Consider the following 221,420-nt stretch of genomic DNA (forward strand, 5'->3'; position numbering starts at 1 on the left):
CAGCGGCTCGAAGACCGGCACGGCGGCGCGCACCGCGTCGGGGGCGCGGACCAGGGTCGCGTGGCCCCCCTGCGCCCGCACGGCGGCGCGGATCGCCTCCGCGCCGGCATCGCCCTCCGCCGGGGTGGAGAGCCAGACGAGGCCGCCGCCCCAATCGTAGAACCAGCGCGCCTCGCGCCGGGCCGCGACGGCGGCCGTGAGCGCCGGGCCCTTCGACGGCGCCGTCGAGATCCGCCACAGGGCGTCCCCGCGCGGCTCCGCGAGGGGGGCGGCGTCGCGTACCCCCCGCCAGAGGGCGGCGCTGGCCTCCCCGTCCAGGGTCTCTGGGGCGCCGAACCGCTTCAGCAGGCGGCGCAGCTCCCCGAGCCGGTAGGTGATGGACTCCGAGAAGCCCTCGATGCGGATGAGGGTGCGCGCCTCCCCCGCCCCGCGCCCGGCGGGGAGATGGGCCGCACCGGTCGGCTCGAAGGGCGAGCCCAGCGCCGCCGCCAGCAGTGCGATGGCCTTGGCGTCGTCGAGGCCGGAGTAGACCAGGGTCGAGACCCGCTCGTTGGCGGGCAGCACCTTGAACGTCACCTCGGTGAGGAAGCCCAGCGTCCCGTGGGCGCCGGCCATCAGCTTCACGAGGTCGAGGCCGGTGACGTTCTTCATCACCCGCCCGCCCGACTTGATCGCCTCGCCGCGCCCGTTGACGAAGCGCACGCCGATCAGGCTGTCGCGGGCGGCGCCGGCATTGATGCGCCGGGGGCCGGAATTGTTGATCGCCGCCACGGCGCCGATGGTCGGCTCGCCGTCCGTGCCGAACACGCCCCGGTAATCCACCGGCTCGAAGGGCAGCATCTGCCCCTTCGTGGCGAGCAGCGCCTCGACTTCCGCCAGCGGCGTGCCCGCGCGGGCGCCGATCACCATCTCGGCCGGTTCGTAGAGGGTGATGCCGGTCAGCCCCCGCGCCGAGAGGCTGGCCTCGTCCTGCGGCGGGCGGCCGAACCCCGCCTTGGTGCCGCCGCCGACGATCCGCAGTCGCTCCGACCGGGCGGACGCCGCGCGCACGCGCTCGCAGGCTTCCGCCTCGGTGCCGGGCTCAGTGCCGCCCATCGTCTCCCGCCCCGTCGCTTGTTTGGATCGTGTCCAGACACGGGTGTCGCCGGAACGGAGGGAGGTTTCAAGCCGGGCAACGGGCCGCGCCTGTCAGCCGGCGCATTTTCTCCCCTCGGCGGGGGCATTGTGTCGCGTCGGCGGCGTTTCAGCCGTTTCACCTCTGTTTCGGAGGATCGTCGGTGATGAAACGCCGGGGAATTGTTGTTATGGTTCGCCCCGATGGAGAAGATCGCAGCAAGTATCACGCAAATTGCAGCCGAAGCCCTGCTCAAGGTGGGCGGGAATGCGCGCGACCTCGGGGCAGACCTTCCCGAGCCCGTGGCGGCGGCGCTGAAGGCGTGGATCGCCGACCAGCCGGAGCCCCGCCCGTCCTGGCGCGAGGCGGTGGAACGCGGCCTGTCGGAATGGCTGGCTGCGAAGGGCTACCTTCCGGCCCCGCCCTGAGCGGGACCGCCGTAGCGGTCCAGGAACAGGGCGACCGCCTCATCGACCCGCCTGTCGATTTCGGCGGCCTCCATCGGGTGCTCGGGCGGGCGCAGCAGGTTGAGGAGCGAGGCATTGCCCAGCACCGCGCCGATGTAGAGCGAGGCCGCCAGCTCGGCATCTAATCCGTGGAAATCCCCGCGGCCTTTCGCCGCCTCGAGATAGGCCGTGAGCCGCCGGGTGGTCCGTTCCGGCCCCGCCGTGAACAGGGCCAAGCCCAGCGCCGGATTGCGCACCGTCTCCGTCACGACGATGCGCAGGAGGGGGATCACCTCGTCGTTTCCCATCGCTTCGAGGAGGTTGCGGCCGATCTCGCGCAGCACCGTCGCCAGGGGCGCGCCGCTCTCGAAATTCGCGTCCAGCGCCTGCCGCAGCGCCTGCGTGCGGGCGAGAACGACCTCGATCAGAAGGTCGTCCTTGCTGTTGAAATGGCGGTACAGGGTCTCCTTGGAGGCCCCGGCCTCCTCCGCGACGCGCTGCATCGTCGTCTCGGTGAAACCCTGGCGGAGCAGGGTCCGCTCGGCCACCGCGAGGATCTCGCTCCGGCGCTTCTGACCCCGGGGCACCGGCCCGTCGCGGCGTCTTGGGGGTGTATCGCCTCCAATTGACATCTTCTGCGCGACTCCCCTTAGTAAGCGTACTTAACGGTTCGCTTGTGCCGCGGCAATTGACGCCTGCCGGCCAGCGCCAGGATCGAGCAGCCTAGAATGCGTGACAGCGACGACGAGGCGTTCGGGCCGCGCCAGGGGCGTGGCCGGTCGGGCTCCCGGCGTCGGGATTATCTCGACGTGGGCGGCCGCCGGGATGACGACGACGCGGACGACACGGCCGAGGAGAACCAATCCTCGACCAACCGCCGTTCGGGCGGCGAGACGTCCAAGGACGACGAGTCCAAGGACGGCAAGCAGGCGTCCAAGGACAAGAAGGACGATGCGTCCGACGACAAGAAGGACGAGGAGGAGGGCGAGCAGCGCCGCAAGAGCCGGCGACCGCTGGTCATCGGCATCGCGGCGGTGGTGGTCCTGCTCCTGATCGGCGGCGGCGTTTATTACTGGCTCTCCACCCGTGGCAAGGCTTCCACCGACGACGCCTATACGGACGGCAACATCGTCACCATCGCGCCCCAGGTCTCGGGACAGGTCGTGAGCCTCGACATCACGGATAACCAATTCGTGCACAAGGGCGATCCATTGTTCCGTATCGATCCCCGACAATTCGTGTTCAGCCAAGAGCAGGCGCAGGGCCAGCTCGATACGACCAAGGCTCAGGCGGCCAGCCAGAAGCTCGGCGTCGAAATCGCCAAGAAGAACTTCCCGGCGGCCCTCGAACTGGCGAAGGCCAATCTCGACGCGGCCAAGGCGAACCTGCAACTGCAGCAAGCCAATTACGACCGGCAGAAGAGTTTGCCCAAGCTCGCCACGACCCAGCAGGAGGTCGACACCACGGCGGCGAACCTCGCCCAGGCCAAGGCGCAGGTGGAGCAGGCCCAGGCCCGCCTCATCCAGGCCGAGCCGGTGAAGCAGAACATCGGCCAGTCCGAGGAGCAGGTCAGCCAGATCGAGGGCCAGATCGAGCAGGCGCAGGGGCGCCTCGATCAGGCCAAGCTCAACGTGGAGTGGACGGTGGTGCGCGCGCCGCAGGACGGCTGGGTGACGCGCCGCAACGTCAACGCGGGCAATTACGTCTCCTCCGGCCAGCAGGTGATGTCGCTGGTGACGACCGAGGCCTGGGTGACGGCGAACTTCAAGGAGACCGAACTGGACGGGATGCGCCCCGGCCAGAAGGTGACGATCACCGTCGATGCCTATCCCGACCTCGACCTGCACGGGCACATCGACTCGATCCAGCGCGGTTCGGGCTCGAAGTTCTCCGCATTCCCGGCCGAGAACGCCACGGGCAACTTTATCAAGATCGTGCAGCGGGTGCCCGTGAAGATCCTGATCGATTCCGGGCTCAAGCCCGATGAGCCGCTGCCGCTCGGCATCAGCGTGGAGCCGACGGTGATGCTCAAGTGAGCGGCGCGTCGGACCAGGCCTGGAGGCCCCGCCACAACCCGTGGCTGATCGCCGTCGTCGTCACCATGGCGGCGTTCATGGAGATCCTCGACACCACCATCGTCAACGTGGCGCTGCCCTACATCGCCGGGTCGCTGGCCGCCTCGAACGACGAGGCGACCTACACGCTCACGGCCTACCTCGTGGCCAACGGCATCGTGCTCACCATCGCGGGGTGGCTGTCGGACACGATCGGGCGCAAGCGCTACTTCCTGATCTGCATCGCGATGTTCACGGTCTCGTCCCTGCTCTGCGGCCTCAGTCAGAGCCTCGGGCAGATCATCCTGTTCCGGCTGATGCAGGGCTTCTTCGGCGGCGGCCTCCAGCCGAGCCAGCAGGCGATCATCCTCGACACCTTCCCGCCGGCCAAGCGCGGGGCGGCCTTCGGCGTTACGGCGGTGGCGACCATCGTCGCGCCCGTCCTCGGGCCGACGCTCGGCGGCTACCTCGTCGAGCACCTCGACTGGCGCTGGATCTTCTTCGTGAACGTGCCGGTGGGCGTGCTGGCGGTGATCCTCAACGGCATCCTCGTGGAGGATCCGCCCCACGAGCAGGCCAAGAAGAATCGCAAGCGCGGGATCGACTATATCGGCCTGTCGCTCATCGTCATCGGCATCGGCTGCCTGCAGATCGTGTTCGACCGGGGCGAGGACGACGGCTGGCTCGGCTCGCCCTTCATCGTCACCATGTCGATCATCGGCGGCCTGGGGGTGTTCTTCGCCATCTGCTGGCTGCTGACGGCGAAGAAGCCGATCATCGACCTCGACGTGTTCCGCGACAAGAACTTCACCATCGGCTGCATCCTCATCGGCGCGATGGGCTTCGCCCTCTACGCCAGCGCCGTGATCATCCCGCAATTCGCGCAGAACGTGCTCGGCTACCCGGCCCTGCAATCGGGCCTGATCCTCTCGCCCGGCGGCATGGTGGTGATCGTCCTGATCCCCATCGTCGGGCAGCTGATGAAGGTCGTGCAGACCCGCTACATCGTGATGTTCGGCTTCTCGCTGATGGGCGTGGCGCTCATGTATTCGAGCAAGCTCGCCCCCGACATCGACTTCAAGACCTTGGTGATCATGCGGTCCATGCAGACCGCCGCGCTCGGGTTCCTGTTCGTGCCGATCTCGACCATCGCCTACCTGACCCTGCCGCAGAAGTACCGCAGCGACGGGGCGGCCCTGTTCTCGATGTTCCGCAACGTGTTCGGATCGCTGGGGATCTCGCTCTCGACCGCCGCCGTCACCGAGCGGCGGCAGGCGGATCAGGCGCACCTGTCGTCGTTCATGACGCCGCTCCGGCAGGGCTACAACACGCTGATCCAGGAGAGCGAGCACACGCTCCGCTCCCTCGGGCGCGCGGCCGATACGGTGCATCAGGAGGCGGTGGCCCACACCTACCAGATGTACATGAAGCAGGCCTCGATCCTCGCCTACGGCAACGTCTTCCAATACACGGCCATCATCGCCTTCCTCGTGGTGCCGTTCTGTTTCCTCATCTCGGCCAAGACCGCCTCGGGCGGCGGCGGCGGAGGGCACTGACATGGCGATCCGCCTCCTCGACCTGTTCCTCGCCGGCACGGCGGCGCTCGGCCTTTCGGACCTCCTCGGCGGCTGCGTCGTGGGGCCGGATTTCGTGCGCCCCGTCCCTACGGCCGCGGCCTCCGCGACCTATGTCGAGCCCGCGCCGGGGCGCCCGGTCCATACCTCGCTGCCGCTCCTGCGCGGCACGACCGACGCCCCGCCCGACGTCGAATGGTGGCGCGCCTTCCGCGATCCCGTCCTCGACGGGCTCGAAGCGCGCATCGCCGCCCAGAACCTCGACGTGCAGACGGCGACCGCCCGCCTGCTCCAGAGCCGGGCGCAACTCGGCACCAGCGCGGCGGCGGCCCTGCCGACGCTCTCAGGCACGGGCTCGGCCTACCGCCAACAGTACAGCAAGAACGGCACGATCGGCCTGCTCTCGAACTCCCTCGGCAGCCTGACCGGGGGCACCGACGCGACCGCGCCCCTCACCAACGGCTTCGAGAGCTACACCCTCGGCTTCGACGCCTCCTGGGAACTCGACCTGTGGGGCCGGGTCCGCCGCTCGGTGGAATCCGCCCAGGCCCAGGCCGAGGCGTCGGCGGAAGGGCGCCGGGGCACCCTGGTCTCGGCGCAGGGCGAACTCGCCCGCGATTATATCCAGCTGCGCGGCACGCAGGACCTCGTGCGGATCTACCAATCCTACGTGCGGGTGAATCAGCAGATCCTCGACGTCGTGCGCATCCGCCAGCAGAAGGGCCTCGTCACCGGGCTCGACGTGGCCAGCGCGGCCTCGCAGGTGGAGGCGATCCAGGCGCAGATCCCGCAATTGCAGCAGCAGGAAATCCAGCAGATCAACGCGATCTCGCTGCTGCTGGGCGAGCCGCCGCTGGCCCTCGCGCAGGACCTGACCGGCGGACGCGGCGTCCCGCCCGTGCCGCCGAAGGTGCCGGTGGGCATTCCCTCCGAGCTGATCCGCCGCCGGCCCGACATCCGCCAGGCCGAGGCGCAGCTTCATTCGGCCATCGCCGAGATCGGCGAGGCCGAGGCCGAGTTCTTCCCGCGCGTGACGCTCACCGCGAGCCCGACGGTCAACGCCGTCGACCCGGCCAAGATCTTCCGGGGCTCGTCGCTGCAATACATGAACATCGGCCCCTCCCTCTCGATCCCCCTGTTCGAGGGCGGGCGGCTGCGCTCGAACCTCGTCCTGCGACAGGCGCAGCAGCAGGAGGCGGCCATCGCCTACCAGAAGGCGGTGCTCCAGGGCTGGCACGAGGTCGTCAACGCGCTGGCGTCCCTCCAGGGCGATGCCGGGCGCCGGGCGCGGCTCGCCCGGCAGGTGGTGGATGCGCGCCGGGGCCTCGACCTCGCGCGGGTCCGCTACACGCAGGGCGTCGAGATCTTCACCACCGTACTGCAGAACGCGCAGGTGGTGCTGCAGGCCGAGACCAACCTGTCCCAGGCCAACGCCGCCGTCTCGACAGATTTCGTCGCGCTCTCGAAGGCGCTCGGCGGCGGCTGGGAGGGTGCCTTCCCGCCCCAGCCCGCGCCCCCCGGCCCGCCGGAGGGGGCACAGGTGCCTGTGGCCGAGATCGTCCCCCGGCCGGTGGTGCCGTAGCGCCCTCACCGGGGCGCGGTTATGGTGCCGCCCCAAGCGGCTTGTCCGCAGCAGGGGGGAGTGCCTTGGGGAGCGCCCAGCGCGACGGCGATTTGGTGCGGCTGATCGAGGCCGTCGCCGGGGGCGATCAGGCGGCCCTGCGCGCCCTTTATGATGCCACCGCCCCGAAACTTCTGGGGATCGTCCTCCGTATCCTTCGGGATCGGGGCGCGGCGGAAGACACGCTGCAGGAGGTGTTCGTGCGCATCTGGCAGCGGGCAGGCAGCTATGAGTCCCGAGCCGGCGCCCCGCTCGTCTGGCTGGTCGCCATCGCCCGGAACGGCGCCATCGACCGCCTGCGGCAGGAGAAGGCCGCGCGCCTGACGCAGGTGGAGGAGGGCTGGCTGGAACGCCTGCCCGATCTCGGCGACGGCGAGGGCGACCTCGCCCGTCGCGATGCCCTGGCCCATTGCCTCGGCACGGTGGAGGTGCCCCAGCGCGAATGCCTCGTCCTCGCCTATTGCGAGGGCTGGTCGCGGGAGGAACTGGCCGCGCGGTTCGGCTGCCCCGTCAACACGGTCAAGACGTGGCTGCGCCGGGGCCTCATCAGCCTGCGCGGCTGCCTGGAGGCGGCATGAGCGATCCGCATTCCTGGCCCGACGATCCGGACGGCACGGCCGGCGAATACGTGCTCGGCACCCTGCCGTCGGAGGAGCGCGCCGCCTTCGCCCGCGCCCTCGACGGGGACGCGGGCCTGCGCGCCCTCGTGGCCGGCTGGGAGGCGCGGCTTGCGCCGCTCGCCATGGCGACGCCGCCGGTGGCACCGAGCCCCGCCACCTGGGCGGGCATCGCGGCGCGGATCGGCGGGACGCAAGCCGCGGTCACGGGCGGGGCGCAGATCATCCGCCTGGAGCGGACGGCGCGGCGCTGGCGCGTGACGGCGATGGGGGCGGGGGCGCTCGCGGCGGGTCTCGCCCTGTGGATCGCCGCCGGGCCGCGCCCGGCCGGCGAGGGGGCCCAGTATCTCGCGGTGGTGGATCGGGGCGGCGCCCTTCCGGCGCTGATCGTGCGCGTCGATCTCGGCAGCGGCCTCGTGCAGGTCCGCAGCCTCGCGGCGGAAACGCCGCCGGATCGCAGCCTGGAACTCTGGTACGTGGGAGCCGGGGCGGCGCCGCGCTCGCTCGGCCTCGTCACCGACGCCTCGGCCCGTCTGCCCGTGCCGGCGGCCCTGCGCCAGGGCGCCGAGGGCGGGAGTCTCGCGGTGTCGGTGGAGCCGAAGGGCGGCTCGCCCACCGGTTCGCCCACAGGCCCGGTGATCTATTCGGGCAAGCTCGTGCGCGATGGATAAGGGGCGGACCCCGGCCAGGCCGGGGCCCGCAGGCCCGATCAGGGCATCATCACGCCGTTGATGACGTGGATCACGCCGTTCGACTGCATGACGTTCGGGATCGTGACCTTGGCCACGTTGCCCTTGGTGTCCGTGACCATCACGGCCTTGCCCTTGGTCGTCACGGTGAGGGGCTCGCCCTGCACGGTCTTCAGCTCGGCCTGGCCGCCGCCCTGGCGCACCGCCGCCATCAGCTCCTTGGCGGTGTAGACGCCCGGAACGACGTGGTAGGTCAGGATGCTGGTCAGCTGCGCCTTGTTCTGCGGCTGGACCAGGGTCTCGACGGTGCCCGGCGGCAGCTTGGCGAAGGCGGCGTTGGTCGGCGCGAAGACGGTGAACGGGCCGGGGCCGGACAGGGTGTCCACAAGGCCCGCCGCCTTCACGGCCGCGACCAGGGTGGTGTGGTCCTTCGAGTTCACCGCGTTCTCGACGATGGTCTTGCTCGCATACATCGGCGCGCCGCCGACCATCGGGTTCTTGGCGAGGGCCGGGCTCGCGGCGGCGGCGGCGAGGCCCAGCGCGAGGGCGAGGCGACGGATCGACTTGGACATGGTGGCTCCCTTGATCAGCGCCCATCGGGGCGTCGCTGGCCTCTACGGAAGCCGGGGGCCGGAAAGTTTCAGCGGCGGAACAGCAGGCGTAAAATAATTCACGCGGCGGTGGACGCCCTGGCCCGCTCCCTTGAGCCGCCGCACCGGAACGTCCTAAGAACACCGGCCGTCGCCCAGGACCCGGATGTCGCGTTTCCAGTTCGTCCACGCCGCCGACCTCCATCTCGGCAGCCCGCTCACCGGGCTCGCCGGGCGCGATGCCGACCTCGCCCGGCGCCTCGCGGCGGCGGGGCGGGGGGCGTTCGAGGATCTCGTCACCTCCGCCATCGAGCGGAAGGTGGCCTTCGTCGTGGTGGCCGGCGACATCTACGACGGCGATTGGGCGGATGCCTCGATCGGCCTGTTCTTCGCCCGGCAGGTCGGGCGCCTCGACCGGGCCGGCATCCCCGTCGTGATGGTGCGCGGCAACCACGATGCCGAGAGCGTCATCACCCGCTCGATCACCCTGCCGCAATCCGTCCACGTCTTCCCGTCCAACCGGGCGACGACGCACAAGCTCGAAGACTGGAAGGTCGCCCTGCACGGGCGCAGCTTCCCGAACCGGGCGGTGGAGGAGAACATCGCGCTCGGCTATCCGGCCGCCGTGCCGGGCTGGTTCAACCTCGGCGTGCTGCACACCTCCTGCGCGGGCTATGCCGAGCACGCCACCTACGCCCCCTGCTCGGTGCAGGATCTGGCGCTGCGCGGCTACGAATACTGGGCGCTCGGCCACATCCACGAATATCAGGAACTCTCCCGCAACCCGTGGATCGTCTTCCCCGGCAACCTGCAGGGCCGGAGCGTGCGCGAATGCGGCCCGCGCGGCGCCGTGCTCGTCACGGTGGAGGACGGGCGGGTGCGCGAGGTCGAGCGGCTGGTCTTCGACCGGGCGCGGTTCGAACGCCTCACCGTCGATCTCTCCGGCGTGTCCGAGCCCTCGGTGGCCCATGAGCGGGTCGAGGCGGCTTTGCGCCCGCTCGCCCCGGTCGCCGCCTCGCGCCTGATCCTCGTGCGCGTCCACCTGACCGGCGAGAGCGCCGCCCATGACCGGCTCTGCGCCGACCGGGACGACCTCGCCGCCGAGGTTCAGGCCGCCGCGCACCGGGTGCATGAGGAGATCTGGCTGGAACGGCTGAAGGTCGAGACGCGCCGGCCCCGCGCCGAGATCCCCGCCCTCGCGGCGGGCATCGACCCCAGCGCCCTGATGGCCGACATCGACCGCGATCCGGACTTCCGCGAGCGCGCCCAGGCGGCGCTGGCCGAGATCGTTCGCAAGATGCCCGCGGGCGTCGCGGACGAGGCCGCCATCGAGGCTGAGTTCGACGCCCTCTGCGCCGAGGCGCAGGCCCTGGTCCTCGGGCGCCTCTCCGGGCGGAGTTGCTGATGCGCCTCCTCAACCTCACCCTGGAGCGCTTCGGCGCCTTCACCGGCCGCACCCTGACCTTCCGGCCGGATGCCCGGCTGCACGTGGTGCTCGGCGCCAATGAGGCGGGCAAGAGCACCGCGCTCGCCGCCGTCACGGACCTGCTCTTCGGCTTCGGCAAGAGCACCGATTACGCCTTCCTGCACGATATGCCGTCGCTGCGCATCGGCGCCGAGATCGCATCGGCCGACGGGCGGCGCCTCGCCTTCCGCCGCCGCAAGGGCAATGCCCGCACCCTCGTCGATGGGGCGGATGCGGCCCTGCCCGACGACGCCCTGGCGCCGTTCCTCGGCGGGCTGTCGCGCCCGGTCTTCTGCCGCGCCTTCGGCCTCGATGCCGAGGCCCTGCGCAAGGGCGGCAAGGAGATGGTCGCCGTGGAGGGCGAGGTCGGCGCGAGCCTGTTCGCGGCGGGCTCCGGCCTGCGGGGGCTCACCGAGTTGCAGGCCCGGCTCGACGGCGAGGCCGAGGCGATCTTCACCCCGCGCAAGGCGGGCCACCGCACCTTCTACCAAGCCCTCGACCGATGGCAGGATTCGCGCAAGGCCGAGCGCGAGACCGGCCTCTCCCCCGCCGAGTGGCGCCAGCTCAACGATGCGATCGATGCGGCGGGCGCGGACCTCGACGCGCTCCGCACCGAACGCGGCCGCCTCGCCGCCGCGCGGGCGCGGCTGGAGCGGCTCAAGCGGGCGGGCCCGGTTCTGGCCGAGATCGACGCCCTGGAAGCGCGGCTGGCCGAAGACCCCCTCGCCGTCGAGGCGGACGGAGCCTGGATCGCGCGGCTCGGCGAGGCGCTGGCCGAATGCCGCGCCGCCGAGGTCGAGGCCGCCCGCGCCGCCGCCGCCCTCGCCAGGGCGCGCGCCGAGGTCGAGGCGCTGCCCCCGGCGGCGCCCCTCGCGATGCGGGCGGAGGAAATTCTTGAGGCGTTCCGGGGCATCGACCGCTTCGAGAAGGACGGGACCGACCTCACCCGCCTGCGCGGCGAGGCCGAGCGGGCCGAACAAGCCCTCGACCGGCTCTGCGCCCGGCTGGGCTTGCGCAGCCGCGAGGCCCTGGCCGACGCCCTCCCCACCGACGCCGCCCGCGCCGGGATCGAGCGCCTTTTGCGCGAGGGCCGGGCGCTCGATGCCGCCGAGGCCCAGGCGGTGCGGGAGGCCGAGACCGCGCGCGCCGAGCGCGACCGCCTGATCCGCGAGGGCGAGGCGGCCGGCTCCGTCCTCGATCCCGCCCCCTTGCGCGAGATGCTGCGCCCCTTCGTGCGCCTGCGCGAGACCATCGCCCGGCACCGGGAATTCGAGGACGGCATCCGCCGGGCGGCCGACTTCCTGCGCGACCGGGCGGGGCGCCTCTCCCCGTCCATCGCCGACCCCGCCGCCCTGGCGCGGACCCCGCTCCCCTCGGCGGAGGCCATCGGGCGGTTCCAGACCCTTCTGGACGAGGCGGCGCGGGAGCGCGGGCGGGTCGCCGACCGCCTCGCCGCCGCCCGCCGCCGGGTCGCGGATATCCGCGTGCGCCTGGACGAGCGCGAGGCCGCCGGGCCCGTGGCCACGCAGGAGCGCTTGGCCGCCCTGCGCGAGGCCCGCTCCGGCGCCTTCGCCCCCCTACGCGATGCCCTCATCGCCGGAACCGGCGCCGCCCCCGAAACCGTCGCCGCCTTCGAGCGGGCGGTGGAGGCCGCCGACCGTCTCGCCGACGCCCGCGCGGAGGATGCGGCGCGGGTCGCGGCCCACGCCGCCGACCAGCACCGCCTCGCGGCCTGCCTCGCCGAGGTCGCGGAGGAGGACGACGCGCTCACGGCCAGCGAGGCCGACGTCGCCGAGGGCGAGGCCGCGTGGCAGGACGCATGGCGGGAGGCCGGCATCCGCCCCGGTCCGCCCGTCGAGATGGCCCGCTGGCTCGCCGAGGCGCAGGCGGTGATCGGGGCCGAGCAGGACCTCGCCGACGAGCGCATCAGCCGGGACCGCTACGCCGCCGAGATTGCGGCGGCACGGGAGCCCCTGGCGGCCCTCTGCACCCGCGCCGGGATGGAGGTGCTGCCGGGGCTCGACCTCACCGCCCTGCTCGACGGGCTTGAAGGGCACCTGCGCGCCCTCGCCACGAAGTGGGAGGCCGGGCGGGAGGCGACCGGCCGGCTCGGCGCCGCCCGACAGGCGGCCGAGCGGCAGGAGGCGATCCTGGCCGAGACGGCCGCCCGCCGCGCCTTCTGGCGCGATGCCTGGGCGGGCGCGGTGACGGCCCTGGCGCTGCCCGCGAGCGCCGGCCTGGAGGAGGCCGAGGGCGCCCTCGGTGCGTGGCGCGACGTGCCCCAGGCCCTGGCGCAGCACGCGGACCTCGCCCGCCGGGTGAGGGGTTTGATCCGCGACCGGGACCTGTTCCAATCCGCCGCCGCGTCCCTGGTGGGCGACCTCGCGCCGGACCTCGCCGACATGTCGCCGGGCGCCGGCATCCGCACCCTTCACACCCGCCTCGAAGCGGCCCAGGCCGAGGCCGTCCGCCGGGCCGAGCTGACGCGGTTGCAGGACGCCGCCGGGCGCGCCGCCGCCGAGGCCGCGAGCGAAGGCGAGGTGGCGCGGGGCCGGCTCGTCGCCCTCGCCTCCGAGCGGCTTGCGGACGAGGGGGCGCCCTCCCTGGACGACCTCGCTTCCCTGCATGCCCGGCTCGACGCCCGCGAGCGTCTGCGGGGAGACCTCGCCCGGTTGCGCGGGCGCGACCTCGCCGCCGCCGGCGAGGGGCTGTCGGAGGCGGATCTGCGCGCCGGCCTCGCCGAGACCCCGCCCGAGGCGATCGAGGCCGGTCTGGCAGCGCTGGCCGCCGAGGCCGAGGCCGTCGAGGACCGTAGCCGGGTCGTCTATTCCGATCGCGAGCGCGAGCTTGCCCGCCGCGCCGAGCTCGAAGGCGGCACGGGCGCCGAACTGGCGCTCGCCGCGCGCAAGGGCGCCGAGGCGCAGATGCAGGATTCGGCGCGCTCCTGGGCGGTGCTGCGGCTGGCCGGGATGATGCTCGGCGCGGCCGTCGCCAAGCACCGCGCAGGACAACAGGATCCCATGATCACACGGGCCGGGATCCTGTTCCGGCGACTGACCGGCGGCGGCTTCGACGGCCTCGCCCAGAGCTACGACGAGGACGACACGCCCCGCCTCGTGGGGCGGCGTGCGTCGGGGGGCGAACTCGTCGGCATCGAGGCCATGAGCGAGGGCACCCGCGACCAGCTCTACCTCGCCCTGCGCCTCGCCCACCTCGAGGATTACGCCGGCCGGGCCGAGCCCGCGCCCTTCGTCGGCGATGATCTGTTCTCGACCTTCGACGATGCCCGCACCGGCCACGGGCTCGAAACCCTGGCCGAGATCGGCGGCACGGTGCAGCCGATCCTGTTCACCCACCACCGCCACGTCGCCGAGATCGCGACCGCGCGGCTCGGTTCCGCGGTGGACGTGCTGTCGCTCTAGCGCGCGGCGCGGCATCAGAGCGCGTTGTTTGCCGACTTACGTGCGTATCGTCCGCGTATTCAAGCGGTAAGCCGGCTAGTTAAAACTTGCAACGCGCGATCCAATAGTGCGTGCATCGTGCACGGTGTCACAGAAAATTCAAAAATCAACCATACATCTGCTGTCGGCTTCGCATCGAGGCGGGCGGGCTCGCTGCCTGACGCCACCGCCTGAGGGAAGGTTTCGACACTTGGCCATCGGATTGGACAGCCGGGATTCCTCCCGGCCGGGTGCGCTCGGCGCTGCCCTGAACCGTGACGGCGTTGCACGGGCCTACGGGCGCTGGGCGCCCGTCTATGATCTCGTCTTCGGGCCGGTCTTCGCCCGGGGCCGCAGCCTCGCCGCCAGCGCGGCGGAGCGCGTCGGCGGGCGGGTGCTCGAAGTGGGCGTCGGCACCGGCCTGTCGCTGCCGGCCTATGCCAAATCGCGGAGCGTCTTCGGCATCGATATCTCGGCGCCCATGCTGGAGAAGGCGGAGGCGCGGGTGAAGCGTCTCGGCCTGCGCAACGTCGAGCGCCTGGCGGTGATGGATGCCGAACGCCTCGAACTGCCCGACGAATCCTTCGACGTGGTGGTGGCGCAATACGTGGTGACGGCGGTGCCGAACCCCGAAGCCGCCCTCGATGAGTTCGCCCGCGTGCTCCGGCCCGGCGGCGAGATCGTCATCACCAGCCGCATCGGCGCCGAGCGCGGCCTGCGCAAGGCCATCGAGCACGCGCTCGCCCCCATCACCAGCCGTCTCGGCTGGCGCACGGAGTTTCCGTGGGCGCGCTACACGACCTGGGCCGCCGCCGCGCCCGGCATCGAGATCGTGGAGCGACGGGAATTGCCGCCGCTCGGCCACTTCTCCCTCATCCGCATGCGCAAGACGGCCTGACCGGCCGCTTCCTTCCCCGCAGAATTCACAGAACGGAGTGTCGAGGCATGGCCAGCTTCAGGGAAGCGCTGCGCATCCAGCGCTGGGACGACCACCGCTACTATCACCACAACCTCATCAACCAGAGCCTGCATGCGGTCAGCGCCGTCTGCTTCCTGGTGGCCTACGTGCTGGCGTTCAAGGATCCGGCCAAGGCCGCCCTTGTCGGCTGGCTGCTGGCGATGACGAGCCGTCAGGCGGGGCATCTGTTCTTCGAGCCGAAGGGCTACGATCACGTCAACCACGCGACCCACGAGCACAAGGAAGAGATCAAGGTCGGCTATAACCTGCAGCGCAAGATCGTGCTGCTGTCGATCTGGGTGCTGTCGCCCCTGCCGCTCTACTTCAGCCCGAGCTTCTTCGGCCTGCTCACCCCGGCGGCGGATTGGTCCGGCGTGGTTCACAATGTCGGCTGGGTCTGGCTGTGGCTGGCGCTCGGCGGCCTGCTCTTCCGCGTCGGCCAGCTCTGCATCCAGCAGAGCGTGCAGACCGGATTGGTCTGGGCGACCAAGATCCTCACCGACCCGTTCCACGACATCAAGCTCTACCACAAGGCGCCGCTGCGGCTGCTCCAGGGCGAGATGATCGATAAGGAAGAGCAGGCCGAACACCACGCCTGATCCGTCCCTCGCGGGACCGCGCCCCTTCCCCCTCGCGGGGGGAGGGGCTTTTCGTGTCAGGCCCTCGGCGCCAATCCGAACCGCACCCGCGCCGCCTCCTTCAGCACCGTGCGGCGGATCGCCTTGTCGGTGGTCTCCGGCCCGTCCCACCAGCGATCCGCCTTCATCGCCGCGCAGGCGGCGGTGAACCGCTCGGCCACGGTGGCGAATTCGGACTCGCCATAGGCGAGGCTGAAGATCAGCCGACCGGTGCCGACCCAGGATAGGTGCAGCCCCGCCGACCGCAGGTAGAATTGCAGCATCCAATTGTAGCGGGAGGGCCGGGTGTAGAGCACGGTCCAGACCGTCGAGAGGTTGGCGACCCGCACCGGCAGGTCCGCCTCCTCCAGCCGCCGGTTCAGCGCGGCGGCGCGGCCGTCCCAGGTGGCGTCGAGGCCGTCGTACAGCGCCGCGACCTCCGGCGTCTCCAGCCTGTCGAGGAAGGCGGCCATGGCGCCCATCACCTGCGGGTGAGCGTTGAAGGTGCCGCGCGCGAAGCAGATGTCGACCGGCCGGTCCTCCCGGTAGCGGCGCATCAGGTCGGCCCGGCCACAGAGCACACCCACCGGCAGCCCGCCGCCGAGGGTCTTGCCGTAGGTCACGAGGTCGGCGCGGACGTTGAAATAATCCTGCGCGCCGCCCTTCGCGAGGCGGAAGCCCAGGAAGACCTCATCGAGGATCAGCACGATGCCGCGCTTGGTGCAGACCTCGCGCAGCTTGGCGAGCCACTCCGTGTAGGCGGCGCGGTCGAAATGCGCTTTGCGGGCGCTGTCGATCAGGGCCGAATCGGACGGGGCGCCCGCGTTCGGGTGCATGGCCTGCAACGGGTTCACGAGGACGCAGGCCACGTCCTTGCGGGTGGCCAGCACATGCAGCGTCCGCTCGGACATCTCGGCCAGCGTCAGCGTGTCGTTGGCCGCGACGGGGTTGCCGATGCCTGGCTGCACGTCGCCCCACCAGCCGTGATAGGCGCCGCAGAAACGGACGATCCGCCGCTTCCCCGTGTGGTAGCGGGCGAGCCGCACCGCCTGCATCACCGCCTCGGTGCCGGACATGTGGAACGACACCTCGTCCAGCCCGGAGATCGCCTTCAGCCGGGCCACGTTGTGCGCCACTACCGGGTGGAGCGAGCCGAGCACCGGCCCCAGGGCCGCGACGCGGGCGGCCCCGTCCTCCAGGCAGGCCCGGTAGAAATCGACGCCGAACAGGTTCACGCCGTAGGAGCCGGCGAGGTCGTGGAACGCGTTGCCGTCGAGGTCGGTGATCGTCACGCCGTTTGAGGCCGCCATGAAGGCGCCCGCGCCGAGATTCGCGCGGACGGGCTCCGCGAACTGGAACGGCACCCGGTAGAGGCCGGTGAATTGCAGATCCGAGAGGCCGGAGCGGACGCGCTCGGTCTCGGCGCGGCTCCTGGCGAAGCGCGTGCGGAATTCGTCCGACAGGCGGGCGAAGGCGGCCTCGCGGGCGAGCGCCACCTCTTCGGCCGGATCGTCGGCGCGGAAGAACTGTCGCGAATCGTAGGCATAAGCTGGAATTGCCCGCGCGATCCGCCGGGCCATCCGGGCATGGCCGGTCAGCGACGGGTGTTTCGCCCGGGAGAGCTGAAGGCGCCGCACGGCGGGCGGCAGGGCGAGGGCGACCGCCGCGGCGGCCGACAGGGAAGTGAGAAGCGCGTCCATCACGGTCGCGGCTAACGGGAACGGTTCACGGGATGATGACGCTTCGCACCGCTTTGGGCCGGATCGGCGCGCAGGAAGACCTGAACTTCCTCCTCACCAACCGGCTGCCCCGGCGCCTCGCCACCCAGGCCATGGGCCGAATCAGCCGCATCGAGCAGCCGCTGGTGCGGGATGCCTCCCTCTTCCTCTGGCGGCTGTTCTGCGACGTCGACCTTTCCGACGCGAAAGAGACGCGCTTCAAGAGCCTGCACGACGCCTTCGTGCGTGAGTTGCGGCCCGGCGCGCGGATCGTGGACCCGGACCCCGCCGCACTGGTCAGCCCTTCCGACGCGATCCTCGGGGCGAACGGCACCGTTTCGGCCGGGCAGGTGCTGCAGGTGAAGGGCAGCGCCTATCGCCTCGCCGACCTTCTGCAGGACGAGGCCCTGGCCCGCGCCCACGAGGGCTGCACCTACGCGACGCTTCGCCTGACGGCGGGGATGTATCACCGCTTCCACGCCCCCGCTGCCCTGCGGGTCGATTCGGTGCGCCATCTTTGGGGCGACACGTGGAACGTAAACCCCATCGCCCTGAAGCGCGTCGAGGCCCTGTTCTGCCGCAACGAGCGGGCGGTGATTCGCGTGCGCCTGGACGACGGGGCGGCGATGACCCTCGTGCCGGTGGCGGCGATCCTCGTGGCCGGGCTGAAGCTCGGCTTCGTGGCCGAGGGACAAGACCTGCGGGCGACGGGCGGGCGCCTGCTCCCCTGTTCCGCGCACCTGACGAAGGGCGCGGAGATGGGCTGGTTCGAGCACGGCTCGACCATCGTGGTGCTGGCCCCGCCGGGCTACACCCTCGCGCCGGGCTTGCGCGACGGCGCGCGGCTGCGCATGGGCGAGAGGCTTCTTCTCAGCCCCGGAGCCTCTTGATGAGCGAACCCCGCTACGCGATCTACGCGCTGCCGGAGCCCGGCTCGGCGCTGGAGGTCTTCGGCCGGGCGGTGCTCGGCTACGACAACGTGTCGGGCGAGGCCGTGCCCCAGCCGCCCGGCCTCGCGGAGGTCACGGCGGGCGCGCGCGTCTACGGTTTCCACGGGACGCTGAAGGCGCCGATGCGCCTCGCCGCCGGGGTGGACGAGGCCGCCCTGCTGGCGCGGGCCGAACGGCTCGCGGCCGCGCATCCGCCGGTCGTGGTGGGGCCTCTGGCGGTGGCGGCGCTGGGCCGCTTCCTCGCCCTGGTGCCGGTGGCGCCGCCCCCCGCCCTCGGCCTGTTCGCGGCGGAATGCGTCGCCGCGTTCGAGCCGCTGCGCGCGCTCCTCACCGAGGCCGAGCGGGCCAAACGCCGGCCGGAGCGGCTGAGCCCCCGTTCCCGCGCGCTCCTCGACGCCTGGGGCTACCCCCATGTCTTCGAGGAATTCCGCTTCCACATGACCCTCACCGACGCCCTTCCGGAGGCGGCGCAGGCCGACTGGCACGCCCGCCTGAGCGAGGCGTTCCGGGACAGCGGCGCCGGGCCGCTCACGCTCCGCTCCCTCGGCATCCTGCGCCAGGACAGACAGGCGCCGTTCCGGCTGCTCAAGCGCATCCACTTCGAAGGCGGCTAACAAGGCCCCGGTAATACTTCGCCGGCAATCGTCATTTAAGTGTCGTGCAAGTTGTGTCTACGGAACCCATCCATTTCCGGGTTCCCGAATGCTCGTCATCGACAACCTGACGCGTCAATATGGTGATCGCCGTGCCCTGGATGGGGTGTCCCTGCGGATCGAGCCGGGCAGCTTCGTCGGGGTGATCGGCCGGTCGGGCGCGGGAAAGTCGACGCTGCTGCGCCTCGTCAACCGCCTCGCCGAGCCGAGTTCCGGCCGCATCCTGCACGGCAGCACGGACGTCACCGCCCTCAGCGGCCGGCGCCTGCGCGACTGGCGGGCGCGCTGCGCCATGATCTTCCAGCAATTCAACCTCGTCGGCCGGCTCGACGTGATGACCAACGTGCTGATGGGCCGGCTGAGCCATGTGCCGAGCCACCGCTCGCTCCTGCGGCTGTGGTCGGAGGCCGATCGGGCCATGGCGCTCGCCGCCCTCGACGGGTTCGACATGGGCCAGTTCGCCGCCGTGCGGGCGGACCAGCTCTCGGGCGGCCAGCAGCAGCGCGTCGCCATCGCCCGCGCCCTGGTGCAGGAGCCGGAGATCATCCTGGCGGACGAGCCCGTCGCCTCCCTCGATCCGCGCAACACGCGCCTCGTGATGGACGCCCTGGCGGAGGTGAACAAGCGCTACGGCATCACCGTGGTGTGCAACCTCCATTCGCTGGATCTCGCCCGCGCCTATTGCGACCGCCTCGTCGGGCTGGTGGCCGGGCGGGTGGTGTTCGACGGGCGCGGCTTCGACCTGACGGAGGACGTGGCGCGCCGCCTCTACGGCCTGGAGGCCGGCGAGGTACTGGACGACGACGCGGCGGGAAGCACCCCCTTCCCGCCCATGCCGATCCCGGCGGGCCCGATCCGCGAAGCCGCGCTCGGCGCCTGAGAACCGGACACGAGGAAACGCCCCGTGATGCGCCCGGCCTTCAGGCCGGGTGCCGACCTGCGAACGGAGATTCACGATGATCACGAGACGGTTTCTCACCGGCGCCGCCCTGGCGTTCGGGCTCCTCGGCGGTGCGGCCCAGGCGGCGGACGACTGGAAGGCGCAGGTGCCCGAGCTGACCCTCGCCGTGATCCCGGCCGAGAACGCCTCGGGCACGACCGACCGCTACGCGCCGCTCACCGAGTACCTGAGCAAGGAAATCGGCGTACCGGTGAAGCTGCGCGTCGCCAACGATTACGCGGCGGTGATCGAGGGCCAGCGCGCCGGCAACATTCAGATCGCCTTCTACGGCCCGGCCTCCTTCGCCCGCGCCGTGATGACCGGCGTGAAGATCGAGCCCATCGTGAACCAGATGCACGAGACCGGCGCCTCGGGCTATTACTCGGTCATCTACGTGAAGGCCGACAGTCCCTATAAGTCGATCGAGGATCTGAAGGGCAAGAACCTCGCCCTGGTCGATCCGAACTCCACATCCGGCAACCAGGCGCCGCGCTTCTTCCTGAAGAAGGCCGGGTACGAGGTGGACAAGTTCTTCGGCAAGACGGTCTTCGCCGGCAGCCACGAGAACGCCGTGCTCGCGCTCACCCAGGGCACCGCCGACGCGGCGGCCAATCTCTGGAACGCCGAGGATGACACCATGGTCACGCGCATGGTGGCCAAGGGCGTGCTCAAGAACGCCGACGGCAGCCCGATGAAGCAGTCGGATTTCCGCGTGGTGTTCAAGTCGGAGTTCCTGCCGGAAGGCCCCTTCGCGATGCTGGATTCCCTGCCGGCCGAGCTGAAGACGAAGCTCCGCACCGCCTTCGAGGCGCTGCCGACCAAGGACAAGGCCGCCTTCGACCGCCTGTCCGACGGCAAGGACAAGGGCCTCACCCCGGTGACGCTGAAGGATTACCAGCCGATCATCGACATGCTGAAATTCAACGACGAGCAGCGCCGGAAGTCGTGACAAACCCGTGCGCCGCCTGACCCCCCTTCCGCCCCAGCGGGCCGCCGACCTCGTCGGGCGCTACGCCGCCGAGCGGGCGGGGGCACGGCGGCGCTTCCTCATCGGACTCGCGGTGATGGCGGGGCTCGTCGTCCTCGCCGGTTACGCGGCCGAGGTGCGCCCCCTCGTGCTGGTCGCCAACATCGACAAGTTCACGGCCTATCTCGGCCAGATCCTGCCGGTGTTGCGGCCCGCCCATCTCGGGGAGGATGTCGCCGAATGGTATTGGGGCCTGCCGAAATGGCTGAAGCTCCTCGGCGAGACCCTGCTGATGGCCTATCTCGGCACCCTGCTCGGGGCGGTCGGCGGGTTCGTCCTGTGTTTCGTCGCGGCAGGCAACCTCGTGCGGAGCGCCGCCCTGCGCTTCGCCGCCAAGCGCTACCTCGAAATCTGCCGCACCGTGCCGGAGATCGTCTTCGCGCTGATCTTCGTCATCGCCTTCGGCCTCGGCCCGATGGTCGGGGTGCTGGCGCTGGCGATCCACACTACGGGGGCGCTGGGCAAGCTGTTCTCCGAGGTGGTCGAGAACATCGACATGAAGCCCGTCGAGGGGCTCACCGGCACGGGGGCGAACTGGGTCGAGACGGTGCGCTTCGCCGTGCTGCCGCAGGTCCTGTCGAACTTCGCCTCCTACGCGCTGCTGCGCTTCGAAATCAACGTGCGCGGCGCGGGCGTCATGGGCTTCGTCGGCGCGGGCGGGATCGGGCAGGAATTGCTGATCGCGATCCGCAACTTTTACTATTCTGATGTCAGCGCGATCCTCCTGCTGATCGTTCTCACCGTCTTCGCCATCGATCTCGGCACCGAGAAGCTGCGGCATCACCTGATCGGCGCGGAGGGCGGGCGATGACCGGGCGTACGTCGTCCTCCCTGCGCGCCACGGCGCTCGCCGAACGGGATGTGATCCGCGCCCGCCATCCGGAGCAGTTCCGCACGGACATCGCGGGCCGCCTGCGGCTGTTGGCGGTGCTCGGCGCCGTCCTCGGGCTCGCCGCCTACGGGATGTGGGCGCTCGAATTCTCGCTGGCGCGCATCCTCGGCGGCCTCGGGCGTCTCGGTGGTTTCGCATTGGAGATGCTGCCGCCGAGCGCGGGCGGGCGCTTCGGCGTGTTCCTCCACGCACTCGCGGAAACCCTCGGCATCGCCTTCCTCGGCACGCTCACGGCGGCGATCCTCGCCTTCCCCGTGGCCTTCCTGGCGGCGCGGAACGTGGTGCCGAACCCCTTCGCCCGCTTCGCCGTGCGACGGGGGCTCGACGTGATCCGCTCCGTCGATGTGCTGATCTGGGCGCTCATCTGGATCAACGTCGTCGGGCTCGGCCCCTTCGCCGGGGCGCTGGCCATCGCGTGCTCGGATGTCGGGGCCTTCGGCAAGCTGTTCTCGGAAGCCATCGAGACCTGCGACCGCAAACCCGCCGAGGGCGTCGTCGCCTCGGGTGGCTCGGCGCTCCACCGCATCCGCTTCGGCCTCATCCCCGGCGTGCTGCCGGTCCTGGCGAGCCAAGTGCTGTACTTCTTCGAATCGAACACCCGCTCCGCGACGATCATCGGCATCGTCGGGGCGGGCGGCATCGGCCAGTACCTCACGGAACTGATCCGCGTGCTGGAACTGCAGCAGGTCGCGTTTTTGGTGCTGATGATCCTCGTGACCGTCGCGGTGATCGATTGGGTTTCCGGGCGCCTGCGCCGGGCGATCATCGGCGGCGCGGCGCGGTGACGGGGGGGCTAGTGCATCGATCCAGACGAAGGCGTCAGCCGAGTCTGGGAAAAATTGATGCAAAAACAAGATGCTAGGGCAGAGGCGCATGAACGGAGTGAGTGCGTCACTGCCCTAGGTGCCCACCACCACTTCCACCCGGTCCGCCGCGAAGACCGCCCGATTGGCCTGCACCGGCACGCCCGCGCCGTCGATGTTCACGCTCGACACGACGATGACCACGCGCCCCGGCGTCAGGTCGAGCCGGGCGGCCTCGGCCTGGTCGGCGAGGCGGGCGCGGATGCGCGTCGAGAGGCGGGTGTAGTCGGGCACGCCGCAGGCCGCGAGCGCCCGCGTGATCGAGCCGGAGGTCGCATAGGCGTCCGCGAAGCCGGCGAAGCGCGGCAGGGGCAGCCATGTCCGCGCGGTGGAGAGCGGCACGCCGTCCGCCCTATGGACGGTGACGAGTTCGATCAGCGGGGCGCCCTCGCCGATGCCGAGCAACGCCGCGCCCTCGGCGTCGGCCTCGACCTCCACCTGGGCCACGAGATCGCCCCAGGGTTCCCGCCCGGCCCCGGTGACGATCTCGGAGAAGCGGGTGCGCCGGCCGATCGGGTAGGCGAGGGGCGGGGCTTCCACGAAGGTGCCGCGCCCCTGGCTCGCGCGGATCAGCCCGCGCTCGGCGAGCGTCCCCAGCGCCCGGCGGACGGTGTGCCGGTTCACGCCGAAGCGCGTGGCCAGCACCGCCTCGGTGGGAAGCTGCGTGCCCTGCGCCAGCTTGCCCGCCTCGATCTCCGATTCAAGGGCATCCGCGATCTGCCGCCATGCGGCGAGACCCGCCCCACGGCTCAGCGCTTCGACCGGTTCACTCACGCAGGCCCCGCCCTCTTGGAACAGCGGCGTCATACAAACTTCATTTGCGCTCCCGGCGCCAGTTGTCTAAACATATAGACAAGCACGGAGGTCGTCATGATTGTGGCTGATCGGGACGCGGGGACGGAGGCGCGCAGGGGCGTCATGGCCCTCTGCGCCGCCGCGAAGGCGGACGAACTCGCCCGCGCCCTTGTCGGGCTCGGCGCCCCGGAGGCCGAGGATCTGCGTGCGCCGGAAATCGGGCTCGTGATGGCCACGGGCCGCATCGGCGGCGACGGGCGGCCGTTCAACCTCGGGGAGGTCAGCGTCACCCGCGCCGCCGTGCGGCTGGCCGATGGGCGGACGGGCTTCGCCTACCATCTCGGCCGCGACCGCCGCCGGGCCCGGCAGGCCGCGATCCTCGACGCCCTCTGGCAGGGCGACCGCGCGGGGGTAGAGGCGGCGCTCGCCCCCGTCGCCCGGCGGCAGGCCGAGGAGCGGGCCGCCGAGGCGAGGCGTACCGCCGCGACGCGGGTCGATTTCCTGACGCTCGCCCGTGGGGAGGATTGAGATGCTGCGCGCCGGCTTCCGCGATCCCGTCCACGACGCGCAGGGCGTGTTCCGCGCCGTGCTCGACGCCCTGGCCCGGCCTGGGACGATCCACGCCGTCCCGGCGCATCTCGCCCCGCCGGAGCCCCTGACGTCCGAACTCGCCGCCATCGCACTCGCGCTGACGGACGGCGACACGCCGGTCTGGCTCGATCCCGTGCTGGCCGCAGCCCCCGAGGTCGCCGCGTATCTGCGCTTCCACACCGGGGCGCCGCTGACCGACGATCCGGCGCGGGCCGCCTTCGCCTTTGTGCGGGAGGCCGGGCGCTGCCCGCCGCTCGCCGCCTTCGCGCAAGGCTCGCCCGCCTATCCCGACGGCTCGACCACCCTGGTCCTCGCGCTGGATTCCCTCGACGCCGGGGCGGGCCTGCGCCTCACCGGGCCGGGCATCCGCGGCACGGCGGATCTGGCGCTGGCGCCGATGCCGCCGGGCTGGCCCGGCGCCCTGCGGGAGAACCATGCCGGCTTCCCCCTCGGGGTCGATTGCCTGCTCACCGCCCCCGGCCGCGTCGCCGGGTTGCCGCGCTCGACCGCCGTGGAGGGCTGAGCCGATGTATGTGGCCGTGAAGGGCGGCGAGGCCGCCATCGACAACGCCCACCGGCTCCTCGCGGAGGTGCGCCGGGGCGATCCGACGGTGCCGGAGCTGACCGTCGCGCAGATCCGCGAGCAGATGGCCCTGCTGGTGGACCGGGTGATGGCCGAAGGCTCGCTCAACGATCCCGACCTCGCGGCGCTGGCCCTGAAGCAGGCGCGGGGCGACGTGGTGGAGGCGGTGTTCCTCGTGCGCGCCTTCCGCACGACGCTGCCGCGCTTCGGCGCCTCGGTGCCCCTCGACACGGGGGCGATGGCCCTGCGGCGGCGGGTCTCCGCGACCTTCAAGGACCTGCCCGGCGGGCAGGTGCTGGGGCCGACCTTCGACTACACGCACCGCCTCGTGGATTTCGCCCTTGCCGAGGACGGCGCCCCCGAGACGGCGGCCGAGGCCGAGCCGCGCGAGGACGCCGCCGCGACGCCCCGCGTGACGGATCTCCTCGGCCGGGACGGGCTGATCGAGCCCTCGCCGCAGGACGACGGCACGCCGCTTCCCGACATCACCCGCGAGCCGGTCGATTACCCCTGCGACCGCGCGACGAGGCTGCAGGCCCTGGCGCGGGGGGACGAGGGTTTCATCCTGGCGCTCGGCTACTCGACCCAGCGCGGTTACGGGCGCACCCACCCCTTCGTGGGGGAAATCCGGGTCGGCACGGTCGAGGTCGAGTTCGTGCCGGAGGAACTGGGCTTCCCCGTGCCGCTCGGCACCGTGCAGGTCACGGAGTGCCAGATGGTCAACCAGTTCAAGGGCTCCCGCGCGGTGCCGCCGCAATTCACGCGGGGCTACGGGCTGGTCTTCGGCCAGAGCGAGCGCAAGGCCATGGCCATGGCGCTGGTGGACCGGGCGCTGCGGGCGGGCGAGTTGGGCGAGCCGCTGGCGAGCCCGGCGCAGGACCAGGAATTCGTTCTGGCCCATTGCGACAGCCTGCAGGCGACGGGCTTCGTGGAGCACCTGAAGCTGCCCCACTACGTCGATTTCCAGGCGGAACTCGAACTGGTGCGCCGCCTGCGCGCCGAGTTCGAGGCCGGGCGGGAGGCTGCGGAATGAGCGAGGCCTACAACTTCGCCTATCTCGACGAGGGCACCAAGAGGATGATCCGCCGGGCGCTCCTGAAGGCGGTGGCGGTGCCGGGCTATCAGGTGCCCTTCGCCTCCCGCGAGATGCCGATGCCCTATGGCTGGGGCACGGGCGGCGTGCAGGTGACGGCGGCGATCCTCGGCCGGTCGGACGTGCTCAAGGTCATCGACCAGGGAGCCGACGACACGACGAACGCCGTCTCGATCCGCCGCTTCTTCGCCAAGACGGCCGGCGTCTCCACCACCACCCGCACGACCGAGGCGAGTGTCATCCAGACCCGCCACCGCATCCCCGAGACGCCGCTGACCGAGGGCCAGACGCTGGTCTATCAGGTGCCGATCCCGGAGCCGCTGCGCTTCCTCGAACCGCGCGAGACCGAGACGCGCCAGATGCACGCTCTGGCCGAATACGGCCTGATGCATGTGAAGCTCTATGAGGACATCAGCCGCCACGGCCACATCGCGACGACCTACGCCTATCCGGTGGAGGTTGCCGGCCGCTACGTGATGGACCCGTCGCCGACGCCGAAATTCGACAACCCCAAGATGGACGGTTGCCCGGCGCTCCAACTCTTCGGCGCGGGGCGCGAGCGGCGGATCTACGCCGTGCCGCCCTACACGAAGGTCCGCAGCCTCGATTTCGAGGACCACCCGTTCCGGGTGCAGACCTTCACCGAGCCCTGCGCCCTGTGCGGCGCGCGCGGGCATTACCTCGATGAGGTCGTCACCGACGATGCGGGTGGGCGGATGTTCATCTGCTCCGACACCGATGCCTGCGAGACCCGCCGGGAGGACGCGCGATGACCCCGTTGCTCTCGGCCCATGGCCTCACCAAGACCTACGGCCCCCGCAAGGCCTGCGATGGCGTCGACATCGACGTCACCGAGGGGGAGGTGCTGGCGATCGTCGGGGAATCCGGCTCGGGCAAATCGACCCTGCTCTCGATGCTCGCGGGCGAATTGGCCCCCGATTCCGGCGAGGTGCGCTACCGCGACCGGGAGGGCCGGGTGCGCTCGCTCGGGGAGATCGGCCCGGCGGAACTGCGGGCGCTCGCCCGCACCGATTGGGGCTTCGTCCGGCAGGACGCGGCGCAGGGCCTGCGCATGGCGGTCTCGGCCGGCGGCAATGTCGGCGAGCGGCTGATGGGGCTCGGCCAGCGCCACTACGGCAACATCCGCGCCCAAGCGCTGGATTGGCTCGACCGCGTCGAGATCGCCGCCGACCGGATCGACGATCCGCCGACGCGCTTCTCCGGCGGCATGCGCCAGCGGTTGCAGATCGCCCGCAACCTCGTCACTGCGCCCCGCCTCGTACTGATGGACGAGCCGACTTCCGGCCTCGACGTCTCGGTGCAGGCCCGCCTCCTTGACCTGATCCGGCGGCTCTCGGGCGAACTCGGGCTCGCCGTCGTCATCGTCACCCACGACCTCGCCGTGGCGCGGCTCCTGTCCCACCGCATCGCCGTGATGCGCGCAGGAAAGGTGGTCGAGACCGGCCTCACCGATCAGGTGCTGGACGACCCGGCCGACGCCTACACGCAACTCCTCGTCTCCTCGGTGCTCGCCGCATGACCACCGCCCTCGACTTCCGCGACGTCGCCAAGAGCTTCACCCTCCACCTGCGCGGCGGCACCGTGCTGCCGGTGGTCTCGGGGGCGACCTTCTCCGTCGAGCCCGGCGAATGCGCCGTGCTGTGGGGCCCGTCCGGGGCGGGCAAGTCCTCGCTGCTGCGCATGGCCTACGGCAACTATCGCTGTGACTCCGGCGCGATCCTCGTCCGCGACGGCGAACGCGTGGTGGATGTGGCCCGTGCCGCCCCCCGCGACGTGCTGGCGCTCCGGGCGCGGACCATGTCCTACGTCTCGCAATTCCTGCGGGTGATCCCCCGCGTCTGCGCCCGCGACGTGGTCGAGGCGGCGGGCCGCGAGGGCGGGCTGTCCGAGGGCGAGGCCCGCGACCGGGCGGGCGACCTCCTCGCCCGGCTGAACCTGCCCGAGCGGCTGTGGGGCCTGCCGCCCGCGACCTTCTCCGGCGGCGAGCAGCAGCGGGTGAACATCGCCCGTGGGCTGATCGCGCCCCGGCCGATCCTCCTGCTGGACGAGCCGACCGCCTCCCTCGACGCGGAGAACCGCGCCGTGGTGGCGGAGCTCATCGCCGAGCGAAGGGCGGCGGGCGCGGCGATCCTCGGGATCGTCCACGACGCGGCCATGCGCGAGGCCATCGGCGGGCGGATCATCGACGTAACGGCGTTCGGCACGGCGCGGGCGGCATGACGGGCAAGGACGGGACTTCGATGAAGGATTTCGTGATCGAGAACGCCACCCTCGTGCTGCCCGACAGGGTGCAGCACGGCTGGCTCGCGGTGTCGGACGGGCGCATCGCCGAGATCGGCGAGGGGCGGGCGCCGGAGCGCGGCCTCGACCTCGGCGGCGACCACCTGATCCCCGGCCTGATCGAGCTGCACACCGACCATCTGGAGAGCCATTACGCCCCCCGGCCGAAGGTGCGCTGGCATCCCCTCGGCGCCGTCCTCGCCTACGATTCGCAGATCGCGGCGTCGGGCATCACCACCGTGTTCGATTCCCTGCGCGCGGGCAGCGACCCCGACGGCAGCGGGCTCGGCTCCGAACTCGACGCCCTCGCGGACGCCATCGACACGGCCCGCAAGGACGACCTGCTCCGGGCCGAGCACCGCACGCATCTGCGCTGCGAATTGCCATCGGACGACGTGATCGCCACCGTCGAATCCTTCGCCGCCCGCTACGCGATCGACCTGATCTCGCTGATGGACCACACGCCCGGCCAGCGGCAGTTCCGAGACATCGGCAAGTACGAGACCTATGCCGCGCGCGGCGGCCGCTCCCTCGACGAGATCCGCAAGGCGACCGCCTGGAAGATCGAGAAGGGCACGGCACTCAACGCCGTGAACCGCCCGGCCCTGGTGGCGCTCGCCCAGGCGAAGGGCATACCGCTCGCGAGCCATGACGACACCACCCTCGGCGATGTCGATCTCGCCTCAGGCGAGGGCGTGGCGCTCGCCGAATTCCCCACCACCCGCGAGGCGGCCGAGGCCGCCCACGGGCGCGGCATCACCGTGATGATGGGGGCGCCGAACCTCCTGCGCGGGGGCTCGCATTCCGGCAACGTCGCGGCGCAGGACCTCGCCGAGGCCGGCTTCCTCGACATCCTCTCCTCGGACTACGTGCCCGCGAGCCTCGCCATGGCCGCGTTCATGATCCCCGAGCGGGTGCCGGGCATCGGCCTGCCCGAGGCCATCGCCACGGTGACGGCCAACCCCGCCCGCGCCACGGGCCTCACGGACCGGGGCGCATTGCGGCCGGGCTTGCGCGCCGACCTCGCCCGCGTGCGCCTCGCCGCCGGCATCCCGGTGATGCGCGAGGTGTGGCGCGCCGGCCTCCGGGTGGTGTGATGGGCTTCATCCTCGTCGTCGGCCCGAGCGGAGCGGGCAAGGACACGCTGATCCGCATGGCGCGGGATGCGCTGGTCGCTGAGCCCGGCATCGTCTTCCCGCAGCGCCTCGTCACGCGTCCGCCCTCGGCCGACGAGGACAACGCGCCCATCGATGACGAGGCCTTCGCCCGCGCCGAGGCGGAGGGGCGCTTCGCCCTGTCCTGGCGGGCGCATGGCCTCGGCTATGCCCTGCCGGCCCGCTGCGGCCGGCTCGCCCGCAGCGGGCGCGTGGTGGTGAGCAACGTCTCCCGCCGGATCGTGGCGGAGGCCCGGTTCCGCTACCCCGGCACGCGGGTGGTGAAGATCACCGCCCCGCCGGAGGTGCTGGCCCAACGCCTCGCGGCGCGGGCGCGGGCGCAGGACGGCGACCTCGCCGCCCGCCTCGCCCGGCAGGCGAGAGTCGAGCCCGATCTCACCATCGACAATGCCGGCGCGCCGGAGGAGGGCGCCGGACTACTGATTCAATTCTTGCGTGATGTTCAGGCCGGCAAATAAGCGGAACCGTATTTGGGCGTTCACCGTTGCTGGGCACCTGTGATTGCAAGGAGCCCAGCATGCGTCTGTTCGTCCCCGCCGCCGCCCTTCTTCTCGCCGGCCTGACGCCGCACTTCGCCGCCGCTCAGACCACGGTCATCGAGCGCGATCGCCCCGACACCGTCGTGGTCGACCGCCCGTCCACCGAGCGCAAGACCGTCGAGACCCGCGAGAGCAGCGACGGCTGCTCCTCGAAGACCGTGACGAAGACCAACGAGCTGGGCGACCGCAAGACCGTCCACAAGGAGAGCTGCGACTGAGCCAATCTCCCTCGCACGAGGTTTATTTTCGTCCGTTCGATCCCATCCGCTCCCTCATCCTGAGGTGCCCGTGTCAGCGGGTCTCGAAGGGGCTCTCCAGAGGTCGCACGATACCTGGAGCCCTCCTTCGAGGCGGCTTTCGCCGCACCTCGGGATGAGGTGGGTCTGTATGGATGCTACTCTGCGTCTCCGAGGTAGCGCGCCTCCAGATGCGACCGGAACGCCGCCGTCCCGAGGGGTGAGCCGGTCGCGTCGCTCAGGAGAGCGTCGGTCGAAAGAAGGCTGCCGCGCTCGTGGATATGGGTCCGCAGCCACCCCCGCAGCGGGCCGAAATCGCCCTCCGCGAGGCAGCCCGGCAGGGCCGGCGCCGCGTCCTTGGCCGCGCGGAACAGCTGCGCCGCCGTCAGCGCCCCGAGGGTGTAGGTCGGGAAGTAGCCGAAGGCCCCGCTCGGCCAGTGGATGTCCTGAAGGCATCCGAGCCGGTCGTTCGGCACGGTCAGCCCCAGCAACTCGCGAATCCCGTCGTTGAAGGCGCCCGGCAGGTCGGCCACCGCGAGGTCGCCCGCGATCATCGCCGTCTCCAGCCGGTAGCGCAGCAGGATATGGGCCGGGTAGGTCGCCTCGTCGGCGTCCACGCGGATGAAGCCCGGCTCGACGCGGGTGTAGAGGCGGAACAGGTTCTCCGGCTCCCAGGCGGGGCCTGAGCGGCCGAACGCCTCGCGCAGCAGCGGGGCGAGGTAGGTCAGGAACTCGCGGCTGCGGCAGGCCTGCATCTCCACGATCAGAGATTGGCTCTCGTGCAGGCTCATGCCCCGCGCCGATCCCACGGGCTGGTGGCGCCACGCGGCTGGGCGGCCCTGCTCGTAGAGGGCGTGGCCGGTCTCGTGCAGCACGCCCAGCAGCGCGCGGGAGAAGTCGCCCTCGTCGTAGCGGGTGGTGATGCGCACGTCGTCCGTGGCACCGCCGCAGAACGGGTGGAGGCTGATGTCGAGCCGCCCGCGCCCCTCATCGAAGCCGAGCGCCCGCATCAGCGTCAGGCCGAGTTGCCGTTGGGTCTCGATGGGGAAGGGGCCGTCGAGGGGCAGGGGCGCGCCCGCCGCCGCCTGCCGCGCCCGCGCCTGCGCGATCAGGCCCGGCAGCCACGCGGTGAGGTCCGCGAAGAGCGGGTCGATCACCGCGCGGCGCATGCCGGGATCGTAGCCGTCGAGCAAGGCGTCGTAGGGGTCGAGCCCGAGCACGGCCCCCTTGGCCTGCCCGATCTCCCGCTCCAGCCGCAGCAACTCCGCGAGATAGGGGGCGAGGCGGGCGAAATCCGCGTCCCGGCGGGCCTCCCGCCAGACCATCTCCGAGCGGGACCGCGCCCGCGATTCCGCCTCCACGAGGTCGCGGGGCACCGCCGCCGCGTGGATATAGGCGCGGCGCATCTCGGTGAGGTTGGCGGCGGGCCAGCCGTCGAGCCCGCCCGCGCGCTCGGCCTCCGCCAGGGTGTCGGCGGTCTCGGGCGCCGTGAGGATCTCGTGGGCGAGGCCCCGCAGCGCCGCGAGCTGTTCGCCCCGCGTCTCGGCGGCACCCTCCGGCATCAGGGTCTGCGCGTCCCAGCCGAGGATGCCGGCGGCGCCCTCGACGGCCGAGAGCCGCGCGAACCGGGCTTCGAGGGAGGAATAGGCGTTCATCCGATATCCCGTGTCAGTAACCCAGCGCGCTGCCATCCTTGCGCGGATCGGAGCCGGCCGACAGCGTGCCGGCCTGCCGGTCGATCCAGATGATCTGCCCGCCGCCGAGCGGCAGCGGCGCCCGCAGCACCGGATGGCCGCGCTCGGAGAGCCCCGCCATCACCGCATCGGGGATGGCGTTCTCCAGTTCGAGGCCGCCGCCATAGGCGAAGCTTCGCGGGGCGTCGAGGGCTTCCTGCACGTCGAGCCCCCGGTCGAGGATGCCGCTCAGCAACTCGACATGGCCCATGGCCTGGTAATGCCCGCCCATCACGCCGAAGGGCGCGACGGCCCGGCCATCCTTCATCACCATGCCGGGGATGATCGTGTGCATCGGCCGCTTGCCGGGGCCGATGCTGTTCGGGTGGCCGGGATCGGTGCGGAACGACAGGCCGCGATTGTGCAGCAGCACGCCGCTCTCCGGCGCCAGGATGCCGGAGCCGAAGCCCTGGAAGATCGAGTTGATCAGCGAGAGCGCGTTGCCGTCGCGGTCGACCACGCAGAGATAGACCGTGTCCTTGTGGGCGACGGTCTCGGCGGCCTCCGGGTAGAGCGCGGGCTCGCGGGCACGGGCCATATCGATGTCGCCCCGCGCCGCCGCGTGCCACGCATCCGACAGGAGGTGCGAGATCGGCACCTTCGCGAGGTCGGAATCGCCGAACAACGCGTCGCGGTGGTGGTAGGCCTGCTTGCACGCCTCTGCGAAGAGGTGGGTCCGGTCGAGATCCGACAGGGCGCCGACATCGTAGGGCGCCAGCACGTTGAACATCATCAGCGCGGCGAGGCCCTGGCCGGCGGGCGGGCATTCGTAGACGTCGTAGCCGCGATAGCGGGTCGCGACGGGCGTCACCGTGTCGGCGCGGGCGCGGGCGAAATCCTCCAGCGTGTGCAGCCCGCCGAGACGGGTGAGCTTGGCCACCATGTCCTGCGCGACCGGGCCCTCATAGAAGCCCTTCGGCCCGTGTTCCGCGATCCGCCGGAGGGTGGCGGCAAGGCGCGGCAGGCGCACCACGCTGCCGATCAGGGGAGCCTGCCCCTCGCGAAGGTAGACGGTGGCGGCGTCGGCATCGCCGGCCACGCGGGGCACGCAGCGCGCCCAGTCCCAGCCGACGCGCGGCTGCACGACGAAGCCGTTCTCCGCGTAGCCGATGGCCGGCTGCAGCAACGCGCCGAGGGACTTGGTGCCGTGCTCGCGCACCATCGTGTCCCAGGCCGCGACGGCGCCGGGGATGGTGACGGCGTGGGGGGAATCCGGGGCGATGCCCGTCCTGTGCTCGGCGTACCAGTCCGGCGTCGCGGCGGCCGGGGCGCGGCCCGACCCGTCGATGGAGACCGGCACGGAGGCGCCCGCCGGGGCGTAGAGGGCGAAGCAATCGCCGCCGATGCCGGTCATCAGCGGATCGACCACGCATTGCACCGCCACCGCCGCGATGCCCGCATCGACGGCATTCCCGCCCGCGCGCAGCACCTCGATGGCCGCCAGCGTCGAGAGCGGATGGGACGTCGCCACGGCGGCGTTGGCCGCATGGACGGGAGAACGGCCGGGGCGGGAGAAGTCTCTCAACGTCGACACTCGTGCGAAGCGTGGTGGGAGGGGCCGAGACCCGTCGGCTGGCCCGACCGGGCTAGCCTGAGCCCGTGGGATGCCACATGCAAGCACGGGACATGCCGTTGCGCTTCGCTTCGCGCGCTCTGACAACAGGAAGGCGGGAGCCTGTCGCCCCCGCCCTCTGGATCCTCAGACGAAGTGCTGGCCGCCGTTGATGGTCAGCGTCGAGCCCGTGACGAAGCCCGCTTCGTCGCTGGCGAGGTATTCGACAGCATGGGCGATCTCGTCGGCCTCGCCGAGGCGTCCGGTCGGGATCGAGGAGATGATCTTGTTCCGGATGTCCTCCGGCACCGCCATCACCATCTCGGTGGCGATGTAGCCCGGCGCCACGACGTTCACCGTGATGCCCTTCGAGGCGCTTTCCTGCGCCAGCGCCTTGGCGAAGCCGACCACGCCCGCCTTGGCCGCCGAATAGTTGGTCTGCCCGGCCTGACCCTTCTGGCCGTTGATCGACGAGATGATGATGATGCGCCCGAAGCCCCGGCTGCGCATGCCGTCGATGAGCGGACGGGTGCAGGTGAACATCGAGTCGAGGTTGGTCCGGATGACCTGCTGCCACTTCTCGAAGGTCATCTTGTGGAAGGCGCCGTCGCGGGTGATGCCGGCGTTGTTGACCAGCACGTCGATCGGCCCGACCTCGGCCTCGATCGCCTTGATGCCGGCCTCGCAGTTCGCCATGTCGCCGACATCGAACTTGAACACCGGAATACCGGTCTCGTCCTTGAACTTCTGGGCAGCCTCGTCATTGCCGCCGTAATTGGCGGCGACCTTGTAGCCCTTGTCTTTCAGGCGCTTCGAAATCGCCGCGCCGATGCCGCGGGTGCCGCCAGTGACGAGGGCGACGCGTCCTTGAGCCATTGTGTTTCCTCCTAAAGCCGCACGATCTGTGCTGCGTACGGATGACGTCCGCACGTCATTTTTTTCGCACCGATCTTCAAGACAACTTTTGTAGCCCCCTCGAACGCTGTCGAGGGGGCTTCGTTACAAATCGATCAGGAGCGCTCGATGCACATCGCCACGCCCATGCCGCCGCCGATGCAGAGTGTCGCAAGGCCCTTCTTGGCGTCGCGGCGCTTCATCTCGTGGAGCAGGGTCACGAGGACGCGGGCGCCCGAGGCACCGATCGGGTGCCCGATGGCGATGGCGCCGCCATTCACGTTCACCTTCGCGTCGTCCCAGCCCATGTCCTTGTTCACGGCCAGCGCCTGGGCGGCGAAGGCCTCGTTCGCCTCGATCAGGTCGAGGTCGGAGGGCTTCCAGCCCGCCTTGTCGAGGGCCTTGCGCGAGGCCGGGATCGGCCCGGTGCCCATGATCTTCGGATCGACGCCCGCCGTCGCCCAGGACTTGATCTTGGCGAGCGGGGTGAGGCCGCGCCGCTGCGCCTCGGAGGCCGACATCAGCACGATGGCCGCCGCGCCGTCATTGAGGCCCGACGCGTTGGCGGCGGTGACGGTGCCGTCCTTCGAGAAGGCGGGCTTCAGCTTGGCCATGGTCTCGACGGTGGCGCCGTCGCGGATGTACTCGTCCGTGTCGACGATGGTGTCGCCCTTGCGGCCCGGCACGGTGACGGGGACGATCTCCTCCTTGAACCGGCCTTCCTTGCGGGCGGCCTCGGCCTTGTTCTGCGAACGGGTCGCGAACTCGTCCTGCTGCTCGCGGGTCAGCTGGAACGCCTGGGCGACGTTCTCGGCGGTGGTGCCCATGTGGTAGCCGTTGAAGGCGTCCCACAGGCCGTCCTTGATCATCGTGTCGATGAGCTTGATGTCGCCCATCTTCTGTCCGGCGCGCAGGTACTGGCAGTGGGGGGAGAGCGACATCGACTCCTGCCCGCCGGCCACGATCACCGAGGCGTCGCCGTTCTGGATCTGCTGCATGCCCACCGCGACGGTGCGCAGGCCCGAGCCGCAGACCTGATTGAGGCCCCAGGCGGTCGCCTTCTCGGGGATGCCGGCCTTGATCGCCGCCTGACGGGCCGGGTTCTGGCCGGCGCCCGCCGTGAGCACCTGGCCGAAGATCACCTCGTCCACGTCGTCGGGGGAAACCTGCGCCCGTTCCAGCGCGGCCTTGATCGCCGTCGCGCCGAGCTCGTGGGCCGGCACGGCGCCGAACGCGCCGCCGAACGAGCCGACTGGGGTGCGCGCCGCCCCGACGATGACGATCTCTTCGCTGCCTGCCATGACGTTCTCCTCTCGCGGCCGGCGCGTCGCGTTCATGGGCGCGCGCCTTTCCTGATGCCGTTCAAGCGATGAAGTGCGCGGGACCAGCGAAGTCAAGAAGCCTAACGGGGGGAGGGGGCCACGGCGTGGGATTGTTCACGCCCGTCCGGCGCCTCGCGGCGGCGCACCGGCCTCCGCGGCGCAATGCAAATGCAATATTCTGCACGGGACGGCGGCACTTTGCTGTTTTCTGCGCTCGTGGAAGGTCTTATGCTTGTGTGCGGGCGCGAGATCGCGACTGCGATGTGAACCGGCGGCCCATGCCGGTATGCCCAGGTTGTTCGAGTTCAGAAAGGCCGTTCTACGATGGCGGATACTGTGAAGACGCCTCAGACCGTCATCAAGAAATACGCCAACCGGCGGCTCTACCATACCGGCACGTCGACCTACGTGACGCTGGAGGACCTCGCGACGATGGTCCAGAACGGCGAGGATTTTGTGGTCTACGACGCCCGCACGGGCGACGACATCACCCGCTCGGTGCTCACGCAGATCATCTTCGAGCAAGAGAACAAGGCGGGCGCCGAGAACCTGCTGCCGGTGGCGTTCCTGCGCCAGCTGATCCGCTTCTACGGCGACAGCATGCGGTCCATGGTGCCGAGCTTCCTCGAATTCTCGATGGCGAACTTCGCCCGCGACCAGGACGGCCTGCGCGAGAAGTTCTCGCAGAGCTTCGGCCCCTCCGCCTTCCAGCATGCCATCGAGCAGCAGGTGCGGACCAACATGAACTTCCTCGGCGATGCCATGAAGATGTTCACGGGCTTCGCCCCTCCCGGCACCTCGGTTGCGCCGCCGGCCAACCCCCCGGCTCCGGCGCAGGGCAGCGATCTCGACGATCTCAAGCGCCAGATGCTGGAGATGCAGGCGCGCCTGGAGCAGATCGCCCGGAAATAGGGGGCGGGCGGCGTAAACCGAAAAGGTTGACGAAACGTTAGCGGCGGCCCCACGCTTGCTTCTGCAGCCATCAGGGCGGGCAGAGGTGCTGCGATGGAACGAATCGGGCCGGTCGGAAGTGCCAGAACGGGACGGATCGAAGCGATCCGTCCGGTCGCCGCCGTGGCCGAGGAGCAGGCTGCGCCCTCGCGGGCCCTGACGCTCATCGAGGGCGGGCGGTCGGGCGGCACGCGCTCCGCCGCCTCCCTGCGGGACGGGCGCTCGGAAGCCGGCTTCGTCGCGCAGCTTCTCGTCGGGGCGGACCCGACCCTTCAGCCCTCGCGCAGCGTGCGCACGCAGCACGCGGCGAATCGCTACGCCGAGATGGCCCGCCTCCTCGCCTGAGGCGAGCGGGCACGAAAAAGGGCGCTGGCCTTGGAGGCCGCGCCCATTCTTCCGGAATCACATCCGCCTTGAAGCGTCGAGACGCCGTCTCAGGCCTCGGCCGACTTCACCTTCAGCACCTGACGGCCGCGATACATGCCGGTCTTCAGGTCGATGTGGTGCGGACGGCGCAGCTCGCCGGAATCCTTGTCCTCGACATAGGTCGGCGCCTTCAGGGCGTCGGCCGAGCGGCGCATGCCGCGGCGGGAGGGGGAAGTCTTTCGCTTCGGAACGGCCATGGCAAGGATCCTTCGAATATGCCGGCGGACAATACGGTGCGCGGGCGAGTCCCGTCGGAGGGGAGTCGCCATGCACACCGCAGGATACGGATGAGGGGGCGCTTATAGCGACGACGCCCTGTTCTGGCTAGAGCGCTCCGCGCGCAAGACGCGTCAGTGAAACTCCGCCTGCCCGGAGGCGTCGTTGATGGTTTCCTCGGCCAGGTCCTCGCCCAGCCGGCGCAGGGCGATCTCGACCGCCTCCAGCGTCTCCAGCCGCCCCGCCCGCGCGATCAGGCTGTGGGCGGCGAGCAGGTAATCCGCCGCCCGTTCGAGGGGCGATCCGTCCTGCCAGGGCGGTTCGGGCGGCTTCAGGGTGCCGGCGGCCCTCACGATGTCGTCGGGGGGCTCGTCCAGGGGCATCAGCGAGCCGAGGAAGCCGAGGAAGGTCCGGCCGGGCGGCCCGAAGGACGGGACCGCGCCGGACACCATCCACACATATTCGCCCGTGCCCGCCCGCAGGCGGAAGCGCACGGTGAAGGCGCTCCGGGTGCGGATCGCGTCCAGCACGAGATCGCGGACGATGTCGCGGTCGTCCGGGTGGACGACCCGCGACCAGCCGAGGTTGCGCGCCTCGGCGAGGGTCTGGCCGGTGAGCTTGGTCCAATGGCGCCCGAGATGCGTGACGAGGCCCGCAGCATCGGTGACGAAAACCATCTCACGCTTCCCCGTTGCATGGAACGCCCGACCCGTGCGCTTGAAGAGTCCCGGAAACGGGGGCCGCCTCTTCAGGAACGGGAAGTATCCAACCCGGTCATTATTTCGTGTGCCAGGGTCATTTGACGATGGGCTGTGGACCGATTTCCGTTAAGCGCGGGTTCAAATCAGTTGGCCCAAAGCGTGGCTGCGGTGCCGCAGAGCGGGCCGTTACTGCCAGGAGAAACCCCATGGCTTCCTCCAAGACGTCGTCCGCCCTTCGCGCCCTCGCGGTGCTCGCGGCCCTGATGGCCGCGCCCGCCCTGGCTCAGGCCCCTTCGCCCGCCACGCCCACCGCCCCGACCAGGCCGATGGCGCCGAGCGCCCCCGTGGCCGGCGCCCCGAACGCCGCCAAGGCGCCCCTTCTCGACCTGAACAGCGCCAGCGCCGAGGAGCTCGACAAGCTACCGGGCATCGGCACCGCCCGTTCCGCCGCGATCATCAAGGGGCGGCCCTACAAGGGGAAGGACGAGCTGGTGCAGAAGAAGATCATCCCGCAGGGCGTCTATGACGGGATCAAGGACAAGGTCATCGCCAAGCAGAAGTGATCGGGCGCCTCCGCCCGCTCACTCCGCCACCGCGCCCTGGGGGATGCTGAACCCCTGGGGCGTCTTCGCGGGCTTGGCCGCCGCCTTCGTCCCGTCGGTCTTCGCCCCGCCCTCGGCCGCCTTCGCGCCGCCCTTGCGGGGCGCCCCCTTCTTCGCCTGCGGCGCCGCCTCGGGCGCGATGGCGGGCGGCGCCATGCAGAGCGTGAAGCTCAGTTCCGCCAGCGGCGTCCCCTCCTCGGAGACGATGTTCAGCGTGTCGGGCAGCACCGGCAGCTTCGGCTCCCAGGTGATCGGCGCGCCGAGCATCGCCTGCACCACGGACGGCGTGCCGCCCCGGCGCAGGCTGGTGAAGTCCGGCCCGTAGGCCGTGGCCCGCTTGGCGCCGATTACCCCTTCGAGCACCTGCGTCACCTCCGGCGTCAGCGGGCGCAGGGGGTTCACGACCCGCGCCTCGCCCGCGCGGATCACCACGAACGCGAAGCCCTTGCCGTTCTCGTAGCGCGCCGCCTGCGCGCCGCAGGCCTCCATGGCCCGCGCGGGGACGGCCGAGACCGCGAGGGCGAGGGCCAAGATCGGGGCCAAGGCCGGGGCCAGGACTGGGGCCAAGACCGGGGCCAAGGCAGCGAGGGTCCGGGGCATCACCGCTCGCCTCCGTGGGGGCGCGCGTCGGCGGGCTCGGCCTGCGGGCTGACATCGATGATTTCGGCGGAGCGGTCGATCGGACTCTCCCGGCGCCGGCCCACCGGGCCGATCAGCAGGTCCGTGTCGTCGTGGTGGAATTCACTGTCCATGTGCAGCGGCGGGCGGCGGCCCCGGGCCGCCAGGGCAGCCACGATCGCCCCCACCAGAATGAGAACCAGGACGGCGAGGAAGATCAGCAGTCGCTCCATGAGGGCGCCAGTGATAACGCCAAGCGCGCGGCGCGTCACCCGAAGACGCAGCCGGAACGCTCCTTGCGTCGCTCGCCCCGCGAGGACGGACGCCCAGCGAGGACACATCATGCAGCAGCAGATCGGCCGTGGTCCCGAGGAGCTGGAGGCGCATCTCCTCGGGCTCATCGACTCGGCGCGGGAGCAGGCGAGCGAGGATCCGTTCCGCAACCCCGTCCTGGCCGTGACGCTGGCGATCACCCGCTCCTTCGACCGGGGCGAGATCGCGGAGGGCGATCTCGACGGCCTGTTCGAGCGGCTGCGCGCCGAATCCCTGGAGGCGCGGGCGCAGCGCCTGCGCGACTATGTCGGGCTGAACGGCAAGGCGGACACCTCCGTGGCCTCGGCCCTGGTGGCGGCGGTCCCGGACAGGACCGGCGCCTTCGAGGATTTCGCCGCCCTCATCCACCGCACGGCCTTCGCGGTGGTGTTCACCGCGCACCCGACCTTCGGCATGCCCCGCGCCGTGGCCGAACTCCTCGCCCAGGCGGCGGGCCTGCGCGATGCCGCCGAGCGCGCCGCGCCCATCGGCAGGGCCGCCGCCCTGTCGACCCGGCCCGATTCGCCCGTCACCCTCGATCTCGAATTCGAGCAGGCCTGCGCCGCCGCCAACAACGCGCGCCTTGCGCTGGACGCCTTCAACGGCGCCCTGATCGACGCCGCCCGCGCCCGCTGGCCGGATCGCTGGGCCGAGCTCCGCCCGCGCCCCTTCGCCGTGGCGAGCTGGGTCGGCTGCGACACGGACGGGCGCACCGATATCGGCTGGTGGGACACGGTGCGCTACCGGCTGATCTCAAAGCGCATGCAGTTCGACCGGGTGATGCGGGAACTGCCCGACATCCCCGCCGCCCGCGAGGCGCGGGGCTTAGCGGAAGGGGCGCTGAGCGCCGTGAACCGGCAGCTTGCCGTCGCCCCGAGGCTCGGGGACAAGCCGTCGCTGGAAGCGGTGCACCGCTTCGCCCTGGCGCTCATCATCGAGCGCGAGCGGGCGCAGACCGATGCCGCGCCCCTCATCGCCGCTCTCGACGCGGCGCTGGCCGGGGCGGGCGAGGAGGCCGACCGCCGGACCATCGCCGTGCTGCGGGCGGGCGTCGAGACCCACGGCCTGTCGAACGCCCTGCCGCATTTCCGGCTGAACGCTTCGCAGATCCACAACGCCGTCCGCCGGGTGATCGAACTCGAAGGCGAGCCCACCGACGCCGCTCAGCGCCGCTCGCACCTCGCCACGATCCACACGCTCCTCAACGACGTGACGCCGGTCGCGGTGGATTTCGGGGCGCTCGCGGCCGAGCGCGCCTCGGCCGCGCGGCTGATGATGACGATCGCGCAGATCCTCAAGCACGTGGACGGCACCCACCCCGTCCGCTTCCTCATCGCCGAGACGGAGACCGGCTACACCCTGCTCGCCGCCCTGTGGCTCGCCCGGCATTACGGCATCGCCGACAAGCTCGAGATCACGCCGCTGTTCGAGACGGCGAGCGCGCTGGAGCAGGGTATCCGGGTGCTGGACGACGCCCTGCGCAACCCGCATTGGCGGGCCTACCTCAAGCGCATCGGCCGGCTCACCGTGCAGTTCGGCTATTCCGATTCCGGCCGCTATGTCGGGCAGCTGGCGGCGACCTTCTGGATCGAGCGCCTGCGCCTGCGCATCACCGAGATGCTGGTGCAGAACGGCCTCGCCGACGTCGAACTCGCGATCTTCGACACCCACGGCGAATCGATCGGCCGGGGCGCGCACCCGACCTCCCTGCGCGACCGCCTCGCCTACCTCGCCCCCGAGGATGCCCGCGACCGCGCCCGCAAGGCGGGGCTGAAGGTGCGCCTGGAATCGAGCTTCCAGGGCACGGACGGCTACCTGCTCTTCGGCACGAAGGACCTCGCCCAGGCGACCCTCGCCCGCATCGCCGAGCACGTCTACGCCCTCGACGTGGCGGAAGAGGACGCCTTCGCCGGCTACGCCCTCACGGAGGCCAAGGCGGGCGGCGCGCCGGCCGACGACCCGATCTATTCCGAGCCCGACTTCGCCCTGGAATTCTTCACCGTCGTCCGCCAGGACATGGAAGCGCTGGTGGACGAGCCGGGCTACGCGGCGCTGCTTGGCACCTTCGGCCCGAGCCTCCTCGACCGCACCGGTTCGCGCCCCGTGGCCCGCCAGACCGACGCGGGCGGCCCGGCGCGGATCACCCATCCTCGCCAGATGCGGGCGATCCCCAACAACGCAATCCTGCACCAGCTCGGCTTCCTGGCGAACTCCCTGCACGGGCTCGGCCGGGCCGCCGGGCGGGGGCCGGACCTGTTCCGGGAGATGCGGCGGGATTCGCTACGCTTCTCCCGCGCCTTCCGCCTCGTGCAGGTCGCGGCCTCGGTCGGCGACCTCGACGTGCTGCGGGCCTATATCGACACCCTCGATCCGGCCGTATGGCTGGAGCGCGCCCGGCGCACGCAGAAGGATTTCCGCCGGGACGAACTGGTGGTGATCGCGGGCGCGCTGGAACGGCTCGACCTCGCCCCCGACCTGCGCCGCCTGTTCGGTCGGCTCACCCGCGATTGGCTGGCCCTGCGCGCCGCCGCCCCCGACCTCAACGGCATGTCGGCGCGGCTGACGCTGCTCCACGCCCTGCGGCTCGCCCTGATCCACCGGATCTGGTTCCTGGCGGTGCACATCCCCGGCTTCCGGCCGCAGGCGGGCATCTCCCGCGAGCAGATGCTGGAGCGCTTCCTGCGCCTCGACATCGACGGGTGCCTGGCGATGCTCGACGGGATCTTCCCGAACGAGCCCGACCCGACGCTCGGCCTCAATTTCGGCGAGCCCGCGGGCCCGCGCGATACTGGTACTTACGAGGCGGAGCACGCCACGCTGTTCCAGCCGATCCGGCGGATGTTCGGACAAGTGCGGGAAATCTCGGGGATGATCCAGCACGAGGTCGGGGCCTTCGGCTGAGCGCACGCCCAGAACTGAACACCAGCTTTACCGGTATGATCATCCTCCGTTCAGAACGGAGCGGCTAGGACATTCCGGCATGCTTGCCGTGCGAAAGGGCCTTCGGGTCCCGGAACGCGGCAAGCGTGGCCATAAGAACATGTGCGTGATAACCGCCGAGCCCGCCTCAGGCCTACCCCTCGTCTCCAGCGACCGGCAGGTCCGTTCTCATCCGTCCACAACCGTATCGGTGCACGCGTGAAGATCGCTGTCCTTGCCCATCTCAAGTATCCGATCGGTCAGCCCCATGCCGGCGGATTGGAGATGCATACCCATCTCCTGACCGCCGCGCTGCGTCGACGGGGACATGAGGTCGTTCTCTTCGCCAGCAAGGGCTCCGATCCTGCGCTGGAACCGGTGATGCTGTGCGAGCCGACCGGCTGCGCCGTCGCCAACCCGGAGCGCGAGGAGGAGATCGACCGCGCCGAGGCCGAGGCCTACCGCCGGATGATGGACATGGTGGCGGCCGGCGGCTTCGATCTCGTGCACAACAACGCCCTGCACGCCCTGCCGCTGCAGGAGAGCGCCCGCCTCGCCCTGCCGTGGGTCACGGTGCTGCACACCCCGCCCTTCGAGAGCCTGACCCAGGGCGTCGTCGCGGCGGACCCGGACATGGCTTTCCTCGCCGTCTCGCCGTCCCTGGCACAGGAATGGTCGGAGATCGTTCCGCACGCGCAGGTGGTGGGCAACGGCGTCGACCTCTCGACCTTCGCCTACGGCGCCACGCCGGACGACCCGCCCTACGCCTTCTGGTCGGGCCGGATCGTGCCGGAAAAGGGCCTTCACCTCGCCATCGACGCCGCCCGCGCGGCCGGTCTGCCGCTGGTCTTCGCCGGGCCGAAGATGAACCCGATCTACTGGGATCAGGAGATCGCGCCGCGCCTCGGGCCGGACCTCACCCATCTCGGCCATCTCGCCCACCGGGACCTCGCCCGCCATCTCGGCCGGGCGCGGGTGGCGATCGTCTCGCCGCGCTGGGAGGAGCCGTTCGGCCTCGTCGTCGCCGAGGCGCTGGCCTGCGGCACGCCCGTCGCCGCCTTCCGCCGGGGCGCCCTGCCCGACATCCTGGACGAGACCTGCGGCCGCCTCGCCGAACCGGACGACGCGCTGAGCCTCGCCGAAGCGATCCGCGGGGCCGTGGGCCTCTCCCGTCGCGCCTGCCGCGACCGCGCCGAGGCGCTGTACGACGCCGAGGCCATGTTCGAGCGCTATTTCGAAATCTATGAGGACGTCATCGCCAACGCCTCGGAGCGGGCCCGGCCGAGCCTGCGCCGGGTGGCGGGCGGTCGCGGTTAAAAGGTATCCCAGAGGTCTTTCATGGTGCGTCCCTGCGTCGTCTGCGTCCCGGCCCGGAACGAGGCCGCGCGCTTGCCCCTCCTGCTCGACAGCCTCGTCGGCCAGGACGCCGGAGGCCCGATCCGGGTGGTGGTGCTGGCCAACAACTGCACTGACGGCATGGTGGAGGTGCTGCGCGAGGGCCAGGGGGCCGGGCGGTTCGAGGGGCTGGACCTGCGCATCGTCGAGGCCACCCTCGAAGGGGCGGACGCCCATGTCGGCACGGCACGGCGCATGGCGCTCGACGCCGGGGCGGACTGGCTCGCCGAACTCGGCGCGGAGGACGGAATCCTCCTGACCACGGACGCCGATGCGCGCCTTCCCGCGACCTGGGTCTCGGCCAACCTCCGCGCCCTGGAGAAGGCCGAGATCGTCGGCGGCCGCCTCGTGATCGACGGCGACGAGGACCTCGCGCCGGGCGTCACCGATCTCAACGCGCGGGTGGAGCGCTACTGGGCCGGCGTGCGCCGCCTTGAGGAATTGCTCGATCCGGCGCCGCACGATCCGGCCCCCCGCCATGGCGACCATACGGGTGCGAGCCTCGGCTTCCCGGTCTCGCTCTACCGCGCGGTGGGTGGCCTGCCGCCGCTGCCCTGCGGCGAGGACAACGCCCTCGTCGGCCTGATGCGCGACGGCGGCGCGAGGCTGCGCCATTGCCCCGAGGTCCACGTCCTCGTCTCGGCCCGCCGCGACGGGCGGGTCGCGGGGGGCATGGCCACGGAGATGGAGCGCCGGGCGCGGGCCGTCTCCGGGGAAGCCTATCTCCTTCCCGAGGCCGGCTTCTGGGAGCAGCTGGTGCTGCGCCGGGCCGCCCTGCGCCGCGCGTACGACCTGCCCGAGGAGGAGCGCGAGCCAGCCTGCGCCGCCCTCGGCCTCGGCTCGGGCGACCTCGCGGCGGTGCTCGCGACCGGTTGCCCCAACGCCATCGCCTTCGTGGAGCGCGCCGACCGTCTCATCGGGACGCGCTCGGCCCCGGCCCCCGTCTGCGACATCGACATCGCGCTGAAGGACCTCGCGGACATCGCCGCGCGGATCGAGCGGCGCGGCCGCGCCAGGAAGGCCGCGTGACCCGCGGCATCGGCTGGTACGTCCACCATCAGGGCGCGGGCCATCTGCAGCGCGCCCGTGCCGTCGCCACGTATCTGCAGCGGCCCTGCACGATCATCGGCACCCTGGCGGGGGCCGACACGACCGGCCTCGACGTGCTCGACCTCCCCGACGACCGCCCCCTCGGCGACGGCGCGGGCTTCGACGGCCAGGACGGCGAGGCCGAGCGGCCGGAGGCGTTCCACTACGCGCCCCTGCGCCATCCCGGACTGCGCGGCCGCATGGCCCGCATCGCCGCCTGGGTGGAGCGGACGGACCCGGCGTTGATCGTCGTGGACGTCTCGGTGGAGGTGGCCTTGTTCGCCCGCCTGCTCTCCGTGCCCACGGTGGTGGTGCGCCTCGCGGGCGAGCGCACCGACCGGCCCCATCGCGAGGCCTTCCGCAGCGCGAGCCGGGTGCTCGCCCCGTTCCCCGCCTCCCTCGAATCGCCGGGCACGCCGGATTGGGTCAGGGCGAAGACCTTCTACGCGGGCTTCCTCGGCGGCGCGCGGCCTGCGCTTGCCCGAGACGGGCAGGACGTCGTGGTGGTGTTCGGCAAGGGCGGGGAGGGCGGCGACTTCGGCGCCCTCGCGGCGGCGGCCCGCGCCGTGCCGGAGCGGACATGGCACGTCCTCGGCCCGGTATCGGGGCAGGGGGAGACGCCCGCGAACCTGCACCTGCACGGCTGGGTCGCCGATGTCGGGGCCTTCGTCGCGAAGGCGGCTGTTCTGGTCGGGGGAGGGGGCGACGGGCTCGTGGCCCTGGCCGCCGCCTATGGCAAGCGGTTCCTGTGCCTGCCGGAACCGCGCGCCTATGGCGAGCAGACGGAGAAGGCCGAGGCGTTGCACCGGCTCGGGGCCTCGCTGGTCCGGCCTGCGTGGCCGGCGGCCGAGGCGTGGCCCGGTCTGTTACGCGAGGCGCTGGCCCTCGATCCGGCGATCATCTCGGGCCTGTACGACCCCGAGGGGCTCACGCGCTGCGCCGCCTTCCTCGACGAATTGGCCGGGGAAGGCGGGTTGCGATAGTCTGGGGACTTACGAGATCAGGTCGAGCTTGTCGGCCTGCACGCCTTCGCTGCGGAGGGTATCGGGCAGGGCGGAATAATCGCGGTAGCCGGCTTCGCGCGCCATGGCGTCGAGGGCGGATTGCTCGTCCGGGGCCGAGCCCGTCCAGAGTACGGCGCCGTTGTTCTTCTGCCTGATCTGAAAGATGCTCATGGAACGGTCCCTTAAGTGGCCAGGCTCTCAGCGCGACAACGCGGTCTGTCAGCGCTGGTTGCAGCGTGGCCGTGATGATCGGGGCAAGACGACCCGCCATCAAAACGCCGGGTGCCCGGCGGATAACCTGCCATGTCTCCGTACCGGCGCCAGCGAGCTTTCCCTGTGACGATCCGTTCCGCGCACGCCGCGTCCGTCCTTGCCCTCGTGCTGCTGGCCTCGCCGGCCCGCGCCGTCGAGCCCGCCTCCGTGCCCGAGCCCGCCGCCATCGCCCCGGCCGTGACCGTGGTGCACGCCGAGCGGCGCGAGATCGTGGAGAACGCAGTCGTCACCGGCACGCTGGTCCCGCGCGACGAAATCCTCGTCGCCCCCGAGGTCGAGGGGCTGCGCATCACCGAATTGCTGGTCGAGGAAGGGGACCGGGTCGCGAAGGGGCAAGTCCTCGCCCGCCTGTCGAACGAGATGATCGCGACGCAGGAAGCCTCCAACGTGGCCTCCATCGCCCGCGCCGAGGCGGCCATCGTCCAGGCGCAGAGCCAGATCGTCCAGGCCGAGGCGGCCGAGACCGAGGCGCGGCTCTCCCTCGAACGCGCCCAGACCCTGAGCAAGACCGGCAACGCCACGGCGGCGGTGCTGGAACAGCGCGCCTCCGCCGCGCAGGGCGCCACCGGCCGGGTCGCCGCCGCGAAGGGCGGGCTCCAGGCGGCCCAGGCCGACCTCGCCACGGCGAAGGCGGCGGGCGCCGAGATCGCCCTGCGCCGGGCCCGCACCGATCTCCGCGCCCCCGAGGCCGGCATCGTCAACCGCCGCACCGCCCGCGTCGGCGCCACGGCGACGGCGGTGGGCGAGCCGCTGTTCCGCCTGATCGCCCGGGGTGAGATCGAATTGGAGGGCGAGGTGCCGGAGACCTGGCTCGCCCGGCTGAAGGTGGGCGATCCCGCCCGGCTCACCCTCGATCCGGGGCGCGCCGTCGCCGGCTCGGTGCGCCGGGTCTACCCGGAGGTGGACCGCATGACCCGCCTGGGCAAGGTGCGCATCCGCCTCGCCGACGACCCGGCCCTGCGCATCGGCGCCTTCGGCCGGGGCAGCATCGAGGTCGCCCGCCGCGAGGGCATCGCGGTGCCGGTGTCGAGCCTGATCTACGCCGCCGACGGGCGGGCGAGCCTGCTCGTCGTGAAGGACGGGCGTGTCGAGGCGCGCAAGGTCACGCCGGGCCTCTCGGCCCAGGGCTTCACCGAGATTCGCGACGGCGTGGCGGCGGGCGAGCGGGTCGTGGCCCGCGCCGGCAGCTTCCTGCGCGACGGCGACCGGGTGCGGGCGGTGGAAGCCGCCCCGCCCCCTTCCGTCGCCGAAGCGCGCTGAGGACGAGCGATGCGCCTCAACGTCTCCGCCTGGGCGATCCGCAAGCCGCTGCCCTCCATCGTGCTGTTCCTGGTGCTGATGGTGCTGGGGCTGGTGAGCTTCCGCTCGCTGCCGATCACCCGCTTCCCGAACATCGACATCCCGATCGTCTCGGTGACGATCACCCAGGCCGGCGCCGCGCCCTCCGAGTTGCAGACCCAGGTGACGAAGTGGGTCGAGGATTCGGTGGCCGGGGTGAAGGGCGTGAAGCACGTCCTCTCCACCATCACCGAGGGCATCTCCACCACGACCATCGAGTTCCGGCTGGAGATCAATCAGGACCGCGCGGTCAACGACGTGAAGGATGCGATCTCCAAGATCCGCATCAACCTGCCGCGCACCATCGATGAGCCGATCATCTCCCGCGTCGAGATCGCCGGCCTGCCGATCATGATCTACGGCGCCTCGGCGCCCGCCATGACGCCGGAGGACCTGTCGTGGTTCGTGGACGACGTCGTCGCCCGCGGGCTCCAGAGCGTGAAGGGCGTCGGCGGCGTGGAGCGCCTGGGCGGCGTCGCCCGCGAGATCCGCGTCACCCTGAAGCCCGACCGGCTGCTGTCGCTCGGCATCACCGCCGCCGACGTGAACCGGCAATTGCGCCTCACCTCCGCCGACATGGCCGGCGGCCGCGCCGAGGTCGGCGGGCAGGAACAGTCCATCCGCGCGTTGGCGGCCTCGGCCAGCCTCGACACCCTGGCGGCCACGTCCATCGTCGTGCCCGGCAACCGCAAGGTGCGCCTCGACGAGCTGGCGACCCTCTCCGACACGGCCGAGGAGCCGCGCACCTTCGCCCGGTTCAACGGCGAGCCGGTGGTGGCCTTCGCCATCTCCCGCGCCACGGGGGCGAGCGACGCCGATGTTTCCATGGGCGTCGCCAAGAAGATCGAGGCGCTGCACGAGGCCAACCCCGATGTGCGCTTCGACCTGATCGACACCAGCGTCACCAACACGATCGGCAATTATCACTCCGCGATGATGGGGCTGATCGAGGGCGCGGCGCTCGCCGTGATCGTCGTGCTCCTGTTCCTGCGCGATTGGCGGGCGACGGTGATCGCCGCCGTGGCGCTGCCGCTCTCGGTGATCCCGACCTTCTGGGTCATGAGCGCGATGGGCTTCTCCCTCAACGCGGTCAGCCTGCTCGCCATCACCCTCGTCACCGGCATCCTCGTGGACGATGCCATCGTGGAGATCGAGAACATCGTCCGGCACATGCGGATGGGGAAGTCGCCCTACCGCGCCTCGCTGGAAGCCGCCGACGAGATCGGCCTCGCGGTCATCGCCATCACGGCGACCATCATGGCGATCTTCGCCCCCGTCTCCTTCATGGGCGGCATCGCCGGGCAGTACTTCAAGCAGTTCGGCCTCACCATCGCGGCGGCGGTGTTCATGTCGCTGCTGGTGGCCCGCCTCATCACGCCGCTGCTCGCCGCCTACTTCCTGCGCGACCACGGGCCGGACCACAGCCACGAAGGTCCGGTGATGCGGGGCTATACCCGCCTCGTGCGCTGGTCCGTGCGCCACAAGTACATCACGCTGGTGCTGGGGCTCGCCTGCTTCGTCGCCTCCATCATGTCGACCGGCCTGCTGCCGGCGGGCTTCCTGCCGGCCGAGGATCAGGCGCGGACCCTGTTCGTGGTGGAATTGCCGCCGGGCGCCCGCCTGCCGGACACGGTCGCCATCAGCGACAGGCTGGTGGACCGGATCCGCACGCTGCCGGAGGTGAAGAGCGTCTTCGTGGATGGCGGCCGGCAATTGCCCGGCAAGAAGGAGGTGCGGCTCGCGAGCCTCACCATCAACCTTACCCCGAAGAACACCCGCCACCGCACGCAGAAGCAGGTGGATGCCGAGGTCGCCGCGATCCTGCGCGAGGAGCCGGACATCCGCTTCTGGGCCCTGCGCGAGGGCGGCCAGCGCGATCTCGCGCTGATCGTCGCCGGCCCGGACAAGGCGGTGGTGGCCGATGTCGCCGCCCGCCTGCAGCGCGAGGCGGCGCAGGTGCCCCACCTCGTCAACGTGATGTCGACGGCGCCGCTGGACCGCACCGAGATCCGCATCCGCCCGAAGCCGGCGGTGGCGGCCGATCTCGGCGTCTCCACCGACACCATCGCCGAGACGGTGCGGGTCGGGACCATCGGCGACATCGGGCTCAACCTCGCCAAGTTCAACGCCACCGACCGGCAGATCCCGATCCGGGTGCAACTCCCCGAGACCCTGCGCGGCCAGCTCTCCGAGATCGGCGCCATGAAGGTGCCGGTGAAGGGCGGGCAGGCCGTGCCGCTGGAGACGGTCGCCGACATCTCCCTCGGCCAGGGCCCCACCGCCATCGACCGCTACGACCGCGCCATCCGCGTCGCCATCGAGGGCGACATGCAGGGGTCGGACGCGCTCGGCGAACTGATCTCGCAGGTGCTGAAGCTGCCGGCGGCGAAGGACCTGCCGCCGGGCGTCACCATCAAGCAGACCGGCGACGCCGAGGTGATGGGCGAGGTGTTCGAAGGCTTCGCCCTGGCCATGGGCGCCGGGCTGATGATGGTCTTCGGCGTGCTGATCCTGCTGTTCGGCAACTTCCTTCAGCCGCTCACCATCCTGTTCTCGCTGCCGCTCTCCATCGGCGGCGCGATCCTGGCGCTGCTGATCGTGCAGAAGCCGATCTCCATGCCCGTGGTCATCGGCATCCTGATGCTGATGGGCGTGGTGACGAAGAACGCGATCATGCTCGTGGACTTCGCTGTGGAGCAGATCCGCGAGGGCGTCGACCGGACGACGGCTATCGTCGATGCCGGCCGCAAGCGCGCCCGTCCCATCGTGATGACCACCATCGCCATGGCCGCCGGCATGATTCCCTCCGCCATGGCGCTCGGCATCGGCGGCGAGTTCCGCTCGCCCATGGCCATCGCGGTGATCGGCGGGCTCATCGTCTCGACGGGCCTGTCGCTGGTCTTCGTGCCGGCGATCTTCGTGCTGATGGACGATCTCTCGCGGTTCATCGGCCGGCTGCTCGGCCGCTTCGTGGGCGAGCGCGACGATCCGCTCGACGCCCCCGCCTACGACCACCCCTCGGCCTCCAACGACGGGCACCGGCCGCCCCGCGTCGCGGCGGAGTAGCGCGAAGGCCCTTGCGCTTCGCGCCGCGATAAGGTGTCTCCCGCCCGGGACACGAACGGGGGAGTACGGGCATGTCGGGTGGTCACGGGTCGGGGGGAAGCTCGAACAAGCGCGTGGCGCTGCTGATCTCGGTGCTGGCCCTGTTCCTGGCCTTCAGCGAAACCCTCGGCAAGGCGTCGCAGACGGAGGCGCTGGGCTCCAACGTCGAGGCGTCGAATCTCTGGGCGTTCTTCCAGGCGCGGACGATCCGCATGACGGTGATCCGCACCGCCGACGAGGCGGTCGCCCTCCTGCCCCCCGGCACGAGCCAGGAGGCGATCCAGGCCAAGCGCGCCGAATGGGCGAAGACCCTCGCCCGCTACGATTCGGAGCCCGCCACCGGCGATGGCCGCAAGGAACTCACCGCCAGGGCCAAGCTCGCCGAGGAGCGCCGCGACCTCTCGCTGCTGCGCTACCACCATTACGAACTGGCCTCGGCCGCCTTCCAGATCGGCATCGTGCTCGCCTCCGCCGAGGTCATCACCGGCATCGCCGCCCTGGTCTTCGCGGGCGGGGCGCTCGGTATCGCGGGTGCGGCGCTGCTCGCCTTCGGCTACCTCGCGCCGCACAGCCTGCCGTTCCTGCACTGAGCCCGGTATTCCCTTCGAACGGCTGCGCTCTACACCCACTCAAGACGGGGGAATGTCATGCCCGAGCGGGACGAGAACCAGGATCAGGGCCGCCTGACGCGGGCCGCGAGCTTCATCTTCCTGCACACCGAGCACGCGATCTACGCGGCGCTCGGCCTGCTCTTGGCCCTTACAGCCCTGGCCGCGCTCACCGAGGCGGTGGTCCTGACCTGGGGCGCCCTGCGCTCGCTCGGCGGGGCGGACCAGATCCTCGAGGTGGTGGACCGGCTGCTGTTCCTGCTGATGATCATCGAGATCCTGCACACGGTGCGGGTCTCGATGCGGTCGGGCAAGCTCACCGTCGAGCCGTTCCTGATCGTCGGGCTGATCGCCTCGATCCGGCGGGTGCTGGTCATCACCCTGCAATCCTCCGAACTTACCCACGCGAAGGACATGACGCCGGAGAAGTATGCGCTGTTTCAGGCGGCGATGATCGAGCTCGGCGTGCTCGCCGGCCTGATCATCGTGATGGTCTTCGCGATCTTCCTGCTTCACCGCGCCCGCGACGACGGCAAGCCGGCGGGCGAGGAATCGCACGAGCAAGCCGGCGGGTGAAGCCGACGCCCCTCAATTGAGGCGCAGCACCGCCGCGTTCAGGATCGTCGCGAAGGCGACCCAGCAGGCATAGGGCACCAGGAGCCACGCCGCCGCCCGGTCGAACCGCCACGTCAGGCGGATCGTCCACAGCACCATTACGAGCAGCGCCGCGACGACGATCAGCCCGAGGCCGATGGCGTGGGCGCTGAAGAAGACTGGCGTCCAGGCCGCGTTCAGGGCCATCTGGACGAGGAAGGCGGCGAGCGCCAGCCGCCAGCCCTCGCGGCTCGGCCCGGTGAGCGGGCGCGCCCCGAGGAGCCTCCACAGCGACACGGCGATCATGGCGTAGAGCACGGTCCAGGCGACGGGGAACACCCAGTCGGGCGGGTTGAACCACGGCTTGTTGAGCCCGGCATACCAGCCGCCGATCTCGGCCTGGGTCGAGACCGAGCCGATGAACGCCGTCGCGGCGACCGGCACCACCGCGCAGGCGAGGCGCAGCCAGGGCCGCAGGGCGGGGCCTTCCGGGACATGGGTGGCGGCTGTCATGGCGGCTCGTCGGTTGGCATGGGTTGCGGCGGCCCCGCCATCGTGTCAGCGCGGGCGCGGATCGGGCAGGACAAATCGGATGTCAGGCACTAACGCATCAGAGGCGCCGGGTGGCATGCCGGACGACGCGCAAGCGGTGGATTTCTCGCGGCGGAGCCTCGCCGCGCAGGCGATGGGCCATGTCGACCCGACCACCCGCGCCGTGGTGATGCCGCTGCACGTGGCGACGACCTTCATCCGCGACCCGGACAACGGCTATTCCTCGGGCTTCTCCTATGCCCGGCCCGACAACGCCACCGTCCGCGAGGCGGAAGCGGTGCTCGCCATGCTGGAGGGCGCGCAGGCGGGGGCCATGCTGTTCGGCTCGGGCATGGCGGCGGCGACCGCCGTGTTCGGCGCCCTCGAGCCCGGCGACCACGTGGTCGCGAGCCACGTGATGTACTGGGCCCTGAAGCGCTGGCTGCGCGCCGAGATGCCCCGGCGCGGCATCACGGTGGATTTCGTCGGCACCGACGATCTCGATGGCCTGAAGGCCGCCATCCGCCCCGGCGCGACGAAGCTCGTCTGGATCGAGACGCCCGGCAACCCGCTCTGGACCGTCACCGACATCGCCGCCGCCGCGGCCCTCGCCCACGAAGCCGGCGCGCGGCTCGCGGTGGATTCCACCGCCGCCTCGCCGTTCCACACGCGCCCCCTCGACCTCGGCGCCGACATCGTGATGCATTCGGCCACCAAGATCCTGAACGGCCATTCCGACGTCGTGGCCGGCGCCCTCATGGGGGCGAAGGCGGATGCGTTCTGGGAGCGGATCGCCGGCATCCGCGCCGGCAGCGGCGGCATCCTCGGTCCGTTCGAGGCCTACCTGCTGATGCGCTCCCTGCGCACGTTCCACCTGCGGGCGGCGGCGCAATCGGCCGGCGCGGCGAACCTGGCCGCGCGGTTCCAGGGGCATCCCCATGTGACGCATGTCCTCTATCCCGGCCTGCCGGGCGATCCCGGCCATGCCGTGGCCGCCCGCCAGATGAACGACGGGTTCGGCTTCATGCTGTCGCTGCGGGTCGCGGGCGGCGAGGCGGCGGCCATCGCCACCGCCGCGCGGGTGCGGCTGTGGAAGCGGGCGACGTCGCTCGGCGGCGTCGAGAGCCTGATCGAGCACCGTGCCTCGGTGGAGGGGCCGGACAGCCCGTGCCCGCCGGACCTCCTGCGCCTCTCGACGGGGATCGAGGCCCCGGACGACCTCTACCGCGACCTCGACGCCGCCCTGGGGGCCGCGCACGCGGGGTGATGGATCGCCGCTGGTGCCGAAAGGCGGGCTGGCGCGTTGTCGCGCACATCCGCCACGGCGCCCGGCGCCCCTAGCCCGCGAGACACCCGATGAGACCGCTTCTCCCCGCCGCGTTCCTGCTCCTGGGCTTCGCCGCCCACGCCCAGGCCGACACGGTGCCCGACCTCGACGTGGAGAAGACCTGCCGGTCGTCCCAGGTCGCGGATCCCGGCGTCAACGACAAGGCGAGCTACGAGGGCTGCCTGCGCTCCGAGAAGGACGCCAAGAGCCAGGCCGAGAAGCATTGGAGCTCCTACGCGCCGGCCGCGAAGCGGCAATGCGAGGCGCAGTTCAAGGCCGGCGGCTACCCGTCCTATGTCGAGATGATCACCTGCCTCGAACTCGCGACGGGCGTGGTGCCCGGCCAGAATACCGGCGACACCGGCGTCGGCGGAAAGGGCACGGCCAAGTCGGCCGGCGTCGAGGGCCAGGACGGGCAGAACCTCACAAAGGAGCCGAGCCCCAGCCAGCGGACGGACCCGCTGAAGGTGCTCGAAAAGAAGTAAGGCCGGCGCAAACAACCGCCAAGAGTATTTCCATAATAACAACAAACGTAGAATTGAAAATACTCAAGAACTATACGCTCAAGGCCTCGATCCCTTGAGCGGATTACATTCATATGCAAAGCAATTAGCGTGATCGAGCGGAAACGCCAGGATGTCCAGATCCCGTGCCCGGTGAGCCGCCGGGTGCCTGCGGGCGACGGCATCGCTCGGTCATTCGGAGACGCCGAGATGTGGTTCCTGCCACGGATCAGCGTTCTTGTGGTGGTGAGACGAGTGCGGAGGACCAGCTGGCATCTGATCCTCCGCGTTAAGCTCGGGTAATCACCGACAAGAAGGTCCGGGGCGGTGAAAGCCGCCTCGGGCCGCTCCGAAAATATGGAGCCGGTGCCGAAGAGCGGTCAAGGGCCCCGTAGGTTGTACTGCGAAGTCTACCCTGCGTTCTTCGAGGGTCTGGCCGGCGCATCGCCGTGCTATGCGCCGGCAAAGCTCGCTGTCGAGCCCGCGCCAGATTGCCGGATCCGTGAACGCCCTCACCATCATTGCCCCGATCTTCGGGATCGTCCTGATCGGCTGGGGCGCCGCGCTGACGGGGCTGATCTCCGACAAGGTGAGCGACGGGCTCTCGGAATACGTCTTCGCGGTGGCGGTGCCCGCGCTGATCGTCGCGACGCTGACCCGGCCGGGGATGAGCGGCGAGATCGCGTGGTCGTACTGGGTGTCGTATTTCGGCGGCGCGGCCCTGTCGTGGCTCATCGGCACGCTCATCGCCAAGCGGCGGGCCGGGGTGGAGCGGCGGGGCGCGATCCTGCACGGCTTCGCGGCGAGCCAATCGAACACGGTGTTCGTCGGCGTGCCGATGATCCTGCAGGCCTATGGCGAGGAGGGGGCCTTTCCCCTGTTCATGCTGCTCGCCGTCCACCTGCCCCTAATGATGGGCAGCGCCACGTTCCTCATCGAATCGGATTCTGACAAGCCGATCCTCGCGCGCCTGCGGGGCCTCGTCCTGGTGCTGCTGAAGAACCCGATCTTCGTCGCCCTGATCGTCGGCATGGTGCTGAAGGCGACGGGCATCACCCCCTCGGGCATCCCGAAGGCGCTGATCGAGTCCTTCGCCGGCACGGCCTCCACCTGCGCCCTCGTCGCCCTTGGGGCGGGGCTGAAGCGGTACAAGGTACTGTTCGATCTGAAGGGCGCGGTGGTCATCGCGCTGCTCAAGAACATCCTGCATCCCCTCGCGGTCTGGCTGCTCGCCTTCCACGTCTTCTCCATGCCGCCCGCCTATGCGGGGGTGGCGACGCTGTTCGCCGCCATGCCGGTGGGCATCAACGCCTACCTGATGGCCGCGCGCTACAAGACCGAGATGGGCATGATCGCGGCCTCGGTGCTGGTCTCGACGCTGATGGCGCCGCTCTCGGCACTGTTCTGGCTCACCGTCCTCGGCAAGGCCTGACGGCAAGGCCTGACGGGAAGGGCGGCGCGTCACCCGTCGCGTTGGACGCCGGGCGGCAGGGGTTTAGGTTGGGCCCACGACAGCGGGCCACGAGACCCGCGCGACCCTGCGAGGAACCCATGAACGCCCCGATGCGCCCCCCGGGCAGCGCCTCCCCCTCCGCCCCGCCCTCCGCGCGCTTCGTCTGGGACGACCCGTTCCTGCTCGACGAGCAGCTGACCGAGGACGAGCGCGCCATCCGCGACGCCGCGCAGGATTTCGCCCGCGAGCGGCTGCTGCCCGGCATTGTCGAGGCCTACGCGAACGAGAAGACCGATCCCGGCCTGTTCCGCGAGATGGGCGAGCGCGGCCTCCTCGGCGTGACCCTGCCGGAGGAATACGGCTGCGCGGGCGCGAGCTACGTCGCCTACGGGCTGGTGGCGCGGGCGGTGGAATCGGTCGATTCCGGCTACCGCTCGATGATGAGCGTGCAATCCTCCCTCGTGATGTACCCGATCCATGCCTACGGCTCGGAGGAGCAGCGCCGGAAGTACCTGCCGAAGCTCGCCTCGGGCGAGTGGATCGGCTGCTTCGGCCTCACCGAGCCGGATGCGGGTTCGGACCCGGCGGGCATGACGACCAAGGCGGTGCGGACGGCGGACGGCTACCGCCTGTCGGGCGCCAAGATGTGGATTTCGAACGCGCCCTTCGCGGACGTGTTCGTCGTCTGGGCGAAGTCGGAGGCGCACGACGACGCCATCCGCGGCTTCATCCTCGAAAAGGGGATGAAGGGCCTCTCGGCGCCGACCATCAAGGGCAAGCTCTCATTGCGCGCCTCCACCACGGGCGAGATCGTCATGGAGGACGTCGAGGTCGGGGAGGACGCGCTGCTGCCGAACGTCTCCGGCCTGAAGGGTCCGTTCGGCTGCCTCAACCGGGCGCGCTACGGCATCTCCTGGGGCGTCATGGGCGCGGCGGAGGATTGCTGGCGCCGGGCGCGGGACTACACGCTGGAGCGCAAGCAGTTCGGTCGCCCCCTGGCGCAGACGCAGCTCGTCCAGAAGAAGCTCGCCGACATGCAGACCGAGATCACGCTGGGCCTCCAGGCCTCGCTGCGGGTCGGGCGCCTGATGGACGAGCACAAGATGGCGCCGGAGATGATCAGCCTGATCAAGCGCAACAATTGCGGCAAGGCGCTCGACATCGCCCGCGTCGCCCGTGACATGCACGGCGGCAACGGCATCATGGGCGAGTACCACGTGATGCGGCACGCCCAGAACCTCGAAACGGTGAACACCTACGAGGGCACCCACGACGTCCACGCCCTGATCCTCGGACGGGCGCAGACGGGATTGCAGGCGTTCTTCTGAGGTCGCATCGTCCCCTCTCGCCGTCGGCGGCGAGAGGGGAGGGGAAGCTCAGTACACCCCACCCGCCTGGGCGGCCGCGTCGGCGTTCGGCGCGGCGGCGGCGGGGGCGCTGCTGGCCGGGGCCACGTAGGCGTCCGGCGGGGCGGTGCCCGGCTTGAACGCTTCGAGGATCGTGCCGGCCCCTTCGCCCGAGCCGGCGCGGGTGCCGGAGGCGAGGTTGACGCGGATCAGCTTGATGCCCGGCGGCACGCGGAACGGCGTCGGCGGCTTGTCCTTCAGCGCCTGCTTCAGGAAGTCCAGGGCGATGGGGCCCGCGAGGCCGCCGCCGGTCGCCCGGTCGCCCAGCGAGCGCGGCTTGTCGTAGCCGATGTAGATGCCCACCGCGAGGTCGGGGGAGAAGCCCACGAACCACGCATCCTTCGCGTCGTTGGTGGTGCCGGTCTTGCCGGCCAGCGGCTTGCCGATCTGCTTCAGGATCGTGGCGGTGCCCCGCTGGACGACGCCCTCCATGATCGAGACCATCTGGTAGGCGGTGAGCGGATCGAGCACCTGCTCGGAATCGTCCACCAGTTTCGGCTCGTCCTGGCCCGACCACTTCTCCGCGTCGCAGCCGACGCATTTGCGGTTGTCGTGCCGGTAGATCGTCTCGCCGATCCGGTCCTGGATCCGGTCGATGAGCGTCGGGCGGATGCGGCGCCCGCCATTGGCGAGCATCGAATAGGCGGTGACCATGCGCATCACCGTCGTCTCGCCCGCGCCGAGCGACATCGGCAGCACCGGCAGCAGGTCGTCGTAGACGCCGAAGCGGCGGGCGTACTCCGCGATGAGCGGCATGCCGACATCCTTGGCGAGCCGCACCGTCATCAGGTTCTTCGAATGCTCGATGCCGTAGCGCAGGGTGTGCGGGCCGCCGGACTTGCCGTCGTAGTTCGAGGGCGTCCACGCCTCCTGGCCGGGGCCGGCCTCGATGGTGATCGGCGTGTCGAGCACGATGGAGGAGGGGGTGTAGCCGTTGTCCAAAGCCGCCGAATAGACGATCGGCTTGAACGACGAACCGGGCTGGCGCATCGCCTGGGTGGCGCGGTTGAACTCGGATTCGTCGTAGGAGAAGCCGCCGACCATCGCGTGCACGCGGCCGGTGTTCGGGTCCATGGCGACGATGCCGCCGGAGACCTCCGGCCGCTGGCGCAGGCGGTACTGGTTGCGCCCGCCATCCATGGCCTCGACATAGACCATGTCGCCCGGCCGCAGGTTCGGCCGCCCGGCCCAGCGCATCCCCTCGGGGGTGATCACGCCGGTCTCGCGATCCTTGGAGATCTGGCCGGAGGCCTCGCGGCGGGGCTGGAGCCCCACCTGGATGCCGCTCGCGCCGGAGCCCAGCACCACGGCGAGACGCCAGGGGGCGACGTCGCCCAGCGCCGGCACCTCGGAGGCGGCCTGCCCCCAATCGCGGCCGGTCAGATCGACATGGTTCGCCGGGCCGTGCCAGCCATGCGCCTGATCATAGCGCACGAGGCCGTCCACCAGCGCCTTGCGCGCCCAGGCCTGCATCTTCGGATCGAGGGTGGTGCGCACGGAGAGGCCGCCCTCGTAGAGCTTCTTCTCGCCGTAGCGCTCGGAGATCTCGCGGCGGACCTCCTCGGTGAAGTAGTTGGCGATGGAGCCGTTCGGGAAGGCCACGCGGGGGTTCACGCCGAGCGGCTGCTTCTTGGCGTTCTCCTCCTCCTCGCGGGTGATGTAGCCGTTCTCCCGCATCAGGCGGATGATCTCGTTGCGCCGGTCCAGCGCCGCCTGGGTCTTGCGGTAGGGGTGGTAGTTGTTCGGCCCCTTCGGCAGCGCGGCGAGATAGGCCGCCTCGTTGATCGTCAATTCGTGGACGGACTTGCCGAAATAATCGAGCGCGGCGGCGGCGACGCCGTGCAGGTTCCGGCCCGGCACGATGGTGCCGAGGAAGATCTCGTTCAGGTAGAGTTCGAGGATCTTGTCCTTCGAGTAGGCGGCCTCGATGCGCAGGGCGACGAGGGCCTCCTTGATCTTGCGGTCGTAGGTCTGCTCCGCCGAGAGCAGGAAGTTCTTGGCCACCTGCTGCGTGATGGTGGAGGCGCCCTGCTTCTTGCCGCTCTTGGCGTTGGTCAGGATCGCACGGACGATGCCCTCGGGGTCGATGCCGCCGTGCTTGTAGAAGTTCTTGTCCTCGGCCGAGAGGAAAGCCGCCACGACGATCTTCGGCATCGCCTGGATCGGCAGGTACAACCGGCGCTCGCGGGCATATTCGGCCAGCAGCGAGCCGTCCGCCGCGTGGACGCGGGTCATCACCGGGGGCTCGTAGTTGGCGAGCGCGGCGTGGTCGGGCAGGTCCTGGCTGTACTTCCAGTAGAAGTAGCCGGCCACCACGGCACCGACGCAGAACAGCACCGCGCCGGCACTGAACAGAATCCCGAAGAAACGAAGGATCAGACGCATCCGGTTTTCCGCTCGCCGCCAGCCCGGAGATGCACCGATTCTCGGCGCAATCGGCTCCCGGACGCTGCCCTCAGGAGCCCCGCGAGGAGCCGCTTTGCAACCTCGCGTGCCGGGGCATCCGAACGCCCCGTATCCACACCGTATCTATGGTGAAACTGGGGCGATGGCGGCCGACCGGCGCGTCCCGGTGCCCGGCTTACCGATACTCGTGCGGGTTGCAAAGAATTGATCGACGGCCTTCGCCATCGACCCCGTGACCCCGGCGCGCCATTCGGGGTCCTGCAGCTTCTCCAGATCGCGCTTGCTCGACAGGTAGCCGAGTTCCACCAGTACGCTCGGCACGTCGGGGGAGCGCAGCACCACGAAGCGGGCTTCGCGGTGGGGCTTGGTGCTCATCTCCATCACGGGGCCGAGCTGGCCCATGAGGTTGCGCGCGAAGCCCGACGAGAAGCCGCGCGTCTCGCGCAACGTCAGTTCCTGCAGGATGTCGGCGATGTCCGGCGCGGCCTCGGCGGCTTCCGCGCCGGCGGCGGCGTCGGCGCGGTTCTCGCGCTCGGCGAGCTTGGCCGATTCGGCGTCGGTCGCCTTCTCGGAGCCGGTGTAGATCGTCGCCCCGCGCACCTGCGGCGCCGACGAGATCGAATCCGCGTGGATCGAGATGAACAGGTCGGCCTTGGCCTCGCGGGCGATGCGCACGCGCTCGTTGAGGGGCACGAACACGTCGCGATCACGGGTCATCTGCACCCGGTAGCGGCCGGCGGCGTTCAGCTTGCCCGCGAGATCCTGCGCGAAGCCGAACACGATGTCCTTCTCGAACACGCCCGTCGTGGCGATGGCGCCGGGATCGGTGCCGCCATGCCCGGCATCGATGACGATGAGCGGGCGCGGGTCGGTGGTCGTCGCGGCCGCCGAGGGCGCCGGGGCGGGCCGGGGGTCGGCGGAGGCGGCGGCCTTGCGGAACGCGTCGCGATCCACCTTTTGCAGCGGGATCGTCATGAGAACCGCCCCGTCGCGGGGGCGGGTGACGGTGTCGATCCGGCCCACGGTGGCGGGGGCGGCGAGGTCGATGACGATGCGCGAGCGGCCCGGCGCGAACAGGCCATAGCGGAAGGATTGCACCACGCCATCGCGCCGACGGCCGGAATCCGAATCCAATTGGAAGTTGACCTCGGGCAGGTCGATCACCACGCGGTCGGGCCGCTCCATCACGAAGGCGCGGGCATCGACCGGCCGCGACAGGGTGAGGGTGAGCTTGCTCTGGTTGCCCTGGCTCGACAGGTCGGCGCCGATGGCGATGGCCGACCCACGCTCGCTGTCCTGAGCGCGCAGGGGCACGGCCAGGGCCAGGACGGCGGCCAGGCCGAGGAATGCGGAGCGGATCAAATGCGCGCGGCCAAGCATCGGACCATGTCGTTTCCCATGCGCCTCGATAGGCAATAGGAGCGCGATGGTTAACCGATGCTTTCCATCACAGGTTCGTTCCGGGCACCGTTGTTGCCCCGAAGCGACAGGGGAAGCGCACTCTAGGTTGAGGTGACTGTTTCTAGCTCGCGCAATGCGAGTGTCAGCGCGCGGCGAAGGACCGGCTCGCGGAGACCGTCAGCACGCCCCAGCAGGTCAGGGTCGAGTCGGCGGCGCGCTGGAACTCGCCGATCTGCAGGCGGACGACATCGGCCATGGAGCGGGCACCCGCCAGGGCGCGAAGATGGGCCGCGAAAGCCTCGCCCTCACCGATGACGTAGTTCATCACCGTGGTGCCGAAGGATTCCGCGTCGAGCAGGCGGGGCGAGGGCGCCGGGATCGCGGCGGCCGGCACGGCGGCGACTTCCTCAACCGGTGCGGGAAGAATGTCGGCGGGCGGTTCGAGCGGAGCCGGGGCGGGCGTCACGCCCTGTCTCCGGTATCGCGGTCGGCGCGGCTTGGACATCGCGGGAGATCCTCGGCGGCATCGCGCTCAGGAGGGCCGGGCGGCATCGGGCGCGCCCCCGGGCGGGGACGCGCCGTGTAAGCTCAGGCGATCAGCGCGCGGCGTTCTGGGCCAGCGAGCCGAACTCCTTCGCCTGCGACTGAAGCGTGGCGAACTGGCTGCGGACGAACTCGGACTGCAGCTCGAAGGCCTCGCGCATGTCGCGGGTGCGGACCAGCTTCTGAGCGTAGTCGAACGCGGCGTTCGCGTTGTTCTGGGCGTGGTCGAAACCCTTCGCGATGGCGGCGGTGAACGTCGACTGGAAGGTGTGACCGGCCGTCTGCATCTGCTCGCTGGCCTTGATGGCGTTGGCCATCATGGTGCCGACGGCGGTGCGGGCCTGATCCACGCTCTTCTCGGCGAAATCGCGCATCTCGTTCGGGATCTCGAGGTTCGGGGTCTGCATGGGGGTCTCCAGCCAGAATGACAGCGGGCGCGAACCCTCGGTTCGCCGTTGACGACATCGATTTATGTTGCGATGCAATAAAAGTCAATCGGGCTCATCGAAGAACCTATCCTGCCATTCGGCCCGATGTCGGGCCGGGGCAGGGCGGCAATAGGTTTCGGCCTATAGACCTCACCCCTCGCGGATCGCGCCCTGACTGAATCCACCGGCAGGAGCCGATGGGCCTATAGTCGCCCGAGGTGAAGCGAAACGCCGCGATTACACAGATTACTCGATGTGCCGCAAGCGTGACGGCTCATAAAGTCTGATGGCAGCGCTGCCAAAAGCTTTGTGATCCCCCCTGCAGCGCTGTTCGGTTTGTGCGACGCAACGCCGGCTTAGGCACGCGACCGCGCAACCGTCCTTGAGGAGGCGATCGCATGGAGGCTGGGGGGAGGGGGCCGGAAAAGTCGGCGCCGCTTTCGGAAACACCGGCGGCGCTTCGCGTTGGATGGGCACTCGCACCCGCCTGGGTGCATTTCCCACGCGAAGGAAACCGCGATGGCCGACGACAAGACAAAGCCCGATCAGGCCGGCTTCCAGCAGGACAGCGCCAAGCCGGGCGACAAGCAGAATCCGGAAAACAAGCAGGAGAAGTTGAACGAGCGTCTCGACGACGCCCTCGAAGAGACCTTCCCGTCGAGCGATCCGGTCTCCGTGAAGATCACGAAATAAAAAAAGACCGGGCGGCTTGGTGCCGCCCGGCCTTCGGACAAGCCTTTTACGCCGCGTCGAGCAGGCGGCGGGCGATGACCTGGGCCTGGATCTCGGCCGCGCCCTCGAAGATCGAGAGGATGCGGGCGTCGCAGAGGATGCGGCTCACCGGGTATTCCAGGGCGAAGCCGTTGCCGCCGTGGATCTGGAGGGCGTTGTCCGCCGCCGCCCAGGCGACGCGGGCGCCGAGGAGCTTGGCCATGCCGGCTTCGAGATCGCAGCGCCGCTCCTCATCCTTCCGCCGGGCGGAGAAGTAGGTGAGCTGCCGGGCGATGTTGATCTCGACCGCCATCATCGCGAGCTTGTCGGAGACGCGGGGGAAGTTCACCAGCGCCTTGCCGAACTGCACGCGCTCCTCGGCGTAGCGCAGGCCGACATCCAGCGCCGCCTGGGCGACGCCGATGGCGCGGGCGGCGGTCTGGATGCGGGCCGATTCGAAGGTCTGCATGAGCTGGGTGAAGCCCTTGCCCTCGACCTCCCCGAGCAGGTTCGCCGCCGGGACGGAGAAGTTCTCGAAGGCCAGCTCGTATTCCTTCATGCCCCGGTAGCCGAGCACCTCGATCTCGCCGCCGGACAGGCCCTCGACGGGGAAGGGATCCTCGTCGGTGCCGCGCGGCTTCTCGGCGATGAGGAGGGAGAGGCCCCTGTGGCCCTTCTCCTCCGGCTTCGTGCGCACCAGCACGGTCATGATGTCGGCGCGGACGGGGTGGGTGATCCAGGTCTTGTTGCCGGTGATCTTCCAGGTATCGCCCTCCTTCACCGCGCGGGTGCGCAGCGAGGCGAGGTCGGAGCCGGTGTTCGGCTCGGTGAAGACGGCGGTGGGCAGGATGTCGCCGCTGGCGATCTTGGGCAGGAAGCGATGCTTCTGCTCCTCGGTGCCGCCGCACAGGATCAGCTCGGCGGCGATCTCGGAGCGGGTGCCCAGCGAGCCGACGCCGATATAGGCGCGGGACAGTTCCTCCGAGACCACGCACATCGCGGCCTTCGGCATGCCCATGCCGCCGTATTCCTCGGGGATCGTCAGGCCGAACACGCCGAGTTCGGCCATCTTCTCGACCACCGACATCGGAATGTAGGCGTTCTGCAGGTGCCACTCGTGGGCGTGGTCGGCGACCTCGGCCTTGCCGAAGCGGCGCATCTCGGAGCGGATCGCCTCCATGTCCTCGTCGAGGCCCGAGACGCCCACCGTGGCGCTGCCGCTGCCGTCGCGCATCCGCAGGACGAGGGCGGCGCGGTTCTCGGCGGTGTTGCCCTCGGCGATCAGGCTCTCGACCGCCTCGGTGCGGAACTCCGCGACCTCCTTGGCCGACAGGCCGAGGGAGCTGACCGGGCGCACCATCTCGCCCTGGCTCATCGGGATGGCCGAGAACATCTGGTCGAGATACTCGCCCGCGCCGATGCGCACGAGCAGGTCCTCGGTCTCGCCGAACTGGCCGGATTCCGTCAGTCGCTCGGCGTAGTCGCCGAGTTCGCGCACGGCCTCGGCATAGGTCGCGAGCCACGCGAGGCCGTGGGCGGCGTGCTGCTGGGCTTCGAGCTTGGCGGTGTCGATCTTGCCGTCGGCGCCGATGACGCGGGCGCGGACACGACGGATGGCCTCGTCGCTGAGGCGCTTGGCGGCCTGGCCGGCGGCTTTCGTCACCGCGACGGTGTCGAAGGGCTCGGACTGGATGGCGGGGGAAGCGGACATGGCGTTCTCTCGCGTTTTGCGTCTGTTATGGCGACCCTTCTAAACGCTTCCGGGCCTACGCCGAAATAGATTCCATTGCCGGACGCTTGAACCAAAGTTCAAGACGGCTCAGCGCTTCACTTCGCAACGGGTCTTCACATACGCGCCGTCCTCGCCCTTGAAGCCCGAATTGGCGGCGAGGACCGGACCCTGGATCAGGCATTCCTGCAGGGTGTGCGCCGGGCCGGTGATGACGTCGAGGGCGGTGTCGCGCGAGCAATCCGGCCCCTGCACGGAGGCCGCGCAGATGAGCGCGACGACGATGATCTGGTTCATGGCGCATCCCCGAAGGCGCCGGACAGGCGCAAGCAGGGGAAAGCGGGAACCCCTCCGCCCCGTTCCGTGCCGTGCTGACGCAGTGCCCGCCTAGGCGGCATCCCTTGCGAGGCCGAGGAGATCCGCGCCCGACTCGATCTCGGCGGCCGAGGGCAGGCGCCCGAGCCCGAGAAGGTGCAGGAAGGCGGTGAAGGCGCCGTTCCGGCCGATGCTGCATGCCGCGGTGACGCTGTCTCCGGTCACGTAGTAGGCGATGAAATCGAGGGCGGCGGGGTCGCCCTGCAGGACGATCCGGTCGAAGTCCTTGGCATAGCCGCCGTAATCGAGCCGCTTGTCGCCCTGGTTGCTCCAGAAGAACGGCGTGCCCGCGAAGTCACCGCCCCGGCCGAGGATGGCGTGGGCCACATGCGTCCCGTGCTGCTGCGCGAGGCGCCAATGCTCGATCCGCGCGGTCTGCCCGCTCGCCTTCTCGGGAAAGGCGGCGATGTCGCCCGCGATCCAGACACCCTCCGCGACCTTCAAGTCGCCCCCGACGGTGAGGCCGCCGCTGTCGTCCGGCGCGATCCCGGCGATCAGGTCCGCTTCCGGCTTCGCGCCCGCGCCCACGAGGACGATGTCGGCCGGCAAGCGCCGTCCGTCCTCGGTCTCGACGGCCGCGACACGGCCGTTGCCGGCGATCCTGGCGACGGAGCCCTGCGAGAAGGTGACGCCGTTGCCGGCGTGATACTGCTTGAGCGCGGCGCCCACCGCCTCGCCGAAGCGCTTGGCGAAGGGCACCTCCTCGCGGGCCAGCACCGTCACGGCGAGGCCGCGCTTGGTGAGGAAGGCGGCGGCCTCCAGGCCGATGAAGCCGGCGCCCACCACCACGACGTTCTTGCCCTCGCCCGCCGCCTCGCTCACGCGGAGGGCGTCGTCGAGGCTGCGCAGGGTGAACACGCCGTCGAGGTCCTTGCCGGGGAAATCCGGCATTGCGGCCCGGCTGCCGGTGGCGATGAGGATCGCCTCGGCCTTCAGCGTCCGCCCATCCTTCAGCCGGACCTCGCGGGCGGCGGGATCGACCTCGGCGACATCCGCCGTCACGCGCTCGACCCGGTTGCCTTCCGCGAAATCGGGCTCGATCAGCACCTTCTCCGGCGGGGTGGGCTTGGCGAGGAACTGCTTCGACAGCTTGGTCCGGTCGTAGGGCGGATGCCCCTCGCGGCCGACCATGGTGATGCGCCCGTCATAGCCCTCGCGGCGCAGGGTCTTCACGCAGGCGACGGCGGCGGCGCCCGAACCGACGATGAGCACGTCCGCCACGGGGGCGCTGGCTTTCTTGGCCGGCGCGGGCTCCGGCGTGAGGGTCGCGACCGCCTCCGCGCCCTCGATGCGCACGGGATAGCGCGTCAGGGAATCGAGGGCCGGCGGCTCTTCGAGGCTTCCGTCCGCGAGGGCGAAGGCGGCCTTGTGCCAGGGGCAATAGAGGCGCCCGCCGCAGATCTCGCCCTTGGCGAGCGGCGCCCCGAGATGCGGGCACTTGGCCTGGAACGCCCGCACGCCGGAGGCGTCGCGCACGAACAGCACCTTGTCGTCCCCGGCCGCGCCTTCCTTCATGCCTCCCATCGGGATCGCGTCGAGGGCGAGGCGGATCTCGGTTCCGGGCATGGCGGCGTCACTCCTGGCGAGCGCCGTTGCGCCCGGCCGATCAAGTCGCGGAGCCCGATCCGGTTGCGCTCCGCGACGTCGCGCCTAGCCCCTGTTCGCCACGGCGACGCCCGCCGCCGCCACGGCCATGCCGGCGATCTGCACCAGCGTCAGGGTCTCGCCGAACAGCAGGTAGCCGAGCCCCGCCGAGACCGGCGGCACGAGGAAGAACAGCGCGGCGACGCCCGCCACCGCGCCCCGCCGGATGAGGAACAGGAACAGCAGCACCCCGGCGACGGAGTTCACGAGGATCGCCCAGCCGAGGCTGAACCAGAGGGGACCGACCGCATCGAACCTGGGTCCGCCGAAGGCCAGGGCCAGGGGCACGGCGCAGGCCGTCCCGCCGAGGAATTGCAGCACGGCGCTGGCGAGCAGGTCGCCGCCCCCGCCCGTGCGCTTCTGCCAGAGGGTGCCGAGCGTCAGGGCGACGACGCTGCCGAGCGACACGGCGAGCGCCCCGGGCGGGATTCCCGCTGCATCGGTGGCCCCGAGCTTCGGCACGAGCACCAGCGCCGCGCCGAGGAAGCCCACGGCGATGCCCGCCGCCCGGCGCCGGCTGACTTTTTCGCCGAGGAGCGGACCTGCCAGGGACGCCGTGAGGAGGGGCTGGAGGCTCCCGACCAGGGCGGCGATGCCGGCCGGCAGGCCATGGCTGATCGCGACGAAGGTGGCCGAGAGATAGACGCCCTGCATGAGGAAGCCGGCGACGAGGGGGCCGCGCCAGCCCTTCCAGCCCGCCGGGAACCGCGCCCCCAAAGCCAGGGCGATGAGGCCGAGGATGAGGGCCACGCTGCTGAAGCGCAGGGCGGTGAAGACCAGCGGGTCGGCATGGGGCACCGATCCGCGGGCGACGATGAAGCCCGTCGACCAGATCAGCACGAACAGGCCCGGCACCAGGGCGGACGCGACCGGCGAGGGGGTGGGAGGGCGCGACGGGCTCAACTTCGTTCAGGCTACGCGACGGACCCGCAAGGCCAAGCATGGCCGCGACGTTCCGGCAACCATCATTCGTCATCGTTGCGTTGCCGGAAGGCGTCACCCCGGCGCGAAAGGCCGCGGCTGCGGCGGGCGGCGTTGACGCGGGGCACCCGTCGCCGCCATCGACGGCGCGCGGACGTGGCGACGGAGCGGACCGGACTCTTGGACAGGCTTCGCAAAGGTCTCGGGCTGGCCGGCCTCGCCGCCCAGCGATTCGTCGCCCATGACGGCTGGGCCATCGCGAGCCATATCGCGCTCTCGATCCTGACCTCGCTGTTCCCGTTCCTGATCCTGCTCGCCGCCCTCGCCGGCCTGTTCGGCACCGCCTCCCTCGCGGACGAGGCCGGCACGCTGATCTTCGAGGCGTGGCCGCGCGAGATCGCCTCGCCCATCGTCGCCGAGGTCCACCGGGTGCTCACCACGCAGCGCGGCGGCGTGCTGACCCTCGGCGCCCTTTTCGCGCTCTACTTCTCCTCGTCGGGCGTCGAGAGCCTGCGGGTCGGGCTGAACCGCGCCTACGGCCTGCGCGAGAGCCGGCCGTGGTGGCTCACGCGCCTCGAATCCATCGGGTACGTGATCTGCGGCGCCTTCGCGATCCTGGCCTTCGCCCTCCTCGTGGTGCTCGGGCCGCTGATCTGGAGCCGGCTGATCCTCGTGGCGCCCGGGCTCGAACCCCTCGGGCTCACCGTCGCCATCGTGCGCATCGCCGTCACGGCGATGCTGCTGGCCTTCGTGCTGGTCATCGCCCACAAATTCGTCGCGGCGGGGCGGCGCTCCATCGTCTCGGTCCTGCCGGGGATCGCGGTGACGCTGCTCCTGTGGTTCCTCGCCGGCCTCGGCTTCGGCTTCTATCTGGAGCGGTTCTCCAACGCCTACGCCTCGACCTATGGCGGCCTCGCCACGGCGATGGTGTTCCTCGTCTTCCTCTACTGGCTCGCCGCGATGTTCCTGTTCGGCGGCGAGATCAACGGCACGGCCATCGCCGCCCGCCGCAGCCATCTCCAGGCGCGGATGCGCGCCCGGCAGGCGGCGGCCCTCGAAGCCCAGCGGCCGCCCGAGGACCGCGCCGCCCCGGTTTGACCGCACCGCCCCCGGCCGGCTAGCCCTTCCTCACGAGGACAACCGAGAGTTGATATGCGGGACGAAGCCAATGCCGGTCTCGACGGTCTCGTCGCGTCGCCGCTGTCGCGGCGGGGTTTCGTGATGACGGGCCTTATGAGCGGGTTGACCCTCGCGACGACGCGGGTCGAGGCGCAGGTGATCCACACCGATGCCGAGGGCATCGAGGCCGGCGAGGTCGCGATCCCGGCCGGCGACGGGCCGATGCCCGCCTACCGGGCGATGCCGAAGGGGGACGGGCCGTTCCCGGTGATCCTCGTGGTCGAGGAGATCTTCGGCGTCCACGATTACATCAAGGACATCTGCCGCCGCCTCGCCAAGGCGGGCTACTGCGCCGTGGCGCCGGAACTCTACGCCCGCCAGGGCGACCTCTCGAAGATGACCGACGCGAAGCAGATCATCGCCGAGGTGATCTCCAAGACGCCGGACGCGCAGTGGATCGGCGATCTCGACGCCACGGTGGCCTGGGCGACCTCCGCCGCCAAGGGCGACGGCCAGCGCCTCGGCGTGATGGGCTGGTGCCGGGGCGGCCGGGCGGTGTGGCTCTACGACGCGCACCGCACCGACCTGAAGGCGGCGGTCGCTTGGTACGGCCCGGTGGGCGGCGAGCGCACGTCGATCCAGCCGCGCACCGCCGGGGACGTGGCCGGGGAGATCCACGCACCCCTGCTGGCGCTCTATGGCGGGGCCGATACCGGCATCCCCGTCGCCTCCGTGGAGGCGGCGCGCGACGCGGCCAAGGCGGCCGGCAAGAGCGTGGAACTCGTCGTCTACCCGGACGCGCCCCACGGCTTCCACGCGGATTACCGGCCGAGCTACCGCAAGGAGGCCGCGGAGGATGGCTGGGCCCGCGCTCTGGCCTTCTTCAAGGCTCACGGTGTCTGACGAAGCGCAAGGGTAGACCGGCTTGAGCGGTTTTCCCCCGCTCAAGCCGGACGATCACTTCTGAATGGCCAAGTTGTTCCAACGTTCGACGGCGGCTGTGTTCGGAATGACACGGCCGTTTCCTGTCAACTGTGCGATGGAACGGGAAGGATCTGTGCCTGCGCGGGTCCGGCGGGGTGCGACGACACTTTGGTGATGAACCGATCGCCGCTTTCGCCGTTCAGACCTAGTGGATTAGCGGCTCGATGAGCGACGCGCGACTGCCTGGACGAAAGCCCGTCATCCTCGTCGTGGAGGACCAGCCCGACGAGCGCTTCCTTGCGGCCACTCTCCTGGAAGACACGGGCTTCACCGTGATCGAGGCCGAGACCGCCGAGCGGGCGCTGGCGATCCTCAACGATCGTGCCGAAGAGGTCAGCGTCGTCTTCTCCGACGTGCGCACCCCCGGCCCCATCGGCGGGTTCGAACTCGCCCGCATCATCGGCGTGACGTGGCCGAAGGTGCGCGTGCTCCTCACCTCCGGCGACGCGGGCGACCAGCCGAGCGACCTGCGCGTCTCCGCGACCTTCATTCCCAAGCCCTGGCGGGCCGAGGACATCTTGGCCTGGGTGCAGGAGGCGGCGGGCCAGCCCCCGTCCTCGGGCGGCCCGGGGATGATCGGCTCCGGCAAGGTGCAGCAGCAGGCGTAGCGGCGCGATCCGTTACGGCAAGGCTGAAACTTTCGCCCCGGTCCCGCGTTCGTGGCTCTCCGTCACCGCGTGCCGCCGTGCGCAGGCCACCTTAGTCAGATCGCAGACCATGAACGTCGTCGCCGAAAATCACGCCGATACGCTCGCTCGCCGGGGGGGACACTCCCGCGATGCGCTGGTCGCCGCCGTGATCGGCGAGCGCCTGCGCGAGACTTTCGAGCGGGAACGCAACGAGTTGCCCGAGGCGCTGGCCGCTCTCCTGCGATCCTTGGATAACACGCTCCGGGAACACGCCGCGATCACTTGACGAGATCGGGGCACGCTCCATCGCCAAAGACGGCGAATCTGTTATGGGGACAGCCACCGGTTCAAACCGGCCTGGAAATACCGTCTCCCGAGGCCGCCATGCATTTGAAAGCCCTTCGCGCAACGTTCGCCGCCGGCCTGTTCGCCGTGGCGAATGCTGCCCAGGCGGCGAGCCCTCCGGTCCAGCCGAATGACGGGCCGGGGAGCGTGGGCGACCGCAAGGTGAGCGTCGCCAAGCGGGCCCTCGGGCGGCCCAGCGCCCCGACCTTCGCCTTCTACGCCTCCAGCCCGGCGCCCGAAGCCGGCCGTCCGGTGGCGGTGTTCCTGCACGGCTGGGGCGCGGTGAACCCGCAGAGCTACGGCGCTTGGATCGACCATCTCACCCGCCAGGGCTGGCTGGTTCTGTTCCCGCGCTTCCAGGAGGTGAACCGTACCAAGCCCTCCGATGCCCCGGCCAATGCCGCGGCTTTGGTGAAGGCGGCCCTCGGTGAGGTCGCCGACGACAAGGAGGCCAAGCCCGACCTGTCGCGCGTGGCGATGATCGGGCATCTCGCGGGTGCACCGCTGGCCATGGACCTCGCCGCCGGCGCGGCGAAGGAGGGGCTTCCGGCCCCGAAGCTGATCTTCGCGGCGGTGCCCGGCGGCATCGCCAGCGGGCCGAAGTCGCGCGGCATCCCCCTGGAGGATCTGGAGCGGATCGCCCCCACCACACTGATCGTCACCATGGTGGGCGACAAGGATTCCCGTGCGGCCGAGGCGGCCTCCCGTCGCCTCCTGCGCGAGGCGAGCGCCGTGCCGGCCGAGCGCAAGCTGTTCGTGCGCGCCCTCTCGGACGATCACGGCTTCCCGGCCCTGACGGCGACCCTCGCCGCCCCGGCCGGTATCGACGCGGCCTACGATGCGGGGGCGATCAAGATGCCGCCGGAGCCGAAGGACGCGCCGAAGCCGCCGCCCTTCCGCTGGTCCGCCGAGATGGCGCTGACCGGCGAGCAGCAGACGCTGGTCTCGCAGATCAACCTCGCCCGCGCCGACGCCCTCGACTACCTCGGCTTCTGGAAGACCTTCGACCTCGCCGCCGCCGCCGCCTTCTCCGGCGGGGACGCGACGGCGCTCAAGGCCAACCCGCGTCTGGCCGACATGGAGCGGTGGAGCGACGGCTGGCCGGTGAAGCGCCTCTTCGTCGAAATCCCGAAGCACACCAAGCCTCCGGCGGTGGCGAACGGGGCGGATTCCGGGCGCCGTTGACGCACCCCTTCCCCTTGGCGCAGGCTTTGCTAAGCTTAGCCGGCATGGCGGTGTGAGCCGGCCATGCGGACCCGCTTCGAAGGGGACGCTCCATGCCGGAATTCGTCGCCACGCTGCTTGCCGCCGCCGCGTTCTGCGTCACGCTGCTACTGCTCAACGCCGTGACGCGCCTGCTGCTGCAGGCCCATCTCGGCCCCCCGGACTTCTCCGAGAACGGCTTCCTGCAATACGGCGGCGCCCTGGTCGCCGCCCGCGCGACCTACCGGCGGGCGCCGCAGCGCCGGCCGGTCTAGCGCAGGAAGTCGCCGAAGGCCCTCGGCCCGTTGCCGGTGGCGATCTGCGCCACCGCCTTCAGGCTGGCCGCGTCGATGACGCTGAGGCGGTTGTCGCCCCAATCGGCCACGTAGAGGCGGCCCGTCGCCGGGTCGGCGGCGATGCCCTCGGGGTGGTCGCCGACGTCGATCTCGGCGAGGGGCTTCAGCGTCGCGAGGTCGAAGGCCGTCACGCTGTCCGCGTATTGGTTGGTGACGAAGCCGCGCCCGTTCAGCAGCGCCACCACGTAGGGGCGCCGCCCCGTAGGCACGCGGCCGATTTCCTTGGCGGCCGCGACGTCGATCACCGACACGTCATCGCCCGTCACGTTCGCGGTGTAGGCGCGCCCGTTCTGCGCATCGAGGGTGATGCCGAACGGATGGTGGCCCACGGGGATCACGGCGATCTCCCGCCGCGCGCCCGCGTCCACCACCGAGACCGTGTCCGCCTCGCGGTTGGCGACGTAGATCCTGGCGCCGTCCGGGGCGACGGCGATGCCGGAGGGCGATTGCCCGACCGCGATCTCTCCGTCGGGCGCCAGCACGCCGTCCTTCTCGGTGAGGACGAAGATGCGGGCGCCGTACCAATCGGCCACGTAGACGTGCCCGCCGCGCGGGTCCGCCGCCACGCCGAGGGGGCCGCCGGGGAGCGGGATCTCGGTGAGCACGGTGCCCGCGTCGAGATCGAGCACGGCGAGGCCGTGACCCTCCGGCCGCGTGACGTAGGCCCGCTTCCGGTCCGGCGAGAGGGCGATGCCGGCCGGCGCGCCGTCGACGGCGATCCGGCGCAGCACCGTGTTCGAGGCCAGATCCACGACCTCCACCGCGTTGGCGAGCTGCACCGTCACGATGGCCTCCCGCGCCGGCCCGGCCTGGGCCGGCGCGAGGGTCAGGAGCAGTGCCGCGAGGCTGGCCCCGAGGCGGCTCAAGAGCCCTTCTCGACCTTGTTCTTCAGGTTCTGGAGGCTCGCCTTCACCCAGTTGCTGACGCCCTTCTCGGAGGCTTCATCGTTCAGGTCCGCCGGCGGATCGTTGTTCATGTAGCCACGGTAGAAGGCGGACTTCCATTCGACCTTCGACTTGGAATCGCCCGCCGGCTCGACGGTGATCGTGCCGGAATAATCGTTGGCCGGCAGGTCCTTCACATCGACCTTGTCGATGTAGAACATGAACAGCTTGTCGTCCGGCTTGTACTTGCCGCCGGTCTCGCCGATCGTGTTGCCGTTCTTGAGGGTGAGCGTGCGCTTGGACTTGCTCGGATCGTCGCCCTGGGTGTCGGTCTTGGTGACGTTCTCAAGCCAGTTCGCGTCCTTCCAGTCGCCGACGACCGCCCAGACCTTGTCGGCGGGGGCGTTGATCTCGATCGACTCGGACACCTTGCGCCGGGTCGGGCCGTGCGCCTGGGCCGTGAAGGCTACGAGGGCGGCGAGCGCCGCCGTCGCCAGGGTGATTTTCTTCATCGTTTTGCTCTCCTGCCGCCTTTAGCGGTCCTCCCGGCCGAGGATGCGGGCGTCGGGGCCGAGCGCCGCCGCCACCTTGTCCTCGATCCAACCCCAGGCCTCGCGCTCGCGCGGGCCCGCCGTCTTGGCGATGGCGATGGCGAGATAGGTCATCTCGCCGAGAATTTTAGCGGGCTCCAGCATGTGGAGCCGCGTCGAGAGCACGGCCGCCTCCAGCACGGCGGCCTGTGCCCGGTTGTAGCCGATGAAGGCCGCATGCGCCGCCCTGTGGCGGATGCGCCCCCGGTAGCGCGGGCGCTGCGCGTCCTCCTCCACCCCAACCACCTCGAACTCGGCATGGCCGAAACTGTCCGCCAGCCGCCGGCCGGGGATGGTCTCGCAGGGCTCGGTCGGCCAGTCCCGCCGGCCGGTGACGGCGCCCGCGATCACGCGGATGTCCCGGGGGCTCGACGCGGCGAAATACGGGCTCGCGTCGAGGTTCTCGATGGTCGGCGAGGGCCGGAACGGGGCGAGCACGTAGTCGTCGCCCTCCTGGATCAGCCCGAACGGCACGAGATGCAGCGCGCCCGCAGGCGAGACCGTGGTGACAATGGTCTCCAGGATCAGCGGCATCGGCTCATCCTTCGTCCGAGGGCACGAGGCGCCCGCAGACGATCTTTTCGCCCGCCGGACCCGTCTCCGGGGCGCGGACGTCGCGGGTGCCGGGGAACGGCGCGTCGGGGCCGGAATGCTTGGTGTGCCCGGCCTTCTTGAAGGCGGTGGTGTCCTCGCTCGGCCGGTCTGCGGAGGCGCCCCAGTCGAGGGGTTCGTCCTGCACGTAACGCTTGCCGAGCCGCCACGCCGTCTCGGCCTTGGCGAGTTCGCCGCCGAGGTAGAACGCGTGCGCCCCGTCGCTCTTCACGTCGAGATCCGGGAAGAAGGCCATCGCGTCGGTGCCGACCCTGTGGATGTCGCGGTTGTAGACGTGGATGCCGTCCTCGGCCACGGCGATCCTGTAGTTCGGGTCGCGGACCTCGGCGGCGGCGGCCGCGATCTCCTCGGGCGTTTGCACGAAGGGGCGCTTGTCGTGAAGTGCCAGAAGTTCCCGTCCGTAGCCCTTCGGCAGGGCGGCGTCGGCCTTGGCCGCGTACATCACCCGGCGGGCGGCGTCGTGCTCCTCCACCGTGCGGCGGGTGTGGTTCGAGACGTGGACGATCAGCACGTTGCCGATCGACAGTTCCGAACACATCCCCATCAGCAGGGCGGTGACGCCGAGGCTGTCCGCCTCGGTGAGTTCGGTGAGGTTGCCGGTGCCCATCATCATCTCGATGTCGGGCCAGCGGGCGCGGGTGTCGCGGTAGCGGGCGACCGAGTCGACCAGCCCGTGATGGATCGGCTCCAGGATCGCGTCGGCGATGAAGGGCTTGCCGGCCTTCAGCATCCGCTCGATCGCCCGGTCGAGGGAGGGCAGGTCCTCGGGTCGGGTCGGCACGAGGATCGGCACCGCGTCGGTCTCGAAGGCGAGGTCCAGCGTGTCCTCGTTGAGGCTGAGCAGATAGTCGGCCCCGGCCCTGGCCCCGCGCGAAAGCTCGTCGCGGGAGAAGGAATCGACGCTCACCTTAAGTCCGGCGCCCTTCAGGGCCTGTACCGAGGCTTCGAGATGCGGGAAGGGCGTATCCGGCAGGCCGCCGAGGTCGATCACGTCCGCGCCGCGCCGGGCGAGGTCAAGGCCCCGCGCCAGGATCTGCTCCGGCGACATCTTCGAGGCGTCCACGATCTCGGAGAAGATCCGCACGTCGTGCCGGGACAGGTCGAGGCTGCGGCCGGCGAGGCCGAGCCAAGCCGGCAGGTCCACGATCTCGTCCGGCCCCCGCTCGACGGGCAGGCCGAAATGCTCGGCCAGCGCGTCCGGGTTCGCCCGGCAGCGGCCGGGCAGGACGATGCGCGTCGCGCCGTCCGGGATCGCGACGCGGCGCTTGATGATCTCCTCGGTCATCAGCGCGGCGACCTTCACGCCGGCATCGGCGATGCTCCAGCGGATTCGCGCGGGCAGGCTCGCCGCGATCTTTTCGAGGCGCGGCCGGGCAAGCTTGCCGGTGACGAAGACGATGTGCTCGGACGCGCCCTGCGCGGGGTCGCTCATGCGGCCCTCCTGCCGGGGATCGGGACCGGGCCGCCCGGCCCGTCGATGACGATGGCCCCCCGGAAGCAACGCGCGAAGGCGGGGAAGGCGGCGTCCACCAGCCCGAGCCGCGACAGCATGTCGGCGTCGCAGCCCGCCGGGGCGTCGGCGGATTTGACGAGGGTGCAGGACGGCGCGCCGATCCGCGCGGCGAGCCACAGGGCGAGGCTGTCGGAGGTGACGTCCCAGGTCTCGGGGATGTCGGGATGGCCCGCGCGCAGGAGCGCCGGATCCCAGACGAGGGCGGTCCCGTCCCGCGCGTCGTCCCAGGGCGCGGTGTCGATCGCGAGGCGGGGTTCGATGGCGAGGAACCGCGCGGCGGTGCGGCCCATGGCGCCGAGCGCCCGGCGATGGGCCTCCGCGTCGGAGAAGCCCTCGCGGGCCTGAGCGGCGCGTACGGCATCGGCATCGGGGCCGCCGCCGGGCACGATCACGCAGCGCGGGCCTATGGCGAGGCCCGCCAGCACGGTGCGCAGGCGCGGCCCGTCCGCGAGAAGGCTTCCGCCGACCTTGACGACAGCCCTCACGCGGCGTCCTGCGCTTGCGGTTTCAACGCCCGCACGGCCTCCGCGACGCGCAGCGGGTCGATGCCGTTGGTGCGGTCGAAGCCCCGGCACAGGCCGCCCCGGAAGCCGAGGTAATCCGGCCCGGCGGCCGAGAGGGCGGGGATGTCGGCGATCCTGAGGGAGCCGGCGAGGCCGCAGAGCAGCGCGTTCGCGCGGCAGGCGGCGACGAACCCGGCCAGCTCCTCCGGCCCAAGGAGGTCCGGCAGGCGCACCCCTGCCTTGCCGGAGGTGTCGATCATCGCCCCGGCGAACCCGGCCCGCACCAGGGCCGGCACGCAATGGGCGCCCGGCTCGTCCTCGGCGAACAGCACCGCGATCACCCGCCCCGGCACCGAGCCGGCGATGCGGGCGAGGTGGCCGGCATCCTGCCAGCGGTCGCGCGGGATGCCGTGCTTCACCCACCGGGCGCCGCTGCGGGCCATGGCCGCGAGGCTCTCGGAGGAATCCGCGACCGCGCTCGTCTCGACGCCCTGCTGCGGCAGGCGCGCCATGATCTCGGCCACGATCTCCGGGGCTAGCGCGCCGAGCGCGCCCCGGTCCGGGTCCTTGGCATCGATCAGGTCGGCGCCCGCGAGCAGGGCGGCCTCGGCTTCGGCCGGGTCGCGCACGCTCACGAGGAGCCGGGGGAAGGAAACAGGTGTCACGATGGCGGGCTATCCGGGACAACGCCCCTGGGCTAGCCCAGAGTGCGCCCAAGGGGAACACGTTTCGCGCAAACTCCGGCTCACGGCTTAGTTCACGGCTTGGCGGGCAGCGGCTCGGCGAGCAGCCGGTTCTTCACCAGCCAGCGCATGCCATGCGCCCAGGTGTTGTCGTCGTCGGCGCGGATCGTCACCTGCCCGCCCCGGATGATCTTGCCCGTCGCGGCCTCGGCGATCGTCACGTTGAGGTTGAAGATCTGGTTGGCGCCGCGCTGGGCGTAGCCCGTCACCGTCAGGTCGGCGCCGAGGCCCTTGGCGATGTCGTCCGCGCAGCCGTTGCACTTGTAGAGCGGCCCCTTCTGATCGACCTCCTTGGCGGCGGGGGCGGTGTCCACCAGCTCCACGCCGGCCTGCGCCTTGAGGGCGTTGCGCAATTCGTCGGTGACGAGGGTGAGCTTCTTCGCATCCGCCGGGCGGAGGCGCGCGCCGTAGGAGGCGCCGGGGTCGTTCATCTCGATGGGGAAGACCGCCGCCTTCTCCGTGGCCGCGACGGCGGGGCCGGTCCCCGCCGCGAGAGCGGCGAGCAGAAAAGCGAGGGCCACGGGGCGAGTCGTCGAGCGCATCGGGCGTTTCCTCCGGTCGCCGGCCTTGCGGGGGCCGTGTCGTGCTGGGCCGTCAATTCGTTCGCTGGGACGTTTTGGCAATGGACGAACGGGCCTGCACGCCCCAACTCCCGCTGCCGTGAGGCGTTTTTCCGCGCGAACTTCCTGCGCGGACAGGTTGAGCGCCCCCCCGAGATGCTGATACAGGCCGCGTGCATGCAAGATCGTGCATCTTCTCCCGGTTCCCTGATGGCGCTCGCGGCGCTGTTGCTCGCCGGCCCGGCCCTGGCGCAGGAGCCGGCCGCCGTGCCGACGACCCCGTCCGCGCCCGCCACGCTCGAAACGCAGATCGGCCTGATCTACCGGCCGCAGGAGGCGCCCGCCTCCTACGATGCCGAGGCCGTTCCCGAGGACGAGGGCGTGGCCGGCGCTCGGATGGGCATCGCCGACGACAACACGACCGGCCGCTTCACCAAGCAGACCTTCAAGCTGGAGGAGCGGGCGCTCTCGGAGGCTTCGCCGGACCCGGTGGCGGCGGCCAAGGATCTGGTGGCCAAGGGCATTCACTACATCGTGCTCACTCTGCCGGCCGATCAGGTGCTGAAGGTCGCCGACGCGGTGAAGGGCACGGGGACGGTCGTGTTCAACGCGGGCGCCTCCGACGACCGCCTGCGCGGGGCGGATTGCCGGGCGAACGTGTTCCACATCGTGCCCTCGCGGGCGATGTTCACCGATGCCCTGGCGCAGTACCTGACGGTGATGCGCTGGCGGAAGGTGTTCCTGATCGTCGGCCCGACCGAGGCGGACAAGGGCTACGCGGACGCCATGCGCAACTCCGCGCGGAAGTTCGCCCTGAAGGTCACGGCCGACAAGCCCTGGACCTTCGGGCCGCTCGCCAAGGCGCGGGGCGACACGCCGACCCGCGCCGAGGCGATGGTGTTCACGAGGGGGCTCGACTACGACATGGCCGTGGTCGCCGACGAGGAGGGCGATTGGGGCGATTACGTCCCCTATCGCACGGTCGATCCGCGTCCCGTGGGCGGCACGCAGGGCCTCACCCCGACCACGTGGTCGCCGGTTCTGGAAACCTGGGGCGCCGCCCAGGCGCAGAACCGCTTCAAGCGGATGGCCGGGCGGCTGATGCGGCCCCTCGACTATCAAGCCTGGATGGCGGTGCGCACGGTGGGCGACGCGGTGACGGCCAAGAAGGCCAACGATCCGGCCACGATCACGCCGTTCCTGACGGATCCCGCCTTCGGCCTGCCGGCCTACAAGGGCGTGCAACTGAGTTTCCGCCCCTGGGACCACCAGATGCGGCAGCCGATCATCGTCGTGCAGCCGAAATCCATGGTCTCGGTGGCGCCGGAGCAGGGTTTCCTGCACCAGCGCACGCCGCTGGACACGCTGGGGATCGATCTGCCCGAGACGACCTGCAAGTTCTAGCGAGGCAAGTTCCCGTGAGGCATTTGCCTGCGTCGCCGTCCGGTCTCGCATCCGGCGGCGAGGGCACTACAATCCGGTTAGAGAAGCGCCCCGCGAGGGCGCCCAAGGGAGGAGAGCGGATGGGCCGCCAGCATTTGGCAGGATGGGGGAGCGTCGCCCTCGGGCTGTGGCTCGCGTCGAGCGTGCCGGCCTTCGCCTTCACCGCCTACGTCACCAACGAGAAGGGCAATTCGGTCAGCGTCATCGACGCGTCGACCATGGCGGTGACGGCGACGTGGAAGGTCGGCCGGCGCCCGCGCGGCGTCACCGTCTCGAAGGACGGCAAGGAACTCTTCGTCTGCGCCAGCGACGACGACCGCATCGACGTGCTCGACACGTCGAACGGCAAGGTCGTGCGCTCGCTCCGCTCCGGGCCCGACCCGGAACAGTTCATCCTCGATTCCTCGGGCAACCCGCTCTACGTCGCGAACGAGGACGACAGCCAAGTCACGATCATCGACATCGAGAAGAACAAGGTGCTCGCCGAGGTGCCGGTGGGCGTCGAGCCGGAGGGGATGGGCCTGTCGCCGGACGGGAAGATCCTCGTCAACACCTCCGAAACGACCAACATGGCCCACTTCATCGACACCAAGACCTTCCAGGTGATCGACAACGTGCTGGTCGACGCCCGGCCGCGCTTCGCGGAGTTCACGGCGGACGGCAAGTTCCTGTGGGTCTCGGCTGAGGTCGGCGGCACGGTGAGCGTCATCGACGTCGCCACCCGCCGGGTGGTGAAGAAGATCACCTTCAAGATCCCGAGCGTGAACGACGAGGCGATCCAGCCGGTCGGCATCCGCATCACCAAGGACGGCAGCAAGGCCTTCGTGGCGCTCGGCCCGGCCAACCGCGTCGCGGTGATCGATGCCAAGACCTACGACGTGCAGAAATACCTGCCGGTCGGCCAGCGCGTCTGGCAGCTCGCCTTCACCCCGGACCAGAAGCAGCTCTTCACGACCAACGGCACGTCGAACGACGTCTCGGTGATCGATGTCGAGGCGGAGAAGGTGGTGAAGAGCATCCCCGTCGGCCTGCTGCCGTGGGGCGTGGCGATCTCGCCGAACTGATTTCTTGGGACTTCACTCGCCTGCGATGGATGAGGTGCGGATGACGGGTTTGTTTCGTAAGGTGGCGCTTGCCGTCGCGGTCACGGCGAGTGTCGCGCCGGCCTCGGCCACCGACCTCACGCGCAAGCGCGAGAACCTGCCCGATCTCGTCCTCGGCAACGACCAGGGCAACGACTTCGTGGTCGAGAACAAGGACATCGAACTCGAATCCGGCAAGGCCTACCGCCTGCGGATCGTCGCCAAGGGCGGGCAGGAATATAAGTTCTACGCGCCGGAGTTCTTCCGCTACATCTGGCTCAACCAGATCGTCATCGAGCACAAGGAGATCCATGGCGGCGGCCCGCCCGATCACCTCGAATTCGATGAGCCCGGCGAGATCGCCATCGAGTTCGTCGCCATCAAGCCCGGCGCCTACAAGTGGGAGGCGCGGGGGCTCGAAGCGAAGGGCATGACCGGCACCCTGACGGTGAAGTGATGAGGGGACCGGCACTCGTCCTCCTGGCCTGCGGCCTCGCCTCGCCCGCCCTCGCGGCGGACGACGCCTCGTCCTGCGCGGAGGGGATCACGATGATCCGCGACGCTCTGGCGACCGATCCGCCCGAGGCCGCCCTGCCCAAGCTGAAGAAGGCGCTGCGCAACGCCGAGCGCGAGCAGCGCGAGGGCGAGTACGACGAATGCCTCGACGCCGTGGCGGATGCCCGCAAGGCGCTTGGCCGATGACGGGCGAGGCGCCCGCCCTGCTCGTTGCGAATGTCGGCCACCGCTTCGGCGCGCGCGCCGCGTTGGACGACGTGTCGATGAACGTCGAGCGCGGCCGTTTCACGGCCCTGCTCGGCCCCAACGGCGCGGGCAAGACCACGCTCTTCTCGGTGATCACGCGGCTCTACAACAACCAGAGCGGCCGGGTGGCGATCTTCGGCCACGGGCTCGACCGGGAGCCGTCGCGGGCCCTCGCCCGTCTCGGCGTGGTGTTCCAGGCCCGCACCCTCGATACCGACCTCACCGTGGAGCAGAACCTGCTCTACCATGCGAGCCTGCACGGCATCCCCCGCAAGGCGGGCAAGGCGCGGATCGGCGAATTGCTCGACCGGGTCGGCCTCGCCAACCGGCGCGGGGACAAGGTGCGCACCCTCTCCGGCGGCCAATCCCGGCGCATCGAGATCGCCCGGTCGCTCGTCCACCGGCCGGACCTGCTGCTCCTCGACGAGCCGACGGTCGGGCTCGACCTCGAATCGCGGGCGGACATCGTCGCCATCGTCCGGGCGCTGGTGCGCGAGGAGGGCCTGTCGGTCCTCTGGGCGACCCACATCTTCGAGGAGATCCGGCCCGAGGACGACGCCGTGGTGCTCCATCTCGGCCGGATCGTCGCCCGCGGCACGGCCGGCACCATCGCGCAGGGGACCGAGAGCCTGGAGGAAGCCTTCCGCCGGCTCGTGGCCGAGCGCGGGAAGCGGGCGGCGTGAAGATGGGAAGCCCATGACCTCGTCGCCTCGCGTCGTCGAACGCGACACCAAGACCCACGCCGCCCCCTCGCGCCAGCTCGGGCGGCTCGATGCGGTCGGCTACCTGATCTGCCTCGGCGGCATCGTCCGCCGGGAGTTGCTGCGCTTCTTCAACCAGAAGGAGCGGTTCTTCTCGGCGTTGGTGCGGCCCCTCGTCTGGCTGTTCATCTTCGCGGCGGGATTCCGCAACACGCTCGGCGTCTCCATCGAGCCGCCCTACCAGACCTACGTGCTCTACGAGGTCTACGTGGTGCCCGGCCTCGCCGTGATGATCCAGCTGTTCAACGGCATGCAATCCTCCCTCTCGATGGTCTACGACCGCGAGGTCGGGTCGATGAAGGTGCTGCTGACCTCGCCCTATCCGCGCTGGATGCTGCTGCTCGCCAAGCTGATCGCGGGCGTCTCGGTGTCGATCGTCCAGGCCTATGCCTTCCTCGCGGTGGCGTACTTCTGGGAAACCGACATCCCGACGCTCGGCTACCTGACGGCGCTGCCGGCCTTCCTCGCCTCCGGCCTGATGCTCGGCGCCATCGGCCTGTTCCTGTCCTCGCTGGTGCGGCAGCTGGAGAATTTCGCCAGCGTGATGAACTTCGTGATCTTCCCGATGTTCTTCGCCTCGTCGGCCCTCTACCCGCTCTGGCGGATCCGGGAATCGTCCGAGACCCTGTATTGGATCTGCGAGTTGAACCCGTTCACCCACGCCGTGCAGCTCGTGCGCTTCGCGCTGTACGAACAGCTCGAGCCCGTGTCCTGCGCCGTCGTCGTCGGGACCACGCTCGCCTTTTTCGCGATGGCCGTGATCGCCTACGATCCGGGCCGGGGCCTCATGGCCCGGCGCGGCGGACCGGCCGGAGAAGCCTCATGATCAGAACCACCGCTCTCGCCTTCCTGCTCTCGGTGACGGCCGGCGCCGCCCTCGCCCAACCGAAGGTCGATCCGGATTGGCCCTGCGTCCAGCGCAAGGTCGAGACCCTGAGCCCCGGCCAGTTCTGGACCGGCCCCGACATCGCCTCGGCCGGCGACTGGGGCAGCGACAACGATGCCGCCGTGCTGGCGCAGAAGATCGCCTCCCGCCGCACCGACCTGTCGCAGGTCGATCCGCTGCTCGACGCGTTCGCCGCCAAGTTCGGCTCCGACAAGGACGCCAAGGACAAGGCGCTGACCCGCGTCTATGCCGGCGCGTTCGAGGTGCTGAACGGCGAGCGCAACAAGATCATGAACGGCATCGCCCGGTACGCCCAGGGCCAGCGCCGCATGGCCGAGCGCATCCGCGACGAGGCCGACAAGGTCAGCCAGATCAAGGATGCCCCGAGCAAGGGCGACGAGACCGAATTGCCGAAGGACCAGACCGAACTCGAGACCAAGTTCGCCTGGGACCGCCGGATCTTCCAGGAGCGGAGCCAGTCCCTCACCTACGTGTGTGAGGTTCCGCAACTCCTCGAACAGCGACTCGGCGAACTCGGCAAGCGGATCCAGGAACGCCTCTGAGGCTTGCCGAATTGTCCCGGTTCAGCTTGCCATATTTCCCCTAAGTCGTTGTTTTTTCGCGCAAAAGATGTGGCGACACGGCCACGCCGGGGGTGAGAACGGAGCGTCCGGGGCGAAAGTCGTCGATAGCACCCCCGGCCGCGATTGCAGTTCATCGATCCCCCCGACATCACTGACGGAAGCCCGGGGGAAACGGGCGGCCGGTTTGGGTGTCGAGGGGTTTGGGAATGTCTTTGCGGGCGCTTAGGGGAGCCTTGACGGCGTCGGCGTCGGTCCTCGCGGGATCGATGGCGGTGAGCACGGCGCACGCGCAACAATCCGTCACCCTCGGCGAGATCAGTGTCGTGGCGACCTCGCCGGTCGGTTCGGGCGGCGGCAATTCCAGCGCCGTGCAGAACTACAATCGGGTGGCCCCGGTCGCGGCGCCCTTGGGCGGCGTGCCGTCGCCCCGCCTGCGCGGCAGCGAGCAGCCGCTCTACAAGATCCCGAGCACGGTCGAGACGGTGACGGCCCAGGACATCCGGGCCGACCTCGGCACCGACAACGTGGTCGCGACCCTGGCGCGGCGCACCCCCGGCCTGAACCTGTCCGATAGCCAGGGCAATTCGAACCGGCCGGACGTGACCTATCGCGGCTTCGTCGCCTCGCCGGTCCAGGGCGTGCCGCAGGGCCTGGCCGTCTACCAGAACGGCGTGCGCATCAACGAAGCCTTCGGCGACATCGTCAACTTCGACCTGATCCCCCCGCAGGCGATCCAGCGGATCGACGTCGTCACCGGCAACCCGGTCTTCGGCCTCAACGCGCTCGGCGGCGCGGTGAACATCCAGATGAAGAACGGCTTCACGTGGCAGGGCACCGAGATCAGCGCCTGGGGCGGCTCGGATGCGCGCACGGCCGGCTATCTCGAATACGGCAAGGTCTCCGGCCCGTGGAGCTTCTACTTCACCGGCGACGGGCTGAACGATCGCGGCTGGCGCTACGAGAGCCCGAGCACGATCGGCCGCCTGTACGGCGATCTCGGCTACCGCTCGCAGGATGCCGAGTTCCACCTGATCGGCCTCGCCGCGCGGAGCTTCTTCGGCGCCGCCGCCGCGACCCCGGTGGACTTCACCCGCAACGACCCGCGCGCGATCTTCACCTATCCGCAGACCACGACCACCGAGGTGGGCACGATCCAGCTCACCGGCCGCGTCGATCTTTCCCCGACCTGGGATCTGGCCGGCAACGCCTATTTCCGCCGCTTCCACCAGACCTACGTGGACGGCAACGACGGCAATTTCGAGCAGTGCAGCCGGCAGAGCAGCTTCCGAAGCTTCCTCTGCTTCGAGGATGACGGGTTCAGCCGCGCTCCGAACCAGACGCAGCTCGCCTTCCGCAACCAGTTCCTGATCCTCGGCCAGCAGAACCGGGCGGTCCCGTTCACGGCGAACGTGCCCTACGGCACCCTCGACGTCACGAACACCGAGGCCACCGGCTATGGCGGCTCGCTCCAGGCCTCCAACCGCGACCGGATCTTCGGCTTCGGCAACTCGTTCATCGTCGGCGGCAGCATCGACGCGGCGAACTACTCGTTCAAGTCGTCGAGCACGCTCGGCGTCATCAACCCGAACCTGTCGATCACCACCGATCCGAACAACCCGTATTACGGCAACATCCCCGGCCTCGGCACGCAGTTCATCCGCACCGCCGGGGCGCTCGGCATCGCGCCGAGCTCGGTCAACGGCTCGAACCTCTATCTCGGCCTCTACACCCAGGACACCCTGGACCTGACCGACCGCCTCTCGGTGACGGCCGGCGCCCGCCTGAACTTCGCGCGCATCCAGAGCGAGGATCTCACCGGGTTCTCGCCGGATGTCACGGGGACGCATTACTTCAACAAGATCAACCCGGTGGCGGGCCTGACCTACCGGTTCTTCGATGCGCTGAACCTCTACGGCAGCTACTCGGAATCGAACCGCGCCCCGACGCCGCTCGAACTCGCCTGCGCGAATCCCGACCGGCCGTGCCTGCTGCCGAACTCGCTGGTGGCCGATCCGCCGCTGAAGCAGGTGACGGGCAAGACCTACGAGGTCGGCTTCCGCGGCCAGCTGCCGAACACCTATGACGGCGGCATCATCACCTACAAGATCGGCGCCTTCCGCACCGACCTGTCGAACGACATCCTGTCGCTCGCCACCCCCGGCAACGCCGCCCGCGCCTACTTCGTGAACGTGCCCGCCACCCAGCGGCAGGGCATCGAGGTCGGGGCCGAGTACACGGCCGATTACCTGCGGGTCTACGCCAACTACGCCCTGATCGACGCGACCTTCCAGTTCAACGGCACCCTGTCCTCGCCGAACAACCCCCTCGCGGTGGACGGCGCGATCCAGGTGACGCGCGGCAACACCGTGCCGCTGGTGCCGAACCACCAGATCAAGGCCGGCTTCGACTATTACATCACGCCGGATTGGCAGGTCGGCCTCTACCTGCAGGCCTTCTCCTCGTCCTTCTACCGGGGCGACGAGTCGAACCTGAACCGCAAGCTGCCGCCCTACTACGTGCTGAACTTCCAGACGAAGTATCAGGTGACGAAGAACCTCGAGGTGTTCGGGCTCATCACGAACCTCACCAACAACCGCTACGCCACGTTCGGCACCTTCGCGGAGACGGGCCCGGTGACGGCCAGCCTCTCGATCAACAACCCGCGCACCACGACGCTGGCGCAGCCGCTCTCGATCTACGGCGGCTTCAAGTACGCCTTCGGGGCCGATCCGGTGCCGATGTCGCCGGAGCCGATCATCCGCAAGTACTGATCGCGCCACCCTGGGACAAAATGGGCCGTGCATCCCCGGATGCACGGCCCTTCGTCTTCGGCGCGGCGTCCTGTCTCAGGAACGGGTTGGTCCGTTCCGCGTCGCCATCCCGAAGGCGAGCCGGCAGATGTCCGCCGCGCCGCCACGGGAGATCGTTCATGAAGCTTCGCCTCGCTCTTGCCCTCGCCGCCGTCTCGGCCGCCACCGTGGGCCCGGCCCTGGCCACACCCTGCGCCGACGAGGTGAGCACGCTGGAGCGCCGCCTGAACAGCGCGGGCGCGGCGGAGGTGACGGGCACGACGCCGCCCGGCGGCACGACCTCGTCCAACAGCCCGAAGGCCCTCGATTCCGCGCCGAAGCTGACCCCCGGCGACAAGGATGTGAAGCCGACCGCCTCGGGCGTCGACGAGGCGAAGAAGCTCGTCGCCCAGGCCCGCGAGGAGGACAAGGCCGGCAAGGCGGAAGAGTGCCGCCAGACCATCATGAAGGCCAAGGAGAAGGCCGGCGCGCTGCCGTAGCGCGCCGACGGACGGGGTGTCGGGGCACGCGGCCCCGACCCCTCAGCTCCGGCCGAAATCCCGCCGATGTTCGCCGAGGATCCGGCGGATCGTGCCGGCCTCGGAGCGGTAGACCAGCGTCTCCGTCTGGATCCTGTCCTGGCGGAAGCGCACGCCCTTCAGAAGCGAACCGTCCGTGACGCCCGTCGCGGCCACGATGACGTCGCCGCCCGCGAGGTCGGTCAATTCGTATTTCCGGTTGGCGTCGCGGATGCCCATGTCCTGCGCCCGGCGGCGGCGCTCGGCGGTGTCGAGGATCAAGCGCCCCTGCATCTGCCCGCCCATGCAGCGCATGGCGGCGGCGGCGAGCACGCCCTCGGGGGCGGCGCCTGTGCCGAGATAGATGTCGACTCCCGTCTCCTCCGGGCTCGCCGTGAAGATGATGCCCGCGACGTCGCCGTCGGTGATCAGCCGCACCGAAGCGCCGGCCTCCCGCACCTCCGCGATCAGGCCGGCATGGCGCGGCCGGTCGAGGATCAGGGCGGTGATCTGGTCGGTGGGGCAGCCCTTGGCGCGGGCGAGCGCCCGGATGTTGTCCAAGGGGCTGGCGTCGAGGTCCACGATCCCGGCGGGGTAGCCGGGGCCGATGGCGATCTTCTGCATGTAGACGTCAGGTGCGGCCAGCAGCGAACCGCGCTCGGCCAGGGCCATGACGGCGATGGCGCCCGGCATGTCCTTCGCGCAGAGGGTGGTGCCTTCGAGGGGATCGACGGCGATGTCCACCTCCGGCCCCTCGCCGGAGCCGAGGCATTCGCCAATGAACAGCATCGGCGCCTCGTCGCGCTCGCCTTCGCCGATGACCACGGTGCCGCGGATCGGGAGCCCGGCGAGTTCGGCGCGCATCGCGTCCACGGCGGCCTGGTCGGCGGCCTTCTCGTCGCCCTTGCCGCGCAGGCGCGCGGCGGCCACGGCGGCGCGCTCCGTGACCCTCGCGAGTTCGAGCGCGAGGGTGCGCGGCACGGTCTGCGGACGCGGCGTTCCGGTCTCGGTCATCGTTTCCTGTCCCTTGCCGGGCCCGGTCTTGATGCCGGATCCCGGTCCCGATCATGGCGGGGCTGCGTGGACCGCGACCCAACCTCTATCAACGCCCCCGTCCCTGAATATTCGATGAGGGCGACGCAGCGGGTCTACTCGCGTTCGATGCGGATCAACTGCGGCGATTCCGCGAGCAACCCGTCTTGGGCGATGGCGTCCAAGGCTTCGCGGATCGCGCCCTCGGTGGCGGCGTAGGTGATCAGCACCAGCGGCACCGGGCGGCCGGAGCGGCCGTGCGGATCGCTGTCCGCCCCCTCGACGCGGCGCTGCAGGATGCTCTCCAAGGAGATCTCCCGCTGCGCCATGCGCTGGGCGACGCCCGCCGCGACGCCCGGCCGGTCATGGACCGTCAGGCGGATGTAATAGCCGCCCTCGTGCCGCTGCATCTCGGCGCGCGAGGGCGGGGCCATGCGCGCGGCGTCGATGCCGAAGGTCGGGCGCACGATGCGCCGGGCGACGTCGGCGATGTCGCCGAAGACGGCGGAGGCGGTGGCCTCGCCGCCCGCGCCGGGGCCGATCAGGGTCAGTTCGCCCACGGCGTCGGCGTCGATGGTCACGGCGTTGGTCACGCCCATCACCTGCGCGATGGCCGAGGATTTCGGCACCATGGTCGGGTGGACGCGCTGCTCGATCCCCGCCGGGGTCGCCTGGGCGACGCCGAGGAGCTTGATGCGGTAGCCGAGTTCGTCGGCCATGCGCAGGTCCAGGGGCTGCACCCGCGAGATGCCCTCCACCGAGACGCCGTCCGCATCGACCTGCGTGCCGAATGCGAGGCTCGTGAGGATCGCGAGCTTGTGCGCGGTGTCGAAGCCCTCGACGTCGAAGGTCGGGTCGGCCTCGGCGTAGCCCAGCGCCTGCGCGTCCTTCAGGCAGGCCTCGAAGGTCAGGCCCTCGCGCTCCATCCGGCTGAGGATGTAGTTGCAGGTGCCGTTGAGGATTCCGTAGACGCGCTCGACCTTGTTCCCCGCGAGCCCTTCCCGCAGCGCCTTGATCACCGGGATGCCGCCCGCGACCGCCGCCTCGTAGGTGAGCGCCACGCCGGCCTTCTCGGCGGCGGCGGCCAGCGCCGCGCCGTGCTTGGCCAGCAGCGCCTTGTTGGCGGTGACGACCGGCTTGCCGGCCTCCAGCGCCGCCTCGACGGTGGCCTTGGCCGCGCCCTCGGCGCCGCCCATCAATTCGACGACGCAATCCACGGACGCCGAGCGGGCGAGCGCCACCGGATCGTCGAACCACTCGACGCCCGCGAGGTCGATGCCGCGATCCCGCGAGCGGTCGCGGGCCGAGACGGCGGTGACGGTGACGTCGAGGCCGGAGGCGAGGAGCGCCTCCCGGCGGCGGCCGATCATGCGGACGAGGGCCGCGCCGACGGTGCCGAGACCGGCGACGCCGATGCGAAGAGACTGCGACATGGGACCTTCCGTGCCCGCGGGCGTCGGCTCCCGTGCCGCGCCTCCCGCGATGCGAGGGTCATCGCCCGCGGCGCGGAAATCTGCAAGCGTTCCCACGCATGGCGGAATCGGCTTGTCACCCGGGCGCGAAGGCCCGATGACGGGCCGCCTGCCGGATGAGGCCGATGCGTATCAGCACCTGGAACGTCAATTCGATCAAGCAGCGGCTGCCGCACCTGCTCGGCTTCCTCGATGAGGCGAAGCCCGATGTGGTGTGCCTGCAGGAGCTGAAATGCCAGGACGAGGCCTTCCCCCGCGCCGAGGTCGAGGCGGCGGGCTACGCCGTCGAGACCCTGGGGCAGAAGGCCTATAACGGCGTCGCCCTGCTGGTGCGGGCGCCGCTCGTGCTGTCCGAGATCCGCCGGGGCCTTCCCGGCGACGAGGAGGACGTGCAGGCCCGCTACATCGAGGCGCTGATCGGCGGCGAGGATCTGGCGCCGGTGCGGGTCGCCTCGATCTACCTGCCGAACGGCAACCCCGTCGACAGCCCGAAATACCCCTACAAGCTCGCCTTCCTCGAACGGCTGCGGCTCCATGCGAGGGCGCTGGCGGAGGCCGAGATCCCGGTGGTGCTGGCGGGCGATTACAACGTCATCCCCGAGCCGGAGGACGCGGCCGACCCGGAGGCGTGGCGCAGCGACGCCCTGTTCCTGCCCGCCTCCCGCGCGGCGTTCCGCGCCCTGCTCGCCGATGGCTACACCGACGCGATCCGCGCCTGCGACCCGCGCGACGGGCTCTACACGTTCTGGGATTACCAGGCCGGCTGCTGGCCCCGGAACCAGGGCATCCGCATCGACCATCTGCTGCTCTCGCCGCAGGCCGCCGACCGACTTATCTCCGCCTCGGTGCAGAAGCACCTGCGCGGCCTCGACAAGCCTTCGGACCACGTCCCCGTGACCGTCGAGCTGGACCGCACCTGACACAGCCAGAGGACACGATGATCGTCTACGGAACCAGCATCTCGCCCTACGTCCGGAAAGTCCTCGTCTCCCTCTACGAGAAGGGCGTGCCGTTCGAGCACAAGCCCGTCCCCTTCCACGCGAACGATCCGGGCTTCCAGGCGGCGAGCCCCACCGGCAAGATCCCCGCCCTGGACGATGACGGCTTCCTGCTCCCCGATTCGAGCGCGATCCTGCATTACATCGAGGCCAAGCACCCCGAGCCGGCGCTGATCCCCACCGAGGCGAAGGCCCTGGGCCGGGCCGTGTGGTTCGATAAGTACGGCGATACCGAACTCTTCCCCGTCCTCATCATCCCGTTCGTAGAGCGCTTCCTGAAGCCCCGGCTGATGAAGCAGGACTGCGACGAGGCGCGCGCGCAGAGCACCATCGACGAGAAGTTTCCGGCCCTCCTCGACTATCTGGAAAGCCAGATCGAGGGCGACTACCTCGTCGGCAACGCCTTCAGCATCGCCGACATCGCGGTGGCGACGAACTTCCACAACCTGCGGCTGGCGAATTTCGAGGTCGATGCCGGCCGCTGGCCGAAGCTCGCGGCCTACGTGACCCGCACCCTGGAGCGGCCGTCCTTCGTGAAGGCCATCGCGGCGGCGAAGAACTGACCGGCGTCAGTTCCGCCGCTTGATCGACCCGACGGTCTGGAGCTGGGTTTGCGCCTCGTTCCGGTCGTCGGGCGAGGCGGCGGCCCAGTTCTTGTCGTAGAGGGCGACGATCCAGTCGTCCTTACGGGACTGGACGCCGTCGCGGGCCAGCGAGAGCCAGACGAGGCCCTTCACCCGCTGCTGCGGCAGGCCGCCCGCGCCGTTCACCAGCATGTCGCCGAGCAGCGCCTGAGCCGGGGGGTGCCCCTTCTCGGCGGCGAGGTTGAACCACCGCGCCGCCTGCCGGGGATCGGCCTCGACGCCGTTGCCGTCGAGATAGAGCCGGGCGAGGTTGTACTGCGCGTTCGGGTCTCCGTAGTAGGAGGCCGCGTAGTTGAACATGTCGTAGGCGCGCTCGGGATTCGGGCGCACATAGGTGCCCTTGATCCCGTCGAGGAAATAGGAGCCCAGCGCCGTGAAGGCGCTGCCCGTCACCGCCGCGTTCTGCGAATCCCCGGCATCGTCGGTGCTGGCATCGGCGATGCGCGAGAAGAACTCGAACGCCTTCAGGTCGTCGTGGGGCACGCCGTCGCCCTCGGCGTACATCCGCCCGAGCTTCCACAGGGCGAGGGCATGACCCTGGCCGGCGGCGTATTCCAGGGCGCGGGCGGCGCCTTCCTTGTCGCCCGCATTGTATTCCCGCACGCCCGCCCGCAGGGCGTCCCGCGCGGAGCGGTAGCTCTTCTCCGCCGCGGCCGGCACGGGGGTGCGCACGAAGGCATCGAGCGCCCGCGCGGCGGGCGCCTGCATCAGCAGGGCGCCCGACACGGCCACGAGGAGAAGCGCGCGGAGCCGGCGCGGAGAGGTCCCTGCCGGCACGGGCCGGGCGAGGACCGTCCTAGACGTCAGCATAGCTCTCCGTCTCCTGCGCCCCACCCGGATGGGTGACGGCGCCGTACAGAGCGGAGCCGACTCCCTGCGCATACTTCCAGAGGTAGCCGGAGGTCGCCGCGTTGCCGCGCGGCGCCCACGCCTTGCGGCGCTCGGCCAGTTCCTCGTCGCTCAGCGCCACCGACAGCGTGCCTTCGATCGCGTTGAGGGTGATCATGTCGCCATCCTTGAGCAGGCCGATCGGCCCGCCGACCGCCGCCTCCGGCCCGACATGGCCGACGCAGAAGCCGCGCGTGGCGCCGGAGAACCGCCCGTCGGTGATGAGGGCGACCTTCGAGCCCATGCCCTGGCCGTAGAGGGCGGCCGTGGTGGAAAGCATCTCGCGCATGCCGGGGCCGCCGCGCGGACCCTCGTAGCGGATCACGAGCACGTCGCCTTCCTTGTAGGAGCGGGACTGCACGGCGGCGAAGCAGGCTTCCTCGCCGTCGAACACGCGCGCCGGGCCGGTGAAGACCTGCGCCTCCTGCGGCATGCCGGCGACCTTCACGATGGCACCCTCGGGGGCGAGGTTGCCCTTCAGGCCGACGACGCCGCCGGTCGGGGTGATCGGCTGGTTGGCCGGACGCACCACGTCCTGGTCGGGATTCCAGCCGACCTTCTCCAGGTTCTCGGCGATGGTCCGGCCGGTGACGGTCAGGCAGTCGCCGTGCAGGAAGCCGTGGTCGAGCAGGGTCTTCATCAGCAGCGGGATGCCGCCGACCTCGAACATGTCCTTCGCGACGTAGCGCCCGCCGGGCTTCAGGTCCGCGATGTAGGGCGTGCGCCGGAAGATCTCGGCGACGTCGAACAGGGTGAACTCGATGCCGCATTCATGGGCGATGGCCGGCAGGTGCAGCGCGGCGTTGGTCGAGCCGCCGGAGGCCGCCACGGTGGCGGCGGCGTTCTCCAGCGCCTTGCGGGTCACGATATCCCGGGGGCGGATCTGCTTGGCGAGCAGCTCCATCACCATCTCGCCGGCGGTGGCGCAGAACTTGTCGCGAATCTCGTAGGGCGCCGGGGCGCCGGCCGAGTAGGGCAGGGCGAGGCCGATCGCCTCGGAGACGGTGGCCATCGTGTTGGCGGTGAACTGCGCGCCGCAGGCGCCGGCCGAGGGGCAGGCGACCTGCTCCAGCTCGTCGAGGTCTTCGAGGCTCATGTCGCCGACGGCGACCTTGCCCACCGCCTCGAACAGGTCCTGCACGGTGACGGGCTTGCCCCGGAACGAGCCGGGCAGGATCGAGCCGCCATAGATGAAGATCGACGGCACGTTGAGGCGCACCATGGCCATCATCATGCCGGGCAGGGACTTGTCGCAGCCCGCCAGCCCGACGAGGGCGTCGTAGGCATGGCCGCGCATCGTCAGCTCGACGGAATCGGCGATGACCTCGCGCGACGGGAGCGAGGCGCGCATGCCGCCATGGCCCATGGCGATGCCGTCCGTGACGGTGATGGTGCAGAACTCGCGCGGGGTGCCGTGGGCGGCGGCGACGCCCTTCTTCACGGCCTGCGCCTGGCGCATCAACGAGATGTTGCAGGGCGCGGCCTCGTTCCAGCAGGAGGCGACGCCGACCAGCGGCTGGTGAATCTGCTCACGGGTCAGGCCCATGGCGTAGAGATACGAGCGGTGGGGCGCGCGATCCGGCCCCTCGGTCACATGACGGCTCGGAAGCTTCGACTTGTCGTTCAAACGCGCGTCCATGACCAACACCGCAGCTCTGCTTGCCCTTCCGGAGGGTGCGGCACGGCGCGGCTCATCGCGACTGCGATCAGCCGATACTTCGCCCGCTCTCTCCGGAGGCTGACTTTTGTACGTGGTAAATCTTTGGCAAGACTGCCGTTTACCGCGGGGACCGGAGTGGGCTGGGACTATGGCGGGATCGCGGCGCCGACGCGCAGGATCGGGGGCGGTACCGGGATGCTTTTGCGGTGTTGCGACCTCGCCACAGCCACGCTTCGGGCCGACGCTCCCCCCTGGATTGCTTCGCTCTGCTCGCGATGACGGAGGAGGGTGGGAAGCCTACGCCGCCCCGGCGTGCGGGGCGGGCACCTCGGTCGAGATGGCGTCGACGGTGCGGGGCATCGGGCTGCCCTGGCCGTCCGTGCGCTGGATGCGAATCTGCTGGTTCACCGGCTGCATGTTGCCGAAGGGCGTCGAGAAGGCGATCTCGGCCGCGTCCCGCCCGACGCCGATCCGCACGAGCCCGTCCGGGTCCGCCTGACGCGTGGCGTCGAACAGCCACCAGCGGCCGTCGAGATAGGCTTCGAACACCGCGTGGAAGTCGCTCGGCACGAGGCCGTGGGCGTAGCAGCTGACGAACCGGGCCGGGATGCCGAGCGCCCGGCAGAAGGCGGTGCCGAGATGGGCGAAGTCCCGGCAGACGCCCGCCCGCTTCAGCAGGCTCTCGTCGGCGGTGGTCTGCTCGTCGCTGGAACCGGGCTGGTAGGCGAGGTAATCGTGGATCCAGTTGCAGATCGCGTTCACCCGCTGGTGCCCCTGGGGCAGGGCGCCGAACTCGGCCTGGGCGAAGGGCGTCAGCCGGTCGGAGGAGACGAAGCGGCTCGGCAGCAGGTAGGGCAGGATGTCGATGGGCAGCTTGGCCACCGGCGTCTCGTTGATCGTCGCCGGATCGGCCCGGTGGACCGTGAGATCGACCTCCGCCTCGTATTCGAGGGCGAACGGCCCGGTCGGCACGTTCACGCCGAGATAGCGGTTCTGCGCGTCCGGGTGGATGTAGATCTCGCGCTTGAGGTCGGGCTTCAGCGTCAGCGTCTCTCGCAGGATCTCGACGCTGCGAAGCTTGGCGACCTCGAGGTTGAAGATGAACGTCGTGTCCGCGAGGATATTGTAAGACAGGCTGCAGCCCAGCGTGTAGCGCATCGGATGGTCTCTGGTGGTGTGGTCGTCCCACAGCGGCAAAGCGCGGCGGCTCGCCGCAGTTCCGCAGGAGGCTGCCCGAAATAGCGCCGCCCTCGCAAGGTTTTGCCTATCGCGGCGGCGCCCGTGCGTTTGCCGCCGCCGGCGGCCCCGCGCGGCGCCCTTCGTGCGGGCGAAGGCGGTGCCCAAGCTTGATTTCCCCGACCTCCCAGTCGATGGACTGTTTGGACTTCCTCCAATCGAGACATGCCCCATGGAAGAACTGCTCGCCCGCGTCTGCGCCCGCACCGGCCTCGATGCCGCGACGGCGCAGACCGCCATCGGCCACATCCTCGCCTTCCTCCAGAAGGAGGGGCCGCAGCCCCAGGTCGGGCAGCTCATGGCGGCCCTGCCGGGCTCCGAGGACCTGGTCGCGCAATCCGATGCGGGCGAGAGCAGCGGCGGCGGCGGCCTGATGGGCATGCTCGGCGGCATGCTCGGGGGTGGGGGCGTCATGGCCCTCGGCCAGAAGCTGATGGCGGCGGGCGTGCCCATGGGCCAGATGCAGCCCCTCGGTCAGGAGCTCTTCGCGGTCGGCCGTGAGAAGGCCGGCGAAGATGTCATGGGCCCGATCGTCGGTTCGATTCCCGGTTTGAATCAATTCGTCTGATCGCGAACACTGTCTTCGCGGCGCGCAATAGCCGTGCGCCGCGACACAGGTGCGATGTCGCACTGCGGGGCGGGACCGGCGGATCGATTATGAAAAAACCGTTCCGAAGCGAAAGCTTTGCGGAACGAGTTCACGCTATCCCCGTTGTTAGGGTGCGCGGCTGGGCTCGATGGTGAGAAGCCCGCCGCCACGTTCCCCGTAGGCCCGTCATGCCCGTCTTCGACGCCAAGAATCTGGACAGGGAGTTCGAGGGTCAGGCTCTTCTCGGAGCCATCCTTCACCCCACGCGCGGCGCCCGCACCCGGGCCCTTCGCCTCGGCCGTCGGCGCGCGGAGCGGAACTCGCTGATGGCGGACCCCTTCGCCATCGAGCCGCGCTTCCCGATGTCGGGCGACGACCTCACCCCCGTGACCGTCCCCCAATCGTAACGGCCGGTCTCACCATTCCTTGGGCGTCACGAAGCCCTGGCGGGTGACGACGACCCATTGCCGGCCCTGGCGCTCGATCGCCTCGACACGGCCCGCCCCCGGCAGCGTATCGCCGGGCATCACCTGAAACAGCCGCCGGCTGCGGTTCTCGATGATCGCGGCGCCATCGAACACGTCGCGCAGGGCGTATTGCTCCAGCACGGGCGGCTTGGCGGGCGCGGCGGCCTTCACCGGCTCCGGTTGTGGCTGCGCCTTCGCCTCGACAGGCTTCGCCTCGACTGGCTTCATCTCGCGCGGCTCCGCGAGGCTGCCGGTCTGCGTCGGCTCGGCCTTGGCCGCGACGGGGCGCGGGGTGAGGGCGGCGATCCGGGCCGCGTGCTCCTTCTCCGCCTGATCCAACTTCTCATTGAGACTCGCGAGCTTCGCCGTCAGGCTGCGGTCGAGCTGGGCGATCTTCTCGTTGAGGCTCCCGCCCTTGCCGGCGCTCTCCTTGCGGGCGCTCTCGGCAGCGCTGCGCAAGTCGCCGACATTCTGGTCGAGCTTGGCGAGCGTCGCGGCGAGCTTCGCGGTGTCGGTGCGGCCCGCATCGATGGCCGAGGCGAGGGAGGCGACCGCCGCCGTCGAGCCCTGATCGCGCGAGGCCGCACCGAAGCCGAGCATCGCGCCGAGCGCCAGGGCGCTGCCCGCCACCGCGACGAGGCGCGATTCGGCGCGCATCATCGTCTGGGCGAAGCGCCGGGGCGTGGCGAAGAACGGCGGCTTCTCGGTGATGATCTCGACCTTGAGGCCCTTCTTCGGGGCCTTTTCGACCACTTCAATCTTCGGCTTTTCGTCGGTCGATGCCGTCGGCTTGGATTCAGTCATCGTCCGTCCCTCCCGCTCGCAGCCCGTGCTGTAAGCAGTCGTTAAGGACGTTTCTTTACGAAATCCTTACCTCTGGGATCGGCGGCTCAGGCCGCCAAACCCCGCTTCTTAAGGAGCGGCGCGATGCTCGGCATCCGGCCGCGGAAGGCGGTGTAGGCCTCGCGCGGGTCGCGCAGGTTGCCCGCCCCGTAGACGTAGGTGCGCAGGCGCTTGGCCGTCTCGGGGTCGAAGATGTCGCCGGCCTCGCGGAAGGCGTCGAAGGCGTCCGCGTCCAGCACCTCGGACCAGAGATAGCTGTAATAGCCCGCCGCGTAGCTCTCGCCGCCGAAGATGTGCGCGAAGTGCGGCGAGCGGTGGCGCATCCCGATCTCGGCGGGGATCGCGATCCGGCGCAGGGCGTCCGCCTCGAAGGCCGGCACGTCGAGCCCCGCCTCGCCCTCGGCCGAGAGGTGCAGCGTCATGTCGACCAGCGCCGAGGCGGTGTATTCCACCGTGGCGAAGCCCTGGTTGAAGGCCCGCGCGGCGAGCAGCTTGCGCAGCAGGTCCTCCGGCATCGGCGCGCCGGTCTCGTGGTGGCGGGCATGGGCGCGCAGGATCTCCGGCTGTTCCAGCCAGTGCTCGTAGAGCTGCGAGGGCAGTTCCACGAAGTCGCCGGAGACGGAGGTGCCCGCCAGCAGCGGGTAGGTCACGTCCGAGAGCAGCCCGTGCAGCCCGTGGCCGAATTCGTGGAACAGGGTGCGGGCGTCGTCGAAGGAGAGCAGCGTCGGCTGGCCCTCCGGCGCCTTGGCGAAGTTCATCACGTTGACGATGATCGGCGTGACGATGCCGGTCAGCTTCTCCTGCGAGCGGAAGGCGCTCATCCAGGCGCCGGAGCGCTTCGAGGCGCGGGCGAAGTAATCGCCCAGGAACAGGCCGACCTCCCGGCCCTCCGCGTCGCCCACCCGCCAGACCCGGACATCCGGGTGATAGCGCGGCACATCGTGCAGTTCCTCGAAGGTCAGGCCGAACAGGCGCGTCGCCGTGTCGAAGGACGCTGCGATCATGCGGTCGAGCGTCAGGTAGGCCTTGATCTCCCCCTCATCGAGGTCGTGCTCGGCCCGGCGCAGCTTCTCGGCGTAGTGGCGCCAATCGTGCGCGCGGAGGGGGAAGTTGTGCCCCTCCTGCTGGACGATGGCCTGGAGCCGGTCCCGCTCCTCGATGGCGCGGGTGCGGGCGGGAGTCCACACGTCGCGCAGCAATTCCATCGCCGCGTCGGGGCTCGCCGCCATCGTGTCCGCGAGCTTGAAATGCGCGAAGCTCTCGTAGCCGAGCAGCCGCGCCCGCTCGGCGCGGAGCTTCACGATCTCGGCCATGAGGGCGCGGTTGTCGGTCGGCCCGCCGGATTCGCCCCGGTGGATCCAGGCCTCGTGGGCCTTCTCGCGCAGGTCGCGGCGGGTGGAGAAGACGAGGAACGGCTCGATCAGCGAGCGCGACAGAGTGATGACGTGGCCGTCGAGGCCCCGCTCCTCGGCGGCGCTGGCGGCGGCGGCGCGCAGGAAGGGCGGCAGGCCGGCGAGGTCGTCCTCCCCCGTCAGGGGCAGGGTGAAGCCGCTCTCGTCCGCCAGCAGGTTCTGGCTGAACTGCGTCGCGAGTTCGGACAGGCGCTCCGCGATGGCCGCCATCCGCTCCTTCGCCTCGGGGGCGAGTTCGGCGCCGGCCCGGCGGAAGCGGATGCGGTAGCGGTCCAGCACCCGGCGCTCCTCCGGCCCGAGGTTCTCCGCGTCCGCATCGACGGCCGAGATCCGCGCCCAGAGACGCGGGTTCAGGTAGATGGCGCTGCCGTGCCGGGAGAGCTTCGGCCCCACCTGCCGCTCGATGGCCTGGAGGTCCGGGTTCGTGTGGCTGCCGGTCAGGTTGTAGAAGACGCCCGCCACCCGATCGAGCGCCTGACCGGCCCGCTCCATCGCGGCGACGGTGTTGGCGAAGTGCGGCGGGGAGGGATCGTTCGCGATCGCGGCGATCTCCGCCTCGTGCGCGGCGAGGGCGGCTTCGAAGGCCGGCAGGTAATGCTCGGGCCGGATTTGCTCGAAGGGCGGCAACCCGTAGGGCGTGCCCCATTGCGCCGGCGCGAAGGGGTTGTCCTGCGGAAGGCTGTCGAGCCCGGCGGCGAGAGTGTCCGGCATTCGCATCCTCGGTTTCGGGCGCTGCGCCCGTCGCGCCTGTTCTGGGCCGATCCGTCGCCTGCGGCAACCGGGGCGAACGATCCGAACGGCGCCTCGGCCGTTATGGCTCGGGTGGAAAAGCGATCGAGGGGATATGGCCAGGCGTCTCACGACCACGATCGGCCTGTGCGCCGCGTTGCTCGCGGTCTCGGCCGCCACGGCGGCGCCGACCCCGCCCGAGCGCCCGGCCGAACTCACCCCGCCGCCGCCCCCTTCCACGCCCGTTCCCGATCCGGCGCCTGTCCCGCCGCCGCGTCCGCCGGAGCTGACGCCCCCGCCCCCCGCCGCCGCCCTGCCGGTTCCGCCCCCGGTGCCGCCGGAGCGGCCCGCCGACCTGTCCGGCGAGGCGGCGCTGGCCTTGAAGGTGGCGCCGCCGGACGATCAGGCCTGCCGGACCCGCCTCGCGCGCCTCGGCGCCCGGTTCGAGCCGCTTCCGGCCATCGCGGAGGGGCAATGCACGGCGCCGCTGCCCCTGAAGGTCACGGAACTCGCCGACGGCATCGCCCTGCGGCCCGCCGCGACGCTCACCTGCCGCTCGGCCGAAGGGCTGGCGCGCTGGGCGAGCGAGGTGCAGGTCGAGGCGCAGCGCGCCCTCGGCAAGCCGCTCGCCGCCCTCGACCTCGGCGGCACCTATGTGTGCCGGGGCCAGAACCACGACGTCGACGCCAAGCTCAGCGAGCACGCCTTCGCCGACGCCGTGGACGTGATGGGTTACGCCTTCACCGGGCGCGGGCCGCTGCTGGTGAAGGACACGCCCGGCGACGGCCCCGAGGCAACCTTCCTGAAGACGACGCGCACGAAGGCCTGCGCCTTCTTCCGCACGGTCCTCGGGCCGGGTTCGAACGCCGCCCACGCCAACCATCTCCATCTCGACGAGCGCGAGCGGAACGCCGGCCACCGCCTGTGCGAATAGATGCGACAGAGCGACCCGGAACGCTGCCACGCCTCCGACGCTTAGGGCGGTCGGAGCCGTTCGCTCCGGGAGCCCGACGACGATGATGCGACCGTGGCTGAGTGTGCCGGCCGTCCTGGCGATGCTGGCCCTGCCGACCCTCGCCACCGCGAAGGAGACGAAGGCCAAGGAGCCCGCCGCCCCGGCGCTGACGGAGGAGGCGGTGAACGCCGCGACCTTCAGCGAGGGCAAGACCGGCGACGACAAGACCGGCGAGGGCAAAACCGGCGAGGGCAAGTCCAGCGAGGGCAAGACCGGCGAAGGCAAGACCGGCGAGGACAAGACGAAGAAGGGCGAGCCCCCGGCACAGCCGATCACCGTGCGGGCGCAGGTGCTCCTCGACCGGGCGCGGTTCTCCCCGGGCGCCATCGACGGGCGCGAGGGCGACAATTACCACCGGGCGCTCGCGGCCTTCGCCGCCGCGCGGAAGCTCCCCACCTCCGATCATCTGACGAAAGAGGTATGGGAGGCCCTGCAATCGGGCGATTCCGCGCCGGCCCTCAAGACCTACACGATCACCAAGGAGGATGCGGACGGCCCCTACGAGCGCCGTATCCCGCCCAAGATGGAACAGCAGGCCGAACTCGACGCCCTCGGCTACACCAATGCCCGCGAGATGCTGGCCGAGCGGTTCCACATGAGCCGCGACCTCCTCGGCGCCCTCAACCCCGACAAGAAGTTCGACGAGGCGGGCACGACGATCCTGGTGGCCGGCGTCGAGCCGATGGGCCTCGACAAGCCGAAGGCCAAGGATCTGCCGCAGGATCCGAAGGTCGAGCGCATCAGCGTCGACAAGACGAACCGCGACGTGCGTGCTTTTGGCGCGGACGGCGCGCTGCTCGCCTATTACCCCGCCTCCATCGGCAGCAGCGAGAAGCCCGCGCCGAGCGGCGAGACTACGGTGAAGGGCGTCGCCTTCGATCCGGTCTACACCTACAACCCGAAATACGGGTTCAAGGGGGTGAAGACGAAGCAGAAATTCTCGATCCGCCCCGGCCCGAACAACCCGGTCGGCCTCGTCTGGATCGATCTCGCCATCCCGAGCTACGGTATTCACGGCACGCCCGAGCCCGAGCGCGTCAGCAAGACCGAGTCCCATGGCTGCATCCGGCTGACGAACTGGAGCGCCCGCGACCTCGCCAAGCACGTCGCCCGTGGGGCCAAGGTTGCTTTCACCGACGACTAGGCCAGAGTACGCCTGTACCGGTTGCTCGGTGGCCGGCGGCGCCGTCCGGGGCCCTCTCGACGGGGGCTCAGGTTGCATTCCGGCCGCATGTCATCGAGAATGTATCTGAGTTTAACATAGGGTTGGGCCGCAGGGGGCCGGCGTGGCGAGCTGTCGCTTGACACGCCAGCGGGAACGGGCGACCCACCGTTAAGGTCTCGCGATCCCCAATAGGCGGTTCGCGTACGAATAGACCGATGTTATCGCGCGGAAACGACCCCGTCGGGGGCAGCGAATGGAAGACGGCCCGGCGTGAGTGCTGACCTCAACGACGAACTGCTCAACGGTGTCCGCGTCCTCGTGGTCGAGGACGAAGCCGCTATCTCGATGCTGCTCGAGGACATGCTGCTCGACTTCGGCTGCACGGTCGTCGGACCTGCGGCGCGGCTGTCGACGGCCCTCGAAATGGCGGCGCGGGAAACGTTCGACGTCGCCATCCTCGACGTGAACGTGGCGGGCGAGCCGATCTATCCGGTGGCCGAGGCCATCGTGGCGCGGGACCGTCCGCTGGTCTTCTCGACCGGCTATGGCGGCGCTGGCATCCGCGAGCCCTTCCGCGACCGGCCCGTCGTGCAGAAGCCGTTCAGCCAGGCGGACCTGAAGCGCACCCTGATCGGGGCCATGCGCAAGGTCGAGGGCTGACGGGCCTCACAGCCCCTCGATGGTGAAGGCGGCCGGACAATGCTCCGGCCAGCCCCGCCCCCCGACGAAGACCGCATCGGCGCGCAGCGTCAGGCCCGCCGCGGACGGGTGCCGGGCCACCCAGGCCCGCACCGCCTTCGAGAAGCGCCGCCGCTTCACCGCGCCGATGGCCTCCCGCGCCGCGTCGATCCGCGCCCGCGCCTTCACCTCCACGAAGACCAGCGTGCCGCCCCTGCGGACGATCAGGTCGATCTCGCCCCCCGCCAGGGACACCCGGCGGGCGACCGGGACGTAGCCGCGCAGCATCAGCGCCAGCAGGGCGATCCATTCCGCCCGGTGCCCGAGCCGGTAGGCGGCCCGGCGTGCCTCGCTCCGGGCGGCCTGCATCAAGCCTCGCCCTCGCGGGCGATCGCCAAGGCGCGGGCATAGACCTGCCGGCGCGGCTGGCCGGTCTCGTCCGCCACGAGGCTCGCCGCGTCCTTGATCGAATGGCGGGCGAGGGCGGTGCGGATCGCCGCGTCGAGGGCGGCGTCGTCCTCGGGCCCGGCCGCCTGGGGCAGGGCCGGGCCGATCACCACGACGATCTCGCCCTTGGGCGGCGGCTCGGAGGCGAAGCGCTCGGCGAGGCTGCCGAGGCTGTCGCGGCGCACGGTCTCGTAGAGCTTCGTCAATTCGCGGGTGACGGCGGCGGCGCGGTCGGCGCCCAGGGTCGCGGCGGCGTCGGCCAGCATCTCGATCAGCCGGTGGGGGGATTCGAACAGGACCAGCGTGCCCGGCACCTGCGCCAGGGCTTCGAGCCGGTTGCGCCGGGCGCCGGCCTTCTGCGGCAGGAAGCCCTCGAAGAAGAAGCGGTCCGTCGGCAGGCCCGCCGCGACGAGGGCGGTCGTCACCGCCGAGGGGCCGGGCACGGGCACGATGCCGATGCCGGCCTCGATCGCCGCCTGGACGAGCTTGTAGCCGGGGTCCGACACGAGGGGCGTGCCCGCATCGGAGACGAGGGCCAGCGCCTCGCCGGCCTTGAGGCGGGCGACCATCCGCTCGCGCACCGCGTCGGTGGAGTGCTCGTGATAGGCCACCAGCGGCGTGGTGATGCCGTAATGGGCCAGGAGCGTCCGCGTCACGCGGGTGTCTTCGGCCAGCACCGCGTCGGCGGCGGCCAGCGTCGCCAGGGCGCGGATGGTGACGTCGCGCAGGTTGCCGATGGGTGTCGCGACGATGTGCAATCCGGGGGGGAGGGGCTCCGCCTCGCTCGCGAGGCCGAAGGCGGTGAAGGTGCTGCTGCGGGCGGAAGCCGGCCGCGCGGGATCGATTCGACGGTTCATCAATGGCGAGATTGCCACAGGCGGGCTCCCGCGTCGCCGCCGGGTAAGTGGAGAACGGGGGAAGAGGTGCAACCGGCATTTACAAGCCGGACAAGGACCGACAGGCTTCCCCCGGATTTCCTCTGAGGAGAACCTCCGATGGCGCAGGCACCGCGCTCGCGAGGTGTGGTCGTTCCGGCCGTGCTGATCTGCACCACGGCGCTGTCGGGCTGCGTCGGCACCGAGAGGGTGGCGCGCAAGCGTCCGCCGCCCGCACCCGTGGCCGAAGCCCCCCTGGAGCCGGCGGCGGGCCCCGCCCTCGCGGGCGAGCGCATCGGCAGCGGCAGCGTGAAGGTCGCCCTCGTGGTGCCCCTGACGGGGCAGGGGGCCGGCGTCGGCGCGGCCCTGCGCAACGCCGCCCAATTGGCCTACGACGAGGGCCAGCAGCCCGATCTCACCCTCCTCGTGGAGGATGACGGCGGCACGCCCGCCGGGGCGGCGAGCGCCACGGAGCGCAGCCTGAAGGCGGGGGCCGACCTCGTGCTCGGGCCGCTCTTCGCGGGCAACGTCCGCGCGGCCTCCGTGCCGGCGCGGGCGGCGGGCAAGCCGATGATCGCCTTCTCGACCGATGTCGGCGTCGCCTCGCGCGGCGTCTACCTGCTGAGCTTCCTGCCGCAGCCGGAAGTGTCGCGGATCGTGGAGGAGGAGGTCGCCTCGGGCCGCCGCTCCTTCGCGGCTTTGATCCCCGAGACCGCCTACGGCAACGCCGTCGAGGCCCAGTTCCGCGAGGCGGTGACGAACCGGGGGGCGCGGGTCGCGGCCATCGAGCGCTACCCGGCGGGGGCGCCGGGCGAGGCGGTGAAGCGGCTCTCCGGGGTGATCACCGGGCCGCGCGCCACCGCCGACGTCCTGTTCATCCCCGAGACCGCCGACGGGCTGCCCGCCGTCGCCGCCGCCCTCACGGGGGCCGGCTTCTCGCCCGCGAAGGTCAGGCCGGTCGGCACGGCCCCGTGGAACGAGCCCGCCCTGTTCGCCCTGCCGGCGCTGCAGGGCGGGCGCTTCGCCGCCCCCGACCGGGGCGGCTTCTCCGGCTTCAGCGCGCGGTACCAGGCGCGGTTCGGCGCGATCCCGCCCCGCGTCGCCTCGCTCGCCTACGATGCGGTGATGCTCTCCGCGACGCTGACCCGGCAATTCGGGACGCAGCGCTTCGCGGAGTTGACGCTGACCAGCGCCTCGGGCTTCGCCGGCCTCGACGGCACGTTCCGCTTCAGCCCCGAGGGCACCAGCGACCGGGCACTCGCCGTCTACGAGATCCGCGACAACGCGGTGAGCGTGGTGAGCCCGGCCCCGAGGGTTCTCGGCAAGCCGGGCTTGGCGGCTGCGGCGCCTCAGTAGGCGTTTTCGGTCTTCAGCAGGGCGAAGGGCGTGATCAGCAGGATCCGCAGGTCGAACAGCACCGACCAGTTCTCAATGTAGTACAGGTCGTGCTCGATGCGGCGCTGCAGCTTCTCGGGCGTGTCGGTGCCGCCGCGCCAGCCGTTGATCTGCGCCCAGCCGGTGATACCAGGCTTCACCCGGTGGCGGGCGAAGTAGCCGTCGACCACCTGCTCGAACAGGGTGTCGGCCTGCCGGGATTCGACGGCGTGCGGGCGCGGGCCGACCAGGGACAGGTCGCCCTTCAGCACGTTGAACAGCTGCGGCAGCTCGTCCATCGAGGTCTTGCGGATGAAGCGGCCGACCGGCGTGACCCGCGAGTCGTTCTTGGTGACGATCTTGCTCGCCGTCGGGTCGCATTGATCGACGTAGAGCGAGCGGAACTTGTAGATCTCGATCAGCTCGTTGTTGAAGCCGTGGCGCTTCTGCTTGAACAGGATCGGCCCGCGCGAGGTGAGCTTCACGGCGAGCGCCACGCCGAGCATCATCGGCGAGAGGGCGATGAGGGCGAGGAGGGCGACGCAGCGGTCGAAGGCAGCCTTCATCACCACGTCCCAATCGGCGATCGGCTTGTCGAACACGTCGAGCACCGGCACCGAGCCGAGATAGGAATAGCTCCGGGGCCGCAGGCGCAGCTTCGCCGCATGCGCCGAGAGGCGGATGTCGATGGGCAGCACCCACAGCTTGGCGAGCATCTGCAGGATGCGCCCCTCGGCGGTGATCGGGATCGTGAACACGATCAGGTCGAGGGGCTGGCGGCGGGCATAGGCGACGAGGTCGTCCACGTTGCCGAGCTTCGGCACGCCGGCCACCGTGTCCGTGGAGCGGTCGTCGTTGCGGTCATCGAACACGCCGACGATGCGGATGCCCGAATCCGGCTGGGCCGAGAGGGCGGAGATCAGCGTTTCGCCGGCCTCGCCGCCGCCGACGATGGCGGTGCGGCGGTCGAACCGCCCGGCGCGGGTATGCGCTTCCACGTAGCGCGACAGCACCAGCCGCCCGCCCAGCAGCAGGGTGAGGCCCCCGGCATAGTAGGTGGCGAGCCACAGCCGCGAGGTCTGGTCCGCCAACTTGGCGAAGACGAGGAACGCGGCGAGCACGAGGAAGGTCGTGGTCCAGGCGGCGACCATGCGGATCGCCATGCGCACGAAGCCGCGCATCGCCTGGAGCCGGTAGGCGCCCGCCGCCTGCGCGATGGCGACGGTCGCGGCGGGGACGAGGGCGATCGCGGCGGCATAGGTCGTCACCGAGGCGATGCGGCCGTGCAGCATCACCGCGTAGAGCAGGACGCCGAAGCCGAGGAGCGTGACGGCCTCCAGGATCCGCACCGTGCCGCACAGCACCAGGGGCGAGACCGCCTTCGGCCGTTCGACCCTCAGGGGCCTGTCCTGGGCCCCCACTCCGGTGCCGGCATTGGCCGATGCGGGGCCTGCCGCCTTCATGATGTCGCGGACGTCGAAAGCACTCATCGCGCCGTCTTCCAGCCTCGTTCACTGAGCGTGTCGCCCGAGGCTCGCACGGTTGTTTCACGGAATGCTTAAAGCCGAAGGTTGCATCCTCCGTCTTCGCTAGCGCGGGGCGCCTAGCCGAGGGTGGTGCCGTGCAGGCTCGACCAGATCGTGCCGTAGTGGCAGGCCGTGGCGATGAGGACGAACGCGTGCCAGATCGCGTTCTGGAAGGGCAGCGTCCGCCAGACGTGGAAGACCACGCCGATGGAGTAGAGCGCGCCGCCGATGGCGAGCAGCCAGAGGGCGGTGGGCTGCAGGGCGGCGATCACCGATTCATAGGCGAACAGCCCGCTCCATCCCAGGATCAGATAGAGGGCGATGGAGAGCCGGTCGAACCGGCCGGGCAGGAACAGCTTCACGGCGATGCCGATGAGCGCCACCACCCAGATCACTGCCAGCAGCCCGTAGGCGACGGGGCCCGAGCCGACCAGCGTGACGAGGGGCGTGTAGGTGCCCGCGATCATCAGGTAGATCAGGGCATGGTCCGCCCGGCGCAGCAGCCACTTCCGGGGGCCGACCGGGTAGAGGTTGTAGGTGGCCGAGACCCCGAGCATCAGCACCAGGGCGCAGGCATAGACGAAGAGGGCGGCTTGCGCCCCGAAGGCGAGGTGGGCGCTCAGGGCCGTGAGGATCAGCGTTCCCGCCCCCAGGACCCCGAGGGCGACCCCCAGGCCATGAACGATCCCATCGGCGAGGATCTCACGCGGGGTGTAATTCCACGTCAAAGTGACCGGACGACCGTCCTCTGCGAGAGACATCGCGGAGCCTCCTGCACAACACGCAGGAGCGTAATCCTGAAGTGATTACACTGTTCCATGCGAAGACTGCGCAATAAGGGACCAACCTGGGTTTATCGTGGATAAGCAGTGTTTTGTGCCCTGCGGTACGAATGTCGCAGGGCAAAAAGCTTACGCCCCACGGGCCGCGAGGCCGGGATAGGCGCGTTCCGCCGCCGGTTTCACGGCGGCGCCGGCCGTCACGCCCCGGCTGAGGCGGGCGTGGATCGTCGCGGCGGTGAGCACGAACATCGCCATCACCTGATGCGCCAGGGCCGCCCAGAGCGGGACCGCCAGCAGCAGGGTCGCGATGCCGAGCCCGGCCTGGCCGAGGACGAAGGCGGCGACGACGAGGGCCCGCCGGGCGACGGCCATGCCCCGCGCCGCGATCACCGCATCGGCCGCGTGCAGCAGGGCGACCGCCAGGAGCAGGTAGGCGACGAGGCGGTGGTCGAACTGCACGAGCATGTGGTTGTCGACGAAGTTCTCGATCCAGGGACGCACGGCGAACAGGTGGTCGGCGGAGGGAATCAGCACCCCGTCCATGTCCGGCCATGTGTTGTAGACGAGCCCGGCATGGGAGCCCGCGACGAGGCCGCCGAGGAAGATCTGCGCCAGGACGAGCGGCGGCAGGATCAGCGCGGTGGCGCGCAGGCGCGAGGGCGCCGGAGCCAGGGCGCCGGGCCGCTCCCCCGCCGCGAGCCAGACGAGGCCCGCGAGGATCAGGCTCGCGGTGGTGAGATGGAGGGCGAGCTTCAGCGGGGCGACGGCGGTCATGCCCGGCTGGAGGCCGGAGGCGACCATGATCCAGCCGATGGCGCCCTGCAGGCCGCCGAGCAGCCCGAGGGCCAGCAGCCCCCAGCCGAGGCGTCGGCGGATCAGGCCCTTCCACCAGAACACGAGGAGCGGCAGGAAGAAGACGAGGCCGAGCAGCCGCCCGAGCAGGCGGTGGCTCCATTCCCAGCCATAGAGCACCTTGAAGGCCGAGAGGCCCATGCCCTGGTTGAGGATGTTGTATTGCGGCGTGTCGCGGTACTTGGCGAACTCGGCAGCCCAATCGGCCTCCGACAGGGGCGGGATGACGCCCGTCACCGGCCGCCACTCGGTGATCGACAGGCCCGATCCGGTGAGCCGCGTCGCCCCGCCGACCGCGACCATGGCGATCACCAGGGCCGCCACCACCGCCAGCCACAGGCGCACGGCGGAGGATGCCCCGCCCGTCCCCCGTTCCGCTCTCGCGCCCATCCGGTCCTCCGCGCCATCGTTCCCGCCGGGGTTAAGGGATCGGCCGGGCGCGGGCAACGCGCGTGGCGCCGCATCGCCCCCGCGCGGCAACGCGCCGGTTGCCTCCGCTCCATCAGGAGGTTAGCCCCTGGCGCAGGTCGAGGAGGGGAGGGGGCGATGCCGCGACGCATCCGCGTGCTGGTCGGGACGGTGGGGATGCTCGCCTTCGTCTGCCTCTACGCGCCCATCGCCATGGCGCTCGCCGACAGCCGCATCGCCGAGACGCCGGCCCCGATCCAGGCCGTGCTCTACTCGATCCTCGGCATCGGCTGGATCCTGCCGCTGATGCCGCTCATCAAGTGGATGGAACGGCCCGATTAGCCTGTGCGGGGGCACACCGCCCCTCGTTTTTGCCGCACTCGCAGCCGAGACAGAGCTTGAGCGATTCGCACGTCGCGGTCGCGCGCTTGTCCCATGAGTCCCGGCTGCATGTCCCAAACGCGTCTCGTTGCGTCGATCCTGTGCCTCGTCCCGTTCGCAGCCCTGGCACAGGGGACGCCCCGGAGCATCGGCGAGTGCGAGCGCCTGAAGAACGATCTCGCCTACAACCAGTGCTTGGCGATGTTCGGCCCGGCGGCGAAGAACGTCGCGGCGGGCTACGCCTCGGTCGATGCCGCCGCCGCGCCCGCCCTGCCGGAGGCCACCCCCGCCGAGATGCAGCAGGAGGCCGATGCCGCCCCGCGCCGGGGCCGCCGCTATCGCCGCCACGGACGCCAGTACGCCATGTTCAGCACCGGCGAGTACCGCCGCCACCGCCGCCGCTGAGTGGCAACTAAGCGTTACCCAAACCGCGTGATTACATCCGCAGGTTGGTGCCTCCCGGCCCATTGGTAAACCCCCGCTTCAGGGGCTCCGCCTCAGATCGTCCGGCCTTGGTGGAGGAGACGATGGTGGCGATCGTACACCGGCAGAGCGAGCGGAGGGTCGGGGATGAGGCCGTCAGGTCCGCGCCGGGCGTCTTCCCCGTGCTGAGCGCCGAGATCCTGCCCGGGCTCGGCGCGGCCGAAGCCCTGTGGCGCGCCTTCGAGGCGGCGCCCGATTGCCTCGCCTCACCCTACCAGCGCTTCGCGTGGTCCTCGTCCTACCTCTCCGAGACCGGCGACATGGAGCATGCCCGCGTCGCGATCCTGCGCGATCAGGCCGGGCGGGTGCGGATGCTCATGCCCCTGGTCGTGCAGGTACGCCAGGGCCTGACCCTGGCCCGCTCCGTGGGCGACACCCACGCCAACTACCACCTGCCGCTCTTCACCCGCGACACCGCCGCCGTGCCGGCCGAAGAGGTCCGGGCCGCCCTCGTCGCGGCCGGGGCGCAGGCGGGGATCGACGCCTTCGCCTTCGCGCATCAGCCGCGCCTCTGGGAGGGCGCGCCGAACCCCCTCGCGCGGGGCGGCGAGCCGGAGGCCAGCGACGCCTACGGCCTCGTCCTCGGGCCGGACCCGGATTCCACGATCCGGCGCGTGTTCAGCGCCGACGCCCGCAAAAAGCTGCGCTCCAAGGAGAAGCGGCTGATCGAGGCGCTGGGCGAGATCGCGTATCACCGGGCGGCCGATGGCGGGGAGGCCCGCGCCATCCTCGCGGCCTTCTATCGCCAGAAGGCGGCGCGCCTCGCGGGGCTGGGCATCCTCGACCCCTACGCGCCGGAGGCGATCCGCCGCTTCCTCGAACGGGCCGCGTCCGGCGACGATCCGGCGATGGAGGTTCACGCCCTGCGCGTGGTCGGCACGGGTCGCATCCTGGCGGTGTTCGGCGGCGCGGTGAACGCTCCGCGCTACAGCGGGATGATGACCTCGTTCGACGCGGACCCGGAGGTGAGCCGGTTCAGTCCCGGCGACCTGCTGCTCCACCACCTCGTGGGCGAGCAGACCGCGCGGGGGCGCCTGAGCTTCGACCTCGGCGTCGGCGAGGCCCGCTACAAGGCGAGCATCTGCGACGAGACGATCGCGCTGGTGGAGACCGTGTGGCCGGTGAGCCTGCGGGGGCACGCCTACGCCCTCGTCCGCACGGCCCTGACGCGCGTGAAGCGGCGGGTGAAGGGCGATCCCCGCCTCTTCGCCGCCGCTTCGCGCGTCCGTTCGCTGCTTCGCCGGAGGGGCTGAGGCCCCTCACGCCGCCTTGAGGTGGAACTCGGGGTAGACGATGTCCTCGTGCTGCTCGGCCGGGGGCTCGGCGTTGGGCCGGTCCTGGGCGATCAGCACCTGTCCCGCGCCGGCCTCGAGGGCGGTGGCGTAGAGGTCGGCCAGGGTCTCGTCGGCCGGGTCGGCGTTCGAGGCGATCACCACGCTGTCGGCGAGCGTCGCCACGAGGCTCAGGAGCTCGGCGGCCTCCGGCTGCGGGCGCAGGCGGCAGATCACCCACTCGTAGGCCTCGGCCATGGCTTCCAGGGTGAAGGCCAGGGCGCCGGGCTCCTCGAACAGCAGCCCGGCCGGGGCGATGCCGGCGGCGACATGGTGCGCGCCGCCCGGCCCGTCCGCCTGGATCGCCTCCACGAAATCCGCATCGCCGCAGACCACGTCGGTGAAGCCCGCCTGCTCGGACGCGCCGTCCGGCCCGGCGAGGTCCACCACGAGGACGCTGCCGTCGCGGCCGAAGGCGGTCGCCAGGGCGCCCGTCAGGGCCGGCATGGCGGCCTGATCGGTCTCCATCAGCACGACCATCCGGCCCTCGGGGGCGTCGGCGATGACCGGACGCCGCGACAGGCGCTCGATGAGGGGCGTCAGGTCGAAGCCGTCCGCCGGGACCGCGACCGCGACCGGCGCCGCCACCGGGGTGGGTTCGGCCTCCATCACGGGCTCGACCTCGACCGTCTCGGCTTCGGCGACCGGCTCGGGCTGCGCTTCGGCCTCGGCGGCGACGGGCTCGGCCCAGTCTTTGGCCGGCATCGCCTCGGGGAACAGGAACGGGTTGGCGGCCACGGGGGTGACGGTCTCGGCCTCTTCCGGGCGAGTCTCGGGAAGCGCCACCGTGGCGGGCTTGCCGCGCAGGGTGCGGGCGAGGACGCCGCCGAGGCTGAGCAGCAGGGTGAGCAGGGTGACGAAGCCGACGATCGGCAGCTTCTGCGGGAAGGAGGGCACGGACGGCGCCACCGCCCGCGAGACGATGCGGGCCTCGGCCGGCGCGGCGCCTTCGGCCTCCCGGACGCGGCCGAGGGCGGTGTCGAGCTGTTCGCGCTGGATCTTCACCTCGCGTTCCAGGGCGCGAAGCTCGATGTCGCCGGCATTGCCCTTCACCATCGTGCTCTGCTGCCCGTCGACAGCGGCCTGAAGGCTGGTGACGCGGGCATCGGCGACCTTGGCGTCGTTTTCCAGGGTGCGCACGGTGCGCTCGGCGGCCGTCTTGATCTGCGCGTCGAGGTCTTCCAGCTGGGCCTTCAGTTCCTTGATGCGCGGATGCGCCGGCAGAAGCGTCCGCGATTCCAGGGCGAGTTGCGCCCGCACGGTGATCCGGGTCTCGATGGTGCGCCGGAGCATCTCGTTGTTGGCGACGTCGGTGATCTCGTAGGCGCGGCCGTCCTTCAGGAGGTCCTTGATGGCGGCGACGCGGCCGCCGATGTCGGCGCGCAGCACCCGGGCCTGGGCCAGCTGGCCCGACACCTCGGAGAGCTGCTGCGCCGAGAGGGGCAGCCCCGCTCGGTCGGCGTTGGCGATGAGCCCGTACTTGGCGCGGAAGGCTTCGGCCTTCGCCTCGGCCTCGGCGACCTTGCGGCGAAGGGCGGTGACGGTGCCGTTCAGCGCGGTGGAGGCGGAGCGGACGGTGTCGGCCCGGTCGTCCGTCAGCGAGGCGAGATAGAGCTGCGCGACCGTGTTCGCGGCCTCGGCGGCCAGCGCCGGGTCCTTCGCGTCGAACGCGACGGTGAGGGTGCGCGGCTTGCCGGCGGGGGAGACCGTCAGGTGGTCGAAATAGGCCTCGGTCACACGGTCCTCGGCGGGCCGGTCGAACGGGTTCGCCCCGATGCCGAGGAGCATCATCAGCTGCCGCACCGGGCCGATCTCGCTGGCCGTGGCGTCGAATTCGGGATTGCCCACGAGCTTCAGGCGCTTGATCGCCTCGCGGGCGATGTCGCGGGACGCCATCACCCGGTTCGCCGCCGCCTGCGCGTCGAGGACGGCGTTGGTCGCCGGTTCGCGGCTTTCGAGGACGAGCTGGGTCTCGGCGGTATAGCGGGGCGGGACGACGTTCACGGCCACGCCGGCGCCGAGGGCGGCCAAAGCGGTCGGCATGACAACCCAGGCGAGAGACTTGCGCAGGTTGTTCGGAGCCTGCGCGACGGTCACGCCGTCTTCACGCCGTGCCGCCCGGAATGCGGAGGCGGTTTTACGCATTCTGATCCGGGACATGGGCAGCTCTTTACGCAAAAGTGGTCCGGGCGGCCTTGAAGCCGCAACCCACATTTGAAAGCGTTAAGGTTGCCTGACCGTTAATCGCGTTGTGAATTCTGTCGAGACACGTTTTGATTGAGCTGGATAGGGTTCGTTAACCTTAACACCGTACCAGCGGTTGCATCGGCATTCACAACACGGCGATGGTGATGAACCGGCGCGCACTTGTCTTCGCACTCGGCACCAGCCTCGCGCTCGGGGGCTGCCTGCGTCCCGACTTTCGGACCAGCGAACTCGACGCCACCGGCACGGGCTCGATCAGCGCCCGCTATACCCTCGCGGCGGGGGACCGCCTGCGGGTGATCGTCTTCGGGCAGGACAACCTGTCGAACATTTACACCGTGGACGGCGCGGGCAAGATCGCGATGCCGCTGATCGGCGCCGTGCAGGTCGGCGGCCAGACCACGGGTCAGGCGGCGCGGGCCATCGAGGGCAAGCTGTCCTCGGGCTTCGTGCGCGAGCCGCACGTCACCGTCGAGATGGATGCCTACCGGCCGTTCTACATCCTCGGCGAGGTGACGACCTCGGGCCAGTACGCCTACGTCAACGGCATGACCGTCGAGACGGCGGTGGCCATCGCGGCGGGCTTCAACCCGCGTGCCGCCCGCGACTACGCGGTGCTCACCCGCACCACGCCGTCGGGCCTCGTCTCCGGCATCGTGCCGATGACCTACGCGGTGCGCCCCGGCGACACGATCGTCGTCAAGGAGCGCTTCTTCTGATCAGGGCGCCGTCCGCCAGGGGTTGATGACGCGCATCTCCTCCGAACGGGCGACCTGCGCCTTCACCTCGGCCTTGGCGGGGGTGGCCTTGCGCATCCGCGCGACCATCCGCCTCGCCTCGTCGGCGGGGAGGACCCCGGCCGGCTGGGTCATGGAGGCGAGGAGCTGGCGCGTCTTGCGATCGACCAGCGCCGACTGCTTCACCGGCTCGAAATCGCTCATCACGTGCTGACGGCCGGTGCGGCCGGAAAAGACCTGCGCGCCCGTCTTGAACACCACGATGTCGCCGGGCCGAAGGGTCTCGTCCTTCAGCAGGGCGGCGGCGGCGCCGTTGCTCATGTCCAGCGGCTTCTGGCGGTCGCTGACGTGGATCTTCACCGGCAGAGCGGCGTAGCGGGTCTTCAGCTTGTGCCGGCCGAAGCCGAGATGCCGCGACCGGGCCACCGGCTGCGCGCCAGGATACGGGGCGGCAGCTTGAGGCTCCGGCTGTGGCGCGGGCCGCGCGCCGAACAGCATTTCGAGGAAACCGCCCTCGGCGGCATGGACCGTCGCCACATGGGCGGTGGTGCATGTGATGATCGTCAATGCGGCGACGCACGCCGCCCTTGCAGTCCGAGATGGCATCCGCCCCGCTCCGGTTGCGCCGCTTCGCCGCTACAACCTAGGCGGGTATCGGGTGGTTCCGGCTCAGGCCGGGGCGACCTGCTCGCCCTCGCCGATGCAATCGAGGGCGCGCTCGACGGCCGAGACGGCGTCGAGGAGATGCTGCACCGTGCGCTCGACCTCGATGGGCGGGCGGCCGGTGGCGGAGGCGCGGGCGCTCACGTCCTCAAGCTGCTCCAGCAGGGTGAGGAGGTCTCCGGCGACGGCGACGACTTCGCAGCGGGCGAGTGTCGCGACGGCCGGACGCGGGCGGAAGGGCAGGACATTGCTCATCGCCAGCCCTTGTCGCCCAAAACCGGGCCTCTTCGCCAGGGGGGAGGCCCCCCCGTTCAACACATTGGCCCCCCGCGTAGGCCCGAAAGCGGTGGAGTGGTTTGTTTTCCGTGGCCGAAGAGCCTCGCAGATGGCGCAAACCGCTTCACCGAATGGGAAGAAGCCTTGACGCGGTGCGCCGGGGCCTGACCTTGCCGACCTGCGCCGGTTAAGGTCGGCCGCCATTTCCATCGAGGTCCGCGATGCGTCTTCTCCCCATCACCCTCGCCGCCGTCGCGGCCATGGGCCTCTGCGCCTGCTCCAGCACCGATGGCGGCCGCAGCAGCGGCCTCGCGGAGAGCTTCAGCCTCGACAATTACCGCGCCTCCGGCAACACGAACGGCACGCAGACCCGGCGCGACGTCAACCGCGCCTACACGCAGCCGACGCTGCCGACGATCGCCAACCGGGGGATGTAAGCCTCAGCGCTTGCCCACCGCATCGGCGAAGGCGGCGATGCGGTTGCGGGCGTAGACTGGAAGGCCGGCGCTGATCGAGGTGCCGGTGTTGAAGGTCGACTTGCCCATCAGCACCTGCGCCGGCAGCAGGTTCTTCAGCACCGGCACGCGGGCGTATTCGGCCTTGCGGTCGAGGACGTCGCCCTTGATCGCCAGGGCGACGTAGGCGGTGACGACGGTCTTCTGCGGATCGTTCGGCATGGGCTGGAACACCGCCAGGAACTTGCCGAAGCGCAGGATCTGGTTGACCCAGAAGATCGTCTGTTCGAGATCGCCCGCCGGCGGGCTCTCGACCTTGGTCAGCGCCGTGAGCGACACGGCCTGGGCCGGATCGCGCAGGCGCAGCTCGCTCTGGAACGAGACGAACTCGGCGATCTTCTTGGCCGAGCCCTCCTCGAGCTTGTTGGCGAGCCGCACGCCGAGGGGCAGCTTGCCTTCGAGGTCGTAGCGCGACTCGATGCAGGCGGAGGCGCCCTCGCACCACGGCTTGTCGGGCCGCTGCGCGAAGGCGGCGGCGGGGTCCTTGGTCGGCGTGACGTCGGCGGGGGCGATCACGCGGTGCTTGATCGCCGGGTCCATCGCCTGAACGAAGCCGAGGTTGGCCAGCGCCTTGAGGTCGATGCTCTCGGCCGGGCGCGCCACCACGAAGCGGCCCTCCGCGACATAGACCTTCAGGGTCTCGTGCCGGGGCTTGCTCACCCCGTTCAGCGTCACCGTGTAGTCGGGCTCCTTGTAGCCGGGATAGGGCGAGAGCGCCTGGGCCTCGGCGGGCCGCGCCTTCAGCCAGTCGAGATAGGGGATCAGCCCGCTCTCGGCCCCGCCGGCCTTGTCCTGATGGTCCGTGAACAGGATTTCGCCCGGCTTCAGCGACGCCGGATCGACCGCCACCACCGAAGGCACCTCGCGGATGCGGCCGGCGGAGGCCGGGGCGGGTGCGGTGTTGGCGGCGGGCGTCGTCTGCGCCAGCGCGGGCGGGCAGGCGGCCCCGAGGCTCAGGGCGAGGGCGAGGGCGGCAGGGTTCTGCGGGCGCGGCATGGTCATCTCGGACGGGGGATCGGGCGTCAGAAGCCGGGGTCGTCGCCGAACAGGTAGTCGGGATCGCGGCGCCGGGGGCGGCGAGGAGCGTCGTCGTCGCCGAAGGGGGAGCGGTTGGTCTGGCCGGGCCAGGGGCGGTACGGGTCCTCCGTGCCGCTGGTGCCGTAGGGGTTGCCGTAGGAGTCGGCGCCGGCCCGGCGGCTGCGCTGCTGCGCCGGCCGATCGCCGAAGGGGTCGAGGAGGTCGGGGCGGGAGCGCTCGCCGGTCATGTTGCCGAAGAGGTCGCCCGCCACGTCGGCCCCGTTTTCGGACCCGGCGAGGTCGCCGTCGTCGGAATCCGGCCGCATGGCGTAGATCGCCTCGCGGGGCAGGAGCTTGTAGCGGGTGTCGGCCACTTGGCCGCCGCCGCCCGTGCGGAAATGCTCGATGAAGCTGCCCGCGCCCGGCGTGCCGCTGCGCGGATCGATGGCGATGTCGGCGATGAGCGGCTGCGTCTCCGGGGAGGGGCCGCGCAGGGGCGTGCGCGGCACGCCGTTCGCCCAGGCCGCCTGGAAGATCGCCCCCGCGATCGGCACGGAGACATGCCCGCCGGTCTGGCCGCGCCCGAGGGTGCGGCGGGTGCCGTCCGCGTTGTCGTAGCCGACCCAGACCACGACGGTGATCTCGTTCGAGAAGCCCGCGAACCACGCGTCGTTCTCGTTCTCGGAGGTGCCGGTCTTGCCCGCGACGCTGTTCGAGATCTTGGCGAGGGCGGCGGCGGTGCCGTGCTGGGTCACGCCCTGGAGCATGGTCTTGAGCTGATAGAACGCCACCCGGTCGGCCGAGCCGATCCGCACCGGCTCGCGGTTCGGATGGGTGAAGACCGGCTTGCCGTCGCGCTCGACGGATTCGAGGGCGTAGGGCGTCGGCCGCATGCCCTCGTTGGCGACGGCGGCGTAGAAGCCGGCGAGGTCGAGCATTCGCACCGGCTGCGCGCCGAGCACGAACGGGTAATAGGGCTCGCACTCGGCGTAGATCTGCGCCTCGAGGGCGATGTCGCAGACGCGCTTGAGGCTGTCGGGTGCCTTCGGGGCGATGCCGCCCTGAAGCAGGCGGGCGGTGACGAGGTTCTTCGAGAATTCGAGGCCCCGCCGCAGGGTGGTCGGCCCGGCGCCGCCGCCCTCGTAGTTCTTCGGCGACCACGAATCGCCGACACCGCCGATGGGCGGGAGGGTCACGGCGCTGTCGAGCACCAGCGTGTTCGGTTGGAGCCCGGCATTGAGGGCGGCGAGATAGGTCAGCGGCTTCAGGGTCGAGCCCGGCTGGCGCACCGATTGGGTGACGCGGTTCAGCTGGCTCATCGGGTAGGAGAAGCCCCCCGCCATGGCGAGGATGCGGCCGGTCTTGTTCTCCAGCACCAGGGCCGCGCCCTGGACGGTCGGCTTCACGCGGATCTGCGCCCTAGGCGCCCCGCGCCCCTCCGTGAGCTTCACCCGCACCACGTCGTAGGGCTGAAGCTTGCCGCGCGCGATGCCGGGATCGAGGGCCGCTACACGCCCGTCCTCGAGCCCGACCTTCACCGCGCCCTTGCCGCCCTCGAGGATGATGGCGAGGGGCCAATGCACGTCGTAGAGCGAGGGCCGGGCGCTCTCCAGCGCCCGCTGCCAGGCCGGCTTGCCGGCGACGAGGGCCGGGGCGGCCTTGCCCTTGCGGGAAACTTTCGCCGGCTCAGGCTTCGGAAGCTCGGGCTTGGCACCCGTCACCGCCGGGGCAGCCTGGGACAAGGCTTCCGGCGCGGGGGCGGCGGATTCGATCCGGCGGACGCTGTCCGCGAGGTTGAGTTCCGGGCCGGTGAAGGTCTGGCGGCCGGTGGAGCGCTCGTAGGTCGCGAGCCCGTCCTGCAACGCGGTCTCGACCGCGCGTTGCAGCGGCGCGTTCACCGTCGCCTTCACGGTGAAGGAGGCGGAGGTCAGGCTGTCGAGCCCCGCGACCGTGCGGGCTTCGCGCGACAGGTAGTCCACGAGGTAGAAGCCGGAATCACGCCGGGTGATCTCCACGGGCTTCAGCCCGAGATCGGCGGCGTTGGCCTTGGCCAACTCCGCGTCGGTGATGACGTTCTCTTCCTTCAGCCGCGCGAGCACGTAGCCGCGGCGCTCTCGGGCGCGCTCGGGATACTTGTCGGGGCTGTAGAAGTTCGGGCCCTTCGGCATTCCAGCGAGAAGGGCGGCTTCCGGCAGGGTGAGGTCCGAGACCGGCTTCCCGAAATAACTCTGCGCCGCCATCTCGATGCCGTAGGCGCCCCGGCCGAGATAGATGCCGTTGAGGTAGAGGCCAAGGATCTGCGGCTTGGTGAGGAGCTTTTCCAGCCGCGCCGCCACGATCATCTCGCGGATCTTGCGCTCGTAGGTGACGTCGTCGCCGACCGAGAGGTTCTTCACCACCTGCTGCGTGATGGTGGAGCCGCCGGCCGGACGCCCCGGCGAGGCGAGGTTGGCGATGAAGGCGCGGATCACCCCGCGCTCGTCGATCCCGTGGTGGCTCTCGAAGCGCTTGTCCTCGGCGGCGATGAACGCCTTCTGCACCAGGGGCGGCACGGCGGTGATCGGCACGACGAGGCGCCGGGCGTTCGGCTCGAAGGTCTCGGCGAAGGGCTTACCGGAGGCGTCGAGGATGCGGCTCATTCCCGGCAGGGCCTTGTCCCGCAGGGTCTCGGCGGCCGGCAGGTCCTTGGTCGCGTTGTCGTAGAATTCGATGACGGCCTTGGCGTCGAACGGCGAGTTCGGCGGGTCCTCACCCTTGCAGAACTGTTTGTAGCTCGTATTCAGCTCGTTGAGATCGAGCCCGTGCAGGATCTTCGGCGCCGTGGGGCCGGCGACGCTGGTCGGGTCCTCCATCGCCGTGGAGATCAGGTCGTCGAGGTTGATATCCTCGATGTCGAAGGCCTTGCGCATGTGGGTGCAGCCGTCGCGCAGGATGCGCACCACCTCCGGCCCGTCCTTGGCCGGATCGAACTGCGTCCGCAGCGAATCCGGCCGGGTCGTCACCTGGCTCAGCGTCAGGGCGGTCGCGAACAGCTTGATGAGGATGATGTTCATACAGGCCGGGGCGGCGGGACGCGGGTCTCAGGGGACGTTGGGGAGTCCCGCCTGAACAGGGCGTGCACAACGCGGCTGTTTTATGATGCCGGCCTACGCGGTGGACCACGGGGGGACGGGCTTGTGGCCCTGCGCCGCCACGGCTAGTTTCCGCGCCCCGGACAGAAAAAAGGCCACCCCCGAAGGAGCGGCCCGAAGTCTAGGGAGGAAACGCCCAAGAAGGGCAACAGGACCGCGACGCCATCGCGTTCCTGCGATGCAACAAGTACGATGACGCGTTGCAGCAAGCAAGGCACGGGGCGTCGCGCCCGGCATGCGCCAAGCGCATAGCTCAGCGGTTTCAGGGCGTCGGTACGTCCTCAGTGAGACGGTCGACCGACAAAAGGTAATCCACCAGGGCGTCTCGGTCGGCGGCGGCGAAGCCCGCCTGCTCATCGACCCAGAAGGCGTGGCCCTTCCCCGTGACCCGCGCGGTGCGGGCCTTCTCCGAGGCGGCGTTCGCGGCCACGACCGCTTCGCGCAGCTGCCGGTCCACGAGGGCGCGCAGGCTGTTGGCCGGGTCGGCGGCGATGCCCTTGTCCAGGGTGCCCGGCACGCCGAAATCCTTTCCGGCATCGGGCCCGACGCTGACGCCGGAATCGTGCAGGTAGGGCGCCGTCCAGGCGAGGCCGACGAGGTTCGGCACCTTGTATCCGCCCTCCGTCCCGCCCTGGCCCCAGGCGAGCAGCACCTGCGACAGCCGGTCGGGCGCGATGGGGAGGGGTACGAGCGTCGGATTCGCCGGCAGCGGGAAGGGCGTGTCCGTGGCGAACATCGCGGGCGGCGAGAGCCGCGCCTCCATCTTGGCGCCCGCGCGGGCGCGGGTCGGCTCCGTGCCGATCTCGGCCTCCGGGATCACCCGGTGGTTCGTCAGCGCCGGGCCGGAATGGCAGGCGCCGCAGCCGGCCCGCTCGAACACCGCCCGGCCCTGGCGCGCCGTGGTCGCGTCCGCCTTGGCCTGCGGCGGGCGCAGCAGGTTCTGGAAGGCGGACATGGCGTTGTTGGCGTAGTTCGCCGGCTCTCCCGGCACCGAGGCGAACAGCCCGTTGTCGGTCATGTAGTTCGTGGCCGGATAGGTGGAGAGCACGGCGTAGCTGTTGAGGCCGGGGGAGGCCGGCGTCGGGTCGGCCTCGCGCAGCACCTCGGAGGGGCGGCGTTGACCGGCGGGGTCGTAGCGCAGCGGGCCCTTGGGGGCGCCGCGCAGGAGGATGCCGAGATAGGTTTCCGGGTCGAGCCCGAAGAGCCAGGGCGCGGCGGCGGCGAGTTGCGTCGTGTCGGAATTTGCCGCGTGGACGTTGTTGTTGAGCGAGGGCAGGCCGCCGAACGGCCCCAGCGTCTCGCGCCCGCTCCAGCTATAGGGCTCGCCATAGGCCGAGAAGCTCGACGGGATCGAGGTCGGGTTTGTCACCCGGTCGGCGGAGGAATCGAAGCTGCCCGGCGGCCAACTCGCCACCTGCACCTTGGTCGCCGCCTCGACGGCCTCCGCATCCGGCAGGGCCGACCCCTTGGCGTCCGCCTCCGGCACGCTCGCATGCATGAAGTAGGCGGACGAGTTCCTGGCCAGCGCCATCAGCAGGCCGGCATTGAGGTCGGTGTTGGGCGCGCCCTCCACCACCTTGCCGCTCGCCGGGTCCACCGCCGCGTGGCAGAGGGCGCAGGTGATCCCCATGCGCAGGTGGCCCCGGTCGTAGAAGCTCCTGATGCCGATGATGAAGGCGCCGCCCTTCGGCACGTCGAGGCCGGTCGGGACGCGCTCGCCCTTCCTGTAGGTCTTTTCGCCGATGGTGATGTCGTGGGCCAGCGGCACCTGGAGGTTCGTGGTGGCCCCGCCCTTCAGGGCGGCCACGGCGCGGACCACCTCGAAGGGGGTGATCGCCCCGTCGAGCATCCCCATCACGTCGGTGAGGAACACCTCGTTGCCGAAGGTCTCGCGGTAGAAGGCCTCGCGCCCCCGCGCGATCACCTTGTCGTCGATGGCGACCGCGCCGTTCTCCGGCGAGAGGATGCGCCGGCCTTCCTCCGTGCCGCGCAGCCTGTCGGCCTCGTCCCTGGCGATGCGCCGGCCCAGCACGTCGAAGGCGGTGGTGAGCGGCGAGCGGCCGGGATTGGCGAGGTCGGCGGCATCCGGCATCGGCGCGTAGCTGAACCGGCCGAGCCCGGCGGCGGCTCCGATCCCGACGACGAGGACGGCGCCGGTGAGAGCCAGAACGGTTCGTTTGCGGCCCACGTCTCGACCTCTTCCTGCAGGCTCGGGGAAACGAGCGCGTGCACAACCGCCGGAGCACGGGGAAGTTCGGCTGCGCCGGGTGCGGCCGGCTTTCCGGCGCGTTAGAAGGAGCCCTCCCACACGACGACGAACGAGCCGCCTCATGCCAGGAACGCCCCGCGCCGGGATCATCCCGGTCACGCCCTTTCAGCAGAACTGCACGCTGATCTGGGACGACGCCACCAAGGTCGGCGCCGTGGTGGACCCCGGCGGGGACCTCGACCGGATCCAGGCGGCCATCGCGGAGCAGGGGGTGAGCGTGGAGAAGATCCTCCTCACCCACGGCCATGTCGACCACGCCGCCGGTGCGGACGAACTCCGCGAGAGGCTCGGCGTGCCGATCGAGGGGCCGCACCTCGCCGACAAGTTCCTCCTCGAATCCCTGCCGGCGACGGCGGCCCAATACGGCCTCGACCCCGCCCGGCCGGTGACGCCCGACCGCTGGCTCGACCAGGGCGACACGGTGCAGGTCGGCGCGTTGACCTTCGACATCCTGCACTGCCCCGGCCATTCCCCCGGCAGCGTGGTGTTCGTGAGCCGCGACGCGCGCTTCGCCCTCGTCGGAGACGTGGTGTTCAAGGGCTCCATCGGCCGCACCGATTTGCCCGGCGGCAATCATGAGCAATTGATCCGCGCCATCAAGGAGAAGGTGCTGCCGCTCGGCGACGACATCGCCTTCATCCCCGGCCACGGTCCCACCGGCACGCTCGGCGAAGAGCGCGTCTCCAACCCCTTCCTGCAGGGCTGAACCCCATGGACAAGCGCCGCATCGGACGCTCCGACCTCACGGTCGCCCCCTTCTGCCTCGGCGGCAACGTCTTCGGCTGGACGGCGGACGAGGCCACCTCCTTCGCGATCCTCGACCGGTTCGTGGAGCAGGGCTTCGACTTCATCGACACGGCGGATGTCTATTCCCGCTGGGCGCCGGGCCATCGGGGCGGCGAGTCCGAGGCGGTGATCGGCCGCTGGCTCGCGGCCCGGCCGGCTGCGCGGGAGACGATCGTGCTCGCCACCAAGGTCGGCATGGACATGGGCGAGGCCGGCAAGGGCCTTTCCGCCGCCCATATCGAGCGGGCCTGCGAGGCGTCGCTCCGCCGGCTCCAGACCGACCGGATCGACCTCTACCAATCGCATCTCGACGATGCCGAGGTGCCGTTCGAGGAGACGCTGACCGCCTACGACAGGCTCGTCCGCGCCGGGAAGGTGCGGGCCATCGGCGCCTCGAACTACGAGGCCGGTCGCCTGTCGCAGGCGCTGGCGGTCTCGCGGGGCAAGGGCCTGCCCCGCTACGAGTGCCTGCAGCCGGAATACAGCCTCGCCGCCCGGGGCTACGAGGCGGAGCAGGAGCCCCTGTGCCGTGCGGAGGAGGTCGGCGTGATCGGCTACTTCTCTCTCGCGGCGGGCTTCCTCACCGGCAAGTACCGCGAGGCGGGATCGGCCACCGGCCGGGCGCGGGAGAACCGGGTCGCGCCCTATCTCAACCCGCGCGGCTTCGCCCTCCTTGATGAGCTCGACGCCGTCGCGCGCGACCACGACGCGAGCCCGGCCCAGGTGGCGCTCGCCTGGATCATCGCCCGGCCGGGCATCACCGCCCCCATCGCCAGCGCGACCTCCGTGGCGCAACTGGACGAGCTGCTGGGTGCCGCCCGGCTGGCCCTGTCACCCGAGGCCGTGGCCCGTCTCGACGCGGCGAGCGAGGGGGGAATCACCGACGCGGCGTAGGCGTCCACAGGCTGCCGAGAACGCGTGCATGGCCGGGTGATCCCCGGCCATAAGTGCGTGCATCGGCAGCACAAAACCCCTATATTGGGCGAACAGGAAGCATGAGCAGGCTGGCGCCTCCGCCGCGTACACGCACAGCGAGAGATGTCCGCCGCCTGCCCGAGGAAGTTCATGGCCGATACACCCGAGACCCAGCCTGCCGAGTACGGCGCTGAATCGATCCGTGTGCTCAAGGGGCTCGACGCCGTCCGCAAGCGCCCCGGAATGTACATCGGTGATACCGATGACGGTTCCGGCCTCCACCACATGGTCTACGAGGTGGTCGACAACGCCATCGACGAGGCGCTCGCCGGCCATGCCGACCTCGTCACCGTGACCCTGAACGCCGACGGCTCCGTCACCGTCACCGACAACGGGCGCGGCATTCCCGTCGATATCCACAAGGAAGAGGGCGTCTCGGCGGCCGAGGTCATCATGACCCAGCTGCACGCGGGCGGGAAGTTCGACCAGAACTCCTACAAGGTCTCGGGCGGCCTGCACGGCGTCGGCGTCTCGGTGGTGAACGCCCTCTCGCAGTGGCTGAAACTGCGGATCTGGCGGAACGACACCGAGCACGCGATGGAGTTCCGCCATGGCGATGCGGTGGCGCCGCTCAAGGTGGTCGGCCCCGGCGGCGGCCGGCGCGGCACGGAAGTGACCTTCCTGCCCTCCACCGGCACCTTCACGATGATCGAGTTCGACTATCCGACGCTGGAGAAGCGCCTGCGCGAGCTGGCCTTCCTCAATTCGGGCGTGCGCATCGTCCTGACCGATGCCCGCCACGCCGAGAAGAAGCGCGAGGAACTGTATTACGACGGCGGCATCGAAGCCTTCGTGCGCTACCTCGACCGCTCGAAGAAGCCGATCGACGGCATGACCAACCCGGTGGTCGTCCGCGCCGAGCGCGACGGCATCCGCGTGGAATGCGCCTTCTGGTGGAACGACTCGTTCAACGAGACGGTGCTGCCCTTCACGAACAACATCCCGCAGCGCGACGGCGGCACCCACATGGCGGGCTTCCGCGCCGCCCTGACCCGCCAGATCACCGGCTATGCCGACAGTTCCGGCGTCTCGAAGCGCGAGAAGGTGTCGCTGACCGGCGAGGATTGCCGCGAGGGGCTGACGGCGGTCATCTCGGTGCAGGTGCCCGACCCGAAATTCTCGTCACAGACCAAGGACAAGCTCGTCTCGTCCGAGGTGCGCCCCGCCGTCGAGAACGTGCTGAACGAGGGCCTTTCGACCTGGCTGGAGGAGAACCCGCAGCAGGCGCGGGTGGTGATGAGCAAGGTGGTGCTCGCGGCCTCCGCCCGCGAGGCGGCCCGCAAGGCCCGCGAGACCGTGACCCGCAAGGGCGCGCTCGACATCGCCTCGCTCCCCGGCAAGCTCGCCGACTGCCAGGAGCGCGATCCGTCCAAGTGCGAGATCCTGCTCGTCGAGGGCGACTCGGCCGGCGGATCGGCCAAGCAGGGGCGCGACCGCGCCTTCCAGGCCGTCCTTCCGCTGCGCGGCAAGATCCTCAACGTCGAGCGCGTCCGGGCCGACCGGATGCTGTCCTCGGCCGAGATCGGCACGCTCATCACGGCGCTGGGCGCCGGGATCGGCCGCTCCTCGACCGACCGCGAGGGCTTCAACCCGGACAAGCTCCGCTACCACCGCATCATCATCATGACCGATGCCGACGTGGACGGCTCGCACATCCGCACCCTGCTGCTCACGTTCTTCTTCCGGCAGATGCCGGAGCTGATCGACCGGGGGCATCTCTATATCGCGCAGCCGCCGCTCTATAAGGCCGAGCGCGGGCGCCGGGCGATCTACCTGAAGGACGAGCGGGCGCTCGAAGATTACCTGATCGAGCAGGGCGTCGAGGGGGCGATCCTGCGCCTCTCCACGGGGGCCGAGTTCACCGGCCCGCAATTGCGGGCGCTGGTCGATGAGGCGCGCGGCTTCCGCGGCGTCATCCAGGGGTTGCACACCCGCTACGACCGCTCGGTGGTGGAGCAGGCGGTTCTGGCCGGCGCCTTCGACCCCGAGATCGACAACCGCCCCGGTGAGGCGGAGGTGCTGGCGGACACGACCGCCAAGCGCCTCGACCTGATCGCCGACGAGATCGAGCGCGGCTGGGAGGGGGAGGCGGCCGAGGGCGGCTACCGCCTGACCCGGACGCTGCGCGGGGTGAAGCAGGTCGCCATGCTCGATGCCGGGCTCGTGACCTCGCAGGAGGCCCGCCGCCTCGCCGAGCGCGCCGACGCCTTCCGGGAGATCTACGGCGAGCCGGTGACGCTCATCCGCAAGACGGACGAGACGGTGCTCCACGGCCCGGTCGGCCTGTTCGAGGCGGTGATGGCCTTCGGCCGCAAGGGCCTGCAATTGCAGCGCTACAAGGGCCTCGGCGAGATGACCGCCCAGCAGCTCTGGGAAACGACGCTGGACCGCGACGTGCGCTCGCTGCTCCAAGTGAAGGTGAAGGACGCCACCGATGCCGGCGACCTGTTCGTGAAGCTGATGGGCGACGTGGTGGAGCCGCGCCGCGAGTTCATCCAGGAGAACGCGCTCAGCGTGGCGAATCTCGACGTGTGACGCCCACGCGGGCGGTGGCCCTCACTCCGCCGCCGCCCGCCGCTTTTCCTGCGCGCGGCCGAGCCACAGGCTGTTGAACAGCCACAGGATCGAGAGCGGCACGGCGACGCCGGAGATGCCGGCCGTGCCCAGGCCCAGGGCGCCGAGTCCCGTGAAGGACCACGCCCCCGCCTGATCCCCCAGGCGATAGACCACCGTGTCGATGAAGCTCTTCGCCTTGTAGCGGTCCTCGCGCGGCACCACCGTGAACAGCACTTCGCGGATCGGCCGGGCGATGGCGAAGTTGCCGGCCCGGCGCAGCACCTGGAACCCCACGATCACGCCGATGGTCGGCGCATAGACCAGCGCGGCGAAGCCGAAGACGCTGAACAGCGGCAGGATCGCCAGCGTCGCCGCGACCCCGAGCCGCCCGACGATCCGTCCGGTAAGGAACAGCTGCACGCCGAGGGTGAGCACGTTCACCGCGAGGTCGACGCTCGCGAAGAAGGCGGTCTGCGATTGCCGGTCGGGGAAGCTGCGCTTGGCGATGCCCGCCTGCTCGAAATAGAGGAAGGTCGAGGTGATCGAGAACAGCAGCAGGAACAGGGCGATGTTGAGGAGGTAGGGCGAGGCCAGGGTGCGGGTGATGCCGGACCAGACGCTGCCGCCGATGGCGGTGTCCCGCGTCGTCCCCTCGTTGCCGCCGCCCGGCACCTCGTGCAGCTGTTGCGCCAGCCGGGCGAGGCCGCGCATCGAGAACACCGCCGCCTCCAGCAGCACGACGGCGCAGAGCATCAGCCCCCAGGTCGGGACGTTCCTGGCGAGCCCCGCCGTCGTCGCCGAGCCGGCGATGGCGCCGAGCGTCGCCCCGGCCGCGATGAAGCCGAACAGGCGCCGTCCCTGCTCGTTGGTGAAGACATCGACGATGGTCGCCCAGAAGATCGACACCACGAACAGGTTGAAGATCGACAGCCAGATGAAGAACACCCGGCCGATCGCGACGTCCCAATCCGGCGGCGCGAGGTAGAGCGCGGCGGCGAAGCCGAGGATGTTCAGGGCGAAGAAGCGGTAGGTGAGCGGCACGAACCGCGCGCGGGGCAGGCGCTTCACCAGCCAGGCGAAGGGCAGGTTCAGCGCCAGCATGCCGACGAGGGTGGCGGTGAACAGCCAGGGCAGGTTCTCGATGCCCCCCGCCACGCCCATCTGGTCGCGGATCGGCCGCAGGACGTAATAGGCGGCGAGGATCGAGAAGATGTAGGCCCAGGACCACGCGAGCGCCGGCCCTTCCCCGGGCCGGATGTCGATGAGCCGTGCAAGGGGGCCGCGTTGGGGCGCGGCCGCCTGCCCATCGCTCACTTGGCGAGCCCGAGCTTCTCTTTCAGTTCCGGCGCGGTGACGTCGTGGCCGAAGCCGGGGGCGCCGATGGCGACCTTGTCGGCGTCCTTCAGGCCGCCGATCACCACCGGGTCGAACCCGGCGTCGCGGACCAGCCCCTCGGCCACCTTCAGGGCCTGCGGGTCGTCTCCGGCGATCGGGATCGCCATGCGGCCGCCTGCGCGGTCCTTGCCGCCGTTCGCGCCCTCCTTGGCGAAGATCTTGTAGTTCGCCGAACTGAAGGCCCGCACCAGCTTCGCGCCGGGGAAGTACTTCGCGGAGGTGATGCCGAGGCCGTCCTTCTGCACCTCGTCGTAGAGGGCGCCGTCCCGCTTCTGCGTGGCGTTGCCGGCATCGAGCACGACCTTGCCTTTCAGGAGCGGGCCGACCTCCTTCGAGAGTTCGGGATAGGCGTTGTAGGGCACGGCCAGGAACACCGCGTCGGCGAAGCGGATCGCCTCCTCCGGCGTGCCGGCCTTCGCCTTGGCGCCGAGTTCGTCCACGAGGGGCTTCAGCTTCTCGGGGTGGCGCGAGGCGAACATCACCTCGTGCCCGTCCTTCACCCACAGCCCGCCGATCGTGCCGCCGATGTTGCCGCCGCCGATCACGCCGATCTTGATCTTGCCGCCGGAGTCCTGCGCGAGCACAGGGCTCGCGGTGAGGGCGAGGGCGGCGCCGAGGGCGAGCGCCGCGCGGCGCGAGAGCATGTCAGAGCGCATCGATGAAGGCCTCCATCTGCTTGCGCTGTCCGGCATCGGGCAGCGGGTCGTGGGCGGCGCCGAGGTTGTCCTCGACGTAGGACGCCTTGGCCATTCCGGGGATCGGGCATGTCACCGCCCGGTGGCCGAGGACGTATTTCAGGAAGAATTGCGGCCAACTCCGGCAGCCGATCTCCTTCGCCACGGGCGGGAGGTCCTTGCCGCGCACCGCGTTGAACAGCCGGTCCCGCCCGAAGGGCACGTTGATCATCACCGCGATGCCCTTGTCGGCCGCGAGCGGCAGGATGCGCTCGGCGGCGGCGCGGTTGTCGATGGCGTAGTTCACCTGCACGAAGTCCAGCGGCTCGGCGCGCATGACCGGTTCGAGCCCGTCGAACTGGTTGTCCCGCCAGACGGTGACGCCGACGTAGCGGATCTTCTTCTCGCCCTTGAGGTCGCGCAGGACGGCGAGGTTGTCCTTCGTGTCGATGAGGTTGTGGACCGCCACCAGATCGAGGTGGTCCGTGCGCATGCGCTGGAGGGAGCGGGCGAACTCGGCCCGCGTCTCGTCGCGGCCCCTGGTGTCGACCTTGCTCGCGAGGAAGACCTTGGAGCGCAGGTCGCCCTCCGACAGGATCAGGCCGAGCACGTCCTCGGCGGTGCCGTAGCTCGGCGCCGTGTCGATCACCGTGCCGCCGAGCCGGACGAAGGTCTCGACCGCCTCGCGCAGGGGCTTCACCGGCTCCGGCGCCGGCTCGACTTCGTAGCGGCGCGACGTGCCGATGCCCATCGCCGGCAGCATCTCGCCGGAGGACGGGATCGGCCGGCGGATCACGCCGGGCTCCGCGGCGGCCTCGCGGAGCGCGACCGGCGCGAGGGCGGCGGCGCCGAGGAGGGTGCGGCGAGACATGGGCATCGGGCTCGTCCTTCTGGCGTGGGGGGCCGTGTCAGTCTTCCTCGGGCGGGTCCTCGAACTCGGCGCCCTCGGTGTCGGGGGCGATGCGGAACCGGTACTCGTCGATGGCGAGGAAGGCCCGGTGGGCGGCCTGGACGTCGATCCCGTCGCGGACCACGAGGGTCTGGAAGTCGATGAACAGGCGGGCGATGCGCCCCTCCTCGGTGAGGGTGGCCAGCGCCGACGAACTCGCCCCGGCCCGCATGGCGAAGCGCTTGGCGGCCTCCGCCTCCGCCAGCGGCAGCACGACCACCTGCCCGGCGGTCTCCGGCCGGAGGTCGGCCCAACGGGCCGGCGTCCAGGCGATAATGGCGTCGAGTTGCTTCATTGTGTCCCGATCCGTCTCCGCGATCGCCCGTCCCGCACGGGGTCAGATAGGGGAGGGCCGGGCCCAAGGCCATCACGTTGTCGCGGCGGCGCGGACGTGGTGTGTTGCGCGCAACGGGATGCACGAGGCTTCATGGACGCGAGGAACACGGTCGCCGACACGGCCGGGCGGCACGGGCGCGAGATCACGATGCGGGGCCTCGTCCTCGGCGCCGTGATCACCGTCGCCTTCATGGCGGCCAACGTCTACATGGGCCTGAAGACGGGCATGACGTTCTCGTCCTCGATCCCAGCGGCGCTGCTGTCGATGGGCGCCCTGCGGCTCGCGGGCGGCGGCATCCTCGAGAACAACATCGTGCAGACCCAGGCCTCGGCGGCCGGGACGTTGTGCAACGTCATCCTCGTCCTGCCCGGTCTCGTGCTGATCGGCTACTGGCAGGGGTTCCCGTTCTGGGAGACGAGCCTCGTCTGCCTCATCGGCGGCTGGCTCGGCGTCGCCTTCTCGATTCCCCTGCGGCGGGCGCTCGTCACCGGCAGCAAGCTGCCCTACCCGGAGGGCATCGCCGCCGCGGAGGTGCTCCGCGCCGGGCATACCGAGGAGGGGCGGGGCGGCCTCTCCACCCTGCTTGCCGCCGCCGCCGGGTCCGGCCTAGTCGCGTTCCTCACCAATGGGCTGCGGGTGCTGGCGGACGGCGTGCTCACGGCCTTTTCCCTCGGCGGCGCCGCGTTCAGCATCGGCAGCGGGTTCTCCCTCGCCCTGATCGGGGTCGGCTATCTCGTCGGCATCGGCGCCTGCCTTGCGCTGCTCACCGGCGTCGCCATCGCCTGGGGCCTCCTCGTGCCGCTCCTCACCGCCTTCGGGCCCGTCGCCGGGGTGAGCCCGGGGGAGGCGGCGCAGGCGGTCTGGTCGGGGCAGGTCCGGCTCGTCGGGGCGGGGATCATCGCGGTCGGCGGGTTCTGGACGGTCGCCGCCCTGGCGCGGCCGATCCTCGCGAGCATCGTCGCGGCGGCCGAAGCGGCCGGTCGCCCCGTCCGCGACCTGCCCCGGCAGGAGCGCGACCTGCCGATCCGCTGGGTGGGCCTCGGCACGCTGCTCCTCACCCTGCCGCTCGCGTGGCTGTTCATGGGGTTCAGCACGGCGGCCGGGCTGTCCGGCCCGGAGGCGGCGGGGGTGACGGCGGCCTGCGTGCTGTTCTGCCTCCTGTTCGGGGCCGCGATGGCGGCGGTGTGCGGCTACCTCGCCGGCTTGCTCGGCTCCTCGACCAGCCCGATCTCCGGCATCGGCATCCTCTCGGCGATGGTCGGGGCGCTGGCGGTGCCCCTCGTCGTCGGTGCCACCGCCTCGCCCGACATCCAGCGCTTCGCCATGGCGGCGGTGCTGCTCGCCGCCTCGGTGGTGGTGACAGCCTCCTCCATCGCCAACGACAATTTGCAGGACCTGAAGACCGGCCAGCTCGTGGACGCGACGCCCTGGCGCCAGCAGGCGGTGCTGCTGCTCGGGGTGGCGGTGGGCTCGGTGGTGATCGTGCCGCTGCTGTCGCTGCTCTACAACGCCTACGGCTTCGTCGGCGCGCTGCCCCGGCCGGGCATGGACCCGCGCGAGGCGCTGGCGGTGCCGCAGGCGGCCCTCGTCACGCAGATCACGCAGGGCATCGTCCATGCGACGCTGCCCTGGCCGATGCTGCTGCTCGGCGGCCTACTCGGCCTCGTGGCGGTGGGGCTGGAGGTGGTGCTGAAGCGGCGCGGCTTCAGCTTCCCGGCGCTGACGGTCGGGATCGGCATGTACCTGCCCCTGTCCGTAGAGATGACGATCGGCCTCGGCGGCATCCTCGGCTTCGCCTGCGAGCGGGTGCTGCGGCGGCGCGATCCCGGCGCGATCGAGCCATCCCGTCGCCGGGGCGTGCTGATCGCCTCGGGGCTTCTGGTCGGCGAGAGCTTCGTCGGCGTCGGCCTTGCAGCCATCGACGCCGCCACCGGGCGGACGGGCTCCCTGTCGCTGGCCGGATCCCTCGGCGGCGGCACGGTGCTGTGGCTCGGCCTCGCCACGTTCGGCCTCGGGCTCGGTGCCATCGCCGCCGCCCTGACGCGCCCGCGCAGGATTTGAACCGGAACCGCCACGCGCCCCGTTGACACCGAGCGCCGGCTCTTCCTATACCGCGCCGGTCGCACGCAGCCCCCACGGGGCGGCAGCGCATTGGGGCGGGGTAGCTCAGCTGGTTAGAGCAGAGGAATCATAATCCTTGTGTCGGGGGTTCAAATCCCTCCCTCGCTACCAATTCAGCAACCCCGCTAAGAACTTAGCGGGGTTTTTGTTTGCGCGCGCGGCAGGCCGGCGGCGGAAGGGTCACGCCCGCAGGGCCGGCTTCTCGGCGGTGATCGCGGCGGCGTCCGCCTCGCTCAGGGACGGGCGCACCACCGGCGGGTGCATGGGATCGTAGCCCTCGGGCATCGCGTCCCGCAGGGTGCGGGAGCGGGTCACGAGGAAGTCGATCAGGTGGTTGCGCAGGGCATAATAGCCGGGCGCGTGGTGCAAGTGCGTCCGGTCCCGGTCCTTCGGCAGCGGGTTCTCGACGATCTCGGCCACCTTCGCCTCGGGGCCGTTGGTCATCAGCACGATCCGGTCGGCGAGGTAGATCGCCTCGTCCACGTCGTGGGTGATCATGAACACCGTCTGCCCGGTCTCGACGCAGATCCGGCGCACCTCGTCCTGCAACGTGCCGCGGGTCAGCGCGTCGAGCGCCGAGAAGGGCTCGTCCATCAGCAGGATCTTGGGTTCGATGGAGAGGGCGCGGGCGATGCCGACCCGCTGCTTCATGCCCCCCGACAATTCGGAAGGCCGCTTGTGCTCCGAGCCCGCGAGGCCGACCGTGGCGATGGCCTTCCGGGCCCGCGCCTCGACCTCCGCCCGCTTCGCCTTCCGCCAGCGCGAGGAGACCGCGTAGGCCACGTTGCCGAGGACGCTGCGCCAGGGCAGCAGCGCATGGCCCTGGAAGATCACCGCCCGGTCGAGGCTCGTGCCCGCGATGGCCTGCCCGTCCACAATGACGACGCCCTCGCTCGGCGCTTCGAGCCCCGCGAGGATGTTCAGCACCGTGGTCTTGCCGCAGCCGGAATGGCCGATCATGCAGACGAATTCGCCCCGCCGCACCGGCAGCCACAGGTTCTCGAAGATCGTGGTCTGCTTGCCGCCGGGGGCCGGATAGCGCCGGGCGATCCCCTCGATGGAGATGAACTTGTCGGACGAGGTCGTCCGGCGGGTCTCGGCCACGGGGCGGGCCTGCCGCGCGAAGGGCAGAAGCGTGCTCATGCGGGCCTCATTCGGGGAAGGTGACGAGGGCTTGCGCGCGGGCCAGCAACTGGTCGAGCACCATGCCGACGAGGCCGATCACCAGGATCGACGTGATCACATTGGTGATCGACAGGTTGTTCCACTCGTTCCAGACGAAGTAGCCGATGCCGGTGCCGCCCACGAGCATCTCGGCGGCGACGATGACGAGCCACGCGATGCCGATGGAGATGCGCATCCCCGTCAGGATCGTCGGGGCCGCCGCCGGCAGGATCACCGTGAAGGCCCGGCGCACCGGCCCGACCTCCAGGGTGCGGGCGACGTTGAGCCATTCCTTGCGCGTGCTGGACACGCCGAACACCGTGTTGATCAGCATCGGCCACAGGGCGCAGATGAAGATCACGAAGATCGCCGAAAGGCTCGAATCCTTGATCGTGTAGAGGGCGAGCGGCATCCACGCCAAGGGCGAGACCGGCTTCATGATCTGGATGAACGGATCGAGCGCCCGGCTCATCAGGGGCGACATGCCGATGAGGAATCCCACCGGGATCGCCACCAGCACCGCCAAGCCATAGCCCAGGGCCACGCGGCCGATGGAATAGGCCAGCTGGATGCCGATGCCCTTGTCGTTCGGCCCCCGGTCGTAGAACGGATCCTTCAGGTGCTTCCAGATCGTCGCCCCGACATCGAGGGGGCCGGGCATGGCCGATTTGCCGGTCGTGGCGGTCTCGCCCATCAGGGCCGCGTATTCCGGGTCCATGGCTTCGGTCTTGCCGACGCCACTCACCGCGATCTGCCAGCCGAACAGGACGAGGGCGAGGAGGATCAGCGAGAGCGCCCCGGCCCTCAACGGTAGCGAGCGCTGCATGGCTCAGCTCGCACGCTTGATGGCGAAGGATTCGAGGTATTCCTTCGGCTTCGAGGGATCGAAGGTCTTGCCCATGACCACGAAGGTCTTGGTGGTCGCCTCCGGGGGCGTCATCCCGTCCTGGCGCATCAGCTTGGCCGCGTCGGTGGCGCGGTAGACTTGGCGAGCCACCGCCGCGTAATCGATATCGCCCTTGATCTGGCCCCAGCGCTTCATCTGCGTCAGCGTCCAGATGGCGAAGCTCTCGTAGGGGAAGGGATCGAAGGCGATCCGCTTCGGGTCCTTCTTCACGCTGCCGAGCCCGTCCGCGTAGGTGCCGGTGAGGACCTGCTCCACCACCGTCACCGGCTGGTTCAGGTAGTTGGCGGGGGCGATGGCGGCGGCGATCTCCTTCCGGTTCTCCGGCTTCGAGGCATAGGCGGTGGCCTGAAGGACGGCGCGCAGCAGCGCGGCCGTGGCGTTGGGCATCTCGCGGATCGTGTCCTGCGCCACCGAGAAGGAGCAGCAGGGATGCCCGTCCCAGATCTCCTTCGACAGGATATGGATGAAGCCCACGCCGTCGTAGACCGCCCGCTGGACCAAGTTGTCGGGGGCGAGGAACCCGTCGATGTTGTCCGCCCGCAGGTTGGCGACCATCTCCGGCGGGGGCACGAGGCGCAATTGCACATCGGTGTCGGGGTCGATCCCATGCTCGGCGAGGTAGTAGCGCAGCAGGTAATTGTGGTTCGAGTAATCGAACGGGATCGCGAGCTTGAAGCCCTTCCAGTTCTTCGGGTCGCGGTTGTCCTTGTGCTTGTTGGCGAGGCAGATTGCCTGCCCGTTGACGTTCTCGATGGCCGGGACCGCGAAGGGCACGGGGTTCGAGCCGAGGCCCAGGGTAAGGGCGAGCGGCATCGGCGCCAGCATGTGGGCGGCGTCGTATTCCTTGTTCAAGGTCTTGTCGCGCACCACCGCCCAGCCTGCGGTCTTCACCACATCGACGTTGAGCCCCTGCTTCTCGTAGAAGCCCATGGGCTTGGCCATGATGATCGGCGTCGCGCAGGTGATCGGGATGAAGCCGACCTTCAGGTCCGTCTTCTCCGGCTTGCCCGCCTCCGCGAAGGCCTCGGCGATGAAGCCCGTGGGCAGGAACTGGTTCACGGCCGCCGCCGCCGTCGCGAGGCCCACGCTGCGCAGGAAGGCGCGGCGTTCGGCGGCGTGCGGGAACAGCGCCCGCATCATCGTCGCCTCCACGGCCTGCGTGATGGCGGCATCGCCCGAGGGGAGCGCCGCCTCGTGGGCGGCCTGATCCGCATGGCCCCCGCAGGAGCAACCGCCCCGGAGGCGACGCGGGGTGCCGAAGGGCTTGTCGAACAGGGCCATCGCGATCTCCGGCGGGGTGGTCTCAGAAACTCACAGCAACACTTGCGCCAACAGCGGCGCTAGGCGGCCAGCCAGGCGACGACCTCGCCACCCTGGCGCTGCTCCATCGCGAGCCGGCGCTCGCTCTCCTCGGTGACGTGCCAGGGGGCGCCGCTCACGGGCACGCCATGAAGCTCGATCGGGGCCGAGCGGGTCTTCAGGCGGATGACGGGGGCGGCGTGGGCATAGCCGGGGCTCTCCCGGCCGAGGATCGCCCGCGCGATTACCTGGGCCTGCCGTGCCACCGGCTCGATGAAGCGGCAGGGGCTGCCGGCGATGCTGATGCAATCGCCGAGCGCGAAGATGTCGGGGGCGCTGGTGCGCAGGGTTGCCGGATCGACGGCGATGCCCTTGTCGAAGGCGAGCCCGGCCCCGCGCACGAGGCGGGAGGGCGTCGCGAGCCCGGTCGCGGCGATGACGGTCCCGGCGACGAGGCTCGTCCCATCGGCGAGGGCGAGGGCGATGTCGCCCTCCGGCCGGCGGGCGAGGCCGTTCACCAGGGTGCCACCCCGGAAGCGGACGCCGAGCCCGCCGAGCCCGGCGAGCAGACGGCGCGCGGCCTGTTCCGGCAGGAGTTCGGGCAGGGGCCGCGCCTCGGCCCCGATGAGCGTCACCCTGTGACCGGCCCGCGCCAGATCCTCGGCCAGCTCGCAGCCGACCAAGCCGGCGCCGATGATGGCGACGTTGCGGGGCCCCTGCGCCAGTTCGGCATGCAGGCCGGACCACGCGGCGAGGTCGTTCACCCGCCAGCACAGGGCGGGGTCGAGGCAGGCGGGCAGGGCGGGGCGGGCGCCATGGGCGAGGACGAGATGGGTGTAGGGCAGGGTGCCGCGCGTGGTGCGCAGGCTGTGCCGCTCCGGCGAGAGGCCGATGGCGAAGGTCTCGCTCATTAGCCGCGCCCCGAGGCGGGAAGCGGCTTCCGTACCCGTTTCCCGGCGCAGGTCGGAGGGCGAGAGGCCGCGCCCGAGGGCGATGGAGAGTTCCGGCTTGTGGTAGAGGTCGCCGCCGCAGGCGGTCACGAGGGTGATCGGGATCTCGGCGTCCTCGGCGCGGATCGCCTCGGCCGTGCTCCAGCCGGCGAGGCCGGCACCGACGATCACCACGCCCGGCCGCCGCTGCGGCGCGACCGCCACCGGCGGCGCCGCGACCGGGGTTCGCCGTCGGTAGGGCTCGAAATCCGCTTTGGTCACGCCGCAGATCGGGCAGGCCCAATCGTCGGGTATGTCGGCGAAGCGCGTGCCGGGGGGCAATCCGCCGTCCGGGTCGCCCTCGCCCTCGTCGTAGATCAGCCCGCAGGCCCGGCAGAGGAACTGTTTCCAGGGGCCGAGGCCGTCCGTGGGGTCGGGGGCGATCATGTCCGGCCTCCGGTGCCGGCCGGCAGGATGTCCCGCGAGAGCCGCGCCATCTCCCAGCGCAGATGCTTGATCGCCGGGGTGACGATGGCGACGAAATGCGCCTCGCGGATGCGCCGCTGGGGGGCGGCCGACATCAGGTAGCCCCGCGCCCCCTGGTGCAGCAGCGCCGATTGCGAGGCGCGCAGCGCCAGTTCGGCCACCTGCGCGCGGGCGTCGAGGACATCGATCAGGTAATCGGTCGCGCCCTGGAAGGGCGTCTCGGCGAGGCGCATCACGCGGGCGCGCAACTCGGCGAGTTCGGCGGCGATGGCGTCGGGCCGGTCGTGGAGGAACTGGTTGACGTGGCCGAGGGGCTCCTCGACCGCATGCATGGAATCGAGGCTGCCTTCGGTGACGCCGAGGCCCATGCCGCATTGGAGCAGGATGAAGGCCGCGCGAATCCGGCCGATGAAGGGCCGGGCCGGGTCGGCGATCAGGTCGTCCTGGCCGACGAAGTACTCGTCCAGGCGCAGGCCCCAGGTGCTGGTGCCCTCCATGCCGGAGAATTGCGGGCAGGGCCGCAACTCGGCGCGGTCGCAGGCCAGCAGGAACATGATCTCGTGGCTGATCGCCTCGCCCGCGCCGACCACGCCCGCGATGGCCCCGCAATACTGGCCCGGCCCGATATGGCTGACCCAGGGCAGCATGCCGCTCACCCGGTAGCCGCCGGGGACGCGGCGTGCGCGGAGCAGGATCGGCTCGATCCCGGCAAACGCCTTCATCGGATTGGACAGGGCGGTGCCGCCGAAGGTCCGGCCGGTGAGGTGATCGTCGAGCACGGCGCCGGTCAGGGCCGGGTTGCCCGATTGTTCGAGGTAGAGGCCGCAGACGTCGTGGCACCACATCAGGAAGCCGGTGGCACCGCAGGCGCGGCTCGCGGCCTGCATCGCGGCAAGCGAGAGCCCGAAGCGTCCCCCGTGCCGGTCGAGATGGACGCCGAGCGCCCCCGCCGCGCCGAGCTGGCCCATGATGTCGAGGGGGTAGTCGCCGTGGTCGATGCTCGTCGCCGCCGCGCTCAAGGGGCCCTCGGCGATGGCCGTCGTCCGGGCGACGACGGCCTCATCCGTCCAGTCGGGGCCGACTGCCGAAGCCGCCCCGAGGGGGGGCTCGACCAACCGAAGAGCGGGTGCGCTCGCCATCGTACCGTCTCCTCTGGAGGGGGAAGGAGGCGGGGCGCCGATGGCCCCGCCGCAGCGCTCAGCCGGCCAGGCCGATCGTGAACGGGATCGGGTTGCGCATGGAATTCGCCACCGGAGAGTAGGCGTTCGCATGGCGAACGATCTCGTCGAGTTCCTCGCGGGAGGCGTCGCCCTCGATGGTCACGGCGACGCGGATCTCTTGGAAGCCCATGTCCGCCGGGGCCTTCTCGGCGCCGCCGGCACCCCAGGCGGCCGGGTTGCCGATATCGCCTTCGAGACGCAGTTCGAGGCGCGAGAGGCGCACCTGCTTCCAGGTCGCGACGGCGGTGATGCCCACCGCGAGGCAGCCGCCCAGGGCCGAGAGCACGATCTCGCCGGGGGCCGGCGCGGTGTTCTCGCCGAACAGGTGAAGCGGCTCGTCCACCACGACGGGCTCGTGGTCGCCGACATAGCTCAAGGAGCGGTACTGGCCGTCGACGACGGTGTGCACCTTGTTGGTGCCGCGCGAACCCGGATTGTTGCGGCCCTTCTCCGCGAACTGCATCAGCCCGTCGCGGTTGATCGGGCGGAGATAGGCCGTGACGGTCTTGGGGGCGGCGCTGGTGCTCATGGCGAGGGATCCTCCTTGCGCGAGCCCTATCGGGCCCGGCTCGGCAGGGGTGTGGCAAGCCCGATGCCAACCCTCAAGGAGTGTCGAAAATTCTAAAAGATCGTTCTCCAGCAACGGCTTGCGTGGAGAAGGACGTTGCCGCGCCCAGGCCCGGCGGCGCCGATCGTCGACACTTTGTCGACATTGTCGGACTTTGTTCGATTCGCTCAGCAGGCCGCCTGGAGCTTGCGCCAGCGGTAGGAGAATTGGCGCTCGGTCAGGCCGAGTCGCTGGGCGGCGCGGGTCTTGTTGCCCCCGGCCTGGGAGAGGGCGATGCGCAATTGCTCGTGGTCGTGCGAGGTCGCGGGGAGGTAGGGGCGGATCAGTGCTCCCCGTTCGGGCGCCGGGCCCGGCAGCGGCCGCGACGGGGCAAAGCCCGCCATCCTGTCCCCTTCGAGCATGGGCCGCAGGTCGTCGGTGTCGAGGACGCCGTCCCCGGAGAGGAGGACCAGCCGCTCGATGAAGTTGGCCAGTTGCCGGATGTTGCCCGGCCAGGGCTGGCGGGCGAGGATGCCGAAGGCCGCCTGGGTGAGGTTCACGTTGCGCTGGTTGTCCTGGTTCGCCTTCGTGAGGAAGTGGAGGACGAGGTCGGGGATGTCGCTGCGCCGCTCGGCGAGCGGGGGCAGGGTGATCGGCACGACGTTGAGCCGGTAGAACAGGTCCTCCCGGAAGCGGCCATGGGCGACCTCGGCGGCGAGGTCGCGGTTCGTGGCGGCCACGAGACGCATGTCCACCCGGATCTCCCGCGTGCCGCCCAGGCGCACCACCGTGCCCTCCTGCAGGGTGCGCAGGAGCTTGGTCTGGAGGATTGCGGGCATCTCGCCGATCTCATCGAGGAAGATGGTGCCGCCGCTCGCCTGCTCGAACCAGCCGGCCCGCGCCTCCACCGCGCCCGTGAAGGCGCCCCGCTCGTGGCCGAACAATTCGGATTCGAACAGGCTGTCGGGGATGGCGGCGCAGTTCACCTTGATGAACGGCCGGTCCCGCCTCGGGCTCGCGAGGTGCAAGGCGCGGGCGAACAGCTCCTTGCCGCTGCCGGATTCGCCGAGCAGCAGCACGCTCGCCGTCGCGTTCGCCACCTTCTCCACCTGCCCGAGGGCCCGCAGCAGGGCGGGGGAGGTGCCGATGATGCCGTAGCGGGCGCGCTTGATGCGCAGTTCCCGCGCCAGCATGTCGTTGTGCTCCTCCAGCGCCCGCGTCTTCCGCTCCACCCGCTCGTTCAGGGTCAGCAACTGGCTGACCATGGTGGCGATGATCCGCAGGATCGTCAGGTCGTCGGAGAGCGCCCTCTCCCGGTGGCGGATGCGGTGGCAGGCGATGGCGCCGACGGTCCTGTGATCGACGCGGATCGGCAGCGCGAGGAACGAGACCGCGCCCCGCGGGAGCCGGGCGCGCTCGACCGCCCGGCCGAGGAAGACCGGGTCCTTGTCGATGTCCTGCACGATGATGAGATGGCCGTCCTTGATGACGCGGCCGGTAATGCCTTCGCCCGCCGCGTAGCGCCCCCGGGCGGCCTCCTCCCGCGTCAGGCCGTAGGAATAGGCGATGCGATAGCCATCCCCCTCCGGGTCCTTGAGGACGATCCGCCCCCGGTTGAGGCCGACGATCTCCGAGAGGAGATGCAGCATCTCGCGCGCGACCTGATCGAGGTGGATGCCCTTGCCGATCAGGTTCATCACCTCCTGCAGCAGGAACATCTCCTGGGTGCGCCAATGCGCGGAGGACGCACCCCTGACCCGTTCATCCATCCCGCGGCGCCCTTCGAGGTCTCTCAAGCGGCGGATGGTCTGCAAGCTTCGTGCAATCGCCCGCGCGGGGTCTCAGCCGCTGGCGGCCCTCCGGTTCACGACGCCGCGCAGGGCGCGGGCGACCTGCTGGGCGCTGTAGGGCTTGCGCACCAGCTCGAAGCCGTGGGCATCGTCCCGGGCCAGCGTGTCGCTGTAGCCGGTGGTGAGGATCACCGGCAGGTTCGGGTGCTCGGTGCGGAGCCGGCGGGCCAACGCGACACCGCCCATCCCCGGCATCACGACATCCGAGAAGACGGCATCGAACCGGAACGGCACCCGCTCCATCTCGGACAGCGCCGCCTCGGCATTGTGCGCCCAGACGGTCGAGTGGCCCAGATCCTCCAGAAGCTGCGTGCAGAACCGCCCGACATCGAGGTTGTCCTCCACCACCAGCACGCAGAGCGGGCGCCCGTCGGCTTGCCCGTCATCCGCGCCGGCATCGCTCTCCTTCGGGGGCGGCGGGGCATCGACCTGCGGCAGGTAGAGGGTGAAGGTCGCCCCCCGGCCGGGCTCGCTCACGACCTCCACGTCGCCGCCGGATTGCTTGGTGAAGCCGATCACCTGGGAAAGCCCGAGCCCGGTGCCCTTGCCGACATCCTTGGTGGTGAAGAACGGCTCGAAGATCCGCACCAGCAGATCCGGCGCGATGCCCGGCCCTTCGTCCGTCACCGAGATGGCGGCGAACGGCCCCGGCGCCCCTGCGTGTCCGCGAATGGACGGCAGCGCCGTCCCGCCGGTGAGCCGGAGGGTGAGCGTCCCTTCACCATCCATCGCGTCGCGGGCGTTCACCGCGAGGTTGACCAGGGCCGTCTCGAACTGGCTCGGGTCGGCCCGGACGTGGCAGGGCCCGTCTGGGACCTCGGTGACGATGCGGATGCGCGCGCCCGTCACGGCGTTCAGCATGTCGGCCACGCCGCCGAGGCGCTCTCCGACTTCCAGCACCTCGGGGGCGAGGGGCTGGCGGCGGGCGAAGGCGAGAAGCTGGCTCGTCAGGCGGGCCGCGCGGTCCACCGTGTCGGACACCGCTTCGAGGTAGCGGGTGCGCCGCTCCTCCGCGAGGTTCGGCCGGCGCAGGAACTCCACCGACGAGCGGATGATCGTGAGCAGGTTGTTGAAGTCGTGGGCCACGCCGCCGGTCAGCTGGCCCACCGCCTCCATCCGCTGGGCATGGCGCAACGCCTCCTCGGCGCGGGCCAATTGCTCCTCGCTGCGCAGGCGCTCGCTGACGTCCTGCGCGTATTGGAAGGCGCCGAGCGGCCGTCCCTGCGCATCCCGCAGGGTCGTGAACTTCAACTCGTAGCAGTGCCGCGTCCGGGCCGGATCGCCGAACTCCGCGACGATCGTGAACTCCTCGCCCGAGAGCGCCCGCGACCAGACGGCGTGCACGGCGTCCCGGTGTTCGGGATGATCCGCCAGGAGGTCGAGCAGGTTGTCGCCGGCCCTGGGGCGCACACCGTAGAGGGATTCGAACTCTCGGGCATAGGCGGCGTTCACGGCGAGGAAGCGGTAGCCGGAATCGAGGACGCCGACGAGGGCGTCGGTGGTCTCGAACACGTCCGCCCAGAGCTTGCGCTCGGACAGCGCCCCCGCGACCCGCCGCTCCAGCGTGGCGTTCATCTCGCGCAGGCCGTCCTCGGCGAGCTTGCGGTCGTGGATGTCCTCCACCACGCCGTACCAGCGGAGGATGGCGCCGTCGTCCCCGCGTCGCGGCTGGGCGCGGGCGCGCATCCAGCGGTACGTGCCGGTGCGCGCATCGCGGATGCGGTAATCGACATCGACCGGCTCGCCCGAGGCGAGGCATTGCGTGAACACGGTGACGGTCCAGGGGACGTCGTCCGGGTGCAGGGCCTTGATCCAGCCCGCGCCGTCCGGCTCGCCGGGGGCCTGCCCCGTCAGGTCGAGCCAGCGCTTCGAGTAGGAGGTGATGTTGCCTTGCGGATCGCAGGTCCAGGGCACCTGCGGGTTCAGTTCGACCGTATGGCGGAAATGGTCCTCGCTCTCCCGCAGGCGGGCTTCGCCGCGCACCCGCGCCGTCGTCTCGGCGGTGACGCAGAACAGGCCGTTCACCCCGCCTGACTCATCCAGCACGGGCGAGTAGGTGAAGGACCACCAGCCCTGTTCGGAGGCTCCGTCCCGCGACAGGTCGAGCATGACGTCCGTGAGGGTCTGGCTCTCGCCCGCGAGGGTCGCCGCCACGAGCGGTTCGATCTCGTCCCAGATGCTGGCCCAGACCTCGCGGAAGGGGCGCCCGAGGGCGTCGCTCAGGCGGTAGCCGAGCATCGGCCGGTAGGCGTCGTTGTAGAAGCACCGCAGGTCCGGTCCCCAGGCCAGGAACATCGCGGTGGGGCATGACAGCATCAGCGCGAGCGTGCTCCGCAGCGCCGGCGGCCATGCCTCCGGCGGGCCGAGCGGGGTCGCCGACCAGTCGTGGGCGCGGATCTCGGCGCCCGTCAAACCACCCGGGGGCAGGAACCGGAACGGGTCAGCCACGGGCGTCGCGACCCACCCGAGGGCCCCCCACCCAGGGGAACGTGTTGCCGTGCATACCTGTAATCATGCCTACCGCATCGATGCCGGCACGGGTTGGCCTTGGACGGCGCCCGACGCTCCCGCGTGATAGGCGCCTCGCAAAGCCAACCCAAGTTGAGGGTGAACCTCCCGGAACGCTCCTTGGTCCCGCACGACCTCAACTCCTGTCGCAGCGAAGGGCCGCGCCACGCCCGCCTGCATGACTTTTGGGCAGGCCTGCTCTGCAACGAACAGGCCCAGATTCACCTTCGTTAGCATCGGGGCGATGCGTTTCCTCGCCCGCCGCGTGTGCGGGATAACCGGAAGCGGTCCGTCCGGAGCCCTTGTCTTCGGACCGGTTGTGCGTAACGACGTCGCATCGCGAACGTCCCAGGCACTGCATGTCGATCGAGATCGAGCGGAAATTCCTCGCCAACCCGTCGGTGCTGGAGCACTGCCGGAACGGGGTCCGCATCGTCCAGGGCTACCTGCACACGGATGCCGAGAACACCCTTCGGGTGCGGCGGATGGGTGAGCGCTACTTCGTCGCCTGGAAGGGCAAGCGACAGGGCGCCGTCCGCGAGGAGATAGAGCGTGAGGTCGATGCCGACCTCGGCGCGGCGATGCTCCGCACGGTTTCGCCCCGGCTCAGGGTCGAGAAGGTCCGGCACCGAATCGAGCTCGGCCGCTTCACCTGGGAGGTGGACCTGTTCGCCGGAAGCCTCGCCGGCCTTATCCTGGCCGAGGTCGAATTGATCCGCGAGGACGATGACGTTCCGCTCCCGTCCTGGATCGGGCACGAAGTGACCACCGACGAGCGCTATCGCAATTCGCGGCTCGCGGCCGGGATGCGTCGGCCGCTGCTGATCGCCGCCTGAATCAGTCCTCCGCGCGCCAGAGCCAGAGCGCGGTAAGGACGAGCAGGATCGTCGCCAGCGCCCCCGTCCAGCTCAACGCATCCCACCCGGCGACGCGCCCGGGGCCGATGGCCCGCACCATGAGCGGGCCGGCGATCTGGCCGGCGGCGAAGGCGGCCGTCATCCGGGCGAGGAGCGGCGTCGGGTCGTCGGGCCGCGCGTCCCGGGCGAGTTGCAGTCCCGCCATGGTCGCCACCATGAACGTGCCGCCCACGAACACCGCCGAGGCGGCGATGGCGGGCAACGTCCGCACGACCAGGGGGAGGGCGGTGCCGAGCGCCATCACCGCCTGCGCCAGCGCCCAGATCCGTCGCCGCGAGCCCCGCGCGGCGAATCGGGCCACCGCCGCCACCGAGAGGGCGGCGGCGAGGCCGAAGAGCGGCCATGTCAGCCCGAACACCAGCGGGTCCGGCGCCAGGGCGCGGGCCATGGCCGGCAGGAACGTCGCGGGGACGATGTAGCCGAAGCCGAAGGTGCCGTAGCAGATCACGAGGGCCGTCTGCCCCCGCCCGCGCAGGGGGGCGACGGCCGCCGCCTCACGCTCCGCGACCTTCGCCGGCTGCGTACCCTGGCCGTGGGACAGGCCCTGGACCAGCAGGCCGCCGAGGGCGGCGATCACCCCAAGTTCGAGCCACAGCCTCTCCGCCGGCTGGACCCCGCCGAGCCATGTCAGCACGCCCGCGAAGGCGATGCCGAGGCCGACGCCGGTATAGATCCAGGCCCCCAGCGCGGCGGCTCCCCGCCGGGCCAGTTCCGCGAGGCACCAGCCGCTGGCGCAGATCAGGGCCCAGGCGCTGAACACCCCCGCCGCCGCCCGCAGCCCCGCGCCGAGGAAGCCGGGCGAGGCTGCCCCGACGGCGGCCATGGCGAGGGTCGTCACCGCGACGCCGAGCAGGCTGAGCAGCAGGCCCCGGCGGGGATTGCCGGAGAACCACGACGCCGTGAGTGCCCCGACGAAATAGCCGAGATAGTTCGCCGCCGCCCATTCCGCGCCGGAGGCGACATCGAGCGTTCCATCCCGGACCATGAGCGGCATGAGCGGGGTGAAGGCGAATCGCCCGATGCCCATGGCGATGGCGAGCGCGACGAGGCCGCTTGCGACGATGGGCCGATTCGTGCCGAGGGAATGGGCGGGGGAAGGCGTAGGCGTCGTCATTGCCCAAAGGTTGAGCACGGCAGCCCCGGCTTGGGAACGCCGAATCCGCCATCAGGCTCGCGGTGAAACGCCTCCGGTATAGCCGCGCCGGTTCTTGTGCCGGCGAGCGAGAGCTTGTATTCGATGACGATATCCGGCCAATACAACTATAAATATAAGTATTGTCCAAACACAACTTGCAATATCGGCCGGTCCGGTCGATGCCCCATCCGGACATTGTGATGTCACTGATACAAACCGGTCTGGTCGCCGCCTTCCTGCTCTGCGCCTCCGGCTTCGTCGCGTCGGCGGCCGGTCCCGCGCCGGCTCCGGTCGCGTCCGACCCGGTCGCCACCACCGCCGCCTACGGCGATTGGGTGCTCCGCTGCCAGCGGGGGAACGACAAGAGCCAAGTCTGCGAGGTCGCGCAGACCATCCAGGTGAAGGACAAGGACCGCACGGTCCCCGTGGCGCAGATCACCTTCAGCCGCGCGAAGTCCGGTGAGCCCCTGCGGATCATGGTCGTGCTGCCGACCAACATCGTGCTGCCGAGCAGCGCCGCCCTCTCGCTGTCGGAGAAGGACGCGCGGCCGATCGAGTTGCCGTGGCGGCGCTGCATCCCCGGCGGCTGCGTTGCGGAGGTCCAGCCCCCGGCCGATGCGCTCAGGGCCTACCTGGCCGCCGCCGAGCCGGGGCGACTCACCTTCACGGACGCGACGGGCCGGCCGATGGTGCTGCCGCTCTCCCTGCGCGGCCTTCAGCAGGCCATCGAAGCCCTGAACCGGACCTGACGTCAGGCCGGTTCGGCGAGGGCGAGCGCGGCCTTCATCCCCTCGCGGGAGCCCAGGACGGCGGCCCGTTCGGCGCGGGAGAGGCTCGCCCAGGCGTGGTCGAGGCTGTCCGCATCGGCGAGCTTGGCGCAGCCCACCACGAGGTTCGCGTCCAGCGGGCCTTCCCCGCGCCTGCGGGGCGGCGGCAGGGCGTCGAGGTGGTGCCGACGCAGGGCCGGATCGCGGATCAGGCGCTGCATCGCGTCTTCGTCCTGCATCTCCTGGCTCAACTGCCGGTAGAGGCCGAGCGCCCGTTGCAGCGAGGGCGGCGGGGCGATCTCCTCCGGGATCCGCAGCAGGCCGAGGCGGCGCAGGGCGCGGCCGGCGCTGCGGCTCGATGTCAGCAGCACCAGCGGCACGGCGAGGCCGAGGCCGACCAGCACAGGCGTCATCCAGAGGAAGAGCGGAGTCGACACCGCGTAGGCGGCGCCCGCCAGGATCAGGCCGAACAGCGTGTACTGCCAGTAGCCGCGGATCACGGCGCCGACCGGCACCCTCCCGTCGTCCCGGCGCTGCGCGTTCCAGCCGGAATCCCGCCCGAGCAGCACGCCGACCACCGCCGAGGATTGAATCAGCATCGCGATGGGGGCGATCAGGCCGCCGATCAAAGTCTCGACCAGCACGCTGCCGAAGGCGCGCAGGCCGCCGCCGCAGGCCCGGCGCAGGCGGCTGTCGAACAGCAGGGCGATGTAGGCCATCAGCTTCGGCGCCAGCAGCACCGCCATCGTGGCGGTGAAGAGCTGCTCGGCGAGCACCGGATCGACCTTCGGCCAGTTCGGAAACAGCGAGGGGCCTTCACCGAAATATTCGGGTCGCACGAAGCGCGATTGCAGCGAGATGAGCACGCCGAACAGCAGGAAGACCAACCACAGGGGCGAGGTCACGTAGCTGCCGATGCCCATCATCAGGTGCAGCCGGCTGACCCAGTGGAGCCCCCGCGTCGGCAGCACGGCGGCGTGCTGCAGGTTGCCCTGGCACCAGCGCCGATCTCGCACCGCGACGTCGGTGAGGGAGGGCGGGCCCTCCTCGAAGCTGCCGGGCAGGTCGGGCACCATGCGCACGGCCCAGCCGCCCCGGCGGATCAAGGCCGCCTCCACGAAATCGTGGCTGAGCACGTGGCCGCCGAAGGGCGTGCGCCCGCGCAGCACCGGCAGGCCCGCCTGCTCGGCGAAGGCGCGGGTGCGGATGATGGCGTTGTGGCCCCAGTAATTGCCCTCGGTGCCGTGCCACCGGGCGATGCCGTGGGCGATGAGCGGGCCGTAGATCCGCCCGGCGAATTGCTGCATCCGCGCGAACAGCGTCGTGCCGTTCACGATCACCGGCAGGGTCTGGATCAGGCCAGTGCCGGGCTCCTTCTCCATCAGCGCCGCGAGGCGCACGACGCTGGCGCCCTCCATCACGCTGTCCGCGTCGAGGATAAGCATGAACGGGTAGGCCCCGCCGAAGCGGCGCACCCAATCGGCGATGTTGCCGGCCTTGCGCTCGGTGTTCTTGGCCCGGCGCCGGTAGAAGATCCTCGCGTGGCCCCCCGTCCGCTCGCGCAGGGCGAGGTAGGAGGCCTCCTCCGCGATCCACACGTCCGGGTCGGTCGTGTCGCTCAGGATGAAGAAGTCGAAGCGGTCGAGCCGGCCGGTCGCCTGGAGGGATTCGTAAATCGCCTGCAGGCCCGCCGCGATCCGCGCCGGGTTTTCGTTGTAGCAGGGCATCAGCAAGGCCGTGCGCGTGCCGAGTTCCGGCAGGCTCTCATCGGCAATCCTGCGGCGCCCGGCCAGCATGTCGATCAGGCCGCCGAGGGCGCTCGTGAAGGCGAGGGCGATCCACGCGAACAGGACGACGAAGAGGATGAGTACCGCCCAACCGAGGAAACTCTGCCCCGCCCCGTTGAGGACGAGGTACATCTGCCGCCCGCCGATGGCGGTCATCACCACGGCGCCGCCGATGACGAGGAGCCGCCGCAGGCCGACGCCCCGCGCGGGCGCGATCAGCCCGGTCTCGCGGCGCGGCTCGGCGCGCAGCGACTGGACCGGCATGTCCAGCGGGGCGGGGGCCGGAAGGGCGGGAACCGTCGCCGCGTCGGACACGGCGTCCAGAATCGGCATCAGGCGGTCCAGCGGTAGAGCCAGGTCTCGGAGACCGGCCCGGCGTCACCGAGCAGGACGCAGCGCAGTTCCGCGAGCTTGGCGCCGCCGTGGCGCAGATGGAAGCTCACCCGCCATCCGCCCGTCTCGGGGTTGGGGATGGCCGACACGTCGGTGACTTTGCCGACGCTCGTGCCGACCTCCGCGCGGAACGGCACGTCGGCGCCCTTCCCCTTCACCGCCTCGCCCACCACGTCGATGACGAAGATGCGGCTGTTGTCCTCCGGCCCCGCGCCGATCATGGTCCGGGTGACGCGCGCCAATCGGGTCGGCCAGGGCGTGTCCCAGCCCCAGTGCATCCGGTAGGTGTAGGTGTATTCGCCGTGGGCGGAGAGCTTGTCCTTCGGGCGCCAGAACGCGACGATGTTGTCGTTGGTCTCGTTGGGCGTCGGGATCTCCACGAGGTCGATGGCGCCTTCGCCCCAATCGCCGATGGGTTCGATCCAGAGGCTCGGCCGCTTGTCGTAGCGGGCTTCGAGGTCCTGGTAATCCGCGAAGATGCGGTCCCGCTGCATCAGCCCGAAGCCGCGCGGATTGGCCTGCCCGAACACGCTGAATTGCAGGTCCACGGGATTGCACAGCGGACGCCAGATCTGCTCGCCCTGGCCGGTCCACATCAGCAGCGCCTCGGAATCGTAGACGGCCGGGCGCCACTCGTCGAACCGGCGGGAATCCTTCGGCGACAATTGGTACATGCTGGTGAGCGGCGCGATGCCGGATTCGACGATGTCGACGCGGGGGTAGAGCACGCTCTCGACGTCGAACACGGTCGCCGTGCCCGGCCGCACGGTGAAGCGGTAGGCGCCGGTCACGCTCTCGCTGTCGAGAAGGGCATGGATCACCAGGGCCGGGGAATCGGCCTTCGGCTTCTCCAGCCAGAACGAGCGGAAACGGGCGAATTCCTCGCCCTTCGCGTTCCCGGTGCCGATGGCGAGACCGCGCGCGGAGAGGCCGTATTGCTGCCCCTGGGTGATGGCGCGGAAGTAGCTCGCGCCGAGAAACGCGCAGAGTTCGTCGCTATCGCCGCCGCCCTGGCCCGGCACGTGGATGCGGAAGCCCGCGAAGCCCAGCGGCTCCGTCACCCGGAATGTCGGGTCGTCATAGCTGAACAGGTCGGCGCTGTAGGGCACGGCGGTCGCCTTGCCGTCGGCCACCTCGAAGATGTCGACGGCCGGGCGGAAGAGGAAGCCGCGCGGAAAGAACTGCACCTCGAAGGGCAGCTTCTGGTCGCGCCACAGGGCGCGCTCCTTGCGGAAGCGGATGCCGCGATACTGATCGTAGCTGAGGGACTTGATCGCCCCCGGCAGGTCGGTGGAGGGCGCCTTGAACGGCTGCTTCGACAGCGCCTGCGCGAGGCGGCGGACGGTCGATCCCTCGAACGGGCCCGGTGCGGGCGCCGGGGCGGGTTGCTTATCGTTCGTCTCCGCCAGCGCGGCGCCCGGCAGCAGACCCCAATCCAGGAGGCCAGCCAGAGCCGTACCGGATCCGCCGAGGAGGACGTTGCGTCGATGCACGGGATTGGGTCTCTTCAGCGCGTCACGGAGCTACAGATATAGCCAAGGTGGCTGAATGGTTCCCCGCTGTCCCGGCTATCGCGAGGCGCCGGCCGCCGGGCGTCACCCGTGCGGCCGGTGCGGGTCGGATCAGGCCGCCTTCCGGCCGGGCACGGCGGAGTCGGTCGGGCGGCCGAGGCCGAGGGACTTCGCCAGGTTCGACCGCTTCTCGCTGTAGGACGGAGCCACCATCGGGTAATCCGCCACGAGGCCGAACCGCTCGCGGTAGGTCGCCGGGGAGAAGCCATGCGCCGCGAGGTGGCGCTTCAGCGTCTTGTAGCGGCGGCCGTCGAGGAAGCTGATGATCGCGTCCGGCTGGATCGACTTGCGGACCTGGGCGGCGGACGGCTTCTCGACCGTCTCCTCCTGAACGGCAGGAGCGTTCGAGCCGAGGGCACCGAGGGACTGGTGCACGGTGGCGATCAGGTGGGGCAGGTCGGCTGCGGCAACATGATTGTGCGACACATAGGCGGCGACGATGTCGCCGGTCGCGACCATGAAGTCGAAGCCGTGCCCTTCGGTTTCTTGAGACATTCGTATGTTTCCGTGATTGCACCCTCGACTTCGCGATGAGCCTAAACGGCGTAGAGTGCAAGGGGGAATGGTGTCGTAGCGGTGTATTACAGATCAGCGCTCAGCGAATGGCTTGATGCTCATCAGTAAGATTATCGATTGTGGAAATCGTATGGCCAAGCTCGGCGCGGCGAGCTCATTACAGGCCGGCTCCGCGCCTATCGCCTCATGTATACTGCCTAAAGTGGAGGCTTCGCATCGACCCCGCCTTATGAAAGTATAGTGAATGGCCGTGACGGATGAATAGGTTGTTTTTGCGTCGTTTCGGCCATGAAGCAAAGCAGTTCTGCAATGAAATGAGCGCGGTGCGGCATTCCATCGAATGTCACACCACGCTCCAGCCTCCATCACGGCCTCGGGCTCTCAGCCTCGGCGAGCCTGTCAGGCCGTCTCCTTCCGCGTGACCACGAGCGCCCAGATGGTCGCGGGAATCCAGCCGATCAGCGTCAGGTGGAGGATGATGCAGACGATGCCCTGGAAGATCTTCCCGCGCAGGAACATGGCGAGCCACGGCGCCAGGAAGCAGATGATGATCATGACCATGAAACGAGAACTCCTTGTCGGCCGGGTGGCGATCAACGGATCAGCATCAGCCCGACGACCAGCACGACGCAGATAGCCGCGAGAACCCCGCCGTAAAGCGGAAGGGTCCAACTGCGCTTGCCGTGCGGGTCGGCGGCGTCGCGGACGCGCTCGGATGCCGCCTCGTTCTTGCGCGCGAGCTTCACCTCCTGCGACGTCGGCGGGGCGCCGCCCGCTTCCTCGCAGGTGCCCAGCATCGCGGCCCCGACATCGACATGCTCGATCTTGTCCCCGGTACGGCCGCTGTTGATGTCGCCCTTCAACTGGGCGGCGTTCGGGCGGTCGTTCTCCGGCGGCTCGTGGGATTCGAGGTTTCCCGGCGGGGGTGGGGTTTCGGAGCGAAGCATCGTGGAGCCCTGGCTAGTCGTGCGGGGCCAACGCGACACCGCCGCAAAGGCTGCGTGCGGCGCGTCGCCACCCGCTCAGGCTTCCCGTGGCGCCTTCGCCTCGCGCCGGAATGCGCCGAGGAAACGGTTCAGCCCGGCGACGATGCGGCCGCCCTCGGCTTCCGGCTCCTTCGGCTCGTCCTCCGCCGCCAGATCGTCGGCGACCTGCTTCAAAACTTCGCCCACAAGTTGTGGCCAGGGCTCGCCCTTCTCCTGCAGCAGCCGGGCGGCCTGGACGAGCGCCTCGACCTGTTCCGATGGCAGAGGACGCTCCACGATCTGCGCATAGCGCATCCGGGCCGCAAGCTCCGTCGCCAGACGGTGCACCTTCGCCAGCCCTTCGGCCGGATCGTCACGGATGGGAGCGGGCGTTTCGGACAGCGGGGACATCACGCGGGACGGGGCGGCAATGCCCCGACTTTAGCCGATCCGCCGTGCGATGCAGCGGCGGCGGAGGAGACATCCACCGCCGCGCGTCTGCGCACCTCAATTTCGGACGGGCTTCGCGCCGATGTCGAGGCGGTAGATCGTGGTGGGGAACTTCACGGTCGAGGATTCGCCGCCGTTCATGGCCGGCGTGCGGTTCATCTGCGCGGCGGGAATCCAGAGCCCGCCCTCATCGTCGATCCACATGGCATCGACCCAGACGAGGCGGGGGTCCTGCACAAGGGTGCTCGTCGTGCCGTCCGGGGCGATCTTCAGGATGCGCAGGGCGTCCGTGTCGCTGGAATAGATGGTGCCGTCGGCGGCGATGGCCGTCCCGCCCGTCGCCACGGTCGGTGCGAACAGCTTCACGTGGCGGGCGCGCTCCGCGTCGCTGGCGTTCTCGTCATCGAGCCATTGGGTCTCGATGCTGTAGAGCGGCCCGGTGCAGGGCTGGTAGTAGAAGATCTTGCCATCCGGCGAGACTTCGAGCTGATCCGCGTGGATCGCCAGGAGCTTACCCTTGTCGTCGCGCAGCACGCGGCCCTGGCCGGTGAGCGGACGCTGCGCGATGGTCGACCAATGTCCGTCGAGCACCCGCCGCAGCTTGCCGGAGGCGAGATCGAGCACGATCAGCCCCGGCTGCCCGGCATCGGTGAGGTAGACCTTGCCGCCGTTGAAGCGGAAATCGTCGATGAAGCTTTTGTCGTTGGTGGCCGCCCCGAGCGGATACACCTTGCGGATCTCGTTCTTGGCGATGTCGATCTGCACGAGCTTCGGCCCGTTGGCCAGCGGGGCTTCGCCGAGCCCCGGCGCGCCCTTGTCGAGCACCCATAGGTCGCCGTCCGGCCCCATGCGGATCGCGTTCACCGCGACGAAGGCCTTGGCCGGGTCGTCGCCCTGCTTCCAGGCGTTCCAGGCCTCGTTCGGGTAGGCGACGACCTTGCCGTCCTTCCACTCGCCGAGTTCGATGCCCTTGTCCTTGCTCTGCCGCTGGAACGGCGAGAACACCCGCCCGTCCTGCGAGCGGGTGACGCCGTTGAAGACGAGGCTGTCGCTCTGCAGCATCGTCTTCAGCGCCGAGCCGTCGAACTGGGGGCCCCCTTCGGCATGGCCCGGCCCGCCGAGGCCGAAGGACACGAGGAAGGCGGCGGCGAGCGTCTGGCGGATCATGCAGGGTCCCTGAAGGCGTTCAGCCTCGGAAAGCCGCCGTCGCGCGGCTGGTTCCCGGCGGTGACGCCGCAGCGGGGATGAACCTTCGCCCGCCCGATCCGTTGCCGCCGGCTTCCCCCCGAACGGATTGGATCTCATGCGGCTCACCCTCCTCGCCCTGTCGCTCGCCCTCGCAACGCCTGCCATGGCCCAGACCGTCACCGGAGGCGCGGGCAACACGGGCGTCACACCGCCCGCCAGCGTCGGTGGCGTCACGCGCGGCGAGCGCGATCTCGGCCCGAGCCCGGTCACCCGCGGGAACGAGGCCAACCCCAGCAACTCGCCGATCCCCGGCACGACACCCGGCGTGAACATCGGCGGCACCAACACGAGCGGCCCGCCCGGCACCGGCGGCTCGGCCGGCGGCCCATCACTTGGCCGCTAGGATATCGCCAGCAGGTTGCAAACTAACTCATCTTAAAGTTGTGTGAGTCCATCGTGCCCGTCTGTCGGGGGCTCGATGGACCCATGTACCGCGCGTTCTTCTGCCTGACCTACGAACACACGGCCTGGGCGGTACCGCTCGCCGCCCTGGTCTGCTGGTTTTCCTGCCTCGCGACGCTCTACCTCCTGCGTCAGGCACGGGGCGGCGCGCAGGCGAGCCATGCCGCCTGGATCCTCGGCGCGGGTCTCGCGGCCGGCATCGGCATCTGGTGCACGCATTTCATCGCGATGCTCGGCTACGATCCCGGCTTCGGCATCGGCTACGATCTGTCCCTGACCCTCCTGTCCCTCGGCGTCGGCGTGGCCTCGTCCTGCACCGCCCTGGTCCTCGCCCGGCACCTGCCCGGCGCGGCGGGCGCAGCCTTCGCCGGGGCGGTGCTCGGTCTCGGCATCGCGGCCATGCACTTCACCGGCATGGCCGGCGTGCGCCTGCCGGGCTTTTTCTCCTGGAACATCCCCATGGTCGGCGTCGCCCTGGCGGTGGGCACCGGCCTCGCCGCGCTGGCCCTCACCGCCGCCCGGCGCTCGGCCGGGCGTGGGGCCGACGTCGTGTCGGCCACGCTCCTCACGGGGGCCATCGCCTGCCTGCACTTCATCGCCATGGCGGCCGTGGAGATCGTGCCCGATCCGACCTTCGTGCCGGAGGTGAACACCTTCCCGCGCGGCGCGCTGGCGCTCGGTATCGCGGCGGGCATGCTGACCATCCTCGCCCTGTCGGCCCTGGCGCTGTTCGTCGAGCACCTGCACCGCACGAACCGCAGCCTGCGCGAGGGCAAGCAACTCCTGCGGGAGAAGTCCGAACTGCTCGATACGGTCCTGGAGACGATGGACCAGGGCCTGATGATGGTCGATTCCGCCGGCACGGTACGGGTGTGCAACGAGCGCGCCGGCGCCCTGCTCGGCCTGCCGCCCACGCTGATGCGCGCCCAGGCCGCGTTCGAGGCGGTGTGCTCCTACCTGATCGCCGCCGGCCGCTTCGCCCATGCGCCCGAACGGCTGCGCCACTGGTCCCTCGACGGGATCGCGATGGGGGAGACCTATGCCTTCGAGCATGAGGGCCCGCAGGGCAGCGTCGTGGAGGTGCGGCTCGTGCCCCTCGCCGGGGGCGGCGCCGTGCTCACCTTCACCGACATCACCGCCCGCAAGGCCGCCGAGATCCGGGTGACGCAGAGCGAGGCGCGGCTCGCGCTGGCCCTCGACGCCGGCAGCGATGGCCTGTGGGATTCCGACCTCGCGACCGGCGCCGCATGGTGCTCGGAGCGGTGGTGGCAGGTGTTGGGCTACCAGCCGGGCGATCTCGAAGCCCATGCCCGCACATGGCGGATGCTCGTCCACCCCGAGGATGCGCCCCTCACCGAGCGCACCCTGGAAGACCACCTCGAAGGCCGCACGGCGCTCTACGAGTGCGAGCACCGGATGCGCCGCAGCGACGGCGCCTGGGCGTGGCTCCTCACCCGGGGCCGGGTGGTCGCCCGCGCCGAGGACGGCCGCCCCCTGCGCTTCGTCGGCACGCAGATCGACATCAGCGCCCGCAAGGCCGCCGAGGGCCAGATCGCCCACATGGCCCGCCACGACGGCCTCACCGACCTGCCCAACCGCGCCCTGTTCTACGATCGCCTCGACGAACGCCTCGGCGAACTCCGGCAGCGCGGGGGCTCGGCGGCGGTGCTGTGCCTCGACCTCGACCGGTTCAAGGCCGTCAACGACCGCCTCGGCCACCTCGCGGGGGATACGGTGCTGCGCGCCGTCGCCCACCGCATCCGGGTGGAGATGCACGCGGAGGATGTGGTGGCCCGCCTGGGCGGCGACGAGTTCGCCGTGCTGGTGGCCGAGGGAGGCGACCTCGCCGCCATCGAGGATCTGGCGCGGCGCCTCATCCTTTCCGTGAACGCGCCGATCCCCTTCGGCGAGCAGCGGATGGAGGTCGGCCTCAGCATCGGCATCGCTTTGGTGCCAGAGCACGGCCAGAGCGGCGAGGAGGTGTTCAAGCGCGCCGACCTCGCCCTCTACCGGGCGAAGCTGGAGGGGCGGAACACCCACCGCGTGTTCGAATCCGCCATGGACGAGGCGGTGGCCGAACGCCGCGACCTCGAATGCGACCTCCGCGAGGCCATCGAGGCGAACGAACTCACGCTCCACTACCAGCCACAGATGACCACGGGCGGGCGGGACCTCGTGGGGTTCGAGGCGCTGGTGCGCTGGCGCCACCCCACGCGCGGGCTCGTGCCGCCGAGCGTCTTCGTGCCCCTGGCCGAGGAGAGCGGGCTCATCATGGCCCTCGGCGAATGGGTGCTGCGGGCGGCCTGCCGCGAGGCGGCGAGCTGGGACCGACCCCTCAAGATCGCCGTGAACCTCTCGCCCCTCCAGTTCCAACAGCCGGACCTCGCCGAGCGGGTCCTCGCCATCCTGGCCGAGGCGCGCCTGCCGCCCGCGCGGCTCGAACTGGAGATCACCGAATCGGTCATCATCAACGACATGGCCCGGGCGCTCAGCATCCTGCGCCGGCTCAAGAGCTTCGGCATCTCCATCGCCATGGACGATTTCGGCACCGGCTATTCCTCCCTCGCGACGCTGCAGGCCTTCCCCTTCGACAAGATCAAGATCGACCGCTCCTTCGTCGGCCATGTCGAGGGGAGCCCCCAGGCGGCGGTCATCGTCCGCGCGGTGCTCGGCCTCGGGCGCAGCCTCGGCATGGGCGTGGTGGCCGAGGGGGTGGAAACCTCCGACCAGATGCGCTTCCTCACCGAGGAGGAGTGCGACGAGGTGCAGGGCTACCTCGTCGGCAGGCCCGAACCCATCGAGGTCTTCGCCCACTATCTCCGGGGCGAGGGCGCGGCGGCGGCCTGGGCCAGGGACGGGCAGGCCCGCCTCGCGCCCCCCGAAAGACAAACCGGCCGACCCCTGAAACGCGCCGGGTCGAACGGAGGTTAGACGAAGGAATTCGGGCGCATTCCCGAATGGAACGGGTGCGCAGATGTCGAATTCACCTTCCCCACGTCAGGACGGAACCACGGGAGCGGCGTCCCTGATCTGGACGCTCGGCCTCGCCACCGCCCTCGTCGGCCTCGTCGCCCTGCCGAGAAGCCGCGCGCCGCGGCAGCGGGAGGGCGACGCCCGCGAGCCCTCGCCCTCCCATTCCGGCCCCGAGGCCGAACACGTCGCCCGCACCCAGGCCGACCGAGGCCGCAAGGCCGCCACCCCCACCGAGATCCCCGCCGCCGGCTGGAAGGACATCCTCGTGCGCACGTGGCGCGATGTCGGCGAGAACCGCATCATGCTCGTCTCCGCCGGCGTGACGTTCTTCGCCCTGCTGGCGATTTTCCCGGCCATCGCCGCCCTGGTCTCGCTCTACGGCCTCGTGGCCGACACGGCGACCATCTCCGAGCAGCTCGGCAGCCTGCAGGGCATCCTGCCCCAGGGCGCCCTCGACATCGTCGGCGAGCAGGTGACGCGCCTCAACGAGAAGGGCAACACCACCCTGGGCTTCAGCTTGTTCCTGGGCGTCGCCCTGTCGATCTGGAGCGCCAACGGCGGCATGAAGCACGTCTTCGACGCGCTGAACCTCGTCTACAACGAGCGTGAATCGCGCGGCTTCTTCACCCTCAACCTCGTCTCCCTCGGCTTCACTGCCGGGGCGCTGGTGTTCCTCGTGCTGGCGCTCGCCGGCGTCGTGGCCCTGCCCATCGCCCTGAGCTTCCTCGGCCTCGGCGAGGGCGCGTGGTGGCTCGCGCAACTGCGCTGGCCGGTCATGTTCCTCGTGGTGCTCCTCGGCCTCGCGCTGCTCTACCGCTACGGTCCCAGCCGCGACGCCCCCCGCTGGCGCTGGGCCACCCCCGGCTCCGCCCTCGCGGCGTTCCTGTGGCTCGGTGGCTCCCTGTTGTTCTCGTGGTACGTCGGCAACTTCGGCAAGTACAACCAGACCTACGGGTCACTCGGTGCTGCCATCGGGTTCATGACCTGGATCTGGATTTCGACCACCATCGTGCTGCTCGGCGCGCAGGTGAACGCCGAGATGGAACACCAGACCGCCGAGGACACGACGGTGGGCAAGCCCCAGCCCATGGGCACCCGCCGGGCCAGGATGGCGGACACAGTGGGGCAGGCAGCCAACGCCCCCAGAGCGAGCTGACGACGGTGCGAGATCTCAGGATGGTCGCGATGATTGATCCGCAACCGCAGATATCGAGGCTGGTGGTTGCTTCGGCTCGTCGCCTCGCTGTCTCGAAGCGCAATGGTAGCCTCCTCCAAACTGTTGCGTGAGAGCAACGAGCACGAAAGAAGGTGCATCGATCCGCGAAATCTCGGCGGGATAAAACCTAAAGGCTGGAGTCGCCGTCTATCCCGCCCCGCTAGCCGCAGAATCAGCGATGTGATGGCATAGCAAGTGTCGATGCTATAAATGTGCCTATTCGCGTGTCTTGCCGCTTTAGCAGGTTCAGATATTTCAATACCTACCCAACATCGCTCGCGCGCCGTCTCAATATCATAGGCCAGCTCCCGCCAAGAGTTTGAAGATCCTTCTTGACCGAGGCCGGAGGTAAGGGCGCGGACTGAATTCTTGGTGCAAAGCGAGCTTGAACCCTAGATAGGCGCAGCAGCGCTACGGGTGTCACCTGGACCTCGCGCAGTGGGGCAGCTGGGCCGATGCTGGTGTGATCGACGCTCGATGCGACTGGAGACACGTCGCTGCGCCTGCGTCCCTCCAGGAAAAACCGATGCGTAATATAGGCTTTCTGCAAGCCGCCGTGGGTCATGTTACACGAGCCCCGCGGGATTGGTTTGCTAAATCAATCCACTTTACATGATCGGCCGATTGGGAATTTCCAATATTTTTGTTTGGATGGTTCGGGTGTTGAAGGCGGCAGCTTTCAAGGCGCTACATCTCGGTTTCAGACTTGATATTAAACGATAACGATCCAAAATCATGCATTACAGAGTTGTTGCCGCGGTATTTTTCTAATTCGAGGATGGTAATTCGTAATAAGCATTGAAAAAGCGCATTTACTTATCTGTGAAACATAAAATTTTATTACATAAAGAAATATCCCGGCCCCTCAATCGCGCTTTTAACGACTGCGCGCATTCGATAAATTTGGCCACTTCCTGTTAATCATTGACATCGGCGCCCCGGCTGAGACATCACGATCGGGCCTAGTAATAGCCAAATACTATTACTACCGGTTGTGATTATGGCGGGCACAACTTGCGAATACAAGCAACTTGTTAGGCGATTTTCGAGCAGGATCGTCGTGCCGGCATTGGTTCGAGATGGTGTGCGGCCTGTGAGGATGACGACGCTCGAGGCTGGGCTCGCGTGGTCCGAGTGGAGGTGAGCAGATGCGCAGAAACAAGGCTCAGGGTCGGTTCGAGGATAAGAGCCTGGACCAACCAGAAGAAGACCGGGGCGCGGTCACGATCGCGCTGCTGGCTGCTGCCATCTCCGGCTTCTTCGTCGGCCTGCTGACGAAAGGGGAAATCGCCTTTGCGGTGGCCGTAGCGGTGCTGGTGCCCGTTGCGGGCTGCGCCGGCTGGTGGCTCCGCTGGGCCTTCGAGCGCGACGAATGTCGTGCAGAGCGATGAACGGCCGACGTGCTGTCAACAGCGCGTCCTAGTGGTGTTTTAAGAGAATTTACTGGGTGCTGGAATTCATCGCGCTTCGTATTGATGCGACAAAGCCGGGTATAAAACGGCTAATACTTGATATTGATAAAAGTAACTTCCGCGACGGCATACGGCGCGAGCACGTTTGAGGGGCATGATGAACACTCGTCGCACAGATCGCCGGACCCATCGGGTCGCGCATGTGGGCTATGCGGTCGGCATCCACGGGGAACTCACCGGCGGGATGCGCAGGCGCATCATGGCGGTGCTGCGCATGTCGTCCCTCTTCGTGGCCTTCGGCAAGCGCACGAGCCTCGGCGCCCTGGGGGCCGGGGCGGTGGCCGCGACCTTCGCAACGCTGGTTCCGGCCGACGCCGCCTCGACCGTTACCGGAACGGGCGCGACCGCGGCGGGTCTCGACGCCTCAGCCTACGGACAAAGCGCGAACGCGGCCGGCCAGTGGTCGGTGGCCCTGGGCGTGAACACCAAGGCGACGGGCAGCAGCGCGGTCGCGATCGGCGAGGCCTCGAATGCGACCGCTTCGTCGGCCCTCGCCATCGGCGACGGGGCGTCCGCGTCGAACAACGGTGCGAGCGCCATAGGTGCCGGTGCCATCGCGAGCGGCCAAGGATCCGTGGCCGTGGGCCAATTGGCGGTGGCGAACGGCTTCCAGGCGACTGCCTTGGGCTTCAGGGCGAATGCCGCCGGCAACTACTCCGTGGCACTCGGCGAGCGTGTCCAAGCGTTGGGTGATCTCAGCATCGGTGTGGGGACTAGTGCCAACGCCTCTGGCGCCGGCGCGGTGGCGATCGGTCCGATGTCCCGCGCCACCGATTATGCGAGCGCGCTCGGCTGGGCCGCCAACGCATCGGTGGGCAACAGCGTGGCGCTCGGCAACGGAGCGACCACGTCTGCGGGGGTCGGCGTCTCGTCGGTGGCGATCGGCGGTGTGACCCTCGGCGGGTTCGCGGGCGCGTCGCCCTTCAGCGTGGTGTCGGTGGGCAAGCCTGGCCAGGAGCGCCAGATCCAGAACGTGGCGGCGGGGCAGGTCAGCGCGACGTCGACGGACGCGGTGAACGGCAGCCAACTGTACTCGGTGGCCTCGACCGTGGCGCCCGTGGTGGCGAGCTTCAACAGTACCGCGCCGACGTTTGGTCTCGGGGCCAATGCCGCTGAAAATTCGTCGGCGTTCGGCCAGAACGCAAATGCCTCGGGCTTGAGCGCCACGGCCTTGGGTCTCAATACGATCGCATCCGGCCAAGGCGCCACGGCTGTCGGCAACCTGGCCTCGGCTACGGGCTTCCGCTCGATCGCCATCGGTATCACTTCCGTTGCCTCCGGCGGGTATTCCGAAGCATTCGGCTACAATGCCAACGCGAGTGGACTGAGTTCGATCGCCCTAGGCACCGACACTGTGGCCGGACAGACCCGCTCGATCGCCATCGGCCCCTCGGCGATCGCCTCTGCCGCGACAGCGACGGCCGTGGGTGCTCGATCAAACGCATCGGGACAGAATAGCTCGGCGTTCGGCGTGCGTGCAGCCACATCTGGGCTCGGGTCCGTCGCCTTGGGTGCCGACTCGATTGCCTCGAACGACCACGACGTGGCGCTGGGTGACGGGGCGATAACGTCTGCGGCGACCGGCGTGTCGTCGGTGACGATCGGCGTTCAGGCTTATACCGGCTTCGCGGGCACGTCGCCGGTGGGCGTGGTGTCGGTGGGGGCGCCGGGGGCGGAGCGCCAGATCCAGAACGTGGCGGCGGGCCAGGTCAGCGCGACGTCGACGGATGCGATCAACGGCAGCCAGCTGTACTCCGTGGCTTCCGCCACGGCGTCCGTCGTGGCGGTGGTGACCAGCCCAAACCCGGCAATCGGTCTTGGGGCGGTCGCGTCCGGCACATGGTCCACGGCCCTCGGCAGGCGGGCAACGGCAAGCGGCTACCACTCGATCGCCCTTGGCACGGCCGCGAATGCCGCCACCGACTACTCCGTCGCACTCGGCGACGGTGCCCAAGCGTTGGTTGAGTTCGGCATCGGCGTGGGGCGTCTCGCCAACGCCTACGGCGTCGGCGCGGTGGCGATCGGTCAGAGTTCCCGCGCCACCGGTTATGCGAGCGCGCTCGGCTGGCTCGCCAGCGCATCGGGGGGCTACAGCGTGGCGCTCGGTTCGAGCGCCAGTGCGAGCGCCACGAATGCCGTGGCCCTGGGTGGAAACACGTCCGCATCGGGGGAATCCAGCTCGGCGGTCGGTTCGCGCGCCAGTGCGAGCGGCCCGAATGCCACGGCCCTGGGTGGAAACACGTCCGCATCGGGGGATTCCAGCTCGGCGGTCGGTTCGCGCGCCAGTGCGAGCGGCTCGAATGCCACGGCCCTGGGCTCCGGGGCCGTAGCGAGCGGCCTCCAAGCGATCGCCGCGGGCAGCGGGTCGAATGCGAGCGACTACGCGGTCGCGCTCGGCGGCAGCGCCCAGGCGGTGGGTTCTGGCTACCACCAGCGTGGGTAGCCGCGCCAACGCCTCGGGGACCAATGCCGTGGCCCTCGGCTACGAAGCGGCCGCCAGCTCAGCGAACGGCATTGCCATCGGGTTTGCCGCGTCCGCGACGGTGTTCAACAGCGTGGCGCTGGGCGTCGGAGCGAAAACGTCTGCGGCGGTAGGCGTCTCGTCGGCGACGATCGGCATGTCGAACTATCTCGGGTTCGCGGGCACGTCGCCGGTGGGCGTGGTGTCGGTGGGCTTTCCTGGCGAGGTGCGCCAGATCCAGAACGTGGCGGCGGGCCAACTCAGCGCGAGCTCGACGGACGCGGTGAACGGCAGCCAGCTGTACTCGGTGGCCTCGACGACCACGAGCCAGGTGGGCTCGCTGTCGACCGGTGTGACCTCTCTCTCGACGGGTCTGTCCGGGACCAACAGCACGGTGAGTTCGCTGTCGACGGCGGTGGCGCCGGTGGTGGCGATCGTCGGCAGCGCATCGCCGGCGATCGGTCTTGGGGCGGTCGCGGGCTCGAACGCCTCGGCTTTCGGGCGGAACGCGAATGCATCGGGCTACGGCGCGGCTGCCTTCGGTGTCAGCGCCATCGCGTCCGGCACGGGGTCCACGGCCCTCGGCAGCGGGGCGGGGGCGAGCGGCTTCCACTCGATCTCACTTGGCACGGGGACGAATGCCGCCAGCAACTACTCCGTCGCACTCGGCGACGGTACCCAAGCGTTGGGTCAGTTCAGCATCGGCGTGGGGCGTCTCGCCAACGCCTCCGGCTTCGGCGCGGTGGCGATCGGTCAGAGTTCCAGCGCCACCGATTATGCGAGCGCGCTCGGCTGGGCCGCCAACGCATCGGTGTACAACAGCGTGGCGCTGGGCGTCGGAGCGACGACATCTGCGGGGGTAGGCGTCTCGTCGGTGGCGATCGGCGGTGTGACCTTCGGCGGGTTCGCGGGCGCGTCGCCCTACAGCGTGGTGTCGGTGGGCAAGCCTGGCCAGGAGCGCCAGATCCAGAACGTGGCGGCGGGCCAAGTGACGGCCACGTCGACGGATGCGGTGAACGGCAGCCAGCTGTATTCCGTGGCTTCCGCCGTGGCGCCCGCCGTGGCGGTGATGACCAGCCCAGCCCCGGCGATCGGTCTTGGGGCGGTCGCGGGCGGGAACGCCTCGGCGTTCGGGCAGAATGCGAATGCATCGGGCTACAGCGCGGCCGCCTTCGGTGTCAGCGCCATCGCGTCCGGCACGGGGGCCACGGCCCTCGGCAGCGGGGCGGGGGCGAGCGGCTTCCACTCGATCTCCCTTGGCACGGGGACGAATGCCGCCAGCAACTACTCCGTTGCACTCGGCGACGGTACCCAAGCGTTGGGTCAGTACAGCATCGGCGTGGGGCGTCTCGCCAACGCCTACGGCTTTAACGCGGTGGCGATCGGCCCGGGGGCGGTCGCGGACCTGGGCTCCTCGGCGGTCGGGCTGAACGCGAATGCATCGGGCGGCAGCGCGGTCGCCTTCGGTGGCAGCGCCAGCGCGACCGGCACCGGATCCACGGCCGTAGGCCAATTGGCGGCAGCGGGAGGCTTCCACGCGATTTCCTTGGGCGTCGACGCGAATGCCCCAAGCGATTACTCCCTGGCGCTCGGCGATGGAGCGCAGGCGCTCGACGTATACAGCGTCGCTCTGGGGCGGCACGCTAATGCCTCCGGGGGCTCCACCATCGCACTCGGCCTGAATTCCCGTGCTTCCGGGACTTATGCCATTGCACTGGGCAGCGAGGCGAACGCGGCAGGTTTCGCTTCGGCGGCCCTGGGTGGAAGCGCGTCCGCGTCGGGGGATGCCAGCTCGGCATTCGGGCCGGGCGCCAGTGCGAGCGGCTACCATGCGACCGCCGTGGGCAGCGGGTCGAATGCGAGCGGTAACTACGCGGTCGCGCTCGGCGACGGCGCCCAGGCGCTGGGTCCGTCTAGCACCAGCGTGGGTCGCCGCGCCAACGCCGCGGCGATCAATTCCGTGGCCCTCGGCGTCCAAGCGGCCGTCAGCGCAACGAACTCCGTTGCCATCGGGCTGAACGCGTCCGCGACGGTGTCCAACAGCATGGCGCTGGGCGCCGGAGCGACCACGTCTGCGGCGGTAGGCGTCCCGTCAGCGACGATCGGCCTGTCGAACTATCTCGGGTTCGCGGGCGCGGCGCCGGCGGGCGTGGTGTCGGTGGGCTCGCCTGGCCAGGAGCACCAGATCCAGAATGTGGCGGCGGGCCAGGTCAGCGCGAGCTCGACGGACGCGGTGAACGGCAGCCAGCTGTACTCGGTGGCCTCGACGACCACGAGCCAGGTGGGCTCGCTGTCGACCGGTGTGACCTCTCTGTCGACGGGCCTGTCCGGGACGACGAGCCAGGTGGGTTCTCTCTCGACCGGCCTGAGCACGACCAACAGTTCAGTCACGTCTCTTTCGACAGGTCTGAGCCGGACGAACAGCTCGGTGGCGTCGCTGTCGACGGGTTTGTCGGGCACGACGAGCCAGGTCGGTTCCCTGTCAACCGGCGTCATGTCCCTGTCAACTGGCCTTTCGAGCACAAACAGTACCGTCAGTGTGCTGTCGAGCGGCCTATCCGGAACGACGACTCAAGTGGCGGTGCTGTCGACCGGCATCCTGTCTCTTTCCACGGGATTGTCGGGCACAAGCAGCGAGGTTGGCTATCTTTCGACAGGTGTCAGCACCGTATCCGCCTCCGTGTCGATACTGCAGCGTGATGCCTTACAATGGAATTCTAGCCTCGGCGCATACGATGCGAGCCGCGGCGGGATCGCGCAGAGAATCACGAATCTCGCTGCGGGCCGACTCAATCCAGGCTCGACGGACGCCGTGAATGGAGATCAGCTGAACGCGACCAACAGCTCCGTGGCCTCGCTGTCGACAGCTATCTTCACAGTAGGTAGCGGGGGAGCTCTCTCATTATCGACCGGTCTGAGCGTAGCGAATAGTTCGATTGCGTCACTCTCTACGGGAGTCGACGGATTGCGAGCGGACGCATTGCAGTGGGACTCGGTTGCGGGCGCTTACAACGCGAGCCATGGCACCGGAACTCCGCAGAAGATTACAAATGTTGCAGCCGGCACGGTCAGTGCCACGTCGACAGATGCGGTGAACGGGAGTCAATTGTTCAGCGTAAGTAGTGAGGTAAATCTCCTGCTGAACAACTACAATCCGAGCAGCGCCACAAATTCAACTCTCGCTGTCGGAAAGGGAGCGAACGCTGCAGGCAGTACAAGCGTGGCCATCGGCATTAATGCCAATGCTCTTTCGTCGGGCGCGATTGCGATCGGTAGTAACAACGTAGGAGCGGCGCAGGCGAAGGGGGCTAACAGCGTTGCGATTGGTGGGGAGGCTGTCGCTGCAAACGGCGATGACGTCGCCATAGGCGTCGGAGCGCTGGCAACTGGCAAGCCGGGTGGCTCGGCTGTGTCCATTGGCTCGCGTAACGTTGCGAGGGGCGCAGGCGCGATCGCGGTCGGCGATCCGAACTACGCCTATGGCCAAGGCGCCGTCGCGTTGGGTCGCGACAACATCGTTTCCGATGATGGAACGGCAAACGGTGGTGACGCTGCTGGCGCACTCGCGATTGGCAACACAAACGTTGCCGTGGGCCGAGGTAGCATCGCGCTTGGTAATCGCAACAACGCGCTGACCACTGGCTCTATCGCGATCGGCGATCAAGCCATGGTGAGCGGCGCGGCGAACGCGAGTATCGCGATCGGTGCGGGTGCGGTGGCATCGACTGCGCGAAGCGTAGCTATTGGTGATAGTTCCACAACAGCGCCTGCTGTCGGTGTCGGAGGTTTAATCCTAGGGACTACAACCTACGGAGGCTTCGCCGGGTCCGCACCTATCGGTGTTTTCTCAGTCGGATCCGTAGGCGGGGAGAGGCAGATCAAGAACGTCGCTGCTGGCTTGATCGCAGCAAACTCGACGGACGCCGTGAATGGCAGCCAGCTTTATGCCGTGGCGTCGACGACTCTGATACAGATTGCGTCGCTGTCGACAGGCTTCCTCCAAACCACGGCTTCAGTCGCGACGCTCTCCACGAGCGTTTCCCAACTATCGAATGGTCAGCCCGGCCAGGGCGGTTCGATCGCGTCCCTCTCGACTGGGCTGAGCACAACATCGAGTTCGGTTGCGGCGCTATCGACAGGGCTGATTGTCACAAATAGTTCCGTTGTTTCCCTGTCGACCGGGTTGAGTTCGACCGGCAGTGTGGTCGCAACGCTTTCGAACGGTCTCACGACCGCCAGCAGTTCCATCGCGTCCCTCTCGACGGGATTTGGTAATACTGAAAGCGCGATTGCAACAATATCGACCGGACTGACGAATACGAATAGCTCGGTTTCGGCACTGTCGACTAGTGTCGCGAATGGGCAAATCGGGCCGCTCCGGTACGGTACGTCACCACAAGCCGCTCAAGCAGCATCCGCATCGCCGAACGATTTGTACCTTCAGCCGGGGTCTGGGACGGCCCCAGTGATCCTCCACAATGTTGCGGCAGGCAAAGTTGCGTCGGCCTCAACCGACGCTATCAACGGCGGACAGATGTTCTCGCTGGGTAACAGTCTCGCCACGGCCCTCGGTGGTAATTCGACCTTTAATACGGCCACGGGCGAAATTTCCGCACCGTCTTACCGCGTGCAAGGGTCGAACTACACCAATGTCGGTGGCGCGATCAGCGCTCTCGACACTGGCTTGTCAGCGCTGCAAAACAACATGAGCCAAGTTACGGCTCACCTGCAGACGCAGATCACGAGGAATCGCGTGATTGCATCCGGCGGTGTTGCTAGTGCCTTTGCAATGAGCCAGATGCGCTTCTCCGATCGCCCTGGATCGCAGAGCCTGGGGATCGGCGGCGGCTTCTACGACAATCAAAGCGCCATGGCGATCGGTTACGGTTTCACGTCTGAGGACGGAGTGTGGCGCGGGACAGCGTCCGTGTCTTACACACCCAGTGTCAACAAGCTCGGCGTCGCGGGCGGCGTGACCTACAGCTGGTAAAGCGTTGCCCGGCCGGGAATGGGAATTTCCGGCCGGCTCGCCTCGCATCCGTCTTCGAAACCAGCCAATACACGCAACGATTGATAATATTCCAACTTGCAATCTGTAATACTGTAATTCACCGGAACATCATTGAGATTACTACTATACATGAGCGTCCGCGCATGCTAACAAGCCGCATGTGGCGACATCTTGGAACGGCACTTCTTGCGCTCATCTCGATAATTTCCTTCAATAATGGGGTGCGGGCAGAAGTGCAGGTGGCGACACCGGCCATTGACGCGAGCATCTTCAAAGATGGAGAGATCGAGGATCGAAACTTCGGTTTTGGTGAGTGGTACGCAAAATGTCAGCAGATCATCAAAATCAAACGCCGGATATGCAATTTGCTTTCAACCGTTACTGAAGACGGGAGAAAGATCGGATCAGTTATAATCGCCACAACTGATACCGGGATTCCTGCCATGATGATCTCCATTCCTGAAGAGAACTCGTCGAAAAAGGCAATTTCTGTCACCGCAACGCATCTTGGCTCCGTCAGTGGAAAAGCAGTCAAGGTAGAGTTTTCGCAAATTGTCAATCCGATGCTTTGTGATGGTACCTGTAAGTACATATTCCCGCTGGATCCAAAATTAGTATTTATCTTGAACGCGAGCGGGAACGTTCAAATATTGCCATTCAAAGAAGATATTGTTCGAAGGAATAAGAAAAACAAGCTTCCGGCTCATACGGAGGCAAAAAGTATGACAATAGTCGGACTGGGATTTGCTGAAACTCTAAGTAAAAGTACGGCAGAGTGGTGAGCGAAGCCTCTTCGATAGGAGTAGATCTCGCGTCAAGCAGTCGCGTTTGACGGAAGAACCAAATCTTCGTTGCGTGGAGTATTTGACAGCGGATGTTTTGCGGCGTTGCCGATGAGCGAATCACAAAGTGTGATCCTACATAGAGTACATCTCTGTATCATCAGCAATCATTAAGGGTTTAAGTGGATCGCAATCCTGCAGCGTCGTCAATAACTTCAAGAAGGAGAACAAAATGCTCAACAACTTAAAACAGAATGTGCTGTTTCTGATTCTACTGTTTTTAACGTGTAATGTTCTGCTATTAAGCGCATCGAGTTTGTCATCACTTTTCAACAAAAACTATGCTAACTTAGGGTTTGAAATAATCGATTGTGGCGATGCTGCCGGTAAGATTCATAAATGCATACGTGTTGATCCAAAAGCCGGCGAAATAAATGATCCGGCAAAGGGTGCAAGTTATCGTATGATATATGGCTACTGAGTTCTGTCAGTAAGGCCAAATGCTCAAACGAATGGCGCAAAGGTGGATCTTATGAAAACGTCGGCAGCTTTCGTTGGCGCAATATTGGCTTTGTGTGGCCTTCCGTTTTTCAACGATGACGCTAATGCACAGAGCCCGGATGCGAAACCGGTCTATCACACACCAAAAGTGACGGTGCCGCAGCTTCGGCCTCCTCAACGAGTGGAGAAAGCTAAGCCAAAAATTCAAGATCGCGCGGAAGCTTTGACCCCTCAGGTCGCCGCTGCCGGTACAGAGAAGCCGGCTACCGCGTCGCCGCAAGCTTCTGCCCCTACCGGGGAGACTCAAAATTTCCAGGGCTGGACCGTGACCTGCCTGCCGCAGCCGGCCGACAACTCGCCCCGGACCTGCGTAGCCAAAATGGGCGTTCTGAAGAGTAACGAAGATCGTCGGCCGATCCTGATCGTGAGCGTCGTCAAGACCGGCGGATCGGCGACTTTTGTTCTACAAACGCCAACCGGCATTGAGCTGAAAACTGGCGCAAGTGTTCAAATCGGCAAGGCCGCCGCGCGTCGCCTCGTCTATGACAGCTGCGAGCCGGCCCTCTGTACCGCCTCGTTGCAAATGGACGATCCCTTTGTGCAGGAACTCGCGTCCGCGCCATCCGCGATCGCGTCCTGGGTCGGAATCGGCATTGGAGAGGTCCGCGTTGAGTTCGCTCTCCAGGAGGTACGGAATACACTCGCTTATCTTGTGAGCCGGTAACATACCGGAACGGGGTGGAGCCCATAGGGCGTCCGCTCCGTTTTGTTTCGTTATCTTCCTATGTCTTCGGCAGACTGTACTGTCGGTACGAGACGCCTGAATTCGAAAGAAATCCGATGCGCGTCGGCGTCTCGATTATGACGGGTGACAAGCAGCATGTCTGGAACAATGGACTTACCCAGAACATCTATCAATTCGTCACGTTGCTAAGTCAAATTCCGTTCGTCGAAGCGGTCTACTTGATTAATTGCGGAGACCGGCCGACCCATCCGCAAGGGTCGGATGACGAAGCCTTGCGCTTTCCGATTATCACGCAGGCCGAGGCTTCTGATGTGGTCGATGTCGCCATCGAGATGGGGGGCGCTATCGATGTCGAGTGGATCCGGCGCTTCAGGTTCCAGGGCGGGAAGTTCGTCATCCACCAATGCGGCCAGCCCTATGTCGCGTTGATCGAACCAACTGTGTTCAATCGCGAGGGGTTCTTCATAGAGGCCGCGCGGTGCGAGGAAATCTGGCTGCTCGCGAAGGACATGATTTTCGCGCCGATGCTGCGCACCATCCACCGCTGCCCGGTCAACGAGGTCCCCTATCTTTGGTCGCCGCGCTTCCTTGAGCAGACTGTGCAGCGAGGTCCGAACGACGAGCCACTCTACGGCTATCGCCGAGGGGGGCTCAAGACTGGCACCGCCCGCCCGGCGATTTTCGAGCCGAACATCTCACCCATCAAAATGGGGTTGATCCCGCAGATGATCTGCGATGTTGCGGCGAGGCAAGCGCCGGGCGTCATCGACTATGTTACCTATCTGAACGGAGACGGAAAGATCGAGCATCCGACGTATGTCTGTTTTATGCAGAGCATGCGGACCTACCAAGATGGCAAGGTGCAGATCATAGGACGGGATTACTTTTCTCACGTCATGGGCCGGGGCTGCAACATGGTGGTGAGCCATCAGCTGCATTGCCCGCAGAATTACGTCTACCTCGATGCTTTATATGGGCTATATCCTCTCATTCATAATTCCGCGATGTTCAAGGACGTTGGTTATTATTACGACCATTCCGACATTGTCGGTGGTGCGAAGCTCTTCCTTGATGCCGTCGAGGGACATGACGAAAATCTCGAAGACTATGCCAAACGGGCGGGTGCGATGATCGCCAGCCTGTCCCCGACGTCACGCGTGAATATCAACAATTATGCAAGGCGACTGTTGAGCTTGGTGAGCGCAGGCCACAAGCGGAGGTCGGCATGACGAAGTCGCCTGGATTGGCCCTGCGCGGAAAGCGGGCCAGCACATCGCGACTGCGCATCGGTGTGACGCTGTTCCTGCGCGACGAGAAACAGACCATCTGGGAAAACGGAATCTTCCAGAATTGCTTCTTTCTCTTGCAGACGCTGCGGAAATCGCCCCTGGTCGAATGGTGCTGCGTCGTCGTGGCCGGTCCCGGCAACCCTGAGACGTCGGCGGCGTTCCTGACAAGCGCGGAGGCGCCCGCCATCACAATGGCGGATGCGATGGATAACCTTGACGTCGTTATCGAGTTGAGCGCCCAGCTCGATGCCGCGTGGGCCAAGGCATTCGTCGATCGGGGAGGGCGCATCGTCGCGATGCGAGTCGCCAACGATTACATCATCGATGCCGAGCGCATGTCCTTCAAGCTGCCGCCTGGCCTGTTGATGACCCAGGTGCCCTATCATGAAGTCTGGACCCTTCCGGCCTTCGAGCGCACCTGCGCGCAATATTACGCGACCGGATACCGCGCGCCCGTGCGGATCATGCAGCACCTGTGGTCGCCGACCCTGCTGGAGAAGGCGGCCGCCGGACGGGGCGGAACATACGACTTCCGTTACAGGCCGGGGCGTAAACGGTGGCGCCTAGCCGTTCTGGAGCCCAACCTTTGTTCGGTGAAAACCTCGCACATCCCGCTACTCGCCTGCGAAGTGGCATACCGGATGGATCCAGCCCCTTGGGAGACGGTGCGCGTATTTAATAGCAACAAGCTGCGTGAGAACGATACCTTCGTGAAGTTCGCGCGCTCCCTTGATATTGTGTCGCACGGCAAGGCAAGCTTCGAAGGAAGGTACCCCATTGTCGATGTGATGGGGCCTTTTGCGGATGCGGTCGTCTCTCATCATTGGGAGAACGCGCAGAATTACCTGTATTACGAAGCGCTATACGGCGGATTTCCGCTCATACACAATTCCGATCTCGTTGATGACTGCGGCTACCGCTACGCAAACTTCGATCCCGAAGATGCTGGCAAGGCTCTACTTCAGGCCTTTTACCAGCATGATCTCAGCCTCCAGTCATATATAACGGACGGTCGCAAGTTTCTCACGAAGCTGGATCCGACATCGGACGCCAATGTACGGCTATATAGCGACGCCATCGCTGGATTATTCGAGCCGGATGCCCCGGCGGCGGCGCCTCAATCCTGTGGCGTTCCGGCGCCGGTTCTTTGAGTGTTTGGGCGATGGACAGACGCTCCCTCACGATCGGGATCACACTCGGACTTCGCGAGGAGGGCGAAAGCCTTTGGCTAAACGGGATCAAGCAGAATGCTTTGTATCTCGCCAAGCTCTTCCTGAGCTCGAAGCACCGCCACACCGTCAGATTGCTCAACACGACGCCGGTCACGCTCGGCGATCAACTACCCTGGGATCGCCAGCGCTTCCCGACCATGTCCTATGCGGAGGGCTGGCAGGGTCTGGATGTGATCATTGAACTCGGCGGCCAGATCGATTGGAACCAGACGGCCGCTTTGAAGAAACAGGGCACGAAGATCGTCAGCTATTGCTGCGGACCTGAATATATCCAAAACATCGAGGCAATGATCTTCAAGAGAAGATTGTACGAAACAATCTTTGTCAATCGTGAATATGATTGCATCTGGGCGATTCCGCAGGTTTGGGAACTTAACCGAGGTTTCTTCGAGACCCTTCGCCGCTGTCCGGTTCGCGAGGTGCCTTTCGTCTGGGATCCAATGGCGATCCAGGCTGCAACGAAGGACCTGCCAAATAATGGTGAGTATCGGCCCAAGCTTGGAACGAAGCGGGTTTCGATTGTCGAACCCAATATCGATGTAATGAAGTTTTGTCTCTATCCCATTTTCATCGTCGAACAGGCTTTCCGCCGGCGCCCGGATCTTATCAATTTTCTTTACGTCGCCAATTCTGATCGCTTCGTCCACGACAACACCGAGTTTGCGGCGCTGATGCAATATTGCGACCTGATCCATGCCCAGAAGGCGTGTTTCGTCGGCCGCGTGACCACGCCGACGTTCCTGGCGGAATACACCGACGTGGTGGTGTCCCATCAATGGGGCTTGCCGCTCAATTACATCTATCTCGAATGCTGCTGGCAGGGTTATCCGCTGGTCCACAACGCCGACATCGTGAAGGATCTCGGCTATTACTACCGGGGCCACGATCTCGCGGAGGGCGCCGATCGGCTGGTCGAGGTGCTGACCGCGCATGACCGGTCGTGGCAAGATTACCGGAAGGTGCAGCGCTCGCGGATCTCGCGCTACCTCGCGGACGACCCGCATCTCGTCGTCCATTACGACGACCTTCTGTTCGAACTGGTCGCGGGGGTGCGGGCGTAGCTCGGCGGATCAGGGCAGCGCCAGCGTCCCCGCGATGAGGGCGAGGCCCACGGCGAGCCACGCGACGTAATCGCCGATGAGCCCGCTGTGCAGGGCTTCGAGGAGCCGGGCCGGGGCGGATTGGGTCCGCTGGAGCGAGCGCACCACGATGGCCGGCAGGCGGTGGCGGAACAGGGTATAGGCGGCCAGGGTCATCGCGGCGGCGACGGAGACCCAGGCGCCGGTCGCCGCGCCCGTGTGGAGGGGGCCAGTCATCGTCTGGCGGCTGAAGGCGCTCACCGCCCCCGGCGCGATGGCGCGGACCCAATCGGCCGGCACGAGGACGTCGAGGGCGAGGAGCACGCAGGCGGGGGCGAGCATCAGCCAGAGGGGCCGGTCGGCCTTCTCGCGCTCCTCCTCGCTCGGAGCGTGGGCCTCGTCGCCGGGATCTTCGCCAAGGCCGAGGAAGATCCGCCCGGCGGCGCGCAGCACGGCGGCGCCGGTCAGCGCCGCGCCGACGAGGTTCGCGGTGAGGGCGAGGGGATGCGTGTCCTCCAGGGCGCCGTGGAGCAGGCGCGAGCCCTGGTCGAGCAGCCCCAGCGGCAGGCCGGCGAGGAGGAGGGCGGCGATGGCCATCGCCGCGCCGGCGGGGCCGATGCCCTTGCCGAGGCCGCGCAGGTTGATCTCGTCCACACTCGCCCGGGTGGCGAGGAGGATGCCGGCGATCATGAAGAGCGCGCCCTTCACCATCCCGTGGCCGACGACGTAGACGAGCAGGCCGCCGGTCCCGGTGGCCGAGAGGGCGCCGATGCCGGTGAGCATGATGCCGGCATGCGAAATGGTGGAGAAGGCGAGCAGCCGCTTCAGGTGGCGTTGTAGCAGCGCCATCCAGCCGCCGAGCACCGCGCTCGCCGCGCCGAGGCCGATCATCAGGCGCGGCACGGCCCATTGAATCTGGTCCGAGCCGGCGAAGACGAAAGTGGTGAGCTTGGCGAGGCCGAACACGCCGAGGGCGACCATCGCGCCCGAGAAGATCACCGAGACCGGGCTCGGCGCCACCGCGTGCGCGTCCGCGAGCCAGAACTGGAACGGCACGGCGGCGGCCTTGATCATCAGCGCCGCCGCGACGAGGCAGAACCCGCCGGCCACGACCGGATCGGCGCCGGCATGGGCCACGGCGGCGGCGATGCCGGCGAAGTCGAGGGTTTCCGCGCGGGCATAGAGCAGACCGATGCCGCCGAGCATCAGAAAGCCGGCGAGGCTGTTGACGATCGTGAAGTTGAGGGCGCCGGCGAGCGCCGATTCCTCCAGGTGGTAGGCGGTGAGCGCGAAGGCCGCGACGCTCATCACCTCGAACCACACGAACAGATTGAACAGGTCGCGGGTGAAGCAGAACCCGACCATCGCCGCCAGGAAGAGCAGCATCAGGATGTGGAAATGGCCGTGGGTGCGGCCGAAGAAGCCCCAGGCGAAGACGAAGGCCAGCGCGTAGAGCAGGCCGATGAAGGCGGCGATCCAGCCGCTCGCGGCATCCACCGAGAAGCCGATGCCGAGCGCCACGCCCTCGCGGGGCTCCCAGCCGCCGAACCAGTAATCGATGGTGCCGTCGCCCGCATGGGCGGCGAGGATCGCGCAGAGGACGCTCACCGCGAGGGCGGTGAGGATGGCGAGGATGTCCGGCATGCGCTTCGGCAGCAGGTGGGCGGTCGCGAGCAGCGACGCGCAGACCACCATCGGAACCGCGACCGGCAAGGGGACGAGAGACGCGATCACCGGGTGTCGCCCTTGCGGCGCATGGGTTTCAGGTGTTCCGGATCGAGGGTGCCGCTGCGCTTGAAGATCTGCACCGTGAGCACGAGGAGCAGGGCGGTGAGCGTGGCGCCGACGACGATGTCGGTGAGGACGAGGGCCTGCATCACCGGATCGACGGCGGGCGTGCCGGGCGGGTGATCGTAGAAGATCGGCGCGATGCTGCCCCAGCGATAGCCGAGGCCGAGGAGCAGCACGTAGGTCGCCGATTGGCAGACCGAGAGGCAGCCGACGAGGTGGATCAAATTGCGGCTGGAGGCGAGGCCGTAGAGCCCCGCCGCGAACAGCCATGCGGCGACGGCGTAGGGGAGCCAGGTCACGCGGTGTCCTCCCCCGGCTCGTCCGGTCCGTCGGCTTCGCGGGTCTCCTCGAGGAATTCGAGGAAGAGCTGGGTGAAGCCGCCGCAGACGGCGAGCGCGACGCCGAGATTCTCGATCAGCATCAGGCCGCCGGAATAGAGATCGCGGAAGGTGCCGAAGGGCAGCACGTTCTGCATGAAGGCCGCGCCGACCAGCATCGGGGCGAGGCCGCACAGGGCGAAGAGCAGGGCGCCGCCACCTTCCATCGCGTCGAGCCAGTGGCTGCGGACCACGTCGCGCCAGCCGGAATAGCCCTCGCCGAGATAGGCGAGGAGCGTGCCCGACGCGAGGATCACCCCGCCCTGGAAGCCGCCGCCGGGCGTCACCGTCGCGTGGACGACGATGTAGAGGCCGAACAGCATCAGCAGCGGGCCGGCGAGGCGGCAGGTCAGCACCACGGCCTCGGAGCGCGGCAGGATCGCCCGGCCCGGCAGGCGCATGGCGCGGTCGGTCATGTCTTCGCCGCGCCGGCCGCGCAGCAGCACCACGGTGCCGGTGATGGCGGCGAGCAGCATGAACTCCTCGCCCAGGGTGTCGAGGCCGCGCACGTCGAAATTGATGGCGCTGACCATGTTCGCCACGTGCCGCTCCTGCGGCACGATGGCGTTGATGCGCTCGCCATAGGCGGCGATGGTCGCGCCGAATTCGGGCAGCCGGCCGATCACGGCGGCGGTGCCGGGCAGGAGGGCCGCCAGGGCCGCGCCGAGCAGGGTGAGGCGGAGGCGCGGGGTCATGGCTCGCGGCTCTCGTCGGAGCCCTGTTCGACCTTGCCCGCCCGCACCGCCATGAGGGCGACGAGGAACAGCAGCGGCACGGCCGCCGCGCCCACCGCGATCTCCGACAGGGCGACGTCCGGCGCCTGCAGCGCGGTGAACAGGATTGCAAGGACGATGCCGTTGCCGGCGATGGCGAAGATCTGCCGGGCCGGATCGCGGACCAGCACCACGGCGGTGCCGGAGGCGGCGGTGAGGAGGAACAGGAGGGGGAGGAGCAGGCTCATGCCGAGCGGCCCTCCCGCAGCAGCATCGCCCGCCCGGCGGCATGGGTGATGACGGCGCCGAAGCCCACGAGCAGCACGGTCATCAGCAGGATCTTGAGGGAGCGCACGGACACGCCGTCCAAGGCGAAGCCGGCGGCGGTGATGGCGATTCCCGCCACGATGTTGAGGAAGGACACCGCGTGCAGCCGGTCGAGGGCGCGGGGCATCCGCAGGATCGCGAGGGCCGACAGCCATGTCGCGGCCACGGCGCAGGCGAGGAGGATCGCGATGAGCGCCGTCATACCCAGCGCTCCAGGAAGACAGAGAGGAGCAGCGTGCCGGGCAGGGCCAGCAACACGGTGGTGAGGGCGAGGTCGATCACCGAGGCCTGATCCGTGGCGAAGGTCAGGAGCGTCAGCACCAGCAGGCCGATTGTGGTGGCGAGCTGGTAAGCGGCGAGCCGCTGGCCCGGCCTCCCGCGCCACGTCAGCGCCACGCTCAGGACGAGGGGCGGCAGCAGGGCGAGGATCGCCCAGGTCCAGAGGCTCATCGCGCGTCCCCCCCACCGGAGAGCCTGTGCTCCACGATGCCGGCATCGCCGCCCTTCTCGCGCAGCACGAAGCTGTCCGGCGCGAGGGATTTCGCGATCAGCCCGAGCGCCCGCTCGGCCGGGGTGTCGGCCACGGCCCAGGCGCTCTCCGCATCCCGCTCGTAGAGGGTCCGGCCCGGCGGGCGGCCGTAGCGGATGTGGTGGACGAGTTGCCCCGCCACCCGCGCCGTCGCGGCGGGCAGGGCGAGGGTCGCCTTGGCGATGGGGGCGAGGTGGCGCGTCCATCCGGCGAAGCGCATCCCGCCGCGCCGCCCGCCGAAGGCCCACCAGAGGCAGGCGAGGGTCGCGGCGGCGGCGCCGGTCGCCGCCTCGTCGAGGCTGAACGAGCCGGCGAACAACAGGTAGAGGGCGAAGAGCACCACCCAGGCGGCGGCGGCCGTGAGGGCGAACAGGCGGTGGTTCGCGGCGGCGGAATCGGAGGACATGGCCGGGGGCGCCACCGGGTCGGAGAGAAGCGGCTCCCCACAGCAGCGGTCAGCCTGGCGGCACAATGGTGCAGCCGGCTTACGGTTCCGCTCGGGCGAGGGGGCCCCTCAAGAATTCGGCGCCGTGTCCCCCGCGAGATAGGCGGCGATGTTCCGGCGGATGCGCTCCAGCGGTTCTTCGGACGGGTCGGGCAGGGTGAAGCCCTGGCCGGTGATGGTCTCGAAGGCGCGGATATAGACGGCGGCCGTCTCCAGGATCACCTCGGCGGGGATCGCGGGGATCGGGTCCTTGTAGGGGTCGCAGCGGGCGACGACCCAGTTGCGCATGAAGTCCTTGTCGAAGCTCTCCGGGCTCGCGTCGGCGGCGAAGCGCGCCTCGTAGCTCTGCGCGAACCAGTAGCGGCTGCTGTCGGGCGTGTGGATCTCGTCGGCGAGGACGATCCGCCCGTCCCCGTCGAGGCCGAACTCGTACTTGGTGTCGGCGAGGATCAGGCCGCGCGCGGCGGCGATCTCCTGGCCGCGCGCGAACAGGCCGAGGGCCGCCTCGCTGACGACGCGCCATTGCTCGGGCGTGAGGAGGCCGCGCTCGAGGATTTCGGCCTCGGTCAGGGGCTCGTCGTGGCCGCCGTGGTCGGCCTTGGTGGTGGGGGTGATGATCGGCCGGTCGAGCTTCTGGTTCGGGTTCAGGCCGTCCGGCAGGCGGTGGCCGTACATGTCGCGCTCGCCGGCCTTGTAGCGGGTGAGGATCGAGGTCGAGGTCGTGCCGGCGAGGTAGCCGCGCACCACGATCTCGACGGGCAGGATGGCGAGGCGCCGGCCCACCACGACGTTGGGGTCGGGATAGGCGAGGACGTGATTCGGGCAGATGTCGCCCGTGCGCTCGAACCAGAAGCGGGCGGTCTGCGTCAGCACTTGGCCCTTGAAGGGGATCGCGGCCAGCGCGATGTCGAAGGCGCTGATCCGGTCGGAGGTGATCAGGATGCGGCGGCCGTCCGGCAGGTCGTAATTGTCCCGGACCTTGCCCCGATAATGGTTCGGCAGTTCGGGGAGGGTCGCCTCCTCCAGCACGTGCCGGGCATAGGGGGCGAGGGCGGCGTGATCCATCATGCGCTCCGGGCTGGGTGTCGCGCGACAAGCCTTTGCGCGGAACGGCGGGGGAAGGCCAGAGGGGGCAGCGCTCAACCGACATCCCTCCCATTCGCCTTCCTCATCCTGAGGTGCGGCGCAGCCGCCTCGAAGGAGGGCTCCAGCCCGCCGCGCGATCCCTGGAGAGCTCCTGCGAGGCCCGCTCACGCGGGCACCTCAGGATGAGGTCGAGGGTCGGACGCCGTTCGAGGTCACGCATTCGCGGCGGGATCGTCCAGGGTCGCGATGCGGTCGAGGGCCGCGAAGACGGCGTCGTATTGCTCCGGCGGGAAGTCGTGGAAGCCGAGGGCGCGGCCCATGGCGATGCCGAGGATGGCGAAGAACGCCACCGATCCCGCGCCGAACCCACCCTCGGACTCCGCGAGGCGCCCGAGCCGTTCCGTGACGAAGCCGCTGTAGTCGGCCAGCGCCGCCGGGTTCTCGATGGAGGCCACGAGCAGCGACCGGGAGATCCCGTCGTCGTCGCAGAGGTTGCGCCGGAAATGCGCCACCATGGCCCGCGCGAGGCTCCGAGGCTCACCCGTCTCCGTCACCTCGCAGGCGGCGATGCCCGTGCGCAGGGAGTCGAGGTTGCGCGCCACCAGGGCGGCCACCAGCGCGTCCTTCGAGCCGTAATGGTGCAGCACCCCGCCCTTGCTCAGCCCCACTTCGGCGGCCACCGCGTCGATGGTGAGGCCGCGTGCGCCGTTGCGCAGCAGCAGGGCGTCGGCCCCGTCGAGAATGATCTCAGGTCGCTCGGCGAGCCGCTGACGCTTGTGCTGCATGACGGTCCTTAGTTACCGACTGGACGGTATGTAGCAAAGAGATTATAGGGAGCCAAGGTTCCCCCGCCGCCCGGCGATCGTTGCGCTGCCGCCCGCATCATGCATCCACGCTGCAAGATCCGCCTCTCCCTCGCCGTCTTCCTCGCGGCGCCGTTCCTCGCGGCCGCCTCGCCGCCGCCGGACGGGGATGGGCTTCTGTTGGTGCGTGTCGCGGAGGCACGCAAGACCTCCATGGTCGAGGATGTCGTGTTCAGCGGCGACATCCAGCCCCAGGCGCAGGTCAACGTCTCGTTCCGCACGAACGGCAAGGTCGCCAAGCGCCTCGTGGAGGTCGGCGATCACGTCGCGGCGGATCAGGTGATCGCCGAACTGGAGCCGCTGACGCAGCGCGCCAACCTCGACAATTCCCGCGCGGCCCTGTCCTCGGCGGAGGCACAGCTCACGCAGGCGAAGCTCACCTTCGAGCGCCAGAAGCAGCTCCTCGGCGGCGGCTACACCACCCGCTCGACCTACGACAACGCGGAGCAGGATCTGCGCACGGCCCAGGCCGCCGTCGAATCGGGCAAGGCCGCCCTCGGCACCGCGCAGGAGCAATTGAACTACACGGAGTTGCGCGCGGGCGTGGAGGGCATCGTCACCCGGCGGGATTTCGAGGTCGGGCAGGTGGTCCAGTCGGGCCAGACGGTCCTCGTCCTCGCCCAGGACGGGCTGCGCGACGCGGTGTTCAACGTCTACGAGGCGCTGACCGCCCGGCCGCCCGGCAACAAGGTCGTGGAGGTCTCGCTCCAGGCCGATCCGTCGGTGAAGACCAGGGGCACGGTGCGCGAGATCTCGCCCACCGTCGATGCGTCGAGCGGCACGGTGCGGGTGAAGATCGGGCTCGAATCGACCCCGCCGGGCATGAGCCTCGGCGCGGTGGTGGTCGGGCGCGGGACGTTCATGCCGAACGACGTGATCGTGCTGCCGTGGTCGGCCCTCTACCGCTACGAGAACCAGCCGGCGGTCTGGGTCTACGATCCGGTGAAGCGGGCCGTCTCCGTGCGCAAGGTCGTCATCGACCGCTACGGGCCGAACGTCATCACCCTGAAATCCGGCATCGAGCAGGGAGAGCAGGTCGTGGTGGCGGGCATCCAGTTCCTGCGGCCGGGCCAGACGGTCGCCGCCATTCCCCTCGGCGAGACGCCGCTCCAGGGCGCGGCCGTGACGGGCGAACGCCGATGAACCGCTTCCCCGCCGCTATCCTGGCCCTCGGCACCCTCATGCTCGGCGCGTGCAAGCCGACCGAGGAGGCGCACGAGCCGGCGCCGATCCGCCCCGTGCTGACGCAGGTGGCGCGGCCGAGCGACAGCCTCACCTTCGGCCCGTTCCCGGGCACGGTGGAGCCGCGCTACCAGTCGCAACTCGGCTTCCAGATCCCTGGCCGCATGGTCGCCCGCGACGTGACGGTGGGCGATCTGGTGAAGCGGGGCCAGCGCCTCGCCGCCCTCGACCCGGTGGTCTCGCGCTTCGATCTCACCCGCGCCGAGGCGGACCTCGCCGATGCGCGCGGACAGGCGGAGAACGCCACCGCCGCCGAGGCGCGGACCCGGCGCCTGCTGGCCGGCAACGCGGTGAGCCAAGCCTCCCTCGATCAGGCGGTGGCCCGGCGCGACACCACGCAGGCCCGTCTCTCGCAGGCGGAGGCGAGCCTGCAGAAGGCCCGCGACCAGATGGGCTACACCGAATTGAAGGCCGAGTTCGACGGGGTGGTGACGCAGCGCCTCGCGGAGATCGGGCAGGTGCTCAGCGCCGGCCAGGGCGTCGTCACCGTCGCCCGGCCGGAGGCCCGCGACGCGGTGGTCGACATCCCCGAGGGGCTCGTCAGCGCCATGCCGGCGGACGGGGTGTTCACCGTCTCCCTGCAGAGCGCCCCGGAGATGACGGCGCGGGGCCGCGTCCGCGAGACCGCGCCCTTCGCCGAGACGGGTGCCCGCACCCGGCGCATCCGCATGACCCTGGAAGACCCGAACCCCGCCTTCCGCCTGGGCGCGACGATCACCGTCTCCCTCAGCCGCGCCAAGCCCCGCAGCTTCGTGCTGCCGGCGACCGCGCTGCTAGCCGAGGGCGAGCGGCGCTCGCTCTGGGTCGTGGCGGCGGACGGGGCCTCCGTCGCCCGCCGCGACGTGACCCTCGGGCCGGCGCCCGAGAACCCGGACGAGATCGCCGTGACGGACGGGCTGACACCCGGCGAGCGCGTCGTGGTGGCGGGAATCCATTCCATCCGCGACGGGCAGGCCGTGCGCCTCGCCACCGCCGCCGAGTGACCGAGCGGGACCGGATCAGATCGTGAAGGATTTCAATCTCTCCGATTGGGCGCTCCGGCACCGATCGTTCGTCTGGTTCCTGATGGGCGTCTGCCTGCTCGCCGGGGTGATGGCCTATGGCCGCCTCGGGCGCGAGGAGGACCCGCCCTTCACCATCAAGACGATGATCGTGCAGGCGATGTGGCCCGGCGCCACCATCACCGACACCCTCGATCAGGTGACGGACCGGATCGAGAAGGAGCTTCAGCAGCTCAACGGGCTCGATTACGTCCGCAGCTACACCACGCCGGGCCAGACCACGGTGTTCGTGCAGTTCCGCGACACCACCAAGCCGTCGCAGGTGCAGCCGGCCTTCTACCAGACGCGCAAGCGCCTCGGCGACATCGCGAACCAGTTCCCCTCGGGCGTGCAGGGGCCGTTCTTCAACGACGAGTTCGGCGACGTCTACGGCAACGTCTACGCCTTCTCCTCTGACGGGCTGAGCTACCGGCAGCTGCGCGATTACGTCGAGAAGGTCCGCACCGAGATCCTGAAGGTGCCGGATATCGGCAAGACGCAGATCCTCGGCGCGCAGGACGAGGTGATCTCCCTCGACTTCTCCCCGCGCAAGCTCGCGGGCTACGGCATCGACCTCCAGGCGATCACCAAGGCGTTGCAGGCGCAGAACGCGGTCTCGGCCTCCGGCGTGGTGCAGGCCGGGCCCGAGCGGATCTCGCTCCGGGTCAGCGGCTCCTTCGCCAACGAAACCTCCCTGCAGGACGTGAACCTGCGGGTGAACGACCATTTCTACCGCCTCGCCGACATCGCCGAGATCAGCCGGGGCTACGCCGACCCGCCCTCGCCGCTGTTCCGCGTGAACGGCAAGGCGGCGCTCGGCCTCGCCATCGCCATGCGCCCCGGCGCCAACCTGCTGCATTTCGGCGAGGCCCTGAAGGAGAAGATGCACCGCATCGAGGGCGAATTGCCGCTCGGCGTCGAGGTGCATCTGGTGTCCGATCAGCCGCGCATCGTGGAGGAGGCCGTCGGCGGCTTCACCCAGGCGCTGATCGAGGCGGTGGTGATCGTCCTCGGGGTGAGCTTCGTGAGCCTCGGCATCCGCGCCGGCCTCGTCGTGTCGGTCTCGATCCCCCTCGTGCTGGCGATCGTCTTCGTCGTCATGCAGGTGATGGACGTGACGCTCCAGCGCATCTCGCTGGGCGCCCTCATCATCGCGCTCGGCCTCCTCGTCGATGATGCGATGATCACCGTGGAGATGATGGTCGCGCGGCTCGAACTCGGGGAGAACCTGAAGAAGGCCGCGACCTACGCCTACACCTCCACCGCCTTCCCGATGCTCACCGGCACCCTGGTGACGGTGGCGGGCTTCCTGCCCATCGGCTTCAACGGCTCGGGGGCGGGCGAATACACCTACTCGCTGTTCGTGGTGATCGCGGCCTCGCTGCTCGTCTCCTGGGTCGTGGCGGTGCTGTTCGCGCCGCTCATCGGCGTCGCCCTGCTGCCGAAGGCGGTGAAGCACCATGCCGAGAAGCGCGGGCTGTTCACGCGGATCTTCCTGGCGAGCCTGCGCCTCGCCATGCGCTGGCGCTGGACGACGGTGGGCCTGTGCATCGGCCTGATGGCGGTGGCCGTCGTCGGCATGGGCCATGTGCAGCAGCAGTTCTTCCCGTCCTCCGACAGGCCGGAGATCCTCGTGGATCTCACCCTGCCGCAGAACGCCACCATCGCCGAGACCAAGGCCCAGATGGACCGGTTCGAGGCGGGGCTGAAGGACGACCCGGAGATCGTGAGCTGGTCGTCCTATGTCGGGCAGGGCGCGGTGCGCTTCTACCTGCCCCTCGACCAGCAATTGAACAACGCGTTCTTCGGGCAGATGGTCATCGTCACCAAGTCGCTGGAGGTCCGCGACCAGGTGTTGGCGCGGCTGCAGGCGCGCGGCCGGCGGGACTTCGTAGGCACCGACGTCCTCGTCCAGCCCCTGAGCCTCGGCCCCCCGGTCGGGCGGCCGGTGCAGTACCGGCTGAGCGGCCCCGACGTGCAGGAGGTGCGCCGCCGCGCCCTCGACCTCGCCAACGTGGTCGCGCAGGATTCGCGCCTCAACGTGCCGACCTTCGACTGGAACGAGCCCGGCAAGGTGCTCCGCGTGCAGATCCTGCAGGACAAGGCCCGCCAGCTCGGCGTGACCAGCCAGGACATCGCCGGCCTCCTCAACGGGATCGCGGGTGGGCAGAGCATCACGCAGGTGCGCGATTCGATCTACCTCGTGGACGTGATCGGCCGGGCGCGCGCCGCCGAGCGCACCTCCCTCGACACGCTGCAGAGCCTGCAGGTCGGGCTGTCTAACGGCGCGGTCGTGCCGCTGCTGGCCTTCGCCACCATCGGCTACGACCTGGAGCAGCCCATCGTCTGGCGCCGCGACCGGATGCCGACCGTGACGGTGCGGGCGACGATCCGCGACGCGACGCAGCCCGCCACCATCGTCGCCAACCTGAAGCCCGGCATCGACGCCTTCACCGAGGCCCTGCCCGAGAGCTACACCCTGGCGACGGGCGGCGCCGTGGAGGAATCGGCCAAGGGGCAGGGGCCCATCGCGCAGGTCGTGCCGGTGATGCTGCTGACCATGGCGACGCTGCTGATGATCCAGCTGCAGAGCTTCGGGCGGATGTTCCTCGTCTTCACCGTGGCGCCGCTGGGGCTGATCGGCGTGGTGCCCGCGCTGCTTCTGTTCGACAAGCCGATGGGCTTCGTCGCCATCCTCGGCATCCTGGCGCTGGTGGGCATCATCATCCGCAACGCGGTAATCCTCGTCAGCCAGATCGAGGAGTTCCGCGCCGAGGGGAAGACCCCCTGGGACGCCGTTTACGAGGCGACGCACCACCGGATGCGGCCGATCCTGCTCACGGCGGCGGCGGCGAGCCTCGGCCTGATCCCTATCGCCCGCGAGGTGTTCTGGGGGCCGATGGCCTTCGCGATGATCGGCGGCATCCTGGCCGCGACCTTCCTGACGCTGCTGTTCCTGCCGGCGCTCTATGTCGGCGTCTACCGGATCCGCGAGGAGAAGGCCGCGTGAGACGGCGCTACCGGCGCCGGGCTCGGATCCTGACGGCCTTCGGCCGCATCCCGCGCCGCAGGGCGTGATGGAGGAGGATCAGGGAGGCGAGGCCGGGCAGTGCAATGTTCAGGAACGTCATAGCGACACCTCCGAACGGTAAAGCTCAGCGTCGCCCCGGCGGGTTAACCAAAGGTTAGCGGGTTCGGTTAACCGCGCGTTTACCCTACCGACCCACCGATGCGGCTCGGTGCGCGGAGGGCGGGGCATGGCAGGCATGAGGAATGCGCTTGGCCGCGCGGCCGTTCTGGCTTGCCTCGCGCTCCCCTCGCAGGCCGGGGCGCAGGAGGTGCTGTTCCTGCGCATCCGTCCGCAGCCGGACCCCGCCGCGATCGGCGCCGGGGGAGGGGCGGAGGCCGAGCGCGCCGCCCGCGAGGCCGCCTGGGAGCGCAGCAACCAGCGGGCGCGGCGGATCATCGAATCGGTCTGCACCGGCTGCCTCGGGCCGTGGGTGCCGCCGGTGTCGCGGGTGGTGGCGAGCGCGGCCGCCCTCGAAATTCCTGCCCCGAGGGGGCTTGATACGGATGCCCCCCGTGAGGCATCCGAGCCGACCTTCGACCCAGCGATCCCCGAGAGGCGACCATGACGCAAGCGCACCCGACCAGCGGCGCCGAGCCCGAGATCGACTGCCCCGTGAGCCTCGAGGTCCTGGGCGCCGTCTACCGCGCCGACGAGTACGACCTGCCCATGATCCTGGAGCAGATCCCGGCCCTGAAGCGGGCGCAGCTCGCCACCTACCTCTACGGCAAGAGCCACATGCACCAGCTCGGCCTGAAGGTGGCCCGCGCCTGCGATCGCGAGGATCTGATGCGGGTGGCCGGCGAGATCGGCGCCGTGATCCACGGGCAGGCCCATCTCAAGCCGGCCAAGCCCTCCGTCGATGCGGCGGCGGCGCTCACCAAGCACAAGCCCCTGCCGGGCCAGAAGAAGGTGAGCCTCGCGGGGGCGGCCAAGGGCGCGCCGAAGCCGGCGATCAGCCTCGGCGGTTCGGCCAAGATCCGCAACTTCGACTGAGCGTCTTCCCCAGACCGAACGGGCACGCGCGTTGCGTGCCCGCCGCGCCTCGTTCACAAAGCGGCCGATGAATACCGACCACGACAAGATCCTGATCGTCGATTTCGGCTCTCAGGTGACGCAGCTCATCGCCCGGCGGGTGCGGGAGGAGGGCGTCTATTGCGAGATCGTGCCCTTCACCAAGGCCGAGGCCGCCTTCCGCGAGCAGAAGCCGAAGGGCGTGATCCTTTCCGGCGGTCCCGAATCGGTGACGGTCGAGGCCAGCCCCCGCGCGCCGCAACTCGTGTTCGATTCGGGCGTGCCGGTCTTCGGCATCTGCTACGGCCAGCAGACGATGGCGGCTCAGCTCGGCGGCGCCGTCGAGGGCGGCCACCACGCGGAGTTCGGCCGGGCCGAGGTCGAGATCCTGGCCGATTGCCCGCTGTTCAACGGCGTGTGGCACAAGGGCGAGAAATACCCCGTCTGGATGAGCCACGGCGACCGGGTGACGAAGCTGCCGGACGGCTTCACCACGGTGGCGATCTCGAAGAACGCCCCCTTCGCGGCGGTCGCGGACGAGGCGCGGAACTACTACGCGGTGCAGTTCCACCCGGAGGTGGCGCACACGCCCCACGGCGCCCTGCTGATCCGCAACTTCGTGCGCGACATCGCCGGCTGCTCCGGTGACTGGACGATGGGCGCCTACCGCGAGGAGGCCATCGCCAAGATCCGCGAGCAGGTCGGCTCCGAGAAGGTGATCTGCGGCCTGTCGGGCGGCGTCGATTCGGCCGTGGCGGCGGTGCTGATCCACGAGGCGATCGGCGACCAGCTCACCTGCGTGTTCGTGGATCACGGGCTGCTGCGCCTCGGCGAGGCCGAGCAGGTCGTGGCGTTGTTCCGCGACCATTACAACATCCCCCTCGTCCACGTTGAGGCGAGCGGCATGTTCCTTTCGGCGCTGGAGGGCGTCTCGGACCCGGAGGTCAAGCGCAAGACCATCGGCCGCCTGTTCATCGACGTGTTCGAGGCGGAATCGAAGAAGATCGGCGGGGCGAAGTTCCTGGCGCAGGGCACGCTCTACCCGGACGTGATCGAGAGCGTGTCCTTCACGGGCGGCCCCTCGGTGACGATCAAGAGCCACCACAATGTCGGCGGCCTGCCCGAGCGCATGGACATGAAGCTCGTGGAGCCCCTGCGCGAGCTGTTCAAGGACGAGGTCCGGGTGCTGGGCAAGGAGCTCGGCCTGCCGGAGGCCTTCGTCGGCCGCCACCCGTTCCCCGGTCCCGGCCTCGCGATCCGCTGCCCCGGCACGATCACGGGGGAGAAGCTCGACGCCCTGCGCAAGGCCGATGCGATCTACCTCGACGAGATCCGCCAAGCGGGCCTCTACGACACGATCTGGCAGGCCTTCGCGGTGATCCTGCCGGTGAAGACGGTGGGCGTGATGGGCGACGGCCGCACCTACGACCACGTCTGTGCGCTCCGCGCGGTGACGTCGGTGGACGGCATGACGGCCGATTTCTACCCCTTCGACATGGCCTTCCTCGGCCGCGTGGCGACGCGGATCATCAACGAGGTGAAGGGCATCAACCGCGTGACCTACGACATCACCTCGAAGCCCCCCGGCACCATCGAGTGGGAGTGAGCACCCCCACGCCCTCCTTCGAGGCCCGCTGACGCGGGCACCTCAGGATGAGGTGGGGGGCGGATCAGCGCGGTTTGTAGTCGCCGCACAAAGCCGGCGCCAAAGCTTGGATCGCCGGCCTGAACTTCGCCAGATGCAGCCCGTCGCGCAGGGCGTCGGGCTTGGCGTAGCCGGTCCCGCCGTCGCGAAGGTCCGCGAACGGATCGGTGAAGGTGCAGCCCAGCCGGCCGCACAGGGCCTTCAGCCTATCGGAATAATCGCCCACCGCCCCCGCTTCCACGAAGGCCGCGATCTCGCGCCCCACCGGGGGGAGGGCGGTGACGACCACCCGATCCGTCACCCCCTGCAGCCCGCGCACGATCCGCTCGGCCGAAGCCTCGAAGCGGGAGGCCGCATCGACCCCGCGCGGGCGGTTCTTCAGGAGGAGGTCGTTGGTGCCGATGGTCAGCGAGGCCGCTGCCGGGCGCACCGGGAATCGCAGGCCCGCCAGGTAATCCGCATAGGCCGAGGAGGTCGCGCCGCTCACCCCGCCATTGACCAGAGCGCGGCCGCAGGGCCGCTGGTCGCCGGGTTGCAGCTCCGTCTGCGAATCGCCCGCGAGGAAATCGTACGTGGCCGGCGCCTCGTCCAGGGCGACCTGCACGGCGACGAGGCGCATCCCCGCATAGGCCCGCGCGTCGGCAGGGGCTTTTCGCGAGGACCAGCCGGCGATGGCGCCCGCCGCGAAGATCAGCAGCGCGGCGATGGTCGGTGCGAGGAAGCGCTTCATCGTTCCGAGCCCGCACGGTCCACCTGCGCCCCGGGCCGGGCGTCGGTGGAGGCATAATAGGGTTTGATGTCGAGGAGCGCCGTGCCGTCCAGGCAATCGAGGCCGCGCACGCGCAAGGTGTCGCCCTCGCGGCCGAGCAACTCCACCACCGACAGGGCGATCGGGTTCGGCCGTGCGGGGGAGCGGAGCGAGAACGTGCCGCGCGGCCCGTCCGCGTGGCGCGGCTGCTGCACGAGCAGGCCCCGCGTCGCCCGGTCCATCCAGTAGAGCAGGATGAGGTGCGTGCAGCCGGTGACGTGGCTCAACCCCGCCGCGTAGGCCGGATCCACCTCGACGGTGCAGATTTCCTGCGTCTGCAGCCCGTTCTTCGGGCAGTCGGCGCGTTCCGTCCACGGCGTGCGCAGGCGGCCGATGAAGTGCACGCCGGCATCGAAGGAAGCCGGCAGGTCGGCCATCACCTCGCCGGGGCGCACCCCGAAAGCGTCATCATCCATCGCCCGTCCCCTTACCGCGCGCGGTGTCGGGCAAGGGACAGCGCGGCGCAAGGGCCGTCTCGCGCGAGCCGCCCTCGCGGTGTAAGGCCGAAGGCCGGAGGACACATGATCGAACGCGAATTGCGGCCGATGCAGGCCGTCCCGGACGCCGCCTCGGCGGTGGCCCAACTGGTCACCCTGTACGAGGGCGCGACATCCGCCCTGCGGGAGGCGCTGGAACGCTATCTCGGCGGCGGCGCCCCGCCGGACGCCTCGGAGCGGCTGGCCTTCCGCTATCCCGAACTGCGCGTCACCTACCAGCCGGACGGGCCGCTGCCGCGCCTGCGGCGGGCGACGGCCAAGCTCCAGGCGGGGGGCACCTATTCCACCACGATCACCCACCCGGCCTTCTTCCGCGATTACCTGCTGCGCCAGCTCGAACCGCTGGTAGCGGATTACGGCGTCTCCCTCGAAGTGGGGGTGAGCGCGCAGGAGATCCCGTACCCCTACGTGCTCGAAGCGGGGCTCGACCCCAGCATGCGGCAGGTCGAGGCGACCGAACTTGCCACCTACTTCCCCGTGCCGCTCCTCTCCGTGGTGGGCGACGAGATCGCGGACGGCACCTTCGACATGGTCGAGGGCGAGCCGAGGCCGCTCGCCCTGTTCGACGGGGTGCGGGTCGATTACTCGCTGCGCCGCCTCGTCCACTACACGGGCTGCGACTGGCGCGAGGTCCAGCCCTGGATCCTGCTCACCAACTATCACCGCTACGTCGATCAGTTCGTGCGGCACGGGCTCGAACGGCTGGCCTCCGGCCACGAGGGGTTCGAGCGGCTGGTCCTGCCCGGCGGCATCGTGGTGAATCGCGGCGAGGCCGAGGGCGCCGATCCGGCGGCCCTGCTCGCCGCCTCGCCCTGGCACCGCCACCAGATGCCGGCCTATCACCTCGTCGCCCGCGCGCCCGATGGGTCGATGCAGGGCACGACCCTGGTGAATATCGGCGTCGGCCCCTCCAACGCGAAGACGATCACCGACCACCTCGCGGTGCTGCGGCCGGATTGCTGGCTGATGGTCGGCCATTGCGGCGGCCTGCGCCAATCGCAGACCATCGGCGATTACGTGCTGGCCCACGCCTATTTCCGGCGGGACCGCATCCTCGACGAACTCGTGCCGCCGGACGTGCCCGTGCCGGCTTTGGCCGAGGTGCAACTCGCCCTGCAATCGGCGGCTGCCCAGGTGACGGGGGAGCACGACGACGCCCTGAAGCGGCGCCTGCGCACCGGCACCGTCGTCACCTACGACGACCGGAACTGGGAGTTGCGCTTCACCCAGGAGCGCAAGCGCATCAATCAGTCGCGCGCCATCGCCGTCGACATGGAGAGCGGCACGGTGGCGGCGCAGGGCTACCGCCTGCGGGTGCCCTATGGGGCGCTGCTCTGCGTGTCGGACAAGCCGCTGCACGGGGAGATCAAGCTCCCCGGTGCCGCGAACGCCTTCTACGACCGGGCGGTCTCCGAGCACCTGAAGGTGGGCCTCGCTGCCCTCGATGGGCTGCGCGCCGACCGGGCGGGGCTGCATTCGCGCAAGCTCAGGAGCTTCGACGAACCGCCCTTCCGGTGATGGAGCCTTCGCCGTTCGCGAAGGCTCTGTCCACGACATCCGCATTGCGAACGGTTCCAGCCTGGACACAGTACCCGGCCTGAACGAGCCGGGAGGACGGGGTGAGCGGGGAGGGGACGATCGTCGCGACGGCCCTCTTGCTCGTCCTGTGCATGGGCCTGTGGGCCACGGCGCTGCTGCCGGAGATCGTCACCGCCCTGGCCTTCTTCGGGCTGGCGATGCTGTTCAAGCTCGCCCCGGCCGAGACGATCTTCTCCGGCTTCGCCTCGCAGGCGTTCTGGCTCGTCCTGTCGGGGATGATCGTCGGGCAGGGCATGACCCGCACCGGCCTCGGCGCGCGGATGGCGCGGGTGCTCGCCCAGCGCCTGTCGGGCTCTTACACGCTGTTCATCGCCGGGCTCGTGGGGCTGAGCTTCCTGCTCGCCCTGGTGATGCCCTCGAATCTTGGCCGCATCGCCCTGATGATCCCCGTAACCCTGGCGCTTTGCGACGCCTTCGGCCTCGCGGCCGGGCGGCCGGGGCGGGACGGCGCCGTGCTCGCGGTGGGCGTGGCGACCCCGGTCCTCTCGGCGGCGATCCTGCCCGCGAACGTGCCGAACCTCGTGATGGCGGGCTCGGCCGAGCGGCTGCTCGGCGTGCACTTCTCCTACCTGTCGTATTTCCTGCTGCATGCCCCCGTGCTGGCCTTCGTGAAGGGCGTGATGCTGGTGGGGCTCGTCGTCCGCCTGTTCCCCGACCGGATCTCGGCGGCGACGCGGGACATGCCCGCCCTGCCGCCGCTGTCGGGGGCGGAGCGCCGGCTCGCGGCGATCCTCGTCGGCACCCTCGCCCTCTGGATGACGGACAGCCTCCACGGCCTGCCCCCCGCCTGGGTCGGGTTGATGGCGGCGGTGCTGTGCCTCCTGCCGGGAATCGGAGTGATGTCGGCGGATTCGTTCGGGCAGGTGAGCCTGCGGACCTGCTTCTACATCGCCGCCCTGCTCGGCCTCGTCGCCCTGGTGAACGTCACCGGCCTCGGGGAGAGGCTGGGCCACGCGCTCCTCGCGGTGGCGCCGCTTGAGCCCGGCGCCACGGCGCAGAACTTCGCGGTGCTCACGGGAATCAGCACGGCGATCACCCTGCTCGTCACCGCCAACGGGGCGCCCGCGCTCTACACGGCGCTCGCGCCGGAGATGGCCCAGGCGAGCGGTCTGCCGGCGCTCGCTGTCGTCTCGATCCAGGTGATCGGCTACTCGACCCTGTTCTTCCCGTATCAGGCGCCGCCCATCGTCTTCGCCAGCGAACTCGGACGGGTGCCCCTGGCGCGGGCGGCCCGCCTCACCGTGCCCTTCGGCCTCGTCTCGCTCCTCGTGGCCGCACCCCTCGATTACGGATGGTGGCGGCTCATCGGATGGCTGAAATGACAGATCAGTCGATGTGTCAGTAGGTTGGGTGCATTGCGGCGCACCATGCCGCCTTGCGGCTTTCCCGCCCAGACACTACCGCTTCCACCTTAGAGACGGTCCAGTTCGAAACCGCGAGGTTCCCCCGCCGATGGCCCCAACAGCCCGCCCGACAGTGGCTCAACCGCTCTCGCCGCACCTCCAGATCTACCGCTGGACGTGGACCATGGCGATGTCGGTGTTCCACCGCATCACCGGCACCGCGCTCTACGGCGGCACCGCGCTGGTCGCCATCTGGCTCGTGGCCCTGGCCTCCGGCCCGGCGGCCTATGGGTGGGTCGCGGGCTTCTTCGGGTCGATCTTCGGCAAGCTGATCCTGTTCGTCTACACCTGGATCCTGCTGCACCACATGCTCGGCGGCATCCGCCACTTCGTGTGGGACGCCGGCATCGGCTTCGACAAGACGCAGCGCCTCAGCCTCGCCCGCCTCACCCTGATCGGCTCGACGGCCCTGACCGTCGTGGTCTGGGTGGTCGGCCTGCTGGCCCGCTGAGGAGGGGACGACATGGCCAAGGAAAATATCCGCCAGAACCCCGCCGTCTCGATTCGCACGCCCCGCGCGCGGGTGCGCGGCCTCGGCGTCTCGCATCACGGCGCCGGCCATTGGTGGCTGCAGCGGCTCACCGCCGTCGCCAACGTGGTGCTGATGCTGGCCTTCGTGGTCATCATCGCCCGCATGGCCGGCCGGCCCTACCCTGAGGCGATCCGCCTCGTGGGCAGCCCCTTCGTGTCGCTGGTCCTGATCCTGGCGGTGCTGTCGGTGACGATCCACATGCGTCTCGGCATGCAGGTGGTCATCGAGGATTACGTCCACGCCCCCGCGACCAAGATCGCGGCCATCTTCGCCAACAACTTCTACGCGGTCGTCGTGGCCGTGGCCTGCCTCTACGCGATCCTGCGCGTCGGCTTCGGCCAGCCGCCCGTCTGATCCCGCAACCTTCGGAGCCGACCATGGCCGTGAACGGAACGAACGGCGGCAAGCCCGCCTACACCATCCATGATCACGCGTTCGACGTGGTGATCGTCGGTGCCGGCGGCGCGGGCCTTCGCGCCACGGTCGGCTGCTCGGAAGCGGGCCTGCGCACGGCCTGCATCACGAAGGTGTTTCCCACCCGCTCCCACACCGTGGCGGCGCAGGGCGGCATCTCGGCCTCGCTGGGCAACATGGGGCCGGACGATTGGCGCTGGCACATGTACGACACCGTGAAGGGGTCGGACTGGCTCGGCGACCAGGACGCCATCGAGTACCTCGTGCGCAACGCCCCGGCGGCGGTGTACGAGCTGGAGCATTGGGGCGTGCCCTTCTCCCGCACGGAAGAGGGCAAGATCTACCAGCGCCCGTTCGGCGGCATGACCACCGATTACGGCAAGGGCACCGCCCAGCGCACCTGCGCGGCGGCCGACCGCACGGGCCACGCCATGCTGCACACCCTCTACGGGCAGGCGGTGAAGAACCAGACCGACTTCTTCATCGAGTACTTCGCCCTCGACCTCATCATGGACGAGGAAGGCCGCTGCCGGGGAGTCATCGCCCTCGATCAGGCGACCGGCGAGATCCACCGCTTCCGCGCCCAGCAGACCATCCTGGCGACCGGCGGCTACGGCCGGGCCTACTTCTCGGCGACGTCCGCCCACACCTGCACCGGTGACGGCAACGCCATGGTCCTGCGCGCCGGCCTGCCCCTGCAGGACATGGAGTTCGTGCAGTTCCACCCGACCGGCATCTACGGCGCCGGCTGCCTCATCACCGAGGGCTCGCGCGGCGAGGGCGGCTACCTGACGAATTCCGAGGGCGAGCGCTTCATGGAGCGCTACGCGCCGTCGGCGAAGGACCTCGCCTCCCGCGACGTCGTCTCGCGCTCCATGACCATGGAGATCCGCGACGGCCGCGGCGTCGGCAAGAACAAGGACCACATCTACCTGCACCTCGACCACCTCGATCCGAAGATCCTCCACGAGCGCCTGCCGGGCATCTCGGAGAGCGCGAAGATCTTCGCGGGCGTCGACGTGACCAAGGAGCCGATCCCGGTCATCCCGACCGTCCATTACAACATGGGCGGCATCCCCACGAACTATCACGGCGAGGTGCTGACCCTGAAGGACGGCAACCCCGACACCGTGGTGCCGGGCCTGATGGCGATCGGCGAGGCGGCCTGCGTCTCGGTCCACGGGGCGAACCGCCTCGGCTCCAACTCGCTCATCGACCTCGTGGTGTTCGGCCGCGCGGCGGGCAAGCGCTGCGCCGAGATCGTCGAGCCGAACGGCCGCGCGCAGGAACTGCCGAAGGGCGCCACCGACAAGGCGCTGGAGCGCCTCGACCGCTTCCGCTACGCCAACGGCAGCACGGCCACGGCGGAGCTCCGCGCCGAGATGCAGAAGACCATGCAGAACAACTGTGCCGTCTTCCGCACGGGCGAGGTGCTGGAAGAAGGCCGCGGCCTGATCCACAAGGTCCACGACGCCGCCTCGGACGTGAAGATCACCGACCGCTCGCTGGTCTGGAACACCGACCTCCTGGAGACTCTGGAGTTCGACAACCTGATCGGCCAAGCGGTGGTGACGATGGAATCCGCCGCCAACCGCAAGGAATCGCGTGGCGCCCACGCCCGCGAGGACTTCCCGGATCGCGACGACAAGGACTGGATGAAGCACACCCTGGCCTGGATCGGCGACACGGGCGGGGTCACGATCGATTATCGTCCGGTGCACACCTACACGATGTCGAACGAGATCCAGTACATCGAGCCGAAGGCGCGCGTGTACTGAGGCTTCACCTCGGCTGAACCATCTGGCGGCGGATCGCCCCGCGATCCGCCGCGTCGACCTGCCCTCGCGGAATCGATAGTCTCCCATGGCCCAGTTCAACCTGCCCAAGAACTCGCAGATCACGCAGGGCAAGTCCTGGCCGGCGCCGGCCGGTGCGAAGAACCTGCAGACCTTCCGGATCTACCGCTGGAACCCGGATGACGGGCAGACCCCCCGCGTCGACACCTATCTGGTCGACCGCGAGGATTGCGGGCCGATGGTGCTCGACGCCCTGCTGTGGATCAAGAACAAGGTCGACTCGACCCTGGTCTTCCGCCGCTCCTGCCGCGAGGGCATCTGCGGCTCCTGCGCCATGAACATCGAGGGCCAGAACGCGCTGGCCTGCACGATGGGCATCGACGAGTGCAAGAGCCCCGACAACGCCCTCCCGATCCTGACCCGCAAGGACAAGGACGGCGCGATCCGCATCTATCCGCTGCCGCACATGCCGGTGCTGAAGGATCTGGTGCCGGATCTTACCAACTTCTACGCGCAGCACGCGGCCATCGAGCCCTGGCTCCAGACCGACACGCCCTCTCCCGAGAAGGAGTGGCGCCAGACGCCGGAGGACCGCGCCCGCCTCGACGGCCTCTACGAGTGCATCCTCTGCGCCTGCTGCTCGACCTCGTGCCCGAGTTACTGGTGGAACGGCGAGAAGTTCTTGGGCCCGGCGGCCCTGCTCCAGGCCTATCGCTGGCTGATTGATTCCCGCGACGAGAACACGGGCGCGCGCCTCGACAACCTGCACGATCCGTTCCGGCTGTACCGCTGCCACACGATCATGAACTGCGCCAACACCTGCCCGAAGAGCCTGAACCCGGCGAAGGCCATCGCCGAGATCAAGAAGATGATGGTCGAGCGCGAGGTCTGAGCCACCGCGCCGACCCCCCGGCGCCCCTGCGGCGCCGGGGCAACACCGGGGCGAAAAGCCCGTAATTCGCCCTCCGACGCCCGAACGGACCGCACCTCGCCTTGTGGCGAGCGCATTTCCCGCCGAGGCAGGCACGGGGCGCATCCCGCGCCCGTCCGAGCCACCAGCCCGAGCCAAGTGGGAACGATGCCGCGCCCGAGCCCCTCGATGATCGCCGTGCTTTGCCTCAGCGCCGGCCTCGGCGCCTGCGCGTCGGACCGTTTCGAGGGACCGAAGACCCGCGCCCCCGGACCCCGCGCCGATTTCGAGGCGCCCGTGGCCGCGATCCCCTCCGGCACCGTCACCGCCGCCCCCCTCGCGCCCCCGCCGGGCGCCTCGGCGAGCCCCGATGCCCCGCCGCCGCCTCCGCCCCCCGGTCCCGTCGCCGGCCTGAACCCGAGCGCGCCTTCCGTCGTCGCGGAGCCGGTGACGCCGCCCCCGCCGCCGCCGCCGGTCACGACCACCGGCCGCGCCGCGGTCGTGGGCGGGTGGGACGCCCGTGACGCCACGGGGGCCAGCTGCCGTGTGACGCTGTCGAGCACGCCCTCCCTCGACCTCTACAAGGCCTCGACCTCCGGCTGCTCGAACAAGGAGCTCGGCCGGGTCTCGGCCTGGGATTACCGCGACGGCGAGGTCTACCTCTACCAGCCGGGCGGCAGCGTCGCGGCGCGCCTGCGCCAGGGCGGCGCGGGGCTCGACGGCGCCCTCACCAAGTCCGGCGCGTCCCTCGCCCTCAACCGGTAGCGGACCGGTCGTGGAGTCGCGGTCGCTTGGCCTGCGGCTCCCGGCCCTTACATGACGAGTCCTGCCGGAGCACCCGTCGTACAGCATGTTCCTCGATTGGCTCGAACGCCGGATCGAACCCTTCGCGCCCTTCGATGAGACGCGGATGCCCCCGAAGTCCGTCACGGGCTTCGCGTGGTTCTATCTGCGCCCGATCCGGGGGGCGCTGGCCGCGCTCTTCGCCATCGCGGTGATCGCGGGCACGGTGGAGGCCTCCCTCTACCTTGTCATGCGCTGGTTCATCGACATGCTCGGCTCGGCCGACCGGGCGACGGTGCTGACCGACCACGCGACTGGCATCGCCATCTCCCTCGCCCTCGTGGCGCTGGTGCGGCCGGTCTCGATCTGGGCGCACGAGGCCCTGTCGAACCAGCTCGTGGTGCCGCAATCCACCAACCAGATCCGGTGGCGGGCGCATCTCTATACGCTCGGCCACTCGCTCTCGTATTTCCAGGCCGACTTCGCCGGGCGGCTCGCCAACCGCGTGGTGCAGGTCGGCCCGGCGGTGCGCGAACTTGCGGTCGTGTTCATCGACACGCTGCTCTACGTCGCGATCTATGCCGTGACGGCGGTGGGGCTGTTCGGCTCGATCTCCCCCTGGCTCGCCCTGCCGGTGGTGCTCTGGATCCTCGCCTATGCGGCGCTCACGCGGTGGTTCGTGCCCCGGGCGCGGGCGCGCTCGCACGCCACCGCCGACACCCGCTCGGTGCTGATTGGCCGCGTGGTGGACAGCTACACCAACATCCTCACCGTGAAGCTCTTCGCCCGTGACCGGGAGGAGCGCGCGGCGGTGCGCGACGCGGTGCAGACCCATACCGACGCCTACCTGCACCAGTTCCGCCTCGTGACGGCGACGACGACCCTGCTCGGAATCCTCAACAGTGCCCTGTTGATCGCGACCGGCTGGGCCTGCCTCGCCCTGTGGCGGCAGGGCGGCATGACGACCGGCGAGGCCTCGGCCGGGCTCGCCCTGGTGCTGCGCCTCATCGCCATGTCGGGCTGGGTGATGCAGACCGTGCGCGGCGTGTTCGAGAATGTCGGCGTCATCCAGGAGAGCATGCAGACGATCAGCCGTCCGCACGGTCTCGTCGATGCCCCCGGCGCGCGGGAACTCGCGGTGACGGGCGGCGAGATCCGCTACGAGCAGGTCGGCTTCCATTACGGGCGCGGCGACGCCTCGATCATCGAGGATTTCTCCCTGACGATCCGGGCCGGCGAGCGCGTCGGGCTGGTGGGGGTGAGCGGCGCGGGCAAGTCGACCCTCGCGACGCTGCTGCTGCGCCTCTACGACGTGGAGAGCGGGCGCATCCTCATCGACGGGCAGGACATCGCGGGGGTCACGCAATCGTCCCTGCGCGAGGCGGTGGCGATGGTGAGCCAGGACACGTCCCTGCTGCACCGCTCCATCCGGGACAACATCGCCTACGGGCGCCCGAGCGCGACCGACGCGGAGGTGGACCAAGCCGCCCGGCTCGCCCATGCGGACGGGTTCATCGCCGACCTCGTGGATCACAAGGGCCGGCGGGGCTACGAGGCCCATGTGGGCGAGCGGGGGGTGAAGCTCTCGGGCGGGCAGCGCCAGCGCATCGCCATTTCCCGCGTGATCCTGAAGGACGCGCCGATCCTCATCCTCGACGAGGCGACCTCGGCGCTGGACAGCCAGGTCGAGGCGGCGATCCAGGATTCCCTCGACACGCTGATGGCCGGCAAGACCGTGCTCGCCATCGCCCACCGGCTCTCGACCATTGCGGCGATGGACCGCCTCGTGGTGATCGAGGCGGGCCGGATCGTGGAGGAGGGGACGCACGCCCAGCTCGTGGCGCGGGGCGGGGTCTATGCCGGGCTCTGGGTTCGGCAATCGGGCGGGTTCCTGCCCGACCGGACGGCGCCCTTTGAGGACGCCGCCGAGTAGGGGCTCAGGCCGCCCGCACGCCGTGGAGGAAGCCTTCCACCTCGGCGCGCAGGGCCTCGGCCTGACGGGCCAGTTCCTCGGAGGCGGCGAAGACCTGCCCCGCCGCCGCGCCGGTGCCGGAGACGGCGTTCGAGACGACGGCGATGCTGCTGCCGACCTCGGAGGTGCCCTGCGAGGCCTGCGCCACCGCCGAGACGATCTCGCGGGTCGCCGCGCCCTGCTGGTCCACCGCCGTGGCGATGGCCGAGGCCGCGCGGTTGATGTCGTGGATCGTCCCCACGATGCCGCCGATCCCCGTGACCGCCTTCGCGGTGGTGGCCTGGATGCCGGCGATCTGCGCCGAGATCTCCTCGGTGGCGCGGCTCGTCTGCGCGGCGAGCGCCTTCACCTCGGAGGCGACGACGGCGAAGCCGCGCCCCGCCTCGCCGGCCCGCGCCGCCTCGATGGTGGCGTTGAGGGCGAGCAAATTCGTCTGCGAGGCGATGCCGGCGATGAGCGCGACGATCTCGTCGATGCGGCCCACCATCTCCTTCAACTCGCTCACCGTGGCGGCGGAGGCCTGCGTCTCCTGAACGGCGGCGGTCGACTGCGCGAGGGAGTGATCGACCTGCCGGGCGATCTCCTGCACCGACGCGCCGAGTTCCTCGGCCGCGCCCGCGACGGAGGTGACGTTCGAGCCCGCCTGATGCGCCGAGGCCGCGACGGCTTCGGCCCGCGCCGAGGTGTCGTCGGCGGTCTGCGACAGGTGCTGGGCGGTCGCCTGCAACTCGGTGGCGGCGGAGGAGACGATGCCGACGATGGAGCCGACGCTGCCCTCGAAGCCGTGGATGAGCGTGCTCATCCGCTCGGCCTGGCGCATCTTCTCCAGAGTGTCGGCCTCCTTCTCGGCCGTCATGGCGCGCTGGCTGACCAGCCCATCGCGGAAATAGGCGACCGAGCGGGCCATGTCGCCGATGGCGTCGCCCCGTTCCAGCGAGGGCACCTCGCGGTCGAGACGGCCGGCGGCGATCTCGCCCATGGCGTTGTTCAGCTGCGCCACCGGGGTGCCGATATGGCGGGACAGGGCATAGGCGGCGGCCATCGCGGCGGCGGCGACGGCCAGCAGGACCGCGCCGAGGGTGTAGACCGCGCGGTCGCGGGCGGCGAGGAGATCGGTGACGTCGAAGGCGACTTCCAGCGTGCCGATGGCCTTGCCGGAATAGTTGCGCAGCGGCGCGGCCAGCACCGCGACGGGGCGCCCGGCGATCTCGCCCATGCGCGGCGCGATCGGCCCGCCCATCGCCTCGCGCTGCGCGTCCTGCGGCAGCAGCGACTTCTGCGCGAAGGTGGCGCCCAGCGTCTGCACGCCGCTTTCGCCCACGAGATGCATCGCGATGTCGACCCCGACCCGGCGCTTCAGGGCGGCGAGGAAGTCCGGGCCGAGGACCGCTCCCACGTCGGCGACGCCCACGAACCGGCCCTCGACCGTCATCGGGACGACGGCGAAGATGCTGATGCTGTCGCGGCCGGGCTCGATGCCGGTCTGCGTGCCGCGCGCCTGGATCACGTCCCGCACCATGGCGCGGCGGTTGAGCACGTCCTCGCCGAACTTGTCCGGCATGTGTGCGCGGGCGAAGGCCTTCCCGTCCGCCCCGTGCAGAGTCACGAGGCCGAGATCGAGCTTCTTCATCTCGGGATAGAGCGGCGCGAGTCGGGCCAGGGCGTCGGCGCGGTCGCCCCGGGCGAAGGCATCGGCCACGCCCCGGTCGTTGGCGATGGCGAAGGCGGCGGTGAGCGCCCGCTGGCTCTGCTCGGCCATGGCCTCCGAGACGGCGTTGTAGCGCCGTAGGAGACTCGCCCCGATGGCGCTGTCGCTCGCCGAGACCTGGGCGCGGTAGCTGACCACGCCGACCACCGCCGCAGAGCCGAGAGACAGGCCCAGCATCGCAATCGTCAGCTTTGCGCCGATGGACTTCAGTCCGTTCTTCAGAAGCGACACGACAAAACCCCAAGAACAACTTGCGCGAAATTTTTGAATTATCATGCCGTGATCTGATTAACGCGCGGCTAACGTCTGGGGCAGTTCTGTGTTTCGTGATTTTTCCGGACGTTCGACTTCGTGCGCTAGCCCGGTCGCGCGGAGCCTGTCACACTTTCCGCACTTCCTCGCGGGTTTGGCTTGGCCATTGGTCCGGGGCGCTTGACTTGAGGCGACGGCCGGTCGCATTGCACAGTTTAGAACCATAATGCTGTGGTCGCGGCGGCCGCCTTCCGGCGGATTCGACCCGTGACACACGACCTCGGAGTGCTGAGCCCTTGGCGAACACAACCGCCGCTCCCGCCGATGCGTCCCACGACGGCAGCCGTCGTGATTTCCTGTTCCTCGCGACGGGGGCGGGCCTCGCCGTCGGCGCCGCCGCCGTCGCGTGGCCCTTCGTCTCCTCCATGGCGCCCGATGCCGACGTGATCGCGGCCGGTGCCCCCATCGAGGTGGACCTGACGCCGATCCAGGACGGGCAGATCGTCAACGTCTTCTGGCGCGGCAAGCTGATCTTCGTGCGCAAGCTGACCTCGAAGGAGGTCACGGACATGAAGGGCGTGCCGCTCTCGGCCATGATCGAGCCCGCCGCCTTCGATTCGCGGGTGAAGAACGGCCACGACCAATGGCTGGTGGTCTACGGCAACTGCACGCACCTGGGCTGCGTGCCGATCGGCCACCAGGGTAACTTCGAGGGCTGGGCCTGCCCGTGCCACGGCTCCCAGTTCGACGCCGTGGGCCGCGTCCGCCGCGGGCCCGCGCCGATCAATCTTCCCATTCCGCCCTACGCCTTCCAGACGGACACCAAGATCCGCATCGGCGAAATGGGCGGGAAGGGCGAGGCCTGAGGACAGAGGCAGACATGAGCGGTACCGCCAGCACCTACGTCCCGAAGAGCCGCGTCGCCAAATGGTTTGAATCGCGGCTGCCGATCGTCGGCCTCGTCCACTCGTCGTTCATCGCGTATCCGGTGCCCCGGAACCTGAACTACTTCTGGACCTTCGGCGCCATCCTCGCCGCCTTCCTCGGCATCCAGATCATCACCGGCGTGTGGCTGGCGATGCATTACGAGCCGTCCGCGACCGGAGCGTTCAACTCCGTCGAGAAGATCATGCGCGACGTGAACTACGGCTGGCTGCTGCGCTACGCGCACGCCAACGGCGCGTCGATGTTCTTCGTGGCGGTCTACGTCCACATGTTCCGGGCGCTCTATTACGGGTCGTACAAGGCCCCGCGTGAGGTGCTCTACATCCTCGGCGTCATCATCTACCTCCTGATGATGGCCACGGCCTTCCTCGGCTACACCCTGCCGTGGGGCCAGATGAGCTTCTGGGGCGCTACCGTCATCACCAACATCCTGGCGGCGATCCCGGTGGTCGGCGACACGATCCAGAGCCTGCTCTGGGGCGGCTACTCCGTCGGCAACCCGACCGTGAACCGCTTCTTCTCCCTCCACTACCTGCTGCCCTGGATGATCGCGGGCGTCGTCGTCCTGCACGTCTGGGCGCTGCACGTGACGGGGCAGAACAACCCGGCCGGCATCCCGATCAAGTCGGGCAAGGACGCGGTGCCCTTCACCCCCTACGCGACGGTGAAGGACGTGTTCGCCACCGTGGTGTTCATGATCCTGTTCGCGTGGTTCCTGTTCTTCATGCCGAACTACCTCGGCCATGCGGACAACTACATCCAGGCGAACCCGGCGGTGACGCCCGCGCACATCGTGCCGGAATGGTACTTCCTGCCGTTCTACGCGATCCTGCGCGCGGTGCCGGACAAGCTCGGCGGCGTCATCCTGATGTTCTCGGCGGTGATCATCCTGGCCTTCGCGCCCTGGCTCGACACGTCGCGCATCCGCTCGTGCAACTACCGGCCGATCTACCGGCAGTTCATGTGGGTGTTCCTGGGCGTGTGCTTCGTCCTCGGCTGGCTCGGCTCGCAGCCCCCGGAAGGCGGCTACGTGATCGCCTCGCAGATCTGCACCGCCTATTACTTCGCGCATTTCCTGCTGGTGATGCCGCTCTGCGGCCTGTTCGAGACGCCCAAGCCCCTGCCCGGTTCGATCGTCGAGAGCGTGACCGGTCCGGGCCGGCAGATCTCGGGGGCGGGCATGCCGGCGGGCGCCGCGGCGGCGCCGCAGGTCAAGGGCTGAAGGACGACGACTCGATGGCCATGACCCGCGTCCTCTCCACGACCCTCGCCGCCGCGATGGCGGCCCTTCTCCTCGGCGCGCCCGCGCGGGCCGAGGATGCCCATGGCGGCCCGGTGCCGCCGCGGGTGAGCTGGAGCTTCGCCGGCATGTTCGGCCGCTTCGACGAGGCGCAGCTGCAGCGCGGCTTCCAGGTCTACAAGGAAGTCTGCTCCGCCTGTCACTCGATGAAGCTCGTCTCCTTCCGCAACCTCGCGCAGGAAGGCGGCCCGCACTTCTCGGCCTCGCAGGTGAAGGCGCTGGCCGCCACCTATCAGGTGAAGGACGGGCCGAACGATTCGGGTGAGATGTTCGAGCGGCCCGGCCGCCCGGCGGACACCTTCCCGGCGCCCTTCCCGAACGATCAGGCCGCCGCCGCCGCCAACGGCGGCAAGGCGCCGCCGGACTTCTCGGTGATCGCCAAGGCGCGGACCTTCTCGCGCGGCAACCTGACCTTCCTCTACGACTGGCTACCCTTCGTCGGCTACACGGAGCAGGGCCCGGATTACATCCACGGCCTCCTCAACGGCTACAAGGAGGCCCCGAAGGACTTCCAGGTCCCGGATGGCGGCCACTACAACCTCTATTACCCGGGCCACATCATCGCGATGCCGCCGCCCATCTCGGACGGTCAGGTCACATACGCGAAGAACGACCAGGGCCAGCCGGTGGTGCCGGAGACGGTGGAGCAGTACGGCAAGGACGTCTCGGCCTTCCTGATGTGGGCCGCCGAGCCGCACATGATGGACCGCAAGGCCCTCGGCTTCCGGGTGATGCTGTTCCTCATCATCCTGGCCGGCCTGCTTTACTACGTGAAGAAGAAGGTCTGGGCGGATGTCGGCGGCGAGGTCCACGGCCTCCAGCCGGAACTGCACAAGGCCTGGTAAGCCGGCCACCTTGCACGGACGATGCGGGCCTCCCTTCGGGGAGGCCCGTCTTTTTTGGGCGGCAGGGGCGTGCTACCGGCCCTCAGACGACGGGACAGGGCATCGGGCATGACCGCAGCGGTACTCGGGGTGATCGGCGGATCGGGGGTCTACGACCTGCCCGGCCTGGAGGACGTGCGCGAGGAACGCATCGCATCGCCCTGGGGCGAGCCCTCGGACGCCCTGCGGATCGGGCGGATCGGCGCGACCAAGGTGGTGTTCCTCGCCCGGCACGGGCGGGGGCACCGGTTCTCGCCCTCCGGCATCAATTACCGCGCGAACATCGACACGATGAAGCGGGCGGGCGTCACCGACATCGTGTCGCTCTCGGCCTGCGGCTCGTTCCGCGACGAGCTGCACCCCGGCACCTTCGTCCTCGTGGACCAGTTCGTGGACCGCACCCACGGCCGCGCCTCATCCTTCTTCGGCGACGGCTGCGTCGCCCATGTGTCGCTGGCCCATCCGGTCGGCCCGAACCTGCAGAAGTGCATCGCGCAGGCGGCCAAGGCGGAGGAGATCGCGATCCACCGGGGCGGCACCTACGTGTGCATGGAGGGGCCGCAATTCTCGTCGCTCGCCGAATCCCGCGCCTACAAGGCGCAGGGCTTCGACGTGATCGGCATGACCAACATGCCCGAGGCCAAGCTCGCGCGGGAGGCCGAGATCACCTACGCGACCATCGCGATGGTGACCGATTACGATTGCTGGCACCCCGGCCACGATGCCGTCGACGTGGCGGCGGTGGTCGCCGTGGCGCGGGCGAACGCCGACAAGGCGGCCCGCCTCGTCTCGCGCCTCGCCCGCGACTTCCCGGCCAAGCGGGAGGAGTGTCCGGTCGGGTCGCACCGGGCCCTCGACGGCGCGATCATGACGGCCCCGGCCGTCCGCGATCCGGCGCTGCTCGCCAAGCTCGACGCGGTCGCGGGACGGGTGCTGAACGGCTGAGGCCGGCGCGCGATTTCCCTTTCGCGACAGCTAGCCTAGAAGCAGCCGGCGGCGCCATCGCCGCCTTCACCAACACGCGGACACAATGCGCAGCGCGAGCATCAGCCGGACAACCGCCGAGACCGACGTCTCGGTGAGCGTCGCCCTCGACGGCACCGGCAAGGCGACGATCGCCACCGGCATCGGCTTCCTCGACCACATGCTCGAGCTGCTCGCGCGGCACGCCCTGTTCGACCTCGACATCAAGGTCGTGGGCGACCTGCACGTCGATCAGCACCATTCCGCCGAGGATTGCGGCATCGCCCTGGGGCAGGCCTTCGCCAAGGCGCTCGGCGACAAGCGCGGCGTGACCCGCTACGCCGACATCCACCTGCCGATGGACGAGACCCTGAGCCGCGTCTGCGTCGACATCTCCGGCCGGCCCTTCCTCGTGTTCCGCACGCAGTTCCGCGTGGAGAAGATCGGCACCTTCGACACCGAACTCGTCCGCGAGTGGTTCCAGGCCTTCGCAATGAATGCCGGGCTGACCCTGCACGTCGAAACGCTGTACGGCGAGAACGCGCACCACATCGCGGAAAGCCTGTTCAAGGGGCTGGCCCGCGCCTTGCGGGCGGCGGTGGCGGTCGACCCCCGCGAGGAAGGCCGGGTGCCCTCGACCAAGGGCACGCTGTAGGACACCCCCGATGCGGATGCGCAGCTACACCCTCCACCTGCCGCCGGACGCTCGCCCCGGCGAGACCGACACCCTGGACCGGGCCGTGATCGTGCCCGACGGGTTCTCCTGGCCGGCTTTCGCCTACACCGTGCTGTGGTTCCTGTTCCACCGGCTCTGGGTGGCGGCGCTGATCGTGCTCGCCGGCCTCGCGGCCGTGGCCTTCGCCGGCTACGCGCTGGGCCTCACCCGCGCGGCGGGGACGGGCATCGCCCTCCTCGCCAGCGTCCTGATCGGGTTCGAGGCGTCGAGCCTGCGCCGCTGGACCCTGGCCCGCCGGGGCTTCGCCCTGCGCGACGCCGTCGTCGCCCGTGATTCCGCCGAGGCCGAGGCGCGGCTCCTCGCCCGGTGGCTCGATCCCGCGAGCCTGCCGCCGCCGCCGCGCCCGCCCTTTCCGGGTGGTCCCGTGCGGCGCGCCGAGCCGGTGATCGGCCTGTTCCCCGCCCGCGAAGGCGGACGGTGACGGCGTGGGATCGGGCATGACCGGACGAACCGTCGCCATCATCGATTACGGCTCGGGCAATCTGCACTCGGCCCTGAAGGCCTTCGAGCGCGCCGCCCGCGAGGCCGGGCTCGACGACACACGCATCGTGCTCACCGCCGACCCGGAGGTCGTGGCGGCGGCGGATCGGATCGTCCTGCCGGGCGTCGGCGCCTATGCCGATTGCCGGGCGGGGCTCGATGCCGTGCCCGGCATGGTCGAGGCCATGACCGGGGCGGTGAAGGACAAGGGCAAGCCCTTCCTCGGCATCTGCGTCGGGATGCAATTGCTGGCGAGTCGCGGCCTCGAATACGCCGAGACGCCCGGCCTCGGCTGGATCCCCGGCGATGTCGGGCCGATCCGCCCGGCCGATCCGGCGCTGAAGGTGCCGCATATGGGCTGGAACACCCTGCGCGCGGCCCGTCCGCACGCCCTGTTCGAGGGCATTCCCACGGGGGAGAGCGGGCTGCACGCCTATTTCGTGCACAGCTTCGCCCTGACGCCGGAGCGGCCGGATGATACCGTGATGCTCGCCGATTACGGCGGCCCGGTCACGGCCGCCGTGGCGCGCGACAACGTCGCCGGCACGCAGTTCCACCCCGAGAAGAGCCAGCATCTCGGCCTCGCCCTCATCGCCAACTTCCTCCGCTGGCGCCCGTGAGCGGCGCCGAGGGACCAAACGGAAAGACAGCCCGGTGATCCTGTATCCCGCGATCGACCTGAAGGGTGGCCGCTGCGTCCGCCTCGTCCAGGGGGACATGGACCGGGCGACCGTCTTCGGCGACGACCCCGCCGCCCAGGCGGCGATCTTCGCCGGGCAGGGCTTCTCATGGCTGCACGTGGTCGATCTCGACGGCGCCTTCGCGGGCGCGCCGCGCAATGCCGAGGCGGTCGATTCGATCCTCGCCACGGTGGACGTGCCGGTGCAGCTCGGCGGCGGCATCCGGGACATGAAGACCCTCGAGGGCTGGCTCGCCAAGGGCGTGGCGCGGGTCATCATCGGCACGGCGGCGGTGCGCGATCCCGAATTCGTCCGCGAGGCGGCGCGGCTCCATCCCGGCAAGGTGGCGGTCGGCATCGACGCCAAGGACGGCCGCGTGGCCGTCGAGGGCTGGGCGCAGACCTCCAGCATGACAGCCGAGGAACTCGGGCGCCGCTTCGAGGATGCCGGCGTCGCGGCCATCGTCTACACGGACATCGCCCGCGACGGCATCCTGAAGGGGCTCAACGTCGAGATGACCCTGGCCCTGGCCGAGGCCGTCGCCGTTCCGGTGATCGCCTCCGGCGGCCTCGCCTCCATCGCCGACGTGCACCGGCTGCTGGAGCCGGATTGCGCCCTGATCGCCGGGGCGATCACCGGCCGGGCGCTCTACGACGGCCGCATCGATCCCATCGCGGCGCTCTCCGCGATCGCGGCGGCGCGCCACGCCGCGCCGTGATAGGATCACGGCGATGGGATCATCCCGGGAGGGCGCGATGGGTGTCGCGAAGGCTTTGACCCGACCCGACTCACCGACGACGGCGTATTCGGACGATTTTTACACCTGGACCCAGGAGCAGGGCGCGCGCCTGCGGGCCGGCGACCTCGACGGCCTCGATCTGGAGAATTTGGCCGAGGAGATCGAGAGCTTGGGCAAGAGCCAGTTCGCCAGTCTGGTGAGTGCGCTGCGAATCGTGCTGCTTCACATGCTGAAGTTCGATCATCAGCCGGATCGGGGTACCCGCAGTTGGGCGCTGTCCATCGCCGAGCACCGCAGACGGATCGTCTACGAATTGAGGGACAGTCCCGGCCTGAAGGGTCGACTCGCGGATGCGGTCGAGCGCGCCTATGACCTCGGGCGCATCGAGGCGTCGAAAGAGACCGGGTTGCTCCTGAAGCAATTCCCCGAAACCTGCCCCTATTCCCTGGACGAGATCATGAACCGGCCGTTCGCGATCGATCCGGACGCCTGACCGACGATCGGACCGAACTGTGCTCAAGACCCGCATCATCCCCTGCCTCGACGTGAAGGACGGGCGCGTCGTGAAGGGCGTGCGCTTCGAGGGCCTGCGCGATGCGGGGGATCCGGTCGAGGCCGCCAAGGCCTACGACGCGGCCGGCGCCGACGAACTCTGCTTCCTCGACATCACCGCGAGCCGCGAGGCGCGGGGCACCCTCCTCGACGTGGTGAGCCGCACGGCGGAAGCCTGCTTCATGCCGCTCACCGTGGGCGGCGGGGTGCGGGCCGTCGAGGACGTGCGGGCGCTGCTGCTGGCCGGCGCCGACAAGGTCGCGATCAACACCGCCGCCGTGAAGGACCCGGACCTCGTCGCCCGCGCGGCTGAGAAGTTCGGCGCGCAATGCATCGTCGTGGCCATCGACGCCAAGCGCGTCTCCGCCCCCGGCGAGGAGGCGCGCTGGGAGATCTTCACCCATGGCGGGCGCGACCCGACCGGCATCGACGCCATCGCCTTCGCCCGCCTCGTGGCGCAGAAGGGCGCGGGCGAACTCCTCGTCACCTCCATGGACCGCGACGGCACCCGCTCCGGCTACGACCTCGCGCTCACGCGGGCGATCTCCGACGCGGTGGGCGTGCCGGTGATCGCCTCCGGCGGCGTCGGCGGGCTGGACGACCTCGTGGCCGGCGTCGCGCAGGGCGGGGCCAGCGCCGTGCTCGCCGCCTCGATCTTCCATTTCGGCCAAGCCACCATCGGCGAGGCCAAGGCGCACATGGCCGCCGCCGGCCTCGCCATGCGCCTCGACGCCTCCGCGGAGCCGCGCCCGTGACCGACATCCTCCTCGCCAACGCGACCCTGCTCGACCCCGCGACGGGCACGGACACGCCCGGCGCGATTCTCGTCTGCGACGGGCGGATCGCCGACATCGTGCAGGGCGCCGCCCCCGGTTCACCCGCGGGCGCGCGGCGGATCGATTGCGCGGGCCGCGTGCTGGCCCCCGGCCTCATCGACCTGCGCGCCTTCGTGGGCGAGCCCGGCGCCGAGCATCGCGAGACCCTGGCCTCGGCCAGCGCCGCCGCCGCCGCCGGGGGCGTGACGACGCTGGTCTGCATGCCGGACACCAACCCGATCATGGACGAGCCGGCGATCGTGGATTTCGTCCTGCGCCGGGCGCGGGACACGGCCTGCGTGAACGTCCTGCCGGCGGCGGCCATCACCAAGGGCCTCGGCGGCCGGGAGATGACCGAGTTCGGCCTGTTGCAGGAAGCCGGCGCGGTGGCTTTCACCGACGGCCTGCGGGCCGTGGCCGATGCGCAGGTGATGCGCAGGGCGCTGACCTATGCCCGGGATTTCGGCGCGCTCCTCATGCAGCATGTCGAGGAGTCGAGCCTCGCCGCCGAGGGCGTCATGAACGAGGGCGAACTCGCCTCCCGCCTCGGCCTGATGGGCGTGCCCCGCGAGGCCGAGACGGTGATGCTGGAGCGCGACATCCGCCTCGTGCGCCTCACGGGCGCCCGCTACCATGCGGCGATGATCTCCTGCGCCGATTCGGTGGAGATCGTCCGCCGGGCGAAGGAGGACGGGTTGCCCGTCACCTGCGGCGTCTCGGTGAACAACCTCGTCCTCAACGAGAACGACATCGGCCATTACCGCACCTTCTGCCGCCTCTCGCCGCCCCTGCGCGACGAGGCGGATCGGCAGGCCGTGGTGGCGGCCCTGGCCGAGGGGGTGATCGACGTGGTCGTCTCCGACCACAACCCGCAGGATGCGGACACCAAGCGCCTGCCCTTCGCCGAGGCGGCGGACGGGGCGCTCGGCATCGAGACGCTGCTCGGCGCCGCGATGCGCCTCGTCCATACCGGCGACGTCCCCCTGCCGCGCCTGCTCGCGGCGCTGACGGCCAACCCCGCCAGGCTCCTCGGCCAAGCGGCCGGGCGCCTCGCGAAGGGGGCGCCGGCCGACCTCGTGCTGATCGACCCAGACCTGCCCTACGTCGTGGACAAGCGGCGGCTGAAGTCGCGCTCGAAGAACTCGCCCTTCGATGAAGCCCGTCTGCAGGGCGGGGCGGTGCTGACGATGGTCGGCGGGCGGATCGTCCACGCGGTCGACGATCTGGCGGCGGCGGCATGATCCCCTCGGACCTCGCCACCCTGCCGACCCTCGCCGGGCTCGGCATCGGCTACGCCCTCGGCGCGATTCCCTTCGGGCTCCTGTTCACCCGCATCGCCGGCCTCGGCGACGTGCGCGCCATCGGCTCGGGGAATATCGGCGCGACCAACGTGTTGCGCACCGGGCGCAAGGGGCTGGCCTTCGCGACCCTGCTGGGGGACGCCCTGAAGGGTACCGCCGCCGTGCTCATCGCCGCGCAACTCGGCGAGGGGCCGGCCCTGGCCGCCGGGCTCGGCGCCTTCCTCGGGCATCTCTTCCCGGTCTGGCTCGGGTTCAAGGGCGGCAAGGGCGTCGCGACGCTGATCGGCCTGCTCATCGCCTTCAGCCCGGCGGCCCTGCTCGCCTTCGCGCTGGTGTGGCTCGGGCTCGCCTTCGTCTTCAAGTATTCGTCGCTCTCCGCGCTCGCGGCCTCGGCGGTGACGCCGCTGGTGCTCTGGGCCCTCGGCCAGCCGGCGGTGGCGCTGCTCTTCGTCGTGCTCGGCGGCCTGCTGTGGTGGAAGCACACGCCCAACATCCAGCGCCTTGCGGCAGGCACCGAGGGGCGGATCGGCCAGAAGGGGTGAGCGCGCGATGGACCTTTCCGACGCGCAGCGCCTCGACTGGCTTCGCCTGATCCGCACCGAGGGCATCGGCCCCCGCAACTTCCGCCAGCTCATCAACCGCTTCGGCGGCGCGGCGGCGGCCCTCGAAGCCCTGCCGGACCTGACGCAGCGCCGGGGGCGCCCCGTGACGCCCCCGAGCCGGATGCAGGCCGAGGACGAGGTGGCGGCGCTCGCCCGCCTCGGCGGGGTCTTCTTGGCCTCGGGCGATGCGGCCTATCCCGCCTTGCTGCGGACCACCGACGCCGCCCCGCCGCTCATCGCCCTGCGCGGCGATCCCGCGATCCTCGCGCGGCCCGCCGTGGCCATCGTCGGCTCGCGCAACGCCTCGGCGGCCGGAGGCGCCTTCACCGACCGCCTCGCCCGCGCCCTCGGCGAGGCCGGGCTCGTCATCGCCTCGGGCCTCGCGCGCGGCATCGATGCCCGCGCCCACCGGGCGAGCCTCGCCACCGGGACCGTCGCGGTGATGGCGGGCGGGCACGACAGGATCTACCCCGCCAACCACGCCGCCCTCGCGGAGGCGATCCTGGAGGCCGGAGGCGCCGTGCTCGCCGAGATGCCGATGGGCTGGCAGCCGCGGGCGCAGGACTTTCCCCGCCGCAACCGCATCGTCTCCGGCCTCGGCTACGGCAGCGTCGTGGTGGAGGCGGCGCGGCGGTCGGGCTCGCTCATCACCGCGCGCTTCGCCCTGGAGCAGAACCGGGAGATCTTCGCCGTGCCGGGCTCGCCCCTCGACCCCCGCGCGGAGGGCACCAACGACCTGATCCGCCAGGGGGCGACCCTGGTGACGGAGGCGGAGCACATCCTGGAGGTGATCGGGCCGATCATCGCGCGCGGGCCGGTGCCGGAGGCGGCGCCCGCGCGCAAGTGCCCGGCTTTCGCGGATCAGCCGGATTTCTGGGAGGAACTGGATCTCGAGGGCGGCCCCGCCGCGCCTCTGGTCGAATGGATACCCGAACCGGAGCCGGAGCCCGGCGACGAGCGCACCCGCATCCTTGCCCTCCTCGGGCCCGGCCCGGTGGCGACGGACGAACTCGCCCGCGCCGCCGCCTGCGAGGTGCGGATGGTGCAGACCATCCTGCTGGAATTGGAACTCGACGGGCGGATCGAGCGGCAGGGCAGCGGCATGGTCGCCCTGGCGCGGCGCTGAGGCGCCAAACGGAAAGCCCCTCGCTTCCGGCAGGAAGGAGGGGCTTCCGAACTCGTTGTCGCCGATCCCAGTCTCCCCCCTCAGGATGAGGGTGTGGAGTGGAATAGGGAGACCGTGGTCTCGTTACGCGACGGTCAGGCCGACATCGACATTACCGCGCGTGGCGTTGGAGTAGGGGCACACCTTGTGCGCCTCCTGCACCAGACGCTCGGCGTCGGCCTTGTCGAGGCCCGGCAGGCTGACCTTGAGGTCGGTGGTGATGCCGAAGCCGCCCTCGGAGCGCGGGCCGATGCCGACATTGGCCGTCACGGTCGTGTCGGCCGGCACCTTCAGCGAAAGCTGCGGCGCCACGAACTTCATCGCGCCGAGGAAGCAGGCGGAATAGCCGGCCGCGAAGAGCTGCTCGGGGTTGTTGCCCTCGCCGCCCGCGCCGCCCAGCTCCTTCGGGGTCGCGAGCTTGACGGAGAGCGAGCCATCCTCGGTCTTCGCGGCGCCGTCGCGGCCCCCGGTGGCGGTGGCGGTGGTGCGGTACTTCACGTCAACGGACATACTGGTCTCCCCTTCGGACTGGCGATGCGCCTTAGATGGCGGACGATTCGGAGATAGCTAGAATATAGATTGCGCGCAATCGAAAATCGCGCAGCCCCGTCATGCATGGCTCACGCATCGATGAGGGCGAAGCGGTCCACATCCACGAGGCCGCGATCGGTGATCTTGAGGTGCGGGATCACCGGCAGGGGCAGGAAGGCGACCTGCAGGAACGGCTCCGGCAGCACCACACCGAGCCCCTTGGCGGCCTCGCGCAGGCGGCGGAGGGAGGCGGCGATGGCGGGATGGGCGTGGAGGCTCATCAGGCCGGCGAGCGGCAGGGCGATCTCGGCGAGCACGCGCCCGCCCTCGGCCACGACGAAGCCGCCCTCGATTTCCGCGAGGCGGTTCACGGCCACCGCCATGTCGGCCTCGTCGGCGCCCACGACGGTGATGTTGTGGCAATCGTGCCCGACCGACGAGGCGATGGCCCCGCGCTTCAGCCCGAACCCCTTCACGAAGGCGACGCCGATGCCCCGTTCCCCCGGCCGGCTGCGCCCGTGCCGCTCGACCACCGCGACCTTCACCGCGTCCTGCGCGAGGTCGATCCGCCGCTCGCCGCCGGAATAGGGCAGGGTGAGGTCGTGCCGGAGGGTGATGATCTTGCCCGGCACCACGCCGATGACCGGCGTCGAGGGGCCGGAGCCCGGCGCGGCGAAGTCGGCTTCCGTCACCCGCCGGTTGCGGATGCTGGCCCGTCCGATGGGCGCCACCGCCGAGCGGCCCGCGAAGAGCGCATCGTCCACCACGCGTCCGGCGCTGACGACGCCCGAGACCGCGCAATCGTTGAGATCGTCGAGGATCACGAGGTCGGCGCGCTGGCCGGGGGCGACGAGGCCCCGGTCGCGCAGGCCGAAGGCCCGCGCCGCCGACCACGAGACCGCCCGGTAGACCGCGAGCGGCGGGCAGCCGAGGCGGATCGCCGTGCGCACCACGTAGTCGAGATGCCCCTCCTCGGCGATGTCGAGGGGGTTCCGGTCGTCGGTGCAGAAGGCCAGGAACGGCGCCGTGCGGTCATCGAGGATCGGCGCCAGGGCGTGCAGGTCCTTCGAGACCGAGCCCTCGCGGATCAGCACGGTCATGCCCTTGGAGAGCTTCTCCATCGCCTCTTCGGGCGTGGTCGCCTCGTGCTCCGTGCGGATGCCGGCGGCGATGTAGCCGTTGAGGGCCTCCCCCCGCAGGAGCGGCGCGTGCCCGTCGATGTGGCGGCCCTGGAAGGCGGCGAGCTTGGCGAGTGCGCCCTCGTCCCCGGCCAGCACGCCGGGGAAGTTCATGAACTCCGCGAGGCCGAGCACCTTCGGGTGGCGGGCGAAGGGCATCAGGTCGGCGGCCTCGATGCAGGCGCCCGAGGTTTCGAGATGCGCCGCCGCCGGCACGCAGGAGGACAATTGCACCCGCAGGTCCATCGCCATCGCCTCGGCGGAGTCGAGGAACCACGCGAAGGCCGGCGTGCCGAGCACGTTCGCCGCCTCGTGCGGATCGCAAATGCCGGTGGTGACGCCGCGCGGCAGCACGCACGCCTCGAAGGCGAGCGGCGTCATCAGTGACGATTCGACGTGGAAATGCGTGTCGATGAAGCCCGGCACCACCACTCGGCCGGCGATGTCGATCTCCCGCGCGCCGCGATACTGCCCGTAGGTGCCCACGATCCGGTTGCCGCACAGGGCGATGTCCGAGGCGACGAGGTCGCCGGTCACGAGATCGAGGAAGCGCCCGTTCTTGAGGACGAGGTCGGCCTCGCCGCGTCCGGCCCCCTGTAGGATCGCCCGCCTGAGGAAGTCTGTGCTCATGCTCACCTCCACCGGCCACGCTGCCAGGAGCGTGCCAGCCCGGCCGAGTGTTGGAAAGCATGGGGCGTCGCTGCCGCACCGGAGATTTTGCCCCTTGCGCGGCGTGAAATCGGCGGGCACTGTCAAGTCATGTTGACACTCGCGGCCAGACCGGAGTCGAGGGACACGAGCGATCCGCGGCCGCACGCCGTGGTGATCGGCTCGGGCTTCGGCGGGCTGGCCGCCGCCGTGCGGCTCGGCGCGCGGGGCTACCGGGTGACGGTGCTGGAACGGCTGGAACAGCCCGGCGGACGGGCCCGCGTCCACCGCCGCGACGGCTTCACCTTCGATGCCGGGCCGACCATCGTCACCGCGCCGTTCCTGTTCGAGGAGCTGTGGCAGCTCGCGGGCAAGCGCATGGCCGACGACGTGACCCTGGTGCCGATGGACCCGTTCTACCGGATCCGCTTCAGCGACGGCGCCACCTTCGATTACAGCGGCGACCCTGAGCGGATGCGCGCCGAGGTCGCCCGGTTCTCCCCCGACGACGTGGCGGGCTACGAGCGCTTCATGGCCCATGCCCGAAAGGTGTGCGCGCTGGGCTTCGAGCAACTGGGGCACGTCCCCTTCGGCTCGGTGCGGGCGATGCTGAAGATCGCGCCGGACCTCCTGCGCCTCTCCGGCCACCGCAGCGTGCATGCGGTCGTCTCGCGCTTTATCCGCGACGACCGGCTGCGCACGGTGTTCAGCTTCCACCCCCTGCTCATCGGCGGAAACCCGTTCAAGGCGAGCGGGGTCTATTGCCTCATCGCCGACCTCGAACGGCGCTGGGGCGTACATTTCGTCATGGGCGGCACCGGCAAGCTCGTGGACGGGCTGGTGCGGCTGATCCGGGGGCAGGGCGGCCGGGTGCGCCTCGGCGCCGACGTGGCCGAGATCGTCGTGGAGGGTGGCGCGGCGCGGGGCGTGCGCCTCGCGGGCGGCGAAACGATCCCCGCCGACATCGTCGTCTCCAATGCCGATTCGGCGATCACCCAGGGCAAGCTTCTGCCCAAGGCCCTGCGCTGGAGCCCCGGCCGCATGAAGCGGGCGCGCTCCTCCATGGGGCTGTTCGTCTGGTATTTCGGCACACGCCGCCGCTACCCGGACGTGGCCCACCACACGATCCTGCTCGGGCCGCGCTACCGCGAATTGCTGGCCGACATCTTCGACCGGAAGGTGCTCGCGGAGGATGCGAGCCTCTACCTCCACCGGCCGACCGCCACCGACGACGGCCTCGCCCCACCGGGCCAGGATTGCTTCTACGTGCTGGCCCCCGTGCCGAACCTCGCGGGCGGGCAGGATTGGGCGGCGCTGGGGGAGACCTATCGCCGCCGGATCGAGGCGATGCTGGAAGAGAGCGTCCTGCCGGGGCTCAAGGCCGAACTCGTCACAAGCTTCTTCACGACGCCGCAGGACTTCCAGGACGACTTCCTGAGCTATCGCGGCTCCGGCTTCGGCCTAGAACCGGTGCTGACGCAATCCGCGTGGTTCCGGCCGCACAACCGCTCGGCGGTGCAAAACCTCTACCTCGTCGGCGCCGGCACCCATCCGGGGGCCGGTCTGCCCGGCGTGCTCTCCTCCGCCCGTATCCTCGACCGCGTGGTGCCGGATGCCCGTGTCACGGCCTGAACCGATCCACCTCGGCGACCGCGCCGCCTGCTCGACGGCGATCCGCGCCGGCTCGAAGAGCTTCCACGCCGCCGGCCTGCTGCTGCCGCAGGCGGTGCGGGAGCCGGCGCACGCCCTCTATGCCTTCTGCCGCTTGGCCGACGACCTCGTGGACGAGGCCGGGGAGGCGTATGGGCGGCACCGCGCCGTCGCCCGCCTGCGCGAGCGCATTCGCCTCGCCTATGCCGGCCAGCCGGCGGATCATCCGGCCGACCGCGCCTTCGCCGGCGCGATCGATGCCCACGCGATCCCCGAGGCGCTGCCCCTCGCCCTGGTCGAGGGGCTGGAATGGGACGCGGAAGGCCGCTTCTACGCCGACCTCGGCGAGTTGCACGCCTATGCCGCCCGCGTCGCGGGCTCGGTGGGGGCGATGATGGCGCTCATCATGGGCGTGCGCGACGCCGACGCCCTGGCCCGCGCCTGCGACCTCGGCGCGGCGATGCAGCTCACCAACATCGCCCGCGATGTCGGCGAGGATGCCCGGATGGGCCGCCTCTACCTGCCCCTCGACTGGATGGCGGAAGCCGGCCTCGACGTGGACCGCTTCCTCGCCGACCCGCGCCCGTCGCCGGCCCTCGCGGAGGTGGTGGAGCGCCTGCTCGCCGAGGCCGACGGGCTCTATGCCCGCGCCGAGGCCGGCATCGCCGCCCTGCCGCCGCGCTGCCGCCCGGCGATTCGCGCGGCCTCGCGGATCTACGCGCAGATCGGGTTCGCGGTGCGCCGCAACGGCCATGACAGCGTGACCCGCCGGGCGCGGATCGGCGGCGTCGCCAAGCTCGGCCACGCCCTCGGCGCCGCGCTGCCGCGCCCGGTGGGGCCGGGCCTCGCCCTGCCGCCCCTGGCGCAGACGGCGTTCCTCGTGGCGGCGGTGGCCGCGCATCCGGTGCCGCGCCTCCCGCGCGGTCTGCCGTCCTGGTGGGACCTGCGGGGCCGTGTCCTCCACGTCCTCGACCTGATCGAGCGCCTGCGCGAGCGCGAGGCCTTCGCCCGCGCCGCGCAGTCGGAGATCGCGCGCTGACCTTCTACTGAAGGTGCTTCGTGTAGGTGTCGCCGGCCTGCGCCTTCAGCGCGGCGCCGGCCTCGCGGCCGATGCGCTCGGCCTCTTCCACCGGTCCCTCGCCGGAGGCGGCCCAATGGCGGCTCCCGTCCGGCAGGAACAGCAGCCCGTCGAGGCGCAGCCGGCCCCCGTCGATCCGCGCCAGGGCGGCGATGGGCGTGCGGCAGGACCCGTCGAGCTCCGCGAGCAGCGCCCGCTCCGCCGCGACGGCGGTGGTCGTGGTCTCGCAGGCGATGGGGGCGAGCAGCGCGCGGATCTCGGAATCGTCCGCCCGGCACTCGATGCCCAGCGCCCCCTGCGCCACGGCCGGCAGCATGGTCTCCACCGGCAGGATGCTGCGGGCCATGGCTTCGAGGCTGAGGCGCTGAAGCCCGGCCAGCGCCAGCAGGGTCGCGTCGCACTCGCCCGATTCGAGCTTGCGCATCCGCGTGTTGGCGTTGCCGCGCAGGGGCACGACCTTCAGGTCCGGCCGGTGCATCAGCACCTGGGCCGCCCGGCGCAGCGACGAGGTGCCGACCCGCGCGCCCTCGGGCAGGTCCATCAGCGTCTCGGCATGGGGGGAGAGGAAGGCGTCGCGCGGGTCGTCGCGTTCGAGGATGCAGGCGATGGCGAGGCCCTCGGGCAGCCACGTCTCCACGTCCTTCATCGAATGGACGGCGACATCCACCTCGTTCGCGTAGAGCGCCTGCTCCAGCTCCTTGGTGAACAGGCCCTTGCCGCCGATCTCGGAGAGCGGCCGGTCGAGGATCTTGTCGGCCACGGTGGTGACGACGACGAGTTCGGTCTCCAGGCCGGGATTGGCGGCGACGATGCGGTCGCGGACCATGCCCGTCTGGGCCAGGGCCATCGGGGAGCCGCGGGTGCCGATGCGCAGGGGGCGGTTCAGCATGGTGGGATGTGTCGCTTCTCACGGACAGGGCGGCGGCGAGACCTTACAGAAGGCCATGCCACGCTTCCATCACCTTGAGCGATCCGGTTCAGCCGTCGTCAACCGAAGGTCGCGTATACGCTCCGGCGGGGCCATCTGTGCCATGGGACAGGACGAACAGGAATCATGTTGATCCTGCCGAGTCGGCGTCAGGTTCTCACCGGTCTCGGTGCGACCGCCGGCATCATGGGGGCGACGGGCGTCTACGGGTTCGGGGTCGAGCCCCTCCACCGCCTCGTGGTGACGCGCTACGCGCCGAACCTGCCTCGCTGGAAGGACGGCCCGGCCCTGCGCATCGCGGTGCTGGCGGATTTCCACGTCTGCGAGCCGTTCATGCCGTTCGACCGGGTGGCGGAGATCGTGGACGCCACCAACGCCCTGCGCCCCGACCTCATCCTGATGCTGGGCGATTACCCGGCCGGGAAGGTGGCGTGGCAGACGCTGCCCCTGTCGGATTTCGCCAAGCTCGTGGAGGGCCTGCGCGCGCCCCTCGGCACCTACTCGATCCTCGGCAACCACGATTGGTGGGACGATCCGGCCACGCAATCGGCGCTCGGCGGCACGCCGCGCATCCGCAAGCTTTTGGAAGCGCGGGGCATCCCCGTGCTGGAGAACGACGTGCTGCGCCTCACCAAGGACGGCAAGCCGTTCTGGCTCGCCGGCCTCGGCGACCAGGAGCCGTTCGAGGGCCATTTTCACATGACCCTCGCCGACCTGCCCGGCACCCTCGCCAAGGTCACGGACGACGCGCCGGTTCTGCTGATGGCCCATGAGCCGAACATCTTCCCCCGGGTGCCGTCGCGGGTGGCGCTCACCCTGTCGGGGCACACCCATGGCGGGCAGATCCGCCTGTTCGGCCGCTCGCCGGCCATCCGCCGGGTGAACGGGCACGATCTGGCCTACGGCCATCGCATCGTAGACGGGCGCCACATCATCGTCTCGGGCGGGTTCGGCGTGAGCCGCATTCCGGTGCGCATCGGCGTACCACCGGAGATCGTACTGCTCGAACTGGGACAATCCGCGCCGGAGCCGGGCACCGCTTAAGGCGCCCCCGGCGATCCCCTTTCGAGCCGCGCGCGCTAGATTAGCGGGATGCGCGCGCTTTTCCTTCTCCCGATCCTCCTGTTTGCGGCCGGATCCGCCCGGGCGGACGAATGCGAAACCCTGGTCGCCAAGGTGACGGCCGAGACCGGGGCCAAGACCGACCAGCAGCGGTCCGATTACGCGACCTTCACGGTCAACCCCGACATGACGATGTCGCTCGCCTGCGGGGCTCCGGCGCTCTCGTCGGTGGGGGCGCAATACCGGGGGGCGAACCCGCCGGAGGCGTATTACGACACCTTCGGCAAGGCGGGCCACGCCGTCACCGGCATCGATGCGAAGACGATCACCGAGGCCGCGCACAAGGCCAAGGAGACCGCGAGCCGGATGCGCCACAGCAACATCGATCTCGGCGGGGCGCTCGTCACCTGCTCGTCGATGGTCTCGCCCGACAAGGGGCCGCTCACGCTGTGCGCGGTGATCGAGCACAGCGACAAGAGCTAGGATTCCGGGTCGCGTCCCTCCGTCAGGGAAGCGCGGCCTTGGGGGCGACGGCGGCGTCGTGCTGCCCGCTCCGCGCGAGAGCCTCCGCGACGAACCCCGACGCCTTCATCTCCTCGACGAAGCGGCTGAGATAGGCCTGGGCCTCCGGCCGTCCCGCCGGCAGGGCGACGGCCTGCTCGATCACCATGAACCGGCCCGGCAGGATACGCACGTCCGCGTTGGCCCGCGCATAGGCTTCGAGCGGCTGGCGAACCGAGGCGACGACGTCCACCCGGTCGCGCCGGAAGACTTCCAGGGCCTCGGCCGATGTCGGCGCGAAGACGCGCTCGGCCGCCTTGAGATGGCGGCTCAGGTAGAGGTCGTAGGCGGTGTTCCGGCCGACCGCGATCTTCACCCCGGCGCGGTCGACCTGCTCGTTCGCGGTGATCGGCGAAGCGGCTGGGACCATGTAGGCCCCCTCGATGGTCACGTAGGGCGGCGTGTAGGCGATGGTCCGCGCCCGCTGCGGATCGATGGCCAGGAAGGCCATGTCCCAGGCGTCCGGGCCGCCGGCCGCGTCCACGACCTTGCCGGCCGTGTCGTAGGTCGTGAAGGCGACCGGCACCTTCAGCCGCCGCGCCATTTCCCGGGCGAGGTCGGCCGAGACGCCGGCCGGCTCACCGTCCGGCCCCTTCTGGGCCAGGACGATGTTGCCGTAGTTGATCGCGGCCCGCAGCGTCCCCGTCGGGGCGATGGCGCGGACCAGTTCCGGGGCGACGTCCTGAGCCAAGGCTGTACCCTCGCATGCGGCGAGCCAGAGGAGCAGGCCGAAGAGCACCGCCCTCAGAGCGGGATGTTGTCGTGCTTCTTCCACGGCTGCTCCATCTTCTTGGTGCGGAGCATGCCCAGCGCGCGGGCGATCCGGCGGCGGGTGGAATGGGGCATGATCACCTCGTCGATGTAGCCGCGCTCGGCGGCCACGAACGGCGAGAGGAAACGGTCCTCGTATTCCTTGGTGCGCTCGGCGATCTTGTCCGGGTCGCCGATCTCGTTGCGGAAGATGATCTCCACCGCGCCCTTGGCGCCCATCACCGCGATCTGCGCCGTCGGCCACGCGTAGTTCACGTCGGCGCCGACATGCTTCGAGGCCATGACGTCGTAGGCGCCGCCGAAGGCCTTGCGGGTGATGATGGTGACGAGCGGCACCGTCGCCTGGTTGTAGGCGAAGAGCAGCTTGGCGCCGTGCTTGATGAGGCCGCCATATTCCTGGGCGGTGCCCGGCAGGAAGCCCGGCACGTCCACGAAGGTCACGATCGGGATCGAGAAGGCGTTGCAGTAGCGCACGAAGCGCGCGGCCTTCCGCGAGGCGTCCGAATCGAGCACGCCGGCCAGCACCAGGGGCTGGTTCGCCACGAAGCCGACCGTGCGGCCCTCGACGCGGCCGAAGCCGGTGATGATGTTCCGGGCGTAGGCCGCCTGGATCTCGAAGAAGTCGCCCTCGTCCACCACCCGGCGGATCAGCTCGCCCATGTCGTAGGGCTTGTTCGGGTTGTCGGGGATCAGCGTGTCGAGGGACATGTCGAGACGGTTCACGTCGTCGAAGGACTCGATCTCCGGCACGCCGTCGGTGTTGTTGGCGGGGAGGTAGTCGAGCAGGCGGCGGATCTGAAGGATCGCCTCGACGTCGTTCTCGAACGCGCCATCCGCGATGGACGACTTGGTGGTGTGGACCTTGGCGCCGCCGAGCTCCTCGGCGGTGACGACCTCGTTGGTCACGGTCTTCACCACGTCCGGGCCGGTCACGAACATGTAGCTCGTGTCGCGGACCATGAAGATGAAGTCGGTCATGGCCGGCGAGTAGACGTCGCCGCCCGCGCAGGGGCCCATGATGACCGAGATCTGCGGGATCACGCCCGAGGCCATGACGTTGCGGCGGAACACCTCGCCGTAGCCGCCCAGCGCCGCCACGCCCTCCTGGATGCGGGCGCCGCCGGCATCGAAGATGCCGATGATCGGGGCGCGCATCTTCAGCGCCATGTCCTGCACCTTCACGATCTTGGCGGCGTGCGTCTCCGAGAGGGAGCCGCCGAACACCGTGAAGTCCTTCGAGAACAGGAAGACCGTGCGGCCGTTGATGGTGCCCCAGCCGGTGACGACGCCGTCGCCGGGGACCTTCTGCTTCTCCATGCCGAAATCGGTGGAGCGGTGCTGCACGAACATGTCGAACTCTTCGAACGACCCGTGGTCGAGCAGGAGTTCAATGCGCTCGCGCGCCGTGAGCTTGCCGCGGTTGTGCTGCGCCTCGACACGCTTCTCGCCGCCGCCGAGCCGCGCCTGGTCCCGGCGCTCGGCGAGTTTGTCGAGGATGTCCTTCATGATCGTCGTCCGCCCCTGCATGCCCGGCGCCCGGTGCACCCGGGTCGACCTTGAGTGTTTGCTGTCGAGCCGGCTCTAGCACGGGCCTACGGCGCGGCAAACAGATCTGAAACGGGTCTTATGGGGGAGGAAAGTGGTGGACGGTGCAGGGATCGAACCTGCGACCTTTCCCGTGTGAAGGGAACGCACTACCGCTGTGCTAACCGTCCGTTCCGCAGCCCGTGCAACACGGACGCCGCGCGGAGGCGGGGGCTCTGGGCCGCCCGCGACCGGATGAGCGGCTTCTAGGGCCCTCGCCCCCGCCCCGTCAAGCCGGGATCCGCCGATTGACGGCCGTGGTTGACTTTCGTCGCCGTCGGGTGCGCTGTGGAACCATGGATCAGGGTGGAACGGGTCCGGTGCCGGGGGAGGGCACTGCCGAGGTTGCGACGCGTCGGCCGCGCGTGGCCATCACCTATTGCGTCCAGTGCAACTGGCTCCTCCGCTCGGCCTGGATGGCGCAGGAACTCCTCTCCACCTTCAAGGACGACCTTTCCGAGGTCGCCCTCCGGCCCGGCAAGGGCGGCGTGTTCCGCATCGAGGTCGATGGCGATCTCCTGTGGGAACGTGTGCAGGACGGCGGCTTCCCGGATGTGAAGGCCCTCAAGCAGCGCGTGCGCGACCGGCTCGACCCGGCCCGCGATCTCGGCCATATCGACCGGTGATGATGGTTCCGAATGCGGAGGGGCGCATAAGGCGCCGGAGGCCGGGAGCACGCAGCCCGTGAGCCCGCGCCTCGATCGGGAACGCGCCCCGCCGCAGAGCCCGCCCCAGCGGCGCGGCACATGGCTGTCCCGCCGTCTCTATCGCTTCGGCCGCAACGGGTTCTCGACCCAGGTCTATCTCGTGGCCCTCGTCGTCGCGCTGATCGGCCCCGGCCTGCTGTTCACCGCGATCCTGCTGATGCGCTACGCCTCCGCCGAGCGGGCGCGGTTCGAGCAGGATGCCCGCGAGAACGTGCGCGGCATCAGCCTCTCCCTCGACAGGGACGTGGCGGGCCTCGTCTCCGTGCTGCAGACGCTGGCCACCTCGCCGCGCCTGAAGGACGGCGACTTCTCGGCCTTCGACTCGCAGGCACGCCTCGTGCGCGGCTCCCTCGACCTCGACGTGCTCCTGCGCCGGCCCAACGGCCAGGAGGTGGTGAACACCGGCGTGCCGCGCGGCGCGCCCCTGCCGGTGGCGCCCCTGCCGATCGACGCGGAGCTCGCCAAGGGGCAGGTCCGCGCCCTGGTCAGCGGCTACGTGCCGGCGGTGAGCGCGGACGATGCGAGCTACGCGGTCGGCGTTCCCGTCACCGTGGACGGCGAGGTCGCCTACATCCTCAGCTTCACCGTCCCCCTGTCGCGGCTGCAGGGTATCCTGGCGCGGGAGGTGGTGCAGGGCTGGACGACCGGCATCTCGGATCGCAGCGGCACCGTGCTGGCGCGCCTGCCCGATCCGACCTCGGTGGTGGGCAAACCGCGCCTCTCGACCCTGCGGCAAACCCAGACCGGCACGTCCGGCGTCTGGGAGGGGCAGGACCGGCAGCGGCGCCCGGTCGTGGTGATCGAGGCGCGCTCGCGCCTCACCGGCTGGACCGTCGGCACGAGCATCCCGCAGACCATCGTGGATGCGCGAGTGCGGCGCTGGGTCTGGGCCTTCGCCGGGTTCGGCCTCCTCGTGCTGGCGACCTCCTCGGTCCTGGCGGTGAGCCTATGGTCGCGGGTGACGCGCCCGCTGCGCCACCTCGCGGCCTCCGGGCCGGCGCTCGCGCGGGGTGAGGCGATCCCCCGCGTGGCCTCGCCGGTCCACGAGATCCAGCGCCTCGCCACCGTCCTCTCGGACGCCTCCCTGCGGATCCGCACCCGTGAGGAGGAGCGCGACCGCGCCCTCGAGGATACGCGGCGCGGCCTCTCGGCCCTGAAGGAGAGCGAGGCGCGCTTCCGGCACATGGCGGATTCCGCCCCGGCCCTGATCTGGATGACCGACGAGACCGGCGAGGTCAGCTTCGCCAACCTGCATTTCGACCACCTGTTCGGGATGCCCGCCGAGGCATTGGCCGATGCGGGCTGGGAGCGGATCATCCACCCCGACGACCTCGACGTGTTCCGGGCAGCCTTCCAGGACGCCTTCGCCGCGCGCGGGCCGTTCCGCATGGAGACCCGCATCATCGACCGCACCGGCGCCGTGCGCTGGCTGCGCTGCGAGGGCGTGCCGCGTCTCGACGACGGCCAGCGCTTCCTCGGCTATACCGGCTGCAACGTCGACATCACCGACGCCAAGCTCGCGGAGGAGCATCTGCTCCTGCTGATCCACGAGTTGAACCACCGGGTGAAGAACACCCTGGCGACGGTGCAATCCATCGCGACGCAATCCCTGCGCGGCCTCGACGGGCCGGAGGCCGAGACCGCCCGCGCCGCCTTCGAGGCGCGTCTCCTGGCGCTGGCCCGCGTCCACGACGTGCTCACCAAGGAAAGCTGGGACGGCGCGGAATTGTCGGCGGTGGTGGCCGACGCGATCCGCCCCCTCGACGGCGGCGGCACCGGCTCGTCGCGCTTCCATGTCCAGGGGCCGCCCCTGCGCCTGCCGCCGCGGCTCGCCCTGTCCATCGCCATGGCCCTGCACGAACTCGGCACCAACGCCGTGAAGTACGGCGCGCTCTCGAACGATGCCGGCACCATCGACATCGAATGGGCCGTGCGGCGCGGGGAGGAGATCACGCTTCTCCTGCGCTGGCGCGAGAGCGGTGGCCCACCCGTGAAGAAGCCCACCCGCACCGGTTTCGGCTCGCGGCTCATCGAGCGCAGCCTCGCCCGGGAACTGGCGGGCGAGGTGAACCTCTCCTACGAGCCGGGGGGCGTCGTCTGCACCATCGAGGCGCCGGTCCCGCCGCCGGGCTTGCTGGAGCGCAAGACCGTCGCTGCGCCGGCCCGCATCGCCCCCCTGCCGCTCGCCGGGTGAGGGGTCAGTTGTACGGGTCGGCGGCGTCGCGCAGGCCGTCGCCCACGAAGTTGAAGGCCAGCACCGTCACCAGGACCGGCACCACCGGTAGGAGCAGCCACGGGTAGAGCTGCACCGCCGCGAGATTCTGCGCCTCGTTGAGGAGCACGCCCCAGCTCGTCACGGGCGGGCGCAGGCCGAGGCCGAGGAACGACAGGGCCGTCTCGCCCAGGATCATCGTCGGGATCGACAGGGTCGCCGAGGCGATGAGGTGGCTCATGAAGTTCGGGATCAGGTGGCGTCCGATGAGCCGCGCGGGCGAGGCGCCCATCAGTTCGGCCGCCTGCACGAAATCCTCCTCGCGCAGCGCCAGCAGCTTGCCGCGCACCGCGCGGGCGAGGCCCGGCCAGTCGAGTAGGCCGAGGATCACCGTGATGCCGAAGAAGATGAGGAGCGGGCTCCAGTTCGCGGGGAGCGCCGCCGAGAGGGCGAGCCACAGCGGCAGTTCGGGGATTGAGCGGACGATCTCGATCAGCCGCTGCACGGCGGCGTCGGCGAGGCCGCCGAAATAGCCGGCGATGCCCCCGAAGAGGAGGCCGAGCACGAAGGAGATCGCCACGCCCACGAGGCCGATCGTGAGCGAGACGCGGGTGCCGTAGACGACCCGCGAGAACAGGTCCCGTCCGAGCCGGTCGGTGCCGAGCAGGAACAGGGTTCCGCCCTCCGGCGCGCAGACGAGGTGCAGATCGGTGTGGACGAGGCCGAGCCAATCGTAGCCGTCGCCCCGGCAGAGGAGGCGCAGGGGCTGCGGGTTGCCCGTGTCGGTCACGTAGTTCCGGCGGAACGTGTCGAGGTCGAGCTGCGCGCGGTACGGGTAGACGAAGGGGCCGACGAACCGGCCCTCATGGATCAGATGTACCCCCTGCGGCGGCGCGTAGAGGAAGTCGCTGTCCCGTCGCGCCTGCCCGTAGGGGGCGATCATCTCCACGAAGGGGATGAGGGCGTAGAGGACGAGCAGGACCAGCGCGAAGAACACCGCCAGCCGGTGGCGGAGGAACTTGCGCGCGATGAGCCGCCACGCGGAGGCCGAGCCGGCGGGCGACTCGGCCCGGTCGTCGGGGGCGAAGGGCGCCGGATCGACGAAATGCGGGCGGTCCAGGGTGCCGGTCATCGCAGGCCCATGCGGATGCGCGGGTCGAGCCAGACCAGGGCGAGGTCCGAGATCAGCATCCCGACGAGGGTCAGGGCGGCCACGAACATCAGGATGAATCCCGCCATGAACTGGTCCTGGTTGCGCAGGCTCTCCAGCAGCAAGGGCCCGACGGTCGGCAGGCTGAGAACCAGCGAGACCAGCACCGAGCCCGAGACGAGATGCGGCAGCAGGTTGCCGATATCCGCCACGAACGGGTTCAGGGACATGCG

207 protein-coding genes and 2 tRNA genes (2 of these 209 cut by a window edge) are annotated in these 221,420 nt (G+C 69.8%); 121 read left to right on the top strand and 88 right to left on the bottom strand.

What is annotated here, in order from left to right; all coding sequences use genetic code 11:
• Window positions 1-1,095 carry the 5' portion of a glycolate oxidase subunit GlcE gene (glcE, locus tag ACXJ1Y_RS19965; RefSeq protein ID WP_463847831.1) on the bottom strand. 93 nt of this gene lie to the left of the window's left edge, so the window shows 1,095 of its 1,188 coding nt (coding positions 1-1,095); the start codon lies at window positions 1,093-1,095; its stop codon lies off the left edge, out of view.
• A gap of 222 nt (window positions 1,096-1,317) precedes the next feature.
• Between glcE and ACXJ1Y_RS19970 the strand changes: the two genes are divergently transcribed.
• Window positions 1,318-1,542 carry a hypothetical protein gene (locus ACXJ1Y_RS19970; RefSeq protein ID WP_463847832.1) on the top strand — a complete coding sequence of 75 codons (225 nt, stop codon included), beginning with the start codon at window positions 1,318-1,320 and terminating at the stop codon, window positions 1,540-1,542.
• On the opposite strand, the gene ACXJ1Y_RS19975 is transcribed toward ACXJ1Y_RS19970, so the two are convergent.
• Entirely contained in the window at window positions 1,521-2,147 is a 627-nt protein-coding gene (locus ACXJ1Y_RS19975) for a TetR/AcrR family transcriptional regulator (RefSeq protein ID WP_463847833.1), read from the bottom strand. The genes ACXJ1Y_RS19970 and ACXJ1Y_RS19975 overlap by 22 nt on opposite strands.
• Before the next feature lie 141 nt (window positions 2,148-2,288).
• On the opposite strand from ACXJ1Y_RS19975, the gene ACXJ1Y_RS19980 reads away from it, so the two are divergent.
• The 5 genes from ACXJ1Y_RS19980 (at window position 2,289) to ACXJ1Y_RS20000 (ending at window position 8,097) form a co-directional block, all read left to right on the top strand.
• Complete coding sequence (locus tag ACXJ1Y_RS19980; RefSeq protein WP_463847834.1) at window positions 2,289-3,596, top strand: HlyD family secretion protein; 1,308 nt, start codon at window positions 2,289-2,291, stop codon at window positions 3,594-3,596.
• On the top strand, window positions 3,593-5,170 hold the full coding sequence (locus tag ACXJ1Y_RS19985; RefSeq protein WP_463847835.1) for a DHA2 family efflux MFS transporter permease subunit: 1,578 nt from the start codon (window positions 3,593-3,595) through the stop codon (window positions 5,168-5,170). Before ACXJ1Y_RS19980 ends, ACXJ1Y_RS19985 begins: the two co-directional genes overlap by 4 nt.
• Window position 5,171: 1 nt before the next feature.
• Window positions 5,172-6,770, top strand: a complete 1,599-nt coding sequence (locus ACXJ1Y_RS19990) for an efflux transporter outer membrane subunit (protein ID WP_463847836.1) — start codon at window positions 5,172-5,174, stop codon at window positions 6,768-6,770.
• A gap of 65 nt (window positions 6,771-6,835) precedes the next feature.
• Window positions 6,836-7,387: a sigma-70 family RNA polymerase sigma factor gene (locus tag ACXJ1Y_RS19995; protein WP_463847837.1), complete on the top strand. Its 552-nt coding sequence runs from the start codon at window positions 6,836-6,838 to the stop codon at window positions 7,385-7,387.
• The gene (locus ACXJ1Y_RS20000; RefSeq protein ID WP_463847838.1) at window positions 7,384-8,097 is read left to right on the top strand and encodes an anti-sigma factor; all 714 of its coding nucleotides are present in this window, start codon (window positions 7,384-7,386) and stop codon (window positions 8,095-8,097) included. The genes ACXJ1Y_RS19995 and ACXJ1Y_RS20000 overlap by 4 nt, the downstream gene beginning before the upstream one ends.
• Before the next feature lie 38 nt (window positions 8,098-8,135).
• On the opposite strand, the gene ACXJ1Y_RS20005 is transcribed toward ACXJ1Y_RS20000, so the two are convergent.
• Entirely contained in the window at window positions 8,136-8,687 is a 552-nt protein-coding gene (locus ACXJ1Y_RS20005; RefSeq protein WP_463847839.1) for a fasciclin domain-containing protein, read from the bottom strand.
• 184 nt (window positions 8,688-8,871) lie between these two features.
• Here ACXJ1Y_RS20005 and ACXJ1Y_RS20010 point away from each other — a divergent pair, with 184 nt between their 5' ends.
• The 4 genes from ACXJ1Y_RS20010 (at window position 8,872) to ACXJ1Y_RS20025 (ending at window position 15,167) form a co-directional block, all read left to right on the top strand.
• The gene (locus ACXJ1Y_RS20010) at window positions 8,872-10,110 is read left to right on the top strand and encodes a metallophosphoesterase family protein (protein WP_463847840.1); all 1,239 of its coding nucleotides are present in this window, start codon (window positions 8,872-8,874) and stop codon (window positions 10,108-10,110) included.
• Window positions 10,110-13,592: an AAA family ATPase gene (locus ACXJ1Y_RS20015; protein WP_463847841.1), complete on the top strand. Its 3,483-nt coding sequence runs from the start codon at window positions 10,110-10,112 to the stop codon at window positions 13,590-13,592. Before ACXJ1Y_RS20010 ends, ACXJ1Y_RS20015 begins: the two co-directional genes overlap by 1 nt.
• Before the next feature lie 229 nt (window positions 13,593-13,821).
• Window positions 13,822-14,508, top strand: a complete 687-nt coding sequence (locus tag ACXJ1Y_RS20020; RefSeq protein WP_463847842.1) for a class I SAM-dependent methyltransferase — start codon at window positions 13,822-13,824, stop codon at window positions 14,506-14,508.
• A gap of 47 nt (window positions 14,509-14,555) precedes the next feature.
• A complete protein-coding gene (locus ACXJ1Y_RS20025) occupies window positions 14,556-15,167 on the top strand; it encodes a hypothetical protein (RefSeq protein WP_463847843.1) in 612 nt (203 codons plus the stop codon).
• A 56-nt stretch (window positions 15,168-15,223) separates the two neighbouring features.
• Here ACXJ1Y_RS20025 and ACXJ1Y_RS20030 read toward each other — a convergent pair whose 3' ends face one another.
• The gene (locus tag ACXJ1Y_RS20030) at window positions 15,224-16,885 is read right to left on the bottom strand and encodes an aminotransferase class III-fold pyridoxal phosphate-dependent enzyme (protein ID WP_463847844.1); all 1,662 of its coding nucleotides are present in this window, start codon (window positions 16,883-16,885) and stop codon (window positions 15,224-15,226) included.
• A gap of 35 nt (window positions 16,886-16,920) precedes the next feature.
• Between ACXJ1Y_RS20030 and asd the strand changes: the two genes are divergently transcribed.
• The 6 genes from asd to phnE (ACXJ1Y_RS20060) all read left to right on the top strand — a co-directional run bounded on the left by asd (window position 16,921) and on the right by phnE (ACXJ1Y_RS20060) (window position 22,150).
• A complete protein-coding gene (gene asd, locus ACXJ1Y_RS20035) occupies window positions 16,921-17,793 on the top strand; it encodes an archaetidylserine decarboxylase (protein WP_463850186.1) in 873 nt (290 codons plus the stop codon).
• Entirely contained in the window at window positions 17,793-18,467 is a 675-nt protein-coding gene (locus tag ACXJ1Y_RS20040; protein WP_463847845.1) for a DUF1045 domain-containing protein, read from the top strand. Before asd ends, ACXJ1Y_RS20040 begins: the two co-directional genes overlap by 1 nt.
• 88 nt (window positions 18,468-18,555) lie before the next feature.
• Window positions 18,556-19,386, top strand: a complete 831-nt coding sequence (gene phnC, locus ACXJ1Y_RS20045; RefSeq protein WP_463847846.1) for a phosphonate ABC transporter ATP-binding protein — start codon at window positions 18,556-18,558, stop codon at window positions 19,384-19,386.
• A gap of 76 nt (window positions 19,387-19,462) precedes the next feature.
• Window positions 19,463-20,395, top strand: coding sequence for a phosphonate ABC transporter substrate-binding protein (gene phnD, locus ACXJ1Y_RS20050; protein ID WP_463847847.1), 933 nt, complete (start codon window positions 19,463-19,465; stop codon window positions 20,393-20,395).
• 7 nt (window positions 20,396-20,402) lie between these two features.
• Window positions 20,403-21,284 (top strand): phosphonate ABC transporter, permease protein PhnE, encoded by an 882-nt coding sequence (gene phnE, locus ACXJ1Y_RS20055; RefSeq protein ID WP_463847848.1) that lies wholly within the window; start codon window positions 20,403-20,405, stop codon window positions 21,282-21,284.
• Window positions 21,281-22,150 (top strand): phosphonate ABC transporter, permease protein PhnE, encoded by an 870-nt coding sequence (gene phnE, locus ACXJ1Y_RS20060; RefSeq protein ID WP_463847849.1) that lies wholly within the window; start codon window positions 21,281-21,283, stop codon window positions 22,148-22,150. Before phnE (ACXJ1Y_RS20055) ends, phnE (ACXJ1Y_RS20060) begins: the two co-directional genes overlap by 4 nt.
• Window positions 22,151-22,264: 114 nt before the next feature.
• On the opposite strand, the gene phnF is transcribed toward phnE (ACXJ1Y_RS20060), so the two are convergent.
• Window positions 22,265-23,002 carry a phosphonate metabolism transcriptional regulator PhnF gene (gene phnF, locus ACXJ1Y_RS20065; protein WP_463847850.1) on the bottom strand — a complete coding sequence of 246 codons (738 nt, stop codon included), beginning with the start codon at window positions 23,000-23,002 and terminating at the stop codon, window positions 22,265-22,267.
• A 96-nt stretch (window positions 23,003-23,098) separates the two neighbouring features.
• On the opposite strand from phnF, the gene phnG reads away from it, so the two are divergent.
• From phnG to ACXJ1Y_RS20110, 9 genes are read left to right on the top strand one after another with little or no spacing between them, the layout of a single operon-like run.
• The gene (gene phnG / locus ACXJ1Y_RS20070) at window positions 23,099-23,551 is read left to right on the top strand and encodes a phosphonate C-P lyase system protein PhnG (RefSeq protein ID WP_463847851.1); all 453 of its coding nucleotides are present in this window, start codon (window positions 23,099-23,101) and stop codon (window positions 23,549-23,551) included.
• Between the two features lies 1 nt (window position 23,552).
• Entirely contained in the window at window positions 23,553-24,137 is a 585-nt protein-coding gene (gene phnH, locus ACXJ1Y_RS20075) for a phosphonate C-P lyase system protein PhnH (protein WP_463847852.1), read from the top strand.
• 4 nt (window positions 24,138-24,141) lie between these two features.
• Window positions 24,142-25,230: a carbon-phosphorus lyase complex subunit gene (locus tag ACXJ1Y_RS20080; protein ID WP_463847853.1), complete on the top strand. Its 1,089-nt coding sequence runs from the start codon at window positions 24,142-24,144 to the stop codon at window positions 25,228-25,230.
• Window positions 25,227-26,063 (top strand): alpha-D-ribose 1-methylphosphonate 5-phosphate C-P-lyase PhnJ, encoded by an 837-nt coding sequence (locus tag ACXJ1Y_RS20085; RefSeq protein WP_463847854.1) that lies wholly within the window; start codon window positions 25,227-25,229, stop codon window positions 26,061-26,063. Before ACXJ1Y_RS20080 ends, ACXJ1Y_RS20085 begins: the two co-directional genes overlap by 4 nt.
• Window positions 26,060-26,830: a phosphonate C-P lyase system protein PhnK gene (phnK, locus tag ACXJ1Y_RS20090; RefSeq protein WP_463847855.1), complete on the top strand. Its 771-nt coding sequence runs from the start codon at window positions 26,060-26,062 to the stop codon at window positions 26,828-26,830. The genes ACXJ1Y_RS20085 and phnK overlap by 4 nt, the downstream gene beginning before the upstream one ends.
• Window positions 26,827-27,531 (top strand): phosphonate C-P lyase system protein PhnL, encoded by a 705-nt coding sequence (phnL, locus tag ACXJ1Y_RS20095; RefSeq protein WP_463847856.1) that lies wholly within the window; start codon window positions 26,827-26,829, stop codon window positions 27,529-27,531. The genes phnK and phnL overlap by 4 nt, the downstream gene beginning before the upstream one ends.
• A 20-nt stretch (window positions 27,532-27,551) precedes the next feature.
• Window positions 27,552-28,688, top strand: coding sequence for an alpha-D-ribose 1-methylphosphonate 5-triphosphate diphosphatase (locus ACXJ1Y_RS20100; RefSeq protein ID WP_463847857.1), 1,137 nt, complete (start codon window positions 27,552-27,554; stop codon window positions 28,686-28,688).
• Window positions 28,688-29,224, top strand: coding sequence for a phosphonate metabolism protein/1,5-bisphosphokinase (PRPP-forming) PhnN (gene phnN / locus ACXJ1Y_RS20105; protein ID WP_463847858.1), 537 nt, complete (start codon window positions 28,688-28,690; stop codon window positions 29,222-29,224). The genes ACXJ1Y_RS20100 and phnN overlap by 1 nt, the downstream gene beginning before the upstream one ends.
• 59 nt (window positions 29,225-29,283) lie before the next feature.
• Window positions 29,284-29,523: a hypothetical protein gene (locus ACXJ1Y_RS20110; RefSeq protein ID WP_463847859.1), complete on the top strand. Its 240-nt coding sequence runs from the start codon at window positions 29,284-29,286 to the stop codon at window positions 29,521-29,523.
• Window positions 29,524-29,699: 176 nt separating this feature from the next.
• Here ACXJ1Y_RS20110 and ACXJ1Y_RS20115 read toward each other — a convergent pair whose 3' ends face one another.
• The 4 genes from ACXJ1Y_RS20115 to ACXJ1Y_RS20130 form a co-directional block, all read right to left on the bottom strand.
• Complete coding sequence (locus ACXJ1Y_RS20115) at window positions 29,700-31,196, bottom strand: carboxypeptidase M32 (RefSeq protein WP_463847860.1); 1,497 nt, start codon at window positions 31,194-31,196, stop codon at window positions 29,700-29,702.
• A gap of 13 nt (window positions 31,197-31,209) precedes the next feature.
• Window positions 31,210-32,799: a gamma-glutamyltransferase gene (ggt, locus tag ACXJ1Y_RS20120; RefSeq protein ID WP_463847861.1), complete on the bottom strand. Its 1,590-nt coding sequence runs from the start codon at window positions 32,797-32,799 to the stop codon at window positions 31,210-31,212.
• A gap of 174 nt (window positions 32,800-32,973) precedes the next feature.
• Window positions 32,974-33,702, bottom strand: coding sequence for an acetoacetyl-CoA reductase (gene phbB, locus ACXJ1Y_RS20125; protein WP_463847862.1), 729 nt, complete (start codon window positions 33,700-33,702; stop codon window positions 32,974-32,976).
• A gap of 134 nt (window positions 33,703-33,836) precedes the next feature.
• Window positions 33,837-35,021 carry an acetyl-CoA C-acetyltransferase gene (locus ACXJ1Y_RS20130; RefSeq protein WP_463847863.1) on the bottom strand — a complete coding sequence of 395 codons (1,185 nt, stop codon included), beginning with the start codon at window positions 35,019-35,021 and terminating at the stop codon, window positions 33,837-33,839.
• A gap of 345 nt (window positions 35,022-35,366) precedes the next feature.
• On the opposite strand from ACXJ1Y_RS20130, the gene phaR reads away from it, so the two are divergent.
• Both phaR and ACXJ1Y_RS20140 read left to right on the top strand, forming a co-directional pair.
• Window positions 35,367-35,954 carry a polyhydroxyalkanoate synthesis repressor PhaR gene (gene phaR / locus ACXJ1Y_RS20135; RefSeq protein ID WP_463847864.1) on the top strand — a complete coding sequence of 196 codons (588 nt, stop codon included), beginning with the start codon at window positions 35,367-35,369 and terminating at the stop codon, window positions 35,952-35,954.
• Window positions 35,955-36,047: 93 nt separating this feature from the next.
• The gene (locus tag ACXJ1Y_RS20140) at window positions 36,048-36,338 is read left to right on the top strand and encodes a hypothetical protein (protein WP_463847865.1); all 291 of its coding nucleotides are present in this window, start codon (window positions 36,048-36,050) and stop codon (window positions 36,336-36,338) included.
• Window positions 36,339-36,427: 89 nt separating this feature from the next.
• On the opposite strand, the gene rpmF is transcribed toward ACXJ1Y_RS20140, so the two are convergent.
• Both rpmF and ACXJ1Y_RS20150 read right to left on the bottom strand, forming a co-directional pair.
• Window positions 36,428-36,616 (bottom strand): 50S ribosomal protein L32, encoded by a 189-nt coding sequence (gene rpmF / locus ACXJ1Y_RS20145; protein ID WP_003601373.1) that lies wholly within the window; start codon window positions 36,614-36,616, stop codon window positions 36,428-36,430.
• A 153-nt stretch (window positions 36,617-36,769) separates the two neighbouring features.
• Window positions 36,770-37,312 carry a PAS domain-containing protein gene (locus ACXJ1Y_RS20150; protein ID WP_463847866.1) on the bottom strand — a complete coding sequence of 181 codons (543 nt, stop codon included), beginning with the start codon at window positions 37,310-37,312 and terminating at the stop codon, window positions 36,770-36,772.
• Window positions 37,313-37,542: 230 nt separating this feature from the next.
• Here ACXJ1Y_RS20150 and ACXJ1Y_RS20155 point away from each other — a divergent pair, with 230 nt between their 5' ends.
• Window positions 37,543-37,899 carry a ComEA family DNA-binding protein gene (locus tag ACXJ1Y_RS20155; protein ID WP_463847867.1) on the top strand — a complete coding sequence of 119 codons (357 nt, stop codon included), beginning with the start codon at window positions 37,543-37,545 and terminating at the stop codon, window positions 37,897-37,899.
• An 18-nt stretch (window positions 37,900-37,917) separates the two neighbouring features.
• Here the strand turns inward: ACXJ1Y_RS20155 and ACXJ1Y_RS20160 are convergent, their stop codons facing one another.
• The gene (locus ACXJ1Y_RS20160; protein ID WP_463847868.1) at window positions 37,918-38,538 is read right to left on the bottom strand and encodes a hypothetical protein; all 621 of its coding nucleotides are present in this window, start codon (window positions 38,536-38,538) and stop codon (window positions 37,918-37,920) included.
• Entirely contained in the window at window positions 38,538-38,789 is a 252-nt protein-coding gene (locus ACXJ1Y_RS20165; RefSeq protein ID WP_463847869.1) for a hypothetical protein, read from the bottom strand. The genes ACXJ1Y_RS20160 and ACXJ1Y_RS20165 overlap by 1 nt, the downstream gene beginning before the upstream one ends.
• A gap of 109 nt (window positions 38,790-38,898) precedes the next feature.
• On the opposite strand from ACXJ1Y_RS20165, the gene ACXJ1Y_RS20170 reads away from it, so the two are divergent.
• The 4 genes from ACXJ1Y_RS20170 (at window position 38,899) to ACXJ1Y_RS20185 (ending at window position 45,254) form a co-directional block, all read left to right on the top strand.
• Window positions 38,899-41,769 carry a phosphoenolpyruvate carboxylase gene (locus tag ACXJ1Y_RS20170; RefSeq protein WP_463847870.1) on the top strand — a complete coding sequence of 957 codons (2,871 nt, stop codon included), beginning with the start codon at window positions 38,899-38,901 and terminating at the stop codon, window positions 41,767-41,769.
• A 237-nt stretch (window positions 41,770-42,006) separates the two neighbouring features.
• A complete protein-coding gene (locus tag ACXJ1Y_RS20175) occupies window positions 42,007-43,104 on the top strand; it encodes a glycosyltransferase family 4 protein (protein WP_463847871.1) in 1,098 nt (365 codons plus the stop codon).
• 21 nt (window positions 43,105-43,125) lie between these two features.
• A complete protein-coding gene (locus ACXJ1Y_RS20180; RefSeq protein WP_463847872.1) occupies window positions 43,126-44,211 on the top strand; it encodes a glycosyltransferase family 2 protein in 1,086 nt (361 codons plus the stop codon).
• Window positions 44,208-45,254, top strand: a complete 1,047-nt coding sequence (locus ACXJ1Y_RS20185) for a glycosyltransferase (RefSeq protein ID WP_463847873.1) — start codon at window positions 44,208-44,210, stop codon at window positions 45,252-45,254. The genes ACXJ1Y_RS20180 and ACXJ1Y_RS20185 overlap by 4 nt, the downstream gene beginning before the upstream one ends.
• 9 nt (window positions 45,255-45,263) lie before the next feature.
• On the opposite strand, the gene ACXJ1Y_RS20190 is transcribed toward ACXJ1Y_RS20185, so the two are convergent.
• Window positions 45,264-45,446: a hypothetical protein gene (locus ACXJ1Y_RS20190; RefSeq protein ID WP_243958686.1), complete on the bottom strand. Its 183-nt coding sequence runs from the start codon at window positions 45,444-45,446 to the stop codon at window positions 45,264-45,266.
• Window positions 45,447-45,578: 132 nt separating this feature from the next.
• Between ACXJ1Y_RS20190 and ACXJ1Y_RS20195 the strand changes: the two genes are divergently transcribed.
• From ACXJ1Y_RS20195 to ACXJ1Y_RS20210, 4 genes are all read left to right on the top strand, one after another.
• The gene (locus ACXJ1Y_RS20195) at window positions 45,579-46,808 is read left to right on the top strand and encodes an efflux RND transporter periplasmic adaptor subunit (RefSeq protein WP_463847874.1); all 1,230 of its coding nucleotides are present in this window, start codon (window positions 45,579-45,581) and stop codon (window positions 46,806-46,808) included.
• Window positions 46,809-46,817: 9 nt separating this feature from the next.
• On the top strand, window positions 46,818-49,952 hold the full coding sequence (locus ACXJ1Y_RS20200) for an efflux RND transporter permease subunit (protein WP_463847875.1): 3,135 nt from the start codon (window positions 46,818-46,820) through the stop codon (window positions 49,950-49,952).
• A 71-nt stretch (window positions 49,953-50,023) separates the two neighbouring features.
• Window positions 50,024-50,581 (top strand): DUF4337 domain-containing protein, encoded by a 558-nt coding sequence (locus tag ACXJ1Y_RS20205; RefSeq protein WP_463847876.1) that lies wholly within the window; start codon window positions 50,024-50,026, stop codon window positions 50,579-50,581.
• 57 nt (window positions 50,582-50,638) lie between these two features.
• The gene (locus tag ACXJ1Y_RS20210; protein ID WP_463847877.1) at window positions 50,639-51,175 is read left to right on the top strand and encodes a phosphate-starvation-inducible PsiE family protein; all 537 of its coding nucleotides are present in this window, start codon (window positions 50,639-50,641) and stop codon (window positions 51,173-51,175) included.
• 12 nt (window positions 51,176-51,187) lie between these two features.
• Here the strand turns inward: ACXJ1Y_RS20210 and ACXJ1Y_RS20215 are convergent, their stop codons facing one another.
• Entirely contained in the window at window positions 51,188-51,706 is a 519-nt protein-coding gene (locus ACXJ1Y_RS20215; RefSeq protein ID WP_463847878.1) for a TspO/MBR family protein, read from the bottom strand.
• A 115-nt stretch (window positions 51,707-51,821) separates the two neighbouring features.
• On the opposite strand from ACXJ1Y_RS20215, the gene ACXJ1Y_RS20220 reads away from it, so the two are divergent.
• The 4 genes from ACXJ1Y_RS20220 to ACXJ1Y_RS20235 all read left to right on the top strand — a co-directional run bounded on the left by ACXJ1Y_RS20220 (window position 51,822) and on the right by ACXJ1Y_RS20235 (window position 56,335).
• Complete coding sequence (locus ACXJ1Y_RS20220; protein WP_463847879.1) at window positions 51,822-52,991, top strand: trans-sulfuration enzyme family protein; 1,170 nt, start codon at window positions 51,822-51,824, stop codon at window positions 52,989-52,991.
• An 89-nt stretch (window positions 52,992-53,080) separates the two neighbouring features.
• Window positions 53,081-53,536: a hypothetical protein gene (locus tag ACXJ1Y_RS20225; RefSeq protein ID WP_463847880.1), complete on the top strand. Its 456-nt coding sequence runs from the start codon at window positions 53,081-53,083 to the stop codon at window positions 53,534-53,536.
• Window positions 53,537-54,056: 520 nt separating this feature from the next.
• Window positions 54,057-54,986, top strand: a complete 930-nt coding sequence (locus tag ACXJ1Y_RS20230; protein WP_463847881.1) for an AEC family transporter — start codon at window positions 54,057-54,059, stop codon at window positions 54,984-54,986.
• Between the two features lie 119 nt (window positions 54,987-55,105).
• Window positions 55,106-56,335 (top strand): acyl-CoA dehydrogenase, encoded by a 1,230-nt coding sequence (locus ACXJ1Y_RS20235; RefSeq protein WP_463847882.1) that lies wholly within the window; start codon window positions 55,106-55,108, stop codon window positions 56,333-56,335.
• A gap of 48 nt (window positions 56,336-56,383) precedes the next feature.
• On the opposite strand, the gene ACXJ1Y_RS20240 is transcribed toward ACXJ1Y_RS20235, so the two are convergent.
• The 4 genes from ACXJ1Y_RS20240 to ACXJ1Y_RS20255 all read right to left on the bottom strand — a co-directional run bounded on the left by ACXJ1Y_RS20240 (window position 56,384) and on the right by ACXJ1Y_RS20255 (window position 61,170).
• Window positions 56,384-58,798, bottom strand: coding sequence for a penicillin-binding protein 1A (locus ACXJ1Y_RS20240; protein ID WP_463847883.1), 2,415 nt, complete (start codon window positions 58,796-58,798; stop codon window positions 56,384-56,386).
• A gap of 144 nt (window positions 58,799-58,942) precedes the next feature.
• A complete protein-coding gene (locus tag ACXJ1Y_RS20245; protein WP_463847884.1) occupies window positions 58,943-60,199 on the bottom strand; it encodes an N-acetylmuramoyl-L-alanine amidase in 1,257 nt (418 codons plus the stop codon).
• Window positions 60,200-60,362: 163 nt separating this feature from the next.
• Entirely contained in the window at window positions 60,363-60,686 is a 324-nt protein-coding gene (locus ACXJ1Y_RS20250) for a hypothetical protein (protein WP_463847885.1), read from the bottom strand.
• A gap of 130 nt (window positions 60,687-60,816) precedes the next feature.
• Window positions 60,817-61,170, bottom strand: a complete 354-nt coding sequence (locus ACXJ1Y_RS20255) for a phasin (RefSeq protein WP_463847886.1) — start codon at window positions 61,168-61,170, stop codon at window positions 60,817-60,819.
• A gap of 540 nt (window positions 61,171-61,710) precedes the next feature.
• On the opposite strand from ACXJ1Y_RS20255, the gene ACXJ1Y_RS20260 reads away from it, so the two are divergent.
• Window positions 61,711-61,884, top strand: coding sequence for a hypothetical protein (locus tag ACXJ1Y_RS20260; RefSeq protein ID WP_342162777.1), 174 nt, complete (start codon window positions 61,711-61,713; stop codon window positions 61,882-61,884).
• Between the two features lie 46 nt (window positions 61,885-61,930).
• Here ACXJ1Y_RS20260 and ACXJ1Y_RS20265 read toward each other — a convergent pair whose 3' ends face one another.
• The 4 genes from ACXJ1Y_RS20265 to ACXJ1Y_RS20280 form a co-directional block, all read right to left on the bottom strand.
• Window positions 61,931-63,613 (bottom strand): acyl-CoA dehydrogenase family protein, encoded by a 1,683-nt coding sequence (locus tag ACXJ1Y_RS20265; RefSeq protein WP_463847887.1) that lies wholly within the window; start codon window positions 63,611-63,613, stop codon window positions 61,931-61,933.
• Between the two features lie 108 nt (window positions 63,614-63,721).
• Window positions 63,722-63,928 carry a hypothetical protein gene (locus ACXJ1Y_RS20270; protein ID WP_463847888.1) on the bottom strand — a complete coding sequence of 69 codons (207 nt, stop codon included), beginning with the start codon at window positions 63,926-63,928 and terminating at the stop codon, window positions 63,722-63,724.
• Between the two features lie 90 nt (window positions 63,929-64,018).
• Window positions 64,019-65,572: an FAD-dependent oxidoreductase gene (locus tag ACXJ1Y_RS20275; protein WP_463847889.1), complete on the bottom strand. Its 1,554-nt coding sequence runs from the start codon at window positions 65,570-65,572 to the stop codon at window positions 64,019-64,021.
• An 84-nt stretch (window positions 65,573-65,656) separates the two neighbouring features.
• Entirely contained in the window at window positions 65,657-66,553 is an 897-nt protein-coding gene (locus ACXJ1Y_RS20280) for a DMT family transporter (protein ID WP_463847890.1), read from the bottom strand.
• Window positions 66,554-66,751: 198 nt separating this feature from the next.
• Between ACXJ1Y_RS20280 and ACXJ1Y_RS20285 the strand changes: the two genes are divergently transcribed.
• The 6 genes from ACXJ1Y_RS20285 to ACXJ1Y_RS20310 all read left to right on the top strand — a co-directional run bounded on the left by ACXJ1Y_RS20285 (window position 66,752) and on the right by ACXJ1Y_RS20310 (window position 71,126).
• Window positions 66,752-67,669: a YihY/virulence factor BrkB family protein gene (locus ACXJ1Y_RS20285; RefSeq protein ID WP_463847891.1), complete on the top strand. Its 918-nt coding sequence runs from the start codon at window positions 66,752-66,754 to the stop codon at window positions 67,667-67,669.
• A gap of 54 nt (window positions 67,670-67,723) precedes the next feature.
• A complete protein-coding gene (locus ACXJ1Y_RS20290; protein WP_463847892.1) occupies window positions 67,724-68,593 on the top strand; it encodes a dienelactone hydrolase family protein in 870 nt (289 codons plus the stop codon).
• Window positions 68,594-68,838: 245 nt separating this feature from the next.
• Window positions 68,839-69,282, top strand: coding sequence for a response regulator (locus ACXJ1Y_RS20295; protein WP_243958630.1), 444 nt, complete (start codon window positions 68,839-68,841; stop codon window positions 69,280-69,282).
• A gap of 109 nt (window positions 69,283-69,391) precedes the next feature.
• A complete protein-coding gene (locus ACXJ1Y_RS20300; protein ID WP_463847893.1) occupies window positions 69,392-69,589 on the top strand; it encodes a hypothetical protein in 198 nt (65 codons plus the stop codon).
• Between the two features lie 98 nt (window positions 69,590-69,687).
• A complete protein-coding gene (locus ACXJ1Y_RS20305; protein ID WP_463847894.1) occupies window positions 69,688-70,833 on the top strand; it encodes an alpha/beta hydrolase family protein in 1,146 nt (381 codons plus the stop codon).
• A 92-nt stretch (window positions 70,834-70,925) separates the two neighbouring features.
• On the top strand, window positions 70,926-71,126 hold the full coding sequence (locus ACXJ1Y_RS20310; protein WP_342162786.1) for a hypothetical protein: 201 nt from the start codon (window positions 70,926-70,928) through the stop codon (window positions 71,124-71,126).
• Here ACXJ1Y_RS20310 and ACXJ1Y_RS20315 read toward each other — a convergent pair.
• The 7 genes from ACXJ1Y_RS20315 to ACXJ1Y_RS20345 all read right to left on the bottom strand — a co-directional run bounded on the left by ACXJ1Y_RS20315 (window position 71,123) and on the right by ACXJ1Y_RS20345 (window position 76,594).
• The gene (locus ACXJ1Y_RS20315) at window positions 71,123-72,073 is read right to left on the bottom strand and encodes a YncE family protein (RefSeq protein ID WP_463847895.1); all 951 of its coding nucleotides are present in this window, start codon (window positions 72,071-72,073) and stop codon (window positions 71,123-71,125) included. The genes ACXJ1Y_RS20310 and ACXJ1Y_RS20315 overlap by 4 nt on opposite strands.
• Window positions 72,070-72,603 (bottom strand): SRPBCC family protein, encoded by a 534-nt coding sequence (locus ACXJ1Y_RS20320; protein WP_463847896.1) that lies wholly within the window; start codon window positions 72,601-72,603, stop codon window positions 72,070-72,072. Before ACXJ1Y_RS20320 ends, ACXJ1Y_RS20315 begins: the two co-directional genes overlap by 4 nt.
• A 21-nt stretch (window positions 72,604-72,624) precedes the next feature.
• Window positions 72,625-73,215 carry a DUF447 domain-containing protein gene (locus ACXJ1Y_RS20325; protein WP_463847897.1) on the bottom strand — a complete coding sequence of 197 codons (591 nt, stop codon included), beginning with the start codon at window positions 73,213-73,215 and terminating at the stop codon, window positions 72,625-72,627.
• A 4-nt stretch (window positions 73,216-73,219) separates the two neighbouring features.
• Window positions 73,220-74,725 carry a DUF6513 domain-containing protein gene (locus tag ACXJ1Y_RS20330; RefSeq protein ID WP_463847898.1) on the bottom strand — a complete coding sequence of 502 codons (1,506 nt, stop codon included), beginning with the start codon at window positions 74,723-74,725 and terminating at the stop codon, window positions 73,220-73,222.
• Window positions 74,722-75,291 carry an amino acid kinase family protein gene (locus ACXJ1Y_RS20335; protein WP_463847899.1) on the bottom strand — a complete coding sequence of 190 codons (570 nt, stop codon included), beginning with the start codon at window positions 75,289-75,291 and terminating at the stop codon, window positions 74,722-74,724. The genes ACXJ1Y_RS20330 and ACXJ1Y_RS20335 overlap by 4 nt, the downstream gene beginning before the upstream one ends.
• Window positions 75,288-75,974, bottom strand: a complete 687-nt coding sequence (locus ACXJ1Y_RS20340; RefSeq protein WP_463847900.1) for a (5-formylfuran-3-yl)methyl phosphate synthase — start codon at window positions 75,972-75,974, stop codon at window positions 75,288-75,290. Before ACXJ1Y_RS20340 ends, ACXJ1Y_RS20335 begins: the two co-directional genes overlap by 4 nt.
• A 92-nt stretch (window positions 75,975-76,066) precedes the next feature.
• Window positions 76,067-76,594, bottom strand: a complete 528-nt coding sequence (locus ACXJ1Y_RS20345) for a DUF3280 domain-containing protein (protein WP_463847901.1) — start codon at window positions 76,592-76,594, stop codon at window positions 76,067-76,069.
• A gap of 228 nt (window positions 76,595-76,822) precedes the next feature.
• On the opposite strand from ACXJ1Y_RS20345, the gene ACXJ1Y_RS20350 reads away from it, so the two are divergent.
• From ACXJ1Y_RS20350 to ACXJ1Y_RS20390, 9 genes are all read left to right on the top strand, one after another.
• Window positions 76,823-78,016 (top strand): ABC transporter substrate-binding protein, encoded by a 1,194-nt coding sequence (locus ACXJ1Y_RS20350; RefSeq protein ID WP_463847902.1) that lies wholly within the window; start codon window positions 76,823-76,825, stop codon window positions 78,014-78,016.
• A 119-nt stretch (window positions 78,017-78,135) separates the two neighbouring features.
• Window positions 78,136-79,119, top strand: coding sequence for a YVTN family beta-propeller repeat protein (locus ACXJ1Y_RS20355; protein WP_463847903.1), 984 nt, complete (start codon window positions 78,136-78,138; stop codon window positions 79,117-79,119).
• A 40-nt stretch (window positions 79,120-79,159) separates the two neighbouring features.
• Window positions 79,160-79,594: a cupredoxin domain-containing protein gene (locus ACXJ1Y_RS20360; protein ID WP_463847904.1), complete on the top strand. Its 435-nt coding sequence runs from the start codon at window positions 79,160-79,162 to the stop codon at window positions 79,592-79,594.
• Window positions 79,594-79,839 carry a hypothetical protein gene (locus tag ACXJ1Y_RS20365; RefSeq protein WP_463847905.1) on the top strand — a complete coding sequence of 82 codons (246 nt, stop codon included), beginning with the start codon at window positions 79,594-79,596 and terminating at the stop codon, window positions 79,837-79,839. Before ACXJ1Y_RS20360 ends, ACXJ1Y_RS20365 begins: the two co-directional genes overlap by 1 nt.
• Window positions 79,836-80,582 carry an ABC transporter ATP-binding protein gene (locus ACXJ1Y_RS20370; protein WP_463847906.1) on the top strand — a complete coding sequence of 249 codons (747 nt, stop codon included), beginning with the start codon at window positions 79,836-79,838 and terminating at the stop codon, window positions 80,580-80,582. Before ACXJ1Y_RS20365 ends, ACXJ1Y_RS20370 begins: the two co-directional genes overlap by 4 nt.
• A 13-nt stretch (window positions 80,583-80,595) precedes the next feature.
• Entirely contained in the window at window positions 80,596-81,486 is an 891-nt protein-coding gene (locus tag ACXJ1Y_RS20375) for an ABC transporter permease (protein ID WP_463847907.1), read from the top strand.
• A complete protein-coding gene (locus ACXJ1Y_RS20380) occupies window positions 81,483-82,109 on the top strand; it encodes a hypothetical protein (RefSeq protein WP_463847908.1) in 627 nt (208 codons plus the stop codon). The genes ACXJ1Y_RS20375 and ACXJ1Y_RS20380 overlap by 4 nt, the downstream gene beginning before the upstream one ends.
• 227 nt (window positions 82,110-82,336) lie before the next feature.
• Complete coding sequence (locus ACXJ1Y_RS20385; RefSeq protein ID WP_463847909.1) at window positions 82,337-84,901, top strand: TonB-dependent receptor; 2,565 nt, start codon at window positions 82,337-82,339, stop codon at window positions 84,899-84,901.
• A gap of 158 nt (window positions 84,902-85,059) precedes the next feature.
• Window positions 85,060-85,419 carry a hypothetical protein gene (locus tag ACXJ1Y_RS20390; protein ID WP_342162801.1) on the top strand — a complete coding sequence of 120 codons (360 nt, stop codon included), beginning with the start codon at window positions 85,060-85,062 and terminating at the stop codon, window positions 85,417-85,419.
• Between the two features lie 42 nt (window positions 85,420-85,461).
• Here ACXJ1Y_RS20390 and glpX read toward each other — a convergent pair whose 3' ends face one another.
• Window positions 85,462-86,451, bottom strand: a complete 990-nt coding sequence (gene glpX, locus ACXJ1Y_RS20395) for a class II fructose-bisphosphatase (protein WP_463847910.1) — start codon at window positions 86,449-86,451, stop codon at window positions 85,462-85,464.
• A gap of 134 nt (window positions 86,452-86,585) precedes the next feature.
• Window positions 86,586-87,902: a homoserine dehydrogenase gene (locus tag ACXJ1Y_RS20400; RefSeq protein ID WP_463847911.1), complete on the bottom strand. Its 1,317-nt coding sequence runs from the start codon at window positions 87,900-87,902 to the stop codon at window positions 86,586-86,588.
• A 164-nt stretch (window positions 87,903-88,066) separates the two neighbouring features.
• Between ACXJ1Y_RS20400 and xth the strand changes: the two genes are divergently transcribed.
• Window positions 88,067-88,861, top strand: coding sequence for an exodeoxyribonuclease III (gene xth, locus ACXJ1Y_RS20405; RefSeq protein WP_463847912.1), 795 nt, complete (start codon window positions 88,067-88,069; stop codon window positions 88,859-88,861).
• Window positions 88,862-88,878: 17 nt separating this feature from the next.
• Window positions 88,879-89,502 (top strand): glutathione S-transferase family protein, encoded by a 624-nt coding sequence (locus ACXJ1Y_RS20410; protein ID WP_463847913.1) that lies wholly within the window; start codon window positions 88,879-88,881, stop codon window positions 89,500-89,502.
• A gap of 6 nt (window positions 89,503-89,508) precedes the next feature.
• Here ACXJ1Y_RS20410 and ACXJ1Y_RS20415 read toward each other — a convergent pair whose 3' ends face one another.
• The 3 genes from ACXJ1Y_RS20415 to ACXJ1Y_RS20425 form a co-directional block, all read right to left on the bottom strand.
• Complete coding sequence (locus ACXJ1Y_RS20415) at window positions 89,509-90,393, bottom strand: tetratricopeptide repeat protein (protein ID WP_463847914.1); 885 nt, start codon at window positions 90,391-90,393, stop codon at window positions 89,509-89,511.
• Window positions 90,380-92,110: a dihydroxy-acid dehydratase gene (gene ilvD, locus ACXJ1Y_RS20420; protein ID WP_463847915.1), complete on the bottom strand. Its 1,731-nt coding sequence runs from the start codon at window positions 92,108-92,110 to the stop codon at window positions 90,380-90,382. The genes ACXJ1Y_RS20415 and ilvD overlap by 14 nt, the downstream gene beginning before the upstream one ends.
• A gap of 318 nt (window positions 92,111-92,428) precedes the next feature.
• Window positions 92,429-93,289, bottom strand: a complete 861-nt coding sequence (locus ACXJ1Y_RS20425; RefSeq protein WP_463847916.1) for a transglutaminase-like domain-containing protein — start codon at window positions 93,287-93,289, stop codon at window positions 92,429-92,431.
• Between the two features lie 250 nt (window positions 93,290-93,539).
• Here ACXJ1Y_RS20425 and ACXJ1Y_RS20430 point away from each other — a divergent pair, with 250 nt between their 5' ends.
• Both ACXJ1Y_RS20430 and ACXJ1Y_RS20435 read left to right on the top strand, forming a co-directional pair.
• Window positions 93,540-93,935, top strand: a complete 396-nt coding sequence (locus ACXJ1Y_RS20430; RefSeq protein ID WP_463847917.1) for a DUF2267 domain-containing protein — start codon at window positions 93,540-93,542, stop codon at window positions 93,933-93,935.
• Between the two features lie 209 nt (window positions 93,936-94,144).
• Window positions 94,145-94,363 (top strand): hypothetical protein, encoded by a 219-nt coding sequence (locus ACXJ1Y_RS20435; RefSeq protein WP_243958557.1) that lies wholly within the window; start codon window positions 94,145-94,147, stop codon window positions 94,361-94,363.
• A 9-nt stretch (window positions 94,364-94,372) separates the two neighbouring features.
• Here ACXJ1Y_RS20435 and ACXJ1Y_RS20440 read toward each other — a convergent pair whose 3' ends face one another.
• Together ACXJ1Y_RS20440 and ACXJ1Y_RS20445 are read right to left on the bottom strand one after the other, a co-directional pair.
• Window positions 94,373-95,227 carry a hypothetical protein gene (locus ACXJ1Y_RS20440; RefSeq protein ID WP_463847918.1) on the bottom strand — a complete coding sequence of 285 codons (855 nt, stop codon included), beginning with the start codon at window positions 95,225-95,227 and terminating at the stop codon, window positions 94,373-94,375.
• Window positions 95,228-95,313: 86 nt separating this feature from the next.
• Window positions 95,314-97,389: a M3 family metallopeptidase gene (locus tag ACXJ1Y_RS20445; protein WP_463847919.1), complete on the bottom strand. Its 2,076-nt coding sequence runs from the start codon at window positions 97,387-97,389 to the stop codon at window positions 95,314-95,316.
• 133 nt (window positions 97,390-97,522) lie between these two features.
• Between ACXJ1Y_RS20445 and ACXJ1Y_RS20450 the strand changes: the two genes are divergently transcribed.
• From ACXJ1Y_RS20450 to ACXJ1Y_RS20460, 3 genes are all read left to right on the top strand, one after another.
• Window positions 97,523-98,341, top strand: coding sequence for an extensin family protein (locus tag ACXJ1Y_RS20450; protein ID WP_463847920.1), 819 nt, complete (start codon window positions 97,523-97,525; stop codon window positions 98,339-98,341).
• Window positions 98,342-98,423: 82 nt separating this feature from the next.
• Window positions 98,424-99,566, top strand: a complete 1,143-nt coding sequence (locus tag ACXJ1Y_RS20455) for a L,D-transpeptidase family protein (protein ID WP_463847921.1) — start codon at window positions 98,424-98,426, stop codon at window positions 99,564-99,566.
• A 291-nt stretch (window positions 99,567-99,857) separates the two neighbouring features.
• Window positions 99,858-100,247 carry a response regulator gene (locus ACXJ1Y_RS20460; protein WP_463847922.1) on the top strand — a complete coding sequence of 130 codons (390 nt, stop codon included), beginning with the start codon at window positions 99,858-99,860 and terminating at the stop codon, window positions 100,245-100,247.
• A 6-nt stretch (window positions 100,248-100,253) separates the two neighbouring features.
• Here the strand turns inward: ACXJ1Y_RS20460 and ACXJ1Y_RS20465 are convergent, their stop codons facing one another.
• Together ACXJ1Y_RS20465 and rsmI are read right to left on the bottom strand one after the other, a co-directional pair.
• Window positions 100,254-100,634 carry a YraN family protein gene (locus ACXJ1Y_RS20465; protein WP_463847923.1) on the bottom strand — a complete coding sequence of 127 codons (381 nt, stop codon included), beginning with the start codon at window positions 100,632-100,634 and terminating at the stop codon, window positions 100,254-100,256.
• Complete coding sequence (rsmI, locus tag ACXJ1Y_RS20470; RefSeq protein WP_463847924.1) at window positions 100,634-101,569, bottom strand: 16S rRNA (cytidine(1402)-2'-O)-methyltransferase; 936 nt, start codon at window positions 101,567-101,569, stop codon at window positions 100,634-100,636. Before rsmI ends, ACXJ1Y_RS20465 begins: the two co-directional genes overlap by 1 nt.
• Window positions 101,570-101,707: 138 nt before the next feature.
• Between rsmI and ACXJ1Y_RS20475 the strand changes: the two genes are divergently transcribed.
• On the top strand, window positions 101,708-102,943 hold the full coding sequence (locus ACXJ1Y_RS20475) for a penicillin-binding protein activator (protein WP_463847925.1): 1,236 nt from the start codon (window positions 101,708-101,710) through the stop codon (window positions 102,941-102,943).
• Here ACXJ1Y_RS20475 and ACXJ1Y_RS20480 read toward each other — a convergent pair.
• From ACXJ1Y_RS20480 to ACXJ1Y_RS20490, 3 genes are all read right to left on the bottom strand, one after another.
• A complete protein-coding gene (locus tag ACXJ1Y_RS20480; protein WP_463847926.1) occupies window positions 102,937-104,451 on the bottom strand; it encodes an undecaprenyl-phosphate glucose phosphotransferase in 1,515 nt (504 codons plus the stop codon). The two genes, ACXJ1Y_RS20475 and ACXJ1Y_RS20480, sit on opposite strands and share 7 nt — an antisense overlap.
• Before the next feature lie 113 nt (window positions 104,452-104,564).
• On the bottom strand, window positions 104,565-105,248 hold the full coding sequence (gene trhA, locus ACXJ1Y_RS20485) for a PAQR family membrane homeostasis protein TrhA (RefSeq protein WP_463847927.1): 684 nt from the start codon (window positions 105,246-105,248) through the stop codon (window positions 104,565-104,567).
• Between the two features lie 150 nt (window positions 105,249-105,398).
• A complete protein-coding gene (locus tag ACXJ1Y_RS20490; RefSeq protein ID WP_463847928.1) occupies window positions 105,399-106,511 on the bottom strand; it encodes a COX15/CtaA family protein in 1,113 nt (370 codons plus the stop codon).
• A 156-nt stretch (window positions 106,512-106,667) separates the two neighbouring features.
• On the opposite strand from ACXJ1Y_RS20490, the gene ACXJ1Y_RS20495 reads away from it, so the two are divergent.
• The 3 genes from ACXJ1Y_RS20495 to ACXJ1Y_RS20505 all read left to right on the top strand — a co-directional run bounded on the left by ACXJ1Y_RS20495 (window position 106,668) and on the right by ACXJ1Y_RS20505 (window position 108,646).
• Window positions 106,668-106,871: a DUF2842 domain-containing protein gene (locus tag ACXJ1Y_RS20495; RefSeq protein WP_243958525.1), complete on the top strand. Its 204-nt coding sequence runs from the start codon at window positions 106,668-106,670 to the stop codon at window positions 106,869-106,871.
• A 108-nt stretch (window positions 106,872-106,979) separates the two neighbouring features.
• On the top strand, window positions 106,980-107,315 hold the full coding sequence (locus ACXJ1Y_RS20500) for a hypothetical protein (RefSeq protein ID WP_463847929.1): 336 nt from the start codon (window positions 106,980-106,982) through the stop codon (window positions 107,313-107,315).
• Window positions 107,316-107,437: 122 nt separating this feature from the next.
• Window positions 107,438-108,646 carry a GNAT family N-acetyltransferase gene (locus ACXJ1Y_RS20505; protein ID WP_463847930.1) on the top strand — a complete coding sequence of 403 codons (1,209 nt, stop codon included), beginning with the start codon at window positions 107,438-107,440 and terminating at the stop codon, window positions 108,644-108,646.
• Between the two features lie 6 nt (window positions 108,647-108,652).
• Here ACXJ1Y_RS20505 and ACXJ1Y_RS20510 read toward each other — a convergent pair whose 3' ends face one another.
• Window positions 108,653-110,884 (bottom strand): Wzz/FepE/Etk N-terminal domain-containing protein, encoded by a 2,232-nt coding sequence (locus tag ACXJ1Y_RS20510; RefSeq protein WP_463847931.1) that lies wholly within the window; start codon window positions 110,882-110,884, stop codon window positions 108,653-108,655.
• A 185-nt stretch (window positions 110,885-111,069) separates the two neighbouring features.
• On the opposite strand from ACXJ1Y_RS20510, the gene ACXJ1Y_RS20515 reads away from it, so the two are divergent.
• Window positions 111,070-111,648, top strand: coding sequence for a polysaccharide biosynthesis/export family protein (locus ACXJ1Y_RS20515; RefSeq protein WP_342162824.1), 579 nt, complete (start codon window positions 111,070-111,072; stop codon window positions 111,646-111,648).
• Here ACXJ1Y_RS20515 and ACXJ1Y_RS20520 read toward each other — a convergent pair whose 3' ends face one another.
• Window positions 111,649-112,233, bottom strand: a complete 585-nt coding sequence (locus tag ACXJ1Y_RS20520) for a hypothetical protein (protein ID WP_463847932.1) — start codon at window positions 112,231-112,233, stop codon at window positions 111,649-111,651.
• Between the two features lie 102 nt (window positions 112,234-112,335).
• Window positions 112,336-112,584, bottom strand: a complete 249-nt coding sequence (locus ACXJ1Y_RS20525; RefSeq protein WP_463847933.1) for a hypothetical protein — start codon at window positions 112,582-112,584, stop codon at window positions 112,336-112,338.
• Between the two features lie 242 nt (window positions 112,585-112,826).
• On the opposite strand from ACXJ1Y_RS20525, the gene ACXJ1Y_RS20530 reads away from it, so the two are divergent.
• Window positions 112,827-113,042, top strand: coding sequence for a hypothetical protein (locus ACXJ1Y_RS20530; protein WP_463847934.1), 216 nt, complete (start codon window positions 112,827-112,829; stop codon window positions 113,040-113,042).
• Between the two features lie 3 nt (window positions 113,043-113,045).
• On the opposite strand, the gene ACXJ1Y_RS20535 is transcribed toward ACXJ1Y_RS20530, so the two are convergent.
• The 3 genes from ACXJ1Y_RS20535 to ACXJ1Y_RS20545 all read right to left on the bottom strand — a co-directional run bounded on the left by ACXJ1Y_RS20535 (window position 113,046) and on the right by ACXJ1Y_RS20545 (window position 119,456).
• The gene (locus ACXJ1Y_RS20535; RefSeq protein ID WP_463847935.1) at window positions 113,046-114,116 is read right to left on the bottom strand and encodes a hypothetical protein; all 1,071 of its coding nucleotides are present in this window, start codon (window positions 114,114-114,116) and stop codon (window positions 113,046-113,048) included.
• Between the two features lie 26 nt (window positions 114,117-114,142).
• Window positions 114,143-117,190, bottom strand: coding sequence for a penicillin-binding protein 1A (locus ACXJ1Y_RS20540; protein ID WP_463847936.1), 3,048 nt, complete (start codon window positions 117,188-117,190; stop codon window positions 114,143-114,145).
• A gap of 340 nt (window positions 117,191-117,530) precedes the next feature.
• Window positions 117,531-119,456, bottom strand: a complete 1,926-nt coding sequence (locus tag ACXJ1Y_RS20545) for a cytochrome C oxidase Cbb3 (RefSeq protein ID WP_463847937.1) — start codon at window positions 119,454-119,456, stop codon at window positions 117,531-117,533.
• 142 nt (window positions 119,457-119,598) lie between these two features.
• On the opposite strand from ACXJ1Y_RS20545, the gene ACXJ1Y_RS20550 reads away from it, so the two are divergent.
• The 3 genes from ACXJ1Y_RS20550 to gyrB all read left to right on the top strand — a co-directional run bounded on the left by ACXJ1Y_RS20550 (window position 119,599) and on the right by gyrB (window position 123,833).
• Window positions 119,599-120,243, top strand: coding sequence for an MBL fold metallo-hydrolase (locus tag ACXJ1Y_RS20550; RefSeq protein ID WP_463847938.1), 645 nt, complete (start codon window positions 119,599-119,601; stop codon window positions 120,241-120,243).
• Between the two features lie 5 nt (window positions 120,244-120,248).
• A complete protein-coding gene (locus ACXJ1Y_RS20555; RefSeq protein WP_463847939.1) occupies window positions 120,249-121,217 on the top strand; it encodes an aldo/keto reductase in 969 nt (322 codons plus the stop codon).
• Window positions 121,218-121,388: 171 nt separating this feature from the next.
• Window positions 121,389-123,833: a DNA topoisomerase (ATP-hydrolyzing) subunit B gene (gyrB, locus tag ACXJ1Y_RS20560; protein WP_463847940.1), complete on the top strand. Its 2,445-nt coding sequence runs from the start codon at window positions 121,389-121,391 to the stop codon at window positions 123,831-123,833.
• Window positions 123,834-123,854: 21 nt separating this feature from the next.
• On the opposite strand, the gene ACXJ1Y_RS20565 is transcribed toward gyrB, so the two are convergent.
• The 4 genes from ACXJ1Y_RS20565 to ACXJ1Y_RS20580 are packed head-to-tail and all read right to left on the bottom strand — an operon-like array spanning window position 123,855 to window position 127,167.
• On the bottom strand, window positions 123,855-125,168 hold the full coding sequence (locus ACXJ1Y_RS20565; RefSeq protein ID WP_463847941.1) for an NTP/NDP exchange transporter: 1,314 nt from the start codon (window positions 125,166-125,168) through the stop codon (window positions 123,855-123,857).
• Entirely contained in the window at window positions 125,165-125,905 is a 741-nt protein-coding gene (locus ACXJ1Y_RS20570) for an NADPH-dependent F420 reductase (RefSeq protein WP_463847942.1), read from the bottom strand. Before ACXJ1Y_RS20570 ends, ACXJ1Y_RS20565 begins: the two co-directional genes overlap by 4 nt.
• A complete protein-coding gene (locus ACXJ1Y_RS20575) occupies window positions 125,895-126,800 on the bottom strand; it encodes an aldo/keto reductase (RefSeq protein WP_463847943.1) in 906 nt (301 codons plus the stop codon). Before ACXJ1Y_RS20575 ends, ACXJ1Y_RS20570 begins: the two co-directional genes overlap by 11 nt.
• 31 nt (window positions 126,801-126,831) lie before the next feature.
• Window positions 126,832-127,167 (bottom strand): hypothetical protein, encoded by a 336-nt coding sequence (locus ACXJ1Y_RS20580; protein WP_463847944.1) that lies wholly within the window; start codon window positions 127,165-127,167, stop codon window positions 126,832-126,834.
• A 132-nt stretch (window positions 127,168-127,299) separates the two neighbouring features.
• On the opposite strand from ACXJ1Y_RS20580, the gene ACXJ1Y_RS20585 reads away from it, so the two are divergent.
• On the top strand, window positions 127,300-129,270 hold the full coding sequence (locus ACXJ1Y_RS20585; RefSeq protein WP_463847945.1) for an OPT family oligopeptide transporter: 1,971 nt from the start codon (window positions 127,300-127,302) through the stop codon (window positions 129,268-129,270).
• A gap of 94 nt (window positions 129,271-129,364) precedes the next feature.
• Window positions 129,365-129,441: transfer RNA gene (locus tag ACXJ1Y_RS20590), tRNA-Met, on the top strand.
• Window positions 129,442-129,510: 69 nt separating this feature from the next.
• On the opposite strand, the gene ACXJ1Y_RS20595 is transcribed toward ACXJ1Y_RS20590, so the two are convergent.
• From ACXJ1Y_RS20595 to ACXJ1Y_RS20630, 8 genes are all read right to left on the bottom strand, one after another.
• Complete coding sequence (locus ACXJ1Y_RS20595; RefSeq protein ID WP_463847946.1) at window positions 129,511-130,473, bottom strand: ABC transporter ATP-binding protein; 963 nt, start codon at window positions 130,471-130,473, stop codon at window positions 129,511-129,513.
• A gap of 7 nt (window positions 130,474-130,480) precedes the next feature.
• Window positions 130,481-131,320 (bottom strand): nitrate ABC transporter permease, encoded by an 840-nt coding sequence (gene ntrB, locus ACXJ1Y_RS20600; RefSeq protein WP_463847947.1) that lies wholly within the window; start codon window positions 131,318-131,320, stop codon window positions 130,481-130,483.
• A gap of 3 nt (window positions 131,321-131,323) precedes the next feature.
• Window positions 131,324-132,682, bottom strand: coding sequence for a CmpA/NrtA family ABC transporter substrate-binding protein (locus tag ACXJ1Y_RS20605; RefSeq protein ID WP_463847948.1), 1,359 nt, complete (start codon window positions 132,680-132,682; stop codon window positions 131,324-131,326).
• A 59-nt stretch (window positions 132,683-132,741) separates the two neighbouring features.
• Complete coding sequence (locus tag ACXJ1Y_RS20610) at window positions 132,742-134,076, bottom strand: FAD-dependent oxidoreductase (RefSeq protein WP_463847949.1); 1,335 nt, start codon at window positions 134,074-134,076, stop codon at window positions 132,742-132,744.
• Window positions 134,073-135,254: an acyl-CoA dehydrogenase family protein gene (locus ACXJ1Y_RS20615; protein WP_463847950.1), complete on the bottom strand. Its 1,182-nt coding sequence runs from the start codon at window positions 135,252-135,254 to the stop codon at window positions 134,073-134,075. Before ACXJ1Y_RS20615 ends, ACXJ1Y_RS20610 begins: the two co-directional genes overlap by 4 nt.
• A gap of 58 nt (window positions 135,255-135,312) precedes the next feature.
• Complete coding sequence (locus ACXJ1Y_RS20620) at window positions 135,313-135,864, bottom strand: OsmC family protein (protein WP_463847951.1); 552 nt, start codon at window positions 135,862-135,864, stop codon at window positions 135,313-135,315.
• Between the two features lie 206 nt (window positions 135,865-136,070).
• The gene (locus tag ACXJ1Y_RS20625) at window positions 136,071-137,651 is read right to left on the bottom strand and encodes a sigma 54-interacting transcriptional regulator (RefSeq protein WP_463847952.1); all 1,581 of its coding nucleotides are present in this window, start codon (window positions 137,649-137,651) and stop codon (window positions 136,071-136,073) included.
• A 72-nt stretch (window positions 137,652-137,723) separates the two neighbouring features.
• Window positions 137,724-140,180, bottom strand: coding sequence for a PAS domain-containing protein (locus ACXJ1Y_RS20630; protein WP_463847953.1), 2,457 nt, complete (start codon window positions 140,178-140,180; stop codon window positions 137,724-137,726).
• 419 nt (window positions 140,181-140,599) lie between these two features.
• Between ACXJ1Y_RS20630 and ACXJ1Y_RS20635 the strand changes: the two genes are divergently transcribed.
• The gene (locus ACXJ1Y_RS20635) at window positions 140,600-141,076 is read left to right on the top strand and encodes a CYTH domain-containing protein (protein ID WP_463847954.1); all 477 of its coding nucleotides are present in this window, start codon (window positions 140,600-140,602) and stop codon (window positions 141,074-141,076) included.
• 1 nt (window position 141,077) lies between these two features.
• Here ACXJ1Y_RS20635 and ACXJ1Y_RS20640 read toward each other — a convergent pair whose 3' ends face one another.
• Entirely contained in the window at window positions 141,078-142,271 is a 1,194-nt protein-coding gene (locus ACXJ1Y_RS20640; protein ID WP_463847955.1) for a YbfB/YjiJ family MFS transporter, read from the bottom strand.
• A 221-nt stretch (window positions 142,272-142,492) separates the two neighbouring features.
• Here ACXJ1Y_RS20640 and ACXJ1Y_RS20645 point away from each other — a divergent pair, with 221 nt between their 5' ends.
• Window positions 142,493-143,041 (top strand): invasion associated locus B family protein, encoded by a 549-nt coding sequence (locus ACXJ1Y_RS20645; RefSeq protein ID WP_463847956.1) that lies wholly within the window; start codon window positions 142,493-142,495, stop codon window positions 143,039-143,041.
• A gap of 2 nt (window positions 143,042-143,043) precedes the next feature.
• On the opposite strand, the gene mdoH is transcribed toward ACXJ1Y_RS20645, so the two are convergent.
• From mdoH to ACXJ1Y_RS20680, 7 genes are all read right to left on the bottom strand, one after another.
• Window positions 143,044-145,179: a glucans biosynthesis glucosyltransferase MdoH gene (gene mdoH, locus ACXJ1Y_RS20650; RefSeq protein WP_463847957.1), complete on the bottom strand. Its 2,136-nt coding sequence runs from the start codon at window positions 145,177-145,179 to the stop codon at window positions 143,044-143,046.
• Entirely contained in the window at window positions 145,179-146,732 is a 1,554-nt protein-coding gene (locus ACXJ1Y_RS20655) for an OpgD/OpgG family glucan biosynthesis protein (protein WP_463847958.1), read from the bottom strand. Before ACXJ1Y_RS20655 ends, mdoH begins: the two co-directional genes overlap by 1 nt.
• Before the next feature lie 129 nt (window positions 146,733-146,861).
• Complete coding sequence (locus ACXJ1Y_RS20660; protein ID WP_463847959.1) at window positions 146,862-147,305, bottom strand: Ros/MucR family transcriptional regulator; 444 nt, start codon at window positions 147,303-147,305, stop codon at window positions 146,862-146,864.
• A 420-nt stretch (window positions 147,306-147,725) separates the two neighbouring features.
• The gene (locus ACXJ1Y_RS20665; protein ID WP_463847960.1) at window positions 147,726-147,887 is read right to left on the bottom strand and encodes a YqaE/Pmp3 family membrane protein; all 162 of its coding nucleotides are present in this window, start codon (window positions 147,885-147,887) and stop codon (window positions 147,726-147,728) included.
• Between the two features lie 32 nt (window positions 147,888-147,919).
• On the bottom strand, window positions 147,920-148,273 hold the full coding sequence (locus ACXJ1Y_RS20670) for a hypothetical protein (RefSeq protein ID WP_463847961.1): 354 nt from the start codon (window positions 148,271-148,273) through the stop codon (window positions 147,920-147,922).
• 75 nt (window positions 148,274-148,348) lie between these two features.
• A complete protein-coding gene (locus ACXJ1Y_RS20675) occupies window positions 148,349-148,702 on the bottom strand; it encodes a hypothetical protein (RefSeq protein WP_463847962.1) in 354 nt (117 codons plus the stop codon).
• Between the two features lie 96 nt (window positions 148,703-148,798).
• Window positions 148,799-149,905, bottom strand: a complete 1,107-nt coding sequence (locus ACXJ1Y_RS20680; RefSeq protein ID WP_463850187.1) for an SMP-30/gluconolactonase/LRE family protein — start codon at window positions 149,903-149,905, stop codon at window positions 148,799-148,801.
• Between the two features lie 139 nt (window positions 149,906-150,044).
• Here ACXJ1Y_RS20680 and ACXJ1Y_RS20685 point away from each other — a divergent pair, with 139 nt between their 5' ends.
• From ACXJ1Y_RS20685 to ACXJ1Y_RS20740, 12 genes are all read left to right on the top strand, one after another.
• The gene (locus ACXJ1Y_RS20685) at window positions 150,045-150,332 is read left to right on the top strand and encodes a hypothetical protein (RefSeq protein ID WP_463847963.1); all 288 of its coding nucleotides are present in this window, start codon (window positions 150,045-150,047) and stop codon (window positions 150,330-150,332) included.
• Window positions 150,333-150,415: 83 nt separating this feature from the next.
• Window positions 150,416-153,322 carry a bifunctional diguanylate cyclase/phosphodiesterase gene (locus tag ACXJ1Y_RS20690; RefSeq protein WP_463847964.1) on the top strand — a complete coding sequence of 969 codons (2,907 nt, stop codon included), beginning with the start codon at window positions 150,416-150,418 and terminating at the stop codon, window positions 153,320-153,322.
• Window positions 153,323-153,365: 43 nt separating this feature from the next.
• Window positions 153,366-154,520 carry a YihY/virulence factor BrkB family protein gene (locus tag ACXJ1Y_RS20695; protein WP_463847965.1) on the top strand — a complete coding sequence of 385 codons (1,155 nt, stop codon included), beginning with the start codon at window positions 153,366-153,368 and terminating at the stop codon, window positions 154,518-154,520.
• A gap of 1,208 nt (window positions 154,521-155,728) precedes the next feature.
• Complete coding sequence (locus tag ACXJ1Y_RS20700) at window positions 155,729-155,971, top strand: hypothetical protein (protein WP_463847966.1); 243 nt, start codon at window positions 155,729-155,731, stop codon at window positions 155,969-155,971.
• Window positions 155,972-156,146: 175 nt separating this feature from the next.
• Window positions 156,147-158,495: a hypothetical protein gene (locus ACXJ1Y_RS20705; protein WP_463847967.1), complete on the top strand. Its 2,349-nt coding sequence runs from the start codon at window positions 156,147-156,149 to the stop codon at window positions 158,493-158,495.
• A complete protein-coding gene (locus ACXJ1Y_RS20710) occupies window positions 158,422-163,503 on the top strand; it encodes a beta strand repeat-containing protein (protein WP_463847968.1) in 5,082 nt (1,693 codons plus the stop codon). The genes ACXJ1Y_RS20705 and ACXJ1Y_RS20710 overlap by 74 nt, the downstream gene beginning before the upstream one ends.
• Window positions 163,504-163,667: 164 nt before the next feature.
• On the top strand, window positions 163,668-164,306 hold the full coding sequence (locus ACXJ1Y_RS20715; protein ID WP_463847969.1) for a hypothetical protein: 639 nt from the start codon (window positions 163,668-163,670) through the stop codon (window positions 164,304-164,306).
• Between the two features lie 232 nt (window positions 164,307-164,538).
• Window positions 164,539-164,787 (top strand): hypothetical protein, encoded by a 249-nt coding sequence (locus ACXJ1Y_RS20720; protein ID WP_463847970.1) that lies wholly within the window; start codon window positions 164,539-164,541, stop codon window positions 164,785-164,787.
• Window positions 164,788-164,838: 51 nt separating this feature from the next.
• Entirely contained in the window at window positions 164,839-165,531 is a 693-nt protein-coding gene (locus tag ACXJ1Y_RS20725; RefSeq protein ID WP_463847971.1) for an invasion associated locus B family protein, read from the top strand.
• A 116-nt stretch (window positions 165,532-165,647) separates the two neighbouring features.
• Window positions 165,648-166,781 carry a DUF2827 family protein gene (locus ACXJ1Y_RS20730; protein ID WP_463847972.1) on the top strand — a complete coding sequence of 378 codons (1,134 nt, stop codon included), beginning with the start codon at window positions 165,648-165,650 and terminating at the stop codon, window positions 166,779-166,781.
• The gene (locus ACXJ1Y_RS20735; RefSeq protein ID WP_463847973.1) at window positions 166,778-167,992 is read left to right on the top strand and encodes a DUF2827 domain-containing protein; all 1,215 of its coding nucleotides are present in this window, start codon (window positions 166,778-166,780) and stop codon (window positions 167,990-167,992) included. The genes ACXJ1Y_RS20730 and ACXJ1Y_RS20735 overlap by 4 nt, the downstream gene beginning before the upstream one ends.
• An 11-nt stretch (window positions 167,993-168,003) precedes the next feature.
• Window positions 168,004-169,134, top strand: a complete 1,131-nt coding sequence (locus tag ACXJ1Y_RS20740) for a DUF2827 family protein (RefSeq protein WP_463847974.1) — start codon at window positions 168,004-168,006, stop codon at window positions 169,132-169,134.
• A gap of 9 nt (window positions 169,135-169,143) precedes the next feature.
• On the opposite strand, the gene ACXJ1Y_RS20745 is transcribed toward ACXJ1Y_RS20740, so the two are convergent.
• The 9 genes from ACXJ1Y_RS20745 to ACXJ1Y_RS20785 form a co-directional block, all read right to left on the bottom strand.
• Complete coding sequence (locus ACXJ1Y_RS20745; protein WP_463847975.1) at window positions 169,144-170,886, bottom strand: complex I subunit 5 family protein; 1,743 nt, start codon at window positions 170,884-170,886, stop codon at window positions 169,144-169,146.
• The gene (locus tag ACXJ1Y_RS20750) at window positions 170,883-171,242 is read right to left on the bottom strand and encodes a sodium:proton antiporter (RefSeq protein WP_243958079.1); all 360 of its coding nucleotides are present in this window, start codon (window positions 171,240-171,242) and stop codon (window positions 170,883-170,885) included. Before ACXJ1Y_RS20750 ends, ACXJ1Y_RS20745 begins: the two co-directional genes overlap by 4 nt.
• Entirely contained in the window at window positions 171,239-172,015 is a 777-nt protein-coding gene (locus ACXJ1Y_RS20755; RefSeq protein WP_463847976.1) for an MnhB domain-containing protein, read from the bottom strand. Before ACXJ1Y_RS20755 ends, ACXJ1Y_RS20750 begins: the two co-directional genes overlap by 4 nt.
• Window positions 172,012-172,281, bottom strand: a complete 270-nt coding sequence (locus tag ACXJ1Y_RS20760; protein ID WP_463847977.1) for a Na(+)/H(+) antiporter subunit B — start codon at window positions 172,279-172,281, stop codon at window positions 172,012-172,014. The genes ACXJ1Y_RS20755 and ACXJ1Y_RS20760 overlap by 4 nt, the downstream gene beginning before the upstream one ends.
• Entirely contained in the window at window positions 172,278-172,562 is a 285-nt protein-coding gene (locus ACXJ1Y_RS20765; protein WP_463847978.1) for a monovalent cation/H(+) antiporter subunit G, read from the bottom strand. The genes ACXJ1Y_RS20760 and ACXJ1Y_RS20765 overlap by 4 nt, the downstream gene beginning before the upstream one ends.
• Window positions 172,559-172,810: a hypothetical protein gene (locus tag ACXJ1Y_RS20770; protein ID WP_463847979.1), complete on the bottom strand. Its 252-nt coding sequence runs from the start codon at window positions 172,808-172,810 to the stop codon at window positions 172,559-172,561. The genes ACXJ1Y_RS20765 and ACXJ1Y_RS20770 overlap by 4 nt, the downstream gene beginning before the upstream one ends.
• Entirely contained in the window at window positions 172,807-173,295 is a 489-nt protein-coding gene (locus ACXJ1Y_RS20775; RefSeq protein WP_463847980.1) for a hypothetical protein, read from the bottom strand. Before ACXJ1Y_RS20775 ends, ACXJ1Y_RS20770 begins: the two co-directional genes overlap by 4 nt.
• Before the next feature lie 108 nt (window positions 173,296-173,403).
• A complete protein-coding gene (locus ACXJ1Y_RS20780; RefSeq protein WP_463850188.1) occupies window positions 173,404-174,399 on the bottom strand; it encodes a phosphoribosylaminoimidazolesuccinocarboxamide synthase in 996 nt (331 codons plus the stop codon).
• A 233-nt stretch (window positions 174,400-174,632) separates the two neighbouring features.
• Window positions 174,633-175,205, bottom strand: a complete 573-nt coding sequence (locus ACXJ1Y_RS20785; protein ID WP_463847981.1) for a TetR/AcrR family transcriptional regulator — start codon at window positions 175,203-175,205, stop codon at window positions 174,633-174,635.
• A 99-nt stretch (window positions 175,206-175,304) separates the two neighbouring features.
• Here ACXJ1Y_RS20785 and ACXJ1Y_RS20790 point away from each other — a divergent pair, with 99 nt between their 5' ends.
• The 6 genes from ACXJ1Y_RS20790 to guaA all read left to right on the top strand — a co-directional run bounded on the left by ACXJ1Y_RS20790 (window position 175,305) and on the right by guaA (window position 183,252).
• Window positions 175,305-176,426 (top strand): efflux RND transporter periplasmic adaptor subunit, encoded by a 1,122-nt coding sequence (locus ACXJ1Y_RS20790; RefSeq protein ID WP_463847982.1) that lies wholly within the window; start codon window positions 175,305-175,307, stop codon window positions 176,424-176,426.
• A complete protein-coding gene (locus ACXJ1Y_RS20795) occupies window positions 176,423-177,508 on the top strand; it encodes an efflux RND transporter periplasmic adaptor subunit (protein WP_463847983.1) in 1,086 nt (361 codons plus the stop codon). Before ACXJ1Y_RS20790 ends, ACXJ1Y_RS20795 begins: the two co-directional genes overlap by 4 nt.
• Window positions 177,509-177,530: 22 nt before the next feature.
• Window positions 177,531-180,575 carry an efflux RND transporter permease subunit gene (locus ACXJ1Y_RS20800; RefSeq protein ID WP_463847984.1) on the top strand — a complete coding sequence of 1,015 codons (3,045 nt, stop codon included), beginning with the start codon at window positions 177,531-177,533 and terminating at the stop codon, window positions 180,573-180,575.
• Window positions 180,576-180,822: 247 nt separating this feature from the next.
• Window positions 180,823-181,200, top strand: coding sequence for a hypothetical protein (locus tag ACXJ1Y_RS20805; RefSeq protein ID WP_463847985.1), 378 nt, complete (start codon window positions 180,823-180,825; stop codon window positions 181,198-181,200).
• Window positions 181,197-181,628: a hypothetical protein gene (locus tag ACXJ1Y_RS20810; RefSeq protein WP_463847986.1), complete on the top strand. Its 432-nt coding sequence runs from the start codon at window positions 181,197-181,199 to the stop codon at window positions 181,626-181,628. The genes ACXJ1Y_RS20805 and ACXJ1Y_RS20810 overlap by 4 nt, the downstream gene beginning before the upstream one ends.
• A gap of 67 nt (window positions 181,629-181,695) precedes the next feature.
• Window positions 181,696-183,252: a glutamine-hydrolyzing GMP synthase gene (gene guaA / locus ACXJ1Y_RS20815; RefSeq protein ID WP_463847987.1), complete on the top strand. Its 1,557-nt coding sequence runs from the start codon at window positions 181,696-181,698 to the stop codon at window positions 183,250-183,252.
• Window positions 183,253-183,316: 64 nt separating this feature from the next.
• Here guaA and ACXJ1Y_RS20820 read toward each other — a convergent pair whose 3' ends face one another.
• Together ACXJ1Y_RS20820 and tsaA are read right to left on the bottom strand one after the other, a co-directional pair.
• On the bottom strand, window positions 183,317-184,021 hold the full coding sequence (locus tag ACXJ1Y_RS20820; RefSeq protein WP_463847988.1) for an SGNH/GDSL hydrolase family protein: 705 nt from the start codon (window positions 184,019-184,021) through the stop codon (window positions 183,317-183,319).
• On the bottom strand, window positions 184,018-184,515 hold the full coding sequence (tsaA, locus tag ACXJ1Y_RS20825) for a tRNA (N6-threonylcarbamoyladenosine(37)-N6)-methyltransferase TrmO (protein ID WP_463847989.1): 498 nt from the start codon (window positions 184,513-184,515) through the stop codon (window positions 184,018-184,020). The genes ACXJ1Y_RS20820 and tsaA overlap by 4 nt, the downstream gene beginning before the upstream one ends.
• A 105-nt stretch (window positions 184,516-184,620) precedes the next feature.
• Here tsaA and ACXJ1Y_RS20830 point away from each other — a divergent pair, with 105 nt between their 5' ends.
• The 8 genes from ACXJ1Y_RS20830 (at window position 184,621) to ACXJ1Y_RS20865 (ending at window position 193,966) form a co-directional block, all read left to right on the top strand.
• A complete protein-coding gene (locus ACXJ1Y_RS20830) occupies window positions 184,621-186,114 on the top strand; it encodes an AMP nucleosidase (RefSeq protein WP_463847990.1) in 1,494 nt (497 codons plus the stop codon).
• A gap of 101 nt (window positions 186,115-186,215) precedes the next feature.
• The gene (locus tag ACXJ1Y_RS20835) at window positions 186,216-187,517 is read left to right on the top strand and encodes an SLC13 family permease (RefSeq protein WP_463847991.1); all 1,302 of its coding nucleotides are present in this window, start codon (window positions 186,216-186,218) and stop codon (window positions 187,515-187,517) included.
• A 130-nt stretch (window positions 187,518-187,647) separates the two neighbouring features.
• A complete protein-coding gene (sdhC, locus tag ACXJ1Y_RS20840) occupies window positions 187,648-188,049 on the top strand; it encodes a succinate dehydrogenase, cytochrome b556 subunit (protein ID WP_463847992.1) in 402 nt (133 codons plus the stop codon).
• A gap of 12 nt (window positions 188,050-188,061) precedes the next feature.
• Complete coding sequence (sdhD, locus tag ACXJ1Y_RS20845; RefSeq protein ID WP_463847993.1) at window positions 188,062-188,484, top strand: succinate dehydrogenase, hydrophobic membrane anchor protein; 423 nt, start codon at window positions 188,062-188,064, stop codon at window positions 188,482-188,484.
• Between the two features lie 23 nt (window positions 188,485-188,507).
• Entirely contained in the window at window positions 188,508-190,322 is a 1,815-nt protein-coding gene (sdhA, locus tag ACXJ1Y_RS20850; RefSeq protein WP_463847994.1) for a succinate dehydrogenase flavoprotein subunit, read from the top strand.
• Window positions 190,323-190,407: 85 nt separating this feature from the next.
• Complete coding sequence (locus tag ACXJ1Y_RS20855; RefSeq protein WP_463847995.1) at window positions 190,408-191,232, top strand: succinate dehydrogenase iron-sulfur subunit; 825 nt, start codon at window positions 190,408-190,410, stop codon at window positions 191,230-191,232.
• Window positions 191,233-191,418: 186 nt separating this feature from the next.
• On the top strand, window positions 191,419-192,015 hold the full coding sequence (locus ACXJ1Y_RS20860) for an AprI/Inh family metalloprotease inhibitor (protein ID WP_463847996.1): 597 nt from the start codon (window positions 191,419-191,421) through the stop codon (window positions 192,013-192,015).
• 85 nt (window positions 192,016-192,100) lie between these two features.
• Window positions 192,101-193,966, top strand: a complete 1,866-nt coding sequence (locus tag ACXJ1Y_RS20865; RefSeq protein ID WP_463847997.1) for an ABC transporter ATP-binding protein — start codon at window positions 192,101-192,103, stop codon at window positions 193,964-193,966.
• 4 nt (window positions 193,967-193,970) lie between these two features.
• On the opposite strand, the gene ACXJ1Y_RS20870 is transcribed toward ACXJ1Y_RS20865, so the two are convergent.
• Window positions 193,971-195,944, bottom strand: a complete 1,974-nt coding sequence (locus tag ACXJ1Y_RS20870) for a methyl-accepting chemotaxis protein (RefSeq protein WP_463847998.1) — start codon at window positions 195,942-195,944, stop codon at window positions 193,971-193,973.
• 317 nt (window positions 195,945-196,261) lie between these two features.
• Here ACXJ1Y_RS20870 and petA point away from each other — a divergent pair, with 317 nt between their 5' ends.
• From petA to dprA, 13 genes are all read left to right on the top strand, one after another.
• Window positions 196,262-196,831 carry a ubiquinol-cytochrome c reductase iron-sulfur subunit gene (petA, locus tag ACXJ1Y_RS20875; RefSeq protein ID WP_463847999.1) on the top strand — a complete coding sequence of 190 codons (570 nt, stop codon included), beginning with the start codon at window positions 196,262-196,264 and terminating at the stop codon, window positions 196,829-196,831.
• A 14-nt stretch (window positions 196,832-196,845) separates the two neighbouring features.
• Window positions 196,846-198,132, top strand: coding sequence for a cytochrome b (locus ACXJ1Y_RS20880; protein ID WP_342166287.1), 1,287 nt, complete (start codon window positions 196,846-196,848; stop codon window positions 198,130-198,132).
• 14 nt (window positions 198,133-198,146) lie between these two features.
• A complete protein-coding gene (locus ACXJ1Y_RS20885; protein ID WP_463848000.1) occupies window positions 198,147-199,055 on the top strand; it encodes a cytochrome c1 in 909 nt (302 codons plus the stop codon).
• Window positions 199,056-199,163: 108 nt separating this feature from the next.
• On the top strand, window positions 199,164-200,039 hold the full coding sequence (locus ACXJ1Y_RS20890) for an S-methyl-5'-thioadenosine phosphorylase (protein WP_463848001.1): 876 nt from the start codon (window positions 199,164-199,166) through the stop codon (window positions 200,037-200,039).
• Between the two features lie 85 nt (window positions 200,040-200,124).
• Window positions 200,125-200,712, top strand: a complete 588-nt coding sequence (gene hisB / locus ACXJ1Y_RS20895) for an imidazoleglycerol-phosphate dehydratase HisB (RefSeq protein WP_463848002.1) — start codon at window positions 200,125-200,127, stop codon at window positions 200,710-200,712.
• 16 nt (window positions 200,713-200,728) lie between these two features.
• Entirely contained in the window at window positions 200,729-201,214 is a 486-nt protein-coding gene (locus ACXJ1Y_RS20900; protein WP_412759920.1) for a DUF2628 domain-containing protein, read from the top strand.
• Window positions 201,215-201,230: 16 nt separating this feature from the next.
• On the top strand, window positions 201,231-201,893 hold the full coding sequence (hisH, locus tag ACXJ1Y_RS20905; RefSeq protein WP_463848003.1) for an imidazole glycerol phosphate synthase subunit HisH: 663 nt from the start codon (window positions 201,231-201,233) through the stop codon (window positions 201,891-201,893).
• 34 nt (window positions 201,894-201,927) lie between these two features.
• Window positions 201,928-202,671, top strand: coding sequence for a 1-(5-phosphoribosyl)-5-[(5-phosphoribosylamino)methylideneamino]imidazole-4-carboxamide isomerase (gene hisA, locus ACXJ1Y_RS20910; protein WP_243958172.1), 744 nt, complete (start codon window positions 201,928-201,930; stop codon window positions 202,669-202,671).
• Window positions 202,672-202,708: 37 nt separating this feature from the next.
• Window positions 202,709-203,185 (top strand): DUF29 domain-containing protein, encoded by a 477-nt coding sequence (locus ACXJ1Y_RS20915; protein ID WP_463848004.1) that lies wholly within the window; start codon window positions 202,709-202,711, stop codon window positions 203,183-203,185.
• 19 nt (window positions 203,186-203,204) lie between these two features.
• The gene (gene hisF / locus ACXJ1Y_RS20920; protein ID WP_463848005.1) at window positions 203,205-203,999 is read left to right on the top strand and encodes an imidazole glycerol phosphate synthase subunit HisF; all 795 of its coding nucleotides are present in this window, start codon (window positions 203,205-203,207) and stop codon (window positions 203,997-203,999) included.
• Entirely contained in the window at window positions 203,996-205,300 is a 1,305-nt protein-coding gene (locus tag ACXJ1Y_RS20925) for a dihydroorotase (RefSeq protein ID WP_463848006.1), read from the top strand. The genes hisF and ACXJ1Y_RS20925 overlap by 4 nt, the downstream gene beginning before the upstream one ends.
• Entirely contained in the window at window positions 205,297-205,902 is a 606-nt protein-coding gene (gene plsY / locus ACXJ1Y_RS20930) for a glycerol-3-phosphate 1-O-acyltransferase PlsY (protein ID WP_463848007.1), read from the top strand. Before ACXJ1Y_RS20925 ends, plsY begins: the two co-directional genes overlap by 4 nt.
• Before the next feature lie 7 nt (window positions 205,903-205,909).
• Entirely contained in the window at window positions 205,910-207,088 is a 1,179-nt protein-coding gene (gene dprA / locus ACXJ1Y_RS20935; protein WP_463848008.1) for a DNA-processing protein DprA, read from the top strand.
• A 123-nt stretch (window positions 207,089-207,211) separates the two neighbouring features.
• Here the strand turns inward: dprA and ACXJ1Y_RS20940 are convergent, their stop codons facing one another.
• Both ACXJ1Y_RS20940 and ade read right to left on the bottom strand, forming a co-directional pair.
• Window positions 207,212-207,637: an organic hydroperoxide resistance protein gene (locus ACXJ1Y_RS20940; RefSeq protein ID WP_243958185.1), complete on the bottom strand. Its 426-nt coding sequence runs from the start codon at window positions 207,635-207,637 to the stop codon at window positions 207,212-207,214.
• Between the two features lie 110 nt (window positions 207,638-207,747).
• Window positions 207,748-209,466: an adenine deaminase gene (gene ade, locus ACXJ1Y_RS20945; RefSeq protein ID WP_463848009.1), complete on the bottom strand. Its 1,719-nt coding sequence runs from the start codon at window positions 209,464-209,466 to the stop codon at window positions 207,748-207,750.
• 129 nt (window positions 209,467-209,595) lie between these two features.
• On the opposite strand from ade, the gene ACXJ1Y_RS20950 reads away from it, so the two are divergent.
• Both ACXJ1Y_RS20950 and ACXJ1Y_RS20955 read left to right on the top strand, forming a co-directional pair.
• Window positions 209,596-211,116, top strand: coding sequence for a phytoene desaturase (locus ACXJ1Y_RS20950; protein ID WP_463848010.1), 1,521 nt, complete (start codon window positions 209,596-209,598; stop codon window positions 211,114-211,116).
• Window positions 211,097-212,173 (top strand): phytoene/squalene synthase family protein, encoded by a 1,077-nt coding sequence (locus ACXJ1Y_RS20955; RefSeq protein WP_463848011.1) that lies wholly within the window; start codon window positions 211,097-211,099, stop codon window positions 212,171-212,173. Before ACXJ1Y_RS20950 ends, ACXJ1Y_RS20955 begins: the two co-directional genes overlap by 20 nt.
• A gap of 4 nt (window positions 212,174-212,177) precedes the next feature.
• On the opposite strand, the gene hemC is transcribed toward ACXJ1Y_RS20955, so the two are convergent.
• Complete coding sequence (gene hemC / locus ACXJ1Y_RS20960) at window positions 212,178-213,101, bottom strand: hydroxymethylbilane synthase (RefSeq protein ID WP_463848012.1); 924 nt, start codon at window positions 213,099-213,101, stop codon at window positions 212,178-212,180.
• Window positions 213,102-213,266: 165 nt separating this feature from the next.
• Here hemC and ACXJ1Y_RS20965 point away from each other — a divergent pair, with 165 nt between their 5' ends.
• The gene (locus ACXJ1Y_RS20965) at window positions 213,267-214,184 is read left to right on the top strand and encodes a metallophosphoesterase (RefSeq protein WP_463848013.1); all 918 of its coding nucleotides are present in this window, start codon (window positions 213,267-213,269) and stop codon (window positions 214,182-214,184) included.
• A 48-nt stretch (window positions 214,185-214,232) separates the two neighbouring features.
• A complete protein-coding gene (locus ACXJ1Y_RS20970) occupies window positions 214,233-214,685 on the top strand; it encodes an ABC transporter ATPase (RefSeq protein WP_463848014.1) in 453 nt (150 codons plus the stop codon).
• 22 nt (window positions 214,686-214,707) lie between these two features.
• On the opposite strand, the gene ACXJ1Y_RS20975 is transcribed toward ACXJ1Y_RS20970, so the two are convergent.
• From ACXJ1Y_RS20975 to ACXJ1Y_RS20985, 3 genes are all read right to left on the bottom strand, one after another.
• Window positions 214,708-215,454: an ABC transporter substrate-binding protein gene (locus ACXJ1Y_RS20975; protein ID WP_463848015.1), complete on the bottom strand. Its 747-nt coding sequence runs from the start codon at window positions 215,452-215,454 to the stop codon at window positions 214,708-214,710.
• A gap of 53 nt (window positions 215,455-215,507) precedes the next feature.
• Window positions 215,508-217,040, bottom strand: coding sequence for an acyl-CoA carboxylase subunit beta (locus ACXJ1Y_RS20980; protein WP_243958226.1), 1,533 nt, complete (start codon window positions 217,038-217,040; stop codon window positions 215,508-215,510).
• A 134-nt stretch (window positions 217,041-217,174) separates the two neighbouring features.
• Window positions 217,175-217,249: transfer RNA gene (locus ACXJ1Y_RS20985), tRNA-Val, on the bottom strand.
• A gap of 165 nt (window positions 217,250-217,414) precedes the next feature.
• On the opposite strand from ACXJ1Y_RS20985, the gene ACXJ1Y_RS20990 reads away from it, so the two are divergent.
• On the top strand, window positions 217,415-217,744 hold the full coding sequence (locus ACXJ1Y_RS20990) for an Rdx family protein (RefSeq protein ID WP_243958228.1): 330 nt from the start codon (window positions 217,415-217,417) through the stop codon (window positions 217,742-217,744).
• A 124-nt stretch (window positions 217,745-217,868) separates the two neighbouring features.
• Window positions 217,869-220,019: a sensor histidine kinase gene (locus ACXJ1Y_RS20995; RefSeq protein ID WP_463850189.1), complete on the top strand. Its 2,151-nt coding sequence runs from the start codon at window positions 217,869-217,871 to the stop codon at window positions 220,017-220,019.
• Window positions 220,020-220,023: 4 nt separating this feature from the next.
• Here ACXJ1Y_RS20995 and ACXJ1Y_RS21000 read toward each other — a convergent pair whose 3' ends face one another.
• Window positions 220,024-221,169: an ABC transporter permease gene (locus tag ACXJ1Y_RS21000; protein WP_463848016.1), complete on the bottom strand. Its 1,146-nt coding sequence runs from the start codon at window positions 221,167-221,169 to the stop codon at window positions 220,024-220,026.
• A protein-coding gene (locus tag ACXJ1Y_RS21005) for an ABC transporter permease (protein ID WP_463848017.1) crosses the window boundary here: on the bottom strand, window positions 221,166-221,420 show its final stretch. Its footprint extends 762 nt past the window's final position; 255 of the gene's 1,017 nt are visible here — the last part of the coding sequence; its start codon lies off the right edge, out of view — the gene reads right to left on this strand; it ends in the stop codon at window positions 221,166-221,168. Before ACXJ1Y_RS21005 ends, ACXJ1Y_RS21000 begins: the two co-directional genes overlap by 4 nt.

The organism is Methylobacterium sp. TK26 (assembly GCF_055361565.1).

Bases quoted from the DNA above. Each gene is read 5' to 3' on its own strand.
- ACXJ1Y_RS19970 (WP_463847832.1), top strand. From the start codon at position 1,318: ATGGAGAAGATCGCAGCAAGTATCACGCAAATTGCAGCCGAAGCCCTG.
- ACXJ1Y_RS19980 (WP_463847834.1), top strand. From the start codon at position 2,289: ATGCGTGACAGCGACGACGAGGCGTTCGGGCCGCGCCAGGGGCGTGGC.
- ACXJ1Y_RS19990 (WP_463847836.1), top strand. From the start codon at position 5,172: ATGGCGATCCGCCTCCTCGACCTGTTCCTCGCCGGCACGGCGGCGCTC.
- ACXJ1Y_RS20000 (WP_463847838.1), top strand. From the start codon at position 7,384: ATGAGCGATCCGCATTCCTGGCCCGACGATCCGGACGGCACGGCCGGC.
- ACXJ1Y_RS20005 (WP_463847839.1), bottom strand. From the start codon at position 8,687: ATGTCCAAGTCGATCCGTCGCCTCGCCCTCGCGCTGGGCCTCGCCGCC.
- ACXJ1Y_RS20010 (WP_463847840.1), top strand. From the start codon at position 8,872: ATGTCGCGTTTCCAGTTCGTCCACGCCGCCGACCTCCATCTCGGCAGC.
- ACXJ1Y_RS20015 (WP_463847841.1), top strand. From the start codon at position 10,110: ATGCGCCTCCTCAACCTCACCCTGGAGCGCTTCGGCGCCTTCACCGGC.
- ACXJ1Y_RS20025 (WP_463847843.1), top strand. From the start codon at position 14,556: ATGGCCAGCTTCAGGGAAGCGCTGCGCATCCAGCGCTGGGACGACCAC.
- ACXJ1Y_RS20030 (WP_463847844.1), bottom strand. From the start codon at position 16,885: ATGGACGCGCTTCTCACTTCCCTGTCGGCCGCCGCGGCGGTCGCCCTC.
- asd (WP_463850186.1), top strand. From the start codon at position 16,921: ATGACGCTTCGCACCGCTTTGGGCCGGATCGGCGCGCAGGAAGACCTG.
- ACXJ1Y_RS20040 (WP_463847845.1), top strand. From the start codon at position 17,793: ATGAGCGAACCCCGCTACGCGATCTACGCGCTGCCGGAGCCCGGCTCG.
- phnC (WP_463847846.1), top strand. From the start codon at position 18,556: ATGCTCGTCATCGACAACCTGACGCGTCAATATGGTGATCGCCGTGCC.
- phnD (WP_463847847.1), top strand. From the start codon at position 19,463: ATGATCACGAGACGGTTTCTCACCGGCGCCGCCCTGGCGTTCGGGCTC.
- phnE (WP_463847849.1), top strand. From the start codon at position 21,281: ATGACCGGGCGTACGTCGTCCTCCCTGCGCGCCACGGCGCTCGCCGAA.
- phnG (WP_463847851.1), top strand. From the start codon at position 23,099: ATGATTGTGGCTGATCGGGACGCGGGGACGGAGGCGCGCAGGGGCGTC.
- phnH (WP_463847852.1), top strand. From the start codon at position 23,553: ATGCTGCGCGCCGGCTTCCGCGATCCCGTCCACGACGCGCAGGGCGTG.
- ACXJ1Y_RS20080 (WP_463847853.1), top strand. From the start codon at position 24,142: ATGTATGTGGCCGTGAAGGGCGGCGAGGCCGCCATCGACAACGCCCAC.
- ACXJ1Y_RS20085 (WP_463847854.1), top strand. From the start codon at position 25,227: ATGAGCGAGGCCTACAACTTCGCCTATCTCGACGAGGGCACCAAGAGG.
- phnK (WP_463847855.1), top strand. From the start codon at position 26,060: ATGACCCCGTTGCTCTCGGCCCATGGCCTCACCAAGACCTACGGCCCC.
- phnL (WP_463847856.1), top strand. From the start codon at position 26,827: ATGACCACCGCCCTCGACTTCCGCGACGTCGCCAAGAGCTTCACCCTC.
- ACXJ1Y_RS20100 (WP_463847857.1), top strand. From the start codon at position 27,552: ATGAAGGATTTCGTGATCGAGAACGCCACCCTCGTGCTGCCCGACAGG.
- phnN (WP_463847858.1), top strand. From the start codon at position 28,688: ATGGGCTTCATCCTCGTCGTCGGCCCGAGCGGAGCGGGCAAGGACACG.
- ACXJ1Y_RS20110 (WP_463847859.1), top strand. From the start codon at position 29,284: ATGCGTCTGTTCGTCCCCGCCGCCGCCCTTCTTCTCGCCGGCCTGACG.
- ACXJ1Y_RS20115 (WP_463847860.1), bottom strand. From the start codon at position 31,196: ATGAACGCCTATTCCTCCCTCGAAGCCCGGTTCGCGCGGCTCTCGGCC.
- phbB (WP_463847862.1), bottom strand. From the start codon at position 33,702: ATGGCTCAAGGACGCGTCGCCCTCGTCACTGGCGGCACCCGCGGCATC.
- ACXJ1Y_RS20130 (WP_463847863.1), bottom strand. From the start codon at position 35,021: ATGGCAGGCAGCGAAGAGATCGTCATCGTCGGGGCGGCGCGCACCCCA.
- phaR (WP_463847864.1), top strand. From the start codon at position 35,367: ATGGCGGATACTGTGAAGACGCCTCAGACCGTCATCAAGAAATACGCC.
- ACXJ1Y_RS20140 (WP_463847865.1), top strand. From the start codon at position 36,048: ATGGAACGAATCGGGCCGGTCGGAAGTGCCAGAACGGGACGGATCGAA.
- rpmF (WP_003601373.1), bottom strand. From the start codon at position 36,616: ATGGCCGTTCCGAAGCGAAAGACTTCCCCCTCCCGCCGCGGCATGCGC.
- ACXJ1Y_RS20150 (WP_463847866.1), bottom strand. From the start codon at position 37,312: ATGGTTTTCGTCACCGATGCTGCGGGCCTCGTCACGCATCTCGGGCGC.
- ACXJ1Y_RS20155 (WP_463847867.1), top strand. From the start codon at position 37,543: ATGGCTTCCTCCAAGACGTCGTCCGCCCTTCGCGCCCTCGCGGTGCTC.
- ACXJ1Y_RS20160 (WP_463847868.1), bottom strand. From the start codon at position 38,538: ATGCCCCGGACCCTCGCTGCCTTGGCCCCGGTCTTGGCCCCAGTCCTG.
- ACXJ1Y_RS20165 (WP_463847869.1), bottom strand. From the start codon at position 38,789: ATGGAGCGACTGCTGATCTTCCTCGCCGTCCTGGTTCTCATTCTGGTG.
- ACXJ1Y_RS20170 (WP_463847870.1), top strand. From the start codon at position 38,899: ATGCAGCAGCAGATCGGCCGTGGTCCCGAGGAGCTGGAGGCGCATCTC.
- ACXJ1Y_RS20180 (WP_463847872.1), top strand. From the start codon at position 43,126: ATGGTGCGTCCCTGCGTCGTCTGCGTCCCGGCCCGGAACGAGGCCGCG.
- ACXJ1Y_RS20190 (WP_243958686.1), bottom strand. From the start codon at position 45,446: ATGAGCATCTTTCAGATCAGGCAGAAGAACAACGGCGCCGTACTCTGG.
- ACXJ1Y_RS20195 (WP_463847874.1), top strand. From the start codon at position 45,579: ATGTCTCCGTACCGGCGCCAGCGAGCTTTCCCTGTGACGATCCGTTCC.
- ACXJ1Y_RS20200 (WP_463847875.1), top strand. From the start codon at position 46,818: ATGCGCCTCAACGTCTCCGCCTGGGCGATCCGCAAGCCGCTGCCCTCC.
- ACXJ1Y_RS20205 (WP_463847876.1), top strand. From the start codon at position 50,024: ATGTCGGGTGGTCACGGGTCGGGGGGAAGCTCGAACAAGCGCGTGGCG.
- ACXJ1Y_RS20210 (WP_463847877.1), top strand. From the start codon at position 50,639: ATGCCCGAGCGGGACGAGAACCAGGATCAGGGCCGCCTGACGCGGGCC.
- ACXJ1Y_RS20215 (WP_463847878.1), bottom strand. From the start codon at position 51,706: ATGACAGCCGCCACCCATGTCCCGGAAGGCCCCGCCCTGCGGCCCTGG.
- ACXJ1Y_RS20220 (WP_463847879.1), top strand. From the start codon at position 51,822: ATGCCGGACGACGCGCAAGCGGTGGATTTCTCGCGGCGGAGCCTCGCC.
- ACXJ1Y_RS20225 (WP_463847880.1), top strand. From the start codon at position 53,081: ATGAGACCGCTTCTCCCCGCCGCGTTCCTGCTCCTGGGCTTCGCCGCC.
- ACXJ1Y_RS20235 (WP_463847882.1), top strand. From the start codon at position 55,106: ATGAACGCCCCGATGCGCCCCCCGGGCAGCGCCTCCCCCTCCGCCCCG.
- ACXJ1Y_RS20240 (WP_463847883.1), bottom strand. From the start codon at position 58,798: ATGCGTCTGATCCTTCGTTTCTTCGGGATTCTGTTCAGTGCCGGCGCG.
- ACXJ1Y_RS20245 (WP_463847884.1), bottom strand. From the start codon at position 60,199: ATGCTTGGCCGCGCGCATTTGATCCGCTCCGCATTCCTCGGCCTGGCC.
- ACXJ1Y_RS20255 (WP_463847886.1), bottom strand. From the start codon at position 61,170: ATGCAGACCCCGAACCTCGAGATCCCGAACGAGATGCGCGATTTCGCC.
- ACXJ1Y_RS20260 (WP_342162777.1), top strand. From the start codon at position 61,711: ATGGCCGACGACAAGACAAAGCCCGATCAGGCCGGCTTCCAGCAGGAC.
- ACXJ1Y_RS20265 (WP_463847887.1), bottom strand. From the start codon at position 63,613: ATGTCCGCTTCCCCCGCCATCCAGTCCGAGCCCTTCGACACCGTCGCG.
- ACXJ1Y_RS20270 (WP_463847888.1), bottom strand. From the start codon at position 63,928: ATGAACCAGATCATCGTCGTCGCGCTCATCTGCGCGGCCTCCGTGCAG.
- ACXJ1Y_RS20275 (WP_463847889.1), bottom strand. From the start codon at position 65,572: ATGCCCGGAACCGAGATCCGCCTCGCCCTCGACGCGATCCCGATGGGA.
- ACXJ1Y_RS20290 (WP_463847892.1), top strand. From the start codon at position 67,724: ATGCGGGACGAAGCCAATGCCGGTCTCGACGGTCTCGTCGCGTCGCCG.
- ACXJ1Y_RS20295 (WP_243958630.1), top strand. From the start codon at position 68,839: ATGAGCGACGCGCGACTGCCTGGACGAAAGCCCGTCATCCTCGTCGTG.
- ACXJ1Y_RS20300 (WP_463847893.1), top strand. From the start codon at position 69,392: ATGAACGTCGTCGCCGAAAATCACGCCGATACGCTCGCTCGCCGGGGG.
- ACXJ1Y_RS20305 (WP_463847894.1), top strand. From the start codon at position 69,688: ATGCATTTGAAAGCCCTTCGCGCAACGTTCGCCGCCGGCCTGTTCGCC.
- ACXJ1Y_RS20310 (WP_342162786.1), top strand. From the start codon at position 70,926: ATGCCGGAATTCGTCGCCACGCTGCTTGCCGCCGCCGCGTTCTGCGTC.
- ACXJ1Y_RS20320 (WP_463847896.1), bottom strand. From the start codon at position 72,603: ATGAAGAAAATCACCCTGGCGACGGCGGCGCTCGCCGCCCTCGTAGCC.
- ACXJ1Y_RS20325 (WP_463847897.1), bottom strand. From the start codon at position 73,215: ATGCCGCTGATCCTGGAGACCATTGTCACCACGGTCTCGCCTGCGGGC.
- ACXJ1Y_RS20330 (WP_463847898.1), bottom strand. From the start codon at position 74,725: ATGAGCGACCCCGCGCAGGGCGCGTCCGAGCACATCGTCTTCGTCACC.
- ACXJ1Y_RS20345 (WP_463847901.1), bottom strand. From the start codon at position 76,594: ATGCGCTCGACGACTCGCCCCGTGGCCCTCGCTTTTCTGCTCGCCGCT.
- ACXJ1Y_RS20350 (WP_463847902.1), top strand. From the start codon at position 76,823: ATGGCGCTCGCGGCGCTGTTGCTCGCCGGCCCGGCCCTGGCGCAGGAG.
- ACXJ1Y_RS20355 (WP_463847903.1), top strand. From the start codon at position 78,136: ATGGGCCGCCAGCATTTGGCAGGATGGGGGAGCGTCGCCCTCGGGCTG.
- ACXJ1Y_RS20360 (WP_463847904.1), top strand. From the start codon at position 79,160: ATGACGGGTTTGTTTCGTAAGGTGGCGCTTGCCGTCGCGGTCACGGCG.
- ACXJ1Y_RS20365 (WP_463847905.1), top strand. From the start codon at position 79,594: ATGAGGGGACCGGCACTCGTCCTCCTGGCCTGCGGCCTCGCCTCGCCC.
- ACXJ1Y_RS20370 (WP_463847906.1), top strand. From the start codon at position 79,836: ATGACGGGCGAGGCGCCCGCCCTGCTCGTTGCGAATGTCGGCCACCGC.
- ACXJ1Y_RS20375 (WP_463847907.1), top strand. From the start codon at position 80,596: ATGACCTCGTCGCCTCGCGTCGTCGAACGCGACACCAAGACCCACGCC.
- ACXJ1Y_RS20380 (WP_463847908.1), top strand. From the start codon at position 81,483: ATGATCAGAACCACCGCTCTCGCCTTCCTGCTCTCGGTGACGGCCGGC.
- ACXJ1Y_RS20385 (WP_463847909.1), top strand. From the start codon at position 82,337: ATGTCTTTGCGGGCGCTTAGGGGAGCCTTGACGGCGTCGGCGTCGGTC.
- ACXJ1Y_RS20390 (WP_342162801.1), top strand. From the start codon at position 85,060: ATGAAGCTTCGCCTCGCTCTTGCCCTCGCCGCCGTCTCGGCCGCCACC.
- glpX (WP_463847910.1), bottom strand. From the start codon at position 86,451: ATGACCGAGACCGGAACGCCGCGTCCGCAGACCGTGCCGCGCACCCTC.
- ACXJ1Y_RS20400 (WP_463847911.1), bottom strand. From the start codon at position 87,902: ATGTCGCAGTCTCTTCGCATCGGCGTCGCCGGTCTCGGCACCGTCGGC.
- xth (WP_463847912.1), top strand. From the start codon at position 88,067: ATGCGTATCAGCACCTGGAACGTCAATTCGATCAAGCAGCGGCTGCCG.
- ACXJ1Y_RS20410 (WP_463847913.1), top strand. From the start codon at position 88,879: ATGATCGTCTACGGAACCAGCATCTCGCCCTACGTCCGGAAAGTCCTC.
- ACXJ1Y_RS20415 (WP_463847914.1), bottom strand. From the start codon at position 90,393: ATGCTGACGTCTAGGACGGTCCTCGCCCGGCCCGTGCCGGCAGGGACC.
- ilvD (WP_463847915.1), bottom strand. From the start codon at position 92,110: ATGGACGCGCGTTTGAACGACAAGTCGAAGCTTCCGAGCCGTCATGTG.
- ACXJ1Y_RS20425 (WP_463847916.1), bottom strand. From the start codon at position 93,289: ATGCGCTACACGCTGGGCTGCAGCCTGTCTTACAATATCCTCGCGGAC.
- ACXJ1Y_RS20430 (WP_463847917.1), top strand. From the start codon at position 93,540: ATGGAAGAACTGCTCGCCCGCGTCTGCGCCCGCACCGGCCTCGATGCC.
- ACXJ1Y_RS20435 (WP_243958557.1), top strand. From the start codon at position 94,145: ATGCCCGTCTTCGACGCCAAGAATCTGGACAGGGAGTTCGAGGGTCAG.
- ACXJ1Y_RS20440 (WP_463847918.1), bottom strand. From the start codon at position 95,227: ATGACTGAATCCAAGCCGACGGCATCGACCGACGAAAAGCCGAAGATT.
- ACXJ1Y_RS20445 (WP_463847919.1), bottom strand. From the start codon at position 97,389: ATGCCGGACACTCTCGCCGCCGGGCTCGACAGCCTTCCGCAGGACAAC.
- ACXJ1Y_RS20450 (WP_463847920.1), top strand. From the start codon at position 97,523: ATGGCCAGGCGTCTCACGACCACGATCGGCCTGTGCGCCGCGTTGCTC.
- ACXJ1Y_RS20455 (WP_463847921.1), top strand. From the start codon at position 98,424: ATGATGCGACCGTGGCTGAGTGTGCCGGCCGTCCTGGCGATGCTGGCC.
- ACXJ1Y_RS20465 (WP_463847923.1), bottom strand. From the start codon at position 100,634: ATGCAGGCCGCCCGGAGCGAGGCACGCCGGGCCGCCTACCGGCTCGGG.
- rsmI (WP_463847924.1), bottom strand. From the start codon at position 101,569: ATGAACCGTCGAATCGATCCCGCGCGGCCGGCTTCCGCCCGCAGCAGC.
- ACXJ1Y_RS20475 (WP_463847925.1), top strand. From the start codon at position 101,708: ATGGCGCAGGCACCGCGCTCGCGAGGTGTGGTCGTTCCGGCCGTGCTG.
- ACXJ1Y_RS20480 (WP_463847926.1), bottom strand. From the start codon at position 104,451: ATGAGTGCTTTCGACGTCCGCGACATCATGAAGGCGGCAGGCCCCGCA.
- trhA (WP_463847927.1), bottom strand. From the start codon at position 105,248: ATGTCTCTCGCAGAGGACGGTCGTCCGGTCACTTTGACGTGGAATTAC.
- ACXJ1Y_RS20490 (WP_463847928.1), bottom strand. From the start codon at position 106,511: ATGGGCGCGAGAGCGGAACGGGGGACGGGCGGGGCATCCTCCGCCGTG.
- ACXJ1Y_RS20495 (WP_243958525.1), top strand. From the start codon at position 106,668: ATGCCGCGACGCATCCGCGTGCTGGTCGGGACGGTGGGGATGCTCGCC.
- ACXJ1Y_RS20500 (WP_463847929.1), top strand. From the start codon at position 106,980: ATGTCCCAAACGCGTCTCGTTGCGTCGATCCTGTGCCTCGTCCCGTTC.
- ACXJ1Y_RS20505 (WP_463847930.1), top strand. From the start codon at position 107,438: ATGGTGGCGATCGTACACCGGCAGAGCGAGCGGAGGGTCGGGGATGAG.
- ACXJ1Y_RS20510 (WP_463847931.1), bottom strand. From the start codon at position 110,884: ATGTCCCGGATCAGAATGCGTAAAACCGCCTCCGCATTCCGGGCGGCA.
- ACXJ1Y_RS20515 (WP_342162824.1), top strand. From the start codon at position 111,070: ATGGTGATGAACCGGCGCGCACTTGTCTTCGCACTCGGCACCAGCCTC.
- ACXJ1Y_RS20525 (WP_463847933.1), bottom strand. From the start codon at position 112,584: ATGAGCAATGTCCTGCCCTTCCGCCCGCGTCCGGCCGTCGCGACACTC.
- ACXJ1Y_RS20530 (WP_463847934.1), top strand. From the start codon at position 112,827: ATGCGTCTTCTCCCCATCACCCTCGCCGCCGTCGCGGCCATGGGCCTC.
- ACXJ1Y_RS20535 (WP_463847935.1), bottom strand. From the start codon at position 114,116: ATGCCGCGCCCGCAGAACCCTGCCGCCCTCGCCCTCGCCCTGAGCCTC.
- ACXJ1Y_RS20540 (WP_463847936.1), bottom strand. From the start codon at position 117,190: ATGAACATCATCCTCATCAAGCTGTTCGCGACCGCCCTGACGCTGAGC.
- ACXJ1Y_RS20550 (WP_463847938.1), top strand. From the start codon at position 119,599: ATGCCAGGAACGCCCCGCGCCGGGATCATCCCGGTCACGCCCTTTCAG.
- ACXJ1Y_RS20555 (WP_463847939.1), top strand. From the start codon at position 120,249: ATGGACAAGCGCCGCATCGGACGCTCCGACCTCACGGTCGCCCCCTTC.
- gyrB (WP_463847940.1), top strand. From the start codon at position 121,389: ATGGCCGATACACCCGAGACCCAGCCTGCCGAGTACGGCGCTGAATCG.
- ACXJ1Y_RS20570 (WP_463847942.1), bottom strand. From the start codon at position 125,905: ATGCGCTCTGACATGCTCTCGCGCCGCGCGGCGCTCGCCCTCGGCGCC.
- ACXJ1Y_RS20575 (WP_463847943.1), bottom strand. From the start codon at position 126,800: ATGCCCATGTCTCGCCGCACCCTCCTCGGCGCCGCCGCCCTCGCGCCG.
- ACXJ1Y_RS20580 (WP_463847944.1), bottom strand. From the start codon at position 127,167: ATGAAGCAACTCGACGCCATTATCGCCTGGACGCCGGCCCGTTGGGCC.
- ACXJ1Y_RS20585 (WP_463847945.1), top strand. From the start codon at position 127,300: ATGGACGCGAGGAACACGGTCGCCGACACGGCCGGGCGGCACGGGCGC.
- ACXJ1Y_RS20595 (WP_463847946.1), bottom strand. From the start codon at position 130,473: ATGAGCACGCTTCTGCCCTTCGCGCGGCAGGCCCGCCCCGTGGCCGAG.
- ntrB (WP_463847947.1), bottom strand. From the start codon at position 131,320: ATGCAGCGCTCGCTACCGTTGAGGGCCGGGGCGCTCTCGCTGATCCTC.
- ACXJ1Y_RS20605 (WP_463847948.1), bottom strand. From the start codon at position 132,682: ATGGCCCTGTTCGACAAGCCCTTCGGCACCCCGCGTCGCCTCCGGGGC.
- ACXJ1Y_RS20610 (WP_463847949.1), bottom strand. From the start codon at position 134,076: ATGATCGCCCCCGACCCCACGGACGGCCTCGGCCCCTGGAAACAGTTC.
- ACXJ1Y_RS20615 (WP_463847950.1), bottom strand. From the start codon at position 135,254: ATGGCGAGCGCACCCGCTCTTCGGTTGGTCGAGCCCCCCCTCGGGGCG.
- ACXJ1Y_RS20620 (WP_463847951.1), bottom strand. From the start codon at position 135,864: ATGAGCACCAGCGCCGCCCCCAAGACCGTCACGGCCTATCTCCGCCCG.
- ACXJ1Y_RS20625 (WP_463847952.1), bottom strand. From the start codon at position 137,651: ATGGATGAACGGGTCAGGGGTGCGTCCTCCGCGCATTGGCGCACCCAG.
- ACXJ1Y_RS20635 (WP_463847954.1), top strand. From the start codon at position 140,600: ATGTCGATCGAGATCGAGCGGAAATTCCTCGCCAACCCGTCGGTGCTG.
- ACXJ1Y_RS20640 (WP_463847955.1), bottom strand. From the start codon at position 142,271: ATGACGACGCCTACGCCTTCCCCCGCCCATTCCCTCGGCACGAATCGG.
- ACXJ1Y_RS20645 (WP_463847956.1), top strand. From the start codon at position 142,493: ATGTCACTGATACAAACCGGTCTGGTCGCCGCCTTCCTGCTCTGCGCC.
- mdoH (WP_463847957.1), bottom strand. From the start codon at position 145,179: ATGCCGATTCTGGACGCCGTGTCCGACGCGGCGACGGTTCCCGCCCTT.
- ACXJ1Y_RS20660 (WP_463847959.1), bottom strand. From the start codon at position 147,305: ATGTCTCAAGAAACCGAAGGGCACGGCTTCGACTTCATGGTCGCGACC.
- ACXJ1Y_RS20665 (WP_463847960.1), bottom strand. From the start codon at position 147,887: ATGGTCATGATCATCATCTGCTTCCTGGCGCCGTGGCTCGCCATGTTC.
- ACXJ1Y_RS20670 (WP_463847961.1), bottom strand. From the start codon at position 148,273: ATGCTTCGCTCCGAAACCCCACCCCCGCCGGGAAACCTCGAATCCCAC.
- ACXJ1Y_RS20675 (WP_463847962.1), bottom strand. From the start codon at position 148,702: ATGTCCCCGCTGTCCGAAACGCCCGCTCCCATCCGTGACGATCCGGCC.
- ACXJ1Y_RS20685 (WP_463847963.1), top strand. From the start codon at position 150,045: ATGCGGCTCACCCTCCTCGCCCTGTCGCTCGCCCTCGCAACGCCTGCC.
- ACXJ1Y_RS20690 (WP_463847964.1), top strand. From the start codon at position 150,416: ATGTACCGCGCGTTCTTCTGCCTGACCTACGAACACACGGCCTGGGCG.
- ACXJ1Y_RS20695 (WP_463847965.1), top strand. From the start codon at position 153,366: ATGTCGAATTCACCTTCCCCACGTCAGGACGGAACCACGGGAGCGGCG.
- ACXJ1Y_RS20700 (WP_463847966.1), top strand. From the start codon at position 155,729: ATGCGCAGAAACAAGGCTCAGGGTCGGTTCGAGGATAAGAGCCTGGAC.
- ACXJ1Y_RS20705 (WP_463847967.1), top strand. From the start codon at position 156,147: ATGATGAACACTCGTCGCACAGATCGCCGGACCCATCGGGTCGCGCAT.
- ACXJ1Y_RS20710 (WP_463847968.1), top strand. From the start codon at position 158,422: ATGCGAGCGACTACGCGGTCGCGCTCGGCGGCAGCGCCCAGGCGGTGG.
- ACXJ1Y_RS20715 (WP_463847969.1), top strand. From the start codon at position 163,668: ATGCTAACAAGCCGCATGTGGCGACATCTTGGAACGGCACTTCTTGCG.
- ACXJ1Y_RS20720 (WP_463847970.1), top strand. From the start codon at position 164,539: ATGCTCAACAACTTAAAACAGAATGTGCTGTTTCTGATTCTACTGTTT.
- ACXJ1Y_RS20725 (WP_463847971.1), top strand. From the start codon at position 164,839: ATGAAAACGTCGGCAGCTTTCGTTGGCGCAATATTGGCTTTGTGTGGC.
- ACXJ1Y_RS20730 (WP_463847972.1), top strand. From the start codon at position 165,648: ATGCGCGTCGGCGTCTCGATTATGACGGGTGACAAGCAGCATGTCTGG.
- ACXJ1Y_RS20735 (WP_463847973.1), top strand. From the start codon at position 166,778: ATGACGAAGTCGCCTGGATTGGCCCTGCGCGGAAAGCGGGCCAGCACA.
- ACXJ1Y_RS20740 (WP_463847974.1), top strand. From the start codon at position 168,004: ATGGACAGACGCTCCCTCACGATCGGGATCACACTCGGACTTCGCGAG.
- ACXJ1Y_RS20755 (WP_463847976.1), bottom strand. From the start codon at position 172,015: ATGACCCCGCGCCTCCGCCTCACCCTGCTCGGCGCGGCCCTGGCGGCC.
- ACXJ1Y_RS20760 (WP_463847977.1), bottom strand. From the start codon at position 172,281: ATGAGCCTGCTCCTCCCCCTCCTGTTCCTCCTCACCGCCGCCTCCGGC.
- ACXJ1Y_RS20765 (WP_463847978.1), bottom strand. From the start codon at position 172,562: ATGACGGCGCTCATCGCGATCCTCCTCGCCTGCGCCGTGGCCGCGACA.
- ACXJ1Y_RS20770 (WP_463847979.1), bottom strand. From the start codon at position 172,810: ATGAGCCTCTGGACCTGGGCGATCCTCGCCCTGCTGCCGCCCCTCGTC.
- ACXJ1Y_RS20775 (WP_463847980.1), bottom strand. From the start codon at position 173,295: ATGTCCTCCGATTCCGCCGCCGCGAACCACCGCCTGTTCGCCCTCACG.
- ACXJ1Y_RS20780 (WP_463850188.1), bottom strand. From the start codon at position 174,399: ATGGATCACGCCGCCCTCGCCCCCTATGCCCGGCACGTGCTGGAGGAG.
- ACXJ1Y_RS20785 (WP_463847981.1), bottom strand. From the start codon at position 175,205: ATGCAGCACAAGCGTCAGCGGCTCGCCGAGCGACCTGAGATCATTCTC.
- ACXJ1Y_RS20790 (WP_463847982.1), top strand. From the start codon at position 175,305: ATGCATCCACGCTGCAAGATCCGCCTCTCCCTCGCCGTCTTCCTCGCG.
- ACXJ1Y_RS20795 (WP_463847983.1), top strand. From the start codon at position 176,423: ATGAACCGCTTCCCCGCCGCTATCCTGGCCCTCGGCACCCTCATGCTC.
- ACXJ1Y_RS20805 (WP_463847985.1), top strand. From the start codon at position 180,823: ATGGCAGGCATGAGGAATGCGCTTGGCCGCGCGGCCGTTCTGGCTTGC.
- ACXJ1Y_RS20810 (WP_463847986.1), top strand. From the start codon at position 181,197: ATGACGCAAGCGCACCCGACCAGCGGCGCCGAGCCCGAGATCGACTGC.
- guaA (WP_463847987.1), top strand. From the start codon at position 181,696: ATGAATACCGACCACGACAAGATCCTGATCGTCGATTTCGGCTCTCAG.
- ACXJ1Y_RS20820 (WP_463847988.1), bottom strand. From the start codon at position 184,021: ATGAAGCGCTTCCTCGCACCGACCATCGCCGCGCTGCTGATCTTCGCG.
- tsaA (WP_463847989.1), bottom strand. From the start codon at position 184,515: ATGGATGATGACGCTTTCGGGGTGCGCCCCGGCGAGGTGATGGCCGAC.
- ACXJ1Y_RS20830 (WP_463847990.1), top strand. From the start codon at position 184,621: ATGATCGAACGCGAATTGCGGCCGATGCAGGCCGTCCCGGACGCCGCC.
- sdhC (WP_463847992.1), top strand. From the start codon at position 187,648: ATGGCCCCAACAGCCCGCCCGACAGTGGCTCAACCGCTCTCGCCGCAC.
- sdhD (WP_463847993.1), top strand. From the start codon at position 188,062: ATGGCCAAGGAAAATATCCGCCAGAACCCCGCCGTCTCGATTCGCACG.
- sdhA (WP_463847994.1), top strand. From the start codon at position 188,508: ATGGCCGTGAACGGAACGAACGGCGGCAAGCCCGCCTACACCATCCAT.
- ACXJ1Y_RS20855 (WP_463847995.1), top strand. From the start codon at position 190,408: ATGGCCCAGTTCAACCTGCCCAAGAACTCGCAGATCACGCAGGGCAAG.
- ACXJ1Y_RS20860 (WP_463847996.1), top strand. From the start codon at position 191,419: ATGCCGCGCCCGAGCCCCTCGATGATCGCCGTGCTTTGCCTCAGCGCC.
- ACXJ1Y_RS20865 (WP_463847997.1), top strand. From the start codon at position 192,101: ATGTTCCTCGATTGGCTCGAACGCCGGATCGAACCCTTCGCGCCCTTC.
- ACXJ1Y_RS20880 (WP_342166287.1), top strand. From the start codon at position 196,846: ATGAGCGGTACCGCCAGCACCTACGTCCCGAAGAGCCGCGTCGCCAAA.
- ACXJ1Y_RS20885 (WP_463848000.1), top strand. From the start codon at position 198,147: ATGGCCATGACCCGCGTCCTCTCCACGACCCTCGCCGCCGCGATGGCG.
- ACXJ1Y_RS20890 (WP_463848001.1), top strand. From the start codon at position 199,164: ATGACCGCAGCGGTACTCGGGGTGATCGGCGGATCGGGGGTCTACGAC.
- hisB (WP_463848002.1), top strand. From the start codon at position 200,125: ATGCGCAGCGCGAGCATCAGCCGGACAACCGCCGAGACCGACGTCTCG.
- ACXJ1Y_RS20900 (WP_412759920.1), top strand. From the start codon at position 200,729: ATGCGCAGCTACACCCTCCACCTGCCGCCGGACGCTCGCCCCGGCGAG.
- hisH (WP_463848003.1), top strand. From the start codon at position 201,231: ATGACCGGACGAACCGTCGCCATCATCGATTACGGCTCGGGCAATCTG.
- ACXJ1Y_RS20915 (WP_463848004.1), top strand. From the start codon at position 202,709: ATGGGTGTCGCGAAGGCTTTGACCCGACCCGACTCACCGACGACGGCG.
- plsY (WP_463848007.1), top strand. From the start codon at position 205,297: ATGATCCCCTCGGACCTCGCCACCCTGCCGACCCTCGCCGGGCTCGGC.
- dprA (WP_463848008.1), top strand. From the start codon at position 205,910: ATGGACCTTTCCGACGCGCAGCGCCTCGACTGGCTTCGCCTGATCCGC.
- ACXJ1Y_RS20940 (WP_243958185.1), bottom strand. From the start codon at position 207,637: ATGTCCGTTGACGTGAAGTACCGCACCACCGCCACCGCCACCGGGGGC.
- ade (WP_463848009.1), bottom strand. From the start codon at position 209,466: ATGAGCACAGACTTCCTCAGGCGGGCGATCCTACAGGGGGCCGGACGC.
- ACXJ1Y_RS20950 (WP_463848010.1), top strand. From the start codon at position 209,596: ATGTTGACACTCGCGGCCAGACCGGAGTCGAGGGACACGAGCGATCCG.
- ACXJ1Y_RS20955 (WP_463848011.1), top strand. From the start codon at position 211,097: ATGCCCGTGTCACGGCCTGAACCGATCCACCTCGGCGACCGCGCCGCC.
- hemC (WP_463848012.1), bottom strand. From the start codon at position 213,101: ATGCTGAACCGCCCCCTGCGCATCGGCACCCGCGGCTCCCCGATGGCC.
- ACXJ1Y_RS20965 (WP_463848013.1), top strand. From the start codon at position 213,267: ATGTTGATCCTGCCGAGTCGGCGTCAGGTTCTCACCGGTCTCGGTGCG.
- ACXJ1Y_RS20970 (WP_463848014.1), top strand. From the start codon at position 214,233: ATGCGCGCGCTTTTCCTTCTCCCGATCCTCCTGTTTGCGGCCGGATCC.
- ACXJ1Y_RS20980 (WP_243958226.1), bottom strand. From the start codon at position 217,040: ATGAAGGACATCCTCGACAAACTCGCCGAGCGCCGGGACCAGGCGCGG.
- ACXJ1Y_RS20990 (WP_243958228.1), top strand. From the start codon at position 217,415: ATGGATCAGGGTGGAACGGGTCCGGTGCCGGGGGAGGGCACTGCCGAG.
- ACXJ1Y_RS21000 (WP_463848016.1), bottom strand. From the start codon at position 221,169: ATGACCGGCACCCTGGACCGCCCGCATTTCGTCGATCCGGCGCCCTTC.